This is a genomic window from Micromonospora sp. B9E7, from assembly GCF_039871815.1.
Classification (GTDB): Bacteria; Actinomycetota; Actinomycetes; order Mycobacteriales; family Micromonosporaceae; genus Micromonospora.
This window is the reverse complement of the sequence record NZ_JBDPLX010000005.1, coordinates 1-230,686: the sequence shown is the minus strand read 5'-3', so window position 1 is coordinate 230,686 and position 230,686 is coordinate 1. Positions and strand designations below refer to the sequence as shown.

The 230,686-nt window shown below is 69.4% G+C and carries 179 protein-coding genes, 3 tRNA genes and 3 pseudogenes (1 of these 185 cut by a window edge); 88 read left to right on the top strand and 97 right to left on the bottom strand.

Annotated elements, in window-relative coordinates:
- On the bottom strand, positions 1-116 hold the 5' portion of the coding sequence (locus tag ABGB10_RS10310; protein ID WP_347660640.1) for an ABC transporter substrate-binding protein. It extends 1,072 nt beyond the left edge of the window; only the first 116 of its 1,188 coding nucleotides appear in the window; the start codon lies at positions 114-116; its stop codon lies off the left edge, out of view.
- Between the two features lie 80 nt (positions 117-196).
- The gene (locus tag ABGB10_RS10305) at positions 197-994 is read right to left on the bottom strand and encodes an alpha/beta hydrolase (RefSeq protein ID WP_347660639.1); all 798 of its coding nucleotides are present in this window, start codon (positions 992-994) and stop codon (positions 197-199) included.
- 84 nt (positions 995-1,078) lie between these two features.
- Here ABGB10_RS10305 and ABGB10_RS10300 point away from each other — a divergent pair, with 84 nt between their 5' ends.
- Positions 1,079-1,681 carry a bacterial proteasome activator family protein gene (locus ABGB10_RS10300; RefSeq protein WP_347660638.1) on the top strand — a complete coding sequence of 201 codons (603 nt, stop codon included), beginning with the start codon at positions 1,079-1,081 and terminating at the stop codon, positions 1,679-1,681.
- Positions 1,682-1,686: 5 nt separating this feature from the next.
- Here ABGB10_RS10300 and ABGB10_RS10295 read toward each other — a convergent pair whose 3' ends face one another.
- The 3 genes from ABGB10_RS10295 to ABGB10_RS10285 all read right to left on the bottom strand — a co-directional run bounded on the left by ABGB10_RS10295 (position 1,687) and on the right by ABGB10_RS10285 (position 4,323).
- The gene (locus ABGB10_RS10295; protein WP_347660637.1) at positions 1,687-2,499 is read right to left on the bottom strand and encodes an HAD family hydrolase; all 813 of its coding nucleotides are present in this window, start codon (positions 2,497-2,499) and stop codon (positions 1,687-1,689) included.
- The gene (locus ABGB10_RS10290) at positions 2,499-3,320 is read right to left on the bottom strand and encodes an HAD hydrolase family protein (RefSeq protein ID WP_347660636.1); all 822 of its coding nucleotides are present in this window, start codon (positions 3,318-3,320) and stop codon (positions 2,499-2,501) included. Before ABGB10_RS10290 ends, ABGB10_RS10295 begins: the two co-directional genes overlap by 1 nt.
- Before the next feature lie 256 nt (positions 3,321-3,576).
- Positions 3,577-4,323 carry a hypothetical protein gene (locus tag ABGB10_RS10285; protein ID WP_347660635.1) on the bottom strand — a complete coding sequence of 249 codons (747 nt, stop codon included), beginning with the start codon at positions 4,321-4,323 and terminating at the stop codon, positions 3,577-3,579.
- A gap of 132 nt (positions 4,324-4,455) precedes the next feature.
- Between ABGB10_RS10285 and ABGB10_RS10280 the strand changes: the two genes are divergently transcribed.
- The 3 genes from ABGB10_RS10280 to ABGB10_RS10270 all read left to right on the top strand — a co-directional run bounded on the left by ABGB10_RS10280 (position 4,456) and on the right by ABGB10_RS10270 (position 6,282).
- Positions 4,456-4,887: an OsmC family protein gene (locus ABGB10_RS10280; RefSeq protein WP_347660634.1), complete on the top strand. Its 432-nt coding sequence runs from the start codon at positions 4,456-4,458 to the stop codon at positions 4,885-4,887.
- A 168-nt stretch (positions 4,888-5,055) separates the two neighbouring features.
- Positions 5,056-5,403 carry a metallopeptidase family protein gene (locus ABGB10_RS10275; protein ID WP_347660800.1) on the top strand — a complete coding sequence of 116 codons (348 nt, stop codon included), beginning with the start codon at positions 5,056-5,058 and terminating at the stop codon, positions 5,401-5,403.
- A gap of 156 nt (positions 5,404-5,559) precedes the next feature.
- A complete protein-coding gene (locus ABGB10_RS10270) occupies positions 5,560-6,282 on the top strand; it encodes an AIM24 family protein (RefSeq protein ID WP_269681844.1) in 723 nt (240 codons plus the stop codon).
- Positions 6,283-6,328: 46 nt separating this feature from the next.
- On the opposite strand, the gene pheA is transcribed toward ABGB10_RS10270, so the two are convergent.
- The 5 genes from pheA to ABGB10_RS10245 all read right to left on the bottom strand — a co-directional run bounded on the left by pheA (position 6,329) and on the right by ABGB10_RS10245 (position 9,825).
- On the bottom strand, positions 6,329-7,285 hold the full coding sequence (gene pheA, locus ABGB10_RS10265; protein ID WP_347660633.1) for a prephenate dehydratase: 957 nt from the start codon (positions 7,283-7,285) through the stop codon (positions 6,329-6,331).
- Positions 7,286-7,295: 10 nt separating this feature from the next.
- On the bottom strand, positions 7,296-7,805 hold the full coding sequence (locus tag ABGB10_RS10260; protein ID WP_347660799.1) for a hypothetical protein: 510 nt from the start codon (positions 7,803-7,805) through the stop codon (positions 7,296-7,298).
- A 189-nt stretch (positions 7,806-7,994) separates the two neighbouring features.
- Positions 7,995-8,384 (bottom strand): ACT domain-containing protein, encoded by a 390-nt coding sequence (locus ABGB10_RS10255; protein ID WP_347660632.1) that lies wholly within the window; start codon positions 8,382-8,384, stop codon positions 7,995-7,997.
- Positions 8,385-8,459: 75 nt separating this feature from the next.
- Entirely contained in the window at positions 8,460-8,918 is a 459-nt protein-coding gene (locus tag ABGB10_RS10250) for a hypothetical protein (protein ID WP_347660631.1), read from the bottom strand.
- 169 nt (positions 8,919-9,087) lie between these two features.
- On the bottom strand, positions 9,088-9,825 hold the full coding sequence (locus ABGB10_RS10245) for a hypothetical protein (protein WP_088987108.1): 738 nt from the start codon (positions 9,823-9,825) through the stop codon (positions 9,088-9,090).
- A 164-nt stretch (positions 9,826-9,989) separates the two neighbouring features.
- On the opposite strand from ABGB10_RS10245, the gene ABGB10_RS10240 reads away from it, so the two are divergent.
- Positions 9,990-11,216 (top strand): arginine deiminase, encoded by a 1,227-nt coding sequence (locus ABGB10_RS10240; RefSeq protein ID WP_347660630.1) that lies wholly within the window; start codon positions 9,990-9,992, stop codon positions 11,214-11,216.
- A gap of 18 nt (positions 11,217-11,234) precedes the next feature.
- On the opposite strand, the gene ABGB10_RS10235 is transcribed toward ABGB10_RS10240, so the two are convergent.
- The 12 genes from ABGB10_RS10235 to ABGB10_RS10180 all read right to left on the bottom strand — a co-directional run bounded on the left by ABGB10_RS10235 (position 11,235) and on the right by ABGB10_RS10180 (position 23,304).
- Positions 11,235-12,122, bottom strand: a complete 888-nt coding sequence (locus ABGB10_RS10235) for a DUF5926 family protein (protein ID WP_347660629.1) — start codon at positions 12,120-12,122, stop codon at positions 11,235-11,237.
- A 117-nt stretch (positions 12,123-12,239) separates the two neighbouring features.
- Positions 12,240-12,656, bottom strand: coding sequence for an ATP-binding protein (locus ABGB10_RS10230; RefSeq protein WP_347660798.1), 417 nt, complete (start codon positions 12,654-12,656; stop codon positions 12,240-12,242).
- Positions 12,657-12,716: 60 nt separating this feature from the next.
- On the bottom strand, positions 12,717-14,171 hold the full coding sequence (locus ABGB10_RS10225) for an ATP-binding protein (RefSeq protein WP_347660628.1): 1,455 nt from the start codon (positions 14,169-14,171) through the stop codon (positions 12,717-12,719).
- A 45-nt stretch (positions 14,172-14,216) separates the two neighbouring features.
- Positions 14,217-15,005: a glycerophosphodiester phosphodiesterase family protein gene (locus ABGB10_RS10220; RefSeq protein ID WP_347660627.1), complete on the bottom strand. Its 789-nt coding sequence runs from the start codon at positions 15,003-15,005 to the stop codon at positions 14,217-14,219.
- A 9-nt stretch (positions 15,006-15,014) separates the two neighbouring features.
- On the bottom strand, positions 15,015-15,350 hold the full coding sequence (locus ABGB10_RS10215) for a rhodanese-like domain-containing protein (RefSeq protein ID WP_347660626.1): 336 nt from the start codon (positions 15,348-15,350) through the stop codon (positions 15,015-15,017).
- A gap of 58 nt (positions 15,351-15,408) precedes the next feature.
- A complete protein-coding gene (locus ABGB10_RS10210; protein ID WP_347660625.1) occupies positions 15,409-16,371 on the bottom strand; it encodes an LCP family protein in 963 nt (320 codons plus the stop codon).
- A gap of 175 nt (positions 16,372-16,546) precedes the next feature.
- Positions 16,547-17,809, bottom strand: a complete 1,263-nt coding sequence (locus ABGB10_RS10205) for an LCP family protein (RefSeq protein WP_347660624.1) — start codon at positions 17,807-17,809, stop codon at positions 16,547-16,549.
- Between the two features lie 171 nt (positions 17,810-17,980).
- Entirely contained in the window at positions 17,981-19,207 is a 1,227-nt protein-coding gene (locus tag ABGB10_RS10200) for an LCP family protein (protein ID WP_347660623.1), read from the bottom strand.
- Positions 19,208-19,283: 76 nt separating this feature from the next.
- Positions 19,284-20,261 carry an NAD-dependent epimerase/dehydratase family protein gene (locus tag ABGB10_RS10195; RefSeq protein ID WP_347660622.1) on the bottom strand — a complete coding sequence of 326 codons (978 nt, stop codon included), beginning with the start codon at positions 20,259-20,261 and terminating at the stop codon, positions 19,284-19,286.
- Positions 20,262-20,341: 80 nt separating this feature from the next.
- Positions 20,342-22,033 carry a cation acetate symporter gene (locus ABGB10_RS10190; RefSeq protein WP_347660621.1) on the bottom strand — a complete coding sequence of 564 codons (1,692 nt, stop codon included), beginning with the start codon at positions 22,031-22,033 and terminating at the stop codon, positions 20,342-20,344.
- Positions 22,011-22,376: a DUF485 domain-containing protein gene (locus ABGB10_RS10185; protein ID WP_145778408.1), complete on the bottom strand. Its 366-nt coding sequence runs from the start codon at positions 22,374-22,376 to the stop codon at positions 22,011-22,013. The genes ABGB10_RS10190 and ABGB10_RS10185 overlap by 23 nt, the downstream gene beginning before the upstream one ends.
- A gap of 175 nt (positions 22,377-22,551) precedes the next feature.
- A complete protein-coding gene (locus tag ABGB10_RS10180) occupies positions 22,552-23,304 on the bottom strand; it encodes a flavin reductase family protein (protein WP_347660797.1) in 753 nt (250 codons plus the stop codon).
- Between the two features lie 609 nt (positions 23,305-23,913).
- On the opposite strand from ABGB10_RS10180, the gene ABGB10_RS10175 reads away from it, so the two are divergent.
- Positions 23,914-24,699: a helix-turn-helix transcriptional regulator gene (locus ABGB10_RS10175; protein ID WP_347660620.1), complete on the top strand. Its 786-nt coding sequence runs from the start codon at positions 23,914-23,916 to the stop codon at positions 24,697-24,699.
- The gene (locus ABGB10_RS10170; protein WP_347660619.1) at positions 24,696-24,902 is read left to right on the top strand and encodes a DUF397 domain-containing protein; all 207 of its coding nucleotides are present in this window, start codon (positions 24,696-24,698) and stop codon (positions 24,900-24,902) included. Before ABGB10_RS10175 ends, ABGB10_RS10170 begins: the two co-directional genes overlap by 4 nt.
- Here the strand turns inward: ABGB10_RS10170 and ABGB10_RS10165 are convergent.
- Together ABGB10_RS10165 and ABGB10_RS10160 are read right to left on the bottom strand one after the other, a co-directional pair.
- Entirely contained in the window at positions 24,899-26,590 is a 1,692-nt protein-coding gene (locus ABGB10_RS10165; RefSeq protein ID WP_347660796.1) for an ABC transporter permease, read from the bottom strand. The two genes, ABGB10_RS10170 and ABGB10_RS10165, sit on opposite strands and share 4 nt — an antisense overlap.
- Positions 26,587-27,351: an ABC transporter ATP-binding protein gene (locus ABGB10_RS10160; protein ID WP_347660618.1), complete on the bottom strand. Its 765-nt coding sequence runs from the start codon at positions 27,349-27,351 to the stop codon at positions 26,587-26,589. Before ABGB10_RS10160 ends, ABGB10_RS10165 begins: the two co-directional genes overlap by 4 nt.
- A gap of 193 nt (positions 27,352-27,544) precedes the next feature.
- Between ABGB10_RS10160 and ABGB10_RS10155 the strand changes: the two genes are divergently transcribed.
- On the top strand, positions 27,545-28,045 hold the full coding sequence (locus ABGB10_RS10155; protein ID WP_347660617.1) for a SigE family RNA polymerase sigma factor: 501 nt from the start codon (positions 27,545-27,547) through the stop codon (positions 28,043-28,045).
- Positions 28,038-28,883, top strand: a complete 846-nt coding sequence (locus ABGB10_RS10150) for a hypothetical protein (RefSeq protein ID WP_347660616.1) — start codon at positions 28,038-28,040, stop codon at positions 28,881-28,883. The genes ABGB10_RS10155 and ABGB10_RS10150 overlap by 8 nt, the downstream gene beginning before the upstream one ends.
- Positions 28,884-28,918: 35 nt before the next feature.
- On the opposite strand, the gene ABGB10_RS10145 is transcribed toward ABGB10_RS10150, so the two are convergent.
- From ABGB10_RS10145 to ABGB10_RS10095, 11 genes are all read right to left on the bottom strand, one after another.
- A complete protein-coding gene (locus tag ABGB10_RS10145) occupies positions 28,919-30,562 on the bottom strand; it encodes a cation acetate symporter (protein WP_347660615.1) in 1,644 nt (547 codons plus the stop codon).
- A 1-nt stretch (position 30,563) separates the two neighbouring features.
- Positions 30,564-30,977 (bottom strand): hypothetical protein, encoded by a 414-nt coding sequence (locus ABGB10_RS10140; protein ID WP_347660614.1) that lies wholly within the window; start codon positions 30,975-30,977, stop codon positions 30,564-30,566.
- A gap of 44 nt (positions 30,978-31,021) precedes the next feature.
- Entirely contained in the window at positions 31,022-32,713 is a 1,692-nt protein-coding gene (locus ABGB10_RS10135) for a DUF4153 domain-containing protein (RefSeq protein WP_347660613.1), read from the bottom strand.
- The gene (locus tag ABGB10_RS10130) at positions 32,710-33,711 is read right to left on the bottom strand and encodes a HAMP domain-containing sensor histidine kinase (RefSeq protein WP_347660795.1); all 1,002 of its coding nucleotides are present in this window, start codon (positions 33,709-33,711) and stop codon (positions 32,710-32,712) included. The genes ABGB10_RS10135 and ABGB10_RS10130 overlap by 4 nt, the downstream gene beginning before the upstream one ends.
- Positions 33,712-33,779: 68 nt before the next feature.
- Complete coding sequence (locus tag ABGB10_RS10125) at positions 33,780-34,457, bottom strand: response regulator transcription factor (RefSeq protein ID WP_347660612.1); 678 nt, start codon at positions 34,455-34,457, stop codon at positions 33,780-33,782.
- 167 nt (positions 34,458-34,624) lie between these two features.
- The gene (locus tag ABGB10_RS10120; RefSeq protein WP_347660611.1) at positions 34,625-36,697 is read right to left on the bottom strand and encodes a carboxypeptidase-like regulatory domain-containing protein; all 2,073 of its coding nucleotides are present in this window, start codon (positions 36,695-36,697) and stop codon (positions 34,625-34,627) included.
- Positions 36,698-36,860: 163 nt separating this feature from the next.
- Complete coding sequence (locus ABGB10_RS10115; protein WP_347660610.1) at positions 36,861-37,523, bottom strand: DUF5701 family protein; 663 nt, start codon at positions 37,521-37,523, stop codon at positions 36,861-36,863.
- A 65-nt stretch (positions 37,524-37,588) separates the two neighbouring features.
- Positions 37,589-38,350, bottom strand: a complete 762-nt coding sequence (locus ABGB10_RS10110) for a LytTR family DNA-binding domain-containing protein (RefSeq protein WP_347660794.1) — start codon at positions 38,348-38,350, stop codon at positions 37,589-37,591.
- A gap of 23 nt (positions 38,351-38,373) precedes the next feature.
- Entirely contained in the window at positions 38,374-39,600 is a 1,227-nt protein-coding gene (locus ABGB10_RS10105) for a histidine kinase (RefSeq protein ID WP_347660609.1), read from the bottom strand.
- A gap of 39 nt (positions 39,601-39,639) precedes the next feature.
- Positions 39,640-41,211, bottom strand: a complete 1,572-nt coding sequence (locus ABGB10_RS10100; protein WP_347660793.1) for a sugar transferase — start codon at positions 41,209-41,211, stop codon at positions 39,640-39,642.
- Between the two features lie 263 nt (positions 41,212-41,474).
- The gene (locus ABGB10_RS10095) at positions 41,475-42,335 is read right to left on the bottom strand and encodes a DNA-formamidopyrimidine glycosylase family protein (RefSeq protein WP_347660608.1); all 861 of its coding nucleotides are present in this window, start codon (positions 42,333-42,335) and stop codon (positions 41,475-41,477) included.
- A 24-nt stretch (positions 42,336-42,359) separates the two neighbouring features.
- Here ABGB10_RS10095 and ABGB10_RS10090 point away from each other — a divergent pair, with 24 nt between their 5' ends.
- A complete protein-coding gene (locus ABGB10_RS10090; protein ID WP_347660607.1) occupies positions 42,360-43,748 on the top strand; it encodes a glycosyltransferase in 1,389 nt (462 codons plus the stop codon).
- Positions 43,749-44,356: 608 nt separating this feature from the next.
- Here the strand turns inward: ABGB10_RS10090 and ABGB10_RS10085 are convergent.
- The 5 genes from ABGB10_RS10085 to ABGB10_RS10065 all read right to left on the bottom strand — a co-directional run bounded on the left by ABGB10_RS10085 (position 44,357) and on the right by ABGB10_RS10065 (position 48,205).
- A complete protein-coding gene (locus tag ABGB10_RS10085) occupies positions 44,357-45,079 on the bottom strand; it encodes a CDP-alcohol phosphatidyltransferase family protein (protein WP_347660606.1) in 723 nt (240 codons plus the stop codon).
- Positions 45,054-46,121 carry an iron-containing alcohol dehydrogenase family protein gene (locus ABGB10_RS10080; protein WP_347660605.1) on the bottom strand — a complete coding sequence of 356 codons (1,068 nt, stop codon included), beginning with the start codon at positions 46,119-46,121 and terminating at the stop codon, positions 45,054-45,056. The genes ABGB10_RS10085 and ABGB10_RS10080 overlap by 26 nt, the downstream gene beginning before the upstream one ends.
- Positions 46,109-46,840, bottom strand: coding sequence for a phosphocholine cytidylyltransferase family protein (locus ABGB10_RS10075; protein WP_347660792.1), 732 nt, complete (start codon positions 46,838-46,840; stop codon positions 46,109-46,111). The genes ABGB10_RS10080 and ABGB10_RS10075 overlap by 13 nt, the downstream gene beginning before the upstream one ends.
- Before the next feature lie 148 nt (positions 46,841-46,988).
- Positions 46,989-47,756 (bottom strand): hypothetical protein, encoded by a 768-nt coding sequence (locus tag ABGB10_RS10070; protein ID WP_347660604.1) that lies wholly within the window; start codon positions 47,754-47,756, stop codon positions 46,989-46,991.
- On the bottom strand, positions 47,753-48,205 hold the full coding sequence (locus ABGB10_RS10065; protein ID WP_347660603.1) for an NUDIX domain-containing protein: 453 nt from the start codon (positions 48,203-48,205) through the stop codon (positions 47,753-47,755). Before ABGB10_RS10065 ends, ABGB10_RS10070 begins: the two co-directional genes overlap by 4 nt.
- A gap of 109 nt (positions 48,206-48,314) precedes the next feature.
- Here ABGB10_RS10065 and ABGB10_RS10060 point away from each other — a divergent pair, with 109 nt between their 5' ends.
- From ABGB10_RS10060 to corA, 4 genes are all read left to right on the top strand, one after another.
- A complete protein-coding gene (locus tag ABGB10_RS10060; RefSeq protein WP_347660602.1) occupies positions 48,315-48,707 on the top strand; it encodes a CBS domain-containing protein in 393 nt (130 codons plus the stop codon).
- 83 nt (positions 48,708-48,790) lie between these two features.
- On the top strand, positions 48,791-49,249 hold the full coding sequence (locus ABGB10_RS10055; protein WP_347660601.1) for an ester cyclase: 459 nt from the start codon (positions 48,791-48,793) through the stop codon (positions 49,247-49,249).
- 106 nt (positions 49,250-49,355) lie between these two features.
- A complete protein-coding gene (locus tag ABGB10_RS10050; RefSeq protein ID WP_347660600.1) occupies positions 49,356-50,450 on the top strand; it encodes a PLP-dependent aminotransferase family protein in 1,095 nt (364 codons plus the stop codon).
- Positions 50,451-50,783: 333 nt separating this feature from the next.
- Positions 50,784-51,932: a magnesium/cobalt transporter CorA gene (gene corA / locus ABGB10_RS10045; RefSeq protein ID WP_347660599.1), complete on the top strand. Its 1,149-nt coding sequence runs from the start codon at positions 50,784-50,786 to the stop codon at positions 51,930-51,932.
- Positions 51,933-52,024: 92 nt separating this feature from the next.
- Here the strand turns inward: corA and ABGB10_RS10040 are convergent, their stop codons facing one another.
- Positions 52,025-52,801, bottom strand: coding sequence for a hypothetical protein (locus tag ABGB10_RS10040; protein ID WP_347660598.1), 777 nt, complete (start codon positions 52,799-52,801; stop codon positions 52,025-52,027).
- Positions 52,802-52,885: 84 nt separating this feature from the next.
- Between ABGB10_RS10040 and ABGB10_RS10035 the strand changes: the two genes are divergently transcribed.
- Both ABGB10_RS10035 and ABGB10_RS10030 read left to right on the top strand, forming a co-directional pair.
- The gene (locus tag ABGB10_RS10035) at positions 52,886-53,416 is read left to right on the top strand and encodes a peptidylprolyl isomerase (RefSeq protein ID WP_088987147.1); all 531 of its coding nucleotides are present in this window, start codon (positions 52,886-52,888) and stop codon (positions 53,414-53,416) included.
- 100 nt (positions 53,417-53,516) lie between these two features.
- The gene (locus ABGB10_RS10030) at positions 53,517-54,428 is read left to right on the top strand and encodes a rhomboid family intramembrane serine protease (protein ID WP_347660597.1); all 912 of its coding nucleotides are present in this window, start codon (positions 53,517-53,519) and stop codon (positions 54,426-54,428) included.
- Between the two features lie 92 nt (positions 54,429-54,520).
- Here the strand turns inward: ABGB10_RS10030 and ABGB10_RS10025 are convergent, their stop codons facing one another.
- Positions 54,521-54,946 carry a PH domain-containing protein gene (locus tag ABGB10_RS10025; protein ID WP_347660596.1) on the bottom strand — a complete coding sequence of 142 codons (426 nt, stop codon included), beginning with the start codon at positions 54,944-54,946 and terminating at the stop codon, positions 54,521-54,523.
- A 198-nt stretch (positions 54,947-55,144) separates the two neighbouring features.
- On the opposite strand from ABGB10_RS10025, the gene ABGB10_RS10020 reads away from it, so the two are divergent.
- The 6 genes from ABGB10_RS10020 (at position 55,145) to ABGB10_RS09995 (ending at position 60,904) form a co-directional block, all read left to right on the top strand.
- Positions 55,145-56,317: an acetyl-CoA C-acyltransferase gene (locus tag ABGB10_RS10020; RefSeq protein ID WP_347660595.1), complete on the top strand. Its 1,173-nt coding sequence runs from the start codon at positions 55,145-55,147 to the stop codon at positions 56,315-56,317.
- Between the two features lie 54 nt (positions 56,318-56,371).
- The gene (locus ABGB10_RS10015) at positions 56,372-57,385 is read left to right on the top strand and encodes an aminoglycoside phosphotransferase family protein (protein ID WP_347660594.1); all 1,014 of its coding nucleotides are present in this window, start codon (positions 56,372-56,374) and stop codon (positions 57,383-57,385) included.
- 111 nt (positions 57,386-57,496) lie between these two features.
- Positions 57,497-58,009, top strand: a complete 513-nt coding sequence (locus ABGB10_RS10010; protein ID WP_347660593.1) for a hypothetical protein — start codon at positions 57,497-57,499, stop codon at positions 58,007-58,009.
- 87 nt (positions 58,010-58,096) lie between these two features.
- Positions 58,097-58,789, top strand: a complete 693-nt coding sequence (locus ABGB10_RS10005) for a response regulator transcription factor (RefSeq protein WP_347660592.1) — start codon at positions 58,097-58,099, stop codon at positions 58,787-58,789.
- A gap of 28 nt (positions 58,790-58,817) precedes the next feature.
- A complete protein-coding gene (locus tag ABGB10_RS10000; protein WP_347660791.1) occupies positions 58,818-60,248 on the top strand; it encodes a HAMP domain-containing sensor histidine kinase in 1,431 nt (476 codons plus the stop codon).
- A 56-nt stretch (positions 60,249-60,304) separates the two neighbouring features.
- Complete coding sequence (locus ABGB10_RS09995) at positions 60,305-60,904, top strand: hypothetical protein (RefSeq protein ID WP_347660591.1); 600 nt, start codon at positions 60,305-60,307, stop codon at positions 60,902-60,904.
- Positions 60,905-60,955: 51 nt separating this feature from the next.
- Here ABGB10_RS09995 and ABGB10_RS09990 read toward each other — a convergent pair whose 3' ends face one another.
- Positions 60,956-62,551: a ricin-type beta-trefoil lectin domain protein gene (locus ABGB10_RS09990; RefSeq protein ID WP_347660590.1), complete on the bottom strand. Its 1,596-nt coding sequence runs from the start codon at positions 62,549-62,551 to the stop codon at positions 60,956-60,958.
- A gap of 156 nt (positions 62,552-62,707) precedes the next feature.
- Entirely contained in the window at positions 62,708-64,951 is a 2,244-nt protein-coding gene (locus ABGB10_RS09985; RefSeq protein WP_347660589.1) for a glycosyltransferase family 39 protein, read from the bottom strand.
- A 124-nt stretch (positions 64,952-65,075) separates the two neighbouring features.
- Between ABGB10_RS09985 and ABGB10_RS09980 the strand changes: the two genes are divergently transcribed.
- Both ABGB10_RS09980 and soxR read left to right on the top strand, forming a co-directional pair.
- Positions 65,076-65,780 (top strand): glycosyltransferase family 2 protein, encoded by a 705-nt coding sequence (locus tag ABGB10_RS09980; RefSeq protein WP_278136587.1) that lies wholly within the window; start codon positions 65,076-65,078, stop codon positions 65,778-65,780.
- A gap of 56 nt (positions 65,781-65,836) precedes the next feature.
- Positions 65,837-66,325 (top strand): redox-sensitive transcriptional activator SoxR, encoded by a 489-nt coding sequence (soxR, locus tag ABGB10_RS09975; protein WP_347660588.1) that lies wholly within the window; start codon positions 65,837-65,839, stop codon positions 66,323-66,325.
- Here soxR and ABGB10_RS09970 read toward each other — a convergent pair.
- Positions 66,312-67,286, bottom strand: coding sequence for an NAD(P)H-quinone oxidoreductase (locus ABGB10_RS09970; protein WP_347660587.1), 975 nt, complete (start codon positions 67,284-67,286; stop codon positions 66,312-66,314). The genes soxR and ABGB10_RS09970 overlap by 14 nt on opposite strands.
- 162 nt (positions 67,287-67,448) lie before the next feature.
- On the opposite strand from ABGB10_RS09970, the gene ABGB10_RS09965 reads away from it, so the two are divergent.
- A tRNA-Ser gene (locus ABGB10_RS09965) sits at positions 67,449-67,535 on the top strand.
- Positions 67,536-67,651: 116 nt separating this feature from the next.
- On the opposite strand, the gene ABGB10_RS09960 is transcribed toward ABGB10_RS09965, so the two are convergent.
- From ABGB10_RS09960 to ABGB10_RS09950, 3 genes are all read right to left on the bottom strand, one after another.
- A complete protein-coding gene (locus ABGB10_RS09960; protein WP_347660586.1) occupies positions 67,652-67,960 on the bottom strand; it encodes a hypothetical protein in 309 nt (102 codons plus the stop codon).
- Between the two features lie 303 nt (positions 67,961-68,263).
- Positions 68,264-68,584 carry a low temperature requirement protein A gene (locus tag ABGB10_RS09955; RefSeq protein ID WP_347660585.1) on the bottom strand — a complete coding sequence of 107 codons (321 nt, stop codon included), beginning with the start codon at positions 68,582-68,584 and terminating at the stop codon, positions 68,264-68,266.
- Positions 68,585-68,635: 51 nt separating this feature from the next.
- The gene (locus ABGB10_RS09950; protein WP_347660584.1) at positions 68,636-68,791 is read right to left on the bottom strand and encodes a hypothetical protein; all 156 of its coding nucleotides are present in this window, start codon (positions 68,789-68,791) and stop codon (positions 68,636-68,638) included.
- 128 nt (positions 68,792-68,919) lie between these two features.
- Between ABGB10_RS09950 and ABGB10_RS09945 the strand changes: the two genes are divergently transcribed.
- Positions 68,920-69,462: a YbhB/YbcL family Raf kinase inhibitor-like protein gene (locus tag ABGB10_RS09945; protein ID WP_347660583.1), complete on the top strand. Its 543-nt coding sequence runs from the start codon at positions 68,920-68,922 to the stop codon at positions 69,460-69,462.
- A 63-nt stretch (positions 69,463-69,525) separates the two neighbouring features.
- Here ABGB10_RS09945 and ABGB10_RS09940 read toward each other — a convergent pair whose 3' ends face one another.
- Entirely contained in the window at positions 69,526-70,236 is a 711-nt protein-coding gene (locus ABGB10_RS09940) for a class I SAM-dependent methyltransferase (protein ID WP_347660582.1), read from the bottom strand.
- 214 nt (positions 70,237-70,450) lie between these two features.
- Between ABGB10_RS09940 and ABGB10_RS09935 the strand changes: the two genes are divergently transcribed.
- Positions 70,451-72,283 carry a hypothetical protein gene (locus tag ABGB10_RS09935; RefSeq protein ID WP_347660581.1) on the top strand — a complete coding sequence of 611 codons (1,833 nt, stop codon included), beginning with the start codon at positions 70,451-70,453 and terminating at the stop codon, positions 72,281-72,283.
- 9 nt (positions 72,284-72,292) lie between these two features.
- Here the strand turns inward: ABGB10_RS09935 and ABGB10_RS09930 are convergent, their stop codons facing one another.
- The gene (locus ABGB10_RS09930) at positions 72,293-73,069 is read right to left on the bottom strand and encodes a hypothetical protein (RefSeq protein ID WP_347660790.1); all 777 of its coding nucleotides are present in this window, start codon (positions 73,067-73,069) and stop codon (positions 72,293-72,295) included.
- A gap of 330 nt (positions 73,070-73,399) precedes the next feature.
- On the opposite strand from ABGB10_RS09930, the gene ABGB10_RS09925 reads away from it, so the two are divergent.
- Positions 73,400-74,929, top strand: a complete 1,530-nt coding sequence (locus ABGB10_RS09925; RefSeq protein WP_347660580.1) for a peptide deformylase — start codon at positions 73,400-73,402, stop codon at positions 74,927-74,929.
- A 67-nt stretch (positions 74,930-74,996) separates the two neighbouring features.
- Here ABGB10_RS09925 and ABGB10_RS09920 read toward each other — a convergent pair whose 3' ends face one another.
- Complete coding sequence (locus ABGB10_RS09920; RefSeq protein ID WP_347660579.1) at positions 74,997-76,112, bottom strand: globin domain-containing protein; 1,116 nt, start codon at positions 76,110-76,112, stop codon at positions 74,997-74,999.
- A 145-nt stretch (positions 76,113-76,257) separates the two neighbouring features.
- Between ABGB10_RS09920 and ABGB10_RS09915 the strand changes: the two genes are divergently transcribed.
- The gene (locus ABGB10_RS09915; protein WP_347660578.1) at positions 76,258-77,028 is read left to right on the top strand and encodes a CPBP family intramembrane glutamic endopeptidase; all 771 of its coding nucleotides are present in this window, start codon (positions 76,258-76,260) and stop codon (positions 77,026-77,028) included.
- A gap of 22 nt (positions 77,029-77,050) precedes the next feature.
- On the opposite strand, the gene ABGB10_RS09910 is transcribed toward ABGB10_RS09915, so the two are convergent.
- Positions 77,051-78,301, bottom strand: a complete 1,251-nt coding sequence (locus ABGB10_RS09910) for a hypothetical protein (protein ID WP_347660577.1) — start codon at positions 78,299-78,301, stop codon at positions 77,051-77,053.
- Positions 78,302-78,643: 342 nt separating this feature from the next.
- Here ABGB10_RS09910 and ABGB10_RS09905 point away from each other — a divergent pair.
- Together ABGB10_RS09905 and ABGB10_RS09900 are read left to right on the top strand one after the other, a co-directional pair.
- Positions 78,644-78,734: transfer RNA gene (locus ABGB10_RS09905), tRNA-Ser, on the top strand.
- A 35-nt stretch (positions 78,735-78,769) separates the two neighbouring features.
- A tRNA-Arg gene (locus ABGB10_RS09900) sits at positions 78,770-78,842 on the top strand.
- Positions 78,843-79,281: 439 nt separating this feature from the next.
- Here the strand turns inward: ABGB10_RS09900 and ABGB10_RS09895 are convergent.
- Together ABGB10_RS09895 and ABGB10_RS09890 are read right to left on the bottom strand one after the other, a co-directional pair.
- Complete coding sequence (locus tag ABGB10_RS09895) at positions 79,282-79,950, bottom strand: TMEM175 family protein (RefSeq protein WP_347660576.1); 669 nt, start codon at positions 79,948-79,950, stop codon at positions 79,282-79,284.
- A gap of 688 nt (positions 79,951-80,638) precedes the next feature.
- Positions 80,639-83,482, bottom strand: a complete 2,844-nt coding sequence (locus ABGB10_RS09890) for a BTAD domain-containing putative transcriptional regulator (RefSeq protein WP_347660575.1) — start codon at positions 83,480-83,482, stop codon at positions 80,639-80,641.
- Positions 83,483-83,805: 323 nt separating this feature from the next.
- Between ABGB10_RS09890 and ABGB10_RS09885 the strand changes: the two genes are divergently transcribed.
- Together ABGB10_RS09885 and ABGB10_RS09880 are read left to right on the top strand one after the other, a co-directional pair.
- Positions 83,806-84,795 carry a sigma-70 family RNA polymerase sigma factor gene (locus ABGB10_RS09885; RefSeq protein WP_347660574.1) on the top strand — a complete coding sequence of 330 codons (990 nt, stop codon included), beginning with the start codon at positions 83,806-83,808 and terminating at the stop codon, positions 84,793-84,795.
- Positions 84,792-85,544 carry a GNAT family N-acetyltransferase gene (locus ABGB10_RS09880; protein ID WP_347660573.1) on the top strand — a complete coding sequence of 251 codons (753 nt, stop codon included), beginning with the start codon at positions 84,792-84,794 and terminating at the stop codon, positions 85,542-85,544. The genes ABGB10_RS09885 and ABGB10_RS09880 overlap by 4 nt, the downstream gene beginning before the upstream one ends.
- Before the next feature lie 60 nt (positions 85,545-85,604).
- On the opposite strand, the gene ABGB10_RS09875 is transcribed toward ABGB10_RS09880, so the two are convergent.
- Together ABGB10_RS09875 and ABGB10_RS09870 are read right to left on the bottom strand one after the other, a co-directional pair.
- Positions 85,605-86,513 (bottom strand): alpha/beta hydrolase, encoded by a 909-nt coding sequence (locus ABGB10_RS09875; RefSeq protein WP_347660572.1) that lies wholly within the window; start codon positions 86,511-86,513, stop codon positions 85,605-85,607.
- Between the two features lie 181 nt (positions 86,514-86,694).
- Positions 86,695-87,351, bottom strand: coding sequence for a hemerythrin domain-containing protein (locus ABGB10_RS09870; protein WP_347660571.1), 657 nt, complete (start codon positions 87,349-87,351; stop codon positions 86,695-86,697).
- Between the two features lie 593 nt (positions 87,352-87,944).
- On the opposite strand from ABGB10_RS09870, the gene ABGB10_RS09865 reads away from it, so the two are divergent.
- The 3 genes from ABGB10_RS09865 (at position 87,945) to ABGB10_RS09855 (ending at position 90,468) form a co-directional block, all read left to right on the top strand.
- Positions 87,945-88,436 (top strand): GNAT family N-acetyltransferase, encoded by a 492-nt coding sequence (locus tag ABGB10_RS09865; protein ID WP_347660570.1) that lies wholly within the window; start codon positions 87,945-87,947, stop codon positions 88,434-88,436.
- A gap of 620 nt (positions 88,437-89,056) precedes the next feature.
- The gene (locus ABGB10_RS09860; RefSeq protein ID WP_347660569.1) at positions 89,057-89,575 is read left to right on the top strand and encodes a SigE family RNA polymerase sigma factor; all 519 of its coding nucleotides are present in this window, start codon (positions 89,057-89,059) and stop codon (positions 89,573-89,575) included.
- Complete coding sequence (locus ABGB10_RS09855; RefSeq protein ID WP_347660568.1) at positions 89,572-90,468, top strand: hypothetical protein; 897 nt, start codon at positions 89,572-89,574, stop codon at positions 90,466-90,468. The genes ABGB10_RS09860 and ABGB10_RS09855 overlap by 4 nt, the downstream gene beginning before the upstream one ends.
- 158 nt (positions 90,469-90,626) lie before the next feature.
- On the opposite strand, the gene ABGB10_RS09850 is transcribed toward ABGB10_RS09855, so the two are convergent.
- Positions 90,627-98,198 (bottom strand): hypothetical protein, encoded by a 7,572-nt coding sequence (locus ABGB10_RS09850; RefSeq protein WP_347660567.1) that lies wholly within the window; start codon positions 98,196-98,198, stop codon positions 90,627-90,629.
- Positions 98,199-98,363: 165 nt separating this feature from the next.
- Here ABGB10_RS09850 and ABGB10_RS09845 point away from each other — a divergent pair.
- Positions 98,364-98,482 (top strand): annotated as a pseudogene (locus tag ABGB10_RS09845) (transposase); the annotation flags it as partial.
- Positions 98,483-98,570: 88 nt separating this feature from the next.
- Here ABGB10_RS09845 and ABGB10_RS09840 read toward each other — a convergent pair.
- Positions 98,571-99,053, bottom strand: a complete 483-nt coding sequence (locus ABGB10_RS09840; protein ID WP_347660566.1) for a peptidase inhibitor family I36 protein — start codon at positions 99,051-99,053, stop codon at positions 98,571-98,573.
- Between the two features lie 306 nt (positions 99,054-99,359).
- On the opposite strand from ABGB10_RS09840, the gene ABGB10_RS09835 reads away from it, so the two are divergent.
- Positions 99,360-99,731, top strand: a complete 372-nt coding sequence (locus tag ABGB10_RS09835; protein WP_347660789.1) for a metalloregulator ArsR/SmtB family transcription factor — start codon at positions 99,360-99,362, stop codon at positions 99,729-99,731.
- Positions 99,732-99,921: 190 nt separating this feature from the next.
- Positions 99,922-100,074: a hypothetical protein gene (locus ABGB10_RS09830; protein WP_347660565.1), complete on the top strand. Its 153-nt coding sequence runs from the start codon at positions 99,922-99,924 to the stop codon at positions 100,072-100,074.
- 317 nt (positions 100,075-100,391) lie between these two features.
- Here ABGB10_RS09830 and ABGB10_RS09825 read toward each other — a convergent pair whose 3' ends face one another.
- The gene (locus ABGB10_RS09825) at positions 100,392-101,426 is read right to left on the bottom strand and encodes an alpha/beta fold hydrolase (RefSeq protein WP_347660564.1); all 1,035 of its coding nucleotides are present in this window, start codon (positions 101,424-101,426) and stop codon (positions 100,392-100,394) included.
- 370 nt (positions 101,427-101,796) lie between these two features.
- On the opposite strand from ABGB10_RS09825, the gene ABGB10_RS09820 reads away from it, so the two are divergent.
- Positions 101,797-104,817 (top strand): BTAD domain-containing putative transcriptional regulator, encoded by a 3,021-nt coding sequence (locus tag ABGB10_RS09820; RefSeq protein ID WP_347660563.1) that lies wholly within the window; start codon positions 101,797-101,799, stop codon positions 104,815-104,817.
- Positions 104,801-105,562: a GNAT family N-acetyltransferase gene (locus ABGB10_RS09815; RefSeq protein ID WP_347660562.1), complete on the top strand. Its 762-nt coding sequence runs from the start codon at positions 104,801-104,803 to the stop codon at positions 105,560-105,562. Before ABGB10_RS09820 ends, ABGB10_RS09815 begins: the two co-directional genes overlap by 17 nt.
- Before the next feature lie 29 nt (positions 105,563-105,591).
- Here the strand turns inward: ABGB10_RS09815 and ABGB10_RS09810 are convergent, their stop codons facing one another.
- The gene (locus ABGB10_RS09810; RefSeq protein ID WP_347660561.1) at positions 105,592-108,570 is read right to left on the bottom strand and encodes a BTAD domain-containing putative transcriptional regulator; all 2,979 of its coding nucleotides are present in this window, start codon (positions 108,568-108,570) and stop codon (positions 105,592-105,594) included.
- A 326-nt stretch (positions 108,571-108,896) separates the two neighbouring features.
- Here ABGB10_RS09810 and ABGB10_RS09805 point away from each other — a divergent pair, with 326 nt between their 5' ends.
- Positions 108,897-110,174 carry an MFS transporter gene (locus ABGB10_RS09805; RefSeq protein WP_347660560.1) on the top strand — a complete coding sequence of 426 codons (1,278 nt, stop codon included), beginning with the start codon at positions 108,897-108,899 and terminating at the stop codon, positions 110,172-110,174.
- Between the two features lie 624 nt (positions 110,175-110,798).
- On the top strand, positions 110,799-112,856 hold the full coding sequence (locus ABGB10_RS09800; protein WP_347660559.1) for a glycogen debranching N-terminal domain-containing protein: 2,058 nt from the start codon (positions 110,799-110,801) through the stop codon (positions 112,854-112,856).
- Positions 112,857-113,031: 175 nt separating this feature from the next.
- Here ABGB10_RS09800 and ABGB10_RS09795 read toward each other — a convergent pair whose 3' ends face one another.
- Complete coding sequence (locus ABGB10_RS09795; RefSeq protein WP_347660558.1) at positions 113,032-113,697, bottom strand: tetratricopeptide repeat protein; 666 nt, start codon at positions 113,695-113,697, stop codon at positions 113,032-113,034.
- Positions 113,698-114,039: 342 nt separating this feature from the next.
- Between ABGB10_RS09795 and ABGB10_RS09790 the strand changes: the two genes are divergently transcribed.
- Both ABGB10_RS09790 and ABGB10_RS09785 read left to right on the top strand, forming a co-directional pair.
- Positions 114,040-115,863, top strand: coding sequence for a fatty acyl-AMP ligase (locus ABGB10_RS09790; RefSeq protein ID WP_347660557.1), 1,824 nt, complete (start codon positions 114,040-114,042; stop codon positions 115,861-115,863).
- Positions 115,864-116,113: 250 nt separating this feature from the next.
- A complete protein-coding gene (locus ABGB10_RS09785) occupies positions 116,114-116,530 on the top strand; it encodes an AMP-binding protein (protein ID WP_347660556.1) in 417 nt (138 codons plus the stop codon).
- Positions 116,531-117,235: 705 nt separating this feature from the next.
- Here ABGB10_RS09785 and lanKC read toward each other — a convergent pair.
- Complete coding sequence (gene lanKC, locus ABGB10_RS09780; protein WP_347660555.1) at positions 117,236-119,893, bottom strand: class III lanthionine synthetase LanKC; 2,658 nt, start codon at positions 119,891-119,893, stop codon at positions 117,236-117,238.
- 622 nt (positions 119,894-120,515) lie between these two features.
- Here lanKC and ABGB10_RS09775 point away from each other — a divergent pair.
- From ABGB10_RS09775 to ABGB10_RS09765, 3 genes are all read left to right on the top strand, one after another.
- Complete coding sequence (locus ABGB10_RS09775) at positions 120,516-120,689, top strand: hypothetical protein (protein ID WP_347660554.1); 174 nt, start codon at positions 120,516-120,518, stop codon at positions 120,687-120,689.
- A gap of 274 nt (positions 120,690-120,963) precedes the next feature.
- On the top strand, positions 120,964-121,656 hold the full coding sequence (locus tag ABGB10_RS09770) for a type 1 glutamine amidotransferase domain-containing protein (RefSeq protein ID WP_347660553.1): 693 nt from the start codon (positions 120,964-120,966) through the stop codon (positions 121,654-121,656).
- Between the two features lie 533 nt (positions 121,657-122,189).
- The gene (locus tag ABGB10_RS09765) at positions 122,190-122,870 is read left to right on the top strand and encodes an SDR family oxidoreductase (protein ID WP_347660552.1); all 681 of its coding nucleotides are present in this window, start codon (positions 122,190-122,192) and stop codon (positions 122,868-122,870) included.
- A 295-nt stretch (positions 122,871-123,165) separates the two neighbouring features.
- On the opposite strand, the gene ABGB10_RS09760 is transcribed toward ABGB10_RS09765, so the two are convergent.
- Both ABGB10_RS09760 and ABGB10_RS09755 read right to left on the bottom strand, forming a co-directional pair.
- Positions 123,166-124,104 (bottom strand): LysR family transcriptional regulator, encoded by a 939-nt coding sequence (locus tag ABGB10_RS09760; RefSeq protein WP_347660551.1) that lies wholly within the window; start codon positions 124,102-124,104, stop codon positions 123,166-123,168.
- A gap of 31 nt (positions 124,105-124,135) precedes the next feature.
- Positions 124,136-124,507: a hypothetical protein gene (locus tag ABGB10_RS09755; protein ID WP_347660550.1), complete on the bottom strand. Its 372-nt coding sequence runs from the start codon at positions 124,505-124,507 to the stop codon at positions 124,136-124,138.
- A 574-nt stretch (positions 124,508-125,081) separates the two neighbouring features.
- Between ABGB10_RS09755 and ABGB10_RS09750 the strand changes: the two genes are divergently transcribed.
- Positions 125,082-125,912, top strand: a complete 831-nt coding sequence (locus ABGB10_RS09750) for an AfsR/SARP family transcriptional regulator (protein ID WP_347660549.1) — start codon at positions 125,082-125,084, stop codon at positions 125,910-125,912.
- A 391-nt stretch (positions 125,913-126,303) separates the two neighbouring features.
- On the opposite strand, the gene ABGB10_RS09745 is transcribed toward ABGB10_RS09750, so the two are convergent.
- The 3 genes from ABGB10_RS09745 to glsA form a co-directional block, all read right to left on the bottom strand.
- On the bottom strand, positions 126,304-127,638 hold the full coding sequence (locus tag ABGB10_RS09745; RefSeq protein WP_347660548.1) for an ammonium transporter: 1,335 nt from the start codon (positions 127,636-127,638) through the stop codon (positions 126,304-126,306).
- A 66-nt stretch (positions 127,639-127,704) separates the two neighbouring features.
- Positions 127,705-128,724, bottom strand: coding sequence for a glutamine synthetase (glnII, locus tag ABGB10_RS09740; protein ID WP_347660547.1), 1,020 nt, complete (start codon positions 128,722-128,724; stop codon positions 127,705-127,707).
- Positions 128,725-128,788: 64 nt separating this feature from the next.
- Positions 128,789-130,474, bottom strand: a complete 1,686-nt coding sequence (glsA, locus tag ABGB10_RS09735; RefSeq protein WP_347660546.1) for a glutaminase A — start codon at positions 130,472-130,474, stop codon at positions 128,789-128,791.
- A 1,070-nt stretch (positions 130,475-131,544) separates the two neighbouring features.
- Between glsA and ABGB10_RS09730 the strand changes: the two genes are divergently transcribed.
- A complete protein-coding gene (locus ABGB10_RS09730) occupies positions 131,545-131,790 on the top strand; it encodes a hypothetical protein (protein ID WP_347660545.1) in 246 nt (81 codons plus the stop codon).
- An 81-nt stretch (positions 131,791-131,871) separates the two neighbouring features.
- Here ABGB10_RS09730 and ABGB10_RS09725 read toward each other — a convergent pair whose 3' ends face one another.
- Positions 131,872-133,464, bottom strand: coding sequence for an RICIN domain-containing protein (locus ABGB10_RS09725; protein ID WP_347660544.1), 1,593 nt, complete (start codon positions 133,462-133,464; stop codon positions 131,872-131,874).
- Between the two features lie 306 nt (positions 133,465-133,770).
- Between ABGB10_RS09725 and ABGB10_RS09720 the strand changes: the two genes are divergently transcribed.
- From ABGB10_RS09720 to ABGB10_RS09700, 5 genes are all read left to right on the top strand, one after another.
- On the top strand, positions 133,771-135,318 hold the full coding sequence (locus tag ABGB10_RS09720; RefSeq protein WP_347660543.1) for a S8 family serine peptidase: 1,548 nt from the start codon (positions 133,771-133,773) through the stop codon (positions 135,316-135,318).
- Positions 135,319-135,439: 121 nt separating this feature from the next.
- Positions 135,440-136,063 (top strand): sigma-70 family RNA polymerase sigma factor, encoded by a 624-nt coding sequence (locus tag ABGB10_RS09715; RefSeq protein ID WP_347660542.1) that lies wholly within the window; start codon positions 135,440-135,442, stop codon positions 136,061-136,063.
- 71 nt (positions 136,064-136,134) lie between these two features.
- Positions 136,135-136,551, top strand: a complete 417-nt coding sequence (locus tag ABGB10_RS09710; protein ID WP_347660541.1) for a hypothetical protein — start codon at positions 136,135-136,137, stop codon at positions 136,549-136,551.
- Positions 136,552-136,586: 35 nt separating this feature from the next.
- Positions 136,587-136,817 (top strand): hypothetical protein, encoded by a 231-nt coding sequence (locus ABGB10_RS09705; RefSeq protein ID WP_347660540.1) that lies wholly within the window; start codon positions 136,587-136,589, stop codon positions 136,815-136,817.
- Positions 136,814-138,259, top strand: a complete 1,446-nt coding sequence (locus ABGB10_RS09700) for a hypothetical protein (RefSeq protein ID WP_347660539.1) — start codon at positions 136,814-136,816, stop codon at positions 138,257-138,259. The genes ABGB10_RS09705 and ABGB10_RS09700 overlap by 4 nt, the downstream gene beginning before the upstream one ends.
- Here ABGB10_RS09700 and ABGB10_RS09695 read toward each other — a convergent pair whose 3' ends face one another.
- Positions 138,260-139,276 carry a CE1758 family FMN-dependent luciferase-like monooxygenase gene (locus ABGB10_RS09695; RefSeq protein ID WP_347660538.1) on the bottom strand — a complete coding sequence of 339 codons (1,017 nt, stop codon included), beginning with the start codon at positions 139,274-139,276 and terminating at the stop codon, positions 138,260-138,262. It abuts the gene before it with no gap.
- A gap of 154 nt (positions 139,277-139,430) precedes the next feature.
- Between ABGB10_RS09695 and ABGB10_RS09690 the strand changes: the two genes are divergently transcribed.
- From ABGB10_RS09690 to ABGB10_RS09675, 4 genes are read left to right on the top strand one after another with little or no spacing between them, the layout of a single operon-like run.
- On the top strand, positions 139,431-140,216 hold the full coding sequence (locus tag ABGB10_RS09690; protein WP_347660537.1) for a hypothetical protein: 786 nt from the start codon (positions 139,431-139,433) through the stop codon (positions 140,214-140,216).
- A complete protein-coding gene (locus ABGB10_RS09685; protein ID WP_347660536.1) occupies positions 140,206-142,950 on the top strand; it encodes a right-handed parallel beta-helix repeat-containing protein in 2,745 nt (914 codons plus the stop codon). The genes ABGB10_RS09690 and ABGB10_RS09685 overlap by 11 nt, the downstream gene beginning before the upstream one ends.
- A gap of 6 nt (positions 142,951-142,956) precedes the next feature.
- Positions 142,957-146,958, top strand: a complete 4,002-nt coding sequence (gene eccCb / locus ABGB10_RS09680) for a type VII secretion protein EccCb (protein ID WP_347660535.1) — start codon at positions 142,957-142,959, stop codon at positions 146,956-146,958.
- Between the two features lie 26 nt (positions 146,959-146,984).
- Entirely contained in the window at positions 146,985-148,361 is a 1,377-nt protein-coding gene (locus tag ABGB10_RS09675; RefSeq protein ID WP_347660534.1) for an EsaB/YukD family protein, read from the top strand.
- Between the two features lie 2 nt (positions 148,362-148,363).
- On the opposite strand, the gene ABGB10_RS09670 is transcribed toward ABGB10_RS09675, so the two are convergent.
- Positions 148,364-149,002 (bottom strand): response regulator transcription factor, encoded by a 639-nt coding sequence (locus ABGB10_RS09670; protein ID WP_347660533.1) that lies wholly within the window; start codon positions 149,000-149,002, stop codon positions 148,364-148,366.
- Between the two features lie 197 nt (positions 149,003-149,199).
- Here ABGB10_RS09670 and ABGB10_RS09665 point away from each other — a divergent pair, with 197 nt between their 5' ends.
- Genes ABGB10_RS09665 through ABGB10_RS09655 form a run of 3 tightly spaced genes read left to right on the top strand, consistent with a single transcriptional unit; the run spans position 149,200 to position 151,568 of the window.
- Entirely contained in the window at positions 149,200-150,888 is a 1,689-nt protein-coding gene (locus ABGB10_RS09665; protein WP_347660532.1) for a hypothetical protein, read from the top strand.
- 9 nt (positions 150,889-150,897) lie between these two features.
- Positions 150,898-151,227 (top strand): WXG100 family type VII secretion target, encoded by a 330-nt coding sequence (locus ABGB10_RS09660; RefSeq protein WP_347660531.1) that lies wholly within the window; start codon positions 150,898-150,900, stop codon positions 151,225-151,227.
- Between the two features lie 23 nt (positions 151,228-151,250).
- On the top strand, positions 151,251-151,568 hold the full coding sequence (locus tag ABGB10_RS09655) for a WXG100 family type VII secretion target (RefSeq protein WP_347660530.1): 318 nt from the start codon (positions 151,251-151,253) through the stop codon (positions 151,566-151,568).
- Positions 151,569-151,636: 68 nt separating this feature from the next.
- Here ABGB10_RS09655 and ABGB10_RS09650 read toward each other — a convergent pair whose 3' ends face one another.
- Entirely contained in the window at positions 151,637-152,287 is a 651-nt protein-coding gene (locus tag ABGB10_RS09650; RefSeq protein ID WP_347660529.1) for a hypothetical protein, read from the bottom strand.
- A gap of 136 nt (positions 152,288-152,423) precedes the next feature.
- Here ABGB10_RS09650 and ABGB10_RS09645 point away from each other — a divergent pair, with 136 nt between their 5' ends.
- On the top strand, positions 152,424-152,897 hold the full coding sequence (locus ABGB10_RS09645; RefSeq protein ID WP_347660528.1) for a hypothetical protein: 474 nt from the start codon (positions 152,424-152,426) through the stop codon (positions 152,895-152,897).
- A gap of 352 nt (positions 152,898-153,249) precedes the next feature.
- On the opposite strand, the gene ABGB10_RS09640 is transcribed toward ABGB10_RS09645, so the two are convergent.
- Positions 153,250-153,435 (bottom strand): hypothetical protein, encoded by a 186-nt coding sequence (locus ABGB10_RS09640; protein ID WP_347660527.1) that lies wholly within the window; start codon positions 153,433-153,435, stop codon positions 153,250-153,252.
- Between the two features lie 1,629 nt (positions 153,436-155,064).
- Between ABGB10_RS09640 and ABGB10_RS09635 the strand changes: the two genes are divergently transcribed.
- The 3 genes from ABGB10_RS09635 to ABGB10_RS09625 all read left to right on the top strand — a co-directional run bounded on the left by ABGB10_RS09635 (position 155,065) and on the right by ABGB10_RS09625 (position 167,158).
- On the top strand, positions 155,065-165,939 hold the full coding sequence (locus ABGB10_RS09635; protein ID WP_347660526.1) for a hypothetical protein: 10,875 nt from the start codon (positions 155,065-155,067) through the stop codon (positions 165,937-165,939).
- Positions 165,940-166,010: 71 nt separating this feature from the next.
- Complete coding sequence (locus ABGB10_RS09630; protein ID WP_347660525.1) at positions 166,011-166,325, top strand: YbaB/EbfC family nucleoid-associated protein; 315 nt, start codon at positions 166,011-166,013, stop codon at positions 166,323-166,325.
- A gap of 26 nt (positions 166,326-166,351) precedes the next feature.
- Positions 166,352-167,158, top strand: a complete 807-nt coding sequence (locus ABGB10_RS09625) for a hypothetical protein (protein ID WP_347660524.1) — start codon at positions 166,352-166,354, stop codon at positions 167,156-167,158.
- 72 nt (positions 167,159-167,230) lie between these two features.
- Here the strand turns inward: ABGB10_RS09625 and ABGB10_RS09620 are convergent, their stop codons facing one another.
- Positions 167,231-171,988, bottom strand: coding sequence for a hypothetical protein (locus tag ABGB10_RS09620; protein ID WP_347660523.1), 4,758 nt, complete (start codon positions 171,986-171,988; stop codon positions 167,231-167,233).
- A gap of 187 nt (positions 171,989-172,175) precedes the next feature.
- Between ABGB10_RS09620 and ABGB10_RS09615 the strand changes: the two genes are divergently transcribed.
- From ABGB10_RS09615 to ABGB10_RS09600, 4 genes are all read left to right on the top strand, one after another.
- Positions 172,176-174,374 (top strand): hypothetical protein, encoded by a 2,199-nt coding sequence (locus tag ABGB10_RS09615; RefSeq protein ID WP_347660522.1) that lies wholly within the window; start codon positions 172,176-172,178, stop codon positions 174,372-174,374.
- Between the two features lie 28 nt (positions 174,375-174,402).
- Positions 174,403-187,173, top strand: coding sequence for a hypothetical protein (locus ABGB10_RS09610; protein WP_347660521.1), 12,771 nt, complete (start codon positions 174,403-174,405; stop codon positions 187,171-187,173).
- Between the two features lie 99 nt (positions 187,174-187,272).
- Positions 187,273-187,872: a response regulator transcription factor gene (locus ABGB10_RS09605; protein WP_347660520.1), complete on the top strand. Its 600-nt coding sequence runs from the start codon at positions 187,273-187,275 to the stop codon at positions 187,870-187,872.
- A 38-nt stretch (positions 187,873-187,910) separates the two neighbouring features.
- Positions 187,911-188,534 (top strand): response regulator transcription factor, encoded by a 624-nt coding sequence (locus tag ABGB10_RS09600; protein WP_347660519.1) that lies wholly within the window; start codon positions 187,911-187,913, stop codon positions 188,532-188,534.
- A 105-nt stretch (positions 188,535-188,639) separates the two neighbouring features.
- On the opposite strand, the pseudogene ABGB10_RS09595 reads toward ABGB10_RS09600, so the two are convergent.
- The 5 genes and pseudogenes from ABGB10_RS09595 to ABGB10_RS09575 all read right to left on the bottom strand — a co-directional run.
- Positions 188,640-188,789: pseudogene (locus ABGB10_RS09595) on the bottom strand (non-reducing end alpha-L-arabinofuranosidase family hydrolase); the annotation flags it as partial.
- A gap of 182 nt (positions 188,790-188,971) precedes the next feature.
- Positions 188,972-189,550, bottom strand: a complete 579-nt coding sequence (locus tag ABGB10_RS09590) for a hypothetical protein (protein ID WP_347660518.1) — start codon at positions 189,548-189,550, stop codon at positions 188,972-188,974.
- A gap of 158 nt (positions 189,551-189,708) precedes the next feature.
- A complete protein-coding gene (locus ABGB10_RS09585; protein WP_347660517.1) occupies positions 189,709-190,908 on the bottom strand; it encodes an ABC transporter permease in 1,200 nt (399 codons plus the stop codon).
- Complete coding sequence (locus ABGB10_RS09580) at positions 190,905-191,552, bottom strand: ABC transporter ATP-binding protein (RefSeq protein WP_347660788.1); 648 nt, start codon at positions 191,550-191,552, stop codon at positions 190,905-190,907. Before ABGB10_RS09580 ends, ABGB10_RS09585 begins: the two co-directional genes overlap by 4 nt.
- Before the next feature lie 29 nt (positions 191,553-191,581).
- Positions 191,582-192,823 carry a hypothetical protein gene (locus ABGB10_RS09575; protein WP_347660516.1) on the bottom strand — a complete coding sequence of 414 codons (1,242 nt, stop codon included), beginning with the start codon at positions 192,821-192,823 and terminating at the stop codon, positions 191,582-191,584.
- 151 nt (positions 192,824-192,974) lie between these two features.
- On the opposite strand from ABGB10_RS09575, the gene ABGB10_RS09570 reads away from it, so the two are divergent.
- From ABGB10_RS09570 to ABGB10_RS09555, 4 genes are all read left to right on the top strand, one after another.
- Positions 192,975-193,664: a response regulator transcription factor gene (locus ABGB10_RS09570; RefSeq protein WP_347660515.1), complete on the top strand. Its 690-nt coding sequence runs from the start codon at positions 192,975-192,977 to the stop codon at positions 193,662-193,664.
- The gene (locus tag ABGB10_RS09565; protein ID WP_347660514.1) at positions 193,661-195,445 is read left to right on the top strand and encodes a HAMP domain-containing sensor histidine kinase; all 1,785 of its coding nucleotides are present in this window, start codon (positions 193,661-193,663) and stop codon (positions 195,443-195,445) included. The genes ABGB10_RS09570 and ABGB10_RS09565 overlap by 4 nt, the downstream gene beginning before the upstream one ends.
- A 1,118-nt stretch (positions 195,446-196,563) precedes the next feature.
- Positions 196,564-197,085 carry a peptidase inhibitor family I36 protein gene (locus ABGB10_RS09560; RefSeq protein WP_347660513.1) on the top strand — a complete coding sequence of 174 codons (522 nt, stop codon included), beginning with the start codon at positions 196,564-196,566 and terminating at the stop codon, positions 197,083-197,085.
- A 123-nt stretch (positions 197,086-197,208) separates the two neighbouring features.
- On the top strand, positions 197,209-197,358 hold the full coding sequence (locus ABGB10_RS09555; RefSeq protein WP_347660512.1) for a hypothetical protein: 150 nt from the start codon (positions 197,209-197,211) through the stop codon (positions 197,356-197,358).
- A gap of 268 nt (positions 197,359-197,626) precedes the next feature.
- Here the strand turns inward: ABGB10_RS09555 and ABGB10_RS09550 are convergent.
- Positions 197,627-197,926: pseudogene (locus tag ABGB10_RS09550) on the bottom strand (site-specific integrase); the annotation flags it as partial.
- A 430-nt stretch (positions 197,927-198,356) separates the two neighbouring features.
- On the opposite strand from ABGB10_RS09550, the gene ABGB10_RS09545 reads away from it, so the two are divergent.
- The 7 genes from ABGB10_RS09545 to ABGB10_RS09515 all read left to right on the top strand — a co-directional run bounded on the left by ABGB10_RS09545 (position 198,357) and on the right by ABGB10_RS09515 (position 207,988).
- On the top strand, positions 198,357-199,883 hold the full coding sequence (locus ABGB10_RS09545; protein WP_347660511.1) for a non-reducing end alpha-L-arabinofuranosidase family hydrolase: 1,527 nt from the start codon (positions 198,357-198,359) through the stop codon (positions 199,881-199,883).
- Between the two features lie 157 nt (positions 199,884-200,040).
- Positions 200,041-200,295 carry a hypothetical protein gene (locus tag ABGB10_RS09540; RefSeq protein ID WP_347660510.1) on the top strand — a complete coding sequence of 85 codons (255 nt, stop codon included), beginning with the start codon at positions 200,041-200,043 and terminating at the stop codon, positions 200,293-200,295.
- The gene (gene eccD, locus ABGB10_RS09535; RefSeq protein ID WP_347660509.1) at positions 200,292-201,620 is read left to right on the top strand and encodes a type VII secretion integral membrane protein EccD; all 1,329 of its coding nucleotides are present in this window, start codon (positions 200,292-200,294) and stop codon (positions 201,618-201,620) included. The genes ABGB10_RS09540 and eccD overlap by 4 nt, the downstream gene beginning before the upstream one ends.
- A 208-nt stretch (positions 201,621-201,828) precedes the next feature.
- Positions 201,829-202,692 (top strand): hypothetical protein, encoded by an 864-nt coding sequence (locus ABGB10_RS09530; protein WP_347660508.1) that lies wholly within the window; start codon positions 201,829-201,831, stop codon positions 202,690-202,692.
- A 15-nt stretch (positions 202,693-202,707) separates the two neighbouring features.
- Complete coding sequence (gene eccCa, locus ABGB10_RS09525) at positions 202,708-206,667, top strand: type VII secretion protein EccCa (protein ID WP_347660507.1); 3,960 nt, start codon at positions 202,708-202,710, stop codon at positions 206,665-206,667.
- Positions 206,667-207,026, top strand: a complete 360-nt coding sequence (locus ABGB10_RS09520) for a hypothetical protein (RefSeq protein ID WP_347660506.1) — start codon at positions 206,667-206,669, stop codon at positions 207,024-207,026. The genes eccCa and ABGB10_RS09520 overlap by 1 nt, the downstream gene beginning before the upstream one ends.
- Positions 207,011-207,988: a DUF6177 family protein gene (locus tag ABGB10_RS09515; RefSeq protein ID WP_347660505.1), complete on the top strand. Its 978-nt coding sequence runs from the start codon at positions 207,011-207,013 to the stop codon at positions 207,986-207,988. The genes ABGB10_RS09520 and ABGB10_RS09515 overlap by 16 nt, the downstream gene beginning before the upstream one ends.
- On the opposite strand, the gene ABGB10_RS09510 is transcribed toward ABGB10_RS09515, so the two are convergent.
- The 8 genes from ABGB10_RS09510 to ABGB10_RS09475 form a co-directional block, all read right to left on the bottom strand.
- Positions 207,973-208,788, bottom strand: a complete 816-nt coding sequence (locus ABGB10_RS09510) for a hypothetical protein (protein ID WP_347660504.1) — start codon at positions 208,786-208,788, stop codon at positions 207,973-207,975. The two genes, ABGB10_RS09515 and ABGB10_RS09510, sit on opposite strands and share 16 nt — an antisense overlap.
- A 106-nt stretch (positions 208,789-208,894) precedes the next feature.
- Positions 208,895-209,245 carry a hypothetical protein gene (locus ABGB10_RS09505; protein WP_347660503.1) on the bottom strand — a complete coding sequence of 117 codons (351 nt, stop codon included), beginning with the start codon at positions 209,243-209,245 and terminating at the stop codon, positions 208,895-208,897.
- A 5-nt stretch (positions 209,246-209,250) separates the two neighbouring features.
- Complete coding sequence (locus ABGB10_RS09500) at positions 209,251-211,425, bottom strand: hypothetical protein (protein ID WP_347660502.1); 2,175 nt, start codon at positions 211,423-211,425, stop codon at positions 209,251-209,253.
- Entirely contained in the window at positions 211,422-211,781 is a 360-nt protein-coding gene (locus ABGB10_RS09495) for a DUF6507 family protein (RefSeq protein ID WP_282305708.1), read from the bottom strand. The genes ABGB10_RS09500 and ABGB10_RS09495 overlap by 4 nt, the downstream gene beginning before the upstream one ends.
- 38 nt (positions 211,782-211,819) lie before the next feature.
- Positions 211,820-212,125 (bottom strand): pore-forming ESAT-6 family protein, encoded by a 306-nt coding sequence (locus ABGB10_RS09490; RefSeq protein WP_278136553.1) that lies wholly within the window; start codon positions 212,123-212,125, stop codon positions 211,820-211,822.
- 18 nt (positions 212,126-212,143) lie between these two features.
- Positions 212,144-212,479, bottom strand: a complete 336-nt coding sequence (locus ABGB10_RS09485) for a hypothetical protein (protein ID WP_347660501.1) — start codon at positions 212,477-212,479, stop codon at positions 212,144-212,146.
- A gap of 168 nt (positions 212,480-212,647) precedes the next feature.
- Positions 212,648-213,277, bottom strand: a complete 630-nt coding sequence (locus tag ABGB10_RS09480; protein ID WP_347660500.1) for a class I SAM-dependent methyltransferase — start codon at positions 213,275-213,277, stop codon at positions 212,648-212,650.
- A gap of 71 nt (positions 213,278-213,348) precedes the next feature.
- Positions 213,349-214,824: an MFS transporter gene (locus ABGB10_RS09475; RefSeq protein ID WP_347660499.1), complete on the bottom strand. Its 1,476-nt coding sequence runs from the start codon at positions 214,822-214,824 to the stop codon at positions 213,349-213,351.
- Between the two features lie 314 nt (positions 214,825-215,138).
- On the opposite strand from ABGB10_RS09475, the gene ABGB10_RS09470 reads away from it, so the two are divergent.
- Complete coding sequence (locus tag ABGB10_RS09470) at positions 215,139-215,861, top strand: SDR family NAD(P)-dependent oxidoreductase (protein WP_347660498.1); 723 nt, start codon at positions 215,139-215,141, stop codon at positions 215,859-215,861.
- 144 nt (positions 215,862-216,005) lie between these two features.
- Here ABGB10_RS09470 and ABGB10_RS09465 read toward each other — a convergent pair whose 3' ends face one another.
- Complete coding sequence (locus tag ABGB10_RS09465) at positions 216,006-216,668, bottom strand: hypothetical protein (protein WP_347660497.1); 663 nt, start codon at positions 216,666-216,668, stop codon at positions 216,006-216,008.
- 366 nt (positions 216,669-217,034) lie between these two features.
- Here ABGB10_RS09465 and ABGB10_RS09460 point away from each other — a divergent pair, with 366 nt between their 5' ends.
- The 3 genes from ABGB10_RS09460 to ABGB10_RS09450 all read left to right on the top strand — a co-directional run bounded on the left by ABGB10_RS09460 (position 217,035) and on the right by ABGB10_RS09450 (position 221,342).
- Complete coding sequence (locus tag ABGB10_RS09460) at positions 217,035-218,066, top strand: HupE/UreJ family protein (RefSeq protein WP_347660496.1); 1,032 nt, start codon at positions 217,035-217,037, stop codon at positions 218,064-218,066.
- A gap of 143 nt (positions 218,067-218,209) precedes the next feature.
- Positions 218,210-220,183, top strand: coding sequence for a metallophosphoesterase family protein (locus ABGB10_RS09455; RefSeq protein WP_347660495.1), 1,974 nt, complete (start codon positions 218,210-218,212; stop codon positions 220,181-220,183).
- A gap of 91 nt (positions 220,184-220,274) precedes the next feature.
- Positions 220,275-221,342 carry a DUF916 domain-containing protein gene (locus ABGB10_RS09450; RefSeq protein ID WP_347660494.1) on the top strand — a complete coding sequence of 356 codons (1,068 nt, stop codon included), beginning with the start codon at positions 220,275-220,277 and terminating at the stop codon, positions 221,340-221,342.
- Positions 221,343-221,354: 12 nt separating this feature from the next.
- Here the strand turns inward: ABGB10_RS09450 and ABGB10_RS09445 are convergent, their stop codons facing one another.
- Positions 221,355-221,597, bottom strand: coding sequence for a hypothetical protein (locus ABGB10_RS09445; protein WP_347660493.1), 243 nt, complete (start codon positions 221,595-221,597; stop codon positions 221,355-221,357).
- A 110-nt stretch (positions 221,598-221,707) separates the two neighbouring features.
- Between ABGB10_RS09445 and ABGB10_RS09440 the strand changes: the two genes are divergently transcribed.
- Entirely contained in the window at positions 221,708-222,679 is a 972-nt protein-coding gene (locus tag ABGB10_RS09440; RefSeq protein WP_347660492.1) for an NADP-dependent oxidoreductase, read from the top strand.
- Between the two features lie 3 nt (positions 222,680-222,682).
- On the opposite strand, the gene ABGB10_RS09435 is transcribed toward ABGB10_RS09440, so the two are convergent.
- From ABGB10_RS09435 to ABGB10_RS09415, 5 genes are all read right to left on the bottom strand, one after another.
- Positions 222,683-223,273, bottom strand: a complete 591-nt coding sequence (locus ABGB10_RS09435; RefSeq protein WP_347660491.1) for an HAD family phosphatase — start codon at positions 223,271-223,273, stop codon at positions 222,683-222,685.
- Positions 223,274-223,307: 34 nt separating this feature from the next.
- Positions 223,308-224,564 (bottom strand): DUF6596 domain-containing protein, encoded by a 1,257-nt coding sequence (locus ABGB10_RS09430; RefSeq protein WP_347660490.1) that lies wholly within the window; start codon positions 224,562-224,564, stop codon positions 223,308-223,310.
- Positions 224,565-224,566: 2 nt separating this feature from the next.
- Positions 224,567-224,914, bottom strand: a complete 348-nt coding sequence (locus tag ABGB10_RS09425) for a YciI family protein (protein ID WP_347660787.1) — start codon at positions 224,912-224,914, stop codon at positions 224,567-224,569.
- Between the two features lie 107 nt (positions 224,915-225,021).
- Positions 225,022-226,233: a low temperature requirement protein A gene (locus ABGB10_RS09420; RefSeq protein ID WP_347660489.1), complete on the bottom strand. Its 1,212-nt coding sequence runs from the start codon at positions 226,231-226,233 to the stop codon at positions 225,022-225,024.
- 40 nt (positions 226,234-226,273) lie between these two features.
- A complete protein-coding gene (locus ABGB10_RS09415; RefSeq protein ID WP_347660488.1) occupies positions 226,274-226,924 on the bottom strand; it encodes a winged helix-turn-helix transcriptional regulator in 651 nt (216 codons plus the stop codon).
- A 72-nt stretch (positions 226,925-226,996) separates the two neighbouring features.
- On the opposite strand from ABGB10_RS09415, the gene ABGB10_RS09410 reads away from it, so the two are divergent.
- Entirely contained in the window at positions 226,997-227,719 is a 723-nt protein-coding gene (locus tag ABGB10_RS09410; RefSeq protein WP_347660487.1) for a hypothetical protein, read from the top strand.
- Between the two features lie 56 nt (positions 227,720-227,775).
- Here the strand turns inward: ABGB10_RS09410 and trpS are convergent, their stop codons facing one another.
- The 3 genes from trpS to ABGB10_RS09395 all read right to left on the bottom strand — a co-directional run bounded on the left by trpS (position 227,776) and on the right by ABGB10_RS09395 (position 229,574).
- On the bottom strand, positions 227,776-228,834 hold the full coding sequence (trpS, locus tag ABGB10_RS09405) for a tryptophan--tRNA ligase (RefSeq protein ID WP_347660486.1): 1,059 nt from the start codon (positions 228,832-228,834) through the stop codon (positions 227,776-227,778).
- Positions 228,835-228,922: 88 nt separating this feature from the next.
- Positions 228,923-229,099, bottom strand: coding sequence for a hypothetical protein (locus ABGB10_RS09400; protein ID WP_347660485.1), 177 nt, complete (start codon positions 229,097-229,099; stop codon positions 228,923-228,925).
- 4 nt (positions 229,100-229,103) lie between these two features.
- A complete protein-coding gene (locus tag ABGB10_RS09395) occupies positions 229,104-229,574 on the bottom strand; it encodes a PRC-barrel domain-containing protein (protein ID WP_347660484.1) in 471 nt (156 codons plus the stop codon).
- A gap of 149 nt (positions 229,575-229,723) precedes the next feature.
- Between ABGB10_RS09395 and ABGB10_RS09390 the strand changes: the two genes are divergently transcribed.
- On the top strand, positions 229,724-229,978 hold the full coding sequence (locus tag ABGB10_RS09390; RefSeq protein WP_347660483.1) for a hypothetical protein: 255 nt from the start codon (positions 229,724-229,726) through the stop codon (positions 229,976-229,978).
- Positions 229,979-230,686 lie beyond the last annotated feature (708 nt).

Sequence of the window (230,686 nt, the reverse complement as noted above, 5' to 3'; positions counted from 1 at the left end):
GGGCTACGGTCGGCGGTCGGCTCAGCGTCGGTGTCGGAGCCACATCCGGCGACGAACCCGGTGGTACCGAGCGCGGCCAACAGTTGGAGCGCTCGTCTGCGATTCATCTGCGACACCGAGTTCCTTCCAGGAAACATTGCAGGGCCGAACACCGCCCCTCCGGCGTTCTACCTGGTCCGCGACGCTGCGTCAATGGCTAGTGATCATCGTGCAGCGACCGCAACATAACGAGAACCTGGGGCCACGCGGGCGACGCCGGATCGATCAGCCCGAAATGCTCGCATCCGGGCAGTTCAACAAGGGAGATATCGGATCCTGCGGCGCGGGCTCGTGTGACGAAATCCCGGCTCATCTCCGCCGGAACCTGCTGATCCTCCAAACCGTGCATCACTACTGTGCGTGTCTGAATGGGCACCAGCATCTGTGGATCGGCTGCCGCGTACCGGTCCGGGACCTCCGCCGGGCCACCACCGAGCAATGCGGCCACCGCACCCCCGTCCAGGTCCCGCCGGTACGCCTCGCCCAGGTCGGCCACCGGGGCCAGGGCGAGCACCCCCGCCACCGTCGCCGGGGCGGTGGCCGCCACGTACATCGCCAGGTGCCCGCCGGCGGAGTGCCCAAGCAGGATCGGCGCGGACCGGGTCACCCGGCCGGGCAGCGCCTCGGCCGCCAGCGCGGGCAACTCTGCCACCCCGGTCAGCACGTCGGTCAACGTGCCCGGCCAGCCGCCCTCCGGCTGCCCGGTCCGCCGGTACTCCAACTGCGCCACCGGATAACCGCAGGCGGCGAGTGCCGCCGCCAGCGGGCCGGTGTGCTGTCGGTCGTACTCCGCCCGCCAGAAACCGCCGTGCACCACGACGACCAGCGGCCGCGCCGCGGCGGTCCCCGCCGGTCGGCGCAGGTCGGCCACCTGATCCGGGTGGTCGCCGTACGCGACGGTCCGGTCGGGTTTCGGCGCGGGCCGGGTCAACACGGCACGCGGGTCGACAAGCATGGCGCGACGGTAGCGCGCCCTACCCGGGTGGTTCCGCCCCGGGAGTAGGTCCCGGGCGGCATGGTTCGCAACCGCTGGGTAAAGATGGACCCCATGACCGACGCGCGCTCCGCTGGACAAGACGACGAGCCCGGCCCCGACGACTCCGGCCACTCCGGCACCGTTGTGGTGGTCGGCCCGGACGGCCGGCCGATCGGCACGATGCAGACCGACGAGGGGCAGGGCGAGGACCCGACCCGCCTGGTCGAACAGCCGGCCAAGGTGATGCGGATCGGCAGCATGATCAAGCAGTTGCTCGAGGAGGTGAAGGCCGCACCTCTCGACGACGCCAGCCGCAACCGGATGCGGGAGATCCACGAGCGGTCGATCGTCGAGCTGAAGGAGGGCCTCGCCCCCGAGCTTCGCGACGAACTGGAGCGCATCTCGCTGCCCTTCGCCGAGGACAAGGCCCCCAGCGAGGGCGAGTTGCGGATCGCGCACGCCCAGCTCGTCGGTTGGCTGGAGGGCCTGTTCCACGGCATCCAGGCGGCTCTGGTGGCCCAGCAGATGGCCGCCCGGGTGCAACTGGAGCAGATGCGCGGCGGCCGGCAGGCGCTGCCCAGCGGCCCCGGCGGGATGGTCCCCGGGATGCCGGGCATCGGCCAGCCGGGCGGTGGTGAGGGCCACAACACCGGCCAGTACCTGTAGCTGGCTCAGGCCACCCCGAAGACCTTTTCCAGGTACGCCGCCACGCCGTCCTCGGAGTTCGTCGTCGTCACCTCGTCGGCGACCGCCAGGACGGCGCGGTGCGCGTTGGCGACCGCCACACCCCGGCCGGCCCAGGTCAGCATCGGGACGTCGTTGGGCATGTCGCCGAAGGCCAGCACGTCCGCGGCGGCCACCCCGAGCCGGTCGCAGTACCAGTCGAGCCCGGCCGCCTTGGTCACCCCGGCGGCGGAGATCTCCACCAGGCCGGAGGACGACGAGTGCGTGGCCTCGGCCAGCCCCGCCACGGCGGTGGCGATCAGTTCGGCGAAGGCATCCGGGTCCTGTTCACCGGCCCGGGCGAGCAGCTTCACGGCCGGCAGCGAGAGCAACTCCTCCGGCGTCGCGATCGGTCGGATCCCCTCGGCGTCGACGTCCCAGCGCAGCGGGTAGTGCGCCTCGTGTCGCATCTCCCGGCTGTTGAGGATCTCCACGGCGAAGCTGATGCCGGGTACCTCGGCGCGTAGCCGCTCGGCCACCTCGGCGAGGTGCTGCGGCGCGAGTGGGTCGGCCCGCAGCACCTCGTCGTTGAACGGGTCGTAGACCACGGCCCCGTTGGCGCAGACCGCCGGCAGTGGCTCGGCCAGTTGGTCGTACACCATCTTGAGCCAGCGGACCGGGCGGCCGGTGACCAGGACGACCGGCGTGCCCTGCGCGGAGATCCGCGCGAGCACGTCGGCGGTGCGTGGGCTGACGGTGTGGTCGTCGCGGATCAGCGTGCCGTCGATGTCGGTGGCGATCAGGCGGGGTGTCTCTTGCATCACCGGGACAGTAGCCGGTCCAGGTACACCGCCACTCCGTCGTCGTCGTTGCGCAGGGTCACCTCGTCGGCGGCGGCCCGCACGTCCGGGTGGGCGTTGGCCACCGCCACCCGCGCCCAGCCGGCCCACTCGAACATCGGCAGGTCGTTCGGCATGTCTCCGAAGACCAGCACGTCGGCCGGGTCGACCCCGAGGGTCTGCGCCACCACGGTCAGCCCGCTCGCCTTGTCCACGCCCGGCGGGCAGATCTCGATGAAGCCCAGCCCGGCCTGGGTGAGCGTGGCGACCTCCGGCCCGACGATCCGGCGGGCCACCGCCAGCAGCTCGTCCACGTGGTGGTCGGCGGTCCGGGCGAACGCCTTGATCACGTCGCAGGAGAGACACTCCGCGCGGCTCCGCGCCTCGAAGCGGTCCTGGTAGGGCCAGCTCTCGTGGTAGTCACCCCAGAGCGGCGCGTCGTGCTCGTCGGATGCCTCGACCATCACCGTCAGCGGGCCGACCTCGGCCTCCAGGTCGGCGAGCAGCCGGGCCAACACCTCGGCGGGCAGCCGTTCGTCGCGGAGCACCAGCGGGCCCTCGGGGTCGCTCTGGTCGACCACCCGTCCGCCGCCGGCCATCACCAGGAAGTCGGCGGCGCGGATGTCGTTGCGGGTCAACTCGGTCAGCCGAGGGCCCCGACCGGTCGCGCCGACCACCGGAATCCCGGCGGCCCGCACCCGGTCGAGCACCCCATGGGTGTACGCGGAGACGGTGTCGTCGCTGCGGACCAGTGTCCCGTCGAGGTCGGTCGCGATCAGCTTGGGCAGTCCCGGGCGGGTCATCGTTCCTCCTTCGCCCGCCGCCGTCGCAGCCTGCCGTTCGGTCGGGAAAGCCGAGGCCCGGCGTGACGGCGGGCAGCAACCGTACCTCGCGGAACGGGTCGCATCCATGGCTTCCAGGCGAATCGGGCGTCAACGAACGGCCACGTCCGGCCATACGCGGACGGCGAGGGGGCCCACCCGTGATCCACTCCAGATCGGCGATGTGGGGACATCGCGGTGCCCGGAAACCGCCATATCGGCGGCGACCTGGGATGGGTCAGGACGGGGTGTCGGGGCGGGCGAACGGCGCCGCCGGGCCGACCGTCAGGTCGGCCGGCGCGGGCAGACCGTCCTCCTGGACCGCGTCGCGGTCCCGGCGACGACGCCAGGCCCGAGTCGCTGGCACGTCCCCGGGCTGGTCGTCCGGTGCAGCCCCGGCCGGTGCGCCGGACGGCGTGGCCGGGGCCAGCCGCAGCGCCGCGCCGAGCAGCATGCAGGCGGCGAACGCCATGATCAGACCGCGACCGTATTCGGCCCGGAAGCCGTCCTGCGTCGAGTAGAAGAAGGTTCGCTGACCGGAATCGTTGAGGGTGGCCGTCGCGGCGACCAGCAACGCCAGCAGGGCACCGGCCAGGGTCAGGCCGGCCAGCCGGGCGTTCGGTCGTACGGCTGCCGTGCCCCGCAGCGCGAGTGCCACGGTGCAGACCAGGACCAGGAGCCCGACCAGGTAGCCGACACCGAAGCCGCCGACCTCGGACACCCCGGCGGGCACCTCGATCGTGGCGTCCCCCTCCGGTCCACCGGTCGGGAGGGTCATCACCAGCCACTCACCGACCATCGAGGCGACCCCGGCCACCGCGCCCAGACCGGCCAGCAGCAGGGGCAGCCGAGAATCCCGCATGAACTCGGTCAGGGACCAACCGAACCGGCGGCGCGGGGCCGGGTCGTCGTCGGCACCCCACTCGATCATGGCCAGACCGTCGGAGCGGTCGCCCTGCCGTGGGATGGGAAGCTCCTCGGACATCGGTCATCCTTCCGCCCGGTCACGGACCTGGGTCGCATCATGGCACAGCCAGCTGTGCGTGACGGGGATCGCAGGGCGTGCGTCCGTGCCGGTCGGTCGCTCGGCGGTCACCTTTCCGCTAGCGTTCTCCCCATGCCTATCCGTACCGCTTCAGCACAGTGGCAGGGCAATCTCACCGAAGGTGCCGGCACCGTCCGCACCGGTAAGGGTGGCCTGTCGGGCAACTACTCCTTCAAGTCGCGCTTCGAGGAGGGCGAGGGCACCAACCCGGAGGAGCTGATCGCCGCAGCGCACGCAGGCTGCTTCTCGATGGCGTTCTCGAAGGGCCTCGCCGACGCCGGCTCGACGCCCACCTCGGTCGAGACCACCGCCAAGGTCCACCTGGACAAGACCGACGCCGGGATGACCGTGACCCGCATCGACCTGGAGACCGTCGGCCAGGTCCCGGGCATCGACGACGCGGAGTTCCAGAAGCTCGCCGAGGCTGCCAAGGCCAACTGCCCGATCTCCCGCCTGCTCTCGCCGGGTGCCGAGATCACCCTCAGCGCCCGCCTGGCTTCCTGAGCCGGTCGACCCACAGACGCTCGACCACGGAGAGAGTCTCCGCCCACCTTCGGGCGGTCACTCTCTCCGTGTGACCGGCGAGCCCTCTCCGTGACCTGCGGAGCCGGTCGATCGCACTGCTGACCCGGCCGGCCAGACCCCGCATCGGGCAGAATGGGTGAGGTGCCGGTGGAGATGACCCGCGAGCGCTTCGAGGATCTGGTCGGCGAAGCCCTCGACGAGGTGCCCGAAGAGCTGCTCGGCCTGATGAACAACGTGGTGATCCTGGTCGAGGACGACCCGCCACCGGGCGAGCCCGACCTGCTCGGCCTCTACGAGGGCCACGCCCTCACCAGCCGTGGCTGGGACTACTCCGGCGTGCTGCCGGACCGGATCTTCATCTACCGACACCCGATCCTGCGGATCTGCGACGACGACGACGACGTCGTCGACGAGGTGGCCGTGACAGTGGTGCACGAGATCGCCCACCACTTCGGCATCGACGACGAGCGGCTGCACGCGCTGGGCTGGGGCTGAGCTCCACCACTCGCCGCGCCGCCGGTGGCCGTTCCGTGCGGGCCGCGCCGCGCCGCCCGTGCCGCCGGTGGCCGTCCCGCGCGACCGATGGTCGTGGTTGCCCTGGTCGCCTACCGTCGGTGCAGCGACCGCAAATCCTGTCAGGAGGCACCTTTCATGCGCAGCGAGTTGTTCTCCTCGGAGAACCTGGAAAAGGAGTCCGCACAGCCCGGCATGCGGCTGCAGAACTCCAAGATGTTGAAGATCGAGCTCAACGGCGAGGCGATGGCCCGGGTCGGCTCGATGGTCGCCTACCAGGGGAATGTGCAGTTCCAGGCGCTGGGCTCGGGCGGGCTCGGCAAGTTCCTCAAGCAGAAGCTCACCGGCGAGGGTGTCCCGCTGATGAAGGTGTCCGGCCAGGGTGACGTCTTCCTCGCCGAGTTGGCCAAGGACGTGCACATCATCGACCTGGAGCCGGGCGACGCCCTCTCCATCAACGGCTCCAGCGTGCTCGCCTTCGACTCGACCCTCCAGTACGACATCAGGATGGTCGGCGGCGCCGGGATGGCCTCCTCGTCCGGCCTGTTCAACTGTGTGTTCAGTGGCTACGGACGGATCGCCATCACCACCAAGGGCACCCCGGTCGTGCTGAACGTGGACGCCCCGACGTACGTCGACCCGCAGGCCGCGGTCTGCTGGTCGGCCAACCTCCAGACCGGCTACCACCGGGCCGAGCAGCTGGGCCTCGGCACGCTGCTGGGTCGACGCACCGGCGAGTCGTTCACGATGAGCTTCGCCGGCCAGGGCTTCGTGGTGGTGCAGCCGTCCGAGGAGCCGCCGGTCATGGGCAGCGGTCAACAGCAGCAGGAGGGCGGTCTGCTCGGTGGTCTGCTGAGCTGATCGGCGTGGCGGGGGCGCTCCCGGCGCTCGGGGGCGCCCGGCCCGCTCAGGTCAACTCGCCGGTGCGCAGTCGCGCCAGCCAGGCTGCCGCGTCGACGTAGTCGACGTCGGAGAGGCCCGCCGGCGCGGGCACCGGCCGTTCGCGTGCCGCCTCGGCCCACCGGTGCCGCGGGTACGAGCCCAGGAAACGTACGTCGGCGCAGACCCGACGCAGCCCCTGCAACGCCTCGCCCAGGCGTACGTCGGCCACGTGCCCGGTGCAGTCCAGGAAGAAGACGTACCGGCCCAGGGCCTCACCGGTCGGGCGGGACTCGATCCGGGTCAGGTTGACCCCGCGCACGGCCAGCTCCATGAGGACGGACAGCAGGGCGCCGACCCGGTCGTGGGCGATGTAGACCGCGAGCGAGGTGAGGTCGTCGCCCGTCGGCGGCGGGGGCGGCCCCGGGCGGGACACCAGCGCGAACCGGGTCACCGCGTCCGGGTGGTCCGCGATCTTGTCGGCGAGTATCGCGAGCCGGTGCCGAGTCGCCCCGATCGGTGCGCAGATCGCCGCGTCGTACTCGCCGGCACCGGCACCGGCGGCAGCCGCCCCGTTGGAGAGCACGTCGACCACCACGGCGTCCGGCAGATGGTCACGCAGCCAGCCCCGGCACTGGGTGGAAGCCTGCGGGTGGGCCGCCACGGTGCGGATCGAGGTCAGCGAGGTGCCGGGTCGGGCACCGAGCACGAACTCCACCGGCAGGATCACCTCCCGCGTGATCACCAGCGGCTCACCCTCGGCCATCTCGTCCAGCGTGACGCCCACCGCGCCGCCGATCGAGTTCTCCAGCGGCACCAGCGCGGCGTCGGCATCCCCGGCACGGACACTGTCCAGTGCCTCCCCGACGCTGCGGGCGGGCGTACGGGTGCCGCGCTCGGCGGCGGAGATGGAGCGCAGGGCCTGCTCGGCGAAGGTGCCCTCCGGCCCGAGGTAGACGAAGCGTGTCGGCGGTGTTCCCGGCATGCCGATCAGCCTACGCACCCGGCCGGGTGGCCGGACCGGCCTCACAGGCCAGGGCGCGGATTCCGGGCGGCCCGGCGGCGCGTACCTCGATGGTGCAGACGTCGGTGCCGGCGGTGACCAGCGTCGGTGCGCTCGCCTGGCCCCGGGTGACCACCTGGAGTTCCTCGTGCCCGGTCACCTCCAGCACGGTGAACTGCCAGTCGGCGGCGCAGAGTGGGCCGGTGCGGACCTGGACCCGGACGTTGGCCGGGAGCACGTCCGCCCGGCCACGGAGCAGTTGCACCACCCGCTGCCCGGTCGGCCCGTTCCGGCAGGTCGTCGCGACCAACCCGGCGTCGGTGGAGGGCGTGACCGCGACGGACGGCGGTGCGGTCACCGGCGGGGTGGTGGGCGTGCTGCTCGGGGCGGGCGTCGGCGGAGCCGCGCTGCCGGTGGGTACGGCGGTCGGCGTCCGCACCCCGGGAGGGGCACCACAGCCGGACAGCGCCGCGACAGCGAACACCGCGAGCGCGACAGCCAGGGTGCGTACGGGGGCATGGCCGGCTGTCCGGCCGCGGGTCGCCGGTGGGACGTGGATCGTCGCCCGCGACGGGGGACATGCGGGGCGGGGCGGGGTGAACGGCACGGGCCGATCCTCGGGACATCGGAGAATTCGTCATGGCCGGGGTGGCCGAGCCCATCGTAGGGTGAGCGGCCCTCGGGGTGAAGGTCAGCCGGTGACGCGGTGCCCGGCGCGCTGTAGCGCGGCCGTGCCCTCGATCAACCGGACGGCCGGCACCAACAGGTAGTCGGTGTCGAAGGTGGAGAACGTGACCACGCTGACCCGCGCCTCGGCCAGCGGGTCGACGAGCGCGGCCAGGCTGCCGGTGCCGGCCAACTCCACCGGCGCGGTGACCCGTAGACAGCGCCACACGGTCTCCACCACGGTCTGTGCCGGGGCCCGACTCGTCGGGCAGATCACGGAGATCCCGTCGGAGGTCCAGCTCACCGTGACGACCTCGGTGTCACGAAGGTCGTTCGAGATCGCATCCGGCAGGGTGGTGCCGGCCGTCAGCCGGCACACAGCGTACTCCCCGGGCAGCAGAGCGATATCGAGCATGAGGGAACCTTACGGCCTGTGCGAGGGCTCCCCCGAGGAACGCCGCGTGCGGCGAACGACACACTCCGCCGCAGGTCAGACCTCGGAGAAGAAGGTGAGCGAGCCGGCGACGGCACCGTCGGTGAGCACTGGGGTGGAGATCGCGTCGACGGTGGCGTCGGAGCTGCTTCCCGAGGTGGCCTGCACTCGGAGTAACCCACGAGCGAGTCGGCCGGACGAGAGCGCCAGCAGGGGCGGGATCTTGTCGATCTCGGCCTCGGTCAGCACGCCCCGGTTGGCGGTGAAGTCGAGCAGGCGCAGCCCTCCGTCGAGCAGCGGCCGCCCGATCAGACCGTCCGGCTCGCCCAGACAGAGCAGCTCGCAGCCGGCTGCGGAGATCGCCACCACCCTCGTGTCGGCGTCGATCAGCAGGCACGGCTCATCGGCCCGGGACACAGTCGAGGACCATTGGCCGACATTGTCGGACTCCGGCTCTGTCGAGGCTCGTGCCGCCGGCACGAACGCTTCCGAGAGCGAAAGTTCGACGTGGGCCACCGCGCCTCCTATGTGCACCGATCGACTGTCCACGCTAGCGGGTCGCCGACGGAATCACCGAGCGCACCGGGTCACCGGGCTGCGCAACCTGAGCCGACGCGGCCGGTGACGGCGCGGAAACCGGTGAGGTGGACGGGGGGACCGGAGCCGCGTGGCGTCGCCGGTGACGTTACCGGCGGTGGGCCGGCTTGTCAGCGGCCGTTCGGCCCTCGTCATACCACCGGTAGTCGGCCGTTGGACGGTACGTGCCGTTCAACCAGGTGCTGGGGTGCTGTGCGACCCGGGAGAGCTTCTCGGCCGTGGCAGGGCTGATCCGGCTGCCACCAGCGACGAGAAGCCGGTCCAGCTCCCGATGGGTGGCCATCAGACAGTCCTTCGGAAGGCCGTAGACACTGATCACGCCGGAGCCGACGAAGGTCAGCACCGGCGTCACCGGGACGGGCAGCCCCACCGCGTCGGAGAGGGCCTTGCTGGCCCGCTTGGCGTCCCGGCGGGACTCGGCCACGTACGGGGGTCGCTTGCCGTTGATCTGCACGACGTCGCCGGCGACGAGCACCCTGGCCCGGCCGTGGTCGGCGATGGTCACGGCGAAGAGGCCGCTCGGCCCGATGGCGAGGAACCCGGCGCGGTCGTCCTGACCGCGGTCGAGGACGTCTGTCACGTCCGTGCGCGGCCACTCGATGACGTGCCAGGCGGGCCCGAGGTGGTCGAGCTGACCCAGTGCCCGCGCCCCGGCCGCCTCCAGGCGGCGTGCACCCCGCTCGGCCCGACGACGGCGGGCCCATTCGAGGGGTGTCGGACGGACTGGTTCGAGAACCCCCGGTGACTCGACGCGGGGGTGCGGTACCGCGACGGGCGGCAGTGCCCGAGCGGACGGTACGGCTCGTCGTGCGGGAAAGACAGTCATCGTCGACCTCCGGCAAAAGGTCCCTCGAAGTTATGTCCTCACTACCCTACGTTGTCGCTCCCGGTGTTCGGCAAGCCGGAGCGCCGGAATGACTGTGGATGAATGCCATATTCATCCACAGTTCTTTTGTCGGATGCCGCCAAACCCTGCCCTACGCTGCGGGAGTGACCCACTACGTCGACAGTGAAGTCGGCCGGCTCGGCACCGTACTGCTGCACCGGCCCGGCCCCGAACTGGCCCGGCTCACCCCGCGCAACAACGACTCGCTCCTGTTCGACGCGATCCCCTGGGTCGGGCGCGCTCAGGAGGAGCACGACGCGTTCGCCGCCGCCCTGCGCGAGCGCGGCGTCGAGGTGCTCTACCTGGCCACCCTGCTGGCCGAGACACTTGCCGTGGCGGACGCCCGTGCCGAACTCACCGAACAGGTGCTGCGTTCCCGGCGACTCGGCGACACCCTGCGGGCCCGCGTCGCCGACCACCTCTCCTACCTGGATCCGGCGGCCCTGGCCGACGTGCTCACCGCCGGGCTGGCCCACGAGGAACTGCGGATCAGCTCGGAGCGGCCCGGTGGGCTGGTCTACACCCTGATGAACAGGCATGACTTCGTCATCGACCCGTTGCCCAACCTGTTGTTCACCCGCGACTCGTCGCTCTGGATCGGTGATCGGGTCGGCGTCACCAGTCTGGCCATGCCCGCCCGCCGCCGTGAGACGACCCTGACCGACGCCATCTACCTGCACCATCCACGCTTCGCCGGCACCGAGTTCGTCTACCGCCCGAACCTCGAACACCTGGAGGGCGGGGACGTGCTGCTGCTCGCACCCGGGGTACTGGCGGTGGGGGTGGGCGAGCGGACCACACCGGCCGGCGCCGAGCGCCTCGGCCGGCAGGTCTTCGCCGCCGGCCTGGCCCACACCATCCTGGTGGTGCCGATCGCGCAGAAACGCGCCACCATGCACCTCGACACCGTCTGCACGATGGTCGACGTGGACGCCGTACTGATGTATCCCAACATCGCGAGCACGCTGTCCGCGTACACCGTGATCGCCGGGGCGGACGGTGCGGACCCGCGGGTGGACGGGCCGGCACCCTTCCTGCGGGCCGCCGCTGACGCGATGGACCTCGACCTGCTCCGGGTCATCGACACCGGGCTGGATCCGGTCACCGCGGAACGCGAGCAGTGGGACGACGGCAACAACACCCTCGCTCTGGCACCCCGGCTCTGCGTCGGCTACGAGCGCAACACCGAGACCAACGCCCAGTTGGAGCGGGCCGGCATCGAGGTGATCCCGATCGCCGGCTCCGAGCTGGGCTCCGGCCGGGGCGGCCCACGCTGCATGTCCTGCCCGATCACCCGCGATCCGTTGCGGGGAGGGGCGCCTTCGCCGTGAGCGGCGCCCCTCCGCAGCTCAGCGGAGGGTGAGCTGGCGACCGAGCAGACCCTGGCGGGCGCGTCGGCCGGCGGCGTCCAGCGGGTCGCCGGCGGCCAGCGCCTCCGCGTACCGCTTGGCGAACTGCGCCACCGGGTCCTCCCAGTCCGTCGCCGGAGTCTCCTCCGGCAGGTCCCAGACCGGGACCAGACGCCCGTGCGCGCGGAACATGCCGGCGAACTTGGTCTGCTCGCCGAGCGTCAGCGAGCCGGCCGCGCCGAGACGGGCCAGCGCGTCCAGGGCGGCGTCCTCGTCGTCCGGCAACACCCAGCGCACGTGTGCCTTCTCCGGGACCTGGCACCAGTAGGCGGCCTTCGCCGCGGTCAGCCGCACCGTCGGATAGATGGCGGCGTTCGCCCGCTCCAGGGACGCCTGGACGGTCGGGTCGTCGGCGGCTCCGGGGTCGAGCCAGAACTCGAAACCCTCGTGCATGCTGATGTCCAGTGGGCCGTCCACGAGGATGTCCTGCAGGCGTGGGCCGGGGCCGGGCAGCGGCGGCACGGAGACCTGCCCACCCGGCTCGGTCCGCAGTGCGCAGAGCAGCGCCTCGGCCAGGTCCCGGGAGACGTCACCGGACTGCTGGTGGCGCTGGAGACCGATGAGCACCCGGCCGTCCGGCTTGGTGATCGCCGGCGCTGCCATCGGCAGCACCGTGGCGAGCGTCGCGGGCCGGTCGCCGAACTCCTCGACCAGGGCGGGTGCGAGTCGCAGCGGCGCGGAGGCCGCCGGCACCAACTCACGCAGGGCGATCCATTCGGGCTCGTCGACCAACCCGTCGAACGGACGAGGCACGAAGATGTCCCGCACCTTGTCCCGGCGGGGGGCGGTGTCGGCGGCGGTGCGCTGGCTCTTTCGACGCTTGCTCACGGCGTCACAGCCTAGAGCCCTGACCGGCTCGCCGTGGGCCGGACCCACCCAACCTCCGCCGGTCGATCACCGAAGTTGCCACCACCCGGGGCGTCGGCGACCGCACGACCGCGGGGTTCAGCCCGCCGCCACCAGGTCGGGTCGCGGTGCCGGCACCGGGTCGAACTCCGCCCAGACGCGCTGGCCCATGCCGTCCCGCTCGACCCCCCACCGGCTGGCCAGGCCGGCCACGATGTGCAGCCCGCGCCCGTCCGCCGCGTCGGGGCTGGCCGTCCGGAGCCGCGGCCCGGTGCTCGCACCGCCGTCGGTGACCCGCAACTGGATCAGCGCGCCCTCGGCCGAGGGCCGTAGCCGCCAGGCAACCCGGATGACTCCGCCGGGCAGCGGCCGGGCATGCCGCACCGCGTTGCCCACCAGCTCCGCGAGCACCGCGATCAGATCCGCGAGGAGCGTCGGGGGTACGACGTCCGCCAACTCGTCAGCGAGCCTGTGCCGGGCCAGCCGTGCCCCGGCCGGATGGTGGGGAACCACCACGCACCACGCCCGATCCGTCACTGCCGCTGCCACCGTCGCCTCCACGTCGCGCCACCTCGGTCAACAGCGGGGTAGCCGCACCTCTGCGACCGTACCGCCGCCGGCCCTTGGACGTAGGGATACCCATCCATTCTGTTGTTCAACGATCCGGCGGACGAGATAGAGGCCGAGCCCTGCCCCCGGATAGCCGCGCCGGTCGCCGGACTCGCCCTGCCAGAACCTGTCGAACGCGCGCTCCACGTGCTCCGGTCGGATGCCGATGCCCTGGTCGCTGACCCGGAACGCCACCAGTTGACCGTCGACCGAGGCGGTGACCTCGATCGGAGAGTCCGGTGCCGAGTATTTGCCGGCATTGGTCGTCAACTCGGTCAACACCGTGGCCAGACTGGGCCGGTGACCGAGCGCCTTGGGCAGGTCGTTCGGGAGGAGGAGCACCAGCCGCCGGCGCAACTCCGCCGGCAGGTCGACGACGGCGGAGCGCAACGCCTCGCCGAGGTCGAACGGCGTCGCCGGTTCGTCCCCGGGCCCCGCCTCGGCGGCCGAGGAGAGAAGACGGTCGACCAATCGGGCCAGCTCGTTGGCGCGCTGCCCGATCACCCGGGCGGCCTGCCGCCGGTCCACCTCGTTCAGTGACTCCCAGTGGTCGGTCAGCGTGTCCGCGTACCCCTTGATCACGGTGACCGGTGTCCGTAGCTCGTGGCTGGTCACGGCGACGAACAGATCCCGGTCGTGGTCGCGTTGCTGCTGGTCGGTGATGTCGCGGAAGGTGACCACCCGCAGCGTGCCCGGGCCGGGCAGCTCACCGGAGGTGATCCGCAACCAGCGGCCGTCCGGCATCCGGTGATCTCGCACCTGGCCGGAGGGGGGCAGTGGGAACGGCAGGGGTCGGTTCAGCGCCTGCTCGGTCGACCGACCGGTGACCTGGGCGGCGGCCGGGTTCCAGAGTCGGACGTGTCCGTCCCGGTCGACGACGGCCAGCCCGTCGGCGAGTGCCGCCACCACCGGGCCGTCGCCGTGCACCGGCAGGCCGCTCTGGTCGCCGTACATGTGCGCGACGCAGGACGCGAGGTAGGCGACCACCCCCTGCTGCTCGGCGCCCGGTTCGTCATCGCCCGGGTAGAGCGCGTGAAGGCTGCCGACGGTGTGGCCGCCGATCTCCGCCCGGGAGACCACCATCCAGCGCAGATCGCTGCCGGTCAGCTCGGCGGCCAGTTTGCCGTTGAGGTGACCCACCCGCACCTGTCGTGCCCGTGGCCCGGCGAGCAGGCAGGCGGTGTCCGGGTCGTCCACTGCCAGCGGACGGCCGAGGGCCCACTCCGCCGCACCGGTCGCGGAGATCACCCGACCGCCGGTCGGACCGAACTCGACGAACGCCATACCTGTCGCACCGAGTGCCGGCTGGGCCACCCGGAGAAGCTGGGTGAGGACCGGCAGGCCCGCGTCCCCAGAGTTGATCATCTCGATCACGACGGTGTGGCCGCCGAGGAGAGCGGGAAAGTCGATACGCTCCGGCATGCGCCGAGTCTGCCCCGTAGAGCTGGATTTGGGCACCCCCGGCTGTCAGCGGCCCAGCCGGGAGAGGGCGTACGCCGGTCGATCGGTGATGATCCCGTCCACCCCGGCGGACAGCACCAGCTCCAGGTCGGTCGGCTCGTTGACCGTCCAGACGTACACCTGGTTGCCGGCGGCGCGCAGTGCGGGCAGCAGCTGCGGGCGACCCCGGACCAGACCGATGCCCGGCCCCGCGATCCGGGTGCCGAACGGCAGCCGACCCAACCGCAGCCAGCGCGGCAACACCTCCAGCAACAGCACGGTGGGCAACGTCGGCGCCAGCTCGCGGACCCGGCGGACCGCCAGCGGCGAGAACGACATGACGGTGACCTGCACCGGGTCGTCCGGCGCCGGGTCGGCCAGCCCGTACCGGCGCAGCATGGCGACCAGTCGCCGTTCCACGGCCGAGCCGTAGCGGGACGGGTGCTTCGTCTCCACCAGCAACCGGACCGGGCGTCCGGCGTCGAGCACGGCTTCCAGCAGCCGGGCCAGGGTCAGCAACCGGGTGTGCGACTCGTCCGGCGGCAGGTCGCCGCTCGGTGTGCTGCCCGGGTGCCACGAGCCGAAGTCCAGCGCGTCCAGTTCGGCGAGCGTACGCGCGCTGACCAGACCGCGACCGTTGCTGGTGCGGTCGAGTCGACGGTCGTGTACGCAGACCAGGTGCCCGTCCCGGGTCAACCGGACGTCGCACTCCAGGCCGTCGGCGCCCTCGTCGAGGGCGCGTAGGTACGCGGCCAGGGTGTGCTCGGGAAGGTCGTACGAGGCGCCGCGGTGCGCGAAGACCAGTGGGCCGCCCATCCGCCCGCCTCAGATGACCTGGCCGGGCTGCCCGTTCGCGTCGACCACCGGTCGGCCGACCGCAGCCCACTGGCGCATCCCACCGTCGGCGTTACGCACCTGCTCCCAGCCGTTGTTGATCAGGTAGGCGACGACCTGGGCCGAGCGCCCGCCGGAGCGGCAGATGACCGCCACGTCCCGGTCGGTGGGCACCTCGGCCAACCGTGCCGGCAGCTCCATCATCGGCAGGTGGTGGGCGTTGGGAGCGTGGCCGGCGGTCCACTCGTCGGCCTCCCGCACATCCAGCAGGTAGGTATCGTCGGCGATCTCGGTCACGGGCACGGTGGGAACCTGGGGTCCGAACACAGGAAGCAACACTAGATCCTCGTCGGCCGGTTCGGCACCGACGGGGCCGTCGGGACTGTCACAACCGGGTCACCCAGCGCGGGTTGGCCTGCGCCCAGGCCGGCACCCGAGTGCCGCGAACCGCCTCGAAGAGCCCGTTGCCCCCGTTGTCCAGTACCACGTACGAGACCTCGTCGATGGTCTGCGGTGACGACGGCACCTGGACGCCGCGCATCCCGTCGGGCGGCAGCGCGCGCAGCGCGAGGAGCAGGTCCTCCAGGGGTACGCCGTTGGTGTCGACGGTCAACGACCCGCCGACCGCCCGCAGCACCTGGTCGAGCTTGACCGGGTTGCTGCGCAGGTCTGCGCCGCCGGCGCTGTCCAGCATCGCCCGGAGCAACTGTTGCTGGTGGTGCTGCCGGTCGTAGTCGCCGCCGGGCAGGTCGTAGCGCTGTCGTACGTAGTCCAGTGCCTGCGCCCCGTCCATGCGCTGACAGCCGGTGGGGAAGACCCGGTTGGTGTGGATCGAGCGGACCTCGGTGTCCACGCACATCTCCACCCCGCCGAGCAGGTCGATGACCTTGCGGAAGCCGGAGAAGTCGATCAGCGCGGCACCGTCGAAGCGGATGCCGGTGAGCCGGTGCAGGGTGGCGGAGAGGAGTTGAGCGCCGGCCTGCCCACCGCCGCCGTGCTCGTACGCCGCGTTGATCTTGTCCTGGCCGCCGCCGAAGCCGTTCCCGGGCGGGATGGCGACCAGCAGGTCACGTGGGACGGAGACCAGGTACGCCTCCCGCTGCCCGGCGGGGACGTGCACGATGAGGATGGTGTCCGAGCGTTGGGCCGGCCCACTGTCGCCGGGGCGGCGATCGGAGCCGACCAGGAGGTAGTTGAGGGGCCCGTCCAGGTCGGTGCGGTCGGTGCGGGCGTCGGCGTCGAGCAACTGCTCCTTGGTCACCGTCCGGTCGTACCGGTTGCTGAGCGTCTTGAGCCCGATCATGGCGAGCCCGGCCAGCAGGACGAGGGCCAGGCCGATGCCGAGCATGATCCGCGATCCACGGGCGCGGCGTGCTCGGGCGGAAGGGGCCGTTGCGGCCCGGTCCGCCGTGTTCCGCCCCCACCTGGACGTGTCCGCCTCCCCGCCGCCGCACGTGAAACCTGCTCACGTCAGGCTACGGGTGGTGACGGCGCCGTCGCTGGCTTTCCGCGACTCCCGGTCGTCACTTGCGGGTGGAGATCACTTCGGGGTGGTTGAAGACGAACTCGGCGAGTTTGTCCTGCTTGACGGCCTGGAACATCGCCATCGTCTCTTCGCTCAAGCCCTCGGTGTTGTTGCCGTTGGCGTGGAAGGTGCCGCCGTTGGTCTTGAGCATGGTCAGCTCGTTGGCGGTGACCCCGCGCATGGTGAAGATGAAGTTCTCGATCGCCACTCCGCCGGTGTCCAGCACGAACGCCTTACCGGCCGCCTTGATCAGCTGGTTCATCTTGCCTGGGTTGGTCAACATCCCGCCGTCGGTAGCCTTCTTGGCCATCGCCTTGATCAGCTGCTGCTGGTTGGCCTGCCGGTCGTAGTCGCCGTTCTTGAGGGACTTGCGCTGTCGGGAGTAGTCGAGCGCGGCCCATCCCTCCATCTCCTGGCAGCCCTTCTTGTGCACCACCGGGGTCCGCTGCTTGCCGGTCTTCTTGGCGTCCGCGTTCCACATCGGCTTGCCGTCGACGTACGACATGTGCAGCGACTTGACCTCCTGGCTGACGCAGATGCGCACGGTGCCCAGGGCGTCGATGACGTTCTTGAAGCCGCCGAAGTTGATGATCGCCGCACCGTCGAAGCTGATCCCGGTGAGTCGCTTGATGGTCTGCGCCATCAGCTGGGCGCCACCCTCCCAACCACCGCCGTTGGCGGCACCGGCCTGGAACGCGCCATTGATCTTTCCGGTGCCGCCGGGGTAGCCGCTCTTCTTGAACGGGGGGATCTGCGCCTCGGTGTCCCGAGGGATCGAGATCAGGTACGCCTGGTCGTGCGTGGCGGGAATGTGCAGGATGATGATGCTGTCCGAGCGCACGTCGTCGGCCGCCCAGCGCTCCCGGGCGTCCACGCCGAGCAGCAGCATGTCGATTGGACCGTCCAGGCTCGCCCCGCCCTCGGCGTCGGACTTGCCGGCCTCACCCAGCAGGTTGCCCTTCGCGATGTCGCCGGTCGCCTGCCCGATCAGCACCTTGCTGCCGACGATGGCCACCCCGCTGCTCAGCATCAGCACCGCACCGAAGACCACTGTCAGTCGGGCCCAGAGGGGGTCCTTGCGCTTGGTCTTCTTCTTCGGCGACCCGCCGCCACCCGCAGGGCCGGCACCGCCGAAGCCGGGCGGTCGGGCACCCGGTCCGTCGCCCGAGGGGCGCGCCTGCACGGGTATGGCTGCGGCGACCCGGCCGCTGGGCGCGGCGGACCCGGGGGACGAAGGGCGACGACTGGCCTGAACCGGCATGCGTGCTCCAGCTCGTGATCAGGAGGGGGCGGCACCACTGTACGGACATCAATTCGACTTTGCGAGTTCAGCTCGTGTCAATCCGGACGTCAAATCCTTGGACTCAGTCGATCGTCGCCACTCGATGAGCCGAACGGCGGATTGCTGTCGGCCGTGGGGCCTGCCGACCCGTCAGCCGCCGTCGTTGCTCTTCGGCGGGTTGGCCTTGACCCAGTCCGCCATGGTGTCCGCCGACATGGCCCGGTACATGGCGAGCGCCTTCTCCCGGTCCGAAACCACCACCGACTCGCCGTTGATCGTGTCGCTGCCCGAGTTCGGGCTGGTCACGAAGGTGAGGTTCTCACCGCGCAGGTTGCGGAACTGCAACGCCATGTCTGTAACCGAGAAACCCTGGTCCACGGTTACGGCCTTGGTCACCGACTGGAGGAAATCGTTGAGCTTCTTCGGGTTCGCCAGCGTGCCGCTGCTCGCCGCCTTGTCCATCAGCGCCCGCAGGAACTCCTGCTGGTGCCGCATCCGGGCGAAGTCCCCGTCCGGGAACTGCTTGCGCTGCCGGATCCAGTCGAGGGCCTCCGCGCCGTCCATGTGGTTCGTGCCCTTGGTGAACGTCCGGTACGGCTTGTGGATCGAGGTGACGGTCCGTTCCACCTTCAGGTCCACCCCGCCGAGGGCGTCGGTGACCTCCTTGAACCCGCCGAAGTCGATCGCCATCACGTGGTCGATCCGAACGTCGGTGAAGCACTCCACGGTGCGTACCGCCAGCGGCAGCCCGCCGAACGCGAACGCCGCGTTGATCTTCGCGCGGTCACCGGAGTCGCAGGCCGCGCCGGCGCTCTCCGGGATCGGCACGTAGAGGTCGCGCGGGATGGAGACCAGGTAGGCCTCCTGGTGGTCGGCCGGAATGTGCATCACGATGACGGTGTCGGCGCGCCACTGGCTCTTGGTGTCGACCGGGGCGTCCGGGTCCCGCGAGTCGCTGCCGACCAGCAGGATGTTCAGCGCGCCGTCGACCGCCTTGACCGGTCGGCCGCCAGTGATCTCCGCGAACGGGTCGGTGCGGGCCAGGTCGCCGTTCAGGTTGCGGGCGTAGAGCCAGGCACCCACGCCGCCGAGCAACGCCAGCACCAGCACCGCGACCCCGGCAACGAGGGCGATCCGCCCCCAACGCGGGCGCGGGCCACGTCGCCCCGACCCACCGGTGCCACCCGGGCGGCCGGGCCCTCTCGGCCCCGCCGGGCCGCCGGGCCGGGGCGCCTCCTCGTCGTACGACGGGTAGAAGCGTGCCTCGGTCGGACGGGCACGCCCGGAAGCGCCCCGATCGGGGCCGGGCACCGACGCGCGCCCGGCGCTGCGGTGCAGGAACGGATGCGGGACGCCGGCAGACGAGGTCGCGGACATGTAACTCAGGGTACGTAGCGGGAGCCACCGCCGCCTTCAGGCGACACTCAGCGGCAGGCGGTACGCAACGAACCGGTTACCCTAGCCGCGCCCGGAAGTACTCGATCGTGCGTCGCAGGCCGTCTTCGGGCGCCACCGTCGGCTCGTATCCGAGCAGTTCGCGGGCGAGCGTGAGATCCGGGCGACGCATCTCCGGGTCGTCCGAGCTGCGGGTGACGTAGGTCACCTTCGAGGTGCTGTCGGAGAGCGACACGATCAACTCGGCGAGTTGCCGCATGGACAGCTCGTGCTCGGTGCCGCAGTTGACCGGGCCCGTCTCGGTCGAGTCGAGCAGCAGCAGGATGCCGCGAACCAGGTCCTCGACGAAGCAGATGGAGCGGGTCTGGTTGCCGGTGCCGTGCACGGTGATCGGCTCGCCGCGCAGCGCCTGGGAGATGAAGGTGGGGATGGCGCGGCCGTCGTCCGGGCGCATCCGCGGGCCGTAGGTGTTGAAGATCCGGACGATCGCCGCGTCGAGCCCGCGGTAGCGGTGGTACGCCATCGTCGCGGCCTCGGAGAAGCGCTTCGCCTCGTCGTAGACGCTGCGGACCCCGATCGGGTTGACGTTGCCCCAGTAGGTCTCCCGCTGCGGGTGCTCCTTCGGGTCCCCGTACGCCTCGGAGGTGGAGGCCATCAGGAACCGGGCACCGTCGGCGACCGCGCGCTCCAGCAGGTGCAGGGTGCCCACCGAGCCGACCCGGAGGATCTCCACCGGCAGTTGGGCGAAGTCGGTGGGGCTGGCCGGCGAGGCCATGTGCAGGATCGCGTCGAAACGCTCGGCCATCGCCGGGTGGTGGGTCGGCAGGCCCTCGGAGATGTCCGCCTCGACGAGCGTGAAGGTGGGCCGGTCCAGCAGGTGGGCCACGTTCTCCTTGGAGCCGGTCACGAAGTTGTCCAGCGCCACCACCGTGCAGCCGCGGGCGATCAGGACGTCCACCAGATGCGACGGGACGAAGCCAGCTCCACCGGTGACGAGGATGCGGTGACCGGACCCGAAGCGCTCAACAACCTTCATACCGCTCAGCCTACCGACCCGCGGATGTGGCAACGGGCTCCCGCTGACGCCAGGCGTCGGCGGGAGCCCGTCGGAGAGCGTCAGTGGGCGCCCGCGCCGGTCAGGGCGCGTACCTCCAGCTCCGCGTACTTGTCCTCGTCGTGCTCCTTGGAGATGACGGTGCCGATCCATCCGCACAGGAAACCGAACGGGATGGAGAGGATGCCCGGGTTGGACAGCGGGAACCACTGCCAGTCGTGGTTCGGGAACATCGAGGTCGCGGCACCGGAGACCACTGGCGAGAAGAACACCAGCAGTACGGCCGAGAGGAGACCGCCGTAGATCGCCCACACCGCGCCGGAGGTGTTGAACCGCCGCCAGAAGAGGCTGTAGAGGATCGCCGGCAGGTTGCCCGAGGCGGCGACCGCGAAGGCGAGTGCCACCAGGAACGCCACGTTGAGGTTCTGCGCGTAGATCGACAAGGCGATCGACACCGCGCCGATGACCAGGGCGGAGATCCGGGCGACCCGCACCTCCTGCCGCTCCGACGCCTCACCCTTCTTCAGCACGTTCGCGTAGAAGTCGTGCGCCAGGCTGGACGACGAGGCCAGCGTCAACCCGGCGACCACCGCGAGGATGGTGGCGAAGGCGACCGCCGCGATGATCGCCAGCAGGGCTGCCCCGCCCAGGTCGCCGCCGAAGAAGCTGATGCCCAGCGCTTCGGCCAGCTGCGGCGCGGCGGTGTTGCCGGCCTTGTCCTGTGCGGTGATCGCCTGGCTGCCGACCAGCGCCGCCGCACCGAAGCCGAGGGCCAGGGTGAGCAGGTAGAAGGTGCCGATGATGCCGATCGCCCAGAGCACGCTCTTGCGGGCGGCCTTGGCGGTCGGCACCGTGTAGAAGCGGATCAGGATGTGCGGCAGACCGGCGGTACCGAGCACCAGGGCGATGCCCAGGGACAGCAGGTCCACCTTGTTGTAGAAGGTCTGTGTCGAGTTGCCGGCGACCTCGACGCCGTACCGCAGCCCGGGTTCGAGGAACGCGCCACCCTTGCCGGAAGCCTCGGCCGCCTGGCCCAGCAGCGCCGACAGGTTGAAGTTGAACTTCGCCAGCACCAGGATCGTCATCAGCAGCGCACCGCCCATGAGCAGGAACGCCTTGACGATCTGCACGTAGGTGGTGCCCTTCATGCCACCCACGGTGACGTAGATGATCATCAGGGCGCCGACCATGATGATGGTGGCCACCTTCGCGGTGTCCGCGTCCATGCCGAGGAAGGTCGTCCCCGGCCGGATGCCGAGCAGCAGCGCGACCAGCGCGCCGGCACCCACCATCTGCGCCAGCAGGTAGAAGATCGACACCGTGATGGTGGAGACCGCCGCCGCCGTACGCACCGGACGCTGACGCATCCGGAAGGCCAGCACGTCCGCCATCGTGTACCGGCCCGAGTTGCGCAGCAGTTCGGCGACCAGCAGCAGGGCGACCAGCCAGGCGACCAGGAAGCCGATCGAGTAGAGGAAGCCGTCGTAGCCGTAGAGCGCGATGATGCCGGCGATACCGAGGAACGAGGCGGCCGACATGTAGTCGCCGCCGATCGCCATGCCGTTCTGGAAGCCGGAGAAGGACCGGCCGCCCGCGTAGAAGTCGGTCGCCGTCTTGGTCTGCCGGCTGGCCCAGATGGTGATGGCCAGGGTCACCGCCACGAAGACCAGGAAGAGCGTGATGGTCAGGTTGCGGGCGGTGTGGTTGCCCGCCTCGGCCGCCAGGAACGTCTCAACCGCGTGGACCGTCTTCACGGGTCACCTCCCCGATCTCGGCGCGGATCCGGTCGGCGATGGGGTCGATCTTCCGGTCCGCGTACCGGGAGTAGAGCCAGGCGATCAGGAACGTGGAGACGAACTGGAGCAGGCCGAAGACCAGGGCGACGTTGATGTTGCTGCCGAACAGCTTGGTGCCCATGAAGTCCCGGGCGTACGCGGAGAGAATGACGTAGAGCGCATACCACAGGAAGAACGCGACGGTCATCGGGAAGACGAAGCCGCGCAGCGCACGCCGCAGCCCGGCGAACTCGTCCGACCGTTGTACGGTCAGGTACTTGTCCGACTGGGAAGCGGCCGGAGCGGGTGTGTCCGTGGACATCTGTGGATCACCACCTTCACAGGCGTCAGAGGAGTTTCGCGCACGGTAGAGAGCGCGCTCCCCGACGGGGAAGGCCGAGATCGACGCCGGTCGTCGACTGCGCCGAGCGGTTGCCTGGCTGCGCCGAGTGACCCAGGTCACTCCGGTGACCGGTCGGCCCGGACGGGCCGACCGTTCAGCCCGGTAGCTCGTGGTACCGACCGCGATAGTGCAGCAGCGGAGCCGCCTCCTCGGTCAGGTCGACCGCCTCGATGGTGGCCTCCACCAGCAGGCCCCAGCCGTACTCCCGGGCGGTGTCCAGTCGGCACCCGGCCCACCCGCCGGCGTCCGCGGGCACCGGCCCGTACGGCGTCTCGATCCAGGTGTCGGCGGCGAAGAGCCCGCCCGGGGCGGGGAACAGGCCGGCGAACCGGTCGGCGAGCTGCCGGTGCGGTGGACCGAGCGGTGTGACCGCGAACCGACCCGCCTCCTCCGCCGCCGCCCAGAAATCGGACTCCGGGTCGATCAACCCGACCAGTCGGTCCGGCTCCCCCTCGGCGACCAGCGTGGACGACACCGTCAGCCCGGCCGGGCCGGGAGCCGTCCAGAGGGTCACCGGTGCGGCGAGTCGGCCGCGCAGCCGGCGTACCGGCGACCGCTGCCCGGTCGGCACCGCGAACGGGTCGGTGTGGTGGATCTCGGCGCCCGGCTCATGATTCACGTGAAACATTGTGCCGTCCCGGCCACGCGCCCAACCCAGGAAGCGCTCGTGCAGATCGGTGGGTCGCCCGTTGAGTCGGGCGAGCTGATCACCGGCCTCCGCCATGAGGGTGCCCAGGTAGACCAGCAGCCCCACCCGGTCATCCCGGTATTCGGCGAGCAACGCCAGCCGCGCCGGCTGGCACGGCCAGAGTGCGCCGCAGCCCCGACACCGCCAGAGTGGCCGCATCGGGAGGTGCGGCCGGCTCACCAGCCCCGCCCTACGCCCCACGCCAAGATCCGAGCAACTTCCCGGATGATGCTGCCTCCGACACCTGGGAGGCACCAACAACCCTGATGTTGCGCGGATCTTGGCGCGGGATATTCGAGGCGGGCGGTCGCGCGGGTCTCACGAAGCTCCCGAACGGCGCACGTCACCAGCGACCGCCGTTCGCGCGCCAGGTCTGCGCCGGGGTCAGCCAACCGGCCCGGCCCGGTCGCGGCAGGGCCACCGTCGGCCCGTTCGCCCACGCGGGTGGTCGATTCGGCGGGCCTGCCGACCGCTCAGCTCCGGTCGCGCCCGGCACGGCCGCCGGTGCCGCAACCTTCCTCTTCCGGTACGACCACCGTGCCCCGTTCCTGCCACGGATGAACCCGAACATGGCTGATCTCCTCCCGGTCGACGAGGGCCGCCCCGATCGGGGGATGACCGGGGCGGCCCGAACGCAGGACCGGACGCCGGGACATCGCCTCCACCGGCCGGGCCGCGTGCCCTCCACCCTGGACGGAAGAGCGCGGAGAGGGGAGGATGCCAGGGATTACTACACAGCGCTGTCACGTACTTACCGGAGAGGTAAGGATGAACGTCGAGATGTGGGTGCGGGCGTTGAAGGCCGCCCGAGCCGGTGCCGAGGTGTCCCAGGAGGCGTTGGCGACGGCCACCAGGTGGAGTCCCTCCACGGTGGCGGCCATCGAGACCGGCCGACGCCGGCCGACCATGGAGTTCGCGGTCGCCGCCGACGAGGCCCTAGCCACCGGCGGCCTCCTCGCCGAACTGTTGAGGGCAGCGGACCAGGAATATGGCCCATCCTGGTTTGTCCCCTGGCGTGGATACGAGCAGCAGGCAACGCGCCTACGTGCCTTCGAGGCATGTCTCGTGCCCGGCCTCCTTCAGACCGAGGACTATGCCCGCGCCGTCATCTCGGCGGGTGGGCTGCATCCGCCGGCCACGGTTGACGAACTTGTCGCGGTTCGTCTGGAACGCCAACTGCTGCTTTCCCGGGATGCGCCGCCAGTCTGCGTTTTCTTGGTGGATGAAATGGGCCTTCACCGTCCGGTGGGTGGTCACGCCGTCCTCAACGCCCAACTCGGCCGACTGCTTGAGGTGGCGGACCTTCCGTTCGCCCGATTGCACGTCATTCCACTGAACGTCGGTGAGCATGTCGGCTTTGGTGGCGGGTTCGTGTTCGCCGATCTGCCCGACGGGGACAGGGTGCTCTACCTGGAAAATGCCGCTCGCGGACACGTCATGGACGACCCGGAGACGCTCCGATTGATTGATCGCAAATGGGATAGTCTGCTCGGCGAAGCGCTCTCCACAAGCGCTTCAATGGATCTGATCCGGAAGCTGAAGGTGACACCATGACGATGATGAAGCCGCGCTGGCGCACCTCCACCCGGTCGACCGACTCCGGCGGCAACTGCGTCGAGGTGGCGGACAATCTGCCCGGCGTGGTGTTGGTCCGGGACAGCAAGGATCGCTCCGGCCCGGTCCTCACCTTCGCGCCGGTCGCCTGGCGCGGCTTCGTCGCCGACGCTGCTCAGGCCCGGTCACCCCACGCCGGTTAGCGTCGTGGCGTGACCGTGGCCAGCAACTCGGGCAGCCGACGGTCCAGCACGTCGCCGGCCAGGTACGCGCCCAGCAACGCCGCGCCCAATCCGTACGCCACTCCCACCGGCAGGGCCAGCCAGAGCCAGGCGGTACCGAGCAGGGCGGCGGCCACCACCATCGGCACCGCCGCTACCACCGAGATGGCCATGGCCAGCAGGGTGAGCAACCCCTTCGTCAGGCCCGCACCGCTGTTCATGGCGAACGGGTTGCTCGTCTCCGGCAGCGAGTACGCCCCGAGCACCGAGACGAAACTGTTCACCGCCAACCCCGCGCCGTAGGTGGCGGCCAGGCTGCCCGCCATCAAGCCGATCCATCCCGGCCGACCGAGAAGCGCCGACAGCACCACCGCGACGACCGCGAGCATCGGCAGCACGTACAGCGAGAAGGCCGTCATCCGCGCCCGCAGCTCCACCCGACCGGGCACGCCGGCCACCACGTTCGCCGCGTACGCGCTGCCGTCGAAGCCGAACTGGTTGGCGAGGGTGACTGCGGCGAGCACCCCCACGAGGACCAGGGAGATGGTGACCACGACCGGTGAGCTGTCGCTGGCAGCCGCCGTCAACCCCTCGTCGTTCATGGCCGCGAAGTCCCCGCCCGTGACGTTGATGAACACGGGTACGAAGATGCCGACCACCGCGATCGTGATCAGGTTGGCTCGGCGACGAGCGTCCCGCCACCAGTAACGGGCCTCCCGCGCCACCAGGGCACCGAACCGGTCCCGGCGAGTCCAGCCGGCGACCCGGGGGAAGAGTTGGGCGACCGCGCCACCGGTCACGCCGCGCCGCACCGGGGCCTTACCGGCGCTCGCCGCACCCACCATGGCCGACTCGATCGACCGCGACCACCAGGCCAGCAGGGCGCCGAGCGCCACCAGTGTGATCAGCAGCTTCACCGGCGCGGCCCACACCCGACCCTGGGCCACGTCGATGCCGGCCGTCCATGGTGCGCCGAGCGGCGTCCAGCCGATCACGGTCCCCGCGCCGGCCAGCCGGGGCCAGTCCGCCTCCCGCAGCGCGGCGAGGCCGAAGATCTGCAACGGGCCGAGCAGTGCGGCGACCACCGCCAGCAGCACGGCCGCCAGGTCCCGTACCCGGCGGGACCGCAGCATGGTGGCGAAGGCGCTGGTCACCGCCCGGCTGGCAGCCACGCAGAGCAGCAGCCCCGCGACCACACCGGCCACGGCCACCAACCCCGCCGACCAACCGCCCAACGACCAGGAGGTCAGCACCAGCCCGAACGTCGCGATCAGCACCGCCACCGCCGGCACGCTGATCAGAGCCGCCGCGAACAGGCCGGTCACCAACGTGCGGCGGGGCAACGGCAGCAGCGCGAACCGGGCTGGGTCCAGCGTCTCGTCCACCCCGAAGAAGACCAGTGGCAGGAGTAGCCAACCGAGCACCAGCAGGCCGCCGCCCGCGGCCGCGACCAGCACCGCGTACTGGCCGTCGCCGGTCAGGCCGGGCAGGGCGAAGAGGGAGAAACCGCCGGCGGCGAACCAGAGCCCGAGCAACGCGCCGCCGATGAAGAGTGCGATCCGCCAGCCCTGGCCCCGAAAGTTGTTGCCCATCACCCGCAGCTTGAGCCGCACGAAGTGGCGAGCGGAGACCGGTCGTACGGGCGCGGCGGGGGTGGCGTCCGCGCTCACTGGGAGAGCCACGACAGCTCCTCGCCGGTCGCGGTGCGCCCGCCGACCACCTCGACGAAGACCTGCTCCAGCGAGCGGTCGCCGCGGACCTCGTCGAGGGTCCCGACCCGCTTGATGGTGCCGCCGGCCAGGATCGCCACGTGTGAGCAGAGCCGCTCGACGACCTCCATCACGTGACTGGAGAAGATCACCGTGCCACCGCCAGCCGCGTACCGGGTGAGGATGTCCCGGATCAGCGCGGCGGAGACCGGGTCGACCGCCTCGAACGGCTCGTCCAGCACCAGCACCCGAGGGCCGTGCAGCAGCGCGCAGGCAAGGCCGATCTTCTTCTTCATGCCTGCCGAGTAGTCCACCACAAGCGTCCGCCCGGCGTCGCCGAGCGCCAGCACGTCCAGCAGCTCCGCGGCCCGCTGGTCGACCACCGCCGGGTCCATCCCCCGCAACAACCCGTTGTACGCGAGCAGCTCCGCCCCGGTCAGCCGATCGAACAGGCGGACCCCGTCGGGCATCACGCCGAGCAGCCGCTTGGCGGTGACGGGGTCCTGCCAGACGTCCTGCCCGAGCACCCGGGCCGAGCCGGCGTCCGGCCGCAACAGCCCGACCGCCATCGACAGGGTGGTGGTCTTGCCGGCGCCGTTCGGGCCGAGCAGGCCGTAGAAGGAGCCGGCGGGGACGTCCAGGTCGACGCCGGCCACCGCGATCGTGCCGTCGAACCGCTTGGCCAGGCCACGCAGTGCGAGCGCGGGATGCTCAACAGTCATGCGCCGACGTTATCCGTCGACTGCCAGTTCCGCCGTCCGGCGGTGGACGGACCCGTCGTCATCCCCGAGGCGGAGCTACGACCGCTCGGAGAGGGTCAGGTGTCCGACTCCCCGTACGACCTCGTTGGCCCCGGGTGCAACCGGACGTCGCGATGGCGGGTGACAGTGGCGACAGCGACGCGGGGAGGGGACATTGGACAGCGACGAGGGGTTCGAGGAGTTCTATCGAGCCACCAGGCATCGGGTCGTCACCGTGCTGTTTGCGCTCGGTGGTGATCTTGGTGAGGCGCAGGACGCCGCACAGGAGGCATACGTGCGGGCCTGGCAGCGCTGGCAGCGCATCGGCGAGTACGGCGATCCAGAGGCGTGGGTGCGTGCCGTGGGGCATCGCCTCCTGATGAACAGGTGGCGCAAGATCCGCAACGGACTCACCGCGTACCGACGGCACGGCCCGGCTGCCGCGGTGGGACCTCCATCGGAGAACACCGTCGCGTTGGTGACTGCGTTACGCCAACTGCCAAGCGAACAACGCGAGGCGGTCGTGCTTCATCACCTGGCCGACCTGTCCGTTGCGGACATCGCGCTGCAGACCGGTGTGCCGGTAGGCACCGTGAAGGCTCGCCTCGCCCGGGGTCGCAAGGCCCTGGCTCTCCTGCTCGGCACCACTATCTCGGAGGAGGTCAGCCATGCCTGATTCGCTCTTCACCGACCTGTTCCGCGATACCGAGCAGCTGACCTGGCATCCGACCGAGCAGGTGCGGCAACGCGGCCGGCGGCGTGCCCGCCAGACGCGGATCGCGACGGTGCTCGCCGGCGCGGTGGTCGTGGCTGTGGTGGCCACCGGCGCGGTGGCCCTGGCCGGCGGCGAGGATGGGGCGCCGACACCGGTGCTGCCGGCCACCGGATCACCCACCCCGACACCCACGCCGTCGGCTACCCCGACCCCGACGCCCTCGACCCGCGACACCCCCGGCGCACCACCGTCGAGCCCGTCGACGACCAGCGGCGGCCCGTCGAGTGGTTCCACCAGCCCGGCCATCCCAGCGGCGGCGCTGCTGCGTGCGTCGGACCTCCCGCGCGGTTTCCAGGCGGCCGGAAGTGACCTGGACGGTGACTGGTCGTTCGATTTTGCTGCCAGCAACGCCTGCGCGGACACACCGAGTCTGTCGGCGAAGGAGCGCGCCGAGCGAGGTGCGGTGTTCGGGAAACCCGGTGCGTCGTCGGTCATCGAACGAGTGCGGCGTTACTCCCTCGACGACGCGAAGGCCACCATCGTCTGGGCCCGGACGGTGACCGAATGCGAGCCGAGGCGCGAGCAGTACTCGTTGTCGGTCGTCGACTCGGGATTCGCCGGGGACGGTTCGCTCCTGATCAGATTCGACGCCGCAGGCTTGATCAGTTACACGCTCTTCGTTCGACAGGGTGACCTGGTCGCGGAGGTATGGCTGGGCAGCCTGACCAACAGGACGGAGGCCGGACGGCTGGCACAACGGGCAGCCGACCGACTGTGCGCCGGCACCGATGCCTGCTGAGGACGGCGGACCGTGGAAGGCGTCGGATGCAGTGATCACTGCATCCGGAGGGCTTCGGGGGTGTGCAGGCGGAGCATCGTGGCCGCGACATCGGCGGGTGCCCGTCGGCGGGTCGCCATCGACACGGCGACCATCACGGTGAAGGCCAGCGGCACCGTCCAGGCGGCCGGCTGCGCGATGAGCGTGGCCGGCCAGCCGGACAGCGGTGGGCCGAGGACGGTGACCAGCACCGCGCCGATCGCCGCGCCGCCGCCGACCACCACGCCGGCGGTGGCGCCGACGTCGGTCAGCCCGCGCCACCAGATGCCCAGCACCAGCAGCGGGCAGAAGCTCGACGCGGCGACCGCGAAGGCCAGCCCGACGACCTGCGACACGTCCAGTCCGGAGACGTGCAGCGCCAGCACCGCCGGCACACCACCGGCGATGACGGTGGCCAGCCGGAAGCCGCGTACCGAACCTCGACCGAGCACGTCCGTCGAGATCACCCCGGCGACGCTGGTCAGCAGCCCGGACGAGGTGGAGAGGAAGGCCGCGAACGCCCCCGCCGCGACCAGCGCGGCGAGCAGCCGGCCAACCGTCCCGTCACCGAGGGCCGCACCGGGCAGCAGCACCACCACCGCGTCGGTCTGGCCGCTGAGCAGCAGTTGCGGGGTGTAGATCCGGCCGAGGACCCCGTACAGGGTGGGCAGCAGGTAGAACACGCCGACCAACGCCAGCACGACCAGGGTGGTCCGACGGGCCGCCGCGCCGTCCGGGTTCGTGTAGAAGCGGACCAGCACGTGCGGCAGGCCCATGGTGCCCAGGAAGGTGGCCAGGATCAGCGAGTACGTGGCGAACAGGCCCCGGTCGTCGTCACCGGCGGCGCTGGGCAGTAACCAGTCGTCGGCCTCGGTGGCCACCCCGGACACCGCCGGCACCGGGTCACCGGCAGCGAAGGTCAGCTCGTCGCCGGGGCGTACCTCCCGGATGTCGCCGTCGGGCAGGGTGAGGGTCGCGCGGTGCTCGACCACGACGGTGGTCGCGGCCCGGAACGTCGGCCCGTCGGGTGGGGTCACCGCCGGGCGGCCGTCGGCCTGCCACTGCAGGGCCAGGAAGATCACCGGTACGGCGAGCGCGGTCAGCTTGAGCCAGTACTGGAACGCCTGCACGAAGGTGATCGCCCGCATCCCGCCCAGCGCCACGTTGGCGGTGACCACGGCGGCCACCAGCAGGGCCCCGAGTGGGTACGGGGAGCCGGCCACCGTGGCCAGGGTCAGCCCGGCGCCCTGGAGTTGCGGCACCAGGTACAGCCAGCCGATGAAGATCACGAAGGCGGTGGCCAGGATGCGCAGCCGGCGCGACCCCAGCCGTAGCTCGCAGAAGTCGGGCAGCGTGAACGCACCGGACCGACGCAGCGGCGCCGCCACGAAGAGCAGCAGGGCCAGGTACCCGGCGGCGAACCCGACCGGATACCAGAGCACGTCCACGCCGTACTTGAGGACCAGCCCGGCGATGCCGAGGAAGCTCGCCGCCGACAGGTACTCCCCGCCGATGGCGGCGGCGTTCCACGTCGGGCTGATCGCGCGCGAGGCGACCAGGAAGTCGGACGTGGTCCGGGCCAGCCGCAGCCCGTAGAAGCCGATCCCGACGGTGACCAGGGTGACCGCCACGATGGCCGGCACCACGAAATCGTTGCCCACCTCAGTGCTCCGGCCGCTGCACCAGGTCGGTGAAGTCCTGCTCGTTGCGTTCAGCCAGCCGCACGTACGCCCAGCCCACCCCGATCAGGAACGGGAAGGAGGCCACGCCGAGCAGCAGCCACGGCAGGTTGACGCCCGCGACGGTGGTCCGGCCGAGCGAGGGTGCGATGGCGAACAACCACGGCAACCCACCCAACCCGATGGCCACCACCAGCGAGAGCCGCAGCGCCAACGCGAGTTGGGCCCGGACCAGGCCGCGGACCAGCGCCTCACCGACCTGGGTCTGCTGGGCCAACTCGGCGCGGGTCCGCTCGGCGCGGGTGTCCTGCCGGGTGATCTCGGCCAGCACGATCCGGGCCCGCCGGGGCGGCGGTACCGCATCGCCCGACGCCACGTCGGGGAGTTGCTTGGCCACCCCGGCAGTCTCGCCCGCCGTGCGCGATTGTCAAGCCGTGGCCGTCACCAGGATCCGGTGCCGGGGCAGTCCACCCGCGCGGTCACCGGGGTCGAGGCGAGTTCGCGCCGTGCCCGTTCCCGGCCGAGGTTCGTCGCCCACAGGCCGTCCCGGGGCAACTCGGCGGCGATCTGCCCCAGCGCGCAGACGCGGACCGGCTCGGGCAACCGGACCAGTGCGGGTACGGCGTCCGCCGACAGCCCGGACAGGTAACCGACGTCCAGCCGGCCGGTCTGCAGGTAACGGTCGACGTTCCGCTCGGCGATCAACCGGTCCGGGTTGACCAGGGCCAGGCCGAGCAGCGCCACCACCGCCGTGCCGATCACCAACCGGGGCAACCAGTCCGCCCGCAGCCGCACCACAGCCACCCCGACGAGTACGAAGAGCAGCCCGAGCCACAGCTCGATTGTCGCCACGACGAGCCGTAGCCGGGTGGCGCCGTACGCGTCGGCGTAGACCTGCATCCGGTACAGCGCCGAGGCGACGATCACCAGACTGAGCCCGGTGAGCGCACCGAGCAGTACGCGCACCAGCAGGCGATCCGCCCGGGTGGCCTTCGGTGCGCGGCGGGCGGCGACGGCGATCACCAGGAGGGTGAGCGCACTGACGGCGAGCAGTTGCCAGAACCCGCCGCGGGCGTACTGGGCGTAGGTGAGCCCGGACGTCCGCAGCACGTGCCCGGCACCACCGAACAACACGGTCAACTGGACCAGCACGAACACGGCGAACAGGGCGACGAGCATCCCCAGCGGGAGGATCCACTCCAGCCGGTGCGCCGTTCGAGGTGCTTTCGGGCGTAGACCCTCCAGGTCGGGTGGGCGGCTGACCAGGAACGCGCCACCGAGCAGGCCCCCGCCGATCAGCAGCAGCCGCACCAGCCAGTCGAACACACCTACCGACGAGACGTCGGGCAGCAGGCCGGTGACGAGGTCGGCGAAGACCGCGTCGGCAGAGGAGAAGAGCAGACCGAACAGCACCAGCAGACCGGCGGAGATCGCCAGGCTGGTCAGGATGCGCCCGATCGGGACACCCGAGGCAGACGACTGCCTGCTCTGTAGCCCGCGTACCGCCCAGGGGAGCGCCCGTACCGTCGCGGCCGGCGGCAGCGTCGCGGCGACAAGCATGCCGAGTGGGCTTCGCCCGCCGGTCAGCGCCAGTGTGCCGGTGACCGCCGCCGCGATCAGGCACAGGACGAAGAGCCAGCCGGCCGCCCGGACCGTGCCGACGGCGACCAACGCGATCGTCGCGGCGGCCCAGAGGACCTGGGCCACCCGTCCCGGTGCCCCCGTGGCACCGGGACGGGCGGCGGTCGCCGCAGTTGGCGGAGCCGGCGTGGCGGTGGTGTTCGGTGCGGGGGTGCTCGGCGGGGCGGTGCTCAGCGCGGCGGTGCCGAGGGCGGCGACGCCGGCCAGCGCCGCCACCAGCCAGCCGAGGCCGGGGCGAACGACGGTGAGCGCGGACGCGCCGACGACTGTCGCCGTCGTCAGTGCGGCCAGGACCAGCGGTCGGGCCGCCCCGGCCGGCCCGGGCCAACGCCGCTCGGTGAACGACGGCCGCCTGGGCAGGACCGGCGCGGGCGGCCAGGGTTGGAGCTGACCGGCGGCCGGCGGGGTGCCCGGGCCGGGTCTGACGGTCGGGGGGATCTGCGTTCCGGTCGGCCCGGGGGCCGGAACGGGAACGCTGCCAGGGCTGGTCATGCGGCCTCTTCTCGGTGGGACCCGATGCTCGGGATGGTGACCTGGATGCGGCAGCCGGGCCGGTCGCCCCGGTGCGGGCCGATGGGGTCGAGGACGGCGATCTGGCCGCCGTGCAGCTCGACGACCCATCGCGCGATCGCCAGACCGAGACCTGTTCCGCCGCCGGCCGACCGGTCGCCGCGGGTGAACCGCTCGAAGACCCGGGACCGCTCGGCCGGCGGGATGCCCTGGCCCTCGTCGCTCACCTCGAAGCGGAGGTGGTCACCGTCGTCCTCGGCGCTGACCCGGACGAGGCCGCCGGGTGGGCTGTGCCGCGCCGCGTTGTCGAGCAGGTTCGCGAAGACCTGGTGCAGCCGCCACGGGTCCGCGTTCACCGTCAGCGGCGACGGCAGGTCACGGAGTTCGAACCGCACGTCCAGGCCGGCACCGGACGCGCTCGCGGTAGCGTGCTCCACCGCCTCGTCGAGGAAGTCCCCCACGTCGATCCGTACCCGCCGCAACGGCACCACGCCGGCGTCGAGGCGGGACAGGTCGAGCAGGTCGGCGACGAGGTGTCCGAGTCGTTCGGTCTGCGCCAACGCCGAGCGCAGCGCCGCCGGCTCGGGGTCGGCCACCCCGTCCACCATGTTCTCCAACACGCCCTGCAATGCGGTGATCGGCGTACGCAGTTCGTGCGAGACGTTGGCAATCAGCTCACGTCGGCGCTGGTCCGAGGCGTGCAGGTCCTCGGCCATCTTGTTGAAGGCCTGAGCCAGTTCACCGACCTCGTCCCGGGAGGTGGCGCGTACCCGTCGCGTGTAGTCACCTCGGGCCATCGCGCCGGCCGCGGCCGTCATCTCGCGCAGCGGCGACGTCATCCCGTGGGCGAGCACCTGCGAGGTGACCAGCGCGATGGAGATGACCGTGATCGAGGTGCCCGGTGGAAGCCATCCGATGCCGTACCAGAAGTAGCCGATGGCCACGGCCCAGGAGGCGACCAGCAGAACGCCGAGCTTCATCTTGATCGAGCGGACCGGATCCAGCGGACGGGGCAGCACCCGATCCAGCCAGTCCAGGAGTCGGCCGGTCACGCGGGAAGGTCCAGGGCGTATCCGACTCCGTGCACGGTGCGGATGAGATCCGCGCCCAGCTTGCGGCGCAGCGCCTTGATGTGGCTGTCCACCGTGCGGGTTCCGCTCCCGTCGACCCAGCCCCAGACCTCGGCGAGCAGTCGCTCTCGGGGCAGCACCGTGCGGGGGCGCCCGGCGAGGTGGACCAGCAGGTCGAACTCGGTCGGGGTGAGGTGCACGTCCGCACCGTCCAGGCGGACTCGCCGCTCGGCCTCGTTGATCTCGATGTCGCCGATCCGGATGGCGGGCGGCGCGGGAGTGGCGGCCCGGTCCACCCGGCGCAGCAGGACGTGTACCCGTGCGGCCAGCTCCCGCATCGAGAACGGTTTCGTGAGGTAGTCGTCCGCGCCGACCGCGAGCCCCACCAGCAGGTCGGTCTCGTCGTCCCGGGCGGTGAGCATCAGCACCGGCACCGGCCGGTCGGTCTGGATCCGGCGGCACACCTCCAGGCCGTCGAAGCCGGGCAGCATCACGTCGAGGACGACGAGGTCCGGATGTCCGGCGTGGAACTGCGCGACGGCGCTGGGCCCGTCCGGGGCGATCTCCACCGCGAAACCCTCGGCCCTCAGTCGAACCGCGATGGATTCGGCGATGGTCCGTTCGTCCTCGACCACCAGTACCCGACGTTGCGTCATGGGTCCTGACTGTAGGGAGCGACCGTGGAGATCAGTGGGTGGCGTTGTGAATAACCTGTGGAGAACGGCTCACGCCTGTGGATAACCCGGCGAGCATGCCGGCTGAGGTCCGTAAACACCGAAGCGGGGCCGGTGGCGTTGTGCCACCGGCCCCGCCACGTCGACCGTCAGCTGGTCGGTACGACCAGAGCCACGGACATGCTGCCGCTGGCCGGGACGGTGAACCGCTCCAGCTTGCGGGTGCCGTCGGGTTGCGTGACCAGGTAGCGGCCGTCGAAGTACGCGTCGCCGAGCGACACGTTGTAGGTGAAGAAGATCCGCTGCGGCCCCTTGAGGCGCATGCTGAACTGCCCCTCGCTGATCCAGCCGCTGCCCGCGATGTCGCCGGTGTCGACGCTGCGCGCGACGACGAACCCACCGTCGAAGGGAACCCCGTCCGGCGTACGGAAGGTGCCGGTCAGCTCGACGCCCTGGTCGAGCCGCACGTCGTGGGTCGCGGCCGCCCCAGCGGTCACCGTCACCGGAGTGGCGGTGAACCGGCTGGTCTTGTCGCCGGACCACTCGCTGGCGTACGGAGTGCCGCCGACCACCAACGGCCAGGCGTACGGGCCCAGCCGTTTGAGGGTGTAGACGCCGTTCTCGTCAGTGGTGGCGTCCTCGGCACCGACCCCGGGGTGGGCGGTCAGGATCGACACACCGACGTTCGGCATCGGCTGCCCCGACGGGTCGGTGATCGTGCCGGTGATCGTGCCGGCCCGATCCAACTTCACCTGCGGCGCGGTGGCGACCTGACCAGCGGTCGCCGTGACCACTGCGGCCTCCCGCTCGTCGCCACTGCCACCGTCGGCACCCACCCACTGGCGGCCGTAGGTGTCGTTGCGCGGCACCGCGAGGAGCTTGTAGCTGCCGGCGGTGAGCGGCCCGACCTGGATCCGGCCGTAGTGGTCGCTGCAGTCGCCGTAGCCGTCGCGGAGCGACGCCTGCTTGGGCAGGAACGCGTCCAGGCAGATGTTCGGCACGGGCGACCCGCTCTGCCGGTCGACGATGGTGGCGCTGATGACCGCGGCGGGCTTCAGCTTCACTGTCAGCTTGGTGTCGCTGTTCGCCTTGACCCGCACCCCGGTCACCTCCCGGTTGAAGTGAAGCTCATCCGGTGCGTCCAGGTAGATGGTGTGGCGGCCCTGCGGCAGGTCGGTGACGGTCGCCGTGCCGGTGCCGTTGCTGCAGACCGACTGGGCGCAGAAGTCAGCGATCGGGGCGCCGGTGACCGAGTCGACGGCGGACACGGTGACCGTGCCGGTGCCGAGCAGGCTGTCCTTGATGGACGTCGTCTGCCCGCCCCGGACCTCGACGACGTCGGCCTCCTCGCGGGTCAACGTGCCGCGGTAGTACTGCTGCCGTTCGCCGGCGCTCAGACCGACCTTGTACGCGCCCTGAAGGACCTGGACGGAGAACTCACCGTTCGCGTCGGTCTGCGTCCACGCTCCGCCGTAGGAGTTGGCGGCGCTGACGTCGACCGAGGCGTCGACGAGCGGAGCGCCGGCGGCGGTGGTGAACCGTCCGGTCAGCACGCCCGTCGGCAGCACGGTGTCGTTGACCACCGTCGTCTCGTCCGCCTTCACCTGGAAGACGTCGGCGCTCTCCTCGTCCAGCTTTCCGGGAACGTACTGCTCCTGGTAGGAGCCCTCGATCGGGCGCATGCTCACGATGTAGCCACCCGGTTTCACGGCGATCGTGAACCGGCCCTGGTCGTCGGTGCGGCCCCAGGCCAGGGCACCGGTGTCGGACTCCCGGGCGTCCACACTGAGATCCACAACCGGGTCGCCGGCGGTGTTGACGAGGCGGCCCGCGATGGTGCCGACCTCGAAGAGCTGCTCGTCGATCCGGGTGGTGCCGCCCTCGGTGACGGTGATCGGGTCGGCGTCGAAGGGGCTGACCTTCTGGTGGTGGTACTGCTCGGGCCGCTCCGAGGGGAAGTAGCCGACCAGGTACGAGCCGGCTCGCAGCCCGCCGAGGGTGTAGTTGCCGTCGGCGTCGGTGTTGGTGGAGCTGACGTACGCGTAGCTGTCGCTCCGGTAGAGCTGTACCTGGACCTCGGCGGCGGGGGTGCCGGCATTGGTGGTCACTCGTCCACTGACGACGCCCGTTGCCGCGGCCTGGGCCGGAGTGGCGCCGGGCAGCACGAGTGCCGCCACGACGGCACCGGCCAGCAGGCCCCGGCGGGCTGGGATTAGCTGCATCGATGTCCCAACGTGATGGTGGTGGGGCGACCGAGCAGGCTCCGCCCGCTCCGATCCCGTGCCCCGTACGTGAATCGGTGTCAGGAGGATAGGTCACGGGCGATGACTGCGGGGTGCCCGGCCGGCTGGATCCGCACGACCGGGCATTTCTTCCCGTGGATGCTCAGTCCAGGCCGATGCGCTCCGGCCGGGCCGAGGCGGAGCCGAGCCAGGTGTGCGGATTGCCGTACCAGCACCAGCCCAACTTCGGTGCCCCCTGACTGATCCAGAGCGCCGGCACCCGCTTGTCGCCGCACCGGGAACCGACGAGCGAGAAGCACCTGTTGCTCGCCAGCGCGGCGGGGTGCAGCGTGACGAAGGCCAGCCCTTCGTCGATGGTGAGCGGTAGTCGACCCTGGGCGGTGATCCCCTCCATGGCCGTGGCCGGGGCCAGGTTGCGGAACTCCTCGCCCCGGTCGACGTCGAAGAGCAGGTACGCGGGTCCGGCCGGGACCTCCAACTCCTTGATCGGGTCGAAGCGGGGCAGGTCGTCCTCGGCGTAGTTCCGGTCGAGGACGCCGGGCTTGCGCTTGCCGGCCAGCGTGGTGAGCCCCAGCCGTTCCGGCACCGCGACCAGCTCCCGGGTGATCACCAGTAGGAACGGCACCCGTGCGTCGGTGGGGGCGGGCAGCCCGGCGGCGCCGTCGACCGCCCTGGCCCGCAGGGGCGCGACCAGGTCCCGGAAGGCGGTCTCGGACAGCTCGGCCAGGGCCGGGTAGCCCAGTTGCACCAGGTTGTCGACCTGACGGTCGAACTCGGTCTCGGCGTCGAACGGGGTCACGGTCACGGCAGCCTCCGGGAAGTCGTACGGACTAGCGTACAACGTACGGTAGGCGCCGTTCCATTCCCGGGTCAGCGATTCCAGTCCTGCTTCGCGGCCCTGACCAGCTTGTCCTTCAGCTCCCGGGTGTGTCGCCGGCTCACCGGCAGCTCGGTGCCGTCGATCACCACGACATAGCCGGAGTTGACCAGCCGCAACTCCGCGATCAACTTCAACTGCACCAGGTACGACCGGTGCACGCGGACGAAACCGGCATCGGCCCAGCGCTCCGCCAACGTGGCGAGCGAGACTCGCACCAGGTGCGACCCCTCCGCGGTGTGCAACCGGGCGTAGTCCCCCTGCGCCTCCACCCACCGCACCGCCGAACGGGGCAGCATCCGAGTGGTGCCGGCCAACTCGATGGGGATGGTCGGGTCCTCCTCGGCGCGGGCCATCGCCGCCGGGTGCGACGGCACCACCCGCGACCCGATCACCCGACGCAGGGACTCGGCCAACCGGTCGGCGCGCACCGGTTTGCGGACGTAGTCGGTGGCACCCAGGTCGAAGGCGTCCACCGCGCCGTCGTCGTACGCGGTGACGAACACGATCGCCGGCGGCCGGGCGAACCGGCGCAACACCCGGGCCAACTCCATCCCGTCCAACCCGGGCATCCGGATGTCCAGGAAGACCACGTCCACGTCACCGTCGCGGAGCAGCCGCAGCGCCTCGGTCGCGTCGCCGGCGGTGTGCAGCCGGGCCACCCGGGGGTCGGCCCGAAGGTGGTACGCCAGCTCGTCGAGCGCGGGCGGCTCGTCGTCCACCGCCAGCACCCGGAGGAAACCGGACGCGTTCACCGCAGCCGTCCCGGTGCGCTCGCTCACGACCCTGCCCGTACGCCCGGGTGGAACTTCGGCACCCGCATGCTCACCTTCGTGCCCGAGCCCAGCCCGGTCTCCACGACCAGGCCGAACCGGTCGCCGAAGACAGAGCGCAGCCGCTCGTCGACGTTGGAGAGACCGACGTGCTGGCCCGTGTCGTCGCCCGGGTCGCCGGTGCCGCGGGCCAGCTCGGCGATGCCGGCGGTCAGCGTGGTCGGATCCATTCCCACTCCGTCGTCCTCCACCGTGATGTGGCATTCGGCGCCCGCGTCCCGGGCCTCGATGCTCACCATGCCCGTGCCCGGCTTGCGGGACAACCCGTGGCGGACCGCGTTCTCCACCAGCGGCTGGAGGCAGAGGAACGGCAGCGTCACCGGCAGCACCTCCGGGGCGATCTGCAACCGCACCTGCAACCGGTCGCCGAACCGGGCCCGCTCGATGGTCAGGTATCGGTCGATGGAGCGCAACTCCTCAGCCAGGGTGGTGAACTCGCCGTGCGCCCGGAACGAGTACCTGGTGAACTCCGCGAACTCCAGGATCAGCTCCCGGGCCCGCTCCGGATCGGTGCGGACGAACGAGCCGATCGCGGTCAGCGCGTTGTAGATGAAGTGCGGGCTGATCTGCGCCCGCAACGCGCGGATCTCGGCGCGGGCCAGCCGCTCCCGGGACGAGTCCAGCTCGGCCAGGGCGAGCTGGTTACCGGCCCAGTGCGCCGTCTCCAGGGTGGCCTGCACCAGCCCCGGGGGTGGTGGGCTGTCGGCCACGGCCACCAGCGCGCCGACCACCCGACCGTCGGTCCCCTGCAACGGCGCGACCACCGCCCCGCGGATCGGGCAGTCCACCCGGTCGCAGTGCAACTCCTGCTCGCCGAGCACCGTCGAGCGGCCGGTGTCCACCGTCCGCTGGGCCGCCGCGAGCAACTGCTCGCCGTGGTGCGTGCCGCGCCCGTCGAGGGCCAGCAGCCGGTCGGTGTCGGTGATCGCCAGCCCGACCGCGCCCACCAGGGCCCGCAGATGACGTACGGCCTTCGCCGCGCCCGCCTCGCTCAGCCCCGCCCGCAGCGGCTCGGCGGCCAGGCCGGCGGTGTGCAGCACCTCGTAGGTGGCCCGCTGGGTGGCGGTGGCGATGCCCCGGCGGGCGCGCAGTCGCAGCACCGCCAGCAGGGCAGCGGTCAGCGCGGTGACGAGCGACACGACGCCGACCACGGCGGAGAGGTTGGCAGCCACGCAGCGATCCTTGCCCCTGCGCGCCGGCGCGCCAAGCCCCTAGTACGCGCCCTTGCGAGCGAGCACCACCCCGACGGTGCGCCACAGAATGCTCAGGTCGTACGCCAACGACCAGTTGTCGACGTAGTAGAGGTCCAGTCGGACCGACTCGTCCCAGGACAGATCGGAGCGGCCGGAGACCTGCCACAGCCCGGTCATGCCGGGGCGGACCAGCAGGCGGCGGCGTACGTCGCCCAGGAAGTCGCCGTCGTCGGCCGGCAACGGGCGGGGCCCGACCAGCGACATCTCACCCCAGAGCACGTTGATCAGCTGCGGCAGCTCGTCCAGCGACGAGGCCCGCAGGAAACCGCCGACCGGGAAGACCCGGGGGTCCTGCTTCATCTTGAACAGCATGCCGTCGGTCTCGTTGCGGTCGACCAGGCTGGCCAGTCGATCCTCGGCGTCGACGTACATGGTCCGGAACTTCCACACCCGGAACGTGCGTCCCTCGTGCCCCACCCGGGGCTGACGGAAGAACACCGGCCCACGGTCGGAGATCTTGATCGCCGCGGCGATCGCCACGAAGAGCGGGACCAGCAGCAGCAGACCGAGGCCGGCGGCGACCCGGTCCATCAGGTTCTTGGCGAGCAGCGCGGGACCGGAGAGGGTCGGCTCCTCGACGTGCAGCAGCGGCAGGCCCTCGATCGGCCGGATGTGCACCCGGGGCCCGGCGATGTCGGTCAGCTGCGGCGCGACGACCAGGTCGACGCCGGAGCCCTCCAGCTGCCAGGCCAGCCGGCGCAGCTCGCCCGGCTCGGCGCTGGCCGACCCGCAGACGGCGATGGTGTCCCCGCCGACCTCACGGACCAGGGCCAGGACGTCGCGTCCGGCGTACACCGGAACCGGGGTGGGCATCCCGCGGGCCGCCGCGTACCCGTCGGTGATGTGGATGGCGACGGGCACCAGCCCGGCGGCCGGGCTGCGGGTGACCGCCGCGTAGACCTCCAGGCACTCCGGCAGGGTGCCGACCAGCACCATCCGGTGGGCGGCCTGGCCGGCCCGACGCCGGATGTAGTGCAGCGCCCAGCGGGCCACGAACCGGCCCCAGAGGATCAGCAGCGTCGCGCCGAGCAGCGCCGTGCCCACGGTGAACCGGGAGAGCTGGGTCACGGTGGAGAAGGCGAGGAACGAGACGCTGGCGGCCACCGTCACCGAGGCCCGGATCACCCGCTTGAACTCGTCCGGGCCGAGCCCCAGATAGCGCCGGTCGTACGCCCGGTTGCTCCAGAGGATCACCACCCAACCGAGCGGCAGCAGCAGGTAGGACACGGTGTGGAACCACGTCGGGTCCTGTTGGGTGCCGGAGAACCCGGAGGCGGCCTGGTCGAACAGCTGGATCGCGATCCAGCTGGCGAACGCCGCCGCACCGAAGTCGAGCACGAGCAGGATGGCGATGTAGGGGCGGTGCCAGCGGGAGACACGGCGACGCGCCCTCGTCCAGGCCGACCGGGGGACGCCGTTGTGTGACGGCGGCGCCGGCGGCTGGATCTCGAAGCTGTCGACGTGCCGCACGAGTCTGCTCCGGCCTTCGTTGGATACCGGGCGCTGGAGGCTTGCCGTCACCTCACCCATGTCCTCCCGCATGACACGGGCCGCTCACTCGGCGTGAGGGCCCGGGTCGCCCACCGTCCCAGTCTCCCACGCGGGCTCCGACCGGTCGCGCCCCGAAGGAGATTGGCGACCGATGGTGCCGGCGGGATCTGGCCGGCTCCGCACCATTTCAGAAGCCGGGGACCGGGCCACTATACCGATGGATGCGCGCCTGGCGAGAACGGCGGACCGGAGCTTCCGCTCAGGAAGGCCGATTCCGCTCCGTAGTCGTCGAGTGGAATTACTCACCGTACGAGGCGGGACAACCGTCGGTCAGCGAGGGGTTTGCCGCCCGTCTGGCAGGTCGGGCAGTACTGCAGGCTCGAATCGGCGAACGACACCTCCCGCACGGTGTCCCCGCACACCGGGCAGGGCAGCCCGGTGCGGGCGTGCACCTTCAATCCGGAGCGCTTCTCGCCCTTCAGCTCCGCCGCCCGCTGACCGAGGGACCGCTCGACCGCGTCGCCGAGCACCTGCCGGGTGGCCGCGTGCAGGGTGGCGACCTGGGCGTCGCTGAGCCGGTCGGTGATCGCGAACGGGGACAGCTTCGCGGCGTGCAGGATCTCGTCGGAGTAGGCATTGCCCACCCCGGACAGCACCGACTGGTCGGTCAGCACCCCCTTGACCTGCCCCCGCCGGCTACGCAGCCGCTCGGCGAAGGTGGGTAGGTCCGCGGCGAGCGCGTCCGGGCCCAACTTGGCCACCCCGGGCACCGTCGACACGTCGGTGACCAGGTACGCGGCCAGCTTCTTCTGGGTGCCGGCCTCGGTCAGGTCGAAGCCGGAGCCGTCGTCCAGGCGTACGCGCACCGCGATCGGGCCCTTGCCGGGACGCAGCGGAGTGGTGGCCGGGAACGCCTCCCGGTAGTGCAGCCAGCCCGCCCGGGCCAGGTGCACCACGAGGTGCAGGTCACCCTCGAAGAGCACGTCGAGGAACTTGCCGTGCCGGCTGGCATCGACCACCGCCCGACCAGCGACTGCGGTCGGTGCCGGTTCGTACGTCTTCAGGGCGCTGATAGCGGCGATCTCCAGCCGGTCGACACGCCGCCCCACGGCGCGCTGCCGCAGGTAACCCGCGAGCGCCTCAACCTCCGGTAGTTCGGGCACCAGCCAACGGTAGCCTTCTTTCCCGTGAGAATCGTCGTGGCGCACAACCGGTACCGGGAAGCACAGCCCTCCGGCGAGAACACCATCGTCGACTCGGAGATCGCCCAGCTCACCGCCGCTGGCGTCGAGGTGCTGCCGTTCATCCGCAGTTCGGACGAGATCCCGTCGATGTCGAAGGCGGCGAAGGCCCTGCTGCCGATCTCGCCGATCTGGGCTCCGCGCGCCCAGCACGACCTGAGCCGACTGCTCACCGAGCACCGACCGGACGTTCTGCACCTGCACAACCCGTACCCCCTGCTGTCGCCGTGGGTGGTGCGGACCGCGCACCGCCACGGCGTGCCGGTGGTGCAGACGGTGCACAACTACCGGCAGGTCTGCTCCTCGGGGATCTACTTCCGCGACGGCATGATCTGCCAGGACTGCAAGGGTCGGGCGTTGGGTGTGCCGGCGATCAAGCACCGCTGCTACCGCGATTCGGCGGCCCAGAGCGCCCTGATGGCGACCACCCTGGCCGTGCACCGGGGCACCTGGCGCTCCGTGGACCGGTACGTCGCGCTCACCTCGGCGATCGCCGATCACCTCCGCGACTACGGCATACCGGACGAACGCATCGTTGTGAAGCCGAACTCGGTGCCCGACCCGGGCCGGCCGACGCCGCTGGGTGACGGGTTCCTCTACATGGCCCGACTCAGCCCGGAGAAGGGCGTCGACCTGCTGCTGGACGCCTGGCGGCGGCACCCGGTGGGCACGCTGGGCACGTTGCGTATCGCCGGGGACGGCGAGCTGCGCCCGCTGGTGGAGTCCGCCGCCGCCGAGCGGCCCGACGTGGTCTACCTCGGTCAACTCGACCGCGCCGGGGTGCGGGCGGCGGTCGAGGCGAGCGCGGTGGTGATCGCCGCCTCCATGTGGCACGACGTGCTGCCGACCGTGATCATCGAGGCGTTGGCGAGCGGTCGGCCGGTGCTCGGCACGGCGCTCGGGGGAATTCCGTACCTGCTCGGGGCCGACGCCCCGCATGAGCCCGCCGGCACCGGCCCGGCCGAGAACGCCTCCGCCGTCGCCTCGCCGGTCCCGTCGGAGATCGCCTCGCCGGTCGCGTCGGAGGTCGCCTCGCCGGTCGCGTCGGAGGTCGCCTCGCCGGTCGCGTCGGAGGTCGCCTCGCCGGTCGCCCCCGGGGTGGCCGAGGGCGGCGGGTCGCCCATGCCGGCCGGGGTCGGGCTGGGCGACGCCGGCTGGGTCGTCGCCCCGGAGCCCGCCGCGCTCGCCGCGGCCCTGCCGGTCGCCCGGGCCGGTGCGTCCGGGCTGGCCCTGGCCGCTCGCGCCCGCTACGAGCGCACCTTCCACCCCGACGTGGTCACCAAGCAGCTCATCGACATCTACGCGGGCGTGGCCCGCACCGCCACCCGCGCCTGAACCGCGTCCCGCTCAGCGATGCCTAGCGTCGGCGATGCTTGGCGTCGGCGGTGCCTGCTCGGCGGTACTTGGCGTCGGCGGTGCCTGCTCGGCGGTGCCTGGCCGGCGGTGCCTGGCCGGCGGTGCCTGGCCGGCGGTGCCTGCTCGGCGGTGCCTCGCGCCGCGTGGCCGAATCTGGTCAAGATCGCGCTCGATCCAGGATCTAGTGGTCTCGCAAGAGCGAGGAGGCCCCTACTTCCTGGATCGAGCGCGATCTTGACCTGGCGTGTCGCCTCGGGGTGGCGGAGCGGGTGGGCGCAGCGATCCAGCCCGGAAAGATCCGCACAACATCAGGGAAGTTGGGGTCTCCCAGGCGTTGGAGGCAGCAACTTCCCGCAAGTTGTGCGGATCTTGCGCGTCCGCGGGCGGGCGGGTCCGGCGCGGCGCGGCGCGGCACGGCACGGCACGGTGCGGGCGCGCGGTGCGGGGACGCGCGGGGCGGGCGCGCGGGGCGGGCGCGCGGCGCGGCGCGGGGCGGGTCAGCGCGGGGCGGCGCCGGGCGGGTCAGCGCGGGGCGGCGCGGGGCGGGGCGGCGCGGGGCGGTGCGGGGCGGGGCGGTGCGGGGCGGGTCAGCGCAGGGAGGCGCGGGCGGAGAAGGCGATGCTCGCCAGCAGGAAGCCGCCGTTGACGATGGTGAACGCGACCATCACCCAGAGGACCAGCGCGGGTGCCACGGCCAGCACCAGGGCGGCCACGAAGATCACCGCGCCGTAGTCGCGGACCAGCTTCACCAGGCGGACCGGCAGGGAGGTCGAGGTGACCATGCTGGCCGCGTTCGGGCCGGACTGCATCACCGACGTGACCAGGTTGACCATCCAGGTGCCCGCGAAGGTCGCCACCAGCCAGGTCGGGGTGGACGGCTCCTGCGCCACCGCGGTGGCGGCCAGCGCGGCCACCAGGGCGATCTGCGCGGCCACGTCGCAGAGGATGTCGATGCGGGCGCCCGCCGCACTGCCCTGGTCGGTCACCCGGGCGAGCTGCCCGTCGGCGCAGTCCAGGGAGTACGCCACCTGCCAGCCCACCAGGGCGAGCAGGCCGACCATCCAGGCCGGTACGTCGCCGGCGGCGACCGGGCCGGCGAGCGCCACCACGGTGACCGACGTGGCCAGCCCGAGCACCAGGTTGGCGAGGGTCAGCGCCGTCGGGCGCAGCCCGAGCCGCTGGGCGACCAGCGCGAAGACCGCGCCCAGCCACTGACTGATCGACTCGCTGAACAGGCCGCCGCCCCGGTTCACCCGGTGGAAGTCGGCGACGGTGGGACGGGGGTCAGCCAAGCTGGTCGCGGATTGCACCGGCGTAGTCTGCCAGCCGCTCGCGCGTCTCGGTAGGCGACAGTGCCAGGTGCTCCAGGATGGTGTACCGGTCCGGGCGGGTGCGCGGCGCGAATTGCACCGCCTCGACGAACTGGTCGTCGGTGAGCGCCACCTCGGCGGGAAGTCGGGGCAGCCCGTGCCGGGCCAGGCAGGCCGACATCTCCCCGAAGCGGCGCAGATCCCCGCGCAGCCAGGTGCAGAACAGCGCGCCCAGCCCGGCCAGCTCGCCGTGCGAGGCGGTGCCGGGGAAGAGCGAGTCGACCGCGTGCATGATCTCGTGGCAGCCGCCGCTGCACGGGCGGCTGGTGCCCTCGACCGCCATCGCCAGGCCGCTGGAGATGAGCGCCTCGGCCAGCACGGTGACGAACGCGTCGTCGCCCATGTCGCCCGGGTGGTTGAGCACCGCCTCCGCACCTGCCCGGGCCAGCGACGCGGCCAGGCCGTCGACCGGCTCGCCGCGTACCTGGCGGGACAGCTCCCAGTCGGCCAGCGCGCTGATGTTGCTGATCACGTCACCGATGCCGGCCCGGTTGTGCCGGTCCGGGCCGCTCTCCACGAAGTCCAGGTCGACGATCACCGCGATCGGGATGTGCACCCCGTAGGAGCCCTTGATCCCGTCGGTGATCAGGCTGGCCACCGGGGAGGCGATTCCGTCGTTCGCGAGGCTGGTCGCCACCGACACCATCGGCAGCCCGCGCCGGGTGGCCGCGTACTTGGCGACGTCGATGGTCTTGCCGCCGCCGATGCCCACGACCGCGTCGTACGACCGGGTGCGGAGCTTGCCACCGAGATCGTCGGCGGCGTCCAGCGTGCCCCCGGCGACGGTGAACACGTCAGCGGTCCGCAGTGACGGTCGGATCAGCTCCGCGATCTGGGCACCCTGGCCGGGGCCGACCACCACCGCGACGTCACCGCCTGAGGAGATCCGGCCGTCGGCGAGGATCGCGGCCAGGTCGGCGACCGCCCCACGTCGCACGTCGATGTGCAGCGGCGTGAGGACGCTCCGAGCTAGTAGCGGCACGCGATCTCCCGCGCGCGGGCCAGGTCGGCGTGGTTGTCGACCTCGACCCACGGGACGTCACCGATCGGCGCCGCCCGGACCTCGCCACCCCGGTCGGAGAACTCCTGGTAGCCGTCCTCGTAGTAGAGGTTCGGGTCCCGCCGCCAGGTCGCTTCCAGCGCGTCGGCGAGGGCGTCGGCGATCTGCGGCTCGATCAGCGTGGCACCGATGTACTCCCCGTACGCCTCGCCCGGGTCCATGATCTTGGTGATCCGGGTGAGCTGGCCGGCGGCGTCGAAGGTGGTCTTCATCTCCTCCTCGGCCAGCGGCTTGAGGGTGTCCACCGCGAGCAGGATGCCCGGCCCGCGCTCGGCGAGCAGGGTCTTCTCCACACTCACCGGGTGCACGGTGTCCCCGTTGACCAGCAGAACGCCGCGTGCGAAGTACTCCCGGGCCAGCCAGAGCGAGTACGCGTTGTTCCACTCCTCGGCCTTGTCGTTGTGCACCAGGGTGATCGTGACCCCGTACTTCTTCTCCAGGTCGGCCTGCCGCTCGCGGACCGCGTCCGCCGCGTAGCCGACCACGATCACGATGTCGGTGAGCCCGACCTCGGCGAGGTTGCCCAGCGCGATGTCCAGGATCGTGGTCTCGCCGTCCACCGGCACCAATGCCTTGGGCAGGGTGTCGGTGTACGGACGCAGCCGGCGTCCAGCTCCGGCCGCGAGCACCATTCCGATCATCGCGACATCCTCCCTCGTCCTGCTGCCCGTCATCGGTGGAGGATAGCGCCGGTCGGTCGGCCCGCTCTGGTCAACCGGGCAGCCGGGTGACGCCGCCAGGTCGGCGAGCAGGGTCAGCCGGGTGACGCGGCCGGGCCGGCGAGCAGGGTCAGCCGGGCAACGCCGCCAGGTCGGCCAGCAGGGTCAGTCGCTCCTCCGCGCCGAGGGCGGCGTACAGGCCGGCCGCCCGTCGGTCGGTCTCCAGCTCGATGGCGGTCCGCTCGGGACCGGCCGGCAGGGCGGCGACGCTGGCTGCGGTGTGCCCGGCGGCGGCCCAGGCGGCGGCGTGCGCGTCGGCCCGGTGGTAGCGCAGCGTGCCGAGCCGGTTGAGCAGCAGCACGCCCGACGGGGTGCCGTCCGGCTCGTACGGAGGCGCCATCGCGGTGAAGGCGGATCCCGGGTGGTCTGCCTCCTCGTCGGCCAGCACAAGGGCGTACGACAGCAGCCGCCCGAGGGCCGTCACCATCCGGGTCACCCGCTCGTCGTGTCCGGCCCACAGTTCCTCGGTGACGTCGGCGTGCACCTGGTACAGCTCGCTCAGGAAGGCCGCCCCGCGCTCGCTGGCGGAGAGCGTGCCGTCCGCGCCGCGGTGGAGCATCCCGTACGCCACCTGTTTGTCCAGTGCCCGGCGGCAGGAGACCGGGTCCTGGTACCGGGTGATCGCCGCGAAGCCCGGGCCGTCGACGCTGCCACCGGGTGCGGCCAGCCGGGTGCGCAGGTCGACCAGGAATCCGGTCGCGGCCATCCCGCCGTACTTCTGGGCCAGAACGGCGCCGCCACCGTCGCGACCGGCCAGCATGCCGGCGCGGAAGACCCGGTCCACGGCCGGGGCGAGCAGCCCGGCGATCCGGTGTGGCGCCAGCCCGACGCTGTTCACCGACCGATCGACCGCAGGGCGGCGAAACCCTCGTCCGCGATGCGTCGGATCAGCCCGTCGTTGACGTCGCGGTGCTCGTCCAGCACGGTCACCTCGTGCTCGGCGAGCCAGCGGTACCCGGTGTGCTTGCCGGCCTCCAGCCTCGGGTGGTCGAGGTCGCCGTCGACGCGGACCAGGAAGTCGTACTCGATCCGGGTGAGGCCGTCGTCGCCCACGTAGGTGTACTCGCCCACCTGGTCGAGGACGTGCGAGAGGAACCAGCCGGTCTCCTCGGTGATCTCCCGGCGAAGCGCCGTGTCGATGTCCTCGCCGGGTTCCAGGTGGCCGCCGACGATGTCCCAACAGTTGGGGAAGAGACGTCGGTGGGGTGAGCGTCGCTGGAAGAAGATGCGGCCGTCGTGGTCGACGATCAGCGCGCCGGCGCAGCGCAGGGGCTCGGTGGACACCATCCGACAGTAGCGAGCGTTCGTATTGTGCCAAGGCGCGGCCTTGTCCCGGAAACATCCACCGACGACCATGTCCCTACCGGATGCCACCGTCCCAAGGGAGTGATGTGTGATGCAGGTACGGGATGCCATGTCCAGCCAGGTCCTCGTCGTCGGCCCGGAGCACACGCTCCGCCAGGCGGCCCGGATGATGTCGGCCCGCGGTGTCGGGTCGGCGGTCGTGATCGACCCCGATTCCGAGGGGGTCGGGATCATGACCGAACGCGATGTGTTGAAGGCCGTCGGCGCGGGCCTGGACTGTGACGTGGAACGCACAGGTGCCCACCTGACCTGGGACGTGGTCTACGCCGGGCCGGAGTGGACGGTGGCCGAGGCGGCTGCGGCGATGGCCCGGGGCGGCTTCCGGCACCTGGTGGTGCTGGACGGTCGGGAGGTGGCCGGCGTGATCTCGGTCCGGGACATCATGCGGGTGTGGGCGGAGAGCCAGGCGGCCGTCACGACCTGACCGGGTGAGGGTTGCCGGGCCGAATCGACGGGTAAGCATCCCTTGCGGGCGCGGAGAGGCCGTCACCCGCAGGGGAGGGCCCGATGCGTGACGCGGAGCGCCTGGTCGAGCAGCAGTACGCCATGCTCCTGCGTCGGGATGTGGCCCGTCTACCGGATCTCTACGCCCCGGAGGCGTTCTACGCCATGCCGGGCGTGACGGTCCGACCGATCGAGCTGCCCGCACTTCTGCGCACCTGGACGGGCGCCTTTCCGGACCTTCGGGTCGACGCGCTGGGCGCGGTTCGCACCGGCGGTGGGGCCGCCGTCGAGCTGCGTCTGACCGGCACCCACACCGGCACGCTGCACTCGCCGTACGGCACCGTCGCGCCGACCGGTCGGCCGGTGAGCTGGGAGGTGGCCGACGTGGTCCGGGCCCGCAAGGGTCGGATCACCGCCTGGCGTTCCTACTTCGACTGGAGTCAGCTCCTCGACGCGCTCGGCGTGCAGTTTGAGGGGCTTTCCCGGGTGGCGCACCACGACGCGCTCGCCCTTCCGGTCTGAGTTGTCGCCGACCGGGGGAGTCGGGTCACCCGTCCCGGTGGCTCAGGATGCGGACATCGCCGTGCCGTCCGCGCGCCCCCCGCCGCCGCCCGTACGCTCAACATCCATGACCGCCGAGCAGTTGATCTCCTTTGCCCGTGGGGCTCCCTCGCTGGACATCGTCGATGTCGAGGGGCTCAAGGCCGCCGCCGTCCGCGCCTTCGACGCCGACCCCGCGGGGGTGACGGCGTACGGCACCTCCGTCGGTTACCTTCCGCTGCGAAAGTGGATCGCCGAGAAGCACGGGGTCGAGGCCAACCAGGTGCTGGTCACCAACGGGTCGCTCCAGGCCGACGCGTTCCTCTTCGACCACCTCGTCCGCCCCGGTGACGCGGTGGTGGTGGAACGCCCGACGTACGACCGGACGCTGCTCAACCTCCAGCGGATGGGCAGTGAGCTGCACGGCATCTCCGTCCAGCCGGACGGCCTCGACACCGCCGAGCTGCGCAAGCTGCTGGAGTCCGGGGTCCGGCCCCGGCTCGCGCACGTGATCCCGAACTACCAGAACCCGGCCGGCATGACGCTCTCCCTCGAGAAGCGTCGGGAGTTGCTCGACCTGGCCGCCGAGTACGAGTTCACCATCTTCGAGGACGACCCGTACGCGGACATCCGCTTCCGTGGCGAGGCGCTGCCGTCGATGCTCTCGCTGGACACCCGCAACGTGGTGGTGCACGCGTCGAGCTTCACCAAGACGGTCTGCCCGGGTGTCCGGGTCGGATATCTGGTCGGCCCGGCGGACCTGATCGCCGACATCGCCAAGAACGCGACAAGCCTCTACATCTCGCCCGGGATGGTGTCGCAGGCGATCGTGCACCAGTTCTGCGTCTCCGGCGACATCGACCGCTCGATCGAGACGGTACGGGCTGCGTTGGGCGAGCGGGCCGAGGTACTCGCCGAGTCGTTGCGCCGGCACCTGCCGCAGGCGCGGTTCGTGGAGCCCGACGGCGGCTACTTCCTCTGGGTGGAGTTCCCGGAGGACGTGCTTGTCGACCGGCTCGCACCGGCTGCCGCCGAGCGCGGGGTCGCCGTGGTCAAGGGCAGCGACTTCGTGCTGGACGGTGGGCGGCACGCCCTTCGACTGGCCTTCTCGGCGGTGACCGCCGATCGGATCGACGAGGGTGTCCGTCGCCTCGCGGATGCCGTCGAGGCCGTCCGCAGCTGAGGCAACTGTCGGCTTCCTGACAGAACGACGATGCCGGCCGTCCCGGGACTCCCGTCCGGGCGGCCGGCGGCCCACAATGCTGCGAGCGTCACTCGTGTTACGTCGCGGAGATCACCGCCCGACCCTCCCCGGGCTGGCCGCGACCCGGGTGACGCGGCAGCACAACCTCCCGCCCCCACGGGTGCCGGGTGGGCCGTGTCGTCCCCGCACACCCCCCGATGCGGCCCGGCCCGCCCGGCACCACCCCCAAGGGCCTACGCGACCGCCGTCACACGTTCCTCGACCGCAGTCGGCGTAGCCTGCAAGCCGCAGCCGAGCGCGGGAGGTGACGCGATGACGGATCGGACAGAGCGGGACCGGACGGCACCGTCGACCACCGGTCGGGTGTTGCGACCCCGGGCGTGGCCCTCCCCGGTGCGGGCGATGACGCGGATCCTGCACACCGAAGGCATGCCGCCGGTGTCGACCCCCGCCGACACCGGCCGCAGCTCGGTGGTCGACTGCGCGCTCTACGTCGACGGCAAGCGGCAACCCGGCGACTGGACGTACGCGGAGGCTCTGACCGCGGCCCGCCGCGAGGAGCACGGCTTCGTCTGGATCGGTCTGCACCAGCCGGAGTTGGCCGAGATGACCGCCATCGCGGAGACCTACGGTCTGCACGAGCTGGCCGTCGAGGACGCCGTCAAGGCCGAGCAGCGTCCCAAGCTGGAGCGGTTCGGCGAGGTCGTCTTCCTGGTGCTGCGCACGGCCAGGTACTGCGAGCACGCCGAGCTGACCGAGAACTCCGAGGTCGTGGAGACCGGCCAGGTGATGCTCTTCATCGGCCCGAACTTCGTGATCAGCGTCCGGCACGGCGACGCCTGCCGGCTCGCCCCGATCCGTGCCGACCTGGAGACCAAGCAGGATCTGCTGCTGCACGGCCCGTGGGCGGTGGCGTACGGCGTGACCGACCGGGTGGTGGACCTCTACCTGGAGGTGGCCGAGCAGATCGAGGACGACCTGGACGTGCTGGAGGCCGAGGTCTTCGACCGGCACGGCCACGGTCGGATCCAGCGGATCTACCAGATGAAGCGGGAGTTGGTGGAGTTCAAGCGGGCCGTGGTGCCGTTGCAGCGGCCGCTGATGACGTTGACCTCGCAGGTCAACCGGGACGTGCCCAAGGAGGTCCGGCGCTACTTCCGGGACGTGCAGGACCACCTGAGCCGCACCGTGGAGCAGGTGAACTCCTACGACGACCTGTTGAACTCGATCCTCCAGGCGCGGTTGGCGCAGGTCACCGTCGACCAGAACAACGACATGCGCAAGATCGCCGCGTGGGCGGCCATCGCCGCCGTCTGGACCTCCATCGCCGGCGTCGAGGGCATGAACTTCGACAACATGCCCGAGCTGAAGATGACGTACGGCTATCCGGTGGCCCTGGCCCTGATGCTCGGCGTGTCGCTGGCCCTCTACCGCTGGTTCCGGCGCAACGGCTGGCTCTGACCACCAGCGGGAGCACGGCGCGCCGGTACGGGTAAGCGCCGGCGAGCGGGGTGTCCCCCGCCTCGCCGACGCTCGACGCCTGATCGCTGGGGTCAGCGACGCCCGTTGGTGCGGGCGGTGTCCTTGCCCAGGGCCTTGGTGAGGTCGTCGGTCGGCCGACCGGAGACGTCCTTGGCGCCCTCGGCGACCGACGGGACCTTGTCGGTCGGGCGGATGCCGGTCTGCTTGGCCGTGCCGGTGGTGCTGGCGTTGGTGCCGCCGGCCACCGCCGAGCTGCCCGCGCCGGTCATCCCCGCCGCGCCGGTCATGGCGGACCCGTCGCTTCCCTTGGTGGCGGACGGCGTGCGTACCTCGATCGAGTCGACCTCGTCGCGCATCGGCTCCAGGTTGCGGGTCGGGTCGTACTCGGCCCACTCCTGCTGCTCCCGCCGACGGCGGAGCGCGACCGCGCCGGCCAGTCCGGCGACGACACCCGCCGCCAACAGGCCGGTCATCATCGAGCCGCGACGGCGCGGCTGCTTCTTCTTACCGGTGATCCGCATGGTCTTCGACTTGGCCTTCCTGGTCAGCGGCCCTGCCTGCGCGGCGCCGTCACGGGCCGCCGCCGCCAGCGGCGCCAGCGTGGTGAGTGTCGTCCCCCAGCCGGTCGACGCGCGGTCGCGCACCTTCGCGGCGGTCGGTGCCACGTAGCTCCGGGCAACCTGGACCCGTGGGCCGACGGTCGCGCCAGCGCCCGTGGCGGCGTGGTTGGCTGCCTGCATCAGGTGGCTGATGCTCTGGTTCAGCTCGGCCCTCGCCAGCTGCCCCTGGGACTTGCGCCGCCCGAATCCAAACACGGTCCTACCTCCTGGGAGTTGTTCCTTCGTCATCCTCCACCTTCGGATGCCTCCGCGATGCCAGATCGGGCACATGGGAGGATCCGCATGGAACTGACCAACGAGTGAGGAGTACCCGTGGCCGAGGCTGTCTACGCCACCCTGCACACCAACGCTGGCCCGATCCGGCTGGAGCTCTTCCCGAACCACGCGCCGAAGACGGTCCGCAACTTCATCGACCTGGCCGAGGGCAACCGGGAGTACACCGACCCGCGCACCGGTCAGCCGGGCAGCGGGCCGTACTACGACGGCACCATCTCGCACCGGGTGATCAGCGGGTTCATGGTCCAGATGGGCGACCCGACCGGCACCGGTCGGGGCGGGCCGGGCTACAAGTTCGCCGACGAGTTCCACCCGGAGCTGCGCTTCGACCGGCCCTACCTGCTGGCGATGGCGAACGCCGGACCGGGCACCAACGGTTCGCAGTTCTTCATCACCGTGTCCCCGACGCCGCACCTCAACAACCGGCACACCATCTTCGGGCAGGTCGCCGACGAGCAGTCGGTGAAGGTCGTCGACTCGATCGCGAACACCCCGACCGGCCCGAGCGACCGTCCGCTGCAGGACGTCGTCATCGAGCGGGTCGAGATCGAGCGGTCTGCTGCCTGACCGACCGGCGAGGTACCTTTGCTCGCATGATTGAGCGCTCCGGAGCACCGCACCGGCCGGCGCCGGTGGTTCGCGCGGCGGTGGACGGCGGGTCGGCCCGGTGAGCGAGTCGCCGCCGACCACGCCGGTCTGCTACCGGCACCCCGGCCGGGAGACCTACGTCCGGTGCACCCGCTGCGACCGGCCGATCTGCCCGGAGTGCATGCGGGATGCGTCGGTCGGGCACCAGTGCCCGGAGTGCGTCAACGAGGGGCGTCGCAGTGTCCGGCCGGCGCGTACCGCCTTCGGTGGCGGTACGGCTGGCCGGCACGGCTATGTCACCAAGGCATTGATCGCCGTGAACGTGCTGCTCATGCTGCTCTCCATCGCCTCCGACCGAGGCGGGGACGCGGCGGCGGGCGGTTCCGGCTTCGGCGGCCTGATGGGCGGCCCCACCCCGCTGACCAACTGGGGGTCGGTGCTCGGGCTGGCGATCCTCCCCGACGGCACGCTCGGTGGCATCGCGGACGGTCAGTGGTACCGCCTGGTCACCGCGATGTTCCTGCACTACGGCGTGATCCACCTGCTGCTCAACATGTGGGCGCTGTGGGTGCTCGGCCGGTCGCTGGAGGCCAACCTCGGCCCGCTGCGCTTCGGTGCGCTCTATCTGGTCGGCGGCCTCGGCGGCAACGTGGCCGCGTACCTGTTCAGCGCCCAGAACTCCACCACCGTCGGGGCGTCCACCGCCGTCTTCGGCCTCTTCGCCGCGCTGATCATCATCGAGCGGAAGATGGGCCGGGACATCTCCCAGGTGATCCCCATCCTGGTGATCAATCTGGTGTTCACGCTGACCGTGCCGGGCATCTCGATCCCCGGGCACCTCGGCGGTCTGGTGTTCGGCGCGCTGATGGCGTTGGTGCTCGCGTACGCGCCGCGTGGTCGTCGCACGCTGGTGCAGGTCGTCGGTGGCGCGATCATCCTGCTGATCCTGGTCGGCCTGGTCCTCGTCCGCACGGCACAGCTACTCGGCTGACAACTCGATCGAGATCTTGGAGGGAAGGTGCCCCCGGAGGGGCGGTTTCCTTCCAAGATCTCCGGGCGTCAGGAGCGGCGCGATCTCGGGCGTCAGGAGCGGCGGGCGGCTCGTAGCTCGGTGGCCACCTCCTCCGGGGTGGTGCCCAGGTCGTATCGGCCGAAGAGGTGCAGTGACTCGCCCGTGTCGATCTCCAGGACCTCGGACGTGAGCCCCAGTCGCGGTCGCCGGTCCACGGTGATCGCCTCGATCTCCGGCCAGGGCAGCCGTCGGCGCCCAGCGAACCCGCGGATGACCGTGAGTCCAGCCGGATCCACCGCCAGTCGGACCGGTGCGATCAGATCGCGTGCCGCCCAACCGGCCAGCGCGGCGGCGGCCAGGGCGGCCAGCACCAGCCGCACCGAGTCGCCGTCGGCGAAGAGCAATCCGAGCGCGATCAGCAGAACCGCACCGGCCAGCTTCGCCGCCGGCAGGCCCGCCGGCACCCGCCACTGCCGGACCGGGGAGATCTCATCCACCCGCCCAGCATGCCAGCGGATCGCCGGATCGCCGCCCCCCGCTGACGTCGATCATGGAGTTGTGGTGCCCCATATATGGTGCGAAGTGGGAACTTCTGCCCACCACGACTCCATGATCGACGCCGGAGGGTCTGGGGGCGGACGACGGGTCGATTGACGACGTAGGATCGGGGCAGCCCAAGTTACCGGGGAGTAAACATGAGTGACGCGGTCATCGTCGGCGCGGTACGTACCCCGGTCGGGCGGCGTAAGGGCAGCCTCGCCAGCGTCCACCCGGTCGATCTCTCGGCGCACGTGCTGCGCGCCCTCGCCGAGCGCACCGGGCTCGACCCGACGCAGGTCGACGACGTCTTCTGGGGCTGCGTGTCCCAGGTCGGGGAGCAGTCGTGGAACATCGCCCGCAACGGCGTGCTCGCCGCCGGCTGGCCCGAGACGGTGCCCGGCACGACCCTGGACCGGCAGTGCGGCTCCAGCCAGCAGGCGCTGCACTTCGCGGCCGCGACGGTGCTCTCCGGCCAGGCGGACCTGGTGGTCGCCGGCGGTGTCGAGTCGATGACCCGGGTGCCGATGGGCTCCAGTGTGGCCGGCGGCATGCCGTTCAGCGACCAGCTCCGGGGCCGGTACCGGGGTGTCGAGGGCTTCGCCGACGACGCGCCCCTGCCGTTCAACCAGGGCGTCGGGGCCGAGCTGATCGCCCAGCGGTGGCGCCTCTCGCGTGCCCAGCTCGACGAGTTCGCGCTGGCCAGCCACGAGAAGGCGGCCGCCGCGCAGGACGCCGGAGCGTTCGACCCGGAGTTGACGCCGGTGCCGCTCGCCGACGGGGGCAAGTTCGCCGCCGACGAGGGCATCCGCCGGGACACGACCTTGGACAAACTCGGTGAACTCGCCACCCCGTTCCGCGCCGACGGCGTGGTGACCGCCGGGTCCGCGTCCCAGATCTCCGACGGCGCCGCGGCCCTCGCGGTGACCACCTCCGAGTGGGCCAGCCGGCACGGCCTGCGGCCGCTGGCCCGGATCCACACCGCCGTGGTCGCCGCCGACGACCCGGTCACCATGCTCACCGCCCCCATCCCGGCCACCGCGAAGGCGCTGCGCCGCGCGGGGCTGGGCATCGAGGAGATCGGGGTGTACGAGGTGAACGAGGCGTTCGCCCCGGTGCCGTTGGCGTGGTTGGCGGAGACCGAGGCGGACCCGGAGCGGCTGAACCCGCGTGGTGGGGCGATCGCCCTCGGCCACCCGCTCGGCGGCTCCGGTGCCCGGATCATGACCACCATGCTCCAGCACATGCGGGACAACGGGATCCGCTACGGCCTGCAGACCATGTGCGAGGGCGGCGGCATGGCCAACGCCACGATCGTCGAGCTGATCTGACCGGTTGGGAAAACGTCTCGCCCCCGCCCGGGAGGGCGACCTAAGGTTCCCAGCGTGACGACGATCGCCGGTGCGCCCGCCCCCGACTGGTCCAGCGAGCAGTGGCAGGTGCGGGCCCGGTCCTGGGTGGACGCGCAACTGAGCCGCGCCGGCCGACGGGTGACCGGGTTGGTGGAGCCTCGGGTGCGTCCGTGGTCACTGGTCTGGCGGGTGCCCACCGACGACGGCCCGGTCTGGTTCAAGGCCAACAACCCGGGCACGGTGCACGAGGCTGTTCTGGTCGCGATGCTCGCCGAGCTGACGCCCGAACGGGTGCTGACCCCGATCGCGGTCGACCGGGAGCAGGGCTGGTCGTTGCTGCCCGACGGTGGTGAGTCGTTGCGCGACGTGCTGGGGCGCGACCCCGACCTTTCGCATTGGGAGCGGGCGCTGCCCGGGTACGCCGCGCTGCAACTCGCCACCGCGCCGCGCGCCGACGAGATGGTCGCCCTGGGCGTGCCGGACCACCGCCCGGAGGTGCTGGCCGGGCTGCTGGTCGAACTGCTCGACGATCATGGTTCGCTGCTGATCGGTGCCGAGGGTGGGCTCAGCCAGGACATGAGCGAGCGGCTGCGGGCGGAGCTGCCGTCGTACGCCGAGCGGTGCCGCCGGCTCGCCGACATCGGGATTCCGGCCACCGTGCAACACGACGACCTGCACGACGGCAACGTCTTCGCGGGCCCGGACGGATACCGCTACTTCGACTGGGGCGACGCGTCGGTGGCCCACCCGTTCGGCACGCTGCTGGTGACCCTGCGCTCCATCCGGTACGCCAAGAAGCCCGCAGCCGACGACACCCAGCTGGCTCGGTTGCGCGACGCATACCTGGAGGCGTGGACCGACCGGTACGACCGCCGGACCCTCGTGGAGGCCGCCGACCTCGCGATCGACCTGGGTCCGGTGAGCCGGTCGCTCTCCTGGCGTCGGGCCCTGGACACGCCCGACGAGTCGCGTGCCGAGTACGCCGACGCGGTGCCCGGCTGGTTGGAGGAGCTGTTCGCCGCCGACCCGCTCCAGCCCGATTCCTGACCATGATCCGTCCGAGTCGGAAGTCGGACACCCAGTGCGACCCGTGGCGTGGAACTTCCAAAAATCCGCCGTGACCCACGTCACCCCGTCGAGGACGTCGTTGGGCAGGTCATGGACGTCTTCTCCCGAACGTTCCTTCCGGCCGCCGCCGAGGCTGGCCTGGCCGTGCAGACCGTGAGCCGGCACATGCCGGTCTTCCGGCGCTGCGTCGGCTCCGGTGACGCCACCATCCTGGTCACCCGTTGTAGCCGCCCCGACCGCCCGGTCACCGGCGACTACCTGCTGCTACTCACCCACCGTCGCCTGGTGGTGACCCAACAGACCCGACTCCTGCACCGACTGCGCCTGCACCTCAACACCGAGTTGCGCGAGCTGAGCAACGTGACCTGGAGCCCGGACCCACGGCTGCAGTCCGTCGAGATGGCGGCCACCGCGATCGACGGGATCCGCGAACGGTTCCTGATCCGGACCAGCCACCCGAAGCAGGTGTGGCAGCTCGACGCGCTGCTCAACCACGCGTTCCGGACCCGCCTGCGGGTGCCACGGGAGCGAGTCGTCGCCACCATCAGCGACACACCGGCCACCGCGCGGCCCAGCGCGTTCCGTCCGGCCCCGGTGAGCTGACCGCCCACCGGGCTCCTTGCGTCGCTCTTACCTAACTCGAACACGCACCGATCGCGGAGGGCCCACCGGGTCGGGAATCATGGGCCGGTGACCGTCGAACCGCCCCATCGCGGGCTCGTCCTCGTGGTCGAGGACGAGCCGGCCATCGCCGACCTGGTCCGGCTCTATCTCATCCGGGACGGGTTCGGCGTCCACCTCGAACGGGACGGTGCGGCCGGCCTGAGCGCCGCCCGCCGGCTACGTCCGGTGGCCTGCGTGCTGGACATCGCGCTGCCGGGCCTGCCCGGCACCGAGATATGTCGTCAGCTGCGCGAGGCTGGTGACTGGACACCCGTCATCTTCCTCACCGCCCGCGACGACGAGGTGGATCGGATCGTCGGCCTGGAGCTGGGTGCCGACGACTACGTGACCAAGCCGTTCAGCCCTCGGGAGTTGGTCGCCCGGGTGCGGGCGGTGCTGCGCCGTTCCGCCGGTGGCCCGGAGGGTGCGGAGCGGCCGCGCGTGGTCGGCCCGGTGACGCTCGACCCGGCCCGCCGAACGGTCAGCGTGGGGGGCGCGCCAGTGCAACTCACCTCCACCGAGTTCGACCTGCTGGCCCACCTGATGGCCCGGCCCGGCCGGGTCTTCACCCGGGAGGAGCTGCTGGCCGGGGTCTGGGGATACGCCGCGCACGCCGGCACCCGGACCGTCGACGTGCACGTCGCCCAGGTACGGGCGAAGCTCGGCCCGGCCAGCGTGATCCGCACCCACCGCGGCGTCGGGTACGCGGTCGATGCCTGACCGTTCCGGGCGCGTCGAGTCGCCGACCATGGCCCTGCCGGTGGTCGGCACCGGCCCGCCGTCCGCACCTCGGCGTGTCCGCTTCGGCCGTACGCTGACCGCCCGGGCGGTGTTCGTCACCTGCGCGGTGGCGCTGGTGTCGGTGCTGGTCACCGCGATCGTGGCGGTGCCCTTGGCGATCCGCGGAGCGGAGCAGCGAGACCAGGACGCGCTCGCCGCCCAGGCCCGGCTCGCCGCCGAGGTGCTCCGGACCCGCCTCGACCGGGGGCGCAGCACCGACGAGGAGCGGCTCATCCAGCAACTGCGCAACCAGGGCATCGACGCGTACCTGATCCGACGCGGGACGGTCGACCGACCGGGCCTGCCACCTCGGGTGGTGCAGCGGATCGAGCAGGGCCGCAACGTGTCGGTCCGGCGCGTCGTCAACGGGGAACGTGCCATGGTCGAGGGTCGGGCGCTGCCCAACGGCAACGGCGTGGTGCTGTCCCGTCCCTCGGCCGACGGGCTGTGGGCGCAGGTGCTGCGCGGCCTCTGGTTGCCGCTCCTGGCCGGGCTGGCCGCCGGTGTGGTGGCCGGTCTGCTGCTGGCCCGCCGGCTGGCCCGGCCGATCCGTGTCGCGGCCACCGCCGCCGCCCGGCTCCGCGCCGGGGACCGGGCCGTCCGGGTGCCGGTCGAGCCCCCGGACGAGGTCGCCGACCTGGCCGAGGCGTTGAACGGTCTGGCCGGCGCGCTGGCCACCAGCGAGGGACGGCAGCGGGAGTTCCTGCTGTCCGTCTCGCACGAGCTGCGCACCCCGCTGACCGCGATCCGGGGGTACGCCGAGGCGCTCGCCGACGGGGTGCTCGGCGTGGACGACACCGTCGACACTGGTCGGACCATGCTGGTCGAGGCCCAACACCTGGACCGGCTGATCGGGGATCTGCTGGCGCTGGCCCGGCTGGAGGCGGCCGACTTCCCCCTCGAACCGGTGCCGGTGGACCTGACCCAGTTGGCCGTGGACGCGGAGCCGACCTGGTCCGGCCGGTGTGCGGCGGTGGGGGTGCCGTTCCGGTTGGAGACGCCCGGTCGACAGGTGCCCGCGTACACCGATCCGGGTCGGATCCGGCAGGTGCTGGACGGGTTGCTGGAGAACGCGCTGCGGGTCGTACCCCCGGGGTCGCCGGTGGTGCTCGCGGTCCGGCCGGCGGGCGCGGACCCGGCCGCCGGCGGTGTGCTGGAGGTTCGCGACGGCGGGCCCGGCTTCACCGACGACGACCTGGCGGTGGCGTTCGAACGCGGTGCGCTGCACGAACGGTACCGGGGGGTGCGCAAGGTGGGCAGCGGGTTGGGGTTGGCGTTGGCCGCCGGATTGGTCCGCCGGCTGGGCGGGGAGATCGCCGCCGGGCACGCGCCGGAGGGCGGCGCCGCCTTCACGGTCCGGCTGCCCGGTGATCCTTACCTGACCCGAACATCGGCCTGACGCTCCGCTCGTCGTTCCCCGGAAGGCTGAGGGCTCCACGGACGAGAGGGAACGTCATGTCACGTTGGGGATTCGCCACCGGCACCACGGCACTGCTCGCGGCGCTCGCGTTGGGTGTCGGCGGCTGCGGTGCCGCCGAGGTGGCCAGCCAGCCCGCCCGGGAGGCGGCCGTCGAGGTCGCCGCCGCGATGGGCGCGGAGGGACAGGCGCTGACCGCAATGGGCTTCGACGCCGACGACCTGGACGTGCAGACCGTCGCCGCGCCGGCCACCCCGACGCCCGGTGCCTCGCCGACGGCCCAGGAGAAGGCCCGGGAGAAGCGCGGCGAGGAGTGGCGCAAGCGCCGGCAGGCGCGGGTGCTGCTGCGGAAGAACACCCTGCACGGCGAGGCGGTGGTGAAGACCAAGGACGGCGGTACGCAGACCGTGGCCGTGCAGCGCGGTGAGGTGACCGCGGTCGACGGCGACTCGATGACCGTCAAGTCCACCGACGGCTTCACCATGACCTGGACCTTCGGCGAGGACCTGCGGGTCGTCGAGCGGCGCGCCACCGTGCAGCCCAGCGAGGTGAAGGTCGGCGCGCAGCTCGGCGTCGCCGGCGCGAAGGACGGCGACAAGGGCGTGGCACGTCTCGTGCTCATCCCCCGCGCCAAGTGAAAGGAAGGGCCCCTTTTTAACGCGGAGCGTTAAAAAGGGGCCCTTCCTTCGTCAGTACACGCGCGACCCGATGAAGTCGTCGTGACCGTAGCCGACCGGGTTGGCGGCGGTACGAGCCTCGAACGACCACTGCTGCCGGGTGCTGCTTCCGCAGTTGGCCAACCGCAGGCGAGAGTTGCCCAGCAACGGGTTGTTGAACGCCACGCAGAGGTTGCTCGCGGCGGCCGGCTTGATCTGGTTGCCGGAGAAGACGAACTGCTGGGCCCCGGTGCCGTTGCAGTCGTAGATGTTCACCGCGGTGCCGGCGGTCATCGAGCTGTTGGAGACGTCCAGGCAGCGATCGTGGGACAGCTCCGAATGCAGCGACCGCCGGGTCGAGTCGTACCAGAAGCCCTGGTTACGACCACCGTGACAGGAGTACGGCTGCTGCACGGTGCCGTTGCGGGAGTCGTACCCCTTGCCGTCGACGCAGGTGCCGGTGGCCAGGTTGCGCAGTTGCTTGAAGTCCAGCAGGCCCGGGTAGAGCACGCCGCTGCCGGTGCTGGCCGGGTCGACGCAGCTGGCCCGGTCCTGACCGGAGTTCCAGAACTGGGTGATGCACTGGGCGAACATGCCGTGCCCACGGGCGTTGGGGTGGAACGACTGGCGGGCGGCGTTCTCGTTCCAGATGCCGACCTCGATGTAGAGGCCACGTACCGAGGTGTTGTCGGTGCACACCTCGTGCCCGTGGAAGAGTCGGCTGGCGTCCAGGTAACGGGTGCCGGTGTTCGCCGCGGCGGACCGCAGCGCCGACTCGAACATCGGCACCGCCTTGTTCCGGGCGAACGCCGCGTCGGCCAGGTAGAGCAGGCAGCCACCGGAGTACCAGCCCGGGAAGTTGGGGTTGTCCTCCACGTCGGGGCTGCCCGGGCTCGGGTAGGACATCAGCACCAGCTCGTAGTCCGACCGCAGGTACCCGGCCTTCGTCATGGTCTGCCGGATGTCGGTGAGCGCCGATTCGACGGCCTGCCGGCTGCCGTCGGTGCGGATCGTCCACTGGTCGGTGTAGGTGGGGTAGCAGGGCCCCTGGAAGAAGACCCGGCGGACGGCGCAGTCGGTGGCGACCGGACCGAACTGGATGGTGCCGTCACCGTTGGCGCCGACCACCACCCAGATCAGCTTCACGTGCGTGTTGCGGGCCTTGATGCCCAGGTAGTCGCCCTGGTTCAGCTCGTTGTGCTGGGTCGGGCCGCCGGCGATGAGGTTCCACGGGGTGGCGCCGGAGCAGGCGATGTTGTATTGCGCGTCCGACGTGATGCCGGTGCGGAACAACGCCTGGTCGTACGAGCGGTCGCACCAGTTGCCGTCCTGGTGGGTGCCGGGGACGTAGTTGCCGACCCCTTCGCCGGAGATCTCGCTGTCGCCCATGGTGACCAACGCGGTGCGGCGTTGTTCGATCGGGCGGATCGCCGGGCTGCCGTAGAGGGCGGTGGCCTCGGCGGCCCGGATGGCCTCGAGGTTGGCGGGGAGTGGTTGGACTGTCGGTCGGTCGGCGGCGGTGGCGGGGGTGGCCGGTCCGGCGAGCATCGGTAGGACGAGAGCGGCGACGGCGACGGTGATGGCCCGTCGTCGGGTCGCGCGTTCGGGCCTGGCGGGGACAGCAGGCATCGACGCACTCCTTTCGGCTCAGTCGCGGGACGTCGACTGAGTTACCAGACGGTAACGTGCGGATCAATAGATGTGAATGCGCCTCGGATCCTTGCGCGCGGGCTGCAGAACCGCCCGGATCGGACTATCCGGGCGACAGGTGTCGTGCTGTCGCCGTCAGCGAGCGGGTGGCAGGGCGTAACCGACGTAGCCGCGGAACTCCAACCGCCAGCCGGCCGGGACCAGCTTCGTGCAGGCCGGCTGGCTGCCGGTGCAGACGATCGCGTCGACCGAGGAGGGGTCGGCCGGCGGCCGTTCCGGCAGCACCGACTGCAGTGCCACCAGTTCCGGCGAACCTCCGTCCGGCTGCCGGAGGAGCAGCCACCACGGGTACTCCCAGTTGTCGTTCTGCTGCACCAGCCCGATCCGCTCGGCGCCGCTGGCGCGGACCGCAGTCGCGGCCCAGCGGAACTCGTCGGCCCACTGCGGGCGGCGCAGGAACCGGGTGTCCCAGTCCGAGGTGGTGAACACCGAACCGGCGCCGACCAGCCTGCGCGGGAAGCCGTACGACAGCGCGAGCACTCCGGCCAGCGCCGAGGTGGCCAGCACGGCGACCGCCGCCAGAGTGGCGACCGACCGGCGCCCCGGGTTCGCGCGGCGGCGGCGCAGGAGCGCGTCGACCCAGAGCCCGGCCAGCGGCACCGCCAGCACCACCGCGTAGAGGATCAGGCGATTGCCCCACGGCTGCCACTTGATCATCGAGGTGTGCAGCAGGACGGCGGCCAGCACCACCACCGTGTACGCGCGCAGCGGCCCGGTCTGCTCGGGGTCGATCCGGCGCGGACGGACGAGCGCGACGACAACGCCGATCAGCGCCAGTGCCCCCGTCAGGGGGAACGCCACCCGGTCCTCGTCGGGATACCAGGCCGGCTCCGGAAAGATCTCCCGTCCGAAGGTGATCGCGCGGTCCTGCGGGTCGACGCCGATCACGTCCGCGCCGTCGATGATCACCTCGGCGCCCGCTCGGCGCAGCGGCGCCAGCGGCGTGTCGAACGCGGTGTGCCCGATCCGCAGGGCGTTGACCAGGATCGACTGCGGGTCGTGCCGTTCCATCGGGATCGACTCGCGCAGCCGTGGTGGGCCCAGCGGGTGCCCGAACTCGGCCGTCACCCGGGCCAGGAACGGGCCGACCACCACGGCCGCGACGAGCAGGATCAGCACCGAACCGCTGACCGTGCGGGCCACCCCACCGACCGGCCTGGATCGCCGATCCCCGCCGGTCGCGGTTGGGCCGGGCGATGCCCCGCTGGTCGCCGTCGGGCCGGGCGTTGCCGCGTTCGCGGCCGGGTCGGGCGTTGCCGCGTTCGCCGACAGGGTCAGCCGGAGCTGCGCCAACCCCCAGAGCACCAGCAGCGGGCCGACCGCGATCAGGCCGCTGGTCTTGGTCACCGCGGTCAGGCCGGTGGCCGCCCCCAACCCGAGCAGCGTGCCCCAGCCGGTACGCCGCCGCAGCCCGTCCAGCACCAGGGTCGCCGCACAGGTCACCCACGCCGCGCAGACCAGGTCGGTCTGCGTACTGGTCGCCTGGAGCACCAACATCGGCGTGGTCGCCAGCACGAACGCGGTGAGCAGTTGGGCCCTCCGGCCGCCGCCGAGCTGCGCGGTGATCCGTGCGGCCACCAGCAGGCAGATCACTCCCGCCGCCCACTGCACCAGGTTGTGCAGTTGGTCCCCGCCGGTGAGGAGGCGAAGGTGCAGCAGCAGGTACTCGGCTCCGGGCGGGATGGTCACCTGCCGGTGGATGGCGGTGGGCCAGAAGTCCAGGTCGCCCTGGGCCACCCAGTGCTCCACCTTCGGCAGGTGGTAGGTCTGCGAGTCGAAGTTGTTCGGCTCGGCCAGCAGCGCGACCAGCAGCTCCACCAGGACCAGCCCGGCGATCGTGCCGACGAGCAGCCGCTCGCCCCGCCCGGCCGTACGCCAGGCGTCGACCGCCACGGCGAGTCGGCCGGAGGGCGCCCGAGGGGTCTGTGTCGCCGGGTTGGTCCTGGTCGGAGCGGGCTCGACGGACGGGTCGGACGTGTCGGGGCTGCCACCGGACACCACGGCGCCGACCGGCACCGGTCGTGGTGTGGCGGCGGGAGGCGGTGCGACACGGCTCGACCGTCGCCGCAGGACGACGGCTGTCGCAGCAGCGACCAGGAAGAGCAGCCAGGCGGTGACGAAGGCCGGCCGGGTCAGTGCGTGCAGTGCCCCGAGAAGCTCGACGACGAGTACCGCATACACCCCGGTCAGCAGTGCGGAGCGCACCACGGCGAGTCGCAGCGGCGCGACCGCATCGACCGCGCGCGACCTCAGCGCGACGGTGAGTAGGAGCACCGAGGCGGCGGGAACCGCCGCGAGCAGGGAGCCGGCAGCCGACATGGCCGGAAGTAAACACCATCCGCCTGAGCCCGCCACGCCGACTGCCCGACGGTGGCGGCAGACGGCGGATTAACCAGCCAGGCTAGGCTATGCCCGACGTATTGTCGCCACCGTGGAGATTCCCGTGAAGCTCTCGATCCTCATGCCGGTCTACAACGAGGAAGAACGCATCGCGGATGCCCTCAAGCAGGCGTTGGCGGTTGACTATCCCTGCGAGATCGAGCTGGTCGTGGTCGACGACGGCAGCCGCGACGGCACCGGCGAGGTCCTCGGCCGCGCCGACGACGCACGCCTGCGGGTCATCACCCACCAGCGCAACGCCGGCAAGGGTGCCGCCATCAAGACGGCGGTCGACAGCGCGGAGGGTGACTACATGGTCATCCTCGACGCCGACCTCGAGTACGACCCGCAGGACATCCCCAAGCTGCTCGACCCGGTGCTCGACGGGCGGGCCACGGTGGTCTACGGCAATCGCACGTTCGGCAGCCACAGCGCCTACAGCTTCTGGTATGTGATGGGCAACAAGGGCGTCACGATGGCCGCCAACGTGTTGTTCAACTCGTACATCGGTGACCTGGAGACCTGCTTCAAGCTGATGCCGGTGGCGCTCTACCGGTCGCTGGAGGTGCGCTCGCGCGGCTTCGGCATGGAGGCCGAGGTGACCGGCAAGCTGCTGCGTCGCCGGATCCGCCCGTACGAGGTGCCGATCAGCTACCGGGCGCGTGGCCGGGAAGAGGGCAAGAAGATCACCTGGAAGGACGGGGTCGAGGCGATCTGGATCCTCGGCCGCGAGCGCGCCCGCCGCCGTCCCGCGCCCGCGCCCCGCTGACCGACGCCTGCTCGGCTAACCTTTAGTTGAAGTGCACTTCAACTAAAGGACCTGGGATGCCGGATTCGTTGACGATTGGCGAGTTGTCCGTTCGCTCCGGCGTGGCTCCCTCGGCGTTGCGCTACTACGAGCGACTCGGGCTGATCCGCGCCGACCGGACCGGCGGCAACCAGCGCCGCTACGCCCGTGCCGAGCTGCGGCGGGTGGCCTTCATCCGGATCTCCCAGCAGGTCGGCATCTCGCTCGACGAGATCCGGGCGGCACTCGACTCGCTCCCCGAAGGCCGTACCCCCAGCCCGCAGGACTGGGCGCGGCTCTCCGCGAGTTGGCAGAGCCGGTTGGACGAGAAGATCAGGCTGCTCACCGAGCTCCGCGACAACCTGGACGGCTGCATCGGCTGTGGGTGCCTGTCCCTGCAGCGCTGCGTGCTCAACAACCCGGGGGACGCGTTGGGCGGCGAAGGCCCCGGTGCCCGTCTGATGCTGCCACGACCGACGGGCGACCCAACCCTGGCGGGCACGCCCTCCGGCGTCACCCGAGGGTGAGCAGCACCTTGCCGAAGTGATCGTTCGACTCGACGAGCCGGTGCGCCTCCGGGGCCTCGGTCATCGGCAGCCGCCGGTCGACGATCGGTCGGATCGTGCCCGCCTCGATCAACGGCCACACCTCGTCCCGTACGCCCTGGACGATCTCCGCCTTCTCCGCGAGTGGCCGGGAGCGCAGCGACGTCGCGGCGACGCTCGCCCGCTTGGCCAGCAACGCGCCGAGATCCAACTCGGCCCTGCGCCCACCCTGCATTCCGATCACCACCAGCCGCCCACCGGTGGCCAGCGCGGAGACGTTCCTACCCAGGTAGGACGCGCCCATGATGTCCAGGACGACGTCCGCGCCGCGACCGTCGGTGGCCCGCCGGACCTCCTCGACGAAGTCCTGCTCCCGGTAGTCGATCGTGTGCGACGCACCCAGCTCACGCAGCCGGGCGTGCTTGGCCTCGCGCGCGGTGGTCAGCACGGAGGCGCCGAGAGCTGCCCCGAGCTGGACCGCGAAGGTGCCGATTCCACTGCCCCCGCCGTGCACCAGCAGGGTGTCCCCCACGCCGAGCCGCCCCACCTGGACCAGGTTCGACCAGACCGTGCAGGCCACCTCGGGCAGCGCCCCGGCGTCGACCGGGTCGCAGGCCGGCACCGGCAGCAACTGCCCGGCGGGGACCGCCACCCGCTCGGCGTACCCGCCGCCGGCCAGCAGCGCGCAGACCTGCTGCCCGACCGCCCACCCGGCGACCTCCGATCCGACCTCGGTGATCACCCCAGAACATTCCAACCCGGGGTACGCGGGCGCGCCCGGCGGTGGCGGGTAGTGCCCCTGCCGTTGCAGCAGATCAGCGCGGTTGACCCCGCTGGCCCGCACCGCCACGATCACCTCGTCCGGGCCCGGCTCCGGGTCGGGCACCTCGGCCCAGACCAGCGCTTCGGGTCCACCGGGCTGCGGGATGGTGATCGCTTTCATGGAGTCAGTCTTACCCGATCTCGCCTGACATCGCAGGCGCACCCTCCAGCCCACAGTGGACGCGCCGAAGCGCCTGCCCAGCCGTAGGGGGAGGGACACCGGGCCGCCCGGAGTGAGCCGTGGCAGACTATGCGTGGCCGTACGCCCGCGGGTGGCGGCCCAGGAGGGTTCGCCTAGTGGCCGATGGCGCTGGTCTTGAAAACCGGTAAGGCAGCGATGTCTTCGTGGGTTCGAATCCCACACCCTCCGCCCCAACGCTAAAAACGCAACTCGCCTGACCCTGGTCCCGCTGGTCAAGCTTTCGTAGGGCCTGCTCTGGGTCGGGCGCTGCAGCCGTTCAACGCTGGCCTGGGTGAGTGGCTGCGCTACGGGCGAGTCTCGGCCGGTGCCACCCCCATCGCGCGGTGGCCTGCGCCGCTGACCGCTGCCACACCGGCGCTGATGAGGATCGCCGGGACGGCGACGATGCCACCGAGGCCCGGACGGGGCACGACTGCCGGCACCGCTCCACTGAACAGCGCCGACGCATCGTCGAAGGTGAGCGCGAGAAGGATCGCCGATCCGACGCCGACCAGAGTCAGGGCCGCGATGGCTGCCACGGTGAGTGCATGTCGGGCGGTCCGGCTGAGTACGGCCCAGGCGACACCGGCGTGCAGCGCCACGACACTGCCCACATACACGCCCCAGCCAGGAAATCTGGTGAGCGGCATCGAAATGTTGCCGTAGTGAGCCCAGGGGAGAGCAACGATGGAGAGCAGGCTTCCCAGAGCCCCAACGGCGGCAACCGATAGCGCGACCCTCTTTGTCACGGCTGGATCTCCTTGACACTGAGCGTGGTTTTCACCCGTCCGATCGACCATATCGGCTTGCCGCCGTCGCCGAATCCCACATTCTCGGCCGCCATGATCGACTCGGTTTCGGCGAAGTTGGTGTATCGAAACGTCTTGGATACCGCGACTTCTGGGAAGGCGAGTGGATCACGACTCGGCCGGGTCGACCGGTGCGTCGGATCGGCCCCGGGTCAGCGCCTCGTAGCTGAGCAGCACGGCGAGGAACGCGGTGAGCAGTCCGAGCGCGGCCAGGCCGGGCAGGTAGCGGCCGACGGGGAGTAACAGCAGCGCCGCGGCGGGCGCGAGAAACTGCTCGGGTCGTACGCACCGGACGCTGAGTGCCAGGAACGTCGCCCGGCCCGCGAGGTACAGCGCGGTTCCGCCGAACAGTGCGACGGCCGGGATCCAGTGCAGGATGTGGTGCGTCTCCGCCGTGACCACTGGCCGCGATCGGAAGAACGGCACCATCAGACCATCTTGGCTGTTGGCCCGGAAGGGCACGGGCCTCCCGCGTACCGGTCACTCCGGCGGGGCCGTGTCCCGCTGCTCCCGGCGGATCGTCTCCTCGGCCAGCCGCTCGACTGCTCGTCGGCGTTCTTCGGCGGTGGCTCGCTCGTCCCGGCGGCGGAACGCGGTGAGGACAGCTACCGCGAAGTCCCGCCAGATGCCGGCCACGATGTCCCCCTGAGGAACGTTGCCCGAAGTCCACCGTAGCTCTGGAAAACCACAGTGCCGGTCGTCGGACGGGACAGCGCGGGGTAAGAAGGGGCTGGTATCTCCGCACACCGGAAGGATTCGTCCCGATGACCCTGGAACGACCGATTGCCCCGGACCCGTACGAGCTGCTGCCGACGCTGCCCTCGTTCACGCTGACGAGCGACGACGTGCAGAACGGCGAGCCGATGGACGCCCGGCACGCGCATGACAGCACCGGGGGCGAGAACGTCTCGCCGCAGCTGACCTGGTCGGATTTCCCCGCCGAGACGAAGAGCTTCGCGGTGACCTGCTACGACCCGGACGCCCCGACCGGCAGCGGCTTCTGGCACTGGGTGCTCGTGAACGTGCCGGTCACCGTCACCCAGTTGCCCACGGGGGCCGGTGGCGCGGCGGGCACCGACCTCGGTGGCGCGTTCTCCGTCCGCAACGACTACGGCGAGCAGGGGTACGGCGGGGCGGCTCCGCCGGCCGGTGACCGCCCGCACCGGTACGTCTTCGCGGTGCACGCCGTGGACGTCGAGCGCCTGGACCTGACCCCGGACGCCAGCCCGGCCTACGTCGGCTTCAACCTCACGTTCCACACCCTGGCCCGTGCGGTGATCCGGCCGACGTACCAGATCAAGGAGTGATCCGTACCCCGCGATCTTGCACGTGACGTCGATGCGCAGTGCAAGATCGCGGGGGCGGGCGGGTCAGGACGGAACGCGGGCCACCGCGAAGACGGACTGGCCGAACGGAGGGCGGACGAGTTGCTCGGCGGCCTTGGTGGCGGGCAGGACGAGGGTGTCGTACACCTTGACCATCGGGCCCTCCTTCGGCATCAGCCGGAAGACCTTGGTCGCCATGAAGTAGCCGATCAACCCCAGCGCGTTGGCGTAGTGGATCTTTTCGACGGTCAGGCCGGCCTCGGTCATCGCCGCCTGGAGAGTCTTCTTCGTGTAGCGGCGGACGTGCCCCGTGGCGATGTCGGCCGGGCTCATCGCGAACTGGAACGCCGGCACGATGATGATCACGGCACCGCCGGGTCGGACCAGGTCGCGCATGCTGCTGAGCGCGCCCACGTGGTCCTCGATGTGTTCCAGGACGTTGTACGAGACCGCAGCGCTGTAGGTGCCCCGGTCGTTGTGCGGTAGCAGCATCTGCCGGACGTCGATGTTCGGCCGCTCGGCGAGGCGCTCCTTGAGCTGCACCAGCCGGTCCGGGTCGGCCTCGGTGGCGGTGAGCCGGGGCAACCGCTGTGACCACTCCAGCGCGTAGTCACCGAGGCCGCTGCCGATCTCGATCGGGTCGTCGCCGAGGTACGGCACCGCCAGCTCGATGAACCAGCGACGGTGGTTGACAGCCGTCGCCAGGCCTTCCAGCACCTCGGACTGCACGCGCTGATCCCCAGTGATTTCTGCCATGCGTCGATTCCTCACGATATGAACTCGACCCGTGCCTGGACCGACAGAGTGAATCATCCGCTGGGACGGCAGAAGAATCGGGGCATCGGGGGGTGGCCGAATTGTGGTCGGGGGGTGGGTTCGTGATCGGCGGTCGGCGAACCCGGCACATAGTACGGCAGTACCCCGAAACATGTCACGGCAGCGCCAGCCCGTGACTACCCTATGAATTGTCATGACTACTCCCGAATCGGACGCGCCCGGTGGCGGCGACGGCCCGGCCGCTGCGTCGGCGGAGGGGGTCTCGGCCGATGCCCGGCGGCCCCGTCGGGGGAAGTTGGTCGACCTGGCCGCCGTGCTGAGCTTCGTGGTGCTCGGCTTCTGGGTCACCGGTCGGCTCTGGTTCGACCCCGGCAGCGTGGTGCGGGACAACGAGTCCGATCAGTCGCAGTTCGAATGGATGATGGCGCACGGTGCGCGGGTTGTCACGAATTTCGCATACCCGTTCCATTCGAATCAGATGAACGTCCCGGACGGCGTCAATCTGATGGCGAATACGTCCGTGTTATCCATTTCGTTGCCATTTACGCCTATCACCCTGCTGTTCGGGCCTCGGGCGGCATTCCTGGTCTTTCTCACTGTCGGCATGATCGCCACCGCCACCGCCTGGTACTTCCTGCTCTCCCGGGTCCTGATCGGCAGCCGCGGGCCCGCCTGGCTGGGTGCCGGCTTCTGCGCCTTCGCGCCCGCCATGGTGTCGCACGCCAACGGACACCCGAACATCGTGTCGCAGTTCGTCGTCCCGCTGATCATCTGGCGCACGCTGCGACTCGGCGACGCCGGCCGCTGGCTGCGCAACGGCATCCTCCTCGCGCTCGTGATCGTCTGGCAGGCGTTCCTCAACCTGGAGATCCTGCTGATGACCGCGATCGGGCTCGGCGTGGTCATCGGCGTACTCGCCCTCGGCCGCGCGGACCTCCGCACCCGGACCCGGCCCTTCCTCGCCGGTCTGGCCGTCGCGGCCGGGGTTGCCGGGCTACTGCTGGCGTACCCCCTGTACGTGCAGTTCTTCGGCCCGGACGCGTACTCGGGGCTGTCCCGCCTGATCCGTGGCTACTCCAGCGACCTCGCCTCGTTCGTTGCGTACTCCCGGGAGTCGCTCGCCGGCAGCCCGCGCACCGCCGCGGGCCTGGCCAAGAACCCGACCGAGGAGAACAGCTTCTTCGGCTGGGCGCTGGTGGTGCTGGTGATCGCCCTGGTCTGGTGGTTGCGCCGCTCGGTCGTCGTGCTCGCGTTGGCCGGGCTCGGGCTGCTCTTCGCGGTGCTCTCGCTGGGCCGTGAGGTCCGCTTCGACAACAAGGGCACGGGTGTGCCCGGCCCGTGGGCGGCGCTGGAGAACCTGCCCATTCTGCACTCCGTGGTGCCGACGCGGTGGGCGCTGGCGATCACCCCGATCATCGGGCTGCTGCTCGCCTACGGCGCCGAACGCGCCCGCGAACTGGCCGACTCGCACCCGGGGGCCCGGGGGCAGATCCGCTTCGTCACGGCCACCGTGGTCGTGATGGCCCTGCTTCCGATCGTGCCGACCCCGCTGCCCGTGGCCCATCTCGACCCGATCCCCACCTTCGTGACCAGTGGGGCGTGGCGTGCGTACGTGGCCGGTGGGCGCAGTGTGGTCGCCCTGCCGTTGCCGGACAGCACGTACGCGGAGCCGCTGCGTTGGTCCGCGGCGACCCGGCTGGACATGCCGCTGGCCCGCGGCTACTTCCTCGGTCCGGACACCCGGCCCAGCGCCGAGCCTCCCAAGGTCGCGCTGTTCGGAGCCACGCCGCGTCCCACCAGCAGCTTCTTCGCCACCATCCGGCGCACCGGCGCGGTGCCGCCGATCACTCCGCAGAGCCGGGTCCGAGCGGTCGACGACCTGCGGTTCTGGCGGGCCGGGGTGGTCATCCTCGGCCCACACGAGCACGAGGACGCGCTACGTCGGGGGATGACCGAGCTGACCAGCATCCAGCCGGTCTTCACCGGCGGGGTGTGGGTGTGGGACGTCCGTCCGTTGACCGACTGAGGCTGAGCCTCAGCGGACGCAGCAGCCCTGGCAGACCTTCGGCCGGGGCAGGGTGAAGGCGAGGCAGCAGGTGCGCCGCTGCACGGTCGGTTCACCGGTCGGGCCGGGCACCAGCTCGATCAGGTCGGTCAGGCCGAGGGCGCCGAGCAGGGTGTCGATGCTCTGCACGGTCGAGCCGGGCAGGGCGTCCGCAGCCCGCAGGATGCCGTGCGCGATGCCGGACGCGACCGAGCCGAGCAGCGTCCGGGTGCCCACCCGGACCTCCGACTGGATCGCCGTGATGAGCGGCGCCAGGTGGGAGTCGAGCAGGGAGACCCGCAGTGCGGTCAGCAGCTCCGCCTCGTCGGCGACGACCCGCACCTCCGGCAGGCCGGCGAGCGCCAGCGGATCGTTCGGCAGCACCGCCACGGTGATCCCACGGCGCAGGCCCATGGTGAACAGCTGCCGATGGTCCTCGAAGTGGATCAACACGTCGGCCGGATCGAACAGCGGCACCCGCCGGGCCGAGGCCCAGCCGAGCACGACCGGCAGCGCGGTCCAGTAGCTGTACGACTTCCAGGCCAACGCGGCGCACGCGTGCGGGGTGCCACCCCAGCGGGCGGCGGCGCCGTTCAGCAGCTCCGGCATCCGGCTGCCGTCGATCAGGGTGGTGGCGGGTGACCAGCCGAACTCGTCGTCGACCAGGAGACCCGGGGCGAGCCCTGGAAGATCGTCGGTGCCGAACATGGCGCGGAGCGCCGCGGTGACGGGGGCGAGTGGCGTGGCGGCGACGTCCCGCCCCGGCAGCACCGCTGTCACCTGAGATCCCCCGTCTGCGTGACCGAGGAGTGTGCCTCGGCGGACGACCACTGCCGTCCTGAGCTAAGGCTAGCCTAACCACGCCCTCGGGTCTAAGGGAAGCCTCACCTTGGTCGAATCGGGAGGCCCAGGTCACGCCGGCTGCCCGGCGGGAGAAACGCCCCTGCCTCGGCTACTACCCGGCGGTTCCGCAGGAAAACGCTGCCGCAGGATCGACGTCTATCGGTGAATTGTCAATCAGAGTGTCGACAAGATGCCAAATACGTGTGCGCTCGGGCACGGAACGTGAAACTTATAGCCCCGGCCACGAGGAAGCCGATGACGACCTCACCCCTCGAACGGGCTGCCGACTCCTTCGCGGCCGAGCTCGCCCGACAGCGGACCGGGCGAGGGCTGTCCAAGAAACAACTAGCCGTTCTGATGGGGTTCGACCCCTCCTACGTGAGTCACGTCGAGGGCCGCCGGCACCGACCGACCGAGGACTTCGCCCGCCGCGCCGAGGCCGTCCTGGAGGCCAGCGGCGCGATCTGGCAGCGTTTCCGGGAGTACGACGACCTCCGCCACACCCGCACGGGTCACCCGCCCCGCGAGCAGTACCTGCCCGGGCAGTGGCTGCCACCGGGCACCGGCCTCGTCGTGGAGCGGGAACTCGCCACCCTCACCCACACCGACGACGGCTACCGGTGTGTGATCCACCGGGAGTTGTACAACGCCGGCACCGAGCCGGTCACCCGCTACCTGGTCCGGGTCGCCGTGGACCGCTACCCGAACGACCCCGGCCGCTCCAACCGGCACCACCGGGAGCACCCGCTCACCTTCGCCGAACTGCAACTACAGGCCCGCAGAGACGACGGTGGCGGCGATCCGGAGCCGATGCACTGGCGTGCCAAACACGACCGGGACGCGTTCAAGGAGATCTGGCTGCTCTTCGAGAACGGGGAGCGGAGGTTCCCGCTCTACCCGGGCGACCGGGCCACCATCGAGTACGCGTACAGCGTCGGCCACGAGAAGTGGGGCCCCTGGTTCCAACGAGCGGTCCGACTGCCCACTCGGCAACTTGCCGTACGCCTCGACCTGCCCGTGCCGCTCGACCCGCAGGTCTGGGGCGTGGAGACCTCCCTCTCCGCGGAGGAGGGCCCGCTGCGGACAGCGCCACAACGGCACGACGAGGGCGACCGGGCCATCTACGACTGGCAGACCGACGACCCGCCACTGAACGCCCGCTACCGGATGCAGTGGCGCTTCCGGGCCCGACCGGACGCGGAACCCGACAGCGGCGCCGGCGGTGCCCGGGTCCGGCCCAGCGACCGGATGCGCGGTCTCGGCATCGTGCAACGCGGTGACGACCTACTCCGCCAACACGTCCGGCCGTTCGACCTGCCCGTCGAGGAGGCCGTCGCCCGGGACCTGGTCGACCGGCTCACCACGGCCCTGGCCCGGCTCGACGAACTGCACCCGTTCAGCAAGGGGGTGGGGGTCGCCGCCCCGCAGCTCGGCGTCGGCCGGGCGGTGGCGGTGGTCCGGCCCCCGGACCGCTCGGCGGAGCCGGTCGTGCTGCTCAACCCCCGGGTGGTCGACGCCGGCCCGGACACCGACGAGCAGTACGAGGGCTGCCTCTCCTTCTTCGACCACCGTGGCCTGGTGCCCCGGCCGCTCCGACTCGACGTGGAGCACGCCCAGTGGGACGGCAGCCGGATCATCACGTCGTTCGAGTTCGGCATGGCCCGGCTGGTCGCTCACGAGATCGACCACCTGGAGGGCCGGCTCTACGTCGACCGGATGGCGCCCGGCGTGCCGCTGGTGCCGGTGGAGGAATACCGCGAGACCGGGCACCCCTGGCGCTACTGACCGTCGGGGACCGGGGCGCGTGCCCCAGGGGGCAGGGGCACGCGCCCCGGTGTGGGGGGAGGAACGTCTACAGGTCACCAAAGGTGTCGTAGCGGATGTGCGGCGGCGGCACCTCGTCCGCGGCGAGCACCCGCAACGTGGACCGGACCATCCGGGCCGAGCCGGAGACGTAGCAGTCGTGCGTGGTCCACGGGCCGTACCGGGCCACCACGTCCGGGATGTCGCCCTGCTCCCCGTCGAAGTCCGGCTCCTCGCTGCACGCGGCGGTGACCGACAACCACGGGTGTACGGCCACCAACTCCTGCAACCCGGCCAGGCCGTACAGGTCCGCCGCCTGCCGGGCACCGTAGAAGACGTGCACCCACCGGGTCCGGTTGAACGTGGCCAGTTCCTCGACAAGTGCCTTGATCGGCGCCAGGCCGACCCCGCCGGCCACGCACAGGACGTCCCGTTCCGAGCTGCGGTCCAGGGTCATCGACCCCATCGGCGCCGCCACGCGCAGCAGCTCACCCGGCCGCACCCGACGCACCAACGCGCCGGACACCCAGCCGGCACCCGGCGACCGCACGTGGAACTCCAGCAGGTTGTCGTCGTTCGGAGCGTTCGCGATCGAGTAGTTCCGCCACACCCGGGGGTGGTGGCGCGGCACCTCCAGGCTCACGTACTGCCCGGCCTGCCAACGCAACGGATGCTGTAGCGCCCGACAGGTCAGCACGGCGGTGTCCGGGCCGTACCGCTGGTGGGTCAGCACCTCGGCGTGCCAGAACGGCGGGTCGTCGTCGGCCTTCGCGCCGGCCACCATGAGGGCGGTGATCGCCGCGTACGCCTCCCGCCACGCCTGGTCGTACTCCAGGTTCCAGCCGTCGCCGGCGGTGCTACGAAGCGCGTCCAGCAAGGCGACTCCCATCGTCGCGTAGTGCGAGTCGTCGACGTGGTACTTGCGGTGGTCGCGGCCCAGCGCCCGGAGGAACTCGTCGAAGCTCTCCGGGTCGTCGACCGTGTGGATCGCCGTGATGATCGCTTCCAGTAGGCGGTCGCCCTGGCCGGTCATCTGCACCGGGAAGAGTTGCCGCAGGGCGGGGTCGAGCAGGAACAGCCGGGCGTAGAAGTGCCCGCTCAGCCGGACCCGATCGTCCTCGACCAGGGTCCAGCTCTCCTTCAGCAACCGCGCGAGGTTGTCCACGGGGCGCTCCTTCTCCAGACGGCAGCGGATCGGGCGCCCATAGAATCTCCACGGAGAGTGTCGACCGGTCGCACAGAATGTGCGATCGGCTCATGCTGGCCGGTCGGCCATGTCACCGGCGCCACCCGTCGGGCAGAGTGGTGCGGTGACCGTTGAGCTGACCCGCCCGGTGTCCCGCCGACTGCTCGGCACCGAGACGTTGCTGGTCCTCGGCCTCTCCCTCGGCCAGTCCGCGGTCTACGCGCTGGTCTCGATCATCGCGAAGCTGACCGCCGACGGTCCGCTCTCCAAGCAGACCGCCTCGCTGAACACCTCGGCGTCGCCACGACCGTGGCTGGACCTCACGTACCAACTGCTCGGCATCGTGTTCGCGCTGCTGCCGGTGCTGCTCGCCGTACACCTGCTCAGCCGGGACCCCGGCGACCCGGCGCGAACCCTCGGCCTGGACGCCCGACGGCCCGGTCAGGACCTCGCCCGTGGTGCCGGCCTGGCGGCGCTGATCGGCCTGCCCGGGCTGGCCCTGTTCTGGGTGGCCGCCCAGTTGGGGGTCAACGCCACGCTGGTGCCGGCCGCGCTACCGGACCTCTGGTGGACGGTCCCGGTGCTGATCCTCGCCGCCGTGCAGAACGCCGTGCTGGAGGAGGTGATCGTGGTCGGTTACCTGGTCACCCGGCTACGCCAGCTCCATTGGCGGCTGGCGGCGATCATCGCGGCCAGCGCGCTGCTGCGCGGCTCGTACCACCTCTACCAGGGCTTCGGCGCCTTCGTCGGCAACGCGGTGATGGGCGTCGTGTTCAGCCTCTTCTACCTGCGCACCCGGCGGGTGATGCCGCTGGTCATCGCGCACACGCTGCTCGACGTGGCCGCCTTCGTCGGCTACGCGTTGCTGCCCCGGGAGTGGTTCGACTGGCTCTGACCCGTCAGCCGGCTCTGACCGGTCAGCGCCGAGCAGGCCGGTAGGCGGCCACCGTCCGGGCCGCGAGCCGGTCGGCCGCCGCCGCGTCGCCCAGCGCAGCCGCGAGCATCGCCGCACCCGGCAACAGTCGCGCCACCAGCCGCAACGCGACCCACCCGCCGGCCTGCGCGGTGAGCGGAGCGGCCAGCCGCCAGCCGGCCTCCGCCGCCCGGGGCCAGCCCCCCTCGACCGGGTCGCCCGCCTCCTGCGCGGCTGCCAGGGCCGCCTCGGCGCTCGCCGCGTCCGGGTGGACCTGGGTGAGCACCAGCAGTTCGACGGCCCGGTCGGGATGCGCCGGATCCTTCCCGTACGCGGCGGCCAGGTGCAGCACCAGGTTCGCGTGCGTCCACAGCACCGAGGTCAACTCGGCCAGCGGCGCGAAGAACCCGGCCAGCGCGGCGGTAGCCCCACCCGCGCCCGCCGAACGCACGAACCGTCGGGTGGCCAACCGAGCCAGGCCGTCCGCCGACGCGTCCGGATACCGGTTCCGCAGCCGCGCCGCCCACTCGCCCGCGCCGGGCCCGAGCGCCCGCACCGCGGCAAGAGCCAACAGCTCCGGCGCGAAACCCGGGTGATCGAGCACGCACGCGGCCACCGCCCGCAGCTCCGATTCCGGGGTACGCCCCGAAGCCCGCACCGCCTGCTGCTCGGCCCGGGGTTCCACGGCAACCTGCTCCACCACGGGTGCCGGGACGACCTTCTTCGGCGTGGTGCTCTTCCGAGGGGCCGCCGCTCGTTTGGTGGGGCTCGCGGAGCGCTTGGCAGGTGCCGGTGTGGTCGGCGTCACCTCGGCGGGTGCCTCCGCTGCCTTCCTGGTGGCGCCCTTGCGATCGGGAGTGGTCCGGGCCGGCGGAGTCAGGTCCTCCGGCTCCTGTTTCTGCGGAGTCCTGGCTTTCGGTGTCCGGGTCTTGGGCGTCGTGGTCTTGGGCGTCGTGGTCTTGGGGGTGGTGGTCTTGGGCGTCGTGGTGGCCGGGCCTGGCTGGTCGGCGTTCGGCGGTTCCGGTTGCTCGACGGTCGGCGGGCTTGGCCGTTCCGCGTTCGCCGCGCTCGGCTGGTCGGGGTAACCCTCGGCGGTCGGTGGAGCTGGTCGGTTGCCGTTCGCGTCGGCGGTCGACGGCGTTGGCTGCTCGGCGCTCGCGGCGCTCGCCGTGGCGCTGGCCTCGCTGGTCGCGGCCGGTGCGCGCCTCGGCTGCGGGGGCAGGGCGCGGTCCGGCTCCGGGGGCTGGAAGAGCACCGGTGGGGCAGTCTTGGCCCGTCGAGGACGCTGGCCCGCCGGAGCGGCGGCCGGCGGAGCCGCCTCCGCAGACGGTTCGGCGGACGTGGCGGGCTGCTCGGCGGCAACCGGCGGCGTGAAGGTGGCCCGTGGGGAGCGTCGACGCGCTCTCTCAGCAGGCTCTCGACGGGTCGGCTCGCTCGGCGGCTGCTCCTGCATATCGATGGAGCGTAGTCCTGATCACTGCGTCGCACAGCGGGGAACACGGAGGCGGGCGGCCCCTCTGGGCGTACCCCGGAAGTCGTTTTGCTCCCGGTGGGTGCCGACCTGTATCCTCGGGCGCGGTGGTCTACGGGCCACCAGGGAGACTTCGCCTAGTCTGGTCTATGGCGCCGCACTGCTAATGCGGTTGGGGTCTTAAAGCCCCTCCCGGGTTCGAATCCCGGAGTCTCCGCGCGAAAGCCGGGTGTGTACACTGGCTGAGCACGAGCGCCCGTAGCTCAATGGATAGAGCATCTGACTACGGATCAGAAGGTTAGGGGTTCGAGTCCCTTCGGGCGCACAAGATCAAGAGAGCCTGACCTGCGGAAACGCGAGTCGGGCTCTCTCCTTTTCCGTCCCTTGTGGACGTTTGGCTGCTCGTCCGACGAGCATCCCCTCCGTCCCGCCGTGTCCGTGTGGCTCCTGCTGTGTCCGATCTGGTTCGGGCGGCGGCGGAGATGAGGATCATCGATTCCATCGATGTTTGCCGATTAGGAAGAACTCGCGGTCGAAGTGCTGGCCACATCCGGCGTGCAATTCCTCTAGACGCCGACGGTCTGCAGGACGCCGTTTGCGTCGTCGCAGAATCGCCGCACGGCGGTGTTGCGGCGGTAGGGCGTTAGGTTGTCGACGAGGCTGCGGACGTGTCGCACGCACCGGGCCGAATTGACCTGGTCTGACGACGTCGGCTCCCCGGTCGACGTGGACACCCCCGGCCGACCTGCTCCGACTTGGTCCGGTCAGCGACGGGTCAGCCAGCGGGGCAGCCCCTCGCTGGTGACCGCGTGATAGGTGATCATGACGATGACGCCGATCAGGCCCAGCACGGGATTGACGAACCAGCCGAGCAGACCGCTGAGCCCGTACAGGATCAGGCCGGTGATCGGCCGCAGCCGTTGCGCGCGCACGTACTCGGGGTCGACCCGACGTTCGAGCAGCGCCGGGTGGCGGTGCAGGTAGCCGAAGAACACCAGCCAGGGTGCCGACATCAGGGCCGCGGCCAGCGCGTACAGGGCGACGGCCGCGCGCTGGTCGTCGGTGTCGCCGTGGGTGAACGCCGACGCCAGCACCGCGGTGGGGAAGGGGATGATCACCACGCCGAAGAGCACGCCGAGGTTGATCCAGCTCAGCGTGAGGGTGGTGCCACGGATCAGCCGCAGCAGCGCGTGGTGGTTGAGCCAGAGCACCCCGATGTAGACGAAGGAAACCACGAAGGCCAGGTAGGAAGCGCCCTCGCCGAGCAGGCCGGTGAGCAGGTCACCCTCGTGGTACTCGGGCACCCGCAACTCGATGACCAGCAGCGTGATGACGATGGCGAAGACGCCGTCGCTGAAGGCCGTCATCCGGTCGGTGGCGGACAATCGCCCCTTGGGATTGGGCTGCTCGACCTCGTCAGGTGCTGTGGACATTGCCGCAGGTTAGCCACTCGGCAACACGATCCGTGGCGGTTTCGTCCGATCGGGACGGGAACGGCAGCCCGGGATCGGCGCCCCTCAAGAGATGGCTCTGGCTGCCCCCGCCAATGAGGCGATCATTCTCGATGGTCAAGTGGAGCGCGTAGATCACGCTCGAGACCAGGTTGTAATGTCCCCACTCCGGATGCGCACGGCTCAGCGAACCGAGTGCTTCGAAGACGGCCGCCTGAATTCCGACGGTCGTTGGCGTGGTTGCCAGTCCGACAGGAACGCCCTCAGCGTGCTGCTGATCGCCGGCCGGCCGGATGAGGTCGAGGGCGTGCAGCTCCCGATCGTCGGCCGCGGCCGTGAAGCCGTCGACCTCGTTGGGCTGAAACGGGACGACTTGTGGGTCGCCACACGGGCAGGGAGGGTGCGGCGCTCCCGCTTGTAGACGGTAAGGGCGTTGAGTAGCAGGTTCTTGGCGTCGGAGGCGGGAAGGTGGGGTTGTATGTCGTCGCGGCTGACGCGTGCTGTTCCGGCTCGGACGATGATGCCGTCGCCGCACTCGTTGAGACGTGGGCGACTGCGGTGTCGAGGGCCTCGGCAGACGATGGCCAACACCTAATCGATGCCTCGGGGAGGCGGAGCGTTCGACCGTTGTCATCCCTGCGACGTTGATAGCCGGTCGCGGTAGGTGCGATTACCCGGCAGGGGGCAGCAACTCGGCGAGACGGGTGAGAGAGGCACGCATGCTGTCGGTGCCGCCCTGCAACTCCGCAAGAACCGCGCGGGCGCGCTCGAACACCCGCCGCGCTGCGAGGATGTCGCGAGACGTGATCAGAACCTCGGCCATCTGCCGCAGCGCGTCGAACTGCAACGGTCGGTCTCCGACGCGCCGCGCCGTCTCCGCCGACAGTTCCAGCTGTTCGACCGCCTCATTAATGCGTCCGGATTCGGCCAGGTTGTGGGCGATAGCGGAACGGATCTCGCTTTCCTCGCGGCCGCGTCCGACCTGCTGATTGAGTTCGAGGGCCTCTTTCAGCGCTTGGGCTGATTCCTCCACCTGTCCCAGGCCGGCGAGCGACGTCCCACTGAACAGGAGGCTGAAGATCTCGGCCCGACGATTCTCGAGAAGTCGGGACAGCGACAGCGCCTTCTCGCTGTGCGCAAGGGCGAGGTCGTGTCGGCTCAGCGCACTGAACACCTGGTGGAAGTTGTTGTGCACCAGCGCCTGTTCCAGCCGCATGTCCCGGTCCTCGTAGGTGCGCAGCGCTTCGCTGAGCAGGCGGAGCGACTCTTCGTTGGCTCCGAACATATGCCGCGCACCGGCCAGGCTGCGCAGGACGTGCGCCTCCCCGACGGCATCGTGGCTTTCCTGTGCCGCGTGCAGCGCCACCCTCATGACGTCTTCCCAGTCCTGGAAGTATCCGGCCCACTGCAGGTACTGCTGCATCGTGATGGCGAGCTGCCAAGGCACGATGCCGTACCGGACGTCGGCCGCCAGGCGGACCGCTTCCTTGAGCACCTCCCGCTGACTCGCAAACCAGGCGGTTGCCTCGTCGTACGTCTCCGGCTGCTCCGCGACGACACCGGGCAGGGGCGGCGGCGGCTCGATCGGCGTCCGGTTCGGCTCAAGCACCACCTGTGCGTGGAAACTGCTGTGCAGGTAGTACTGCAGCAGGCGGCTGATCGCCGCCCGTCGTTCCGCCGCCGGCTCCTCGGCCTGGAGGAGCTCTTCCGCGTACGTCCGGACCAGCACGTGCGACGTGAGCCGGCCGTCCTCGTGCTCGGTCACCAGGTCCGCCTCGATCAGCTCGGTCAGCTCGGCCCGGGTGTCGTCGGTGTTGCGGTCGCCCAGACTCACGCAGGCCGCGGCCGTGACACCCGGCACCGGGGCCACCGACAGAAGCCGGAACAGCCGGGCGGCACCGGGACCAAGCTGCCGGTAGGACCACGAGAAGGCGGTACGCGGATCACTGAGGCCGCCCCCACCAGGGAACGCCTCGAGCCGGCGAGCGCCGTCGCGTAGCTCGGCGGCGACGGAGGCCAGCGACAATCGCGGGCGGACGGCGATCCGGGCCGCCAGGATGGCCAGCGCCAGCGGAAGCCGGCCGCACAGTTCGATGATCTCGTCGACGATCTCCCCGCCCGCCGTTCCGCCGGCCGGCTGACTCGGCATGTCGGCCAGACGGCGTTCGAGCAGCCGACGGGCCGTCGGCAGGTCGGGCAGATCAACGCGGAGCGGATAGGCCCCGTCGAACGCGGCCAGGCCGACAAGCGACCGCCGGCTGGTGACGATCACGAGACTGTCCGCCGAGTTCGGCAGCAGCGGACGCACCTGGGAGGCATCGCGGACGTTGTCCAGCAGGACCAGGATCCGCTTCCCGGCGGTCATGCTCCGGTACATCCCGATCCGCGCGTCGAACCTGTCTGGAACGTCGGAGGCGGGCACACCCACCGCGTGCAGAAGAAGGCGCACCGCTTCGCCGGCCGACCGGCTCTCACCCTCGCCGAGGTGACCCTGAAGGTCGAGGTAGAGCTGCCCGTCGCTGAACTCGCCGGCCACCCGGTGCGCGAAATGCACCGCGAGCGTCGACTTGCCGACGCCGCCCATGCCGTTCATCGCGACCACCAGAGGGCTGGTCCGTCCGACGGTCTGCATCCCGGTCACCAGGTCACTCAGGATCGTCAACTCGGAGTCGCGCCCCACGAAAAGGGGTAGGTCCGGCGGAAGCTGCGCCGGGCGCACCAGGGGAATCGGCCGGGATGCCCCGGGGATTGGATTCGGGCCCACGGAGGGCGGCATTCCCGCCTGGGTGAGGGTCCGCCGCTGGGCGTCCTGGAGCTTGTGTCCGGGGTCGATGCCCAGCTCGTCCTCCAGGCGCGCGCGAATCGCGCCGTAGACCGCCAACGCCTCGGCCTGATGGTCGGCCGCGGCGAGCGTCGTCACCAGGCACGCGTGGACCGGCTCGTTGAGCCGGCCCATCTCCGCCGCGAGCCGCAGCGAGGCCAGCACCCGCCCGGGCTGACGCACTCGCACGGCCACTGCGGCGGCGGCGACTGCGGCGTCGAAGAACTCGCTGTCGATGCCGGCGAAGGTTGCTGCCGCCGCCGTGCTGTCGATCAAGGAGTCGCCGGCCGAACCGTGGCACAGCTCAAGAGCGTTGAGGTAGTGGTCGAGCGCCTCGACGGGACGGTCCTGCCCCAGGCTGGACTCTGCGGCCGAGACGTGGCGGCGGAATGCGAGGAGGTCGAGCGTCTCCGGCCCGGCCGCGAAGCGATATCCGTTGCCGTGCCGCAGCAGGTAAGACCCGGCAGCGCGTGCGGGTAGATCGGGTTCGAGCAGGCGGCGCAGCGCTCCGACATACTTGTGGATCACGTTCACCGAGCTGGCCGGCGAGTCCGGACCCCAGATCAGACCCGTCAGATCGCTGGTGCTGACGGGCCGCCCCGCACGAGCCAGAAGAACCGCCAACAGGCCGCGTTGCTGACGCGGGCCCGCGTCCAGCTCGACCTCACCGCGCCAGAGCCGCAGCGGGCCCATGATCTGCAGGCGCAGCGCACCCTTGGGTGCCGGCTCCGTTGACCTGCCGGAGACAACAGGCTCTTGTGAAGATTCACTTGACGGTGACTGAATTGGGCGTCCGTTCTTCCGGCTCGCGGGACCGCAGGGTGCCGCGCTCGGCAAGACGGACATCGGGGTTGAACAGGGCACGACGTGCGCCGTTTCGCCGACGGCGTGGTCCTGACTCGTGTCGATGGGCATGTACTGCAGATCCAGGCGGCAGGAAGAAAGTTCGGTTCGCTGAGAGAGATTTCCTTAGCCCGAGCTAGCGTTCCGGGATGCTCCTACCAACATCGGGACCCGTGTCGGCCGGCGACGCGGAGCAGGTGGTCCGGGCCGCCCAGCTGGGCGATCCGCGAAGCTTCACGCTGCTGTTCGAGCTTCACTACGCCGGCATGCTCGCGGTGGCACACCGCATTCTGGGCGCCAGGCCCGACGCCGAGGATGCCTGCCAGGATGCGGCGATCACGGCGTTTTGCCGGATCGGCGAGCTGCGCGACCCCTCGGCGTTGCGGCCCTGGCTGCACGCCATCGTCCGCAACAACTGCCGGAAGTTCCTCCGCTCATGTAGGCCCGTCCCGGTCGGCGTGGCCGGCGAGAACCTGGTCGCCTCGGGGCTGGACGACCCGGTCGCCCGCATCGAACGCAGCGCCATGCGGGACTGGATCTGGCACGGACTGCAACAGTTGTCGCCAGCCGCGCAGACGGTGGCGTTGCTGCGCTACTTCACCGAGAACAACTCGTACGAGCAGATCGCGCATCTGTGCGGGGTCCCGGTCGGCACCGTTCGCAGCCGCCTGAGCGAAGCGCGCCGTCAGTTGGCCGACGTCCTGCCCCGTATACACGACGAGCGGCATGACGAGACGGCGTCCCTGCAGGCCGAACGACGCGAGGAGGCGACGACGGTGCTGTCCGCGGTGGCCGACGGTGCGCCGATGAACAAGGTGGCCGCGCGCTGGGCCGAGGACATGACCTTCTGCTGGCCAAGTGGCAACCGGACGACGGGCCGCGAACCGGTATTCGCGGCCATGCGACGGGACTACGACTCCGGCGTCGCTCACCAGATCACCGGGGTGGTGGCTGGTGCGGGCATCACGATCTGGGAGAACGCCTTCATCAACCCGCCGGAGGATCCGTTTCACTGCCCGCCCGGCGGGACCTGGCTGCTCCGCGAGAAGAAGGGCCTGGTGTGTGAGGTACGCCTCCTGCACACCCCGCGACCGACCCGCCCGGAGATCACTCCCCCGGGGAATCGAACTTCTGGCCGCCGAACCAGGTCCTGGAAGGTATGACCAAGTACTCCGTCCATGACCTGGAGCCGCAACTCGCCGCCAACCGCCGCTACTGGTGCGGCTGGGCCGGCGCGCGCCCCGACACCGACCTCCCGACTTACCGCACCGACATACCCCACCCGCTGCTCAACGGGGTCCTACGCGTCCGCGGTCGGCAGCTGGACGACGCGATCGCGGAGGTGAAGAGGCGCCTCACCGGCTCGCGGTGGGGCTGGTGGGTGGGCGCGGACAGCGACGAGGGCACCGCCGAAGGCCTACTCGAGCGCGGCGCGGAGCAGATCGGTGACATGCCGATCATGGCGGTAGACGTGACCACCGTGGCCGAGGCCGCATCGCCCGCCGATCTGAAGATCCGGACCGTCGTCGGCCCGGTCGGGATGCGGGAGTACGTCGATGCCTACGCCGGACCGCTCGGCATCTCCGGTGACCTTGGGATCGTCGTCGACCGGGAACTCAACTTCGCCTACCCCCATGTGTTACGGCTCGCGGGCACCGTCGACGGCCGCACCGTCGGCACGTGCACCCTGTCGCTCGGCACCGACGTCGGCGCCCTGTACTGCATCGCCACCGACCCTGCCTTCCGGCGGCGCGGAATCGCGACCGCCCTCACCCGCGAGGCGTTGCGCATCACCCGCGAGTCGGGGCGGCGGATTGCCACGCTGCAGGCGAGCGCCGAGGGCGAGCCGGTGTACCGGCAGATCGGCTTCGACACCGTCGCCCGCTATCGCCTCTACCAGCTCCCGGAATGAGCTTCCGGCGATGCCGCCCCGGCCGCCCACTTGCCGGCCGGGGCGGCGCCGCCGCGCCCGTCACCACCAACGCGCATCCTGTCTCCCGGTCGAGGCCATCTCGCTCGCGCGACGAGGCCGGCCGGGGACCCGCAGGGCGAACTCCAGCACCATGTGGCTGAAGCGCTCCGCCTCTTCCAGGTGCGGGAAGTGCCCGCTGTCGGAGAACTCGGCCAGGACCGCCCCGGGAATGGCCGACCGCAACATCTCGGCCGGCTCCGGGCCGAATTCGAAGTCGTGCACCCCCGCTACGACCATCGTCGGTGCGGTGATCGAGGGCAGCGCGCAGCGGAGGTCGAAGTCGGTGGCCGGCCGCGGCCAGCACGCTAGCGCACCGAGGAGGTGGGCGAACTCCGTCCGCCGCCAGTAGTCGGCGAAGTAGGCGGGGAGGATCTGCCAGAGCCGTGCGGTGGTCTCGTGCACCCACCGACCGGCGGGACGGTCATACGCGGCGACCATCGCCTCGGCATCGATGCGGTCCCCGTGGGCCAGAGCGTACTGCCGTAGCTTCTCCCGCGCCGCCGCCCGGGTGTGTTGGTCGACCACCGGTGCGGTCGCGTACAGGATCAGCCCGGCCGTCCGGTCCGGGCGGCGCAATGCATGATTCTGCGCGACGAATCCACCGTGCCCGTGCCCCAGGACGAGCACCGGAGCGTCGGAGAAGTCGGCGATCACCGCGCCGAGGTGATCCGCGTAGGTGTCGAGGTCGTACCTCGCCCCCGCCGGCAACCGGCTCGAACCGCCCGTGCCCACCGGCTCGAGATAGACCATCGTCAGACGGCGCTCGAGCAGTGGCATGCGCAGATAGTCTCCGGAGAGCCCAGGGCCACCCGGATGTACGAAACAAAGCGGGCCTCGACCGCGAATGTGACATATCAGGGAAAGGTCGCCCACCCGGACGGTGTGCGTCGTTTCCGATCTCGTGCTCATTACAGCTCCTCGGTGACCACGAATGACATCAGCAGCCCCCCGGCAACCCCCCAGTCCAGCATGTCGGACCGCAGTTGATTTCTACTGACCATTTCCGACGAGGCCACGAGTTCGGGTTCACGATGAAAGGGCAGCCAGGAAACCTGGCTGCCCTTTCATTCACTTAACTGTCAATGCCCGGTCAGGCGGCGCGCACCTTGTCCAGGCCCATCCGACGGGCGTATCGGGTGTACGCACCCGGTCCGAGCCGGGAGAGCACGAACCAGGCTGGACCCGGGATCACCGCCTTGAGACCTGCGACGTACTCGGGCGTGCCGTCGCGCAGCACCATCCCGAAGGCCATGGGCAGCAGGCTCTTCGGCATCGAGGCCATCGCGGCCGCGCCCACCTCGGCCCACTCCTTGTCGGTCAGGTATTTGTCGATCAACGCCAGCAGGTGCGTCTCCTCGGTGACCAGGTGCTCCAGCATCGGCGGAATCATGGCGTCGACGGCCGAGGCCACCGCATCACGGTCAGCCGACGTCGCCCTCCAGCGCCACACGGTGGCCAGCCTCTCCACCTCGACCAGTGCCTCATGCAGGCCCTCGTGCTGACGTTCCATGGTCTCGACCAACGGCGCGATCTCGTTCGGGCCCCGTTGCAGCAGTTTCGGCCAGACCTTCTCGTCCTCACCGGCGTGATGCAGGTTCAACAAACCGGTGAGCAGGAGCACGTGCTCGGCGACCCGGGAGGCGTTGGCGCTGTCGTTCGCTGCCACGGTCCGGACGAGTGCCGCAGCAGCGGGAAACTCGCGCCGGAAGGCGCTGTGGACGAGGTACATGTCACGACTGTCTGCCATGGCTCGCTTCTTGATCCTTTGCATATTGATGTGGCGGAGGCCACGCCGACCGTCGAGCGTCTCAATTAAATCCAGACCTAATCCCGGCAACCGTATCGACCCGCTCTTGACGAGAAGTGGACGCTCGCAGCGACGGTGAGACGACGCATCGCGAATGGGCGGAAGCTTGATCGCCCGGATGACTCAGCGAGCGGGCCTCGCCGCCTAACGAGTGAGTCCGCCACCGAGTCCGGCCGGGGCAGGTCGAGCCCGCCCCAGACGCAGACCTTCCGGTTTCGGCTTCAAGCCGCGCCGCCTCGGCCTCGGCCCGCTGTTCGTCCGGTGACCACCTCGTTGCCCCGCCGGGCGTACTCGGCCAACTCGCGAGCAATTCCCTGGGGCACCCACGACAAGAACTCCCACATTCTTTACGCATTCTTCCGGCGCGGAAAGTCTTCCGCTCAGGTCACGAATCTCAGCCCCACAGTGGTTCACCGGGGAACGAGGATTTTCGCTCGCACGGAGACCAGTCTCGTTCACTCGGCATACAGTCCGTTTGAAGTCTGCGCTGTCATTCTGGGAACGGCCTTCGTTACCAGCCTTGGAGTTGATTCGTGCAGCAGGGGTTCCTCGTTGAGAGTCAGCACGAGAACGTGGACGTGGTGACAACTGCCGGGCTGCGACTACGCCTTCGCCGAGCCACTCTCACCGATCTCGAGGCGGCCAACCACCTGCACCGCTGGGAATGCTCCGCCGAGAGCCGCAGGGCCCGCTACCACGCGTCGCGAGACCGGATCCGCCACGCCGAGTGGCGACATCTGATCGACCCTGATCGCGGCTACACGTTTCTCATCGCCTGCCCGCAGCGGCCAGGGCTGATCGGTCTTGCCCACCTGTTGTGGCAGGACTGCGGACCGCCGGAGATCGCCCTGTTGATCGCTGACGCATGGCAGGGCCGTGGGATCGGCACCGCGGTGGCCCGGCACGTGGCCGGTCTCGCCGCCGCGCATGGCCACCCAGTTCAACAAGCCCTGATCAGGTCGGGAAACGTTCGGGCCATCCGCCTGGCGAGTCGCTTTCGCGCCATCATCGATGACGCGGCATGACACCCAGCGGCAGTTGTGGTGGGTAGAGCCGCCGCGTTCCCTAGCTGGGAAGAATCCTTCCACTGCCTGACGCTAACGTCTTTGTCGGGTCCTGCCTTCACGCAACGGGCAGGAGCCGATCGTCACGGCCGGCACTGGTCATTTCGACCGCGCAGTAGCGGGCGCGTATCCCGTCGGCCGTCCCAGATCCCCGGCGTGGCCCACGCTTCCCTCCAGCGGCGGGGGCCACGCCGGTGTCCGATCGTCAAACCGACTCACGTCCCGGCCCGGTTGTTGACGACGGCCGGTGTCACCGGCCTGACTGAATGACCGCTCGGCGCCGGCCGTTGCCCGTAGAGGGCGGTGGCGATCCTGCTCGGCACCGTCAACCAGGCTCGGGAGTGCCTGATGACGGCGCTCGCACTCGCCCAGAAGACCATGGACAGGACAGCCTCCACGCCTTCTGCATCCGCGCCATTGCCGACAGGCACGGCAGGTCCCGTGCCCGGTGCGCACCGAGCCGAGCATGCCCACGCGGCGGACCGGTCACATGCGCCACGGCCACGGATCGCTACCCGACCTGTTCTTCCCCGCCGACCGATCATGGCAACCACCGTTAAACCGGCGGAGTTCTTAGCCTCGTGAGAGTTGATCCGAGCTTCGACACGTTCGTCGAGCAGAAGTCAGCAGCGCTTCTGCGCCTCGCGTACCTCCTGACCGGGGACCGTGGCCATGCCGAGGACCTGCTGCAGATAGCCCTGCTTCGTACGATGCGCCGCTGGTCGAAGGCCTGCCACGCACCCGAGTCGTACGTCCGGCACGTCCTGATCAATCTGTCACGTGACCGGATCAGAGCCTTGTTGAGGCGGCCCCGCGAGACCGCACTGCCGGAGGACACCAATGCCTTCCGCTCCGACGACCCCGGACTGGACGGGATCGGGGACCGGCGGACGGTCACCGATGCGATCAGGAAACTGCCGGTTCGGCAACGGCAGGTGATCGTGCTCCGCTATTTCGAGGATCTGTCCGTCGAGCAGACAGCCGAATTGCTCCACTGCTCGAGCGGAACGGTCAAATCGTACACCTCCCGCGCATTGGCGCGGCTGCGCGAACTACTCGGCGACTTTCACGAAACCAACGGCAGGAGGGCCTTCCAATGACCGCTCTCGACGACGATCAGCTGGGTCGACTGCTGGGCGACCGGCTGCATGAGGAGACGCACCAAATGACCGCACCCTCGGGGCTCACCGAGACCCTGCACCGTAGGAACAAGCGCCGCAACCGGGCGCTGGGCATTGCCGGTGCCGTTCCGGTGATTGCCGCTATCGCACTGGGCGCCTCGCTGGTCTTGGCTCCACAAGGCACCGCCCCGGAAACCCCCGACATGCTCACTGTCGGTTTCGTTGCCGAGCGGACCGGTGCCGCCCTGGCTGACGTGTCCGGCTACGTCCAGCACGAGAACTCCTCACACGAGGGACGCGACGGCAAGGCCGCCAGCAAGACCGAACTCTGGAGCGACCCGACAACCAAGCGGGAGCGGCAGGACAACCAGATCTTCTTCGGCGACACGCGCTCGTACACGGTCGTGCTGGACGGCTCCAACGCGGTGGAACTCAACCATGACAAGAAGAAGTGGTGGACATACGAGGTCGCCCGGCTTGAGGCGCTCGACAGCAACACGGTCCAGTCGCTGCCACCGGCGCTCAACCCCGCCGACCTCAGGAGTGCGGTCGACAGCGGGAAGCTGACGCTCGTCGGCAAGGAGTCGATCGACGGCAAGCCAGCCGTACACCTGCAATGGCTGGGTGGTCCGGACAGCGCGATGGACAAGGCGAAGGCCGCCGAGGAGTCCATGCAGATCTGGGTCGACGCCGAGTCTTACCTGCCGGTCCGCCTCATCCACAAAACCTTCAACGGCACCACCACCAGCAACTACGAGTGGCTGCCCCGCACCGCCGGAAACCTGGGGAAGCTGGAGGCTTCCCCGCCGGCCGGCTACACGAAGCTGTCCTGCGCACCGAACCCGGCGAAGGACTGCGGCTTGAACGACTGAGTCGCGTTGGCGGGGCCCCGGATCGCGGTGCGCGATCCGGGGCCCCGCCACGTGCCCGGCACTCGGCCCGGTCACCGTTCAGATCCCGGCTCGCCGGCCGTCTCTGGCCGACCCGGCGATCCCATCCCGTCCGCTGACATGTGTGACGTCGGAGGCCGTCAGCAGTCGAGGACGGCCCGTGACAGCCGATGAAGCTGGTCGGCGTTGGCGGGCATGGCGGCGCTGAGCCCGGCGATCGCATCCACCCACTGCTGCTTCTGCTCGACGGTGAGTTTGCCGCGGTTGGCGTTGACGAAATCCCCGGCACCGGTGAACTGCTGGGTTCTGATGAGCTTGACGACGTTGAGCATCGATCCGGAGATGTCGGTGGCGTCGACGGGGCCGACCAGTTTCGTCATCGATGCCAGCGCCGCTGTGGTGAGGCCGCCTTCGACTGGCGGGTCGAGCTGTCCGGCCGCGTCGAGTCGGCCCACCGCGTCGAGGAGCACGCGGGGCCGTTGGGCCGGTTCGGCGCAGGCGTAGTCGAAGACGATTTCGGCGTGGCCTGCCGCGCCGAATTCCAGGACCGGGTCGAAGACGCTCAGTGCGGGCTGGTCGGGTACCCGCTCGATCATCTTCCTGACCTGGGCCAGGCCCACTTTCAGCCGCTGCGGTGACCAGTGTTCGCGGAGGCTGTCGAAGACGTCGCGGGCCGCGTTGAGGTCCGCCGCCCAGATCAGTTCGCCGAGCCTGTCGTCGACCCTGCTGACGGCTGCCGTCGGCCGGGCCAGTTCGGTGGCGGCGTGCAGGACACCGGCGGTGATCCGGTCCCAGATCTCGCCGGGCCTCGCATCCTGCCCGTCCTGCCGCGGCGCGGTGATCTTCCATCGGTAGCCGACCTGCAGGCCGACAAGCCCGGATCCGCCCGACCTTTGCAGGGTCGGATGCAGCACTGCGGCGCCATATTTCCTCGCCACGGTCAACACAGCGCGTTCGACCTCGCCGTTCATGCTTCCTCTGGTGACGACGATCGGCAGGCGGTCGCGTTGGGCGAACTGTTCGAGCAGGTAGTTGAGCGTCGCGAGGTCGGACGCAAGCACGGGTCGGCCGGTGCTCTGGGCATCCAGCAGGATCACCGGATGATCGGCGTCGGCGGCCTCGGTCAGGTCGGTGATCAGCTGGGACGGCACGCCCCGGGTGTGCGAGGAGATCACGTGGACGTGTGGGTGCGCGGTGACGGTGTCGGTCAACCTCATCGGCCAACTCGGCGGCCCGGACGGTTCGAGGGGCATGCGCAGGACGGGATACCGGTTTTCGGCGCGTACTGCGTGCTGAGCCACGTTCCAGGACCGCGACCCGATGCCCGGACGGTTGATCCTGATGTGCTCGGCGGCTCCCCGTATGAGGTGTCCGAGGGCGTCCGGATCATGCAGGGTGGCATCGTCGCGTACGACGAGTTCGTAGTTCGGTGCTGACCAGTGCCGCAGCCGCAGCGCCACCTCGGCGTGCCTGCCGAGGGTCGGGTCCACCCTCACGGTGAGTTCGGCGTTCTTCAGGTCGCCGACCGCGAGTTGCAGCTTGGTCGGGGAGACCACGGCGACCCAGGGTTGGGCCTGGGTGCCGGTGGCCGTCGACGACATCGCGGCGATGCCCGCCCAGAGATGGTTGGTTCGCTCCCGTTCACGGTCCACGGCCACCCGGTACGGCGAATTCTTGTCCGATCCCACACCCCGGACGGCTGCCATCGAATCGGCGGACTCGACGGCGACATCCGATGCGGCACCGACCAATGGATCGACCCGTCCGTGCCGGGATCGTAGTGCCGCGGCGATCGCGGCCCAGCGCGTCTGGTCCCAGGACCAGTCCTGCTGCCCCGTGTCCTGCCACAGACCGAGTTTGTCCAGGTGCAGAGCGAGGGCGGTCCGGAGCAGGTCGCGGTCACCGTGGTCGCCGACGGCCCACCGCTTCAGGTTGTCGAGGTCGGTGAGGATTTCGTGCAGCGCGTCGACCTCGGCCCGGTCAGCCGAAGTCAGCCGCACGGGTCCGGCCGTACGGATTGGCTGCCGGGTGAGGTTTCGTGGCGGCTCACCGCCACGGATCTGATCGCGAGTCCACACCAGGACACGCCGAACCCGCCGGCTTCCGCTGACCCAGACATCGGTGACCCCGTCACGCTGCCAATGGCCGAATCGTCTGAGCACAGAGGCGTTGGCTGGCATGTGCGTGGGCTTGATCAGCACGTTCGCCGCGACCGCCTCGCGCAGGTTGTCCCGGAGAACCTCGACGAACTGCTCGCTGGACCGCGGCTGACCACCCACCTCGGCGGCGGCACCCGCGAAACGGGCCGCCTGACGGTGCCGGGGTTCATGGGTGCGAAGGTACGTCTCGCCGGCGCCGGTCACGGTCAGGACACCGGCGACGGTAAGTATCAGCGGCAGTGCCACCGGGGCGGCGATCATCCCCGCGCCGGCCGCGATGCCGTAGCCCAGCGCCCCACCGGCGGTGGCCGGCACATGCTTGTAGAGCATCTGCGTGCGCTTCGAGATCTCGGTGGGCCGACGGTTGTCCCGGTTGATTCGTCGCTGATCCACTACGCGGGCGGTAGCCTGGCTGAACTGTGCCAGCCACGGGTGGCGCTGCGCGTCTGCGGCACGTGGCACCTGCCCGTCGGGGACCGGTTCGCCTTTCACGATGGCGTCCAGCAGGGCTCTGACAACTCCCAGGTGGAAGCGAGCGTCCCAGGCGGCGACCGCCATGGCGTCGCGGAACTCGTGGTTCTTCAACGCGCTCCACCCGGCGCCGTAGGCCAGGCCCCGTCCGGCACCCGAGATGACGCCACCGTCGGCGAGGCCGGCCGCGCTGCCGGCGAGGTGACCGATCACCTGGGAGGGCACCTGCGCGGCGGAGTACTGGATGCCGGTGCGCAGCATGTTGTGCCAGATTTTCGGCATCCCGTTGGGCAATCCCCGATCGACGAGGTCGTAGCTCTCCCGACCCTGCTGCCGACCGAACATCCCGATGAAGCGCTTGAGCAGTCTGCGGCGGCGCCGTAGATCGGCGACCTTGTTGTCCACCTCCTTCTCGACCGCCCACGCCAGCCCGTTGACCTGCCCCATCAGCTCGGCTACGTCGGCCTTCAGGTGCTCCGGAACGGTCACCCCGGACTTCAAGGACTCCGTCCACCGCCCGTACAACTCCAACGTGTGGTGGAACGCTATCTCGACGTACTGATTGCGACGGTGGTCCGGGCTGCCCTTCAGGGCACGTTCGAAGGTGGCCTTGGCCCGGCCCTCCCACAGGTCGAAAACCCAGTCGGAGCCGGCGCCGGCGAGCAGGCTCTGCCCGCCCTGCAACGCGGTCGACAGGCCGGCCAGGTCCCACCGGTGCACTTTGTGCCCGTCGGCCAAGACCTGACCGCTCGTGTCCAGCACCGGCGGCACATCGAGACCGACCAGCCCGGTCACCAGGCCCGAGGCCGCCGCCATCGCCAACGCGGACGGCGCACGTTTGGTGACCTGAGCGGTAGGCAGCCCTAACGCGGTTCTCGTCGGCTGACCCAGCTCGCCCCATCGCTTGGGGGTCGCCAGCACGGTCTTGGGTGCGGCGTTGCCGCTCACATTCGCCGCCAACGCGTCCGAAACCGCCTGGACGATGTTCTGCGTACCGGTTCCGGCGACCGAAGCACCCATCAACGCCATCGCCCGCGGCGGATCGTTGCTCAGCCCGCCGGCGAACGTGGTGCCGATCGACGACGCGGAGATCATCCGCCGGGCGAGGTGGTCAGCGAAGGAAGCCTTGCCGGTCAGGTGCGCGGGCTGATCGACTCCCCACACCGCGGTGTCGGTATGGCCGGGATCGCTGACCTGAAGCTGCTCGTCGATCGCTCGAAGCTCCGCACGCAGCACCTCGGTGGTGTGCGGCATCGACAGATGTTTCTTCAGCCACCGCTTCGGTCGGGTCGTGCCCCAGGTACTGCCGGCGAAGTAGATCCGTCGCACGATCGTGCGCTTGGTGTGCAGCGCCTCCGCGCTGTCCGCCATCAGGTTCTCGTTCAGTCGGGCGGCCCCTGTCGTGGCGATCTGGGCGAACAGGCCCGCGATGCCGATCACGAGCGACCTGTCGCTCGCGTCCGCCCGGATCTTGAGCCGGCCGTCGACAAGGACAGCGGCATCGGTCAGCGGTGGTGTCCACTCCTCGGCCTGAACAACATCGACCGGCATGGTGTTCCTCCCGGCATTCAGTACCGGCCGGGAGCCGCCCGCCGCGGCGAACTCGACGGTCAGCGTCCTCGCCGCCGCATCGATATGTGCGGCGGGCAGGGCGCTGCCATGAGCGAGCGCGAGCCGCACCGCCGCCCCAGCCAGATCCAGCACCTCGCGGTCACTTCCGGCCAGATCGGTGCGATGGTGCACCATCATTCGGCGTACGGCCGCAGGGTTCGCCCGCCTGTCGCGTGCGAACCGGCGCTCCATCTCCGCCAGCAGATGTTCACCGCGGCGCGCAGCGCCGTGCTGGTCTCGGAGCACATTGAGCGAACGCAGCGCGGCCACCACCGCCAACTCCCTCTTCACCTTCGGACCGAGGGTCGGGTCGTCCGAGCCGATTCGGCGCACCGCCTCGACGACGGCATCGACCTTTGCCCTGTCCTCCGACGTCAGCGCGCTCTGCCAGCGAGATCGGTTGGCCTTGGCGAAGCGTGGCCTCGGGTCGGACTGCCACGAAGGTGGCCCGACTTCGATGGGTGGGGAGAGCGGCTGGCCGCTGACCGCTTCGGCTACGGCTGTGTCGTAGTCCAGATGCTGTTCGACGAGGTGATTGGTCGGCAGGACACGCAGATAGTGCGCCCGGTGCGGAGACTCGACCGACTGGCCGTGCTCGTCCAGCCAGACGGATGCCTCCGGGGGCTGGGTCAGATATCGCTGCGGGACGTCGGCCTTAGCCATGTCCACAGGGAGACCGAGCCCGTCGGCTCGCGCCGGCGCGTCGAAGCTTTCCGTCAAATCGGGACCCGCTGGCCGGTGCGCCGCAGCCGCAATCACCTCCGCCGGCTGGCGAAGGAGCGCCAGCCGCATCAATCCGATGTCTCCCTGATCCGGATTGGCCCGGAATCGCACCTCCACGGTCCGCTGTTCACCCAGGCGGCGAACTGCTCCAGCGGCTTCGTCCGGCACCTGCCCGGAACCGATCCACAACCCGGATGAGATCTCCGCAACGGATAGGGGGAAGAAGTATCCCGGGTCCGGCAACACCCGCGGGGCTGATGGTCCCACGGCCGCGGACACCTTGGACAGCGCCGCCAGGTACGCCGCAACGGCTTTGGCTGCCGCGCCGACGGCGGAGACATTGCTCTGCGCCACAGTGTTCTGAAAGGCCTGCCACGCGCGGGTTGCCTCGGTCTTCGCCGCCGAGGATGGCAAGCGAGCAAGTGCAGAGGACACCCGGCCGTCCAGGCTGCCCGCAGCCTCGCGAAGCACCGCGACAGCACGACGGTCCGACAAACCAGCCTTGACAATGGAGACCAGAGCGAGCGCTTCGCTGTCACCAGGGTTCGACTTGAGCGCCGCCTTCGCGAATTGCTTGGAAATCCCGATCTCGAAGTCCAGGCCGGTCTGTGCGCTCACCATGCGGGCGACGTGCGCCACCCAGGTCTCGGACTCCTTCGCCGTGAGTCTCGGCCGAACCTTCGGGCTCATCGTCCGGCCCGACATGTCATTGAAGATCAGAATGCCGTCGTCCGGCTCGTAGTGAACTTGACCGCCGACGCGGTTGTCGCCGACCACGAAGCGGCCGTCGGGACCAAAGCTCGCACCGATGGTGGGGTGCCCGAGCCCATCGACCTGCGCCCGCAGATTCTGCGACCATTCCCGGTCGGGCATGATCTTCGAGGCGTTCTCACTGCCGAACCAGGGCAGTCCGTCCGATGTGACGGAGAACTGCCACGGCACCCTCGGGGAATCGGCAAAGTGGGCGGCAGTCAGCGCGGCCAGCGGAGTCCACACCGGGTTCATCTGGATCTGCAACTCACCTGCCCTGCTACCCGGGACCCGGTCGAGTCGGGCCGGCGCGAACTCGTGCCCCTTGATGGACTCGGGCACCACGGTCGGACCGAGGGCCCAGTCGAGGTTCACAGCACGGCGCAGCACGCCATATATCTCGGTCGGGGCCAGCTGAAAATTCTGCGAAAGGTCGAAGGCTGGATCAACCTGGAAGGCGTTCCACCAGGCGGTTACCGCCTGCACCCCCTCGTCGAGCGCGGCAAGCCCCGACAGCAGGTGAGCTTCGACGTCCTCGGCCAGACGATGCCGCAAGGCCCGGATGTGGTCGACCTGACCGTCGGCCTCCCGCCCCTCGTTCAGGCGACGTCGATAGTCTCGAACGGAAGCCAACCAGTTATGCATCGCGGCTCGCACCGCAACCACCGATGGCGGAAGTCCGCCCACCGCCGCACCCACGGCATCGCGCCTGACCGGCCAGTCGATCGGCAGCTCGAACCGTTGCGAGTTCGCCAGCCCGCCGCTGACCGGCCCGTCCGGCCGCACCTTCCCGCCGAGCCACAGCGTCCGCAGACCCAGCCCACCCGGCACGTTGGCGATGTCGTCGGTGACACCGATCAGCGTGGCGCCCTGGGCGCCCAGTTCGGCCAACATGGCGGCCCGGCCCGATTCGCCCAGGTGCCCGTGTCCCACCGCGCTGAGTGCGTCGATCAAACCGAAGGACTGCGGGTGCCGGTTGCGCAGCAGCCCACCCGGGTCCGGGCCGATCAGCTGGATCGGTGATCCAGGATATTGCTGTCCGAGCCGCTCGACGAGTTGATCCACCACGGCAGGGTGCAGCGCGGGAACGTCGCGGTCGGCGAAGGAGACGTCGGTAGCCGTGGACAGCACGAACATGGGCAGTGCCGGCTCCGCTCGCGGGGCGGCGACAGTTGATCGGATGGCAGCTTGTACGGCCTCCCGCGAGTAGGCGACAACGGGATTCGGTCCGAGCATTCGCGCTGCCGTCAGGGTCATCGTGGCCGCGTTCCGGGGGATGGTCGTCGCTCTGAGGCCGTCCGGTGTGGCGGTCAGCAGTGCGGTGCCGTCCTCGGAACTGACAGCCAGAGAGACGGAGGGCGGATCGCCGTGTTCCGGGGTCACCCGTACCTGGGCAACCTCGCCCGGAGCCAGGTTCGACAGGGCCCGCCACAGCCCGGCGAGTCCATCCACGGGCCGTTGCCGTCCGGCAGGTGTCAGTCGGATGTCCCTGCCGGCAAAGCGGGCATCAACGATGGACAGCGGGCGCCCCACCTCCACCCGGTCGCCGGCCAGACGGACCTGGCCCGGCATCGGTACGCGGAGCGTGACCCGCCCCGGGTCGAGGTCGCCGGCGTGCCTGTCGAGCAGGTGACGTTCCGGCAGGACGAGTACGTAGTCGGCGGGCAGGCTGTCTGCCCCGATCGGCAGCACCCGGTCGTTGTCCACACCGCCGAGGACGGTGCCCGGCACCCGCACCGGCATACCGAGCCGGTCAGCGCGGGCGATGGCATCAGGGAGGGTGAGCTTTCTGGTGACCGAAGCCCTCGGAGCGTCCACCATCCGCTCGACCACCGCCATCGGCTGAGCCAGCAGGGCCTTGACGACCATCTCTGCGCCGGCGTTTTCCCCTGCCGACCCGACCGTCTCCACTGCTGAGTGGATCAGGTGCAAGCCGGGCACCGGCGCGGCCAACAGCACCTCCGGTGGAACGGCACCTGGACTGAGGCTCAGATACACGCCCGACCTCACCCAGGTGGTGAGAAACTCCGGACATTCCATGCCTGCGGTGCCGATCACCGCCACCCCCCATCGCTGCTCGCGCCAGCGATAACGGGAATTCGTGTTACGAAGAGGTGGCCCAGACGTTTACGCGGGTTGTCAGTGCACCGAACTCCCGATGCCTACGTGTCCGAGCACCTCGGTGACGGCGACGGGGTGCTGATCGTCGACGAGACCGGATTCCTGAAGAAGGGCATCAGGTCCGCCGGGTGCAGCGTCAGTACTCGGGCACGGCCGGGCGGTATCCGAAATGGCAGAGGTGGCCGGTTCGTCCATGGCTGCATAGTGAGCCGGCGAAACCGAATACGGTTTCGCCGGCTCGGCACGCAGCTACGCGTCGCAAACGGCAGAGGTCTTGTCGCTGAAGTTAACGTTCGGGTAGGTCCAGCCATTGTTGCCAGGGAAGTAGTTTCCGTGCGTGACCGTTACATTCTTCAGGCTGTCGACCTTTTTGTTCGGTGCCACGTGGAAAATTTCTGCTTTGTCTGCAAAGCGGTAAGGAGCCGGGTTCTGGAACAGGAAGATGTTGTATCCAGTCCTGTTGTAAACAGACGACGTGGCGTCGGAGACGCGATGGCCGTTGCTGAACTTGTTGTCATTGAGGTCCAGGTCGCAGTAACGCCCATTGGGCGCCTTGTCCTGCACAATGAAGATTCCGCCCGCGCCGTCCTGGTTCTCGTTTTCCCAGAGGCACACACGGTTGACAGGGCAGTCGCTGGCTGAAGCTTGGGCGCTCGTTGCGATCACCGTCATACCCGACAGCGACACTGCAAATGCCGCAACGGTGACGGCGACTCGCTTCGCGGTTCGCACGATCCGATACCTCCTGTGATGTTCGGCCGATTGCGCCGTAAATATACGCTTAGTGCTCTTAACTCCTAGTTGATATCGACTGAACGGTTTGCCCTCTGACCCAATCACGGGCCTTGATAAACTGAGAAGACGCAGGTGGGGCGGCTGATCCTGGTGCGCACCAGGATCAGCTTCTCTGTGTATATCGGGGGCAGAATTTCCAGGCTTGGGATACGGCTGATTTGTATGGCTACCTAACTAGGACCCGAGAACCTCACCGTGATCAAGGCCTCGTTACAACGCTCTAGCCGGGGTGTTGCTGCAACGATGCAGGACGTGGGAACTGCGGAAACGATGATGCCTGCCATCTCGCCACTTGCGGGCGAACCGATCAAGCGTGCCGACGCCGAGCGGCTCGCCGCAGTGCTGAAGGCATTCGCCGACCCGGCCCGGCTACGACTGCTCAGCCTGATCCAGTCGTCTCCCGAGGGCGAGGCCTCCGTCAGCGACCTCACCGCGCCGCTCGGGCTCTCCCAGCCGACCGTGAGTCATCACCTGCGGATCCTCACCGAGGCCGGCCTGCTCGAGCGCGACAAGCGCGGCGTCTGGGTGTACTACCGGCTGATGCCGTCCGCGATCGCCGCGATCGCTGAACTGCTGACGCCGCCCCGCAAACGGGCGACGAAGAAGACCCGCTGACGTCACCGTCGACGACGCTTGCCACGCCGGCTGACCGGCCTCCACCCGACGCACCGTCATCGACCCACGGCAGGGCACTCGCCGCACTCGCACATCGAGAGCTCAAACCCCGCGGCTGTCACCGGCTACCACAGCCTCGACCGGAACGGCCTCCCTACCGTAGGCGCCGCGCGCTGCGTCACGAGACGCGGTGGACCTCCTCCGGCCCGAACCGCGAAACGAAGAGCTGGCCGCGGTTCTGCCAGTCCTGGACCGAAGCCCGTTCGTCAGCGTGAAGCTCAAGACACTCGTCGACGTCGACAGCGAGGGCGACGAGGGCCGTGAACGCCTGGGAGGACGCTGAAGGCGCACGCCCACAACGCGATCCGGGCATCGACCGTTATGCGCCTGCCAGGCGTCTCGGCCGCCACCGGCGACGTGACCTGGTGAGCAACCGCTGGCACCGGGGACGTCGGCTGGGACGCGAACGACGGCGGAAAGACGTGCAACCGGTAGTTCCATGGGCTCCGGGACGAGGCTGCTCCACCCACGCCGACCTGTGCGCCCGCGCCATCCCGCAGGCACAGCTGCATCGGTTGCCCAGCCGCGATCATCAACTGGACAACGACCTGAGCAAGGTCGCGGCGGTGCTGAAGGTCGACGACCTCGGGCCGCGTGGCGTCAGGTCCGCTCGTTCCCCTCGTAGAGATCGAGATAATACTGATTGATCTCGTCGGCCCGACCCCGTAGTCCTTCGGGGTCGAGGACGTCGTGCCCGATGCCGGACTCGCGTGGCCACTCGTGCGCTCTGAAGGAGGTGTCGTTCAGATCAGCGATGGCTCTCGGGATGTCAGCCGCCGCCCGAAGATCGATGAAGCCGTCGTTCGCCGAGGTGACGATCGCCAACTCGCGCAGGTGCGGGCTTTTCGGATCGATCGTGAAGTTACCGACGATGCGCAGGTACTGCGACATCGCCGCGGACGACAAACCCTCGCCGTCGACCCGGTCCGGGACGAAATCGAATCCAAAGAGGACAGTGAATGGCTTGACGGCGAGGTCAGGCACCCGGGCGGGGTTGGGTTTGTAGAGGGGTGACAGGAGAAGAGCACGATGCACGACGTCGGGACGGTGGCCGACCAGCCAGGTGGCCAACACGCCTCCACCGGAGATGCCCACGACGCCGACCGTGTCGCCCAGGCCGGCCGCCACGTTCAACGCGTCGTTCGCCGAGCTGACCAACTCGTCGGCGTTGAGCTTCGCGTGGGCCGACCTGTCGGCGATACCGTGTCGTGGCGCGCGGGGCACCCATACGTTGTAGCCCCGGTCGAAGAACAGCTTCGCTAGGCCGCGGTACTGCCGGGGGCAGTCGGTCTCGCCGTGAAGCAGGAGAACGGCCTTCGCGCTCACACGCTGGTGGGAGAGGAATTGACTCCGGCACTCCGGAAGCACCTCGGTGTCGGCCGCCTCCGCGATGACGACCCGCGCGGCCCGCGCACTCGCCGACTCGAAGCTCAGGGTCTCCGGCGTCGCGCGCTGAAGCCCGTCGCTGCGCAGTGGCCACACGTACACCGTGACGACGCCCGCCACGACGAGGGCCGTCAGTACGAGGGCCAGCCGGGTGAGGCGGCCGCGACCTGTACGGGCGAGACCGTTCCGGGGATCGTCGGGCAGGGTCGGGCCTACGCTCAGAGCGCCCAGCAGAACCCGGTTGTCCACCACGTCCCTCCTTCCGAGTGCGTCGCGTCCCGATGAGTGCGGCCGCCATTCTGCCCACCCCCACTGGGCAAACTCTGAAGAAGGTGCCTACCGCCGATCTCATGAGGTCTGGCCGGGGTGCCTGAGCGGGCCTGACGGATGCCGAATTGATCCACGCCGCAGTCGGTCTAGTCGCTGTCAAGAGATCCTTCAGTGAGCGTGACTAAGGTCATCCGAGGCTTTGGATCGTGTCAGGGCTCTGGGGTGCGGTGGCAGGGGGTTCCCGCGAACCAGAAACGCGACGCGGGGGGAAAATCATGCAGGAATCCGGGGGCGAGGGTCGTCTGACTCGCCAAGGCGCGGCTGGTGCGTCGGCGCTAGGGACGAGTGCATGATCTCAGCTGATCACCGTCCGTTCAACAGCAGCACACGAGGGGCGAGCCCAGCGGTCGGTCACGCCCCCGACGGCGAAGCAGGCCCGCTCCGCCTGCAGATCATGGGCCCGTTACGGGTCTGGCGGGGCGCCACCGAACTCGACGCCGGCCCACGGCAGCAACGCTGCCTGCTCGCGCTGCTGCTGGCTCGCGTGGGCCACCCGATCAGCACGACTGATCTGATCGCGCTGATCTGGGGGCCGGACTCACCGGCCAGCGCGGTCAACGTGATCCACAAGTACATCGGTGTGCTGCGTCGTCTTCTCGAGCCCAACCTGCCGCCGAGAGCCTCCGGGTCGTACCTGTTGCGCAGCGGCAACGGGTACCGCTTCACCGCGGGCCCGGAGATGCTCGACCTGGTCGCGTTTCGCTGGCACGTCGCCTCCGCGAAGGCGAGCGTGGGCAAGGATCGCCTTGACGAGGCGCTGGACCACTACACCGAGGCATTGCAGCTCTGCCGTGGCTTCGCGGGAGACTCCCTGGCGGACAGCAATCGGGCCGCAGCGACCTTCGCGGGCATCGTGGGCGAGTTCTTCGACGCGGTGGTCGACGCAGCCAGGGTCGCCGTCCAGGTGCGCCAGCCGTCGCGGGTTCTGGCACCACTGCGGCTCGCGGCCGAGATGGACGCGCTACACGAACTCGTCCACGCGAGCCTGGTGACGACACTCGCCGCAGCCGGCCAGCAGGCCGAGGCGTTGGGGGTGTACCGGAGGATTCGGGAGCGCCTCGTCGGGGACCTGGGCATAGACCCGGGACGCGCTCTCCAGGACGCTCACCGCCAGGTGTTGACCCAGACCGCGCTGCCACAGGCCGAGCCGGTGGACTCCGCCGGACCCGCTGTCCGGTCCGACGGCGTGCCCGTCGTGCCACTGGTCCGCCCGGCGCAGCTGCCTCCGGACCTGTCGCAGTTCGTCGGACGCTCGACCGAACTCGCCCTCCTGGGCGACCTGGTGGCCGGCATGCGCGACGACGGGAGAACCAGCCCGTTGGTGGTGGCGATGGACGGCATGGGCGGCGTGGGTAAGTCGACCCTGGCCGCTCATTTTGCACGTCTCGTCGCCGACGAGTTCACCGACGGTCAGCTCTACCTCGACCTCCAGGGCGAGCAGGACGACGACGAGGCTGTCCGCGCCGGCGACGCCCTGCACTCCGTCCTGTACGCGCTCGGTGTTCCCGCGTCACAGGTACCCGACACGTTCGACGCGCGCGTCGGAACGTACCGCAGTTTGACGGCGGGGAAACGCATTCTGCTGCTGGTGGACAACGTGCAGGATCCCGCGCAGGTTCGCCCGCTGCTGCCGAACTCCGCCGAGAGCCTGGTGCTGATCACCAGCCGCCGTCCGCTACTCGGACTCGCCGCCCTCGACGGCGCCTATCTGCTGCGCCTCGACGTACCAGACCTCGAGTCGGCTCGGGAACTGCTGGTGCACCGGCTTACACGCTGGACGAAACGCAGGATCGGTCAGGCGGACGCCGTGATCGTGGACGAGATCATCGAGCTGTGCGGACGGTTGCCGCTGGCGCTGGCGATCCTGGCCGCTCGCCTCACCGCGCGTCCCACACTGTCACTGGAATCCGTTCTCGCCGACCTTCGGGACGGCGCGCACCGCCTGGAGGCGTTTCCGCACGGCGCGGGCGCGCACGATCCACGTACTGCCTTCTCCTGGTCATACCGACAGCTCAGTCCCGGCGCCGCGCGACTCTTCCGACTGCTGGCCGTCGCACTGAGCCCCGGGATCACGGCCCAGGCATGCGTCAGCCTGTCAGGCCAGGATCCGGCCACGACGCACGCCGAACTCGAGGAGCTGACCGAGGCGGCGTTGGTGACCGAGCACGACGACGGACGCTTCACGTCGCACGTGCTGGTCAAGGCGTACGCGCAGGAGTGCCTGCACGATGTCGAGCCGCCGGAGGAACGCCGGGACGCGGTCAGCCGCCTGCTCCAGTACTACCTGCACAGCAGTTTCAACGCCCAGGTGCTGCTGGCGCCACACCGAATTCCCATCGAGCCGTCGCCGGCGCTGCCCGGTGTCGTGCCCGAACAGCCGGCGACGTACGAGGAGGCCCTCGCCTGGTTCGCCGCCCAGCGCGAGGTACTCAAGGAGGCTGTCCGGCTCGCGGAGACCCTCGGGTACGGCATCGTGCCGTGGCAACTCGCCATCACGATGCAGCAGTACCTGCAGTGGGCCGGGTACTTCCAGGACTGGGAGGACGTCATGCGCTCGGCCCTGCACGCCGCCCAGGAGAGCGGCGACGAGGTCGGCGAAGCGCACACCCTGCGCAGCCTGGCCGGCGCCCGGTGGTCGTTCGGGGCCAACCAGGACGCGCTCGACCTGCTGGCGGCAGCCCTGCGGATCTTCGAGCAGAGGGCCATGCCTCTGGAGCAGGCCATGGCACACGCCAACCTGCAGTGGGTGTACGAGGCGCTGGGCCGGCACGAGCAGGCGCTCGTACACGGCGAGAAGGCAGTGGCCCGCTACCGCGAGATCGGCTATCGCCGTCCCGTGACCCTGAGCCTCCTGTCGATGGGCAGGTCGCTTGCCCGTCTCGGGCGGCTCGAGGAGTCGGCCCACATGCTCGAGCGGGCGCTCGAACTCCACGAGCAGATCCGGAGCGAACTCAAGGCCGGCTGGGACGCGACGTTGACCGCGGTGGAGGGTGAGACGCGCATGGCCATCGCCTCTAACCTCGCGCAGACGGGCCGCGTCCGGGAGGCGGTGGAGCAGCTCGAACTGTCGGCCAACACCTCACGACTTGTGCGTCACCGGGCGAACGAGTTCGAAGCCCTGCACCAGCTCGCCGAACTGTTGATGTCCGTCGGTGACATCGCGGAGGCAGTTGAGGCGTTCACGCGAGCCGGACTGGTGCTCGACAGCTTCCCGGACGGCCCGCCGGAGCGACTGCGGGATCGGTTTGCCCAGCTGGCACAGAAGATGCCGGCCGAACAGGAAGGGAACGGCGATGGGCAGCACCGCTGATCGGATGACGGCAGCCTATCTTGACGCCTTCGAGTCACTCGTGGGTGTGACTCCGAAAGGCTGGTACGCCGAGGGAGGCACCGCCCGCGCGGCGGTGACCCGCAGTGATGTGCCGCTGTTGAATGCGGCCTACGACATGACGCCGGAACCGGATCTCGGTTCGCTCAACGAGATGGCGACCGAGGTCGGCAGTCAGGGCGTGCGATGGTCAATCATGGTCCGGCGTGCCGCAGGTGACGCCGTCGTCGATCTCGCGGCCCGGCACGGGCTGGTCGAGCGCAGCGATGTGCCGTTGCTGGCCTGCGCCGCGGGCGACCTCGTGTTCCGGTCGAGCGCGGCACAGCGCCAACTGGTGCGCCAGGTCGGCGCGGTGAAGAGCGACATCTACACGGAGGTCCTCGCCCAGGGCTTCGAAGCTCCCGAGAGTATCTTCGGTCCACTCATGGGCGGAGGCGTCCTCGATGCCGCCTCCATGGCCGGCTACCTGGCCGAAGAGTCCGGACGGCCGGTCGGTACCGGCTTCGGCATCCGGACGCCCGACGCCATCGGCGTCTACAACATCGCTGTCGTTCCGTCCTCGCGGGGTCGGGGCCTGGGCCGGGCGATCACCGAGGCCGTGCTGCACGACGGCGTCGCCGCCGGCGCCGAGTGGGCCTACCTGCTGCCCAGCGTGATGGGCCGGCCGCTCTACGAGTCGATGGGCTTCCGTCTGGTGACCAGTTGGACCATGTTCACGGCACGGTGACCGTCGATTCCGGCCGCTGACGCCGAAAGCTACCGCTGGGGGTCCTGGGATCGCGGGTAGAACTCGGTGACATGTTGCAGCCTGTCGCCCACGTCGCAAACCTTGTCGCGCATGGTCCGGGTTCCGCCGTTCTGCATCGAGTGCATGGCGTCGCAGGCGTTCCGCCATTCCTGGCAGGCGCCCGGCACGTCGTCGAGATCCAGCCGCGCTTCACAGAGCAGGATCGACGCCTGGAAGACGCGGATGCGGTTCTGCGCCTCGACGGCCGCCTCGACCGCCTGCGCAAGCTGCTCCACAGCCTGGTGCGGACGGCCCATCTCACCAAGACACTCGGCGATGCAGATGCGGATGTCGGCCTCGTCTGTCTTCCACTCGGCGATGGCGTTGCGAGCGAGCGCGTCTGCCAGGCAGGACATGCCCTCGTCGAGCGCGCCGAGCCGGACGAGCGAGCGTCCCCGGGCCGCCGAGGACCAGATCTCACCCTGCTCGACGCCGGCCGTCCGGTACAGAACCAACGCCTTGTCGGTCTCCTCGAGCGCACGTTCGTGCTGGCCGAGCTCACTGTGGATCCGGTGCAAGCTCGTATGGACCATTGCCTGTTCCGCGAGCATGCCGTGCTCCGCGAAGATCTTTTGGGCCCGCGAGAGCAGGTCGAGGGCCTCCTCGTTGGCGGCGAAGTAGTAGCAGGAGTCGGCCAGGCTCCGCATGGCCCGTGCAGCGCCGATCCGATCCCCCCGCTCGTGGGCGGACGCCAGTGCCAGCCGCATCACGTCCTGCCAGTCGTGGAATCGCCCGCTGCGCTGCAACCACGGCTGCATGGCGAGGGCCAGCTGCCACGGGACGACGCCGAACGCGCCATCGGTGGCGAGCCGTACCGCTTCGGGTAACACGTCGCAGTGGTTCTCGAACCATCGCATCGCGTCGCCGTAGCTGGTGGGCCGCTCCACGACGACACCGGCCGGCGCCGGCGACGGGGCGACCATCGATCCCTGCGGCGCCAGCACGATCGCCGCGTGGTAACTGCTGTGCAAATAATGCTGCAGCAGCCGGCTGGTCGCCGCATCCCGGTCCGACGCGGACTCCTCCTGCAGAAACAGCTCCTGCGCGTACGCCTTGACCAGAACGTGCGACGTGAACCGGCCCTTGTCGTCCTCGTCCAGCAATGCCGCGTCGGCGAGTTCCCGCAATGCGGCGTGCGCGACCCGCGGCGGACTTTCCGACAGGCTGGCGAACGCTTCGGCCGAGATGCCCGGCGCCATGGCCGCGGAGGACAGCCGGAAGAGACGGGCGGCCTGCGGGTTGAGCTGGCGGTACGACCAGGCGAACGCGTTTCGGGGGTCGCGCACGCCCTGGCTGCCGGAGAAGGCCGCCAGCCGCTGCGTGCCGTCGCGGAGCTCCGCAGCCACGGTCGCGAGGGAAAGCCGCGGCCGAGCGCTCAGTCGCCCAGCCAGGATCGCCAACGCCAGCGGCAGGCGACCGCACAACTCGATGATCTCGTCCAGGATTCCGGCCGGCGCGGCAGTTTCCGGAGCGAGACGGTTCGGCGCACGGTCGAGCCGGCGCCGGACCAGCCTGCGGGCGGTCTCCATGTCCGGAGGGTCGAGGTGCAGCAGGTGGGCTCCGTCGAGGGCGGCAAGCTCGACAAGCGGATTGCGGCTCGTCACGAGGACCAGGCTCTCCGTCGAGTTCGGCAGCAGCGGGCGTACCTGCGCCGAGTCCCGTGCGTTGTCAAGGAGCACCAGGACACGCTTGCCGGCGGTGAGGCTGCGGTAGATGCCGACGCGCGCCGCGAGCGTCTCCGGAACGCTGGACACGTGGACACCCTGAGAGGACAACAGCGACCCCAGGGCATCTGCGGCGGACGCGCTCCCGACCTCGGCCTGGTCACCGCGCAGGTCCAGGTACAGCTGGCCGTCGGTGAATTCGCCGGCAACCAGGTGGGCGAAGTGCGCGGCCAGCGTGGACTTGCCGACCCCGCCCATCCCGTCAAGAGCGACGATCAGCGGACCGGTCCGTCGGGTGTCGCCCAGGTCGTCGCGCAGACCGCCGAGAGCCGCGAGTTCGTCGGTGCGGCCGACAAAGGTGGGTAGGTCGGGTGGTAGTTGCGCCGGCCGCACCAGCGGCATCGGTGTGAACCGATCGAATGCCTGCGTCTCGTCGCCGTCGGCCCCGTTCACCACCGCCGACGTCGGCGTCTGGCTCAGCACCCGGCGGTGCGCGGCCCGAAGGGCCTCGCCGGGATCGATGCCCAGGTCCTCGACGAGGCGGATGCGTGCCGTCCGGAATACCTCCAGTGCCTCGGCCTGGTGGCCGGCCGCGCCCAGGGCGGAGATCAGGCTCGCCTGGACGGGTTCGTGCAGCGGCGCCATCGAGGCGGCCAGCCGCAGGGGTTGCAGCACCCGCTCCGGACGGCCCAGCGATACCGCCAGCTCGGCGGCGGCCACGCACACATCGAAGAACTCCCGGTCGAGCCCAGAGAAGATCGACATCGCGGAGGTCCCGGAGGCGTACGTGTCGCCCGCTGGCCCGCGCCAGAGCCCCAGTGCCTCGACGTAACGGTCCAGTGCCTCGTCCCGGTGTCGCAGGGCGAGACCAGCCCTGGCGGCGCTGGCGAGCTCACGGAAACTGACCAGGTCCAGCATGCCAGGGGCGGGAGCGAACAGGTAACCGTCGCCGTGGCGCCGTAGGTACGAGCCGGTCGCCCGCAGCGGGAGCGCGGGTTCCATCAGTCGCCGTAGCGCGCCGACGTACTTGTGGATGACGTTGGGGGCGCTGGACGGAGCGTCTTCGCCCCAGACGAGTTCGATCAGCTCGCTCGTGCTGATCGGCCGCCCTGCCCGAGCCAGCAGCAGGGCCAGCAGGTAGCACTGCTGCCGGGGCCCGGCGTCGACCTCGACGCCGTCGCGCCAGAGCCGCAAGGGCCCCAGGATCTCCAAGTGCAGCGTGCCGCCGGCCGGACCTCGTGCGTCGTCGGCGCGGACGGCTAGGACACCGGCCGGGTTCGACAATTCAATCTCCTGCTGTTGTTCCGGGTGACCCGCAAGGGGGGCGGGACTGCGGCTAACGGATCACGGACATCTCGTCGCCGGCGGTGCCGCCAAGTCTACGTCCGCCTCGCTGACCAGCCCTTTCGTCGCCAGGGAAGCAGACAGCCGTCGGCCTGGGGGCGGACCAGGGCGGAAACCTCGCGAATGTGATGAGGCGACAACGACGACGCCCATGTCGCCCGAGGCGCTTGGCCCACTGGACGCTCGGTGGACCGGAACCCAGAGGCCGTCAACAGGCCGTCGCCAGTATGTGCCCGGAAACGTAACTCCCAGCAAGGACGGGCACCATGACTGCGTCAGGTAGCAGAAACCTGCTCGCCCCGGCTCAAGCCGGATTGCACAGCAAGGCGTACGAATCCCAGTGCGCCGCGGAAGAGAACCGGCACACCGCGACGTCGGGTCGCGGACGCGGACTGACCCTGTTCGCATTGACCCTGGGCACCTTCGCCATCGGCACCGGCGAGTTCGGCAGCAACGGAATCATCCAACTCTTCGCCTCCGACATGGGCGCGTCCATCCCGGTCGCGACGTACGCGATCAGCGCCTACGCGTTCGGCGTCATGATCGGCTCACCAGCGATCACCCTCCTCGCGGCCCGCGCCAACCGCCGCACCCTTCTGCTCGGCCTGATCGCGCTCTTCCTGGTCGGTAACGTGCTCTCGGCGCTGGCCCCCACCATCGCGACCCTCGTCGTCTTCCGGTTCATCACGGGAAGCGTGCAGGGTGCGTTCTTCGGCGCCGGGGCGGTCGTGGCCGCCTACGTCTACGGTCCCGGAAAGGGCGGGAAGGCCTTCGCCACCGTGATGGGCGGTCTGACCGTGGCCACCATCATCGGGTCACCGCTCGGCACCTTCGTGGGACAGCACTTCGGATGGCGCACGACCTACTGGACCGTGGTCGGCGTGGGTCTGCTGGCCGGCGCGGCGCTGCTGGCGTGGCTGCCCCGCACCGACGACCTGCGCGGCAGTTCCGTGGCCCGCGAACTCGGCGCCCTGCGGCGGCTCAACGTCTGGCTCATGGTCGCGGTCGCGGCGCTCGGAATCTCGAGCATCTTCGCCGTCTACACGTTCATCGGGCCGTTCGTCACCGACGCGGCGCGGGAGCGCCCGTCGCTCATCCCCGTCGCCCTCGCCGTCTTCGGCCTCGGCATGGCCGTCGGTAACTACTACGGGGGCCGGGCCGCCGACCGGCACGGCAGCCGCCCGCTGATCTACGGCTTCAGCTACGTGCTGGTGGTGCTCGTGGCGATCGGCCTCGCCGGCAGCAACATCCTGATTCTCCTGCCGGCACTGTTCGGCGTCGGAGCGAGCATGATGTTCGCCATCCCCACGATCCAGGTGCGGCTGACCGGGTTCGCGCCCGACGCGCCCACCCTCATGGGCGCCCTCAACCTGGCCGCCCTCAACCTCGCCAACTCGCTCGGCGCGATCGGTGGCGCCGTCACCCTCGGCGTCGGGTGGGGGACCCTTTCCACCGTGTGGGCGGGATTCGCCCTCACCACCGCGGGCCTGATCCTCTACCTCACCACCGTGGGGCGGAGCAGGTCAGCTGTCACATCCGCCTGACGGTCGTGCCGGTGGGCGGCACCGAGGCCGACCGTCCACCGGCGCCGTCCACGTGGCGATCACGGCTGTGGATCACCAGCAGCGAGGGTGCACCGGCTTGATCCTCGGCTCACGGTGACCACGAGGCCTCGCGGTGCGGGTGCCCCGGAAGGCGGAGTGGACCACGACGTCGACGCTCGGCGCGTGAACTCCCGCATGATGTGGGCGAACCGCTCCGCCTCTTCCAGGTAGGCGAAGTGGCCGCTGTTCTCGAACACCGCGAGTGCGGCGTCGGGGATGCCCGATCGCAGGAGCCAGGGACACCTTGCCCGCCCACACAGTGTGGCGGCTCTCAGACGTACGACTCATGGCGTTGCCGATTTCCAGTTCAGTTCCCGTCCACAGCCGGAGCGGTCAGCACATTGCTCTCGGCGACGCTGCCCTGGTCGTTCGGGCCGGCTGGGGCGATCCGTCGATTTCGTGACGAGGCCAAATTCCCGAGTCCTAGACTGCTGAGCAGGCGCGGCGGCGCCGTTCGTCGCCGGGGGCGAGGGGATGGGTGCCATGCAGTCTCGGTCGACACCGTCCGGACCCCGATCCGAGAACCGACGCGACACGACGACCGCCGGTGGGGCCAACCGCGAGATGCCGCCCGAATTGGGGTCGGACGCGGTCGGCGTATTCGAAGGCCGAACCTTCATGTTGTCCAATTCGGGCGGGGACGTACTGGCGGACTCCATCGGTGGTCTGGTGCACGACGACACCCGCTACCTCAGCCGGTGGGAGTTGACCATCGACGGGGCCGCTCCACTGGTGCTCAGCGCGAGCACCGTCGATGCGTACTCGGCGGCGTTCTTTCTCGCCAACGCGGAGATCCGGGGCCTGAAGGCGAACCGGGTCGGTGTGCGGCGGGAACGGTTCGTCGGAGACGGCATGTGCGAGCGAATCACGGTGCAGTACTTCGGCGTCGAACCGATCTCCATGCGCCTGCGGCTGGACGTCGGCGCCGACTTTGCCGATCTCTTCGAGATCAAGAGGTCGGGTCCGAGCAGGCTGCCCGACATCCGACGTACCCATCAGCCGGACGGGTCCGCCCTGCGCTTCTCGTACCAGAAAGCGCGGTGGTCGGCGGTCTCCAGCGTCGAGGCCGAGCCGCATGCAGACCGGGTCGAGGGGGATTCCCTGGTCTGGGACCTGGACCTGACGCGTGGCCAGACCTGGAGTTGCGAGCTGCGGGTGCTGCTGAACTGCCAGGGTTCGGACTACCAGCCGGTCAACCGCACCTTCGGCGAAGCCCACGATCCCGGCGCGGACGACCCGGCATGGCGATGGAGGGCGAACAAGCCGCACCTCAGTGCGGACTCGGAGTTGTTGAGCAACGTATACCACAAGTCGGCCACCGACCTGGTGTCGATGCGAATAGCGAAGGACATCCGCGGTGAGCGGGTCGTCCTGCTCGCGGCCGGCATGCCCTGGTTCCTGACAATATTCGGGCGGGACACGCTGATCACCGCGTACCAGAGCATTACGTGCGGCCCGGACGTCGCCCGGGGGGCGCTCGTCACCCTGGCCGCGCATCAGGGCAGCGTCGTCGACAACTTCAGCGACGAGGAACCTGGAAAGATACTCCACGAGTTCCGGTCGGGCGAGCTGACCCAGCTCGGCATCAAGCCGTACGGCCCCTGTTTCGGGTCCGCTGACACCACCCAGCTGTGGCTTATCCTGCTCTCCGAGTACTGGCGGTGGACGGGCGACGACGCGTTGGTCCAGCGGTTGCGGCCCAACGCCGAGGCGGCTCTGCGGTGGATCGACGACTTCGGGGACCGCGACGGTGACGGTTACGTCGAGTACGGCACGCGCTCGCACGACGGCATGCGTAACCAGTGCTGGCGAGATTCGCCGGACGGCGTGCAGTTCGCCGACAGCACGCTGCCGACACTGCCGGTCGCGACCTGCGAGATCCAGGGTTACACCTACGACGCCAAAATCCGCGCCGCGGAACTCGCCGACGGGCCATGGGCCGACCCCGCTTTGGCCCGACGGCTGCGTGCCGAAGCAGCCGATCTGCGAAAGCGGTTCAACCGTGACTACTGGCTGCCGACGCGGGGCGGTTACTACGCGATCGGCCTCGACGCCGAGAAGCGTCCGATCGACTCGATCACCTCGAACATGGGCCACCTGCTCTGGAGCGGAATCGTCCCGCCCGACCGCGCCGAGGCGGTGGCCCGGCAGTTGATGTCCGACGAGATGTTCTCCGGCTGGGGCGTCCGGACCCTGTCCACCGAGGACCTGGGGTACAACCCCATCGGCTACCACCTCGGCACCGTGTGGCCGCACGACAACTCGATCATCGCCGCTGGGCTCGCCCGCTACGGCTACCGCGATGAGGCGAACCGCATCGCGATGGCGATGCTGGAGGCGGCCGCCCACTTCGAATACCGCCTGCCCGAGGCGTTCTCCGGGTACGACCGCTCGCTCGGCCGGCGACCCGTGCCCTACCCGACCGCCTGCAATCCCCAGGCCTGGGCCAGTGGGGCGCCCCTGCTGTTCCTGCGTACGATGCTCGGGCTCGACGTCAGCGACGGGACCGTCGCCACCGATCCGCGCATCCCCGAGGGGCTGGGGAGCATCCGGCTGACCGGTGTCACCGTGCACAACGCGCGACAGACCGTCGAGGCCACCGGCTCGCGCTCCACCGGATGAACCACCGGGTGCGCCAGCGCCGCCGTACCCGGACGCTGCTCGTGACCGACCATCACCTCGCGGAGGCGACGAGCGATCCCCGAAACCGGAGGCGGCCTGCCCACGATGGGTGGGGACGGGTGGATAACGCGGAGTCTCCTCGATCGGGAACTACCCTGCCCGGCGGACCCTGCGGTCAGGGGTGCTCCTCGTCGAGCGCCGTACGCGCATCGAGGTGCTTACCCCGGGCGCGCTCCAGGGCGTATGCGTTCACGCCGAGCGCCTTCACCCCAGCGGTACGCACGGCGGTGAGGTCGGCAGCGTCGTCGGGGTCCGGTATCTGGCCGAGCGCTGCGAACGCGGCCTCCGCGACGCCGCTCAGGCGAGCCGCGCGGGCGTGGTCGCCCTCGGCCGAGGCGAGCGCGGCACCCGCCACGCAGACGTACGGCACGAAGTCGGCCCAGCCGTTCCGAAAGACCCGCTCGCGGCTTTCGGCCATCAGCCTCTTCGCCACGTCGAGGTTGCCCAGCCCCAACTCGCAGAGGGCGAGATTGTGCGTTTCCGAGGTGACCATCCTGGGCTGGTTCAGAGCCTCGTTGAGGGCAATGCTGTCCTGGTAGAGCACCCGGGCACGGCTGAGGTCGCCGGACATGCGGGCCACGGCGGCCAACACGTGCCTCGGTCGTTCCTCGAGGCTTCGGTCGCGGGAGCGCAGCGCGACGTCCAGGGCCTCGCGGGCGCGGGCCTCTCCGCCGCGCAGGTCACCGCCGCGGAGGGCGACCCGGGCGAGGCTGTACCGGGCCTCCACCTCGCCGGCCGGGTCGCCAGCCGCCTGGGCGCGCTCGACCTCGGCCCCGCTCATGCGTACCACGGCATCGGTCTCACCGCGTCGGAAGGCCGAACGGACATTCTCACTGAAACTCATCGACGTTTCCTCATATTCGCCAATCGCCGTTCGGCAGGTCAGCGCAGCCGTAAACGGCTCTTCCCGACGTGCGCGGTACCGACGTAACGCCGATTCCGGCGAGCGCTTCGGACGTGTCTGCGCTGACTGGTGCCCCACCGGCCCGCGCACATCCCAAGAACGGTAGTCCGACCGACTTGACAGGCTCTTACTCGCATGCACCGGTGCTGCTCCACACACATTCGACCCGCACGCTTTCGTCAGGACCAGGTCGGACTACGGAAGGCGGGAGTTATAGGAATGTGGATAGAGGCCGTGCGCGCGTCAAGTCGTGATCCATTGCCCCCCGATACCGTCGAGGCGAAAACCGAGAGCATCGGGAATTCCGGAGTCCTGCCGTCGTCGAATTGGAGTCGGGATGAGACCTTCGGATCCTGGCCAGCTATCGAGGGGGAGTGCATGCAGGGGGATCTGGTAAGTCTTGCCCAGCTTCTGGGGCGGAACGCGAACGAGCATGGTGACCGGCCGGCCGTGCGCGTTGGTGGGCACATGCTCACCTGGGCCGAGGTGGACCAGCGGGCGCGCGCCGTGGCCGGACTGCTCGGTAGATCCGTCGCCCCGGGGGATCGCGTCGTGCTGTCGTTCCCGACCGACGTGGATTTCCTGCCGGCTCTGTTCGGCTGCTGGTACGCCGGAGCGGTGGCGGTGCCGGTGCCCCCCGGCCGGGTGGGTGAACGCACTGCGGCACATGCGCAGGCGTCGATGATCGTCACCGTCGAGGAACTCGCCGAAGCGTTCCCGGGCCGATGCGTCACGGTCGGCCAGGCGATGGAGGCCAGCCTCGCACCGGAACCGGCTGCCCACGAGGTGGCGGTGCTCCAGTACACGTCGGGTTCCACCGGTTCACCCAAGGGTGTGCTGGTGAGCCACCGCAACTACTTCGAAAATTTGCGCATGCTCGACGAGTTCACCCGGTCGATCGCGCCGCCGATCCGTGATCTGCAAATGGTCTGCTGGTTGCCGCACTTCCACGACATGGGCCTGGCGCTGCTGATGTTCACCGTGCTACGGGCCGGGACGGCAACCCTGATCCCACCGATGAGCTTCGTGAAGGATCCCGGCGTGTGGCTGCGCACGATCGGTGAGGTCGGCGGCAACCTCACGGGTGCGCCCAACTTCGCCTTCGATCTTTGTGTGCAGCGGGTGCCCGCCAGCGAGACGGCCGGGCTCGACCTCAGCTCGATGCGAGTCGTGCTCAACGCTGCCGAGCCCGTGCGGCCGGACACCGTGGAACGGTTCGCCGAGCACTTCGGCCCGGCCGGTTTCCGTAGGGAGGCGATGGCGCCGTGTTTCGGACTGGCCGAGGGCACGGTGTTTGTCAGCGGGGTGCGGGACGGCGACATGCCCCGGACGGTCCGCTTCGACCGTGAGTCCCTGCAGACCGGGGTCGCCGTCGAGGAACCCGTGGCGGGCTGGCCGATGATCGGCTGCGGTCAGCGGCCCGAGGGGCTCACGGTGCGGATTGTCGACCCGAAGACACTGGTCGATTGCGGGCCGGGCGTGCTCGGGGAGATCTGGGTACACGGCCCCAGCGTTGCCTGCGGCTACTGGCAACGTGACGACAATTCCGCCGTTTTCGAGGCTCGGGTGGCTGGCATCGACGAGCAGCCGTACCTGCGCACCGGCGATCGCGGCTTCCTCTGGAAGGGTGAACTGTTCGTCACCGGCCGGCTCGCCGACCTGATCGAGATCGACGGCTGGCTGCTGCATCCCGAGGACGTCGAGCACACCGTCGAACGCAGCTCCCCGACGCTGCACGGGCGGCGGTGCGCCGTGTTGCCGTACGGGAAGAGCGGCGACCGCCTTGTCGTCGCCGCGGAGGTCCGGCTCCCGCTTCCGCTCGCCGCGCAGCGGCGGGCGGAGCTCGAGTCCGTGATCCGTGAAGCGGTGAAAGCCGAGCACGGCGTCGACGTCGCTGCGATCGTGCTGATGCGCACCGGTGGACTTCCGGTGACCACGAGCGGCAAGGTGCAGCGGGTGAAGGCGCGCGCCCTAATCGCCGAACAGATGCCCGAAACCGGCACCGAGGACGCCGTCCGCCAGGTGAAAGGGCCGATCAGTTGAATTCCGCCCTCGATCCGGCCGCCATGGAACAGGTTCCGCTCTTCTCGCGGGATCTGCCGACGAGTACGTACGTCGTGCTGGAGCAGGCCACCAAGGGCTACGGCGACCGTGACGCGCTGGTCATGCTCAGCGAGAACGGCACCGCGCCGGAAATGTTCACCTACCAGCAGTTGCTTTGCCGGACAACCAGGGTAGCCAATGCGCTGTCCCGGCTCGGGATAGGTCGCGGTGACGCGGTTGCCCTGCTGTCGTGGTCAGCGGCGCCGCCGCGATGCCGCCGACGGTCCGGCAGGCGGTCGAGGCACGCACCGGGGTGCCGATCTGTGACGGGTACGGGCTGACCGAGGCCACCTGCGCGTCGGCGCGCATATTGCCCGGGAACCCGCGGTCTGGGTCGGCCGGGCTGCGGATGCCGTACCAGCAGATCCGGGCGGTGAGTCCGGCCGACGGCAGACCACTGCCGCCCGGGGAGACGGGCGTCAAACCGGCGTTGCGGGCCGATGCGGTCCGTCGGGTGCTCGTGGCCGACATCCCCGGCATCGAGGTGGTGGTCGGGGTCGAGGACGGAACCCCCATGGCGGAGGTCACGGCCGGGAACGAACAGGCAGACCAGGTCCGGGAGTCGCTTGGGCGTTATTCGTTCCGCTGGATATTGCGTATCGCCTGACGGGACGCGAGCATCACGCTGTTCCGTGCGGATCTCTGGCAGAGACGCGGAGTCGGTTACGGCGCTTGCCCGGCGACTGGCCGAATTCGTGGGCACGCACGGCATCCTTTCCGCACCTTCGCGAGCTGGGAACGCCGGTTCGTGCGGGCGGCGAACGGATGATCGGCCAGTCGGATGCCGAGACGGTAGATGATCGAGTTGTGCGGCCAATTGCCGCCGGCGTTGGCAATCCTGGCCGCTGGGGGCGTATCAGGTTCGGGTGGCCAGATGGCTGCGCCGCAAACACCGTCGGATCAACTGGAAAGACCTCCGTCGACGCTACTGCGGCGGCGGCTGGTGGCCCACCACCCCAGGAAGGGGAACTGTTCAACCCGACTACGGTGGCGATCGCCCGCTACCGATATCGAGGATCAGCCATTCCCACTCCTTGGCCAAGCACCTGAGGAGCGCATCCCAGCTGGGGCTTGTGGAGCGCCCGGTGTCGTGAGAGTGGCACGCCGGGTGCGGAAAGCGGCCCGAAAAAACGGACCGGTCGAAAGACCAGCACCGCGTTTCGGGCCGACTTTCACACTCACGTCAGTCGCACATACACGCCTTGATCGCCGCCCTGACCCAGCTGACTGTGATCCAGCTACCCGCCTACGCCCCCGACCTCAATCCCACCGAGGAGTGAACGTGCTTCCCCTAGCGGAAGGCGAAGGGCGCTCATATTCCTGTTCGGGATTGGCTGTCCGCCTCAACCGATCGCCGCGATAGCGCGGCAATCGCGGGCGCCTTGATCGGATGCTCATCATCGCAATCGCCAAGGAAAGGTAGCTGGGGCCCGAGATTAACAGCGAAGTTGACGCTCAGGGCCACGCCGGCGGATCCAGTGGCAAGGTCAGTTGACAAACGCAGCAGTCGCCGCCCAGGGAAGATCAATTCGCCACGATGGTACATAGCGTGCCGAGCGAGCTTGTCCAACTGCATGCGGACCGTGGAGGCGTCCGGTGCTGGATTATCATGCGCCCTGACTCCGAGGTAGTAGATCATACTGGAGCGTCCTTCGAACAGACCCGGGGCATAAACGAAGTCAATCGTGCTAATCTTATCGGCCGAATCCAAAATTCGGCGCAGGTCGGAATCTTCACGGTATTTCAAATATTGGCGGACCACCAAGGCGAGACCCAAGGTGCCCTGCCCGAGGTATGGAAGGAGTCTTCCGTTACCGTCTGGGAGTTGAAGCAGACCATCTTCTTCCTTCGCCATGTCGAGATCCTGGCGTAAGGCGACTCCCGCCACGTCGAGCCACTCTGGGTCAGCGGTAGCCTCGAACATGCGGACGAATAGGAGCGCAGCCCCGGCGGCCCCAGATGTAAGGCCCGGCATCTTCGGAAGGAAAATGCCCGTCTGACTATCTTTCCCTCCGAGTTTAAATGCATCCCGAAGGCGCAGCGATATTTGCTCTGCCCGCGCGAGGAGCTGAGGGTCTTCGTAGGCATTTCCAAGAAACAGCAGATTCAGCGCTATGCCACTCAGGCCACTTGAAAGATCGGCGGTAGCCACGTTGTCCTCAAGTTCTGACGCTCTTTCCAGGACTGCCCGGGCATGATCTTGGTATCCCAAGGCATGCAGAGACCATGCGATCCCATGGAGCCCATCGTAGAAACCGCACAACGGTGACCTAAACTCGGCCACACGGTCGACCAACCATTGGACATGGCGTGGATCGACCTCCTGCCCAATGGCCGACAGTGCAAATAGCGTGCCTGCGGCGCCATGAGAGAGGTCCAAGCCTCCCATACCCTTGAACTGCGCCGCATCGCCCGGGAAGAGCCTATCTCGCCGCTCCGGGGTGGCTGCGGCGAGAATGCCCCTGGCAAGGGAATCCAGCAACTCGCGCCAGTTCGTTTCTGGGTGATCTCGCTCAGGCCAACAAACTGTCGGCAGGCCGGATGGTTCGGCACCGCCAAGGGTGAGGCTTCCGCCCGAAGCGCGCTCAAGCAGCGCCAATGTTTCGCTGGTATAGCCTGCCGGGGTTGGAAAAATAGAGTCGATCGACCTCGAAATGTATTCTGCCTTGGTGTTGTCCAACGATATGAGGACTTGAAGGGGGAGGAATATATGAAGCCGAAGGCATGCCAAAGCGTATAAATCGACTGCGACTCCCTTACGGGCGGCGGGAGAGATGAAGCCCGCCGCACCTAATGGAGGCGGTGACTCATCATCGGCGGAGAAGGACAATTCAAAGTCGACCAAAGCAATAGTACCATCGGGTCGGACCATGATATTCCCGGGATGAAGGTCCGCAAAAACAATGCCGAGCAGATGCAGATGCTCAATGATCGCTGTAACCTGGGCGATGACATCCAGTGCCCAGGTTGTGTATTCCTCGATGTACGTATCGGATGGACCAACACGGGCGAGAGGGTAGCGCCGAGTGATCTCCCAATCCAGATTCTGGCCCTCGATGTACTCTTCGACCAAGAAGTGGTGCTCCCAGCCGAGTCGGTGCTCGTACAACTCCGGCGCCCAGTTCACGCCGGCGATCCGCTGCAAAGTGTCGCGTTCATGCAAAAGCCGCGTTACTGCATCTTGTCCACGCGCGTCCAACCCGGCATATGGTCGAGCCTCTCGGAGCAGTACTCGCCGACCGTTTCGCTCATCCGTTGCCAGGTAAAGCCCGCCGGCATTGGAGATGTGCAGAGCATCCTCTATTTGAAATGGAAAGTCATCCTCGCTATTCGCTTCTCGCAGTTCTGTCTCACTAAGCTCCTGCAGTACAATATCGGGAGGGTTGACCCAGGAGGGCGTCGTGAAAAGGAGGTCTCTCCGATCCGGTACGAGCGCGCCATCCGGTCGACGCATCGCGGGCACCCGGGCTCCGTCTCCGTCATAACAGTAAAGCTCGGTGAAGGCGCCATACCTGATGTAGAGCGGTCCGTTGCCCCAGCGTAGGTCATTTAGAATGTAAGGCCCTGGAATCCCCTGAAGTTCTTCCCCAAGCGTTTCCAGTGCACGCTCCAGTACCGAAACGTCCTTGGGGTATATCGTTATGAACTTACCGCTCGAAGAGCGGGCCGCATATTTTGAGTTTATCAGTCTCGAGACTCTTGCAGATCTTAAGAACTTGAACGGGATAGATTCTTTCTCGCAGTAACTCCATACGATGTCAAGCGCTGCAATGGCTTGGGGCTCCGCAGTGGAAACGTGAATCTTCCAACCCTGTTCAGCGAGGACCTCTTCCTTTGGGGTCAACACGATCCAGGGCCCGTTAGAAGCGCGCTTCCACCCATAGGGGGTAGACCTTAGCGTGGCAGGAAATAGATCATCTTCCTCTTGCGCAGAAAAAGGGTCGTCATAGAACAGCGTTCCCTTTCTCATGTATAGCTCGTGTCGATTTTCCATTTTTTCCTGTTTCAGGCATTGAGGTGACATCAAGGGCGTACTGCAAGGAAGGCCAGAGGACGGTTTTGGGGATGCAAGGGAACGTCTTTGTGCGGAAAAGGCGTGGTGGTGATATCGATGCAACATCGATATCACCACCACAGTCCAGCTGCTAATCAGCCTTCAGGCGAGTCCTGATTGAAATCAACCTCGCCGTCGAGGAATAGCGGCAATGGGATTTGACGAGCCGCTCAGGTCATCGCGGCGATATTCCAGCGTTACCTAGTTCAGGTGCGTGATGCTGCTGATCATGCTGCCAACTTCTGCGCGGATGATCGGCTTCTTGGCCTGCAGAGCAAGGATCTTGGACATGGGACTTCCTTCCAGTCTAGACTTTGGTCTGCCTGCTGTGGGACAGCGAAATCCGCACTCTCCACACAGGAGGATGACCCTTGCCGACAAGGTTAGGCAGACGTACTGGATTTTTACTGAATAGACCTGAAGGACTACCGGATAAATGTGAAGGATTCAGGGTGCGGTCCTGGGTAGCCTGCTGAATTTCCGGGGCGTCATGGTCGAGCAGATCACCCGCCTGATCGAGTAGACCGAGCGGCCGAAGATGAGCGCGCACGTCATCCCAGGCGAGACCAGCATGCACGTCGGGCTGACCGGCTCGTTCATCCTCGCCCGTTCCGCGGAGGGCGGCTGGGTCGGCAACCTCGAGAACCGATGGTCGCGTACCCGATGCTGGGACGTACCGCTGCCCGGCGGCGAGTTCCAGACACCGGGATGATGACCAGGCTGTCGTAGTAGGTCGATCCGATGCCGAGATCGACGATGACTCCCTCTCGTCCAGAGCTTGCACACCGGGCCCTGGGATGGTGTGTGTCGACCGGTCCACTCTGACGAGAAAGAGCTGATTGCTGTGCATGGGCTCGACCTCGAAATTTCGGTCTGCCTGAGCCTGCCACCCGGCCTACCTAAGCTTCCAACTGTTCGGTCTCGGCATCGCCGAGCCACCATCCACGGCGCCTGCCAGCGCACCTCGCGAGAACGAAGGAGTGGATATGACAAAGGTTCTGATCGTCCTGACCTCGCACGACGAACTGGGTGACACTGGACGCAAGACGGGCTTCTGGCTCGAAGAACTGGCCGCGCCCTACTACCGGTTTCGGGACGCAGGGTGGGACGTGACGCTCGCCTCGCCGAAGGGCGGGCGGGCGCCCCTGGACCCGAAGAGCAACGAGCCGAACTTCCAGACCGACCAGACGCGACGGTTCGAGGCCGACGCGGAGGCGGAGGCCCAGCTCGACAAGACGCTGCGGCTGGACTCGGTGTCCGCCGAGGACTACGACACCGTCTTCTACCCGGGCGGCCACGGCCCGCTGTGGGATCTTTCCGAAGACGAGAACTCGATCAAGTTGATCGAGCAGATGACCGAGGCGCGCAAGCCGATCGCCCTGGTGTGCCATGCGCCGGGCGCGCTGCGTCACGCTAAGGCTCCGGACGGGACGCCGTTGGTCGCAGGAAGGCGGGTCGCCGGTTTCACCGACAGTGAGGAGGAGTTCATGGGTCTGACCGAGGTCGTGCCCTTCCTGGTGGAGGACGAACTCGTCGCCAAGGGAGCCGACTTCTCCAAGGCGGGCGACTTCGAGTCGTATGTGGTGACCGATGGGTTGCTCATCACCGGCCAGAATCCAGCCTCCTCGGGACCGGCCGCAGACGAGCTGATCGCGCTGGTCGGACGGACCACCGCATAGCTCTGGCTCCGGATGTGGTCTCCGGTGGGCACCCACCGGAGACCACGTGTCGTCCGGGGGCGGCTCGCGTCGCAACGCCGTACTTGTCGCCGGAGGCATACAGATCCTGGCCCTCCCGGGCGTCCTCCGCCTCGCCGTACCCCGCGAGGTGGGTGAATTGCTCCTCATCGAGGAGCGTTCGATCGCTGTCATCGGTGCCCATGCACGGCATGGCAGGAACTGCCTCTTGACGACGACTTCGGTGAACAATGAGTGGACCCGGCCGCGTCGCGAATCCAGTTTCCTATCACTCCTGCGGCGTACGCTTTCGAGGAATTCCGTGCCGAAGAGGGGAAGAGCCTTGTCAGGGACCCGATGGGGTGACCAGGGCACCGGAGAAATCCTCGCGATTGGCCGGGCGGGTGGTCGCCGTCGGGGTTGGGCGTAGGGGTAAAGGGGCTGGCCGTAGAACACCTCTTCCCACAGAGATCCGTGACATGGGCGGAAGATTGTCCCCAGCGGAGGAAAGCGAGAAGAAGATGAGAATCCTTGTCGTGGGCGCGACCCAGGGCATCGGTCGCGAGTTGGCTGCCGAATACGCCAGGCGGGGCAACGAGGTGATCATCACCGGGCGGTCGGCGGAGCGGGCCGAGGCCGAGGCCGCGCAGTTTGCGGCCGAGACCGGAAGCCGTGTGTCTGGCTTGGGGCTTGACCTGTCCCAGCCGCACTCGGTGGCGGACGCGCTCGGCAAGGTGGAGCGGGTGGACCGACTTGTTGTTGCGGGGATGATTCGAGACAACAATACCGTGGCGTCCTTCGCGGTGCCGGCGGCGGTGACACTGGCGACCACCAAGATCGTCGGTTACGCGGCGGTGGTAGCCGCCCTGCACGACCGACTCGCATCAGACGCCGCTGTGTTGCTGTTCGGTGGCATGGCGAAGGACCGCCCCTATCCAGGCTCCACCGTGCTGTCCACCGTCAACGCCGGCATGGTCGGCCTGGTGCGTACCCTGAGCGTGGAACTCGCCCCGGTGCGGGTCAACTCGGTCCACCCGGGTGCTGTCGTCGACAGCCCCGCATGGGCGGACAAGCGTGCCCTCCTTGAACCCTTGCGCAAGATCTCCCTGACCGGGGAGCTGCCGACCATGCGGCAGATCGTCGAAGGGTGCCTGTTCCTGCTGGAAAACCCGGCTGCCAACGGCGTCAACCTCACCCTCGATGCCGGACGCGCATAGCGCTCATGCGCGAACGAGAGGGCCTCCGTTGACGGCCACTCCACTGGCCGGACGGCGCGCTGGGTGTCGCGGTCGCCCCGAACCGACACGACAGCGGTCGGCATCCTGGGCCGGATGCTGCCTCGCCGCATCGCGCCGACGTTGCGCGCGGACAGCCTGGTCAACGACGGTACGGCGCTGGTGATCTACACGCTCGCGGTAACCTCCTCGCGCTGATGACGCCACCGACCGCGTACCTGATCGCCGAGGCGGCCCCGAGGTGTCCGGCGTCCTCGCGGCCGTGGTCACCGCTCGCTCATGCCCGCTCCGTGAGTGCATCTCGGGAGTTACTGATGGCCGTCTGAGGAAGAAGCATGGCAGCGAACGCGCGCGCCGCGGCATTGGCCCGTTCCGCCACTCTGAGCAGTACCTCCCACTCAAATGGCGGCCCTGCGACCTTGAGCCGGCAAAGTCCTGCGGCTTCGGATTTCTCGGCCACTGACTCCGGTACGGCAGCTATTCCGAAACCCCGCCCCACCAGATCGAGCAGCATGTGCACGTCCCCGACCGAAACCGCGCTGATGCGGTTGCAGCCGGGCCGGGTGGCGAAGGCCTCGTCGAGTACCTCTCGGGCAGCCCACGACGACGCCAGGTCCACGAACCGTTCGGACGCCAACACCTCCCAACTCACCTCGTTCTCGCGCCCTAGTGGGTGGTTGTTCGAGGTTAGGAAGACGAAGGGCTCGCGGCGCAGAACGACACCGGCGCCCGCACGAAGTGTGTCAGCGTTGTCGTCTGGCGGGCTCTGGGCAACCAACGCGACGTCGATCACGTTGGTATGAATCCCCTCAAGCAGGCGGTTTGTCGGCGCCTGTTCGAAGGCCAACTCTGTGCCCGGGTTTCGCTCCGCGAAGATGCTCAACAAATCGGCGAGGTCGACAAGGTTTCCTAGGCACTGCTCCGCACCAATCCGGACGGAGCGGGAAGTACCGTTGCCCGGAACCTGGGCCAACTCGGCCTGCGCGGCGTGGGCGTCCGCAAGCATCCGGCGCGCCCGTGTTAAGAACACGGTGCCGGCCGGCGTGAGTGAGGCGCCGGCCGGCACGCGATCGAACAGGCGAACGCGTAGCTCGCGTTCGAGGGCTCGAATTGACGAGGAGAGCCCTGGCTGCGAGACGTAGGAGCGCTTCGCGGCGCGGGTGAAATTCCCCTCTTCAGCAACTGCGAGGAAAAACTCCAACTGTCGAACGTCCATCCACCCCTCCTTGCGCCATCACTCGGACGTCTCAGCTGCTTGCATGCGGGCGCATGACTTTCTTGCCGTTGATGCGAAGCCCGTAAAGAGTATGAATGCGGCGACGACCAAACGTCGAGGAGGGGTTGAAAGCACCCAGGGTGCTTCCGACAGCACACACCGGTGCGGGAGAAAACCCTGCTGATCGCTGCCGCGTTTGCCGCGTCGGCGCTTGACGCGAGCAGTCGCGGCCGCGCCGCGCGTACTCCCAAATGACGTTGAACAGGATGGCCGACGCCTCGTGGGAGAGCCCGTAGAAGAGGACGGCGGGACGCTGCCCGTGACTAGACTTCAGGGCGCTCGCAAGTACCGCAGATACAAACGGCAGAAACGCGACCTGTAATAGCAGCAGGATGTTGAACAAGACTAGTCGATCCGCGAGGACTCATGATCAAAATCATCGCTTTGCGCCCGGCGCCCTCGCATCAGGTCAGGCCCAGGAGATCGGGCGACGCGGCCTCCGAGTGCAGCGAAGAGGACACCTGCGCATCCTCGTAGGACCACATCCCATCGCGAACCGCCCGATCGTCGGCTATCGGCATCTTCACCCCGCTGAGGCAGAGGTGACCTGTAGGGAGCTTCTTCCCGTAAGCACCCTCCGCAAACACGGTGACCCGAACCTGGTTTTTCCGCCTACACAGAGGTTGGGCGCAGGTCAGGCCGTGCAGGTGTCCGGGCATTGCGCCGTACGACTAGTCCTCAGCGTGGCCCGCGCGAGCGCGTCGTGCAGGGTAGGTTTCTGCGCCGCCAGGATCCGCTGGGCGTCGGGCCACGAACTGGCCTGAAAGGGACACCTCGGCTGTCCGCTCCGCCGCAACAACAATCTCCTATTGGGCGTGCGATCGAACGCCTTCCTAACGTTGACGACGAGGACAGGAGGGAGGGCGACCACCGTGATCGCACCTCTGACGGACGGCAATGGGAAGTGACCAAAACTTGTGAATGATCTGCAATTCAGGGTCCTGGGTCCGTTGCGGCTGTGGCGCGACGGACGGGAGATCGACGCCGGCCCGCGCCAACAGCGCTGTCTGCTGTTGATGCTGCTGATCCAGGAGGGTAGGCCGGTCAGCACATCCGAGTTGGTGCAGCTGCTGTGGGGTGGCGAGCCGCCCGCCAGCGCTGTGAATGTGATCCACAAGTATGTCGCGGCGTTGCGACGGATCTTCGAACCGGACCTGCCCGCGCGGTCCTCGGGTACCCGTCTGCTGCGCCACGGCGACGGATACCGCCTGATCTCCGGCCCTGACAGCCTGGACCTCAGCGCCTTCCGCAGAACCGCCGCCATGGCGCGGGCGGCGCTCGCGGCAGGACGCCTCGTCGAGGCCCATGACCTGTTCCTCGATGCGCTCCGTCATTGGCATGGGTCGCCCGGTGACCGGGTTGGCGACAACGCAACCGCCGCCAGCGCCTTGGCCGCACTGGAAAACGACCTGTTTACGGTCGTGGCGGAGGCCGCCAGGCTCGCACTTCGGCTGAACCGACCGAACAGCATGCTCACGTTCCTGTGGCGAGCGGTGGCGTGCGGCGCCCTCAACGAGCAGGTACACGCTCTGCTGATCCAGAGCCTCGCTGCTGCCGGGCAACAGGCCGAGGCGCTGGCGGTGTTTCAGACGATCCGTGATCGCCTCGTTGGCGAGTTGGGTATCGACCCCGGTGCCGATCTGCAGGCGGCCCACCGGCAGGTGCTGCTTCAAAGCGTTACGGCAGCGGGCAGCGGCGGCGCGAGGGCTTGGCAGGCCGGCCACGACCCGGCCGTCGGGGTGAGCTGACATCTACCCGCCGGCGGCGGGAGCGGTCGGTGATGGCGCTGAACTCGCCGAACGGCAAGTCGAAGACGTCCTACAGGACGAACGCGAGCCCGTCAGGCGGGAGTCAGTCACTTGCTTCGTCCCGGCCGGTCATATCGATTGACCGGCGGGTCCACGCCGGTGACATGCCGGTCCCCACGCGGGTGCACGATTCGAGACGACGACGTGGACTTCCATCGCGCTCGGGCCGCCGCTTCGCGGGGTGGCGGTCGGCCTGTTTCACCCACAGCGTTCGGGGTCGTAGGGACACACTGCGATGAGGGGGTCGGCACACCCTCTCGGCCCGGCCCACGGAGATCCTCGGACAGGTTTCCCGAGGATCTCCGTGGTGACTGACGTTCGATCCCGTCGGTCAGTGCGTGGACGGACCGTTGTACGTACCGCCCGCCCATTGTTGAACAGCCGGGCGATGCGCCTCCTCGTCGGTCGTGCCGAAGGGCGCCTCGTACGCCGTCACCGTGCCGAAGTTGTAGGCGCTTTCGGTGTGCAGGATCTGGTCGACACCGGTGACCTCGTCGGAACGACGCACCCGGAAGCCGATCGTCACATCGATGACCTTTACCAGCAGCCACGACAGCGCCAACGAGTACGCGGCGACGGCGAAGGCACCGATAGCCTGCTTCAACAACTGTCCACCGCCAGCACCGGCGACCAGACCGTCCGTCAGGTCGAACACTCCGATGAGGAGCGTGCCGACGAAACCACCGACGGCGTGGACTCCCACGACATCCAGCGAGTCGTCGTAGCCGAACCGGTCCTTGAGGCTGACGGCCCAGGCACACACGACACCAGCGATAATGCCAATGGCTATCGCGCCCCACGTGTTCACGACCGCGCAGGCCGGGGTGATGGCCACCAGGCCGGCGACCGCTCCCGAGGCAGCGCCCAGCGAGGTGAAGCCGCCCTTGCGGACCCGCTCCCAGACGAGCCAGCCGATCATGCCGGCGCCGGCAGCCACCTGCGTGTTGAGGAAGGCGACGCTGGCGGTGCCGTTCGCGGCGAGGGCTGATCCGGCGTTGAACCCGAACCATCCGAACCAGAGCAGGCCCGAGCCGAGCATCACGAGGGGCAGGCTGTGTGCCCGCATCGACTCCCGCTTGAAGCCGACCCGGTTGCCGAGGACCAGTAGCGCACCGAGGGCGGCCATGCCCGCGTTGATGTGGACTGCCGTGCCGCCAGCGAAGTCCTTGACGCCGAGCTTGAAGATCCAGCCGTCGGACTGCCATACCCAGTGGGCCACCGGGAAATAGACCACGGTCACCCAGAGGGCGACGAACAGCATCCACGCGCCGAACTTGGCGCGGTCAGCGATCGCTCCGCTGATCAGCGCGGGCGTGATGACGGCGAACATCATCTGGAAGACAGCGAAGGCAAGCACCGGAATGCTGCCGGTCAACGTGGTGTCCGAGATTCCGCTCATGCCCACGTTGGACAGGTCACCGAGAAGTCCGTGCCCACCCACGTCCTCGCCGAAGGCGAGCGAGTATCCGTAGGCCACCCAGAGGACGCTGACGATGCCCAGGCTGATGAAGCTCATCAGCAGCATGTTGACCACGCTCTTCACGCGGACCATGCCGCCGTAGAAGAACGCCAGTCCCGGGGTCATCAGCATGACCAGCGCGGCGCTGGTCAGGACGAATGCGGTGTCACCCGCGTCGAAGCCTTCTGGCATCGAGGTGCGCTCCATGTCGTGATCGTCGCCGCATCGAAAGCGGCGGCGGTTGGATGTCGTACGGAAAGAGGGCCGGCCGCCTCAGGCGAGGTCGGCGGCCACCAGGGCGGTGCAGCAGGTGTCGACGATGAGCCGGGTGACCGTGTAGGGGTCGACGTTGGCGTTGGGTCGACGGTCCTCGATGTAGCCCTTCTTGTCGATTTCCACCTGCCAGGGGATGCGGACGGAGGCGCCACGGTCGGAGACGCCGTAGCTGTACGCGCTCCAGGGCGCCGTCTCGTGTGCACCGGTCAGGCGGGCCTCGACGCCCGCGCCGTAGTTGCGGATGTGCTCCAGGGGCTTGTCGCCCCGGCCGAGGGCCTCGCAGGCCTCGATGATCGCCGCGTAGTTCTCTCGCATGGCGCTGGTGGAGAAGTTGGTGTGGGCGCCGGCGCCGTTCCAGTCACCCCGGGCGGGCTTGGGCTCCAGGGTGGCGGAAATGCCGAAGTCCTCCGCCGTGCGATGCAGGAGCCAGCGGGCGATCCAGAGCTGGTCGGAGACCTCCAGCGGCGACAGCGGGCCGACCTGGAACTCCCACTGGCCGGGCATGACCTCGGCGTTGATGCCGGAGATGGTCAGGCCCGCGGCCAGGCAGTTGTCCAGGTGCTTCTCGACCACGGCGCGGCCATAGATCTCGTCCGCGCCGACGCCGCAGTAGTAGCCACCCTGCGGGGCCGGGTAGCCGCCGTCGGGGAAGCCCAGCGGGCGGGAGCCCTTGAAGAACGTGTACTCCTGCTCGATGCCGAACAGCGGCTGCTGGGCCGCGAACCGCTCGGCCACCGGTCGCAGCTGGGCCCGTGTGTTCGACTCGTGCGGGGTGCCGTCGATGTTGAACACCTCGCACAGCACCAGCAGGTGCGCGCCGCCACGGATCGGGTCGGGGTAGGTGGCGACCGGCTCGAGGACCCGGTCGGAGCTGTGGCCCTCGGCCTGGTTGGTGCTGGAGCCGTCGAAGCCCCACGTGCCCGGCTCGGCGCCGTCGGCGATGATCTTCGTCTTCGACCGCAGCTTCGCGGTCGGCTCGGTGCCGTCGATCCAGATGTATTCAGCCTTGTACGCCATGTGTCTCTTTCTCCTGTGAGCGGGCCGGATGGCCCTCGAAATCGTGATCGGACGAACGGACGGCTCAGACCGCCGCGAGCGGCGCGTCCGTTCGCACGAGGTGGGTGTCTGCTGCCGGACTCTCGACGCCCAGCGCCGACGTGAGCAGCGTGACAACCGGGTTGTGGGCTCCCCGCTCGGCGTCGGAGAGCGGGGTGCCTCCCCAGCGGTCCCGCAGAGTTGGATCGGCCCCGCGGTCCAGGAGGTACTGGACCACGTCGAGGTTTCCCTCGGAAGCGGCCAGGTGCAGCGCGGTTCGTCGGTCGTAGTCGGCGGAGTTGGGATTCTTTCCCGCCGCCAGTGCGAGCCGGACGTACTCCAGATCACCGTGGCTTGCGGCCCACAGCAACCGTGTGGTCGACGCCACCTCCTCCTCGTTCCTCCCGCGCCGCGGGTCGCGTTTGCCGGATTCCTCGCCGGTGGCCAACGAGTCGTAGACGTGGAAGTTGAACCGGTTGACGAGTTCCTTGCAGAAGGCGACCCCCCGGACGGAGTTGCCCAGCGCGTCGAGGCGGGGCGACCAGACGCAGATGCCCATCACGCCGGGGACCACGATCATGAGTCCGCCGGAGACGCCGCTCTTCGCCGGCAGACCGATCGTGAAGGCGAACTCACCGGAGTAGTCGTACATCCCGCACGACGACATCAGGGACAGGCACTTGCGTACGGTGTCGGCGGAGAAGATCCGCTCCCGGGTGAGGGGATTGACGCCACCGTTGGCCAGCGAGGCGGCCACGACCGACAGCGACCGTGCGTCGACCTCGATGGAACAGCACTGGAAGTAGAACTCCAGCGTCTCGGTGAGATCAGTCCCGTCTGGAAAGGCATTGTGCTCGCGCATGAAGTAGCCGAGGGCGAAGTTTCGGTCCGCAGTGCGGCGTTCCGACAGGTAGACGGCATTGTTGAAACCAACCGCCTCGCCACCGGCCAGCTTTCGCCACGTCTCGGCGACGTGGTCGAAACGGTCGGCCATCTCCCAGCTGGGACGCAGCAGCGAGCAGCACATGATCGCCCCGGAATTGATCATCGGGTTGTGTGGGAGTCCCTCGTTGTTCAGCGTCAGTTCGTTGAACCCGCGCCCGCTGGGCTCGCGCCCCACGTGCTGGTGGACCTGTTCGGCACCGTGCTGTTCGAGCGCGAGGCAGTAGTTGATCGGCTTGCAGACCGACTGGACGCAGAACATGCTCTCCGCGTCTCCTGCCGCGAAGCGCTGCCCGTCGACGGTGCACAGCGCGATGCCGAACTTCTCAGGATCGACCCGGCCAAGCTGCGGGATGTAGTCGGCAACCTGGCCCTCGTCGGCGCCCCTGAGGCCCTCGTAGATCGCGAGGATCTCCATCCGCAGTGCGGCGAAGTCTGGAATGATGAAGTCTCCTCGCAGCGACTTCTCGATGACACCGCCACCGGTTTTGCACAACGCGGTAAAGCGGGCCAGATCGATTCGTGCCTGCGCCTCGACGCCTGGGGTGGAACGCAGCACGGCCCACACCTCGGCCGCACGCGGATCCGTCTCCAGGATTCCCGATGCGCGCAGCCGGTCGGAGAGCTCCGCCACCGCGATCGTGCCCTCGGGGTCGACGGTGAAGGACGCGAAAAGCTTCCCGTACTCGCTGGCGTCAAAATTGTCGATACCCAGGGTCTCGACGAGGCTGGGGGACCACGGCTGCTCGGTTCGGCGCGGTGCAGTTCTGGTCTTTCTGATCGGGGGCATGACGCAGCTCGACTACTCCGTAGAAGGTGATTTGAAAACGGTCGCCGGCGCGGTTTCCCGGCGAATCTTCCCGCTGCTGACCAGCGCGACCGGACGGGGTGCCGGTGAAATGAGCGGAGGGCGTGACGTTTGGGTGGGTTCTGCGGCGAAATCCGGTCGGCAACTTCGCACACTTCGAAAAGACTACGTAGGGCCAGTGCACAACCGCTTGATTCCAACTGACCAGAGGCTGGTCGCCGGGCCTGCGTTGAAATCGGTGCCGAGGTGCCCTGGTTTCTGGAGCTACGCCCGGCGGAAAATCGAAAATGGCCGAGGTCTTCTTGGAGGCAATGGGTCACCTCCGGCCCTTTCGTTTGCTCCCCCTCGTCGATATACCCAGAGACGGTGATGAAGGCCTAATCCGGGGTAAACGGTGTGACGGCCACCCGGGGGCGTTCTCAGGCCGGTACGCGAGCGGCGATCGCCGGTGCGAAGAGTGCAGCCCGTCGGTCGACAAGTTGGGTGGCGCGGAGGAACGCGGTGGCCAGCACCGGGTCCTGCTCCTTCAACCCGATCTACGGCCAGGGCGTGACCGTAGCCGCCCTGGAGGCAATCGGTTCCGCGGTGCGCATGGTGGTGGTGACGTCAGAACTGTGAGCGTCTCCGCGATCGCCAGCATCCCGTCGTCGATCGGCGGCACGCTGCCAAACCGGTTGCTGACGCAGACGATCCAGGTGTCGTTCTCCTGGGCGAGAACCAAGCCGCTGTGCAGATTGCCGGGGTAAGCGGTGGGGGCCGGACCTGAGCCTCGACCAGACGGCGCCCGCTGGCGTCGCCTACCAGATTCCCCTCACCGTGCAACGCCAGCCCGGCGCACCGACGGTAGCCGGAAACCGGCTCACCCGTCGACATCGTACGGCGACGGACAAACCTGGCAACCCGCCACGATACGAACGGCCGGTAACACCTGGACAGCCGAGGTCGAACACCCCAACCATGCCGGTTACGCATCGCTGCGCGCGACCGTCACCGCCCTGGACGGCGCACGCCCGACCTGCGGTAATTGGCAAACAGCGGAAGATGCGGTGTCGATGGCCCTGTCGAAGCTGTACGTTCGCTGGACAAAGACCACAAATCCGTACGCCTATGCCAGTCGCATGGTCATCCACGCCGTGATCGACGAGACCCGGTGCCCGTGGCGGCGTGAGCGGGCTTCCAGTCACGTCATCCCGGATCTTCCCGGGCCCGATCGTGCTGACTCTGTCGACGAACAGTTGCGGGTCCGGGCAGCGCTGACGCAGGTGCCCCGCGGCAAGGACCCGTTCGGCAGCGTCTGACTCGGGCGCACGCACCCGGTATTCGTCGCCTCCGGTGCTGCGCGGCCCCGGTCCGTGAAGGACCGGAGCCGCGCAGCGTCGTCACGGTATGAAGCTCCACAGTTGGTCGCGCTGGCCGGGGATGATGTCCCACTGCTCGACCCACTTGCCGTTCCAGGTGCCGTCCGAGACCGGCCCCAGATCGTCACCGAGAATGTCCAGCGTCTTGCCGGTCGCGTGATTGCGGACGTACCACTTGCCCCCGCCGGCCGCCTGCAGATACCACTGCTGCGACGGGTCCGATGGATTCAGCTTCACCTGGAGGATCTTCGCGCCGTTCCACGTTCCGCCGGATTCGAGGCCCAGCGCGTGACCGCTGAAGGCGTTCACGAAGACGATGTAGCCGGCGGCCGGGGCGGCCGTCACCGTCCAGTACTGGTCGGCCTGGTCCCTCTTCAGCCACAGCTGGACATGGGCGCCAACGCTCTTGTCGGCATCCCACTCCGGCAGCTCCGCCACCGAGTTGGTTCGGTCGTTGAGCAGTTTGTACTTCTGACCCACCCGGAGCCCGGAGACGGTCGCCGGTGGGGCGACGGCCGGGCTCGGCGAGGTGGTGGACGGACCCTGGCCCTGGGATCCGTCGCCGGCAGGGGGAACGGCGTCGGGACTGCCACCCGTCGGCGTCGGCGTCGGGCTCGGGCTCGCGGGCGTCGGCGAACTGCCGGGCTTGGCCGGGCCGCCGCCCAGCCGGGTGTCCTTCTCGTACGCGGAGACGTAGCGCGGCGCCGTGTCGGCGAGCTGGGGAACGTTCGCCCTGGGCACCCCACCGGCCGCGCGGACCGTCATGTCGCCCCACTGGAAGGCGGCGAGAGCGAGCCGGTACGGCTCGGCGCCGTTCAGGTCGGTCAGCTGTGCGCCCAGGTCGCACATGGCCATGCCGAGCGCCGGGATGGCGTCGTTCGGGTTCCACACCGAGGCCGACGCCGTCGCACGGTACTGGCTCCACAGCTCCGGGCTGAACTGGGCGATGCCCTGGTTACCCTCCGGCGACCGCAGGTTGGCGTCGAACTTCGAGGCCGCCATCAGTTGCGCCGCCACGAGTGGCGGGGTGACGGCCGGGCAGATCGAGCCGGCCTTGCGGATCGGGGCGACGTAGGCGGCCGGCACGGGGATCGGAGCCGACGGCGAGGCCTGCGTGGCCCTGGCGTCGATGCGGAACGGCTGCTGGTCGGCGTACCAACGCGCGTACGCCCCAAGGCGGTTGACGTGGACCCGGGCGGCGTCCGGAATGCCCTTGGCCTTGGTGACGGCCGTGAATCCGCTCTTGTCGGCAGCCATGGCCAGCGCCCACAGGTCGCCGGTGAGCCCGGCGGCCCGCAAGCGACCCACGGTGTCGCAGGTGTGATGGGCCAGGGCGTAGATGTTGGCCTCGCTGTCCGCCCGGTTCGCGTTCTTGGCAGGACGCCATAGCTTCCAGTCGTCGTCGTTGAGGCCGGCGACGCCCCGGCTGTCACCTATGTTGAAGCCCGACGCCATCATGATCTGGGCGGCCAGACGGGATGGGTTCAACGTCGGGCACGACAGGGACGCCGCGACGATCGTCTCGGACAGCGCGGGCGGCACCGGCGTGCCGGCCACCGCCTCCGCGGCCACCGCTGCGGGACCATCACCCGCCATCGGCAGAACACCAGCCATGAGGGTAAGGACACTCAACCCGGCGATAGCCGCGTGTCGGCGGCCCAGTCGGGACAACTGCCATCGGTTGGGTCGAGGACTTCGGCTGAACGGAGTCACTGCTACACACCTTCACGCCACGGTGGTACGGGTCGACGAGGAAACGGCCCGACACGGACGCCGGTTCACGCTTCCGCGACGTCGTCGAGAAAATCCGCCGGGATCGTGAACCGGCGGATAGCCCGCCCCGTCTGGCTGGCGTGGCCGACCGGCGTGCCGGCCGGACGGCCGCGCGGAGATGCCGGCGGCGACGACGAAGGTGATTCCATGTCCTGCAACACCCGCTCGGGCGGACGCGTCGGCTTGGTCGCCGTGCTGGTTCTGGCGCTGCTCGGGCTCACCGCTCAGGCGGCGTTGGCCGCCGACGAGAACGTGAAGTACTACACGGTGACCACGTCGTACGGCGGAAAGCCGGAGAACCTCACCGAGATCGCCGACCGGTTCCTGGGCAGCGGCTCCCGATCGTCGGAGATCTTCAACCTGAACACCGGTCGGAAGCAGCCCGACGGCCAGGCCCTGACCGATCCGGCGAAGCTGAACCCGGGTTGGCTGCTGATCCTGCCGTGGGACGCGGTCGGTGCCGGTGTGCAGCACGGTGTGCTCGGGGACAAGTCACCCGCGACGATGCCGCCGCCCGGTCCGAGGCCGCAGTCCTCGCCGTCCCCCGGCACGACGAAGCCCAGCAAGGGCACGACACCGCCCGGTCCGGCGACGAACCCCGGCCAGACCCCCAAGCCGGGTACGAAACCGAAGCCGGGCCAGTGCGCGACCGCCTCGACGTCATCCTCCAAGTCGAACTGGGCCACCCTTCGCCTCGCACCGGACCAGGCGTGGCCCACGAGTAAGGGCAACGGTCAACTGGTCGCCGTGGTCGACTCCGGCGTCGACGGCAGCCTGCCGCAGTTGGCCGGCCATGTCTCGGAGGGGATGGACATCATCGCCGGGTCGGGTCGGGGCGACACCGACTGCCTGGGAACCGGAACCGGGATGGCCGGACTCATCGTGAGCCAGGACCGGGGGTCGAGCGGCATCGCTCCCGATGCCACGGTCATGCCGGTCCGGATCACCGACGCCGCCGGCAAGGCCCGCGCCGAGGACAGCGCGTCGGCGATCACGGCGGCGGCCGAGGCGGGCGCGACGGTGATCGCGCTCGGGTCACACGTCGACACCAACGACGCCGGCGTCATCGCGGCGATCAACGGCGCGGTGGGCAAGGACGTCGTCGTGGTGGCGTGCTCCTCGTTGGCCTCGGTGGCGCAGAACGCCAAGACAGCCCCCGGCCTGCTGCGGGTCGGCGGCATCGGCATGGACGGGCAGTGGGCGGCGGACTACCACCTCGGCGGTATCGACGTGGTGGCGCCCGGTGTCAACATCACCGAGCTCGGCATCACCGGCACCGGCTCGTCGGCGCGTTCGGGCACCCAGTACGCGGTGGCGTTCGTGGCCGGCGCCGCGGCGCTGGTGCGGGCCGCGTACCCGGATCTGACGGCGCAGCAGGTGGCCCACCGGATCGAGGCGACCGCGCAGAAGATGGGTGTTGGCAAGGTGCCCGACGCCCGGTACGGCTACGGCCTGATCGACTTGGCGGCGTCGGTGACCAAACGGCTGCCGGAGGAGGTCACCAAGGCCAACGTCGGTGGCACGCCGTCGAGCGGCGGTGGGATGACCGACGGTCGTACGACTCTGCTGGTGGTCGTGACCCTTCTGGCGCTGGCCGCGGCCGTGATGCTGGTCCTGCGTGTGCGGCGGCTGTTGCGCGAAGACCGTACCCAGGACGAGGACTCCTTCACCGAACCCAGCCCGGCCCGGGGCTGATCCAGGGGGTCGGACGTCCCCGTCGGGACCCGACGGACGTCCCCTTTTGGGGACGTCCGTCGGTGTGCAACAACGTCATGACACGTGTGGTGATCGCTGGCATGGTGGCCGGGTGCCACATATGTCCTCAGGTCTCCGTGGCCCGGACGAACCCGAGGTCGCCCAGATCGTCCCGTACCAGGCGGCGGCCGTAACCGATGAGAGCGACGAAGAAGCACTGCGACACCTGGAGCAGGTCCACGGACCGGTGTTGCTCAGCTTCCTGACCCGGCTGACGCGCGGCGACGTCCACCGCGCCCAGGACATCGTCCAAGAGGTGCTGCTGAGAGCGTGGCGGCACCCCGGTGCCCGCAACGCGGACGGGCGCTGGAGTCGGGGTTGGCTCCTCACCGTGGCCAAGCGCATCCTCATCGACCAGCTTCGCGCCGCGAACGTTCGCCCCGACGAGCGTTCCGACGAGTTCATCGACACGTACGCGGGCGCGGGTGACGCTTTCGAACAGATGATCGACGCGCACGAGGTGCGGGAGGCACTCAACTCGCTTCCGGAGCGGCTGCGGGTCACCCTCGTCGAGGTGTACTTCCAGGAACGGTCCGTGGCCGAGGTCGCCGAACTGCTGGCCGTCCCGCCGGGCACCGTGAAGTCGCGGAGCTTCTACGGGCTCAAGGCGCTCCGTGAGGCGCTGATCGCCCGAGGATTCGTGTTTCGGCCGACAACGAATGGATTAATGTCCGACGAACCGTGAACCGCCACCGTCGCCACGCCGTCTGGTGAGCGCAGGCTCCTCCCGGACGTTCTAGCCGCATAGAGTGGATCATGAAGAAGCGTGCAAAGCTGCGGCGCGTGTGGCACCGCCTCCTGGCGACCAGACGCGGACATGCCGAGATGGGTGCCTTCGGGCTCTCCGTGAGTTCCGAGGACAAGTTGTGGAAGAGCGCATCGTCCCCGCGGCCCGGCTACGTCACGAACGCGTACGACGGGCTGAAGTTCGGGCGCGCCGAGGATGCCCCGCTACGACTGTTCACTGCGCGTCCGGACCGGCAGTCGAAGCTCAACAACGCCGGTGGCGGCACGGCATGGATCGCCAACCGGAGCTCTGGCAAGGTCCTGGGGATCGACGGGGCGGACCAGGCCCCGTCCGGCAGGAACTCCACCTGGAACGGAGTTCCGGTCAACTGGTCGGGCAAGCTGACGGCGCAGCAGGACCAGAGGCGGCGGCTGCTCGGTTCCTGAGACGGGAAGCTGGGCGGAGAAGAGGGGCGGACAGCGTGCGGGGCGCCCACATCGAGGAGGAGCGAATCGCCCTCCACTACCTGGGTGCGCTCGACCCCGGTCGGAGTGAGCTGATCCACCGCCACCTTCAGGTGTGCGCGCGCTGCCGGGCCCTCGCCGACGAAATCGTCGAGACGGTCGCAGCGTTGGCCCTGCTCGGCGTACCAGGCGAAGCAGCCGTCAGCGGCGAGGATAGCGACCCGTCCGCCCGGCCGGGTGGCCGATGAGCGGCGGAGCCGACGACCCGCACGTCACCGAACTGCTCACCCTGTACTACCTCGACGCGCTCGACCGGGTGGAGGGGCGGCTGGTGGCGACGCACCTCGGCGACTGCACCGACTGCCGGGGCGCGGCCGAGACCGTGATCGAGACGATCGCGGTGCTGGCACTGCTGCCCGAGAAGGATCGGGAGGAGTTGCTCGACAACTTCGGCGCACTGAACCGCGCCGGCCCACCCCCGGCGCGGTTCGTCGAGTTCCTCGCCCACCAACCGGAGCCGGAGCCCACTTCGGGTCTGCGTCGTCGACGTCAGGATCGGGGCGGACGCGTGGCCTCCAGGGCCGCCAAGCCCGAAGTCGCCAGATCCGAAGCTCCCAGTTCCGACACTCGTGCGCCGGAGGCGCCGCAGCCGCTCGAACCGGTGACCCCGCCACCGGTCACCCGGCCGCTGGTCGCACGCCCGCTCACCACGTCACCGCCCGCGCCGGCACGCACCGCCTCGCCGTCGCCACTCGTCCCACCGGTGGCCTCCCCGGCTGCTCGGCCGCCGTCCCCGCTGCCGGTCGCGCCGTCGTCCGGGCTGCCGTCGTCCGGGCCGCCCGCCTCCGCTGTGCCGTCGTCCGCTCCCGTCGTGGCGAAGCCCGTTGGACAGCAGGCCGTTACGCCTCCGCCAGCGGTTCCACCCCCGGCGGCCACCCCAGCCCCGTCCTCGCCGGCCTCGGCCCCGGCCCCGGCCGCACCGGTGCCTCGCGTCGTGCCACGGCCGGCCGCGAACGTGTCGGTCGTGGCCGGTCCGCCCCGACGGTCGTCCGAGGCGCTGGCCTCCGAGCCGATCGTTCCGACCGCTGAGCACCCGCGCCGGACCCGGCCGGCCAATCGGGAGGAGCCGGGTCGCAGACCAGCCGGACCGCTTCGGACCCAAGGGCCTCCGGTTGCGGCCGTCTCCACCGCCCCGGCGGTGGTACGGAATGACCGCCGCCGCCCCGGCGGGGAGGCCCAGGTCGAGCGCCGCGCCGTACCGAGACGGCGTCGACGTGGTGCGGTGGTAAGGGCCGGGATGATGCTCACGACCGCGCTGGCGGTGGCCGGCCTGGCCATCGGGGCCCTGGTGCAGCACGTCGATCGGATCACGCCGCCGCTCGCGGCGACCGTGACCGCCGTGGCGGCCGACTCGGCCACGGGCGCCTCGCTGTCCGTGGTGGCCACCGGGCAGGGCGACGGCGTGGACGTCCGGGCCGCCGTCGACGGTCTGAAGAAGGGCACCGGCTATCGGCTGATGGCGGCCACGTCGGACGGCCGTGTGTGGCGCGTACTGAGCTGGGAGGCCGACGATACGACGCAGAACGTCAGCGGTCACCTGGCGGTGCCGCTGGAGTCGGTGGCGTCGTTCACCGTGGCCCGGGCAGGCGGCGGCGCGGTCGTCACCGCGGATGTCCCGCCGCGCGGGTGACTACGTCCGCGTGAGCGCGGGTGCCTCACGCCGCAGGACGGGTAGCACCTCCGCGCCGAGGATGTCGAGCTGCTCCCGGACGACCCGCAGGGGCAGCCCGGCGTGATCGATGAGGAACAGTTGGCGCTGGTAGTCACCGGCGTACTCGCGGAAGCCGAGCACCCGGTCGATGATCTGCTGCGGGCTGCCCACGGTGAGCGGGGTCGTCGCGGTGTACTCCTCCAGCGACGGACCCCCGCCGTAGACGGGTGACCTGTCGAAGTAGGGGCGGAACTCGTCGACCGCGTCCTGCGAGCGGGGACGGACGAAGACCTGGCCGCCGAGTCCGACCACGGCGGGGCCCTTGCCGTGTACGACGCTCCGCTCCCGGTAGTACGCGATGAGCCGACGGGTGTGCTCTGCCGGCCAGAAGATGTGGTTGGCGAAGAAGCCGTCGCCGTACCGGGCAGCCTCCTCGGCGGTCTCCTCGCTGGTGACCGCCGCGTGCCACACGTACGGCGGAGTGCCGTCGAGTGGGCGCGGCAGCGTGGTGTGACCGTGCAGCGGCGTCCGGAAGGTACCGGACCAGTGCACGTCCTCGGTACGCCAGAGCTTATGCAGCAGGGCGTAGTTCTCCGCCGCGAGGGCGTGCGAGTCGCGGATCTCGTGGCCGAACAGTGGATAGGCCGAGCGGGAGGCGCCCCGGCCGAGCATCACGTCGAGCCGTCCTCCGGAGAGGTGCTGCAACGCCGCGTAGTCCTCGGCCAGCCGAGCGGGGTCGTTCGTGGTGATCAGAGTGGTGGCCGTGGACAGCAGCAGTCGCGACGTCCGGGCCGCCACGTATCCGAGCAGCGCCACCGGTGACGAGGTCACGTACGCGCCGGTGTGGTGCTCGCCGACGGCGAACACGTCGAAGCCGGCCGCCTCGGCGTGCTCGGCGATGACAGCGATGGCTCGCAGCCGCTCGTGCTCACCCACCGTCCGCCCCTGCGCCGGGTCCGGGGTGAGGTCACCCACGCTGTACACACCGAACTGCATCCGACCTCCCGGTATCCGCCCGACGACCCCTATAGAACGGGCTCCTGGGTCACCCGGTTCACCCGCCGGGCTTGGTCGCCCGCAAATTCACCACGAACTCGTGAACCGGGACGGTCGGCCACCCGTCTGGTGAACGGGAATCTTGGAGGTGACCGTGGCTGAGCCGTCCCGCGCCCCCACCGTGGTGATGCCCGAACCGCAGGGTTCGGGGCCGGCAGCCGCGATCAGTTGGCGTCAGGAGTTCGTCCGCGCCTACGTCGAGCATGCTGGTGACCGCCCGGCCAGCGAGCGGCTCACGGTGCGCTGGCCCACGCTGGTCACCGTGTCCGCCCTGGTGTGCGTGGGCGCCCTGGTGGTCGGCATCTTCTGGAGCCTGGTCAAGCCACTACCGGACAAACCTCCGGCCCAGGCCGCCCCACCCAACGGAGTGCTCGCCTCGGGTGCGCCCTCCACCTGGAGCATGGTGGCCGGCTGGGACTGCGTCGCGGCGCAGGATCACGGATTCGAGGCGGCCGGACGCACCGCCGAGTGGCGCACGGTCGGCACCGGCGGTTGGAACGGCGACAACTGCCACGGCACGTACGCGACCGTGCCGCCACCCGCGAAGCAGACCAAGCAGACTAAGGCCGGCGTCGAGTCGGCGACCTGGTGGTTCGCGCCGCCGAAGGGCATGAACACCTGCGCCGTCTCGGTCTACGTACCCGAGGGGGACTACAACCCCGCCGACCGGGTCCGGTACGCCATGACGCCGGGGCGTGGCGGAACCCCGTACGCCAACTTCACCTTCGACCAGAAGGCGCACGCCGGCACCTGGGCGCCGGCCGGCACGTTCCCGGTGCACCAGAACAAGATCGCGATCGCTCTCGACCTGGCCGGCAGCGCCGGGGCCAAGGGCAGCCGGATCGCGCTCGGCCAGATGAAGGTGGCCTGTGAGACCTGATACCGAAACCCTCGCCCCGATCCCGGCGACGGGCCGGGTGGAACGAGTCTCCACCCGGGGGTGGGGTCGGCACCGGACCATTGGTGCGGCGGTTCGTGCCGCCCGGGAGGACACCCTCATCGTGGTGGCCCCGGGCGTCTACCGCGAACAGGTCGTCCTGGACCGGCCGGTCACCCTTCTCGTCGAGGAAGGGGGCACCGCCGAGCTGACCGGCACCGAAGGTCCGGCGCTCGTCGTCCGTGGGGGCGCGGCGACCGTACGCGGGCTCGCCGTCTCCGGTACCCGTCCCGGCCAGGTCGCGATAAGCGTGACCGGCGGCTCGCTGACCCTGGAGGCGGCCGTCGTCAGCGGTGGGACCGTCGAGGTGTCCGGTGGAGCGGCGGCGGTGCTGCGGCAGTGCGCGGTGCAGGACGTCGCCGGTGTGGGCGTGACGGCGACGGACGGCGCGCGGCTGACCGCCGTCGACGTGCGGTTGGACCGGGTGGACGGCAACGGCGTCGTGCTGGCCGGGTCGGCGCGCGGCGACCTGGTGGGCGTTCACCTCGACTCGATCACCGGGGCCGGACTGGTCGCCGGAGGCACCGCCACGGCCGTACTCGATCGGTGTGAGCTGGGCCGGGTCGGCGCGGTCGGCGTCGCGATCACCGAGGGGGCCACGGCCCGACTGACCGACTGTGTGGTGCAGGACATCGCGGCCGACGGTGTGCGGGTGACCGGCAGCGCACCCTTCGACGCGGCCTGGTGGCCGGCGGTCAAACCCGGCATGCTGGCCGACGCCCAGGTCGGTGATCCCGGAAGTGGTGGTGTCACCCTCCACCGGTGCCGGATCAGCCGCACCGAGGCGGCGGGACTGCTGATCGAGGGCTCTCCCGAGGTCCGCGTCGACGACACCGACGTGGAGCGGGCCGGGTCGGCGGGGATCCTCGCGACCGGGCAGAGCCGGGTCGCGCTGCACGACGTTCGCGTGGGCCACACCGGGCAGACCGCCCTCGCGGTCCGCGACGAGGCCGAGGTACGCGGCTTCTCCGGCGCGCTCACCGACTCGGGCGCGAACGGCGTGTACGCGGCCGGCGGGCGGGTGCTGCTGCGCGACTGTGAGATCCGCGGTAGTGCTCTGACCGCGGTCCACCTGGTCGGCGCGACCGAGGCGACGCTCGTCGACTGCGTGGTGGCGGGTACGCCCGAGATCGGCGTCCGGGCCGGCGAGCGGGTTCTGCTGCAGGTGCGGGGCGGGGTCGTCGAGGACGCCGAGCACCACGCGGTGCACGTCGACGGCGCGGCCGATGCCATCCTGCGCGAGGTGACCGTCACCGGCGGCGCGATTGGCGTACACCTCGACACCCCGCACCGACCGCTGGTGGAGGACTGCCGGATCAGCTCGGCTGTGCAGACCGGCATCGAGGTCGCGGCGGGCTGCGCCCCGACGGTGCTGCGGACCAGGGTGGACGGTTGTGGCGCGGCCGGTGTGTTCCTCGGCGAGGAGTCCCGCGCGGTGCTGGAGGGGTGCGAGATCACCGAGGTTGGCGGCAGCGGACTGGCCGTCTGGGCCGGAGCGGCGCCCGTCATCCGCGACCTGAAGCTGAGTCACTGCAAGAAGAACGGCCTTTACTTCGGGCCGGACGCGCACGGCCTGGTCATCGACGTCGACGTGTCGCACACCGCGTACCCGTCCGTCTACGTGGGCGCGGACGCGGACCCGACCCTGCTGCGCTGCCACGTGCACGACGCCGACGAGGACGTCAGCCAGGCCGACGGCGGCCAAGCGACCTTCCAGGACTGCTGGAGCACCGACGTCGGCAGCGCCACCTGGGGATCCACCCCGGCCGAGCGTGCCACCGTGTCCGTGTCGGTGCTGCCCGCGGGTAGGCCCCGGACGTCCGGCGCGAAGGCCAACCCGGTCGCCTCGGAGGCCGACCTGGATGGCCTGCTTGCCCAACTCGCCGCCCTGGTCGGGCTCACCGGCGTCAAGAAGGACGTCAAGACCATGGTCAAGCTGATGCAGATGGTCCAGCGGCGACGCGAGGCCGGGCTGTCACCGCCGCCGATGTCCCGCCATCTGATCTTCGCCGGCAACCCGGGCACCGGAAAGACCACGGTCGCCCGCCTCTACGGCCAACTGCTGGCGGCCATGGGCATGCTCGCCAGCGGCCACCTCGTCGAGGTCGACCGCGGCCAACTGGTCGGCGAGTACGTCGGGCACACCGCGCCCAAGACGGAGGCCGCGTTCCGGCGTGCGTTCGGCGGCGTGCTCTTCATCGACGAGGCGTACGCGTTGGTGCCGGAGGGGCAGGGCTCCGACTTCGGCCAGGAGGCCATCTCCACGCTGGTCAAGCTCATGGAGGACCACCGCGCCGAGGTGGTGGTCATCGTGGCCGGCTACCCCGACCAGATGCGGCACTTCATCGCCGCCAACCCGGGTCTGTCGTCGCGGTTCTCCCGGACGTTGACGTTCGACGACTACAGCTCGGACGAGCTGGTCGAGATCGTCGATGCGCAGGCCGGGGAGCACGACTACCGGCTGTCACCGGCCGCCCGGTCGGCGCTGCGATCCTTCTTCGACGCCACCGGGCGGGGTGAGGGGTTCGGCAACGGACGGTTCGCCCGCAAAGTGTTCCAGCAGATGACCGAGCAGCACGCGGCCCGGGTGTTCGAGCTGATCAACCCGACCGACGAACACCTCAGCACGTTGGAGGCGGACGACCTTGCCGGCATCGACGTCGACTTCCGGGAGTGACCTCGGGTGACAAAGCTCGCCTTCCACCGCCCGGCGCGGGTCCTGCAACCCGAACTGCCGAACGACACCGTCGTCCTGCCCACCCCGCCCGAGCCGCCCACCGAGAACTCGTCGAACACGGCGTGGAGCCTCGTCCTGCCGCTGCTTTCCAGCGTCGGCATGGCCGCGTACATGGTCACGTTCGGGCGACCCGCGCTGATCATCATCGGCGTTCTCTTCTTCGTGACGTCCGTCGGCGCGGTCGTCGCCATGCGGATGCAGCAGCGCAGCGTGGCCGGTAAGACCACTCGACGCCAGCGGCTGCGCTACCGGGGCCACCTCAAACTGTCGCGGGACCGGGCCCGGGAGGTGTCCGCCGTGCAACGGACGGTGGCGGCGTTCGGCAATCCCGAGCCGGCCCGGCTCTGGTCGATCGCCACCACTCGGCAGCGGATCTGGGAACGCCGCCAGCAGGATGACGACTTCCTGCGTACGCGGCTCGGCTGCGGCTCGGTGCGGCTCGCCACCCCGTTGCAGATGGACGCCAAGATGGACCCGCTGGCCGACTACGACTGGGAGTCGGCGCAGGCCGCACGCACCCTCATCGACCAGATGGGCCGGGTGGAGCGTCAGCCGATGGTCGTCGACGTCGGCAACGCCGGGGTGATCAGCCTCGTCGGCGGCGCCGCCCGTACCGAGCCGCTGCTGCGCGCCCTGCTCTGCCAGGTGGCCGTGCTGCACGCTCCCGACGACGTCACCATCGCCGTCGAGACGTCCGGCGCTCCCAGGTGGAACTGGGCCAAGTGGCTGCCGCACACGTTCGAGCCCAAGGCCCGCGGTGAAGCGGGCACCGTGTCGCTGGTCGCGCCCGACCCGGAGCTGCTGGGTCCGTACCTGACGCAGGAATTGGCCCAGCGGATCGAGGCCCAGACCGCGCGCCGGTCCCAACTCACCGCCGAGCGTGGTGTCGTGCCTCGGCAGCGTCGGCTCATCGTGGCGTTCACCGGATTCGCACCCGTCTCCGAGTGGGGACGCTCCGAGCTGATGAACGCGCTGCTGCTGGCGGCCGGACCGCAGACCGGGCTCACGCTGATCTTCCTGGCCGACCGGGACGCCGACGAGCCCGGTCGTGTCGACCTGCGGGTACGCGTCGACGACAGCGGTTACCTGGCAGTCGAGGGTCGCCCCGAGCTGGTCGCCACGCCGGCGGTCGACTGCGTGCCGGACGCGGTGACCCCCGAGTTCGCCGAACTGATCGCCCGCGCGCTGGCACCGCTACGGCTGTCCGACGAGCGCGAGCAGGTGCTGACCCGGGTCAGGTCGCTGACCGAGATGGTCCTCGGCGCCGACCCGGTGAGCGCGGACCTGACCGGTCGGTGGGTCGCACCGGGAGACCCGCGGATGCTGCGGGCGCCGATCGGCACCGACGGCGACGGTCGGACCGTCGTGCTCGACATCAAGGAATCGGCACAGGGCGGGTCCGGACCGCACGGGCTCATCGTGGGGGCGACCGGCTCCGGTAAGAGCGAGCTGCTGCGAACCCTGACCATGGGCCTGGCGCTGACCCACTCGCCGGAGCTGCTGAGCTTCGTACTCGTCGACTTCAAGGGCGGCGCCGCGTTCGCCCCGCTGGTCGGACTGCCACACGTCGCCGGGTTGATCACCAACCTGGCCGACGACGCAGCGATGATCGACCGGGTGCTCGCCGCGCTCATGGGCGAGCAGCAACGACGTCAGCGCATGCTGCGCGACGCGGGCAACGTGGACACCATCCGCGAGTACCAGATGCGCCGCGCCAGCGGTGTCACCGACCCGCAGGGCCGACTCCTGGAGCCCTTGCCCTACCTGCTCATCGTCGTGGACGAGTTCGGTGAACTGCTCGCCGGCCGACCCGACTTCACCGAGCTGTTCGTCCAGATCGGACGCGTCGGCCGTTCACTCGGCATGCACCTGCTCCTCGCTACCCAGCGACTGGAGGAGGGGCGACTGCGCGGGCTCGACTCGCACCTGTCGTACCGGATCTGCCTGCGCACCTTCAGCGCGGCCGAGTCGCGGTCGGTGATCGGGACGCCGGACGCGTACAAGCTGCCGCCGATTCCGGGCTCCGCGTACCTGAAGGTCGACGAGTCGATCTACCAGCGGCTACGGGTGGCCCATGTCTCCTCGCCGTTCGTCAGCCCCGAGGCGCGGGACGCGGCCGCCGGCCGGCACGGCCCGACGCTGGCGCCGTTCGGGATTCGTACGGCGTCCGAGGTCGTCGAGCGGGAACCCGACGAGAACCAGGTCCCCGCGCGCAGCGGCCCCACCGAGTTGCAGATCATCGTCGAGCGGCTCAGTTCGCTGACCGCGCCCGCCCACCAGGTATGGCTGCCGCCGCTGCCGCCCGCGCTCGCCCTCGACCACCTCATCGGCCGCCCCGCCGAGGAGCAGGGTCGGGGGTACGCCGCCCGCATGTGGCCGCTGACCGGTCAACTGTCCGTGGCGCTGGGCCTGCTCGACCTGCCGCTGAGGCAGGAACACGAGACCCTGCTCATGGACTTCGGCGGGGCACACGGTCACCTCGCCGTCGTCGGCGCTCCGCGCACCGGCCGGAGCACCCTGCTGCGCACGATCATGATGTCGACGATGCTCACCCACACCCCGAACGAGGCGCAGTTCTACTGCATCGACTTCGGCGGGGGCACCCTGCACCCGTTCGCGGCGGCGCCGCACGTCGGTTCGGTCGCCGGACGCACCGACCTCGAACTGGTGAGCCGCACCCTCGCCGAGATGCGGTCGCTGATCGTCGAACGGGAGCGCCTGCTGCGCGAGCTGGGCGTCGACTCGATCGTGGACTTCCGGGAACGCCGCGCCGCCGGTGACCTCCCCGGCGGTTTACGCGCCGCCGACATCTTCCTGCTCATCGACAACTGGGGCGCCCTGCGCGCCGAATTCGAGGGAGCCGAGCAGATCGTCACCGAGATCGCCGCCCGCGGCCTCGGCGCCGGCGTGCACCTCGTGCTCACCACCGGCCGCTGGAACGACATCCGCCCGGCCCTGCGCGACAGCATCGGCACCCGCATCGAGCTGCGCCTCAACGATCCCACCGAATCCGAGGTCAACCGGCGGATGGCTGCCCGGGTGCCGTCCGGGACCGCCGGCCGAGGGCTGAGCGCTCCCGGCGCCTACTTCCAGATCGTGCTGCCCCGCCTCGACGGGCAGGACACCGCCGAGGGCCTGCGCGAGGCCCAGGATGAGACGATCGGAAAGATCACGGCAGGATGGACCGGCCGGGTGGCACCCCCGGTCAAGCTGCTCCCCCACCGCGTAGAGGTGCGCGAGCTCGCCACCGACCCCACCAGCGACGCCGTCCCCATCGGTCTCGCAGAGGACGATCTGGGCACGGTCACCCTCGACCTGCTGGGGGACAACCCCCACTTCCTGGTGTACGGCGACGCCGGTTCGGGCAAGACCACGCTCCTCCGGACGTGGCTCACCGGGCTCACCGAGCGCTCCTCCCCGTACGACATACGGGTGGTCCTCTTCGACTACCGGCACACCCTGCTCGACGTCGTACCCGAGGACTACCTCGGTGCTTACGCGGGCGACGCCACCACCGCGCAGGTGTACGTGCAGCAGGTCGTCGAGAAGCTCAAGGAGCGCGTACCGCCGCCGGGCATCAGCCAGGCCCAGCTCAAGGCCCGCGACTGGTGGGAGGGCACTGAGTTGTACGTCGTCGCCGACGACTACGACCTGCTCACCGGCGCGTCCGGCCCGCTCAACCCGCTGGCCGCGTTCATCCCGCAGGCCCGCGAGGTCGGCCTGCACGTCGTCCTGGCCCGGCGGGTCGCCGGCATCAGCCGCACCATGGGCGATCCGCTCGCCGCCCGCATCCGCGACATGGGTACCGGCGGGCTGATCCTCTCCGGCGACCACCGCGAAGGGGTGGTGCTCGGCGACGAACGTGCAGCCCAGCGTCCACCCGGCCGGGGCGTCCTGGTCGAGCGGGGCCGTCCCCGCCGGCTCATCCAGGTCGCCACGAGCGCCTGACCACCCGTACCCGAAAGGCGTTTTTGATGGCGAACGAGCAGAGCCGCATCACCGTCGTGGGACAGCAGCGCCGGGTCGACATCGCGGTGCCGTCCACCGCACCCATCGGGGAGTACGCGCCGCAGTTGGCGGAGCTGTGCGGGCAGGCCGAGCCGGACATGATGCCGGCCGCCTGGTCCCTGGCCGGCGTCGACGGGCAGGCGTACCCGCTCGACGCCAGCCTCCAAGACCTCGGCGTGGTTGACGGTCAGGTGCTCTACCTGCGCGACGTCACCCAAGAACCCGGCGAGGCGCCCGTGGTCATGGACATCGACGAGGTCGTCGCCGACGCGTCGGCCGCCCAGCGCCGCACCCGGCCGGACGGAGGCCCGGTGGTGCTCTCCTTCGGCCTCGCCTGGCTCGCCGCCGCCGCAGTCCTTATCGGCAGGGCAAGCGGACTGAGCGCGCCGTCCGTCACGGTCGTCGTCCTGGTCCTGGTCGCACTGGCGCTGCTCGGAGTCGCATGGGGTCTACAGCAGAAGCCCAGCACCATGCCCGAGACATTCGTACACCTCGTGGTGCTCGGCACCCTGCCGTGCCTGGCCGTGGCCGGCCTGCTCGTCGGAGGCGGCCTGGGCGGACCGGACTACCGCTGGATCGGCGCCATCGCCGGCGCTAACCTTGCCGCGCTCATGGGACTGGCGCTCGTACCCAGCGTGGTCCCCGCCGCCGTCGAGGTCCAGTTGTTCGTGGCGGCCGTCGTCGCGCTGCTGCTACTCGGCTTGGAAGCCGACCAGAACCAGGCCATGGCCCTCGTCGCCGCCGTTGCCGTGGCCATGCTCGCGGGCGCCCGCCGCACATCGGCGTTGCTGACCTCCTGGGGAGTACGCCGACCCCGTGACCGCAGCGCGGCTGCCGAAGCAACCAGCCAGCTCGTACTCGAGTCGAACCGCTTCCTGGCCGTCGTGGTTGCCGGGCCGACCGTCGCCCTGGCCCTCGCCCTGCCTCCGCTCGCGGTCTCCGGCAAAGCCTTCTCCGTCGCCACGGCGATCGTCATCAGCGCGGCCCTGCTCGCCCGCGCCCGGCAGGCTACCGTCACCAGTGAACTGCTCGCCACCGCCGGCGCCGGTCTCATCGGATTGTTCGCACTGATTGTCGGTGTGAGCCGGGCCGGTACTGCCGACCTACTCGTTGGGGCCCTGCTGCTCGTCACCGGCCTGCTCGTCGTCGGCATCGGGGTGGCCATGGCGTACCTGTTCTCTCCGAAGGACGGACATGCCGATGCGCCGACGGTGCAGGCGCCCCGCAAACGCAGCCGGGCCGAGGTCGTCGGCGTCGTCACCGGGCTCGCCATCGCGCCGCTGACGCTGGGCGTGCTGGGCGTGTTCGAGCACCTGGTCGCGGTCGGCCGCGCGCTGTTCTGAGGTCAGGCGGCGGGGTTGCGGCGAGTACGGGACAGATGACCCATCTCGATGGCCATCCGGGTCAGCTCGGCCTTGTTGCTCACGTTCAACTTGGCGCGGATGCGCTTCGCGTAGGTGTTGACCGTGGCCTGCGACAGGCCCATTCGCGTGGCGATCTGTGCGTGGGTGAAGCCCGACGCGATCCAGCGCAGCGTCTCCACCTCCCGTGGCGCCAGCCCGCTGCGGTCCTCGTCGCTGCGGGTGTTCAGCTCCATCTGGAACTGGCCGATCATGCGCGGGCACAGGTAGAAGCCCTGCTGGGCGGTCACCCGAATAGCCTCCCGCACGTCACGCTGCTCCGCCTGCCGGCTTATGCAACCGCGAGCCCCCGCGCGGATCGTGGCCAGCAGCGACGGGGAACCCTCCCACACCGAACTCACCAGCGGCGCCCCGATCGAGGTCAGCTTGGCCACGTCGTCCAGCGTGGAAGCGGTGACCTGCGGCAGGTCGAGCGCGACGACGTCGTACGACCCGCCGCGGTTGTACAGGTCCCGCAGGGAGCCAACCGCCGCCGCCACCCGCAGCCCCGGGTCGTCCGAGGTCAGCTTCTCGATGCCGGCGCGTGCGATGGGCTGTGCAGCGACGATCGCGACTGAATACACGAGTACCTCCAGGCCCTTTCCCCAGGCAGACCAGGGCGAACGCTTGTAGAACGTGTCACCCATGCCACCGGTTCACGGACTGTCGGATTTCCCAAGAGATCTACCGCACGTCCCTGAACAGAGTATTTCGGTCGTTCCCTTGCCTGCTTCTAGCGTCGCTGGGGGACCACCATCCGACGCCCCTACCAGGAGGCCGAGTGTTGACCGACAAGCTCTCTGACGGGTCGGTTGTCTCGTACGACGATGACGGTCACGTGACGTCGCAGGTGTTGGTGGATGGCACGGTGTTTAGTGCTTTCACTGATGATGGTCCGACGCATGTGGTGTTGCCGGATGGTGGTGGTGTCGCGACGATTGCGTATGCCGCTGGTGGTAGTACGTGGTCGTTTGCTGATGGTTCGCGGGTGTCGTACGACGGTGCGGGTGAGTTGACGTCGCAGGTGTTGGTGGATGGCACGGTGTTTAGTGCTTTCACTGATGATGGTCCGACGCATGTGGTGTTGCCGGATGGTGGTGGTATTGCGACGATCGCGTACGGCGCCAATGGTGGTAGTACCTGGTCGTTTGACGATGGTTCGCGGGTGTCGTACGACGGTGCGGGTCGTGTGACGTCGCAGGTGTCTGAGGACGGCACCGTATTTAGCGGGTTCGACAGTCAGAATCGGCCGACGCATGCGAGTGTGCCGGGCTCCGGTGACGTGACGATCAGTTACGCCGCCAACGGCGGTAGTACCTGGTCGTTCGACAACGGAACGCGCGTCGAGCGGGACGCCGCCGGCACGATAACCCGTGAGACCACGTCCGACGGCATCGTCTTCGACCGGTTCGATTCCAGCGGTAGGCCCATCCACGGCAGTGTCCCGGGAGGGGACGGTCAACCTCCGCAGACAGTTTCCATCGCCTACCAGCCGAACGGCACGTCCACGTGGACGTACCAGCATGCTGGCGGCGCCACAACGATGACGCTGACCCGGGACGCCTCCGGCAAGCCGCTCAGCATGGTCCAGGGCGACTGGACGTTCACGAATTTCGACGGTGAGGGGCGGCCGACCGCAGGCCATGGGCCGAACGGTGACGTCACCATTAGGTACGGGGACCACGGCAGCAGCACTTGGACGTTCACCGACGAAAACAATGCTCGCACCATCATCGAACGGGACGCGAGCGGTAACCCGATCAGGATGGTGTCCGACGGCTGGACGTACACCAATTTCGACAACCAAGGCCGACCACTTGTCGGGCATGGGCCGGGCGAACACGGTGGCCCCAGGCAAACGGTCACCATTACCTACGGCGATGACGGTTCCAGCGTGTGGAAGTACGGCAATGGCATGGTCATCACGAGGTCCGGAAGCGGTGAGGTGACCTCCCTGGTTGTCGATGGTTGGACGTACACCAAATTCGACGCTCAAGGTCGGCCGACGTACGCCACCAAGGACGGCAAGCACATCTCCATCTCGTACCAGGGTGACTGGGTCGTGACGACCTATCCGGACGGCACGAAGATCGGAACTGATTCCCATGGCCGCCCGATCTTTCAGATCAACCCGGACGGTACCGGGTTCGAATTCCGGACGGAAATCCCGAAACTGCTCAAGGCGAAGAATGTGGTGGCGGCGCAAGCCGCTCTTCTGGACGGCCATCTCGCGGCCCTGAAGACGCAGACGGAAAATATTTTCGACGCTTGGCAGAGCCCCGCCGGGCGACGGTACGAGGGAATCGTCGTGCGAATTACCAAAATCAGCGACGACGTGCAGAGTGTCCTCAACGACTCGGTTGTCGCGCTCGGGCGCGCCTACGATCAGTATGTGGCTGCCGAAGGCGGCAACCTCGACAACCTGACGCCGGTTCACTTTAGTTCTGACGGGTCAGCCACACCTCGGTGAAATTGAAGGGTGGAGAAAGTGCAACAAGTCCAGGTAACCCCCCAGATGGTGACGGACGCGGCTGCCAGCTGCGATTCCACAAATGCCGAGATCGACGCGGAGCTTGCCTCGATCAGGTCTTTTGTGGTCAATCTTCAGGCACAGTGGCGCGGCGTTGCCTCCGACCAGTTCAGCGCGCTGATGACCGACTTCGACATCTACGGACGGATGCTGCACAACGCCCTCAGCGACATCTCCAGTGGCTTGCGTGGCAATGCCGTCAACTACGTCGACACCGAAATTTCCAACATCAACAGCCTGGTCCACGTCAACGGTGACATTCCCGGCGCTCGGCTCTGACCCCCGACATCAAGGAGTACGTCATGGGTGATCCTTCGAACAGCAACCTTTGGGTGCCGCTGGAACTGGAGGCAGCAGGTGGGCAGCTCAACGGTAAAGCGGCCGAGATCGTCGGCCAGCTCGAGGCGCTGAAGAGCAAGCTCCTGCCGCTCTCCGAGACATGGCAGGGCGATGCCAAGAGTTACTACGAGGGCCTTCAGGGTGAGTGGAACCTCGCGGCCGATGGGCTGTTCGGGCCGGAGGGAGTCCTCGGACTGATCGCCTCGGCGCTCAACCTGAGCTGGAACAACTACTCGGAGTGCGAGTGGACGAACCTCCGGACCTGGAGGCCGCAGGGCTGAGCACGATTGGCGTCGAGGGGGCGGTGTCGTCAGGCCGGCACCGCCCCCTGCCAGTTGATGGATCCGGCTTAGTCTGGGTTCGGGGCCCAGGAGGCGCGATCGGCCCCGGCGTACATCTGACCGGCGTCGTTGAGCTTCCCGATAAACGTGCCAACTAGATGGATAGCGCTGGCGCAGCCCTGGAGTATGTGATGCTGGGCTTGTACGAGCTTCGCGTTCTCCGCCGGAGCGCTGTTCTTGCCGTCGGCGTAAGTGCCTGCCGGAACGTCAAACGGGTTGTAGTTGGTGCCGTCGCTCGACGCGAGGTGATCATCATCGTGGTAGTACGGAATCAGATCATCGGGGCTGTCGGTAAAGTAGATCCATGACTCCTTGCTGACCACCTCGTCGCGAAATGCCTCAAACAGCGCGATCTGACTTGATGCCTCCCGCAGGAGCGTCTGCTCAGCGGAATAGACCGTGTCCAGATGAACCGTGAAGGTGCCCATGAACGGCTCCCCTGGATCAAGCGGGACCTTGTCCTCGTCGACCAGGACGCCCTTGTCATTGGTCGGGCGACCGTACGAATCCATGTAGCCGCCCTTGCCGTCCGATTGGACATCGGGTGGCTCCGGCTCGAACTTCGACGGGTCGGTGTAGTTGCCAGTGTCGCCGTTTATCGTCTTGGCGTCTGCCCAGGTCTGGGTCAGATCAACGACGCCCGCTCCCTCGTTGGCCATACCCGACTCTTACGGGTACACGAGGAAACTAGCAACGTCCTCGTTGAGGTGACCCGCTGTTCCCAAACGAGGCCGTGTCGCCGATCCACGCAGCTCAGTAGCTTGAACCCTGGTACCCGGTAACCGAGGAGTAGCCATGACGGTCCCCTTCCCGTCGGACGCCCCAACGTCCTACGAGGACACCACAAAGGCGATCTACGTGAGGCCGCGCTCCATGTATCACTCCGCGCACGTCTTGATGAAGGCCGAGGTCGACGCAATCATTCAGTGTTGGAATACGATCGGCACTGAATGGAAGGGTTTGCAGCTCAGCTGGGTTGGGGATTCCGCTGCGGCTGCTGAAGCTTTCAATGAGCGCCTCGACAGGGTGCAGACCGAACTGTTCGGAGAAGCCGCGGGCGACGGGAAGGCCGGTAAGCCGGGCATCGTCGGTCTGATCCGATTGGTCGCGCTTCATGCGGCCAGCAACTACGACAACGCCGAGCACAGCGTGTGGCATATGTTCGAGTCTTTGACTGAGGCGTTGGGTAAGGCCGGCGAGGCGAACGACGGGAAGCGGCCGGAGGACTCGCTCTACAACCCGATCCAGATCACGTACGGCGACGCCTGATTCGATCCCCGTGACCGATTATTCTCCCGACTTCTCTGACATCCCCGAGAGTGTCCCGGACACCGCCAAGCTTCGTGAACTCGCCGCTAAATGGGCTGAGCAGGCCGGCCGCTTGGAGCACTATGCCGACCTTGTGCGGTCCACTGTGGACGGGATGTTGTGGGAAGGTCAGGCCCACGAAGCCATGCGCCGGGCCTCCGACGGAGTTGTCGAGGAGGTCCACAAGGCTGCGTACGCGGCCCGTGAGTGGTCGGGCGCGCTCAATACGCTGGCCACTAGCTGGGACGAGTTGCTGAGGCAGAGGCGGCTTCAAGCGATCCTGGAGGCCGTTCTCGGCGTGTTTGGGGTCCTTCTACTCGCGGCGACGGTCGTCCTCGGCCCGATCCTCGCTGCGGTCGCCGACATTCTGATCGGAATGACGAGCCTTAGCGGCTTGGCCCGAACCGTCGCCACCCTCTTGCTCGACATCACCCTCGGTGTCCTGGTGTACGGAGGAGCGCAACTCGTCTTCGACCTGACCGCCGGGGGAATCGCCCACGCCGCAGTCCCGGGCAGTGGGCGTTTCAAGCCCACGGCTTGGGAGGCGCTCAGCGTCGGTCTGGCTGGCTTGATGGGCGGTCTCGGTTCCATCCGTGGCGTGTCGGGCATCTTCCGGGGTGGGCCCAAGGGTGGTGCGGGCAGTGTCGTCGACGTACCCGTCATGCCCCCCTCCTCCTCCCGGGGCATCACCACGGTCACGGAGACCGGCGAAGCCGTCCGTCCGGGTGGTGGTTCACCTCTGTCGGCGACGCCGCACCTCGACGCTGCCGCCGGCGGCCCGAGGGTGGGAACCCAAGGAGCCGCTACTCCTCCGGGAGGAATCGGCGGCCAAGGGCCGCTGTCCAGTATCCGGATCGCTGCGGGTACTGAGCGTCCGTTCGATGCTGCGGGCGGCGCGTTGGGTGGGCGGGGTCCCGCCTCAATCGACAGAGTGCCGGGGGTCTCCGCTGACGGCAGCGTGCCGGGGGTTCCGGGACCTCCGCGGGCCGCCCTGGACGGCCCTTCGACGAGCGGGCCGGGCGTGCCTCGGGTTGGTGTGGATGGGCCTCCGGGGGTGGGGGCTGGTGGTGTGCGGGTTGGTGTGGATGGGCCTCCGGGGGTGGGGGCTGGTGGTGTGCGGGCTGATGTGGACGGACCCGCAACGGCCGGCCCTGGCAGCCTTCGAGCGGGTGCTCCGGAGGTTTCGTCGGGTGCCCGGGTCCCCGCTGCCGTTGAACGGCCGCTGGACGGGTCGGCTGGCGGCGTGTCAGGTACGCGGGGCGGTGTCGTACCCGAGAGGGGCCCGGGGGCTCCACAGGCGGTGACCGCAGATGCGCCGTCGACCGTGGTCCGCAACCCGACCCGCGGGCCAACCGGGGACCAGGTGGGTGCTCCGGTGACTGGTCGCGCTGTTCTGGATGGACCGCCGGCTGCGGGTTCAGGTGGTGCACGAGTGGGCATTCCGGATGCTGCCTCGGCGCCGCACGGGACTCAGCCAACCGGAGTCCCGGCGCGGGAGGCGGGACCAGCGGCCAAGACGGGGACGGGCAAGGTCGGCGAGCCGCCGCGTACTGCCGCCGACGGGGAGGCGCCGACGTCTATCTCCTCGTCCAGCGGCCGGGCCCTGGGTAGGGCCGACGAGGTGAGGGATTCGCCACCTCCCGAAACGGCGATCGCCGGGCCGAGCACCGCTGCCAGCCCACACGCGGTCGGCGCACCTCCCACGTTGCCGCGGGCCGCAGTGGGGCAGGGCGAACCGCCCACCACGATCACCGTCGCGGCGGCCGACGCGCTCAAGGTGCCGCGCGCCGACCCGTACCTGCCCGGCAAACTCCCGGCGGTCTCGGCTCCGGTGCCCAGGGTCCCGGCTTCGTCGGCGGCTTCCGAGTCGTTCTCGGCGGCTGGTGTGGGTACTCGGGAAGTCGCCCCCCCGGCTGCGACGGGTGCCGCTTCGCGGGCGACGGATGGTGCGCCCGTGACGTCGGGTACGAGGTCAGGGGTGCCGGGCGCAGCACCTCGGTCGCCGGAAGTCGGTCGCCCGGCCGGTGCCGAACCGGTCCGAAGCGCTCCGATCGATCGATCCGGGATCCGGTCCGACGCGGGTGGTGCGCGTCCGACCCGTGGGGAGTTGGACACGGTCGCCCGCAATATGTCCGACCGGCACACGGAACTCGTCTCCGCCCGGGCCGAGCGGGCCGAGCGGATTCCCGATCCGAAGGAGGCTGCGGCGGCGCGGCGGGCCATGACGATCGCCGAAGCACGTGAGCAGTTCCGGTCATTGGTCCGCGAGGGCATGGCCGCGCAATTCGGGCCACATGCCGGTGGAATGGCCAGGCAGAATCGGCAGACACTGGAGCGCTTCGCCGCGTTCTTCGCGGGCGAGGCCGGAGTGGCCAAGGAGCTTCCGGCCATCCGGGCGATGATCGGCGGGGACTTCTCTACGACGGTTCTGGGCGAGATGGCCGGAGCGGTCAAGACCGTGGCGGCCGACATCGTCAAGCGCGCCGGACTTCCCGCCGCCAGGTTCGACCCCGTGGTCAGTCGCCTGGGCAGTACCAACCGTGCCGAGTTCGCGCGGGCGATGGATGATTTCCGCATCGCCATTCGGGACCACCGGACCGAACAGGCACGCGGCGGGCGGTACAACGCCGAAGCCGACCGACCGACCACCCTCGACCAGGGGCGGACCCTGTTCGACGCCGACGCGAAGGCGACTGCCGCCCGAGACGCCCGGGCTGCGGCAGGCGAGCGGAACGATCCGCAGTCCACGAGTGCGGCTGACGACGCGGCCCAGGCCAGGCGGGAGGCGGAGACCGAGGCACGGAACTGGGCCGCCACCCGGGACAAGGAGTTCACCACCCTCAGCAAGAGCCTCGGCAAACAGTTCGCCGATGAGCGTTACGCGACGGCTTACGTGCAGCAGCAGCGGGAGCAGCTCGTCGAGTACCGGCCGGGGCAGCACCCGGAAACGGCACTGGGTGACGCGGTGGCGCACATAGACCGGCGGTGGGAAGCGGCTATTCGCAGTGCGTCCGCCGTTCAACGCTTTCGCCCGGACGCGGACGCGGCGTTCAACGCCGAGGCGCTGGCCACGAGGAACATCGCCGGTTCGACCAAGATGGCCGGGGTAGCTCGGCTGAGGTCACTGGAATCGTTGCCCGAGAAGGAGGCAGCCCAGTGGCGAGCGTCGTTCCGTAACGACGTGGACAACGAGTTCGAGCGTGTCTGGCGGCCCGTCTACGAAGCGGGTCACGGACCCGGCAGCGCCCGGTTCCAGGCCACCGAGGAGGTCTGGAAAACCCGCTTCCAGGGCATGCGCGAGCAGTTGCGGGTGCGCGGTTTCGTGTACCACGAGATGCAACGGTTGATGGACGACATCGCGGAGGCCAGGGCCGATCTCGCCTTCCGCGGTGGCTCTGCCGGCGACGTCACCCGGGCGCTTCAGGTGATCAGCGAGAAATACCACACCGAGATCGGTGACCTGGTACGCGGGATCGGCCGCCGAGGCCCGGACCTGACTAGGTGGGACGATCTGGCGGTTCGGATGCAGACCGAGGTACGCCGGGCGTTCACGCCCGAGGCGACCGCCGGACGTCGACCTGCTGAAACCGAGCGGATCGGTGGCGACCCGTTCACCGACCAACGACCCGTGCCCGACGGTCCGCCGGCGTCCGCGCTACACCCTGACCTGGTCGGCGTACGCGACCAGGCGTTCCGGGACTTTGCCGGCCTGGATCCGTTGTCGCAGGCGAAGCTGCCGAAGGCCATGCTCGACCGGCTTGAGGCGACGTACGTCCACGAGCGGCTGACCGCGTACGACGGGATCATGCGCGGTGGGGATACCCGCGTCTCCGCCGATGTCCTGCATGACCTACGAGTCGAGGCCCGGCCTTCGGCTGCCGAGCCGGGGGCCTCGTCCAGGCGTCACGCGCCGGCCTCGTGGAGCGAGCATCGCCGGCAGATCAGCGAACTGTTGCACGGTCGCGGCTTGGCGGTGAGCCCGACTCCCGGCGGCCTTGTGGTGCACCTCGACGCGGGCCAGGCGGTCGCGGACAGCGCCGTCGTACAGGCCGCGCGAGGGTTGGGCGAACTGCCCGACGGCCTCCGGATCGTGGCTGGCCCGGGCGTACGGCCCGACGTGGACCTGACCGGCCTGGGCCCACTGGCCCGGGAAGGCGTGGTGCTGTACGCGCCGTTCCTCGACGACAGCGTGCTGGTGGAGGTCGCGCAGACCACCCGGTTGACCGTCGCCTTCCGGGCCCGTCCAACACCCAGCGAAGCCGCCGCCTATCCGGTGGACGGCAACGGCATGGCCACCCTGCAACACCTCGCCGTCGAATGGCGTTCGGGGGTGCCGGCCGGTGCCCCGTTCGGGCTGACCCCCACTGCCCGGCCCGGTCTGTACCGGCTCAGCGAGGGCTGGATGCTCGAGTCGCACTCGTGGGGCGTGTGGGCCCGTCCTCCAGAGGTGGCGGTTTACGACGCGTTCCGTACCCGGCTCGGTGAATTCAGCGGCGACACACCCGTGGTGGTGGGTGCGTCCCGGGTCGAAGTCCCGGACGCCGTGGCCAGGGAGATCCATCACCTGGCGGAGCGGATGCCGGTGGGCGGCCGGTCCGGCATCACCTGGCTCAGTCGTCCGAGGGCCGGTGAGGCCACCCCGGACCTGGCCGACAATCCCGCTGACCCGACCACCGCGGCCCGCACGCAGAGGTACGGGGAAGCATTCGATCTCGCCGAGACCCAGCGGCTGGTGCGGGAGCAGGCCCGCCGCGACTTCAGGTCGCTTGAGCGGAACGTGGACCTGTCGTCCTCGACAATCATGGACAAGCTGCTGCAGGCGTACGAGCTGGACGCCGAGGCGCTCATCGGCAAATTCCTGGGCGGCCGCGACGGTTGGCACGGACATTCCGACATCGCCGGCTTCACCCGTGGGTACGACGAACTCCGGTCTGCGCTACCGGGACGTCTCGAGGCGCAGGTGCGCTGGGAGGGACGGATCGGCGAGGTGCGCCGATCCGTCGAGGAGGCATTCCAAGGCGACGCGGGCCTGCGTGACCGTGCCGAGCTGTTTCCGCAGACCGGTCGGGCGGAGATGGATGATCACATCAAAGCGTTCTGGGAACGCTTCTCCGTCACGGCTGGCAAAACGATCGACGACCTGGCCAAGGGTAGCCCGCGTGGGGATCTGGCGGCTGTGGTCGACGCCCGGATCGACAACCTCGCGCGGGACGCTCGCCTGCACGTCGACGCGTACCTGACGGGTGAATCGGCGCTGGTGAGCGGGCTCACGCGGAGCCGCGCGATCGGCATCGAATTGCGACCCAGTGGCGATGCCGTGGCCGACGAGATCGCCTCTACGCTGTCCGGTCAGATCCGACATGTCTGGGACAAGGTGTTCGGGCCGGACGGCGCGTTCGGCGTGGAGCGATGGAAACCGGGATCCGTCTTCGCCGAATCCCCGGAGGCGCGGCAGCTGGAAGATGTCCTCGCCCCGGAGCACGTGACGGCCGTCGAGAAGCGGGTGCGGGACGCCTTCGAATCGCTGCTTCGCCGTGCCCCGGACATTGAGGGCTCGGCCAGCCTGCCCGCTCGTCTCGCCGCCGCCCACCACGCGTCGGCTCGGTTCGAGCAGGTCGCTGCCGCCCGGGCCGAGGCTAGGGAGGCCGCCGGGCTGCGACCCGATATGACCGCGCAGCAGTTGGCGGAATTCCACGACGATCTGCTCGCCCGGGTGGACGACCTCCTGCACAGAGGCGGTCGGCGCGACGCCGGGGACGGCGACGAGCCGCACGACGGGGACGGCGACGGGTCGTATGACGTGCACGGCGACCGGCCGCACGGCGGGGAATCCCCCGCCGAGGTGACGGCGCGGTTCGACGAGTTGATCGGCGAGCGTCTCGCCACCGACCTGGACACGTTTGCCGAGCCGCAGTTGCTGCGTTTTACCCGGGACGACCTCAGGCTGAGTCTCGACGACGTAGCGGGCCCTCTCGACAGCGCAAGCATCGACCGGGTCGCCAAAAAGCTCGCCGTCGACCTCCGACGCGCCTTCGACGAGATCTCTCCCTCGGGCTCCTCGCCCCTGGAAGGGAACGATGCGTGGGCACGGAAGGTGGGCGAGTTCCGCGCGGGCCTGCCGCGTCGGGTGGAGGCCGAGCTCGATTCGCTGACCAACCTGACGAGCGCAGCGAAGGAGTTCCACTTCATCGAGCGGGCCGCAGCCGCCCGGTCTGGCGCTCCGCTACGGTCCGACCTCGTCAGCGACCTGGCTACCGCGCATCGCGTCGACTTCATGGCCGCCCGCGACCGCAACCTGCTGAGCGCCCCCGAACGGACCACGTGGCTCGGCCACGAGAGGGTCAATGGAGACCGGTACGGCAGCCACCTCGCTGACGTGCGGCATGGGTCTTTCACCGCCGACCTTAAGTGGCGTTTCGACGCCGATCTGCGTGCCGCGGTGGACCGCGTCGTCGCAGGGGGAATCAGGCGGGCCGAACCCGAGACGGCTGCCGAGGCCCTCCGGCGATCCTTCGCCGACGAATTGCACGACGCGCGATACAGCGAGACCTTCACCGCCAGGTTGGAAAAGCGTTACCAGAGCCTGAGCGATTCGATCGACGCCCAACTGACGGTCGCCATGATGGAACGACGGATCAAGGGCATCACCGACGAATTCCTCACGCGGTATGCCGCCAATCACCCCGAGACGGAACTGCGACGCCTTGGCGAGGCGGTCACCAAGGAGTTCGGCGTGGTGCTGCGGGGACGCAGCGGACACCTACCGCCCTCCCTCGGCGTAGCGGAGCAGAAGGCGCTGCTGCGGGAGATCGCCCCGCAGGTAGAGGCCGAGGTTAGCCGGCTGCTCGGCAGGGAGGGAATCAGCGAGCCGGTCCGTAACCTTGTGAAGGACACGGTGTTCCGGGTGCGCCGCAAGCTGTCGAACGCCGCGTTGGCCCCGGTGGATGCCGGCTTTGCGGGCGAGCTGAAGCATCTCGTCACGCGCCTTGACGACTCGATCGCGGAGGCGTTGAGTCGACCGACGCCCGCCCTCACCGACGCCACCCGGGCCACCTCCGCTGCCACCGTGCGGTCGGAGGTGCTCGCGGAGCTGAAGGTGCTGCACCAGCGGAACTGGGACTTCGACCGGAGCTCCTTCGCCGGCCGGTTCAACGAGACGCTGAGTGGAATCGGCCGGAGAATCGACTCGCATCCGCTGCGTCAGGAGACCGAGCAATTTCTCGCCGTCAACCTGGAGCGCGACGTGCCAGCGGCGCTCGTTGGCCTGGCCCGCAACTCGGTCAGCGGGAATGCGTTGGAGGCGGCGGCAAGAGCCTTTACGAGCGCGGTGACCGAAGAGTTCGAGAGGACGGCGTCCCGCACCGCGTTCACCCTCGCCGACGTGAACCACTGGAGCGCCCGGTACCACCAGCTGATCTCGTCGTTCGACTCCTGGGTGACCACTTACCTGGTCAGCCAGCAGGTCGAGGGACTCATAACCCAGACCGTCAGAGCAACGCCGGCTACCCATCTCGGGGACGGTGTGACTGGGCTGGCTCGGCTCGAGCAGCGGCTCCGGCAGGCGGCCACGCAAACTCTCGCGCCGTACCTGACCATGTCGGGGCACGGGATCCTGCCGCCCTCAGTCGGTGTCGAGGAACAGGTGACGCTCGCCCGTGAGGTTGCCGCCCGGCTTGACGAGGTGGCCGTCGAAGAAGGCGTGGCTCGACTCGGGGATCGGCTCGTTCAGTCGCTGCGGCAGAATCCCGTGGCCGCCCGGCCCGGGGCGGGACTGGCCGCCGAGCGCGAGGCGCTGGCTCTCCAGGTCGACGAGCGCCTGCAGGACATCCTCATGGCGTACGAGCCGGGTACACCGGTGCAGGGGGCCCGCGCGCTGCTCATCGAGCGGGTGCAAGATCGCTTCGACTCGACGGCCAAGACCGGGTGGGCGTTCAACCGGGACCTGTTGGCTAGCCAGGTGGCCGCCGACCTGGCCGATGCCGACACCTTCGTGGCAGCGTACGTGCGTCGGTTCGCTGACCGGGCCGCGCTGCCATCTGTCGTACAGGGTCGCCTTGCCGAGGCGTTGCCTGGCCTTTCGCACCTGTCGATGACTGCCGCTGACACCGCCACTGCCACCGCGAGGTTCACGACCGAGGTCGTGCGGGAGTTCGACCGTACCCACCGGGTGGGCCAGCCGTACGGCGAACAGGAAGCCGCGGACTGGCACGCCCGCCTGGAGGGCATGGTTGATCGCCTCGAATCCTGGCTCGTCGCCCACCGGGTTGGCGCCCGTGCCGTCCAGGCGGTTGGGCAGGCCGAGCGGGACGGGGTGCGCCAGGCGCTGCAGCCGTACCTCCGACTCTCCTCGCCGTCCCCGTTGCCGACCTCGATGGGGCCGCGCGAACAGGAGGTGGTGGGCCGGGCCCTGCTTGCCGACGCGACGTCGACGGTCCGCGACGCGTTCGCCGGGAACCTGCTCACGACACCGGTGCCGACCCGGCCCGGGCCCCACTTCGCCGCCCGGCGCGCCCAGATCGAAGAGCGCCTGGACGCCAGGCTCGCCGAGGTGAAGGCCACAATCCAGGACCAGGCCAGACACCTCGGTACGGAGGCCGGCCAAGAGCTCGAGGGCAGCGGTCCGTTCGGCATCAGCGCGCCGGACGGCGACGTTCTACGGCACCTCGACGGCGCAATCGCGCAATACCGGAGGGAGGTCCTGGACGGCGTCGACGCCGGGTTCGCGCAGGAGATGGTCGCACCCGACATCAACGTCACCCTGCAGCTCGCCACCGCGACGAACGCGGTGACGCGACGAATGGTCCGGGCGTACGCGGTGGCCGAGTTGGAGGGCGACCTCGCCACCGACATCGTCGGCCCTGCCGCCGGGGCGTTCCGTGCGGCCGTTCTCACGCGGGTCACCGCGAGCGTTCCGGTCGGGGACGAATTCGGCCCGGAGCAGCAGGAGGAATGGCGGCGGGAGTACCGGCGGCTCATCGACCGTTCCCAGGCGTGGCAGACGATTCGGGTGCTGGCCGATCGGGCTATCGCGCTCGCACCCGGGTCGGTCTGGCGATCGAAGGGGTGGCTCGAGCGGTCTGGGGAGGCGATCGAAAAGGTTGTCGCGCCGTATCTCGATCTCAAGGACGAGATCCGGCCGGCGCGGTCACTCGGCCGGCCCGAGCAGAGACGCCTGGCCGAGGCACTTGCCAGGGTCATGCCAGAGCAGGCCGGCGCACGGTTGCGGGCCTCGGTGAATCTCGTGCCGGTGGGAGCCGACCGGGCCTGGGCCGGTTCGTACTTCCCGGTCGACTTCGATGCCGAGCTGGGCCAGCTGAGACGGCGGCTGTCGCGCGAGGTTCCCGGGACGGACGCGGCGACCGAGGCATTCCGGGCGGACCAGCTCACTCGTTTCCAGGAGGCGAACGAGGCGGACTGGAATTTCGACCGCGCCGCCTGGGACACCGAACTCACCCAACGGCTCGACGCCAGGGACGACTGGATCAGCTCCTGGGAGCGCAGAGCCGAGGCGCGGACGCAGTTCGGCGTCAACCTTGACCTCGCCCTGAACGCCGCACTCGGGAGACTGCCCGCCGCGGAGGCCTTGACGAGGGCCTCCAACAGGTTCTACCGCGACGCCGTCCGCGAGTTCGATGAGACCTACCCGGTCGGGGCTCCCTTCGCTCTCGAGCAGGACGACGAGTGGCGGCAGATGCTCGATCAATTGACCAGCCGCATCGGCGGCTGGCTCACTGTGCGGCAGATCCGCGACCGGGTCAGCAACCGCATCGACAGGGCGGTCATCGACGCCCATGGTCCCCTCGCGGCCAACCATCCGATGTGGGAGATTGCCGATCGGATGATCGAACAGGTCGAGCTTGCGGCAACCAGACACCTCGACCTGCGATCGACCCGGTACCTGCCGGCCGTACTCAGCCCGCAGGAGCAGGCCGCGTTCGCCGCTCATCTGACGCGACGCCTCAGTCGGGAGGACGCCGAAAGCATCGGGCTGAAGGACGACCCAGGCGATGCTGCCCGGCGGTGGCTCGAGACCGATCCGGTCGCCGTGCCGACCGGCGACGATCACGCGGCCCGGCGGGCACGGCTCCAGGATCGTCTGGACCAGCTCTCCGGCAATCCCGAAGCTGTGGCGGCGCATCGGGGGGTCGTGCTGCGTGACTTCGACGAGGCACACGCACGGTGGTGGGACCTCGAGGTCGACACCTGGCCCGATCGACTCGCCACCCGGCTGCAGGACGCTCCGGCCTGGATGGAAGCGTTCACGAGGCGGCTCGATGCCAGGTCCGGGATCGAGGACGCGCTGCGCCCGCGTCTGGACGAGGCGACGGCGCGGTCGGGGTTGACCGCGGACGAGGCCGTCGAGGCCGGTGCGGCTTTCGTCACGATGGTGGTCAGAGATTTCGACCGCAGATTCCCCCGTGCCGGTGAGTTCGGGGAGGCCGAGCGGACGTGGTGGGCTGGGCAGATCGAGACGCTGCGGTCTCGTGTGGACGCCTGGGTCGCTGTTCGGACCGTCGCCCTTCGGGCGCGGGATGTCGTGCCGACCGTGGAGGCAGGCACGGTGAACGAGGTGCTGCGGCCGTACCTCGCAACGACCATGATCGGAACGTTGCCCGCTGTGTTCGGTCCTGCCGAGCGTGACGCGCTCATCGATCGGGTCGTTCCGCTGGTCGTGCGCGGCGCGGATGCCACGGTTGTCGAGTCGTTCCGCAGTCGGGTACCAGCTCAGCAGGGGGTGGGCTTCGAGGCCGAGCGCGCGGCCCTGAACGACCGCCTGTCGGAGGTCCTGCGGACCCGACAGGCGGATTCCGAGACGGCCGCGGCCGACGCAGCCGCGTCCGAGGCGTTCCGGGCACATGTCCTGTCTCGGTTCGACTCGAGGTTCGTCCGCGACTGGAACTACGACCGGGATGTCTGGCAGCAGGAGTACGACCGGACCATCGGCGAGATGGCGTCGTGGCTCGACAACTGGGCGGCGGGCAACCGGCTGCGGAGCATGGACCGTGACGCGTTGATCCGCGTACTCGACGAGAAGGAGGCCGACTCGCCGGTCCGGGAGGAGATCCTCGCGGCCTTTGATCAGCATTACGCGCAGCACGTCGGCTCTGCGCGCTCCGTCGGTGTCGCCCGAGTGCGCTGGCGGGCCCGGCAGGCACGCATCATCGACGGCTTGAACGAGCACCGGCGGCGCACGGAGCTGACCGAGAGGTTGACCGACCAGATTCACCGCGAGGTGCTCGACCATCGCACGCTCTGGCAGGACGTGGGCGTCGTCAGCTGGGAACTCGACCAGCTCACCGAGCTCGGTGATCGTCTGGTGACGGGACTTGGCGCGGCACGGTTGGCCGGGCCGCTTCCCGATCAGCAGTCCTCGTATCCGGTCGCGGACCTCACCGAACAACTCGACCGCGCGGTCGGAACCTGGGCCGACGGGGACCGGATCAGCCCGCACGTGCGTACGCTTGCCGCGAGGCTGCGTGCGGTGTTGATCGGCGAGGTGCGCGACGCGCTGAGCGGACCCGGATCGGCACAGCAACCAACGGCGCCGGCCGTCTCGCGGCTGATCGCGCCCGACTTCGCCGACGGCTTCCGACGCCTGGTGCTGGGGGTGCACATCGGGCCGCTCCAGGCGCACCACCTGGAGATGGCGGAGCAGTTCGCCCGCGAGGCGGCGAAGATCTTCCACCGTCGGGCCGGCGCCGCGTCGGAGGCCAAAGCACGCGGCCTGTACCAGGACCTGATCCAGCGGTATCGAGAACAGGAGCCCTACCACGAGAGGATCGTCGCGTTCCGCCGGGAAGCCGGGGACGTGGCCGCGTTGCGCGAGCGGCTGGACGTGAGCAATCCGCAGCTCGTCAACCAGGTGGTCGCGGAGTTCGAGCAGGCCGTCAGCCGGCTGGTCGACCAGGCGTGGGGCGCTGCCCAGTACGAGCTCTATCGCCTCGACGCCGCCGTCGACATCTTCAAGCAGTATCACCGGATGCTCCTCGACGCCGCCAACAAGCGGATGACCGAGATCCGCGAGGCGGAGGCGTCGCGGGCGCGCGCCAACGAGCTGATCACGGCGCAACTGCGGGACTTCGAGAGCGAGCACGGGGAGCTCGACTCGCAGGCGCGGATGATCGCCCGGTTCGCCGCGCAGACCCACGTGGTGCCGGCGCATGGCGATCTCGGCGCTGAGGCGGTGCAGGCGCTGCACGGGCTGTTCCGCCTTGCCGGCGTGTACAGCCGGTTCGTGGCCGACCTGCCGGCTGGCACCCCAGAGGCCGTGCGGCGGGTAGGGAGGGATGCGTACATCCGGCAGCTCGGCGAGCCCAACGACGCGGCGGACCACCTCGCTGAGATGCTGACGGCGCTCGCTGACCAGGCCCGCCGACGGGCGAGCGTCGAGGAGCGGCTGGCCGCGGTGACGTCCGACCCGGCCCGGCTCAGCGCGGCGCTCGGGCCGGTGCTGGCGAACGAGGAGCGGACGGCCCTCGAAGGCTTCCTTCGCGCACGGGTGGACGAGGCCGGCACGCATCTCGCCGACGACGTCCGCGCTCGGACCAGCACTGCCCGCTATGCGCCGGCTCACGTCGACGCCGCGCTCGGCCAGCTCGACGCAGATCTGAATCGGGCCGCCCAGCGCTGGGCGGACAACGAGGCACTGCGGGCGCTGGCGAGGATCCCCGTGGGACGCGACTTCCTGCGCGAGCCGGGGACCGACGGGCTTGATGACATCCTGTCGGCCCTCGCCCGGGACGCCAGTCCGCAGGCACTGGCCAGCCTGCCGTACCTGCTTGCCGCGCTGCCCTCGATGGGGGCTGAGTCTGCTGCGGTGCGCGAACTCCTGACCGATGTCGGTCAGTTCCTGGAAGGCGACGCCGACGCATACGGCAGGGCCTTCGAGCGGGCCGCCGACGTGCGCGTACGGTCGCGCTCCGCGCTCATGGAGTTCGTCATGGCGCTGCACGTCCTGAATCCCGAGCTGGTCGCACTGGGTAACCGAATTATGGACTGTTAGTCACCGGCGGACGTCGGTGTCCCTCACACGAGGACTACAGGGCACTCCCTGAACCGCTGCAACCTCGGAGTATGGCCGAAGATGGCATGGACGACCTGCTGCGGCAGGCCCAGGAATTGCACCACCAGTTCGTCTCCGTCCGGGACCAGATGGCGGTCATCGAGGTCACCGGCACCGCCGCAGGGGGTGCGGTCGCCGTCACGATGACCCCGGCGGGCGAGGTCCGAAGCCTGCGCATCGACGACGAGGTGCTGGCCGGCGGGCGCGCGGAGGTCGAGGAGACCGTCCTGCTCGCGTTGCGCGACGCGACGGCTCAGCTCCGCGAGCAGGCCGTCGAGAGGCTGGCGGGCCTTCAGGACGTGCTCCGCTCGACAGGTCGGTTCTAGAGCCCGCCCACATCGAGGAGAACCTGATGGAAGAGCAGTACGAGTTCGAGCCGGTCCGCCGGGCGGAGCTGGTCCGGACAGGTATCGAGGTTCCACCGGTGGTGGACTTGACCGGACCGCCCTCGGCGCTGATCGAGGCGGCGGTCGACGAGGTGGACGAGGCGGCCCGGTCAACGGTGGTCGAGCTGCCCGGGGCGGTGGCCCTGTGGCGGGCCTGGCGCATTGGTCCCGCTCCGGACGTGACCCGGGTTCTGCTGGTCGAGGTGGATCGGCCGGACGATGACCTGTCCGAGTTCCGTGACCGTGTCGCCGAGGCCACGGCGTCCGACGACGGCACCCTGGTCGAGGTGGTGGGGGCCAACGCGGAGGCCTCGCCGTATCAGCGGCAGATCCGGCGCGGCGCGGCGCTGCTGTGGGCGGCCGAGGCCGGGGCGAGCATGCGGATCGCGCGGGCCTTCGACGTGGTGGATCCGGTCACCGGCCCGGGGTTCGCTGCGGAACACGAGCGGCTGGACGGCACTGAACGCGACGCGGTGCTGCGCTACCTCGAGGACGCTCCGCTGCTGCTCACCTCGACCGAGCGGATGATCGACGTGGTGGATCCCGAGCGCGGCAACGTCGTTCCACTCGATCACCGCACCGATGGCGCGTGGGCGTGGACCGACAGCGTGCCGTACTACCTGCGTCACCATGGGCTGGCTCCCGATCCGGAGTTCCTGGCGGCGATCCGGGCCGGTAACTACCTGCTCCCCCCGGTGACCGACATCGGTCGGCATCGCGCATTGGCCGAGCTGTTCCGGCCGGTCGACGTCGCACCGGCGTGGTCGATCTGACCCGTTCGTGAACGGAAGGCGCCGGGCCCGCGTCGGGTCCGGCGCCTTCCGCCGTACGGAGTCAGAGCTGGATCAGCATTCCAGGACGCCGTCCCGCAACAGGCGAAGCTCCGCGTCGTGATGCGGCATGGAGGTGTGCCGTAGGTCGTTGATGGCGTCCACCCATTGCTGCTTCTGCTCGAAGGTGAGCTTGCCGCGGTTGTCTTTGATGAGATCCGCGGCGTCCTCGAACTCGCCAGCCTTGATTTTGCCGAGCATGTCGAGCACCGAGACCGAGATGCCGGTGACGCCGACCGCCTTGACCATCGCTCCCAGTCGCTGGGTCGTGATGCCGCCGTCGACGGGCATGTTGAGCTGACCGGCGGTCTCCAGTCGGCCCACCGAGTCGAGCAGCACCTTGGGCCGTCGCGCCTCGTCCGCGCCCGCGTAGTCGAAGACGATGTCCGCCTGACCGACTGCGCCCAACTCGAGCACCGGAGCGAAGACGCCCAGCTCCGGCTGGTCGGGCACCCGCTCGATCATCTTCTCGACCTGGGCCAGGGCCGCCGTCATCCGCTCGGCCGACCACTGCTCCTCGAGTCGGTGGAAGGCCTCGCGGCTCTCGGCGAGATCCGGTGCCCAGATCAACTCGCCAAGGGCGTCGTCGACCCGAGCGACGGCTTCGGTCGGGCTGGCCAGCCTGGCCGCCGCGGCCAGGACACCGGGCGTGATCATCTCCCAGATGTCGCTGGACGTCTCGGTGTCACCACCCTGTCGGGGGGCGGTCACCTTCCAGCGGTGATCCGCCTGGAGGCCACCCAACCCGGAGCCGTCGGCTCTCTCCAGGGTCGGGTGCAGGAGCGCGACCCCGTACCTTTCCAACACGGTGAGCAGGTCACTGTCGACCCTGCCACGGGTCACCACGACCGGCGGCTGATTGCGTTGCGCGAACTGTTCGAGCAGATAGTTCAACGCGGCGACGTCCGCGGCGAGCGTGGCATGGCCGAGTCGCGGAGCGTCTAGCAGGATCACCGGATGCTCGACATCCGCTGCCTCGACCAGTTGGTCGATGAGCTGCTGCGGCGCGGGCCTGCTGTTCGAGGAGATGACGTACAGACCGTCCCCGTGGCTGGTGACGCCGTGGTTCAGCCGCAATGGCCAGCTCGGTGGACGCAACGCCTCGGCGGGAACGAACGGCTGCTCGTTCGTCGTAGCCGCTTGTCGGACTCCGCTCTCGAACAGGCGCTCGATACGCGCGGGGTCGGGCAGGCCAAGGGTGGTCAGGTCGGTCACGGCGGGGGCGTCGACCCCGGTCAACAGCGTGCCGTTGTCGGCGGTGAGAGCCACGCCGGTCTCGACGCGGGTCAGCGACAGCCTCGGGCCGTGCTGCACGACCATCGGCGTACGTTGGCCGGGCACCTGTTCGACGGCGGTGGCGTCGCGGATTTCCCGCCAGCCGCCGGAGATGAGACGGAACCGGCCGTCGTCGCCGAGCACGTTGGGGGAAATGACGACCTCGGTCAGGTCGTTCCCGGTTCCGGCTACGACCTGCGCGACCCCGCCAGCGGCCAGCACCCGCTTGTTGCCGACGGGTAGCAGGGTGAACACGCCGGTGGCGAAGTCGTCCAGCGGAGTGCCGCCGACCCGGGTAACGGCCAGATCGCAGACGACGAAGACGATATCGCGATCACGGGAGTGGGGATCGGCGACGATCAGGTCGCGCATTCGTTGTTTCGTGATGAGTTGGCCATCGACCAGCGGTCCGTCGACGGTGCCGTCGATGAACACCGGATACTCGTTGCGGCCGGCCCGGAACGTGCGCGCCGCGTCGATGAGGTGCTGCTGATCCTCACCGAGCAGGTAGAGGCCGGGCCGATCGTCGGGGAGGTACACGGCGACATCCTGCGGCGCTGGGTGCACCGCGCTGGGTGCGACGGTCCCGGCGAATCGGTGCCGTCTGGAGCTTGACGCCCCGGCATGGCGGTTCGAGTGGAGAGTGTCGTAGGACATCGCATGGGGGGCGAGAACGGGTACCGGAACCGGCTGCAGGACTGGATGATTCAACCTGGGCAACAGTTCCACGCGGATCTGTTCTCTACCCCAGGTGTAGAGATCCCTTGGCGCGTCAGGCGTGACGGTCCACGCTCTGGTTACCGCGTTCATTTCCCCGATGTAGTGCGCCGCCCGGACGGCGGTGGGATAGAGGGGCCACGGGTCGATCACGAGCGTGTTCGGATGTCCCAGTGGACCGATCACGACGAAGGTGTGAACGCGCAGTCCGCCCCGATCGAAGACATTGCCATGCACGTACGTGATCGGGACGCCGACCATATCCGGCCTGGCGTAGAGTTCGGCGAGCACCACAGCCGCGTGTTCATCGCAGTTGCCGGTGCGGAAGTAGGTGGCCATGTAGGCGGTGGCGCTCTGGTATCGAAGCCAGTTATCAAAACCGTCGTTCGGATTTTTTCGGTAGACGGGTGCCCGAACGTGTCTGACCAAGGCAGTCGCGCCATCGTTGTAAAGCGCGATGACTGCGTCGTTGTTGGCGGGGCCGTAGGACAGCTTCGCCCGTACCCTGCCGATGATGGTCGCGGCGAGTGAGTGGGAAGTGCTGATCCAGGTATTTTCCCAGGCTAGTCCATTCTCGATGGTGGTGATCTGGCCATCCCAACCGGCGGCGGAAGTCAATAGTTGGGCGGATTCAGTCGGCAGTCTGTTTTCGATTTCGGCGAGAATGGTCGCCAGGGTTGAAATAGCGCCCTGCGGCCCACGAACGTGAACGGTGAGGTTGCCAAGTGTCTGCGCCTCAAGCGGAGTGCGGTAGGGGCCCTTTGCGGTCAGGTGGAAAAATTGATAAAGCTGGTCAAAGGACTGTACGTAAGTGGGATGGACGTACTGGCGCAGGCCGGGCAGACGGTTGTGCTCCATCACACTACTGGTGATATGCGTTCTTGTGTATCGCGCGCTGTCGACCGCGACATTGAGTGTGCTGATCCGGGTCCGAATGCCGTCTCGGACCACTTTGGCGCGCCTCAGCAGGTCAGCACGGATTCGCTCTATATCGTCCGATCTGAGGCGCTCGAAGACCTGGGCGTGCATCGTCGACGGATCGCTGTGCTGAAGCTGGTTGCTCGCATGGAACAGCCTGGCCGCGGTTGCCAGCCCGGTGTCGCGAAGCTGGTCGGCCCACCCCGCGATGGTCAGCGCCGCGGTGGCCGCGGCGGCGCGGGCAGCCGTAACCCCCGCGTACGCCTGGGCGATCGTGTTGAACGGTACGCCGGCTGCGGCCACGTCGGCAGGTGTGCCGATGCCGGTCAGCTCCCGCACCATTTCGATCGTCGGCGCCTCGTCCCCGGTGAGCACCGCACCGGACGTGTCGGTGAGCCGTACACCGTCTCCCGTACGCGTGCTGGAAAGCGCGGGCCCGTACTGGTTGACCACTACCGCGCGTGCCTCGGTCGCGGTGGCCACGCTGTCGGCGTCGGTGTAGGTGCGGATGCCGCCCGCGACGAGCCGGACTTCGCCGTCGGGGGTGAGGACCGTGCGGGTGACGAGCACCTCGGTGAGCTCGTCGGACCGGGCCGGTCCTCGCTGGACCCACGCGATGCCACCCATCGCGACGACGCCGGGGTACTCACGTTGCAGCGCCGCGAACAACGTGGCGCCGAAGTCATCGATGACGGTGCTCGACGAGGCTGCGTCACATTGCACGAGGATGATGGTCTTGCCCCGGGACAGGGGGTCGGCAGCGATGAGATCGCGTAGCTGCTCGGCCGTGACCAGCCGGCCCCCGACGATCGGGCCGGCCGAGGTGCCGTGGACGAACACCGGATATTCGTCTACGGCGGCCCGGAAGTTCCGGGCGGCGTCGATCTGCGCGGTCTGGTCGGCATCGAGCAGCATGAGGCCGCCCCGGCCGCCCAGATAGACCGCCGCCGCCGTCACGTCCGGGTGCACTGCCGGTACAGCTCCGGCGAACTGCTCCCGCACGACGGCGGCGGCGTGCAGCTCTGACGGGACGACGGCCGGGCTGACCTCGAGCGTGGCCGGGTGCCGTGGCAGGGTGGCGGCCTGCGCGCCCGTCGGAGTGTCGCGCAACAAGGCGACGCCGTCGGGTGATCGCACTGCCAGTAGGTCCTCGGGTGCGTCCAAGCCGGCCTGGGTGAACCGCACCCGCGTCGCGTGTCCGACCGCCAGGTTCGCCGCCAGATCGCGCCAGAGTCCCCTGATCCCGCCCTCGATGCCCCGGAACGCGTCGGCCGACGCGCCCGTCAGGTCGATGCCGGCGAAGCGGGCGTTGACGATGGGTAGCGGCAGGCCAAGCTCGACCCGGTCACCGGCCAGGCGGACCTGGCCGGGCATCGGTGGTCCCTGGACGATCCGGCTGAGGTCGTGACCGAGTTCGGCGGCGGGGTGTTCGGCGACGAGGTGAGTGGCCGGCAGTACGAGCACGTACTCCGCTGTGGCCGGTACGGCGAGCTGCCCGTGGGCGTCGATCGGCAGTACCCGGTCACTGGTCGAGTCGGCCAACGCGTTGCCGGGGACGCGGACCGGTAGTCGCAGCGCGTCGGCGCGGGTGATCGCCGCGTCCAGATCCAGGTTGGTGGCGACCGACAACGGTGGGGCTTCCACCGAGCGCGCGAGCACGCCCAGCGGCTGTGCCAACAGGGCCTCAGCGGTCGACTCGGGAACGGTCGCCCCCGAGGTCGAATGGATCAGATGCAGGCCCGCCACCGGCTCCGCGAGACGTACCTCCAGTGGCAGGGGGGTCTTGTCCAAGCTCAGGTACTGGCCGGACCGCACCCACGTGGTGACGAACTCGAGACAATCCAAACCCGCACCGTTCGCCATCCAAGCCTCCCCACACAACAGGAGAATTCAGCCTCCCAGTGGGGGACGGAACGGTCGTAGTCCTCGTGTGTGGGACACGACGTCCCTGCCTGGCTCCGATTTCTCGCCTGTTCCGGTCTGAACCCGGAACCCCTCCCGTCCGTTGTGTGGACACGACGTATCACGCCCCGCCACCGAGGGAGCCGTTATGCCCGCACTGTCCGACTGCCTGCCTGGTGTGCTGGTCACTGTGCTCGGCAAAGGGTTCATGTACCTGGCCGAGTCGACAGCGCCGCAGGTCAACACCGGCATGCTGGAGGCCGCTGAGCGGATGAGTATCGGTGACGGGGTGAACGTCTTCGTCAGCCGGGACACCGCCCTCGATCCCGCGTTCCGCCGCTATCTGGACCAGTTGGATCCGAGAGCGCGGGCGACGCACGTCGTCACCGTGCTCGACCCGGAGACCAGGCTGCCGGTCACCGACGCGGGGACGCTGCGGGAAATCGCCGCCGGGCTCGACCTGCCCGTGTCGACGGTCGAGCCGATCGCGGGCGAGGACGTCGTGCCGGTGGATGTCACGGGTCGCGTGACCGCTCTGGAGGCGGCCGGATACCGCGTTCTTCCGCCGAGCGCGACGGCGCAGCGAGTGGCGCTGCTCGACGCCGTCGGCCTGCCCGGAACGCCGTCCACTATCGGGGAGGGGCTGGACCGGCTCGCCGGCTGGCACGAGCGCGTCGCGGTCACGCGCGCACAGCTCGGATTTCCCGCCAACCCGGTGCAGATCGCCCACGCCGGCCCGGGGGCGCACGCGACGACGTATGCGCTCGGCGCGTATGTCGCGCGGTACGGACAATTCGGAGCGTTCGACCCGCTCACCTCCACCGAAGCGCTGACGGTCGACCGAGTGGCGAGCGCGATCGGCGGCACCCTCACACCCGTGCGGCCGGCGGCGCTCGAGAGCCTGCTTCGCCATAGCCCGGGTTCGTCGGCGCTGGTCACCGGCACCGCGGTCGGTACCTCCACCGAGCAGGTGTTCTGGCTGACCTCGGACGAGAACGGCGCTCTCACGTGGCACGACCCGCGCGCCGCCGGTACGGCGCAGGTCTTCGACATCGACGGTGGAGCCGACTGGCGTACCGCCGTCCTCGAACGCGACGACGCGCGAGCGATGCTGGTCGGCCCGGACGGCATGCCGGTCGCCCTGCCCGAGGCGACCGGGCCCGTGGCGGTCCGGCCGCTCCACCACGAGGTGACGTATGTCGGTCCCTGGCCACGGGAGAACCTGACCCGGTACGGGCTGGACTCCGTCGACTTCGAGGGCATGCCCGTCGTCGCGGTCGACGTGCGCGAGCAGTCCGGCGAGGGCCGCCCGTTGGACCGGGAACAGTTCGTCAAGATCAGGGCGAGGCTGGAGCGGTACTACCTGAACAACGTGCGGCCGACGATCGTGTCCACCCGCCAGCACGACGAGATCGAGCAGCTCGCCCGGACCTACGACGCGACAGTCGTCCAGCAGGTGATGCAGGGCGGTATCGACGCTCGATCCGGATGGCAGGTCATCCGTCCCGATGCCGCCCCGCGGACCTTCGACGGTGCTGTGGTGACCCGCGAGATGCTGGTCGCCGCGGACCTGTCCCTTACGACGGCCCGTGAAGCGTTGCCGCCCGTCCTGGTCGAGTTCCTGACCCAGGACTCCTACCAGCAGGCGGCCGACTACTTCGCCGAACATGCCGACCAGTTGCGGGATCCGGCGGTGCTGACGGCTGCGCGGGACGTGACCGCCAGGTTCCCGGGGGATTTCCGGCTTCGAGGGCTCGACCTGGCCCTGCGGGTGGCCGCGCGGGCGCCCGTCGCCGACGGCGGGGAGCCGATCGAACCGACCCTGGTGTCGCTGTTCCACGACGAGCAGCCCTGGCCGAAGGGTCGGTCACTCGACGCTCGCCTCGTCTTCGACTACCTGATCTCAGCCACGGGGTGGCTGGGCGAGTTGGAGACCGAACCAGGCACGGAACGCCCGAAGACGCACGGCACCCGGATGGCGTGGGACACCCTGTTGTTCCAGGGCATGCTGGACGGCTACGTCGACCCGTCCGACGCGGTCACGCTGGCCCGCGCCGTGGGTGAGTCGTACGGGGAACAGGCGGCGCGGGCAGCGGCCCGGGCCGAGGAGGTCGCTCAGGCGCACGCCTCGATCTTCGAGGCGGTCAAACTACTGCTCGACCCGAACCGGGTGGCGGGCAGCGACACCTGGCGTCGGGTGTTGTCCGTGAACTGCCTCACCGGTGCGGACCGGGTGCCCTGGCACTTCCGGTTCAAAGAACTCCTGGCGAGTAACCGGCTCAAGGAGATGCCGGGGGTGGCCCAGGACATCAAGGAGTTGACGAGCGAGATTCTGACCTGCCACTGACGCGCCGGGCCGGATGAGAAGATCCGCAGTGACGGACGTCGCCGAGGTGCCCTGCCCCGAGTTCGTCACCACCTGGGTGCGCTCCGGTCAGTGGCTCAGCCTCGGCGATCCGGTGCCCGACTCGGTGCTCGCCGCCGCGCGGTTACCGGGATTCCACCAGGTCCACGTCGATCCCGCCGCGTTCGGCACCGGGCTCGTCGCGGACGCCCTGCGCAGTCAGCCGAAGACCGTCGTCGACCGGATGGTGTACGTACCGCAGGCTCTCTCTCCTGGTCCGGAGGCCGCAGTCGGCCACGCCGACCAACTCGGTCTGCCGGTGCTTGTGTGGGCCCCTGACTCGCTGGCGCTGAGCGGACCGAGGGTCGTGCCCTTCGAGACGTTCGGCGGGACCGGGGCTGTCCTCGTTCATCCCGCCGAACGCCTCACCAGGGCGGCGTTCACTCCCGACGGCCGGGCGCTGACCCTGGCCCGGCTCTCGTCGATCGCGGACGGCGTGGTCGAGTCGGTCGGCGCGAACCAGGACGAGTTGGCACTGCTCGGTGCTCTGGCCGGCGCGCTCTACCCGGCCGGCGTACGACGCCTGCCCGGCCCGGCGCATACGGTCACCGGAACGTCCCCCACCGAGGACGACTTCCGCACCGTCGAACACTGGGGCCGGACCCCCTCGTGGGAGGCGGTGGACGGGGCTCTTCAACGGTCGGGACCGGGCAGCACCGCGCTCGTCCTCGCCCTCGGTACCGACGGGCGGCTTCGGAGCGTGGTGGTCTACCGCTCGTCGGACGAGCGGAGCGTGTGGCTCGACCTCCGGGCCGGTGGCGAGGCGCGACTTGTCCCCGACGAGGGCCGGTCGAGGGTGATCGCGGCGCTGGGAGACCCGGCGGAGTCGCGGATCCTGCTCATCGATCCGGGCGGCGGCACCATCGAGAACCGGCAGCTCATCCTGCCTCCCGCCACCATCTCGACATCGGCGTCGACCGGGCGGGCGCCGGTCGTCGCCGGACATGCTGGCGGGGATCAGGGGGCGACCGCCCAGAGTGTGCCCGGAGTGCGGCAGACGGAGGAACCCGTCCTGTGGGACGAGGCGGTCGAGAAGCAGGGCGACGGCCTGGTCGACGTCATACCCGGTCTGGACCACCGGCCAGTTTTCTCGGGTAGCGGTCTGGCCGCTTACCTGCGCGGGCTGCGGGACACCTCGACCGAGAACGACGTACCCGCCGATCTGGGCGCCGGTGCCGCCCGGAGGACCATCCGGTGGATCCGCGACACGGTCAACGCGGCGACCACCGACAGCGCGCTGGCGACGCTGCTCGGCGATCGGCCGGGAACCGGCCCGCAGGGACTCACCGTCGAGGTCGAGATCGGTCTGCTGCCGGCCTCCGCCGACGAGACGGCTCAGGAAGGCGAGGTGCGAGCAGCGCGGGAGGCGGACTTCGGCGACTGGCTGACGGCGCAGGTGTACCGGCATCTCAACGTCGGGTTGACCCGCTGGGCGCAGCGGGAGGGCAACGGGCGGGTGCTGCCGCAGGTCCGGGTGCGGCACTCGGTGGTGCGTGGCGCCGCCACGGAGTTCGTCCGCCTGCGGGGCCGCACGCACGATCCGGTACCGGACCAACCCCACCAGTTGACCGGGCAGTTCGCCCACATCCTGCGGGGACGCGCCATCGACGTGGCCCTGGACCCGTCCTCCGGTCAACCGACCGAGCAGGCCACGGTGGCGATCGACCTGCTCGCGCAGGAGGTCGCCGACCAGGCTGTGCTCCGGCACCTGATTGTCGACGAGTTCTGGGGGCAGCAGATCGTGAAGCTGGCTCCGAAGGAGACGTCCGGTCCGTACGTGGAGCTGGCAGCCACGTACGACGGAGTCGACGGGAGCCCGGACGACGCGGAGGAGGCCATCGTCTACGTGGCCGACCCGTTCGAGCGGAGCCTTCGTACGGCTATCAGCGACCGCATCGCGGCCCTGACGGGCGTCCGCGCGGACCCGGCGCATGTCCTGGAGCTTTTCTCCCGGGTGCGGATCGGCGTGGAGCCACAGCCGGTGTCCGACGGGTCGGCCCCGACCGCGCAGCTCGGCTACGTCATCCCGTCCTCCGCGACACGTGTCGACGATCTCGTCGCTCCGAGGCTGGAGTACCTGAGCCGGTGGCGTCTGAGCCCGCTCTCCTCGGGACAGGACGGGTGGTGGCGTGCGCACGATCCGGTGCCGGACGTGGACGACGTCGTGGCGGCGTTGCCGACATCCGCCTTCCATACGGTCGAGGCCGAGATGGTGGACATCAGCGAGCGTTCCGGCCGTCCAGAGCTGTTCAGAAAGAGTCACCTCAACGTCAGGTACGACGTGGCCCGGGTCGAGATCCAGGACGACCGGCGCTCCCGCCAGGCGTCGTCCCCGCGTCACCTTCGGGCCTTCCGCCTGAGGCTCCACCTCGCGGCGGAGGAGAACGTCACCGCCGCGGACATCGAGGCTTACCAGGCCCACGCCCAGGCCGCGATCAGACAGGAGATCAACGGGCGCTTCCGCCTGCCCGGCGGGGACCAGTTCCACCTGGACGTGCGGTTCACCGACGACGCGAAGAGCGCCCACCATGTGATCAGGGTGCCGGTGAGTGGCAGCATGGACCACGCCACCTGGCCCCAGGGTGTGCTGGGTGAACCCCTCCAACAGGTCCGGGACTCGGTTCTGCACGAAATGCTGCACCTGTTGGGGTTGCCGGACGAGTACGTGCAGAGCGGCGGCCCGTCCAGCTCCGCGTCGATCCTGCGCCGGACGAGGCGGGCGGCGGACGACCTTCGGGGTCCACGTCGACCGGACCTGCCTCCCGCGCTGATGCAGGACATCACCCGGGTGGGTGGCGACCACATCATCGCGCCACGCTATCTGTGGGAGATCGCGTTCATTCAGGAGAGCCACCTCGCCGCGCCGCTCACCACTGTGCGTCGCGGCGGCGCGATCATCGAGGTGACTCCCCCGGTCACGGACGGCCCGGCGGCCGTGCTGGAACACATGTTCGCCGAACATCCGGCCACGAGCACCATGAGGTTGGCCGACAACCTACGGTACGAGCACGACGTCACCGCTGCCCTGCTGGCCGCGAACCCGGATCGGGTCGAGGGCTACACCTACGTCATGCTCCCCACCACGGTGGCCGAGCGTCTCGTCGCGGGTGAACGGTTCCCGTTGCGGGGGCAGAGCGACGACTTCGAGTTCGAGGACGTTCCGGATGGTTACACGGTGGTGGTCGTCCACTCGACCAGCCTGTTGCTGGACAGCTCCGAGGGGGAGTTGAGGTTCGTCCTCCCGTCCCCGGACGCGCCGATCGTGCTGCGCCAGTCCTGGCCCAACGGCGGTGGCTACTTCGAGCAGGTGCAACCGTCCGGCCCCGAGGCGGATCAGGTTGCCGAGCCCGGGGTGATGGTCGACCTGTCGGACCCGGTGGAGCCGGCAACCTTCGCTCGGCCGACGCTGGGCCGTCCTCCGACGCAGCACCGGGTGCTCCGTAAACCGGAGCCCACGGTGGCGCGGCCGCGTGGCGGGGTTGCTCGGCACGTACCGGACCGCCGGATGGACCAGCCGACCCTCACGACGTTGACGCCGACGCGCCGCCGGCGGCCGGCCCCCGAGCAGGTGACACCGTCCAGCGAGTTGTCCGAGGACCCGCAGGCGGTGTTCCGGCGGGTGGCGACCATGTCCAGGAGCGTCCGGAACGAGTACCGGAGGTGGGCGGACGAGGTCATCGAGGGCCGGCAGTCCGCCGGTGGGGTCGCGGGTCTCACTCCCGTACGTCGCGCGGAACTCGGCGACCGGGTGCTCGACCTGCTGCGCAACAACGACCACCGGCAGCAGTACGAGGCCGAACGGCTGGCCGGTGACTTCGTCGACGGATTCCTGCGCGACGGGCCGCCGCCCCTGCCCACACCGCTGTTCGGGCGTGATCTCGAGGCCGAGTTCACCTTCGCCCCCGGCGCGACGGACCTGTCGTGGCCCGATCATGCCGAGCTGGACGCCTTCGTCAGGTCGATCGTGGCCGAGACGTCGCGGCGCGTCGAGGACGGACTGGCACCGCTTCGCCTACGTGCCGCCGTGGGGCCGGGCCGGGTACCCGGGCTCATCGACCGCCTCATGGAACGGGTGCCCGGACTGGCTCGAGGGCTCGGTGGGCGCGCGGCCGAAGCTCGCTCCCACCGGCTCACCGAGACACTGATGGAGCTGTTGAAGGCGCACGACCGGGCGGACAACGGCGTGGTCCTCACCCAGGACGCCGTTCAGGTGGTCACCACACCCCGCGAGCAGGGGCCGAGCCACGACTGGGTCCGGATCTGGGTGGGCGCGCCGGCCAGCCAGCAGGGACCGGCTGTCGATGCCGTGCCTCCGGAGCAGGTGCCCACCGCCGGCCCGAGCCGGTTGGAACCGTCGACGACTCCCGACGAGAAGGCCGCGACTCCCGACGAGGACGCCACGACGCCGGAGACTGGCCACAGCCCCAACCTGGAGGCGTACCGGCAGTTCCGGGAGTACGGCCTGCCCCACCTTTCGGTCGAAGGCGACGCGGCGTCGGTCGCGGACGAACTCGCCTGGGCGTTCGCGCCCGGTGCGCTCAGCACTGCGGCGGCGGACGTTCTGGAACGGGCGGGGCTTCGTGCGCTGGCACCCGCCAACGACGGCTACCTCGCGGCCGCCATCGCCACCCTTACCCACCGTCGCCTTCCGGGGGGCGACGAACTCGCCGAGCAACCTCCCGAGATGTTCCACGTGGCCATCGCCGGCATGCTGGAGGCGGAGCTGTCGAGTGCCGGCACCGACGGCCCCCGACTCGGACTGGACACCGCCGACGACACCGCGCGCCAACAGGTGGTCGGCTGGATCGCCGAGGGCCTACCGCCGAGCCGGGTGCCCGAGGCGATTCGTACCGCTCTGCGACTGGAGGACTCGACGTCGGGGCGGGTCCGAGCGGTGGTCACGCTCATGGCCAACCTGATCGAACGTCCGATCGACGTGCTCTTCCCCGACGGCGTGGTGCACCGGACCGGTGACCAGGAGCCGGCTCGGGACGCCCTGCTGCTGGTCGCGACCGATGACGGTCAACTACTGGCGACCGTACCCCGTGACGTCGTGCCGGCCCTGCTGCCGGCCAGGGGCGACCGCATCCTGGTCGCGACCGAGCTCGGCGCCGAGGCCAGCATGCCGAGCGACGTCGCGACGTTCGACACCTTGCAGATGTTCCTGGAGCATCTTGCGGGTGCGGAGGATCTGCCGCTCCTGCCGTCCGAGCAACTCGCCGCTTCGTTGCGCGGTGCTGCCGCTCCCGCTGGAAACGGCCTCGCGGAGGTGCTGCGCCAGGTCCGCGCCGCCTCGACCGAGCGGGCGACGGGAACCCCCGCCGACCCGGCCGAGCTGACCGTGCTGCCGCTGGGCTCGACGTCGGTCAACCGGCTCACCGAATTCCAGGTCGGTCAGCTCGAAGCGGCACGCCTCGGTGCGGTCTGGACGGCGCCCGGCACGGACTCCCTATTTGAGGCCCTGCGCCTGTCGGCGCGCCACGGTGCACAGCGGATATCGGATCTCGCCACCGTGCCCGCGCCGGCGCTGCGGCACAACATCGCCGCGTTGCTGCTCGCGGACCTGGCGGCTTCGGGCGGTGTCGCCGCCCCGCTGCTGGGGTTGGCCTCGCAGATACCCGATGCGAACCGGGAATCGGTGCTGCGCTGGATCTCGCGGCTCGCCACCCCCGGAGCGTCCCTGCCCCGGCAGACACCGAGGCGGATCGCCCAGGTGCTCACGCAGGTGTTCGCCACCCGGGTGGAGCTGATCCATCCCACCCACGTCGAAACCGTGCCGGCAACAGGGTCCACCGAGGACGCCGACGCGCCACCGCTGCGTCTGCTGGTGACGGCCGGCGGTCACGTGATGCCAGCCGTGCCGGTGAGCGACCGGTACGACGCGCTGCGTCGCCCGGCCGACGCCCCGGACGTCCTCGACGACGCCACGGACGGCTCCCAGACGACCGATGGTGCCGCGCGGCCGGTGCAGGCGCCCGAGGCCGGCTCGATCGCGCACACGATCGGTATACCGCACCAGACCCTGCCGCACCTCGACGAGGCGGTCGCGAACATCATCGCGGCGGCGCACGTCAGGGGCGTGACGATGTCGCCGGACGAGCAGGCGATGCTGCCATCTCGGCTGCTCAGCAACTACCGGGAACTCGTCGCGGGCGGCCACCTCGTCCAGGTCGGTGGGGTCGAGATGCTGGTCCGGCTCGACCCCACCGAAGCCGCCCTTGCTCCGAACCCCGCCGACCGGCGCTACGTGGCCGACGAGGCCGATGACTGGGACGCGGAGGACGCGGGCGCGCACCCGACCGATCCGGAGACCAGGAAGAAGCTCTTCCACGCGACCCAGGCGACCAGCAGTGGCTTCAACACGGGCGGGGGTTCACTGTCGAACTCCGGTCAGGCCGGCGCGTTGCGGGGGGCGGTCGGCCTCGGCCTCGGCCTGGGCCTCGGGCCGGGCGTACTCGAGGTGGCGCGGGCCGGGGTCACGATCTCCGGTACGGTCAACCGGGTCGACCGTACGACCTTCGGCGTGCAGGACGCCGAGTCGGGCCGGGTGCAGGACGACCGGATCGACTCGACACTGGTGTCGTACACGCCGAACTGGTCGGTGCGGGTGCGTTCCGACGACTCGACCGGCTGGGCTGATCTGCCGACGACCTGGTCGAGCGCCCAGGACCACCCGGACGGGCAGGAGCGCCTTGAGGTCTGGATCCCTGATCACTACCTGCAGGAGGGGGAGGCGCAGGTCCAGGCCGTGCGCCCCACCGGTGACGAGGCGCTCGCCGCCGAATTCGACCGGCTGAGTAAACAGCTTCCGGACGGGTACTTCGCGACCGGGTTGACCGGCCTGCCGGAACTGTACGACCGGATCATCGCCGAGTTGCGGGCCAATGGCCTGTCGCTCGATCCGGCCGGCCCCGAGCGCCGTGAGCTGCGCCAGGCGCTGTGGAAGCTGAGCTTCAACCTCGACACGGCGATCAACAACCGGGTGCCCCCACCGGTGGCCGGCGACCTGGAGTGGCGGCGGAGGCGAGTCCAGGCCAACGCGGGCGGTTACCCGATCACCCTGCACGACCGGGGTGGCCATGCCGTGGCGGTGGTGATCGTCCAGACCGAGCGCGATGCCAGAACCGCCATCACCCGGGTCGGCGCCACCAGCGACAAGTCACACACCGAGCGGGCCAGCACGGCCATCGGCGCGCAGGGCGGAAGTTTCGGTCTGACCAACGAGAGTGACATCCGGCTCAGCGGAGAGTTGAACTTCATGCCGGTGCCCGGTCTGGTGCTGGGTCCGAGCCTCGGTGTCGGCTGGACGTGGACCAGCAAGGACTCGGTCAGTGGCGGCCACACCGGCATCTGGGTGCACGTGTCGCGCTACGCCGGCCGCACCGCCGGATACAAGCTGGGCCTGCGACACAAGGCCATCGTGCACGTCGCGAACAAGCCCAGGAGCAAGCCCACGACCACCGCCGCGGTATCCGGCGAGGCGCTGCTCCGACTTCCGGAGCCGGCAGCGTTCGCGCACGGCTTCCCGGTCGACGCCAGCGGGCTCCGTCAGCCCCCGGACCCGGAAGTGTCGACCGTCGAGTACGCCCCCGGCCTGGTCAACGACGGAAGTACGCCGGCGAGCGAACTGGAGAACGTCGTGCTGCCCCAGCACGTCGCAAAGGGTCGGGGTATCGGCATGGGTGTCGCGACGGTCGACGACAGGGTCGCGGAGGAGCTTCGGGGACAGGTGCTGTCGGAACTGTCCCGGACCGGTTACGTCCCGCCGCGCCGGTTCCCGTTCACCACGCAGCCGACTCTCGGCGCGAACGCCCACATCGGCAGCGACAGTCGGCTGGCCAACCTGTCCCTGCTCGACAAGTTCATTTCCACGAATGCCTTCTCCGCCTTCTACGACCAGCTCCACCAGGACGGTCTCTCCTTCACCCTGCGCGGTGATCCGAGCGGACAACGGACTCGCCGGGCCCGGGTGACGATCAAGGCGGTCCAGGACCCGCAGAAGCTGAGCGAGACGAACGATCGGGGCAACTCGACGCTGCTGCAGCGTCGGACCGACGAGTACAACCTCGTGAACCTCGCCATCGGGAGCAGTTCGGGGGCGTACAACGCCGGGAGGCGGCGCGCGGTGGCTCTCAGCGCGCGGTTCGCCGCCGGGGTGAAGCTGATGCAGACCTGGGGAGTGGCGGCCGAGTACGGCTACGGGAAGGGCGTCAGTCAGACCGCGGGTCAGACGCTCAGTGAGCCGCAGTTGCTTGAGTACCCGGGTGAGGTGGACGAGTTCCGACTGCCGAGCAGCTTTCAGGTGACCGTCGATTACGAGTACAAGCCGCGCCGGCAGTCGTCCACGTGGCAGGGCGAGCCGGTCGACGGTGAGGCGACCGTGCTGCTCGTACCCTCGATCAACACTGAGACGGTCGAGGACCAGGCTCCCATGGACCACGCCACCGACGTGAGCGTGCTGGACCAGGCGGTCATCTACTACGCGGACACCACGGGCCTGGTGGACGCGGCACGCCGGCTCCAGCCCATCCTCACGGGCCCCGGAAAGCCGAGCGACGAGGAAGTGTCGATCTTCGCGGGTACCACTGCCGTGCGCTCGTACTTCAAGGAGATCCTGCACGACGAGTACCTGACCGAGAACTTCTTCCGCGCCGGCTTCCTCCGGCACAAGCAGGGGGGTCTCGGCGTGCACGGCACGGTCGGGCCCAGCCGGTTCGTCGGTGCCACCAGCGACCAGTTCACCTCCGGACTGATCAAGCTGTACCTGGCCCAGGCGTCGCACGGTCACAGCAGTGGCCACGGCATCAAGTTCCTGCTGGATCAGAAGGTCAAGGCGGTGACCAGCGCCGACAACCTCTCCGCGGTCCAGAGTCAGCCCTCGGCGTGGGTCCGCTACGGCGTCAACAAGTCAAAGTCGTCGTCACGCACCGGCGGCGTGGAAATCCTCGACCTGGACTTCCACAACGTGTACGCCTTCCTCGCTCCCGTCGACTTCACTCTCACCGGGACGTACGAGGCCCACACGAAGCTGCTGCCCACGTCGGTGAGCCGGCCGCCGTCGGAGTCCGTCGACGGGCGGCAGATGATCTACCTGCTTCCCGAGCACGAGGCGTTGAAGCGGTACGGCGAGGGCGCCGTACCGATCGGCCACACGCAACTCATGAACGCGTTGCGCCGCTGGAAGGACGGCGGCGGGGACGCCAAGGAGAAGCTGGAACTCAGCCGCCAGGACGTCCGGGCCGTCATCGAGCGGATGGATCACGAGTCGCAGATGATGCCGGACTACCCACACCACCAGGAACTGCGGAACCTTCGGGCCTACCTGACCGAGCTCAGCCACGACGCGCTCAGCTCGCGCCTGGCCACCCTCGGCTTCGACAGTGTCGCCGAGCTGACCATCCCCGACCACCTACTCCCGAACGGGCCGACATCCCTGGGACACAGCGGCGTCCACACCCTGTCTTTCCGGGACCCGGCGAACAAGGCCGTACGGCCCCTCGACATCGTGCACGAGGCGATCGAGGCCGCCGTTCCGGGTCTGCTCGGGGCGCGCCGATCCCAGTGGACCCCCGACAAGGCGGACCGTGGACCGGTGGAGGTGTTTTGGCGGCGTGTCGTGGGCGAGAAGCCCGTCATGGGACGTCTCACCGGTGGCCTCGACTACCTGGAAACCATGTTCACGGGCACGCGCCTGAAGGCGATGAGCGACGACCTGATGCAGGGCGTCCAGTTCTACCTGGTCAACAAGGTCGCGGTGGCCCTCACCGAGGTGGTGGAGGTCAAGCTGCGTCTGACGCTGGGCACAGCCCCGCAGATCTTCGACTTCGTTCCCAAGACCGGCATCGAGAGGTACGGCCACGCGTACAGCGCGCAGAGCTTGGGCACGTCGAAGGGCTTCTCCGGTGGCGTGTCACCGGTTCCGCCGGCCTTCGCTGGCGCCGACAACACCGCGAACACCAGCGGCGCCCTCGGGCTCAGCTTCGCCGGTGGACGGCAGACCGGCGTCGTTCAGTCGCACCAGAGCACCGAGGAACAGACCGTCTACGACTGGGTCGCGCACTACCTGGCCCGTTCTGACGTCTCGCTGAGTGTCGAGGTCAATCGGCTCGACATGCCCAACCGGGGTTTCTTCAACCTGCTCATGCATGGCGTACGACCCCTCACCGGGCAGTCGACGCCGGTGCGGCGCGAACGGGAGGGCGAGCTGGTGCTGAAAATGCCGCACAGCGTCGCCGAGGCGCGCCGGCTGTCCCGCCGGTTCGACAAATCCGACCTACGCGCCCTGCCGAAACTGCCACCCGGCGCGTACGTCCACACCGTGTTCCTGGAGGACGCGCTGGCTGCCGGCTGGGGTCTGCTCGGTCGCATGTTCGGTCCCGAGGCGAACGACAGCACGTTCCGGTCGTCCGTCACGCTGCCCACGCTGCTGTCGCCGGGCCATCTCAGCAACTTCCTGCACCGGGCGGTCGCCGGTCGGCGACTCACCATCGCCGATGACATCTTCCTGCCCGATCGATCTCGTACGCGCGCCAGCCTGCACCTCGTCGGCGATTTCCACCACCTCGAGGTGCTGCTCCAACTCGACGGCAGCGGCACCGGCCGGTACGCGAAGGACCAGGCGGGTACGAGCGTGACCGCGAGCAGGGACGAGATGCGACCCGAGCTGTCAGCGAGCGTCAACCAGGACCAGGCGCTCGGTGTCAACGACCCGGCTCATCCGACCGCGCCGTGGGGAACGCACACCGGCGCGGCCAACCCCAAGTTCAACCGTGTCGCTCCCCGGGGCGACGGCAGCGGACAGACCGTGAACTACCGGACCGAACAGCATGTCAAGCAACAGGGCCGGCTGTACCTGGTGCGCATGCGGTTCAAGGGTCGGCTGGAGGCGGATCGCTTCGAGATGGATCCCTCCCAGCCGACAGGCAGTTTCGTCAGCGACCGGTTCACCGGGCCGGTGTACGCCGAACTGTTCGAGCACGAGATCGCCGATCTTCAGGCGCGACTGAGCCAGGTGCCGGCGCCGGAGCCGACGACCGACCCGGGGCGGTGGCCCCGCCCCGACGACCACACGCCGCGCCACGACCTCGATCAGCTCGCCAGCGTGCCGGCCCGGGCCGGTCACGACCAACTCACCGTCGCCGAGCTCGTCTCCGGCCACATCCGGGATTACGCCCGTACCAACCAGGTCGTGTTGTTCTCCTCGGCCGCCCGTCGCGCCTACCACCGCTACCTGCTCGTCGAGGAGTGGGCGATCAAGCAGCTCGGCGAGGGCGACCCCGACGCCGACCGGCTCCGCCGGGACGTCGCGGGCCGCTACGACCTGATGTGGAAGATCAACGAGAGTACGCCGACTCCCGCGTTCGTCGACGAGCTGACGACGCGTACCGCCAGGTTGATCGAGTTGGTACGGGAGCGGAAATCCGCGCTGATTCCGCCCGTCGGATTCACCTCGGACACCTACGACCCGCTCCTCACCGCCCGGCTGGTCGCGCACAACCTGCGTCGCTACGTGCAGTTCGACCTGACCGAGGCCGACGGCACAGTGACCTCCCACCGGATCGACCCGGGCGGGCACCTCGCCCCCGACACCGAGCACCCCCCGCCGGACGCCGTCGGAAGCAGTGCGGCCGACACCACCGTCGCGCCGCAGGCAAGCGTGCTGTCGCCGGTCATCGACACCGGGCCGACGCCTGACGCACCGCTGACCGACCCCGTGGTGCTGCCGCCAGGCAGCCGGGCGGAACTCGACGCGGGCCAGCTCTACTGGGTCGGCCCACAACCCAAGGCGATCCGGGGCGACAGGATCCGCTCGGCGGCCGCAGCTGTGGACGGCCCGGTCGTCTATCTCGGCAGCGCCCGGCCGGGTCTGAAGCCGCTGGACGCGGACGTGCGCGATGTCCGACGCCTGGTGCAGCAGTTGGCTCTGAAGAAGCAGCAACCAGTCGTGGTGACCACGGCCCAGCTGACCCCGGCGCTGAAGACCATGTCCCAGACGTACGGCTTCAGCATCGTCCATCTCGTTCCGCGGGCCGGCGCGATCGCCGGCGGGCTGGCGTCGCTGCCGTCGGCCGTAGCGCGACAGCCCGCGCTGGCTCCGGCCTGGCAGGTGGTCGGCGGCAACGGTGCCGTCGAGGACCTGGGCGAGTCGTTGGGGGCGCCCGTCCTGCTCCGGGCCCGTGAGTTGGCCAGGCCGAATGCTGACTCGACCAGCTGGGCGGTGGCAAAGCTGCTGCTCGCGCCGACCAGGGACGCGAAACTGGACGTGTTCACCGCCTTCCGTACCGAGTTGACTGGTCGGCGGGCCCGTGACGAACTGCGGAAGATCGTTGAGCAGATGGACGACGACGACCCGTGGTTCCGCATGTTCACGCCGCTGCTGGGCGAGCTTGGTGAGTCCGGCAGGGCCGAGTTCGTGCTCGACTTCCAGGCGTTGGAGAGTCCGGTCGAGCGCAACAGCCTGCTGATCGGTGACGTGGGCCGGGGAATCGACCGCGGCCTGCGTGTCGGCCTCATCCAGGACTCGGGTTATCAGGTCGCCGGCGCGGCCACCGCTCTGCATGCGGTCGACCTCATGTTCACCGACGGGTTGCAAGCTGCCGTCACCTGGGTGCGGGACCACTCCGCCGACCTGCGCAACGACGAGAAGCAGAACTGGGTCGACGCCATCCGCGAGATCGCCGGGAGGCAGAAGAACCGCGCCGCAGACTTCCTGCGGTTGGCCCAGGAGGTGTTCAACTGCTGACCGGCTGACCTTTGGTGGCCGTCCGGTCGCACGACGCAAGTTAAGTGGATGTCAAGACGACGTGTTTATGGTCGTGCGGCGATCTACAGGAGAGTCCGTATGACAACAATCGCTGTCGTCGCCGCCGGGTCGGTGGTGCGGCACGGCGTCTGTCGCCTACTTGCCGAGGCGTCGTCGAGGTTCACGCCGTGTGGCTTCGCAACCCTGGCGGAGATGCCTGCCGAACTAGCCCCGGAAGTGGTGGTGATCGACTGGCCGACCCGTGCCGTCGACGCGCTCGTCCGCATGCTGCCGACCGACTCCCGTGCCGTGCTGCTCTGCGACCCGGGCGACCCGCCGGACCTGGGTCAGGCGATAGCCGCCGGCGCGCGAGGTTTCGTGACCCGTGACACGGAGGTCGACGACCTGATCCTCGCCGTGGAGGCCGTACGGCACGGTGGGATACACCTGACCGCCGACATGCTGGGCATGTTGACCGGGGACGGTGAGCGTTGCCATCTCACGCTGGGTGAACGTGAGATCGAGTTGCTGCACTGGGTGACGAGGGGCCTGACAAACGAGCAGATCGGTGGGCGGATGAGCCTGACGAAGTCCACCGTCACCTCGTACGTCAGGCAGGTGCGGAGCAAGTTGAACGCGGCCAACAAGGCCGACCTGACGCGACGCGCGATCGAACTCGGGTATGTCGTACCGCTCTGACCGGGAGGTGCCGTCGTGAACCAGCCCAAGGACCACGCGTGAGCACCCTCGAGGTGGCGGTGGTGTCCCCGTCCGACGTCGCCCGGGCCGGGTTGGTCCGGTTGGTGTCCAACCTGCCGGGCCTCGAGGTGAGCCTCGAACTCGCCTCGGTCGCGCGGCTTCTCGCTCTCCCGGCCGGCCCGCCCCTGGTCATCGTCGACATCACCGGGTTGCGGAGCGCTTCCGTGCACGACCATCTCTGGTCGGTGCTGCCGCGGCGGACCCGGGCGGTGCTGGTGTGCCGGCCGGACGTGCGGCTGTCGCTGCCGGACGCGATCCGGGCCGGCGTCCGCGCGATGATCCTCGCCGACGACGCCGAACGGGATCTGCGGACGGCCACCGAAACCGCCGCCCTGGACAGCGTCTACATCAGTCCGGGGCTGGTCGAGGCCATGTGCGGCCTCCTCAGTCCCGACCGGGTTCACCTGGCCGACCAGGAGATCAAGGCGTTGCGGCTGGTCGCCAGCGGGTTGAGCAACGTGATGATCGGCGAGCGGATGGGCGTGACCGAGTCGACCGTCGGCACGTACCTGAAGCGCATCCGGGCGAAGTTGAACGCTGCCAACAAGGCAGAACTCACCCGCCGGGCGATCGAACTGGGCTACGTGTCGCCGCACCGGTAGGACTGTCACGACACAGCGGGGCCCCGCTGGTTGCCGGGCCCCTGTGTGTTGGGCGTGGTGTCAGCGTTGCAGGGTGAGCAGGCCGGATCAGTAGGGCAGGAGGCCCTAGTATCCGCCAATAGTTGGGGGATCGGGCCTTGGTAGAGCAGTTGGAGGCTGCAGGGGTCGACAGTGAAGGTTTGGTCGGCGGTGGTTGCGAATGAGTTCGCCGTGGCCGATGTCGTTGGTCCAGGTGGCGCCACTGTTGGCTTTGCCCTGGAGCGCCGCAACCCGGCCTCGCGGCGATGACAGCGGCATTGCCTATCCGGCGATCCTCGATGTACGGCCTCGCGCCCGGGTCCTGACGCCGGCTTCCGGCGTCGGCGTCAGGACCAGAGCGTTGATCCGCTCGACGTCGGCGCCACCCACCGGGTGACGCCGCGCCCCAACTCCCGCCGTTACTTCCGCTTCGCGGCGACCTCCCGCTGACAGGCCTGCCCCAGGTCCATCACCTTCTGAGCCGATTCCGAGTCGCTCTTCGAGATCGAGTTCGGGTCGGCCTCACCGTCGCGGACGGTCCAACTCTTACCGTCATCGCCCAAGGCGGCATTCTCAAGACCCTTGCCCTTGAGGCACTTCACGACATCGCGCATGAAGTCCCCCACCTCCGGATTGGCCGGGTCGAGTTCCCATGGCTCCAGCGGCAGCAGGTTCTCACAAGCCTTGTTCGCCGCCGCGCTCTTCGCGGAGCCGCGGGAGGTGCCCTTGGCCCGTTCCTTCATGACGTCGAAACCGTGCTCGATCATGCAGTCCTCGTAGGGCTTGTAGCGCGCCTTCGTGTCCTCCAGGGTGTCGTCGAGGCGTTTACGGGGACGCTCGGCCTGCTTGGCCGACACGGCTACGGAGGGCGTTCCACTCTCGAGCGTCGCCACATCCGCCTTGCCACCGGCACCCGCCTGAGAGTCGGTGGAAGCCGAGCAGCCAGCGCCACCAATCACCATCGCGATGGCGACCGCGGCCACCGAGAATTTCATCATCGTGCTGCCATCCTTATCGTGTGCCTTCTGTCGGGCCTTCGGCGTGGTACGGCCCGTCGGCATCCAGAATCACCACTGACTGTCAGAAAACTGTTTGCTGGCGGCGCCCACATGGCAACGACCCGACGGGACCTGGCGTCTTCCCCAAGGTGTGACCATCAGGCCGAGGCGAGCGCCTCGGTCGGGGTAAGTCGGGAGGCCCGGACCGACGGGTAGACCCCGGCGATCACGCCGACCGCGACGGCACCGCCGAGCCCACCGGACGTCGCCGGCAGCGAGACCACGATCGGCCAGCCGTGGTACACCGCGTAGCCGGCGACGGCGACCATGCCGAGCAGGGTGCCGGCGACGCCGCCGAGCGCGGCCAGCGCGGCCGACTCGGTGAGGAACTGGGCTCGGATCTGGCCCCGGTGCGCACCCAGCGCTCGGCGCAAGCCGATTTCGGTACGGCGTTCCAGCACGGAGATCACCATCGTGTTCGCTACTCCGATCCCGCCGACGAGCAGCGCGACCAGGGCGAGACCGAGAAACAGGGACGAGAAGTTGTTCTCGGTGGCCCGTTTCGCGGCGAGAGCGTCCGACGGGCGGGTCACCACGACATCCCCGGGTTGGACGGGCGAGATGGTGGACGGCAGGACCGCACGGACGGCCTCGATCGCCGACTCTCTACATTGGATGTAGATGACCGTGGGGTGTCCGTCGAAGCGGAGTTGACTGCGGGCCGATTCCCAGCCGACCAGGACCGAGCGGTCAATGTCCGGCGAGAGCGGCGTCTGGGCGAGAATGCCGACAACGGTGAACCAGGTGTCACCGATGATCACCAATGGCCCGGCGCCGGCGGTGCTGCGCAGGTCACTGAAACCGAGCCGGGCCGCGGCGACGGAGCCGAGCACCACCGTCGGAAGCCTCTCGGTGGCGGGGTTGAGCCAGTGCCCGGAGCGCACCTTCGCGTTGATGGCTGGCAGCAGGTCGAGGCGGGCGGCGAGCACGGTCAGGCCCGACCCGTCGCGGGGATCGGTGCGGTCGTTACGGCGCACGAACGTGTGGGTGTTGGCGACCGCGCTCGCAGCCGTGACCGGGCCGATGCGCTTCACCATCGCCGCGGCCTCTTCGGGAAGCTTCGGCGGCGGGTTGACGTCGTTCTGGGCCATGGCCTGCAGATTGTTGGTGCCGAGCGCGGAGAGTTCGCGCAGCAGCGCCGCCTGGCTGGAGGCGGGGATCCCGGTGACGACGACCATGGTGGCGATGCCGATCGCGATGCCCAGCGCGGAGAGGGCGGCCCGCGCCTTGCGGGTACGGATGCCGAGCAGCCCGACGTCGAGCAGGTCGAGCGGGGAGAGTCGGATCCGGCGGATCACCGGGCAGCCGCCGTGTCACGGACCAGCCGACCGTCGCGGATCTCGACGCGGCGGGGCAGGCTGGCGGCGATCTCGTTGTCGTGAGTGATGATGGCGATGGTGGTGCCTTCCCTGTTGAGCTGGTGCAGCAGTTGCAGCACGGCGTACCCGTTGGTCGTGTCGAGCGCGCCGGTGGGTTCGTCGGCCAGCACGAGAGCCGGACTGTTGACGAGGGCTCTGGCGATGGCGACACGTTGACGCTCGCCGCCGGAGAGTTGGGCCGGCCGGTGGTTGACGCGATGGGCGAGGCCGACACGGTCGAGAGCCTCGAGCGCGAGCGGGCGGCGACGTTTGCGTGGGATTCCGGCATAGAGCAGGCCCGTGGCCACGTTCTCGGCGGCGGTGAGGCCGTCGGTCAGGTGGAACTGCTGGAAGACGAAACCGAGCCAGTGCCCACGCAGGGCGGAGAGCTGGCGGTCGGCGAGCTTGGCGACGTCCTGGCCGCTGATCAGAACGGTGCCGGAGGTGGGTCGGTCCAACGTGCCCATGATGTTGAGCAGGGTCGACTTGCCGGAGCCGGAGGGTCCGACGATGGCGAGTAGTTCGCCTTCCACGATGTCGAGGGAAACCCCGCGCAACGCGTCGACCCCGCCGGCGTAGCGCATGCCCACGCCGCGGGCAGAGAGCACGATGCTCACGAGGTGGTCACCACTTTCGTTCCCTCGACGAGGCCGTTGCCCTTGATCTCAACGAGTCCCTTGGCGAAGATGCCGGTATCGACCGCGACCAGGGCTCCACCCTCGAGCTGGACGGCGTAGCCACCCTCGTTCAGCGCCAGCAGCGCACCGACCGGAGCGACGAGAACGCCCTTGTGGGTCTCGGCGGCGAAATCGACCTGCACCTCGGCGGCATCGATCTTGGCGATGGTGTCGGGCTTGTCCACAGCGACGGTTACGGTGACCTTGGGTACGGCGTTACTCGAGCCGCCGTTCTCCTCCGCGGGCTTCACGGCGGTATCGATGGCGGTAACCTTGCCGCTGACCGTGCTCTCATCGGGCAGGTGCACGGTCGCCGGATCGCCCTGCTCGATCGAGCTTGCGTCACCCACCTCCATCTCGAGGCTGATCGCCTTGGTGGTCTGAGTGACCGACATCAGCGGCGCGCTCGCGTTCTCACCGGGCAGGACGGCGACGGAGTCGATCCGGACCGCGCCGACGAGCACCACCACGTCTCCGGGCTCGATCGTGCCCGTCTCCGGAACGTGCAGGTCTCTCTGCCAGCGCTTGACGGCGGCCCGGAGCGCGGTGGTCAGAACGCCTTCGCCCTTCTGCACCGTCACCCCGGGGCTGGACTTGGGTGACGGCGAGTTGGGTGAGGGCGACTTGGCCGACTTGGACAGCCGGGTACCGGGCTTCGGCTGATCGCCGACGTCATAGCCGAGGGTCTTCAGATTGTCGGCGACGACCCGCACGTCCCGGCCAACCATGTCGGGGTCCTTCAACGGGCGGTACAGCGGTATGCCGCCGTAGAACAGCGACACCGGCCGGTCGTCGACGCGGTACAGCTGCTGGCCACGCTTGATCGACATTCCCGGCATGGGCAGCCAGGTCACCGTGCCCTCTTTGCCACCCTTGAGCGTTTGGGCGGCGCCGTAGCCGAGACGGCCCGTCAGCGACTGCGACGTCGAAATATCCTGCTTCACCAGCGCGATGGTCTCCACACCAACCGGTTCGCCATCAGCCGGCGGCGGGGTACCGCCAGCCCCGGCGAACCAGACGACACCGGCCGCAGCGGCGATCCCGGCGACGAGAACAGCTGGGACCACTGTTCTCAGGTAACGTCGGCGCGGCGTCGGGTCCGCGTCGACGGCCGGAATGACCTGAGTCTCAGAATCAGACGACTGCGCTGGTGGGGTCAATGGCATGGCGCCGATCATCAGACGCGAATATCAGAATCCTGTCAGGCCAGACCACGATCTTTTCGCGGCCGATGCGTCTCGTCTCGTACCGGTGCGGGCAGCGACGAATCGTCCGTCCCGGGAACGGCACCGGACTCAGGGCCTTGCCGCCTGACCTATAGTCGCCGTCGTGTGCGCACATGTGCTGCTCGCCGAGGACGACGAACGGCAAGCCGAGGCGTTGCGCCGCTATCTCGTCGCGGAAGGTCACGAGACCACGGTCGTCCATGACGGCGAAACGGCGCTACAGCAGGCCCGCCAGCAGCAGTTCGACCTGCTCGTGCTCGACGTGATGATGCCGAAGCTGGACGGCCTGCAGGTCTGCCGGACCCTGCGGCAGGAATCGGACGTGCTGATGCTGATGCTGACCGCCCGATCGAGCGAGGACGACCTACTGCTCGGGCTGGATCTGGGTGCCGACGACTATCTGACCAAGCCCTTCAGCCCGCGAGAACTGGTGGCCCGGATCCGAACGCTGCTACGCCGCGTCCGCACGAAGCCTCAGGAGTCACCGGCGCACCGGGTCGGGCGCCTCACCGTCGACGAACCGCGACGCACGGTGACCGTCGACGGCATTCCGATTGACTGCACCGCCGGCGAGTTCGCGATCCTGGCAGCGATGATCCGCCAGCCCGGCCGGGTGTTCACCCGCACCCAGCTACTCCTGCACACCCGTGGCATCGACCGGGAGTCGACCGGACGCACCATCGACGTACACGTCATGAACCTGCGGCGAAAAATCGAGGCGAACCCCCGCCGGCCACAACTTCTGCTGACCGTGTACGGCGTCGGCTACAAGCTGAACGCGGCGGCACCGTGACGCGCCAGCGGATCCCGCTACACCGCAGTCTGATGGTGCGGCTGCTGGCCACATCCATACTGGTGGCTGTCTGCGCGATCCTGGCGACCGCCTGGCTGGCCGTCCAGTCGACCACGCGGGCGATCCAGCAGGAGCAGGGACGCTCGCTCGCCGACGACAAGAGTATCTACGACACGCTGCTGGGCTACGCCGCCACCCATCGGGACTGGTCGGGTGTGACGGCAGTGGTCACCGAGCGGGCTGGCAAGCTCGACCGCCGGATCACCCTGATGACCCCGGATCGGCAGCCGATCGCCGACTCCGCACCGGACGGGCCGTCGCTGGATACGGCGCGGCCGTCGGCGACCATCGACCCGTTGCAGGTGGACCTGAGCCTGACCGGCGGGACCGAACGGGTCGACGCGCGCGCGATCGGGCCGTACCTGCTGACCAAACGGGAGAGCGCCGTCACCCGTAGCCTGGCCTCACGGCAACTCGCCTGCATCCGCGACCACCTGACGGGCGGCACGATTGTCGTCAGCCCGACCGGGCGGGCGTCCGTGCAGGTGGTCAACCCGGGTGAACGCGACTTCACCATCGCCTGCCCACCCGGCGAGTTGGCCAAGCCCATGCCGAGCGAGGCCGATGGGATCGCGCAGCTACAGACCCTGACGAAAAGGTGCCTGCAGGAAAAGGGTGCAGGTGTTCGAGTCGCCATCAATCCAGACCGCACGGCCAGCCCGACCGACGACGCCAAACTGGACAAGCAGATCGACGAGTGCCTCCAGAAGTCACGCCTGGTTCAACTGAAGGAGTACGTGGCACCGCCGGCGCTCCTCTTCGTCACCGACAAGTCGCGGGGCACCACCGGACCGGTGTTCAACCTCTCCCCAGCGAACATGATCCGCATCGCCGAGGTGACCGGGGCGGTGCTGGCCGTCACCGTGTTGATCACGATTCTGGTCGGGCGCCGGCTGGTACGACCCCTGCGGGCACTGATCGAGGCCACCCGCCAGTCGGCGGACGAACAGGGCCCGGTGCCGGTGACCACCCGCAACGAAATCGGGCTCCTGGCCACCGCGCTCAACGAACTCGCCGCCCGGCGGGAACAGACCGAGGCGTTACGCAAGACCATGGTCAGCGACGTGGCGCACGAGCTGCGGACGCCGCTGAGCAACATACGCAGCTGGCTGGAGGCCGCCCAGGACGGCCTCGCGCCACTCGACGCGCAGCTGCTCGTCCTGCTGCTGGAGGAGGCATTGCTGCTCCAGCACATCATCGACGACCTCCGGGACCTGGCCGCCGCCGACGCCGGCGACCTGCGCGTGCACCGCGAGTCGCACGATGTGGCCGACCTGTTGGAGCAGGTCGTCGAGGCGCACCGAGGCGCCGCCGAGGCCGCCGGAGTACGGCTGGGCACCTCGGTGGTCGCCGACCCGCAGGTGGCGGTGGACGGTGCCCGGCTGCGCCAACTCGTCGGCAACCTGGTCACCAACGCGGTCCGGCACACCGCCCCGGGCGGCTCGGTCACGGTGCACTGCGCGGTACTGCACGACGAGCTGACCATTGCCGTGGTCGACACCGGAGCCGGCATCGCACCCGCCGACATACCCAAGGTCTTCGACCGTTTCTGGCGGGCCGACGACTCGCGGACGCGCAGCACCGGCGGGAGCGGGCTCGGCTTGTCGATCGCCCGCAAACTCGCCGAGGCGCACGGCGGCACGCTCGGCGTCGAAAGCACCCTCGGCCACGGCAGCACCTTCACCATCCGACTGCCGGTCATGGCACCGGTCCCGCACTGACCGCTTGCCCACCCGTGCAGCAGGCCACGCCTCCACTGAGCGTCGGCGCGTGCAGCGGCACGTGACCGTCGAGCAGGGGGTTGCGAACCAGGTAGAAGCATGGCCGCCGACACAGAGGGGGACCGCCGCCGTTGGTCGTCTGCGGACGATTGCCTGAGCTGACGGACGCTAGACGAGTAGTGCCGAAGTCCGGTCAGTGGTAGCAAGCGATCAGTGACCGGGTAACGGGTGGTCCTGTCTTGTTGTTGTGTCAGATCGCGGCGGCCATGGCCAGGAGACGCCTCGCCGTAACGGGCCTTCTCCCGCTTGCGGGAGGGCCGCAGCAGTTCGATGCCCTGCTCGGCCAGGTCCCGCTCGACACCTTGGACGCGAAGCCCGTATCCGATATCAGCAGAATGCCGTGGTGTTCGGCCACCACCGGCCTCGACCTCAAGCGTCGCGGCGAGGACCTTCCGCTCGCCAATCTTCGGGTTGGCCAGGGCCCACAGGATCGGCATTCCAGTCGGGTGCACACCAAGGACAGCCGCAGGCCCCAGAAGAATCGCGAGTGGGAGGTGCAGTAGCCGTATCCGGCCCAGCCGGCGTGATCCGAGCGTTGCGCCGTCGAGCGGGTCGCTGGGGCAGGTACGGGAACATGCCGGCCAGATGAATACGGCGTAGCGCATCCAATGCGCCTCCGAGTGGGCGCCGAGCAGAACCTGCGCCACCGCCAGGCACACCAGTTCAGATTCGGTCAGCAGCGGTGGCCGGCCCCGCCACCGGGGCGTGCGGATGCTGTCGTCGATCTTCACGTACAGGGGCGGTCAAGAGGGTATCCAGGTCTTGCGCCACAACACGATCTTGGATGCCCTCTTTTCATGCCCAGACCATCGACCCCTGGCAAAGGAACTACTCGTCTAGTAGATCAAGTGCAAATCGAATGCCCTCTGAAAACGCGGGGTAGCTCAAATTCAGTCGCTGTCCACTGTTCTGGAAGCTCTCATCAAGTGCGCGACGATAGCCTGTAGGACGCGGTGGTGGTGGCCAGTCAGGGGCGTCACGGTTCACACAACAATGCCTGCGGGTTGCCGTTCACCCCACCGCACCGGTTTCGAGAGACTCTACGGATTGAGGCACCAATGTACAAACACCTCGTCTTCAGGGCGCTCGCCCTCGCTGCGGCTGCGACCGGCACTGCGGCGCTGCTCCCTGGGGTCGCTCAGGCGGCACCGTACCCGTGCCCGGACGGGCAGATCTGTATTTACTCGGGGTTGAACCAAACCGGGTCTGTCGCCGTTCTGCCGGAACTCCAGCCCAATGGAGCCACCAAGTTCAAGGCAGAGATCGCCGATTTCCGAGGCTACACCTTCTATAATCGCAAGACCCTCAACGATGCGGCGTCCTCGATCACTAACAATACCGACCACTGGGTGTTCCTGTATCAGGATGGGCACTACAACGGGTACACATTGAACAAGAAGCCAGGGCAAGCATCGATCATGCCGCACTCGAAGGCGAACTTCGATGGCAGTCCTGTATTCGATTTTACCCCCCTCCCAGACAACACTGCGTCCTCCATCACCGTCGGCCAATCGTTGAGCTGCGATCGCAGAGACTGGCATTATGATTGCCATATGACTCCTACGTATCCGAATAGCTGAGACCTGCCTCGGTGTTTTTCAGAATGTCAGATCGTCCGCCGTGGCCGAACTAGCTCGGAAATAGATCGGGAATGGGCGTGTGTCAGCATTCCCGGGACGGCCAATGTTGCGGAGTCTCGGGCGGTGAGTAAGCTGCTGGACAGCGGCTTTCCTGGCGAAGCAGACGCGCGCGTCGTGAACGCTCCCGGTGCCGACGTGCGTCCGGAATTGCCGGATGACAGCCTGGATCCATGGCTCGGATCGTTGGGTAGCGGTTTACAAGTTGACGCGTAGATGACGAATGTGCCCTTCTGGGCTGCGACGATCTGGTTTATCGACGACCTGATCTGCGCGGCTTGGGAGGGCACTTTCGGTGCACCGATCTCATGGGTGGCATGCGGACGGCGCGGTGTTCGATGAGGGCAACGTCAGCGGCCCTGCAGGCGCTTCACGTTGTCGCCGAAGGTCCACCCCTTCGACCCGTCCCAGTTCGCCGACCAGGTCATCAGGCCCTTGAGGCCGGGCACCGAGTTCCAGGCCTGCGTGACCAGCGACGTCGACAGGTAGCCGCGGTCAGTTGGATGGTGGCGTGCCCGAGCTGGTCCTGCACCGCTTTGAGATCGGCGCCGGCTTCCCGCGCCAGGGTCGCCGCGCCGTGCCGCAGGTCGTGCAGCCGGTGTGCTGGTCCAAGGCCACGCTCCGGCGGCTGGTCGCGGACTTCGGTGGCCCCTCGTGCACGTCGTAACCGGCGGTGGTGCGCTGCCGCACCACCGACAGCTGGCCCGTGTGCAGGTCGATCTCGCTCCACCGCAGGCCGGCGGCCCTCACCGCAGCGCAAACCCCGCAGGGCGATCAGCCACCACATCGGGCGAGTTCGCCATCGAGTTGGATTCGTTGACCACGGCGAAGAAGGCCGTGGTGGTCATCGGTCACTCCATGGTCGACTATCGATGTTAGCGCCAACGAACGCTGTTCCTAGCCGCTCCGCGAAGTGGTGGCCTGCCGTTGGTCGTGAACGAGTGATCAGGTCACGGGTCGCGGTGTGTCATCGGTCGATGTTCCCAGCACGTTACGTCTTGACGAACGGCATGTTATCGCTCACAGTCGATGCCTAAGGACGACGACACGACGGCTTGCCGGGCGAGCCTGCTTCGTCGACCTCGAATCAGGCGTGCACCAGGGCATGTAGGCGGCTTGTTAGCGCTAACTCCTCCGACGCATGCGCCCGGGCACGTGTCGCGGTGTGCCCATCTCGGGCAGACCGTTCGGCACTTGGTCACTGAAGGAGGATCATGTCTGCCCTCGATAGGTCCGCATCGATCGCGCCGCCGCGGCGGCGATGGTGGTTGCCCCGCATCCTCGCCGCTGGCGCGGCGGCGGTAATGGTCGGTGGTGTCGCCGTGGCGGTGGTGCAGTCACCCGCCGCCGCGGCGACTGTCGACACGAGCGCGTGGTACGTGTTGGTCAACCGCAACAGCGGTAAGGCCCTGGACGTGTACAACCTGGCGACGAACGACGGCGCCCGGATCACCCAGTGGGCCCGCAACAACGGCAACCAGCAGCAGTGGCAGTTCGTCGACTCCGGCGGTGGCTACTACCGGTTGAAGTCGCGGCTGTCGAGCAAGGTGCTCGACGTCTACCAGCGCTCGACCGCCAACGGTGCGTCGATCGTGCAGTGGTCGGACAACAACGGCACCAACCAGCAGTTCCGGTTGGCTGATTCGGACAGCGGCTACGTCCGGTTGATCAATCGGAACAGCAACAAGGTGATGGAGGTGCAGGGCGCGTCGACCGCTGACGGCGGCAACATTGTGCAGTACGACGACTGGAACGGCGCCAACCAGCAGTGGCAGCTCGTCCGCGTCGACGGTGGGACCAACCCGCCCACCACGCCGCCGCCGACCGGCACGTGTGACCTTCCCTCGACGTACCGCTGGTCGTCGACCGGCTCGTTGGCCAACCCGAGGTCCGGTTGGGTGTCGCTGAAGGACTTCACCGTCGCGCCGTACAACGGCCAGCAGCTTGTGTACGCCACCACGCACGACTTCGGGTCGAGCTGGGGTTCGATGAACTTCAGCCTGTTCACGAACTACTCGCAGATGGCCTCTGCGAGTCAGAACGCGATGAACTCCGGGACTGTCGCGCCGTCGTTGTTCTACTTCGCGCCGCGCAACATCTGGGTGCTGGCGTACCAGTGGGGTGGGCCGGCGTTCTCGTATCGGACGTCGACCGATCCGACCAACCCGAACGGCTGGTCGTCGCCGCAGACGTTGTTCAGCGGGAGCATCACCGGTTCGGGCACCGGGCCGATCGACCAGGCGGTCATCGGTGACGACCAGAACATGTACCTGTTCTTCGCCGGGGACAACGGCAAGATCTACCGGGCGAGCATGCCGATCGGGAACTTCCCGGGCAGCTTCGGCTCCAACTACACGACCATCATGAGCGACACCACGAACAACCTCTTCGAGGCCGTCCAGGTCTACAAGCTCCAGGGTCTGAACAAGTACCTCATGATCGTCGAGGCGATCGGCTCGACGGGGCGCTACTTCCGTTCGTTCACGGCCACCAGCCTGGGTGGTACGTGGACGCCGCAGGCCGCGTCCCAGAGCAACCCGTTCGCGGGCAAGGTCAACAGCGGCGCGACCTGGACCAACGACATCAGTCACGGTGAGCTGCTGCGGACCAACGCGGACCAGACGATGACCGTCGACGCCTGCAACCTGCAACTGCTCTACCAGGGGCGTTCCCCCAGTTCCGACGGCGTGGACTACGGCCTCCTGCCGTACCGGCCGGGTCTGCTGACCCTGCAGCGCTGAGCCGGGCCTGCTGACCCTGCGACGCTGAACCGTGGAAGGCGGGCCCGCGACGGACAACTCCGTCGCGGGCCCATCCACGAGAAACGACCAGTTGGGCGCCGCACCGCCACCCGATCGTCACCCCCGCTGGATCAGCGATCGTGGATAGAATCGGGCCGTGGCTCGTGAATACGACACCCAGCTCATCGAGTCGGTCGCGGTCCGCCGTGCCCGAATGCGTGAGCTGCTGCTGTGGGGCAGGCAGCGTCGCGTCCGTGCCACCGGTGACGGGTTCCGCTGGTTGCGGGTCGGGCTCGTGTTGGCGGCCGTGGCCTGCGCGGGGTGCGTGGGCTGGTCCTTCCTCCAGGGCGTCATCGCCGACCAGCAGAAGGCGCGCAACCCGCCACCGGCCCAGTCGGAGGGGGCGCGATGACCCAGACCGAGTCGTCCACCGCAGCAGGCCAACTCAGCCGGGTGACTCTGGCCGGGGCGCGCCGTCGCATCGACCTCGTGCTGCCGGCCGACGAGCCGCTCGGTCTGCTGCTGCCCGAGATCGTCGCCATGGTCGGGCACCAGCCGATGGACGATTCCCGGGGCTACCAGATCAGCACCCTCGACGGCACGGTGCTCGATCCGGCCGGCAGCCTGCGACAGGCGGCCGTCTCTGACGGTGCGATGCTACGGGTCGACCCGATCTCCGAAGCACCGCCAGCGGCGATCGTGCACGACGTCGCCGACGAGGTCGGCGACGACCTTGCCCGCCGGCACGGGCGATGGGGCGTCGCCCCACGGATGTGGACCGCCACCGCCGTCTGCCTGGTCGCCGCCGGCATGGCGTCTGTCCTCGCGGCCCCGCAACTGGGCCCCGTGGCGGTCAGCGTCATCGGGGGCGTGGTCGCGCTGGTCGGCCTCCTCGTCGGGCTGGTGGGAAGGCGGGCCGTCGGGATCGCGGTCCTGGCCAGCGGTGCCGCCATGACGATGAGCATGGTGCCCGGGTTGACCAGCGGGCGCACCCTGCGTTGGGCGCTCTGGGCCATCGGCGCCGGCTGCGTCGTGCTCGCCGTGGGCGCGGTGACGGGCAACCGCCGTGCTGGCGTCCTCGGTGGCGGAACGCTGCTGACCCTGGTGGCCGGCTGGGGCGTACCCCTGGCGTTCGCCGTGCCTGCCGAGCGCGTCGCGGCGGTGCTGACGATCGTGTCCGTGGGAATGCTGGGGCTTCTGCCCCGGATCGCGATGGTCGCGTCCGGGCTCACCCGCCTCGACGACCGGCGGAGCAACGACGAGCTGGTGAGCCGCGTCGCGGTGTTGGCCGCAGTCGACTCCGCGCACCGTGGGCTGGCCGTGGCGACGCTGGCGACGGCGACGTCGGCAGCGCTCGGCGGCCTCGTCCTGGCCGCCGCGGCGGGCCCCTGGTCGCTGGTGCTGGCGGCCCTGGTGGCCACCGCCCTGCTGCTGCGGATGCGGGCGTTCCCGCTGACCGTCGAGGTGGTGGGGCTGGTGGCTGGTGCGCTGGTGATCGCGGGCGGCCTGCTGGCTCGCTGGGCACGGGATGCGCCCGGCGCGTGGTGGGGCCCGGCGCTCGTGGCGCTGGCGTTCTGCGCGGTGACCCTCGTGATCCTGGCCTACCGGCCGCCGCCGCACGCTCTGGCGCGAGCCCGGCAGTACGCCGACCGCGTCGAGGCGCTGACCGTGATGGCACTGGTCCCCGTCGCGGTCGGGGTGTTCGGGCTCTACTCGCGACTTCTCAACACGTTCTGATTGAGGCGGTGGCATGAGTGCTCCACCGGTTCCCGGGCCGACCCATTCCGGGGGGCACGGACCGCACCCACCACAGCGGCGGGTGCCGGGAGGCTCGGCCACCCCCGCTGCGGCCCCCCGGCAGCCGGCGTCGACGCCGCCCCGTCCGGCTCCGACACCACGGGTGCACGGCGAGCCGGCGAGGTCGGAGGCGGACGACCTGTCGCTCGTGCGGCGCATCCTCCCCGGCGACCCGGCACTGCGACGACTGTGGCGCAGCGCCAGCCGAATGTTCACAAGCGGCCGGGCGACCCGGGAGCTCGCCGACCTCACGGCCGAGGTGCAGGTGCCGGTCCACACCGGTCGGCGGATCGCGGTGGCCTCCGTGCACGGTGGGGCGGGAAAGACCACCGTGGCAGCGGTGCTCGCGTCGGTCTTCGCTGCGCGGCGGGCCGATCCGGTGCTCGTCGCCGACGCCGACCCGTACGAGGGCTCGCTGACCTGGCGGCTCGGCGCGCCCGGCGAGCCGCCCCTGGAGCGGCTGGCACCCGACCTGATCGCAGCCCGGGGCGGCGACCTCCGCGCGCTTGAGCCGTTCCTTCCGCGTACCGGAACGGGCCTGTGGGTGTTGCCGAGTGGCACCGCGAACCCGACCCTGTGCAGCGAGGTGACGCGGGCGCTGTCGCGTCTCTTCGCTGTCGCCGTCGTCGACTGCCCGCCCGGCCTGGAGTCCCGTACCGCGGCGGCGGCCATGGCCGACGCGCATTCGGTGGTGCTCGTCGCCGCGGGAACGCCGGACGGGGTCCGCGCCACCTACCAGGCGTTGCGCCGGATCATCGACGGCGGGTACGGGTCGTGGCTGGCGCGGGTGGTGGTCGTCCTGAGCACCAGCAACCCCGACGGCCGCGACGCACTCCTCGGTGACGCCGCCCGCGAGCTGATCGAACACACCGGCGTACCGGTGGTGGTACTGCCCTACGACCGTCACCTGGCGGCCGGCGCGCTCATCACGCCGTCGCGGATCGGTGAGGCGACGCTTGTCGAGGCGACCCGCGCGGCCGGCCTGGCGCTGGCCACGGCCCGGCGGATGTGACCGGAGGACGCCCTGATGTCGACGCGCATGGTGCACCGCCCCACCCGGGTCGCCCGCCCGGCATCCACGATGGAACCGCTCGTGCTGGACGCGCCACCGCAGCTGCCCGACGGCCGATCCGCGATGGGGCTCCAGGCGCTGCTGCCGATGGCCGGCGCGGGCGTGGCGATGAGCATGATGATGTTCCTGCGTGGCTCCGGCTTCGCGGCACTGGGCGCGGTGGTCATGGTCGTCGCGCTGGCCGCCGCCGGGGCGATGTACCTCACCCAGCTCGGCAAGGCCGGTCGGCAGCGCCGGGTCCAGCGCGAGCGGTACCAGGACTACCTGGAAGAGTTACGCGAGCAGCTACGCGAGGACGAGCAGCGCCTCCAGGAACAGGCGACAGTGCTCGACCCGCCGGTCAGCCGGCTGCTCGACGTGATCCGCAGCCCGGCGCGACTGTGGGAACGCCGCCGCGCGGACATCGACTTCCTGCGGGTACGGGTAGGCATGGGCGCGCTACCCGTCCGGCCGATGCAACTGCGTGAGCAGAGCACACCGACCAACCCGCTCGACCCCTTCATGCGCCACGAGGCGCAGTCGCTGATGCGCCGCTTCGAACTGACGCCGGGGCTGCCGCTCCGGGTCGACCTGGACTGCGCCGGCGATGTCAGCGTGATCTCGCCGGACTACGACGAGGTGGTCGCCCTCGCCAGCGCGATCCTCGTCCAGGTCGCCGCGTTCCATGCCCCTGACGACGTGACGCTCGCGATCGTCACCACGCCGGAGCGGGCGACGACCTGGCGGTGGGCGCGGTGGCTGCCGCACCTGCTCGACCGGACCTCGATCGGACCGGCCGGCCCCACCCCGCTGCTGGTCACCGCCCCCGGGACGCTCGCCGAACTCCTCGCCGGGGACCTGGAGGAGCGGGCCACGAACGCGCTCAAGTCATTCCGCCACAACGCCGGAAGGGCCGAGGCCCGTACGCGGTCGCGGCTGCTGGTCATCGACGACGCCCACGGCCAGGTGGCCCGCGCGTTGGCGAGCCCCGACCAGTTCGTGGGTCTCGGGAGCCTCGGTGTCACAGTGGTGCACCTGCTCGCCGACCGGCTGCAGGAGCCCGGCGACATCTCCCGGCGGATCACCGTCGACGGGGGTGCGCTCACCCTGGAGGATCTTGCCGCCTCGCCGCCGATGACCGTGGTCGGCACGGTCGACGAGGTGCCGGTGCCGTTGGTGGAGGGCCTCGCCCGTGCCATCGCACCGCTGCGGCTGTCGGCCGACTCGTACGACGACGGCACGGGCACCCCGCCGGCCGACTTCCAGGACCTGCTGGGGTTGTCCGATCCCACGAACCTGGACCTGGCCACGCTGTGGCGGCCCCGGGGCGAGCGGGACTTCCTGCGCGTACCGATCGGTGTCGACCCGGTGGGCCGCCCGGTGCTGCTCGACCTGAAAGAATCCGCGCAGCTCGGGATGGGCCCACACGGGCTGTGTGTCGGCGCCACCGGGTCGGGCAAGAGCGAGCTGCTGCGGACGCTCGTCCTCGCCCTGGCGGCGAGCCACCCGCCCGAACGGCTGGCGATGGTGCTCGTCGACTACAAGGGCGGCGCGACGTTCGCACCGTTCGCCGAGATGCCGCACGTCTCCGGGCTGATCACCAACCTGGTCGCCGACGCCGCGCTGGTGGAACGGATGTACACCAGCCTCGACGGTGAGGTGCAGCGCCGCCAGCAGTTGCTCGCCGACGCGGGCAAGGTCACCGACATCGTCGAGTACCACCTGCTGCGCGCGGTGCAGGGCGAGCGAACCACCCTGCCCCCGCTGCCGCACCTGCTCGTGCTCATCGACGAGTTCGGCGAGCTGCTCGCCGCCAAGTCGGAGTTCATCGACCTGTTCCTCCGGATCGGTCGGATCGGCCGGTCCATCGGGGTGCACCTGCTGCTGTCCAGCCAACGGGTCGAGCAGGGCAAGATGCGCGGCCTGGAGAACTACCTGGCCTACCGTCTCGGGCTGCGCACGCTCACCGAGATGGAGTCGCGCACCGTCCTCGACACGGTCGACGCGTTCCAACTGCCTCCGTTGCCCGGCAACGGGTATCTGAAGGTGGACGTCTCGATCTACCAGCGGTTCAAGGCCGCCTACGTCTCCGGCCCGCTCACCGACGGAGCCGACGCCGAGCTCGCCCCGATCGTCGGCCCGATGGCCAAGCCGATGCCGGTGGTCGGCACCGTCCGCCGGGACACCGACGACGGCGTACCCGAGGAGCCGAAGGCGACCAGGCGCACCACGGGCCCGACGCTGCTCTCGACAGTGGTCGAACAGATGGCCACGAGTGACCAGCGCGTTCAGGCGATCTGGCTGCCGCCGTTGCCGTCCGCCCTCACCCTCGACCAGGCGGCCGGTGGGATCCGCAGCACCCCGGAAGGGCTCCGGCTGGAGCTCGCCGGGCCGGCCGGCGACGGGCTACCGGTGCCGCTCGGCCGCCTCGACGACCCGGCCCGTCAGTGGCAGGGCCCCTGGCTGGTCGACCTGGCCAGCAGCGGCGGCAACGCACTCGTGCTCGGTGGTCCCGGCACCGGCAAGACGACCGCGCTGCGTACCCTGGCGCTGGGTCTGGCCACCACCTACCGTCCGACCGACGTCGGCATCTACGGCATCGACCTGCTCGGCAACGGGCTGTCGGGCCTGGCCGGGTTGCCCCACGTCGGCGGCGTCGCCAGCCGCGAGGACCGGGAGCGCATCCGCCGCACCGTCGACGAGGTGCACGCCATGCTCGCGCAACGCCAGCGGATCTACACCCAGCACCAGTTCGACACCATCGACGACCTGCGCGCCGCTGGCGAACGGGTACGCGCCGAGGTCGGCTGTGTCGACGTGGTGTTGCTGATCGACGGGTACGGCCAGCTCAACGCCGAGTTCGAGAGCCTCGAACCCAAGGTGCACGACCTGCTCGCCAGGGGCGGCCGCTACGGCATCCACGTGATCGGCACCGCCCGGCGGTGGAACGAGGTTCGCGCCGCCCAGCAGGTCGCCTTCGCCAACCGCATCGAGCTGCGGCTCACCGAGCCCGCCGAGTCCAGCATCGACGGCAGGCTGGCCCGAGGCATCTCGCCGGACCAGGCCGGACGGGCGCTGACCAGCGCAAAGCTGTTCGCCCAGGTCGCCCTGCCGCGCCTCGACGGCCAACCGGATCCGGCGAACGCCGGTCTGGTCGCGGCGGCCGAGTCGGTACGCGGATCGTGGTCGGGGACACTGCCGCCACCCGTGCGGGTGCTTCCCGCGGTGCTTCCGCTGGCCGATCTCGCCGGCACCCCGGCCGGGCACGGGGTGGTCCCCTTCGGCCGGTTCGAGAGCGACTTCACCCCCGCCGTGCTCGACCTCTTCGGTCGAGACCAGCACTTCCTCGTCCTCGGCGACCCCAGGACCGGCAAGACGAACCTGTTGCGGCTCGTGGCCGAGGAGTTGATGGGGCAGTACACGTCCGACGAGTTGGTGTTCGCCGTGTTCGATCCGCGTCGAGGGCTCGCCGACGTGGTGCCGGAGTCCTACCTCGGTGGTTACGCCACCAACGCGACACTCGCCCAGCAGTTGTCGACGGCGGTGTGCAAGGAACTGGCGACGAGGCAACCGTCCGAGCCCACGCGTCCGCGGATCGTGCTGCTCATCGACGACTACGACATCCTCGCCGCGTCGGCCAGCCAGCCGCTCGGCGCGTTCGTCCCCTATGTGGCGGCCGCGCGTGACACCGGGCTGCACGTCGTGATGACGCGCCGGGTGGCCGGTGCGTCGCGTGGCCTCTTCGAACCGTTCCCGCTGGCCGTGCGCGAGGCCGGTTGTCTGAGTCTGCTCATGTCCGGTGACCGCACGGAGGGCCAACTGTTCACGGGGGTGCGGCCAACGGTCCTACCGGTGGGGCGCGGGCAGCTCATCCGCCCAGGTCACCCCCCGCGCATGACGCAGACCGCGTACCTCGGCGAGACCAAGGAGCACTGATGACGTACGACACGGTGGCCCTGTGCCGCTCCGAGCCCGACGCTGCCACGATGCTCGGCGCCCTGGTCGCGGTCGGCTCCGACCTGAAAATGGACACGGTGGACTCGGCCGGGTTGGTGCAGTTGTTCGACCCGGCTGACGGTCGGTTGTTGTTGACCGTCGAGACAGCGCGGCTGGTACAGGTGCCGGGCGAGGCAGAACGGTTGCTCGGCGTCACGCTGGACGACACCTTCGGCGGCCGGGTCTGGTGGGTGGAGAGCCGGGCACCCGACGGCGACCCACAGGCCGCCGAGGTGACCCGCCGCTTCACCGACGCGCTGGTATCGATAACGGGGGGACTGACATGGGCGAACCGATGACCGGCGCGACCGACACGATCACCGACCGGGCCGTCGTCCTGCACCAGCACCGCGCGGTGGTCGGCCTCTCGCCCTGGCTCGCCGAAGCGGCGGTCGACGCGGTCCGCAACGGGTTGCTGCTTCAGCTCGTCACGCCGGCCGACGGCTCCATCACGTACCCGCTCGAAGTGATGCTGGCGCAGGCCCAGGGGCAGTGGGTGGTGCGCGCCGGCGACCGGTACCGCGACGGGCTCACCGGGTTACCCCTGCACTGGGACGGTCAACGCTTCTCGGCATCCAACGGATCGCCTACCGGTGGCCCGCTGCCGACCGCCGTACCGTGGTCAGGCGGCCTGGAGATTCAGATCGTCACGCTGCATCCGGCCACCGAGGCCCTGGAACTCGGTGCCAGCACCGAGGCCGCCGTGCGCGCCCTCACCGGCAACGACCCCGCCGGGTGGGGCGTCGCCGAGCCGGTGACCGAGCGGTGGTCGCGCCGCGACCTCACCTCGTTCTGCCGTACCCGGGCACCGGCGCCCACCAGCGTGGCGATCGTCGGAGGGGAGCATCGTTCGGCGCTGCTCGGGGTCCTGACGGTCGAGCGGGTCGACGTCGGCGTCCGCGAACAGCTCCGGCTGGCCGGCCCTCCACTGTCGGTGGTCGACGAGGCTACGATCGAGGCGCTCGCCGAGAAGGTGGCGACGACCGTTCGCAGCATGATCGTGACCGTGCATCCGGGTCGATCCGGCGGTGTACGGTCCAGCACGCCGAGCCTCCCCGCACTGCCGCTGGGCATCCTGGTCGGGCGTCAGGAACAGGCGCTCGACTCCGAGCCGGAGGTGATCCCGGGCCGGGCGCTCGGCCGGGGTGCGCGTCGCGCATGGTGGTACAGGGTGGACAGCGGGCCGGGTGCCCCGTACGAGAACCTCACCGCGGTGTTGCGCAGGTACGGCCTGAGCACCGCCGGTCAGGGCGCTGGCTGAGTCACTCGCGAGCCTTGGCCGCCGGAGCCGGTGTTAGCGGCGGCACCCGGGCCGACAGCATGGGAGACGACCCGGTCTGAGGGTGGCCGGCGCACTCGCGACGGCCTAGATCGCTCGTGTGGGCGGTCGATGAAGGAGCTGACACTTTCCGCCTCGGCCCGGGTCTTCTCGTGCAGGCCCGGTTCGCTGGCCAGGCGATCGAAGTAGTCCTTTTCGTCGGGGCCGCCGAGATCGAGGACCGCCGGAATGGTGATGATCGTCAGACGCCACTGCAGACGACGACTGGCCTCCTTGAGTAGATCGACCACTCGGGCTCGTTCCGAATCGTCCAGGTGGTCGGGTCCGACCTGGCGGAGCCACCGCACCAGACTCTCCGTCGCCCCCTGCACGATGAAGAAAGCCCAGGACCGACCGATGCGGTCAACGACCTCGTCCGGCGGCGTCGTCCAGGTCGCACCGAAAACGTCATCCGCGTCCAGGTATTCCTCGGCCCAGTCACGAACCCTCTCGGGCGTGACGTCGGTAAGGGTCGGCATCGACTGCTTGAGCCTCGCGTACAGGAGGAACCAGTAGTCGTCGAAGAACGCCTTGGGAAGCCCCCAGTCGGTCTCGTCGCCGTAACGGTCTCTGACGTCCACCAGGTAGGGGAGGCACATCTCCAACGCCTGTACGGCCTCAGCCCGCTGCTGCGGGTCGGGTGGCAGGTCTCGCGTCGCCTTGCCACGCTCGACGGGATCCGCGAACTGCCATGGAACTGGCAGGGCGGCCAGCAGTTCGGGGGCAACCCAGGGACCGGTCATTGGAAATCAACTCCGTAGCGCCTGAGGAAGTCACGCGATGCGCGTCGCGGTCCGGCAAGTGCGTGCCGGGCCGCGACGCGCATCGGACGCATCAAGGCGGACGCGCTCAGCTCTCCACTACGTAGCTTTCGAGCGGAGTGCCGTCTTCGGCCCAGCGGTGGCGGCTGAGCAGCTTGCCTTGGTCGTCGAACTCGACACGGGCGGCGGGGTTGCCGTTACGGTGCCACTCCTCGTGGACGCCGACAGCCGTGCCATAACGGACGTTGCCCTCGGCCTTACGCTCGCCGGTCGGGTACCACTCGGCAGAGAGGCCATCCTCCATGCCCTTGAAGTACGTGGTGAGAGCGATGACCTGACCCTGCGGCGAGCGCTCGACCACCTCGCCGGTGAACAGTTCACCCTGGTAGGTCACCCGAAGGTCGTCCTCGGTCTCAACGTCGTCGTAATCGACTCGCATAGTGCTTACTCCGGGATGAACTGGCTGTCAGGGTGGCCGCTGTCATAGGTGAGACGCCCAGCGTTGCTAGGTGTACCCGCCAGCAGCCTATGGCAGTTCGCGCAGCATGGTGCGGGCACTTGCCCGTCGGATCGGAACGGGAACCGGTTGTCGACTCGGAACTCGGACATCACAGAAGCATCGACGTCCGGACCACGCCGCAACAACATCTCGTTGACGGCCTTGACCTCGGCATGCCGCAGCGGGTTGTCGCCGTGCGGGTACGGGGTCGTGACCTGCTGGCCGTCGCGCATCATCGGCGTGCCATCACGGTTGTACTGCGGGTAGGGCCCTTCGGCGCGCATCTGCTCGAGGCGATCCCGCAGCACCGGGTGCAGATTCTCCTCGGGGATGGCGTCCCGTGGACGCCCGTTGACGCCCTCGAAGACCTCGCCGGTACGCAGGTCCACCGCGACCGAGTTGACCGGGCCGGTCTCCTTCGCCGAGATCACGCCGGTGTCGCGCATGTTGCGGATCTCGTCCGTGCGTCGGGTTGCCGTGTCGCGTAGATACTCGTCCAGCGGCTTGCCGTCGACATGGGTGATGAGACCGTCGGCGTCGCGGGTGAGGTCACCCTCCACCCGCCCGAGTTCCTGCGGAGCGGTGCGGTCTTCCGGTATGCGCTGCGTCCCGTCGGGAAGCCTCGTGCTGTCGTCCGGGAGGTTGCCGGGGGTGTCGTCGGGGACGTTGCCGGGGGTGTCGTCGGGGAGGTTCCCGGGGGTGTCGCTCGGCGTGTTGTCCGGGAGGTTGCCCGGGCTGTTGTCCTCCGGCAGGTTTCTGGTGGGTAGGTCGTCGCCCGGCACATCTCTGACGGGTGGGGTGTCCTCGGGCAGGTTCCGGACGGGTGGAGTGTCAGGGTTGTTGGCACCAGGTGTGTCGCCGCCGGGGCCGTTGCCGGCATCCATGTTCATCGGATTCCCGCCGCGCTCGTTCGGCATCTCGACCTCGAAGCCGCGTCCGACCGGCACGTCGCCCGCGATGGCGGGCACCAGCCCGAGCTGTGGAATCTGGATGTCGAACTTCTTGGCGAAGTTGATGGCGACCTCGCCCACCGTGGGCAGGTTGTCGAGCCAGTTGCCGGCGCGGACCAGCCCGGCGCTGATGCGGGCGGCGGTCGCGCTGCCCCGGACGGTGTTGACCGCGGCGCCCGCGCCGCGCAGGCCGGAGCCTGCCCCCTTGGTGCCGACGACCGCGGAGACGATGTTGAACACGGCAAGGCCACCGGCCCTCGACTTGTCCTCACCCCACATGTCGTAGGCGATGATGCTCTTGCCCGCGTTGAGGAGAAGGTTGCCCGCCTCGCGCTTCTCCATGAAGGGCATGCCGACCGTCTGGTCGACCACGATGGTCACCGGATTGGTGTAGATGGCGACCGCCCAGACGAACTTGCCCAGGCCCAGCCAGGACTGGCCGGCTGTGCCCCAGCTCCATTCGCCGGTGGTCGGGTCGCGACCGATCAGCCCGCCGAGGTCTTCGAGCATGGTGACGAAGCCTTCACCGATGCCACCGAAGAACGCGCCGACGTCACCGAAGAAGCCGCGGTCGTGCTCCTCGTTGCTGCCCCAGGGCAGTGCCCCGTCCTCGCCGGCCGCCGCGTTGAGGGTGTTGGCGTCGAACCCGTACTCGCCGTCTTCGGCTTTGCCGTCGGCGTTGTCGGCCCGGTACTGGCGTCCGCCGTAGAGGGCGTTGATCGTGTTGGCGCACTTGCGTTGCGCTTCGAAGAACGCCGCGACCTGCGTATTCACCGCAGAGATCAACCCGTTGTGCTGGTCGACCTTGCCTTCGTCCTCACGCCAGTCGTCGTCGTCCTTGGTGGACGCGATGAACTGTTCGGCTTGGCCCTTGAGAGCCGCGAGTTGGGCCTTGATCTCCTTGACCTCGGCGGCATAGGTGGCCAGGGCGGTGCCGACGGCCTGGACGTCTTCACCGACCGACGCCGACACCGTGCGGATCGGGCCGGACGCGGCGAACAACTGCGCCGCCTCCGGTGCCTCGTAGACCGCGGCCAACCCCTGCCACGTGGTGTCGACCGCTTGGCCGGTATTGGCGAAGTCGACACCGGTTGTCTTGATCGTCTGTGCGTGGGTGGCCAGCAGTTCCATGTTCCCCGGGATCTGCGGGATCTCCCCCGGATTGATCATCGTGGCACCGCCTGACGGCCCGGCCCCGGCATGGTGGCCGACGGGTCTGGTGCCGCCGAGGCGCTGCGTTGCGCGTTCGCGGCCATGTCCAGATCACCCTGGACATACGCGTTCGTCGCCTGCGCCGCCGCATTCATACACGCCCCCGTGCGAGTGAACACGAACTCAAGATCCGTGCGGATCGACTCCACGAAACCCTGAAGCGCCTGGCCGACGATCTCCGAACTCGACTGGACGGCAGAACCCTCCAACGCCGAGTTGAAATTCTTCATTTGCCCCTCGAACGGGGCGGCCGCGGCATGCGTGCGATTCAGGACATCACGCACTCCACCGGGGGAGATATCCCACGCGCTCACGCTTGTGCTCCCTCGTCAACACTCGAAGAAAATCCGACTCAGCCGATCGACTGCACCGCCGTGCGTGCCTTGGCCAGCGTGGTCGTCGCCGTCTCGTCGTTCTTCACCATCGTGGTCTTCACCAGATCGATGATTGTGCGCACCTCGCCTGCGGCGCGGTTCCATCGATCCTCGACCGTCCGGTATTCCTCCGAAACACCGTCGGCCTGGAAGTCCGCCATCGCCGCCGAAACATCCGCGCTGCGTTGGGAGATCACCGCCTCCAGCCGGGCGATGATCCCGGCGAGGTCACCCTGGACCTGCTGCGAAGTGCCCACGTCAAAGCTGCGTCGGTCTGTGCTCATAACCTGCCCACTCCCCGCTCAGCGGCTGCTCGAGAACCTGGCCGCGTCGAAATTCGCCGTACCCGCCGCCGACGACGCGTTGTCGGCCATCTCCGTGTCACCCTGACCGAACGCCGAATCCATCCCGCCCTGACCGCCGAGAATCGCACCCAACGCCGAATTCAGAGCAGCAGTGATCGAATCAGCGTTCGCCTTGAACGAGTCGAACGCCACCCGACCCGCGCCGTTGAAATTGCCCTGCAACGGCTCGGCCGCAGCGATCAACTGCTTGATCAAACTCCCGAGGTCGTCAGACGACCCCTGGGTCTGCTTCGTGAGGCTCCCGAGAGCCTGCGCTCCCATGTCGAACTTCATGCCGATCCCTCCCCGCGCCGGGATGAATAACGTTCGCGGTCAATGCTACGACATCTCCGCAACCCGGATGGGTATGCACCGAGGCCGATAGATCAATTGACGGTTGCCCAGTCCTTGCCCCGGTAAGTCCCAGAAATGACAACGCCCAATGGGGAAGCAGGCCCTGACCTACTCGGTCGGTGTGCCGCTGACGCAGGTGAGCACCCGGCCCTTACCTCGGACGGCGCTCGTCCTGGTCGTCGCGAAGCCGTGGGTTTGGAGCAGCAGCTCGGTCGCGGTGAGATTCGCCGTGGCGTGCGCGGCGGTGGGCCGCTCGCCGAAGACGTAGAGCTGCCCGCCAGGTGCCAGCAGGTTTCGCACCCGGTCGATCTGCTGCGTTGCGTCGCCCAACCAGAACAGGCTGACGTTCACCGCGAAAATCTTGGTGAAGCGGTGAGCGGCGAGGTCGGCCGACTCGAATCCGGCACATCGGATCTCGGCCCTACCGGCGTCGATGTGGCTCGCGTTCCGTTCGATGGCGAGTCGCACCATCGTCGCCGCGCGGTCGATGGCGATGATCCGGCCGGTCCTGAGTTGGCCGGCGACCAGGGAGACGGCCGCCCCTCGTCCGCAACCGATCTCCAACACCTGGTCGTCAGGCGCGACGGCCATCGTCTGCACCGCCCAGCGCTGTCGGTGCGCTGCGGTCGCCCGCACCGGGTCGTCCGCCGAGGGAGCGTCGTCGTCGCCGGCGGAAGCCGGATGGCGATTCGGCAGAGCGCGCGTCCCGACGTCACTCGTGGTGTGTGCTCTGCTCACGCATCTGATTCCACCCTGCCGGAGGGCTCCGCGCACCGTGTCCTCGGTCACCGGTGGTGGAGTCACACCGCTCAGTGCGCGGGCATCGGCGCGACGTCTGGGAGGTCGTCCGCCCGGGCCGGGACGTGCTTCGGAGCGCCGGCATTCACCATGACCGCCGACACCAGGGCTGCCGCGACCACGAACCCGACGGCGACCCAGTAGGCGACCGAGTAGCCGTGCATGAGCGCTTCGTTCCGGGCCCCTTGGCCATGGTGCGAGACCAGGTAGGTGGCGGCCGAGCTGGTCGCGATGGTGTTCAGCAGAGCGGTGCCGATCGAGCCGCCGACCTGCTGCGAGGTGCTGATCATCGCGGAGGCGACACCGGCGTCCCGGGGCTCGACACCGTGGGTGGAGATGCTCATCGCGGGCATGAACGCGGTGCCGATGCCGAGCCCGATCACCGCTTCGGCGAACGCGATCTCCAGGAAGCCACTGTCCGCGCGGAGCAGGGCGAGCAGTACGAGGCCGGCCGCGGTGACGAGGTAGCCGCCGACCATGATCGGCCGGGGGGCCATCCGGTGCGCGAGCCGGGCGCCGATCTGCGTGGCCCCGACTGCCTGCGGCACCGCCATCGGCATGAACGCCAGACCCGCCATGACCGGGGACCACCCCTTGACCTGCTGGAAGTAGTAGCTCAGCAGGAGAAACATCCCGAACATGCTGACGATGGCAAGACCGACCGAGAGGTACGCGGCCGCCCGGTTGCGTTCGGTCAGGACGCGCAGCGGCAGCAGTGGTGAGGTGACCCGTGTCTGCACCACGATGAAGGCCGCCAGCAGCAGTACGCCAGCGGTGAACGATCCGATGGTCACGCCCGCCGACCAGCCGTGGCTCTCGGCGACACCGAACCCGTAGACCAGGCCGACGAGTCCGAGGCTTGCCAGCAGGACGCCGGGAATGTCGAGGCGGGCGCGGTGTCGCTCGCTGTCGTCGTGGACGGTGCGACCGGCGCCGACGATCCCGATGATTGCGATCGGGACGAGGACGAACATCGCGAAACGCCAGTTCAGATACTGTGTGAGCAAGCCGCCGACGATCAGACCGACCGCACCGCCAGCGATCGAGACCGCGCTGAACACGCCGAACGCCTTCGCCCGTTCCCTCGGTTGGGTGAAGGACAGGGAGAGCAACGAGAGTGCGGCCGGCGCGAGCAGGGCCGCGAAGACGCCCTGCAGTGCTCGGGCGGTCAGCAGCATCGCGGCGTTGGCGGCCAGGCCGCCGATGGCTGAGGCGACGGCGAAACCGGCCAGTGCGATCAGGAAGATGCGCTTGCGCCCGACCATGTCGCCGATCCGGCCACCGACGAGCAGTAGGCCGCCGAAGGCCAGACCGTACGCGGTGACCACCCATTGCCTGCTTCCGTCCGTGAAGTGCAACGCCTGCTGGGCAGAGGGGAGCGCGATGTTCATGACGGCGCCGTCGAGCACCACCATCAGTTGGGCGATGGAGATGAACAGCAGGGCTCTCCATCGGTGCGACTGTGGAGCGGCGTGACGTGTAGACACGGTTGTCCTTCAAGGGTGTTTTAGGGGATTTCCAGAGACTCGCCAAAGCTAACGACTTTATGGAACGTACGCCAAAGAATGTGCCTGTGGTTACAGCGGCGCGTGAGCCTCCCCCCGAGAAGCAAGCGGGAGATAACGCCCGGTTCGTCGGGGATCAGCGCAGCGGGCCATCGGCACTGTGAGTGGCGTTACTTTGTCGATCGTTCCAGAAATGGCTAGCGTTTCGCCGCGTAGCCCTGCGGACTGCCAGGGCTCAGCCAGTCGAGTGGAGGCGAGACGAGATGTCCGGACGGTTGGATTCGAAGGTGTTGGTCGTGACCGGCGGTACGCAGGGCATGGGCCTGGCGTTCGCGCAGCGGGCGGCCAGCGAGGGTGCCCACGTCGCCATCGGCGCCCGGGACAAGGACCGGGGCGAGGAGGTGGCGGCGCGGATCAGGAGCGCGGGCGGCAGCGCCCTGTTCGTGCCGACCGACGTGACGGTCGAGGAGGAGATGGCGCGGCTCGTCGACAGCGCGGTGTCGGAGTTCGGGCGGTTGGACGGCGCGTTCAACAACGCCGGCGGTGGCCCGATGGCCAGTGTTCGCGAGACCGACAGCGACAACTGGCACCTGTCGCTCGCCCTCAACCTGACGAGCGTGTTCTACGGCCTCAAGTACGAACTCCCGGCGATCATCGCCTCCGGCGGTGGCGCGATCGTCAACAACGCCTCCGTCTCGGGCGTGCGAGGTGACGCGACGCAGGCCGCCTACACCGCGTCGAAGCACGGGGTCATCGGTCTGACCCGCTCGGCGGCACTGGATGTGGCGCGCTCCGGTGTGCGGGTCAACGCCCTGGTCACCGGCTTGATCGACACTCCGCTCTGGCAGGGCGTGGTCAGTCAGGCGCCGGAGACCGCGGAGCGCTACCTGTCGGCGCAGCCGACCGGACGAGCCGGTACGTCCGACGAGGTTGCCGCGTTGACCACGTTCCTGCTCAGCGACGAGGCCAGCTTCATCAGCGGTGCGTCCATCGCCATCGACGGTGCCCTCACCGCCTGAGGCGCCGAAGGTCGGTCCGGGGCGGTGGCTCACGCGGCCACCGCCCCGGACCAGGCAGTGCGTCAGGCGGATCCGGTAGGCCCGCTGGATCGTCTGCGTGACCGTGTTGCCGGCCGTGTCGGCCGAGGGTGCTGACCCGGTCGTTCAGAGCCAGACCACGATCCCGGTCAGGTCGTTGAGGACGGCGGCCACGCCGGCCCGAATGGCGGCGGCGCACCGTTCGCCGGTGAACGAGGCCGGGTCGTACGTCGAGGACGCCCCGAGTCCTTCGCCACGGAAGGACGCGCCGTCCCAATCGACGGCGGTGACGTTGTGGGTGGGCTCGGCCAGTTCCGCGCCCACCACCAGGAACTTCCTGTCCAGGTGGCTCGGGCTGACAAGCGCGAGGGGGTCGATGAGGTCGTTGCCCGCGCTGACGATGAGATCCGGGCCCATCTCCATGGCCTTGGCGATGCTGGAAACGGCGTCGTGCGCGTTGCCGACGACGATCGTCCGAAGGTCGACGTGTTCGTCGTCCGCCCACTCCTTCACGGCCGTCACGAGGGACTTGGTCGGGTTGTCGTCGCCGGCGGTCAGTAGCACCACCCGGTAGTCCCTGGGTGGGTGGACGCCGGCCCAGGAGCCCGGCCGCGGAGTGATGGTCGCCTCCGGGGCGGGCTTCGTGGAGGGGTCGACGAAACCTGGGCCGAGAGTGCCGATGGCGCTGGGCGCCGGGCGCGGCTGGGACCAGTCGTCGCTGGAACTGCAGGCGGTGACCAGCGCGGCGGTCGCGGCCAGCATGGCAACGGCCCGAAGCGGGGGGCGCAAGGTGATCGTCCTCCGGGTGGTGGCGGGAAGTGCGCGTACTTTCTCGTATTCCTATCGCAATTCCGGTCGCCGGCAATCTGCGGGTGGCCGTTCGAGATTTTGTTTTCCGGCGGTTCGTCGGCGTGCGGGTTGGTGTTCACCCGCGGCATGCAACGTGCACTGGCCAACCGAGGGAGTCGCATGTTGGGCCGCGTCCGCCGTACCGTTATCGTCACCGCTGTCGGGATCGCCGCAGCGGTGATCCCGTTTCTGGGCGCTCAAGCGGCGTCCGCGCACGGTTTCTCGTCGACCGTGTACACGAAAATCACATCGGGAGACGATGGTCACATTCGCACGGCGGTCGAACTCGAATACGACCTCCTCATCGTGTCCGCCGCCGATTTCGGTGGCGACGATCCGCTCTTCCAGGCGGGAACCGCCGCATTCGAGGCGGGTGACTCCGACGCCCAGGCCGCAGCCCTGAAGAGCCATGCGTCGACGGTGCTCGGGTACGTGTCCGACCGTTTCTCGGTCTCGTCCGGAGGTGCTGCCTGCCGGCCGACCCAGGTGGGTGACGCGACGACCGGCCAGCGCGAGGGTGTGCCGTACGCGGCTCTGCTGCTGGACTGGACCTGCGCCCAGCGGGGCGACGAGCACGAGGTACGCAGCGGCCTCTTCCCGGACGGCGAGGGCTACGTCAAGGGCACCAAGACGATCGTCACCTATGAGATCGACGGCCGTACGGGCAGCGCGGCACTCGACGCGGCCCACCCCTCCTTCTCGACAGCGCAGGCGTGGTACGACCGGTTCGGGGAGTTCTTCCTGCTGGGCGCCGAGCATCTGCTGTCCGGGATCGACCACATTCTGTTCCTGCTGGCGCTCATCGCGGGGTCGCGGCGGCTTCGCGAGATCGTGCTCGCGGCCACCAGCTTCACCCTGGCGCACTCGGTGACGTTCATGCTCGCCGCCCTCGGCCTGGTGGAGGTGCCGGCGACGGTCGTGGAGCCGGTGATCGCGTTGTCGATCGCCGTCGTCGCAGGCTGGCACCTGTGGGGGATCTGGCGGCGGGGCACCCACGCGGCCGATCTGGAGACGCCCGGGCACGGGCACCTCAGCCTGGACCGGGCCGGCTGGATCCGCCTCGGCGTGGTGTTCTGCTTCGGTCTCGTACACGGTCTGGGCTTCGCTGGCGCGCTGGGCATCGACGAGGCGTGGTCGTGGACCCTGCTGTGGTCGTTGCTGGTGTTCAACGTCGGCATCGAAGTCGTGCAGTTGACCATTATCGCGGTCGTCTTCCCGCTGTTGCTCGTGTTGCGTCGCCGTGCGCCGAAAGCCGGACTGTGGGCGACCGGTGCTGTTTCGGGGGCGGTGTCCATCATGGGGCTCGTCTGGTTTGTGCAGCGCATTTCCGGGTCCTGAGCAAGGCTAAGTAGTTCGCGAAGTGCAGTCTTTCGCAAGATCACGTTCATGATCGGTTCATCGGGCAGCGAAAGCGTGGATTTGCTTCCCCAGTGTCGGGTGAAGACACATCCATTTCTCTATTTGAAAAGGGAACAATGTCGATGACATTGAGCACCTCGACACGGGCCTCCGGGCTCGTGCGGCGGCGCCTGGTCGCCGGGGTCGTCGCCGGCTTCCTGGGAATGGGAACGGCCCTCGGTAGTGGCCTGATGGCCACCGCGAGCGCGGCCGAGTCCACCACGATCACCGGTGTGGTCCTCGGCGTCGGCGCCAACGAGACCCAGCGCATCGTGACCTGGTACTCCTCCGCCGACACCGCGCAGAAGATCCAGCTCGCCCCGACCGCCGAGATCGTCAACGGCGAGTTCCCGGCCGGTGCCGTGGGCTTCGACGCCGTCGGCGCGGCGAACACCTCCACCACCGGGTTCAACCGGCATGCCACGATCAGCAGCCTGCGCGAGAACACGGCGTACTCGTACCGAGTCGGTGCCGAGGGCAGCTGGTCCCCGACCTACAGCTTCAAGACGCGGGACTTCGAGGGTGACTTCGACTTCCTGTTCTTCGGCGACCCGCAGATCGGCGCCTCCGGTGATGTCGCGAAGGACCAGGCCGGGTGGGCGGAGACCCTGAAGGTCTCCACCGCGGCGAACCCGAACGCCGAACTGCTCGTCTCCGGCGGCGACCACGTCGAGTCCGCGAACAACGAGGCTCAGTGGGACGCGTACCTCGCCCCGGAGCAGCTGCGGCAGTACCCGACGGCCGCCACCATCGGCAACCACGATGTCGGCGGCAAGTCCTGGGAGCAGCACCACTTCACCCCGAACACGGACCGCTCGGCCCAGTACTACAACGGGGACCAGTCGACCCGCTCCGGCGGAGACTTCTGGTACATCTACAAGGACGTGCTGTTCATCGACCTGAACAGCAACAGCTACGTCAACCCGGCCGACGGCTCGCTGGGCGGCGACGCGGCGCACGTCGCGTACGTCACCGATGTCGTCAAGAAGCACGGCTCCGAGGCCAAGTGGAAGGTGCTGGTCTACCACCACTCCATCTACTCGGCGGCGAGCCACTCCACCGACGCGGACAACAAGAACCGCCGGAAGGACTTCACGACCGCGTTCTCCGACCTCGGCATCGACATGGTGCTGCAGGGTCACGACCACGTCTACACCCGTAGCTACTCGATCAAGAACGGTCAGAAGGAGAACCCGGCCGAGCAGCCGGGTGCTGCCGACGTGTTCCCCGGTCCGGGTGGCGTCATCTACGTGACGGCGAACTCGGCCTCCGGCTCGAAGTACTACGACATCAAGAAGCCGGACGGCTCCGGCACCGGCGTCGAGGGACTCGGCCCGGACCCGTTGAACCCGAGCAACTACTGGTTCAACTCCGCGCAGAACCAGGAGCACGTGCGCAGTTACGTCAAGGTGCAGGTCAAGGCCGACAAGCTGGTCCTGCAGAACGTTCGCAGCGGCACCTGCGCGGCGCCGAACGCGGCGGTCGAGAAGGGCGTCTCCTGCGTCAACACCCCCGAGGGTCAGCCGGTCGGCTCGATCGTGGACAACACGACGATCCACCCGTACAACGGTGACGGCCAGGCCATCCAGGTGAACGTGCCGAACCCGGCTCCGGGTGAGTTCGGCTGGACGATCGACGGCTACAACGGTCTGGTGGACCTGGGTACCGCGCAGGAGCGCAACGGCACCTACTTCCAGGCGAACGGCAAGATCAACCCGATCCTCGTGTCGGACAGCCGTCGCTCGCTCGCCCCGTGGTCGATCTCGGCCAACGTCGGCGACTTCCAGGACGGCGAGAAGACCTTCTCGGGCTCCTACCTGGGCTGGACCCCGTACGTGCTGGACGCCGGAGCCGGCGCCGAGGCCGGCGCTCCGATCCTGTCGTCCTACGACGACCAGGGCAAGGGCCTCTCGGTCTCCAGCGCCCTCGGCGCGGCCGCGCAGGGTCACCCCCGGGGCGGCGCCAAGCTCGGCGCTGACCTGGACCTGAAGATCCCGGACAGCATCGCGAAGGGTAGCTACCGCACCACCCTCACGATCACTGCGCTGAGCAGCTGACCGGACTGCTCCATTCGGCGGGGTAGGCACCTTCGGGGGCCTACCCCGCCACCCATTTGCACTTCTCCCAAGATCACCCCAAGGAACCGACATGTACCCGTCCGCAACCCGCTGGAAGACACTCCTCCGTACGACCGCACTGTCCCTGCTCGCCGCCGTCGCGGCCGTCGGTGTCGGTGCCGTCCCCGCCTCGGCGGCGGAGGGCAACGTCGCCTGGACGGTCCGGACGGCCTCCAACGGCTACGGCGAGGCCCGGTCCAGCTACAGCTACAACGTCAACCCCGGTGGCGCCGTCGAGGACGCCATGGTCGTGGCGAACCGCGGCCCCGCGCCGCTGACCCTGTCCGTGTACGCGGCCGACGGCTTCACCACCGACGCGGGCCAACTCGACCTGCTCACCAAGGACAAGAAGTCCGTCGCGATCGGTGCCTGGGTGAAGGCGACCGCCGACAGTGTCGTGATCCAGCCCGGGAAGACCGCGCAGGTTCCCTTCAAGGTCAGCATCCCGGAGAACGCCACCCCCGGTGACTACGTCGGCGGCATCCTCACCGCGCTGACCCAGGCCGACCAGGCCGAGGGCATCAACGTCGACCGACGCCTCGGCATCCGGATCAAGTTGCGCGTCGGCGGCGAGCTGAAGCCGAACCTCGCGATCGAGGACCTCCACGTCACGTACGCCGGGCCGTCGAACCCGTTCGCCAAGGGCGACGCCACCATCACCTACAAGGTCCACAACGTCGGCAACGCCGCCCTGTCCGGGCAGCAGACGGTGACGGTCTCGGGCCCGTTCGGCCTGCTGCGGGTACCGGCGGGCGACATCGCCGCGCCGCCGGAACTGCTGCCCGGTGAGAGCTGGAACGTGACGGTGCCGGTGCACGGGGTGGCTCCCACCATCTCGCTGGCTGCGACCGCGACACTCACCCCGCTGCTCACCGACGCCTCGGGCTCCATCACCTCGCTCAAGCCGGTCCAGGTCACCGCCCACGGCTGGGCCCTGCCGTGGATGCTGGTGCTGGTGCTCGTCGTACTGATCGCCCTGCTCGTCGGCGCCTACCTGTACCGGCGTCGCAACCGGACGCAGCGCAAGGTGCGCGAGGACGCCCGCGTCCGCGACGCCGTCGAGCAGGCGTTGCGTGGTCAGGAGCCGCAGACGTCCTGATCGCGGCTCTCGTCACCGCCGCCGGCCGTGGTCGGCGGCGGCTGCCGCGCGGCGGGTCAGCCCGACGGCGACAGCGATCACCACGAGCACCAGCACCGCCGCCCGTGCCGGCGCCCAGGTCGGTGCCGCGCGCAGGATCACCGTGCCGAGCACGGCACCGAGCACCAGCCCTGCCAGTAGACCAACGCCACCCACGTCGGCGATCCGGTGTGGGTCGACGACGCGACGACGGACCAACTCGGTCAGCCACGGCACGGCGAGAGCAGCCGGTCGCCCTTGTGGGTGAACGACGCTCAGCCCCGGGCCACGCCTGTCCCCGAGCCGGCATGCTGCGACGGGAACGCCGGCACGGAGAGGGAATCCACATGGTTGACGGGGATGTGCCAGAGCGGATGCAGGCCGCGGCCTTCGACGAGTTCGGTGGGCCGGAGGTGATCACGCTGCGGAAGCTGCCGATCCCCGAGATCGCCGACGACGAGGTACTGATCAAGGTCTTGAGCGCCGGCGTGGGGGTGTGGGACGCGTACGAGCGGCAGGGCGCGCTGGTGCCGGAGGGCTCCTCTCTCCCGATCGTGCCCGGCTCCGACGCCGCCGGAACCGTCATCGCGGCTGGCGGCGGGGTGTCCAACGTCATGGTCGGCGAGCTGGTCTACGTCTCCGCCACGACCCGCCCGAAGGGCGGTTGCTACGCCGAGTACGCGGCCGTCAAGGCGGAGTACGCGGCGAAGGTGCCCGACGGCGTACCGGCTGAGCACGCCGGGGCCATGCCCACCGACGCGCTGACCGCACTGGCCGGGATCGACGCGCTCAGCCTGTCGGCCGGCTCCTGGCTGCTGATCTTCGGGGCGAGCGGCGGTCAGGGTCACCTGGCCGTGCAGTTGGCCAAGCGCCAGGGGCTGAACGTCATCGCCGTGGCCTCCGGAGCGGACGGCGTCGCACTGGTGACCCGTCTCGGTGCCGACATCTCCGTCGACGGCCACGGCGACGTGACCGACGTGCTCGCCCGGATCCGGGACGCGGCACCGGCCGGGGTGGACGCCGTCCTGGCGATGGCCGGCGGCGCGACCCTGGACCGGCTCACCGAGGCGCTTGTCGACGGCGGCGTGGTCGCGTACGCCCACGGGGTGCAGCCGGAACCGAGTGAACGCCCCGGCGTCGTGGTCCGGGCGTACGACGGCGAATCGAGCCCCCGGCAGTTGCAACGCCTCAACGAACTCATCGAGGCGGGACCGTTCGTGGTGCACGTCGCGGAGACGTTCCCGCTGGGCAAGGTGCGGGAGGCACACCAGCGCCTGCAGACCTCCTACCCGGGGAAGCTCCTGCTGACGGTGGCCTGAGACTCAGCGCGTGCGCTGCTGCGGCACGCGTACCGATGCCATGCCGGCCGCGGTCGCGGCCTGAATGCCCAGGTCGGTGTCCTCGAAGACCAGGCACGAACCCGGGGGTACGCCGAGGTGCTCCGCCGCGAGCAGGAACGCCTGCGGGTCGGGCTTGGCCCGCGTGTAGTCGTCGGCGCAGACCAGCACATCGAAGCGGTCCAGCAGGCCGAGCGCGTCGAGGGAGGCGGTGACCGAGGCACGGGTGCTGCCGGAGACGACCGCGAACGGGACCCGCCGGTGCGCGTCGTGGATGTGCGCCAGCACGTCGGGCACGGCGGCGAGCTGCGGCAACAACTCCTGGTAGATGCGCTCACGGTTCTCGACGACGGTCGCCACCGGCATCGCCAGACCCTGCTGCTCGTTCAGGGCGACGATGATGTCGGCGGTCGGCCGGCCACCCCAGGCGTAGAAGAGGTCCTCCGGGAACTCGCAGCCCCACTCGTCCAGAGCCCGCTGCCAGGCCACGTAGTGCAGCGGCATCGAGTCGACGATCGTGCCGTCGCAGTCGAACAGGTACGCGGCGAACTCACCCGGAGGCAGAGGCAGACTCACCGGGGAAGGGTACAAGCCCCTTCGGGACTTCCGCTCACTCGGCGGTGACGGCCCTGAGCTGGCCGAGCAGGTACGCCCGCTCCGGCTCGGTGCCCACCAGCGTCAACGCGCTGCGGTACGCCTCGGCGGCCTCGTCGTACCGGCCGAGCCGGCGCAGCAGGTCGGCCCGCGCCGCCGGATAGGGATGGTGGCCACGCAGGTGCGGATCGTCGGCCAACTCGTCGAGCAGGGCAAGACCTGCCTCCGGCTCGTCCCGCATGGCCACCGCGGCAGCCCTGTTCAGCGCGACGATCGGCGACGGCACCAGGTTGAGCAGCACGTCGTAGAGCGCCACCACCTGCGGCCAGTCGGTGCTGGCCACGTCCGCGGCCTCGTCGTGCAGGGCGGCGATGGCAGCCTGCACCCCGTACGGGCCCGGGGCGGGGCCGGTCAACGCGACCACGACCAGCCCGCGCCCCTCCTCGATCATGGGCCGGTCCCAGCGTCCGCGATCCTGGTCGTCCAGGAGGATCATCGCGCCGTCCGGCCCGGTACGCGCGGCACGCCGGGCGTGGACCAGCAGCATCAGACCGAGCAACCCGGCGACCTCCCGCTCGGCGGGTAGCAGCCGTCGCAGGATCCGGCCCAGCCGGATGGCCTCATCGGCGAGGTCGACCCGTTGGAGATCCGGGCCGGAGCTGGCGGCGTACCCCTCGGTGAAGACCGAGTAGACGGCCTGGAGCACCGTGGGCAGTCGACCCGGCAACTCGTCGTCGCCGGGCACCCGGAACGGGATACGGGCGTCCCGGATCTTCCGCTTCGCCCGGACGAGCCGCTGGGCCATGGTCGCTGGTGGCACCAGGAAGGCCCGCGCCACCTCGACCGTGGTGAGGCCGGCGAGGAACCGCAGGGTGAGCGCGCCGCGATCCGGCGCGGCCAGGGCCGGGTGAGCACAGGTGAAGAAGAGCGCCAGCCGGTCGTCGGGCAGGTCCCGGTCCGCGTCGGCGGGCGGCGCGGGGTCGGCCCGCTCGGCCTCCGCCCGAAGTACGGCGAGTCGCGTCGCCAGCACCTTGTCGCGTCGCAGCCGGTCCACCGCTCGACGCCGAGCCGTGGTGAGCAGCCAGGCGCCCGGCCGGCTCGGGACACCGTCGGTCGGCCAGTGCACGAGCGCCGCCTCGATGGCCTCGGACGCGACCTCCTCGGCCAGGTCGAGATCCCCGAACCGGTGCACGAGCGAGGCGAGCAGGCGACCGCGTTCCTCCCGGAACACCGCCTCCACCGACGACCCGACGGCTGACTCCTCATCCGGCACGGTCAGGCCTGCATGTCGATCTCGAAGATCGGACGCACCTGGACCGATCCGGTACCGATGGCCCCGGGGCTGCGGGCCGCCCAGTCCAGCGCGGCGTCGAGGTCCGGCACGTCGATGACGTCGTACCCGCCGAGCAGCTCCCGGGTCTCGGCGAACGGACCGTCGGTGATCGTGCGCTCACCGCCGGGGCCGACCTGCACCGTCGTGCACGTGGTCAGGTCCTGTAGCGGATACCCGGAGACCCAGACCCCGGCGTCCTTCATCTCCCGGTCGTAGCGGATCCAGTCCTCGACGGTGCACCCGTTGTCGACGGCCTCCCCGTCGGCCACGGGACTCATGAACAGCAGCATGTACTTCACGTTCCGGCTCCTCTCGGTGCGGCGTGTCGCCGTACAGCATGACGACGATCGGAGCCCGGGGATGTCGACACGGCGCGTCAGAATTTTTCGCCGCCAGTTCACGACAGGAGTGGCTGCCCATGTTCGGCCCGCTCGTCGCGTCGGTCCATCCGTCGCTCGAACCAGGTCACCGCGATCAGGAAGGCGGTCACCACTGTGAGCGCCGCCAGTGGCGGCAGGGATCGGCCGATCGGCAGCAGAGCCAGCGCCAGCAGCGCGGCGACGACCTGCGCCGGGTACACCGCGCCAACTGTCAGCCGGCGGAAGACCAACCTGCTGAGCAGGTAGAGGGCGCTGCCGCCGTAGAGCGCGGTCGCGGCCTCCCAGCCCAGCCGGCCGGGGTGCGCCGACCCCTCGGTGAGCTGGACGATCACCTCCTCGATGCCGAGCGCGACGTAGATGGCGCCGATGATCAGCGCGGAGTGCCCGAGCCCGTACGCGTCGCCGGCCACGCTGCCCCGTCGTTCACCAGGCACGTTGCTGACGGCCTCCCGGGCTGCGGGCGCCAGCCGATCGAAGTAGAGCCACCACAGGCACACCGTGCTGGTGAGGCCGAGCAGTGCGGCCAGCAGGGCGGAGCCGACCGGCGCCATCGCCCTCGGAGCTGCGCCGGCAGAGATCAGGGACTCACCGAGCGCGATGATGAGCACCAGGCCGAACCGCTCGCTGAAGTGGTCCACGCTGCGCAGTTGCCACGGCCGGAAGGTGGACGCGATCCGGGCACCGCCGATGTTCAGCAGAAACGCGACCGTCCAGAGCGCCGTCTGGGCTGCACCGCCGAGCAGGGCACCGATGATCAGCGGGACCCAGCCCAGCACCACCGGCACGCTGAAGAATCGCAGCGTCGATCGCAGTTCAGGGTTCGTCGCGCTCGCCCAGAACAGAATCACGAGCTGCACGGCGCGGCCGACGACGTAGGCCAGGGCGAGCGTCAGCGGCGCGTCGAACAGCTCCGGGCTCTGCTGCCACGCGTCCGGCAGCACCAGTGCGGCCACGAAGATCGCCGCCATCGCGACCAGGGTGATGGCGCGGACCGGGCCAACGTCCGGCCGGACCAGGTTTCCCACCCAGATGTACGGCGACCAGGAGTAGAGCAGCAGTAGCAGGAGGAGTAGCCCCTGGGCCAGGGTGAGCGCGCTCGGCGACGCCGCCATGAACGTGATGACCCGGGTGAGCGCGAAGACGAAGACCAGGTCGAAGAAGATCTCGAACATCGTGGTCCGGTGCGTCACCCCTGCCGGCACCGGACGAATATCGAAAATCCCCCTCATCCTCGCATTCTGCGCCATAGGGGTCGACGGTTCATCCGGTCTACTCGCCCGGCGTCGCTCCGAAGAGCGGGAAGAACCGCTCGGCCGCTCCGATGTCGCCCTGCACCTCGATCTCGCCCGCCGAGACCGCCGACCGCAGCGGCGTGCCGCCGAACATCAGGTCCCGCAGCGTATTCACCGTGCCGGTGACAGTGACGTCGACCTGGCCCGACCTGCCGCGGGTCACGCTGATCCCACTCGGTGCCACCTCCACCTCGAAGGCGTCGGTGCCCACCTGCAACCGGAGTCGAGCGGTCACCGGCGCGTCGGCCGGTGGCCGATAGAGAGCCTTGAGCAGCAGCATGAATGCGTCGGTGCTCATCTCTACGTCCGGCTCCGCGGGCAGGCCGGCCCCCCACCGCGACAGTTCGATCAGTGTCGGCTCCAGTTGCTGACCGCGTTCCGTCAGCTCGTACGCGTGCACGCTCGCCGGTGGCCCGAGCTGCACCCGCCGGACGATGCCGGACTGCTCCAGCTCCCGGAGGCGCTGGCTGAGCACGTTCTGGCTGGCCTTCGGCAGGCCGGCCCGCAGATCGCCAAAACGCTTCGGGCCGAACACCAGCTCTCGAACAATCAACAGAGCCCAGCGCTCGCCGACGATGTCCATCGTGCGCGCCGCCCCGCAGGCGTCCTGGTAAGTCCGCTGAGTCACACCGCCATCGTAGTCGGCGTCCACCGAGCAGTGCTAATCTAGGACCAAGAAGTCCTAATTTAGGAGTAGCCCATGGATGCACTGCTCGCCAAGGTCATCGAGCGCCACGGCGGCCTCGATCGCTGGAACACCGCGTCGACCCTCACCACCCGGCTCACCTACGGCGGCCCGTTCTGGGCGTTCAAGGGCCGCCCCGACTTCGACAGCACCGAACTGGTCGAGGCAGACCTGCACCGGGAGCGGATCCGCCATGTCCAGGAGGGCACCGGCCAGGTCACCGAGTACGACCGCAACAACGACCGGGTCACCGTCACCGCGGCCGACGGCAGCCTGATCGACGAGCTGACGAACCCCCGGGCGAGCTTTGCCGGCTACACCGGGGAGAGCCAGTGGACGCTCGCCCAGGCGGCCTACTTCCGTGGCTACGCCACCTGGCACTACCTCGTCGAGCCGTTCCTGTTCACCTGGCCGGGTGTCGAGGCGCACGAGGTCGAGCCGTGGACGGAGGGCGGCGAGTCGTGGCGCGTACTGCGCGTCACGTTCCCCGAGAGCCTGGACACCCACACCGACACCCAGCTGTACTACTTCGACGACAGCGGGCTGCTGCGGCGCATGGACTACCAGGCGGTGGTCAACGGCTCCTCCCCGGTCGCGCACTACGTGAGCGGGGCGGCCGAGGTCGACGGGCTGGTCGTGCCGACGCGACGCCGGATCCACATCCGCCAGGAGGACCGCACGCCGGACCTCTCCTGGACGCCGATCACCCTGGACCTGGCGAACGTCCGGATCCGCTGAGCCCCGGTGGTGTCGCAGCGGACCCGGCGTCACGCCGCTCGACCGGACGCCCGGCGTCAGGTCGAGGCGTCCGTCCGACGCCGGCTCCGCTCCGCCCGCCGCCGCACCTGCTGGTACGCGCCGGTCAGCCCCATCGCCCGGCGTACCTCGATCAAGGTTTGCCGGACCTCCTGACGGGTCCGTTCGGTGCCCTCGACGATCAGCCGGTCGACCAACCCCCGGTCGGCCTCGATCTCGGCCCGACGCTGCCGAATCGGCGCCAGGAATCCCTCCAGCGCGACGACCAGCCGTTCCTTGACCTCCACGTCACCGACCCGCCCGGCCCGGTAACGCCGAGCCAGGTCGGCCACCTCGTCGCGGTCCGTGTTGAAAACCTCGTGGTACGCGAACACCGGGTTGCCCTCCACCGTGCCCGGCACGTCGGCCCGTACCCGATTCGGGTCCGTGTACATGCCGAGCACCTTCCGACGCACGGTGGCGGCGTCGTCGGAGAGGGCGATCGTGTTGCCCCGGCTCTTGCTCATCTTGGCCGCGCCGTCGGTGCCCACCAGGCTCGGCGTGTCCGCCGGGATCAGCTCGGGCACCGGGAAGACCGGGCCGTACAGGTGGTTGAAGCGCCGCGCGATCTCCCTGGTCACCTCGACGTGCGCGGCGTTGTCCCGGCCGACCGGGACCACCTCGCCCTTGACGCAGAGGATGTCCGCGGCCTGGAGCACCGGGTAACCCAGCAGCCCGTACGGCATCTCCTCCTTGCCGGCGTCGCGGGCCATGTCCTTGAGCGACGGGACCCGTTCCAGCCGGGGCACGGTCACCAGGTTCTGGAGAAGTGTGTTGAGGTCACCGACCTCGGGGATCGCGGACTGGAGGTAGAAGGTGGCCCGCTCCGGGTCGACGCCGGCGGCGAGGATGTCGGTCACCATCTCCCGGGCGTTGCCGGAAACCTGTTCGATGTCCTCGCGGCGGTTGCGGGTGGTCAGCATGTGCAGGTCGGCGATGATGAAGAAGCTCTCGTAGCGCCGGTGCAGCCGTACCCGGTTGGCGATGCTGCCGACGTAGTGGCCGAGATGAAGGCGGCCGGTGGGCCGGTCGCCGGTGAGCATTCGTGCGACGGACATGGTGGTGCCTCTCGTATCCGAAGGTGGGTCACGCGTGGGCGCGCGCCGAGCAGGGCTGGCTCAGCCCTGCTCGGTCAGCGGGATCGACTCAGCGAGTCGCCCGCCATCGCGCGCCGGCGCGAAACCGCAGACCACCGGCACGGAGGACGTTCAGAAGTTGCTCACGGCCGTCGCCGGAGCTGATCGGGATCTCGGGCACGGCACCGAGGCGGAGGCCGTCGACCAGGTCGACCGCCTCCGGTGCGCAGTTGCCTGTCCGGACCACGGCCTCAGATTACGCGCGGCATGGCACCCCGAGGGGGGAGATAGCTGTCGGCGTAGTAGGCGCCGACGCGTTCCCGGTACTCCGGGTCGGCCGAACCCGGGTCGAACGGTGGCGCGTCCTTGATCTGCTGTCGGGTCCGGTCGACGTGCACGACGCGTTCCTGGTGATCCACCTGGGCCACCGTCCCGGCTGGCAGCAGCACCTTCTGACCGAAGATCCACGGCCCGGTGTCCACCACCAGGTATCCGGCGTCCGCCTCGTCGCTCGTCTCGTCGATGCTGCCGATGCGCCCATCGGTCGCCTGCACCTGATAACCGACCAGATCGACGGGTGTGCCCGGGCCGGGGGCGTCCGGGCCGTCGTGCCCACCCTCCGGACCTTCCGCAGGCGTGATCGAGGGGGTGGTCTGCGTGTAGCCGCCGGCCAGGGCGGACGGATCTCGCCAGGCCCAGGGATTGAAGATCGAGGGTTGCATGGGGCACCTCCAGGGGACGGTCCTCAGCTGTCCTCCTTCGCAGTGCCCACCCCACTGCCGCCGGAAACAGCCTGCTGTCCAGGTGTGGCAGCGCCTTCGCGTTCGCGCCGCGGGCCCGGTGAGCAGGTGCGCTGGCATACTCGGCTGCCATGGTGCTGTCGCGAGGGTGGAGTCTCTTCCTGGTCGGAGTTGGCGTCTGGACCTGGGTGATCTGGCCCCGGTTCGCGGTGGCCATCTGGCAGGACCCACGGTCCTGGGCGTCCGGCACGGTGGCCGACGGCGCAGCCACCAGCTTCCTGTGGGTGCATGCGCTGCTGATCGCCGCGTCCCTGGCGATCGGCACCACCGCTGGCGTCCTCGGTGTCCGGGCATGGCTCGCCGCCCGGCGCCGGCAGACGTCCTGATCGCCGCAGCCGCTCCTGCCGATCAGCGCGTTCGGTGCGGGTAATGCCGGTGGCCGGCGAGCCCTGTTGCTGGCGGATCGGGTCTGACCTGGGGAAACGGTTCGGACGGCCAAATGTGACGCGCGCCGCTACCCGTGGATTTGACGATCAAACCCGCAGACGCGTAACTTTCTCTCTGCCAGCGCGGAACGGGGCAAACGGGACGAAGGTCCTAGAGCACCGAAACGGGATGGCAACCGGGTCAAGCAGGGGTTCGCTCCTGGGAGACGCGGTCCGGGCGGGGCTTGCCGGATCGGCCGCGAGGCGGATTTGGTGCAGCGAAGCCGACCGGGTAAGGTTCACGACCGGCAGGGAACCGGGCGAGACTGCGGGAAGCCGCAGCGGCCGGCCTGCCAAATCCGACGACCTGACGCAGCGGTTCGCTGCTGCGTGAGTGCGCCGGAACCAACCCGCACGAAGCATGACAGACCGGGACACACGGTTTGACACGGCCGAGACGGTGAGGTAACGTAGTAAAAGTGCCCGGCGCGAGAGCGACGGGGACGCAGAGCGGTAAAGCCCCGGTTGGGGTTCCACGGAATGTGGGGCTTCTGGTCGGTGTGTGGTTGTTCTTTGAGAACTCAACAGGGTGCTTGTAAAGCCAGTGCCAATTATGATTTATACCCCGGACTGGTCAGTTTTTGCTGGCTGGTTGGGATTCCTTTGGCA

Excerpts from the sequence above, each read along its gene's own strand:
- ABGB10_RS09940 (WP_347660582.1), bottom strand. The coding sequence starts at position 70,236 with ATGGCAGAAATCACTGGGGATCAGCGCGTGCAGTCCGAGGTGCTGGAA.
- ABGB10_RS10270 (WP_269681844.1), top strand. The coding sequence starts at position 5,560 with ATGCGCAGCGAGTTGTTCTCCTCGGAGAACCTGGAAAAGGAGTCCGCA.
- ABGB10_RS09560 (WP_347660513.1), top strand. The coding sequence starts at position 196,564 with ATGTACAAACACCTCGTCTTCAGGGCGCTCGCCCTCGCTGCGGCTGCG.
- ABGB10_RS09745 (WP_347660548.1), bottom strand. The coding sequence starts at position 127,638 with ATGGAGCGCACCTCGATGCCAGAAGGCTTCGACGCGGGTGACACCGCA.
- ABGB10_RS10245 (WP_088987108.1), bottom strand. The coding sequence starts at position 9,825 with ATGACTGTCTTTCCCGCACGACGAGCCGTACCGTCCGCTCGGGCACTG.
- ABGB10_RS10120 (WP_347660611.1), bottom strand. The coding sequence starts at position 36,697 with ATGCAGCTAATCCCAGCCCGCCGGGGCCTGCTGGCCGGTGCCGTCGTG.
- ABGB10_RS10065 (WP_347660603.1), bottom strand. The coding sequence starts at position 48,205 with ATGGTGTCCACCGAGCCCCTGCGCTGCGCCGGCGCGCTGATCGTCGAC.
- pheA (WP_347660633.1), bottom strand. The coding sequence starts at position 7,285 with ATGCCGGGAACACCGCCGACACGCTTCGTCTACCTCGGGCCGGAGGGC.
- ABGB10_RS09450 (WP_347660494.1), top strand. The coding sequence starts at position 220,275 with ATGTACCCGTCCGCAACCCGCTGGAAGACACTCCTCCGTACGACCGCA.
- ABGB10_RS09485 (WP_347660501.1), bottom strand. The coding sequence starts at position 212,479 with ATGAAGTTCGACATGGGAGCGCAGGCTCTCGGGAGCCTCACGAAGCAG.
- ABGB10_RS10000 (WP_347660791.1), top strand. The coding sequence starts at position 58,818 with ATGGCCCTGCCGGTGGTCGGCACCGGCCCGCCGTCCGCACCTCGGCGT.
- ABGB10_RS09970 (WP_347660587.1), bottom strand. The coding sequence starts at position 67,286 with ATGAAAGCGATCACCATCCCGCAGCCCGGTGGACCCGAAGCGCTGGTC.
- ABGB10_RS10210 (WP_347660625.1), bottom strand. The coding sequence starts at position 16,371 with ATGCTCGGCATCGGCCTGGCCCTCGTCCTGCTGGCCGGGCTCGCCATG.
- ABGB10_RS09490 (WP_278136553.1), bottom strand. The coding sequence starts at position 212,125 with ATGAGCACAGACCGACGCAGCTTTGACGTGGGCACTTCGCAGCAGGTC.
- ABGB10_RS10125 (WP_347660612.1), bottom strand. The coding sequence starts at position 34,457 with ATGACGCAACGTCGGGTACTGGTGGTCGAGGACGAACGGACCATCGCC.
- ABGB10_RS09770 (WP_347660553.1), top strand. The coding sequence starts at position 120,964 with ATGACAAAGGTTCTGATCGTCCTGACCTCGCACGACGAACTGGGTGAC.
- ABGB10_RS10175 (WP_347660620.1), top strand. The coding sequence starts at position 23,914 with ATGAACGTCGAGATGTGGGTGCGGGCGTTGAAGGCCGCCCGAGCCGGT.
- eccCa (WP_347660507.1), top strand. The coding sequence starts at position 202,708 with ATGTCGACGCGCATGGTGCACCGCCCCACCCGGGTCGCCCGCCCGGCA.
- ABGB10_RS10160 (WP_347660618.1), bottom strand. The coding sequence starts at position 27,351 with ATGACTGTTGAGCATCCCGCGCTCGCACTGCGTGGCCTGGCCAAGCGG.
- glsA (WP_347660546.1), bottom strand. The coding sequence starts at position 130,474 with ATGCCCCCGATCAGAAAGACCAGAACTGCACCGCGCCGAACCGAGCAG.
- ABGB10_RS09725 (WP_347660544.1), bottom strand. The coding sequence starts at position 133,464 with ATGGCTGGTGTTCTGCCGATGGCGGGTGATGGTCCCGCAGCGGTGGCC.
- ABGB10_RS10050 (WP_347660600.1), top strand. The coding sequence starts at position 49,356 with ATGACCGCCGAGCAGTTGATCTCCTTTGCCCGTGGGGCTCCCTCGCTG.
- ABGB10_RS09545 (WP_347660511.1), top strand. The coding sequence starts at position 198,357 with ATGTCTGCCCTCGATAGGTCCGCATCGATCGCGCCGCCGCGGCGGCGA.
- ABGB10_RS09805 (WP_347660560.1), top strand. The coding sequence starts at position 108,897 with ATGACTGCGTCAGGTAGCAGAAACCTGCTCGCCCCGGCTCAAGCCGGA.
- ABGB10_RS09775 (WP_347660554.1), top strand. The coding sequence starts at position 120,516 with ATGAGCGCGCACGTCATCCCAGGCGAGACCAGCATGCACGTCGGGCTG.
- glnII (WP_347660547.1), bottom strand. The coding sequence starts at position 128,724 with ATGGCGTACAAGGCTGAATACATCTGGATCGACGGCACCGAGCCGACC.
- ABGB10_RS10170 (WP_347660619.1), top strand. The coding sequence starts at position 24,696 with ATGACGATGATGAAGCCGCGCTGGCGCACCTCCACCCGGTCGACCGAC.
- trpS (WP_347660486.1), bottom strand. The coding sequence starts at position 228,834 with ATGTCCGTCGCACGAATGCTCACCGGCGACCGGCCCACCGGCCGCCTT.
- ABGB10_RS09455 (WP_347660495.1), top strand. The coding sequence starts at position 218,210 with ATGACATTGAGCACCTCGACACGGGCCTCCGGGCTCGTGCGGCGGCGC.
- ABGB10_RS10135 (WP_347660613.1), bottom strand. The coding sequence starts at position 32,713 with ATGACCAGCCCTGGCAGCGTTCCCGTTCCGGCCCCCGGGCCGACCGGA.
- ABGB10_RS09620 (WP_347660523.1), bottom strand. The coding sequence starts at position 171,988 with ATGGCGAACGGTGCGGGTTTGGATTGTCTCGAGTTCGTCACCACGTGG.
- ABGB10_RS09835 (WP_347660789.1), top strand. The coding sequence starts at position 99,360 with ATGCAGGACGTGGGAACTGCGGAAACGATGATGCCTGCCATCTCGCCA.
- corA (WP_347660599.1), top strand. The coding sequence starts at position 50,784 with ATGACGGATCGGACAGAGCGGGACCGGACGGCACCGTCGACCACCGGT.
- ABGB10_RS09410 (WP_347660487.1), top strand. The coding sequence starts at position 226,997 with ATGGATGCACTGCTCGCCAAGGTCATCGAGCGCCACGGCGGCCTCGAT.
- ABGB10_RS09890 (WP_347660575.1), bottom strand. The coding sequence starts at position 83,482 with ATGGGCCCGCTGCGGCTCTGGCGCGGTGAGGTCGAGCTGGACGCGGGC.
- ABGB10_RS10130 (WP_347660795.1), bottom strand. The coding sequence starts at position 33,711 with ATGAAGCTCGGCGTTCTGCTGGTCGCCTCCTGGGCCGTGGCCATCGGC.
- ABGB10_RS09645 (WP_347660528.1), top strand. The coding sequence starts at position 152,424 with ATGACGGTCCCCTTCCCGTCGGACGCCCCAACGTCCTACGAGGACACC.
- ABGB10_RS10055 (WP_347660601.1), top strand. The coding sequence starts at position 48,791 with ATGCGTGACGCGGAGCGCCTGGTCGAGCAGCAGTACGCCATGCTCCTG.
- ABGB10_RS09505 (WP_347660503.1), bottom strand. The coding sequence starts at position 209,245 with ATGCGAGTCGATTACGACGACGTTGAGACCGAGGACGACCTTCGGGTG.
- ABGB10_RS10020 (WP_347660595.1), top strand. The coding sequence starts at position 55,145 with ATGAGTGACGCGGTCATCGTCGGCGCGGTACGTACCCCGGTCGGGCGG.
- soxR (WP_347660588.1), top strand. The coding sequence starts at position 65,837 with ATGCCGGATTCGTTGACGATTGGCGAGTTGTCCGTTCGCTCCGGCGTG.
- ABGB10_RS09630 (WP_347660525.1), top strand. The coding sequence starts at position 166,011 with ATGGCCGAAGATGGCATGGACGACCTGCTGCGGCAGGCCCAGGAATTG.
- ABGB10_RS09730 (WP_347660545.1), top strand. The coding sequence starts at position 131,545 with ATGGCCCTGTCGAAGCTGTACGTTCGCTGGACAAAGACCACAAATCCG.
- ABGB10_RS09650 (WP_347660529.1), bottom strand. The coding sequence starts at position 152,287 with ATGGCCAACGAGGGAGCGGGCGTCGTTGATCTGACCCAGACCTGGGCA.
- ABGB10_RS10305 (WP_347660639.1), bottom strand. The coding sequence starts at position 994 with ATGCTTGTCGACCCGCGTGCCGTGTTGACCCGGCCCGCGCCGAAACCC.
- ABGB10_RS09515 (WP_347660505.1), top strand. The coding sequence starts at position 207,011 with ATGGGCGAACCGATGACCGGCGCGACCGACACGATCACCGACCGGGCC.
- ABGB10_RS09815 (WP_347660562.1), top strand. The coding sequence starts at position 104,801 with ATGGGCAGCACCGCTGATCGGATGACGGCAGCCTATCTTGACGCCTTC.
- ABGB10_RS09820 (WP_347660563.1), top strand. The coding sequence starts at position 101,797 with ATGATCTCAGCTGATCACCGTCCGTTCAACAGCAGCACACGAGGGGCG.
- ABGB10_RS09590 (WP_347660518.1), bottom strand. The coding sequence starts at position 189,550 with ATGATGAAATTCTCGGTGGCCGCGGTCGCCATCGCGATGGTGATTGGT.
- ABGB10_RS10300 (WP_347660638.1), top strand. The coding sequence starts at position 1,079 with ATGGACCCCATGACCGACGCGCGCTCCGCTGGACAAGACGACGAGCCC.
- ABGB10_RS09870 (WP_347660571.1), bottom strand. The coding sequence starts at position 87,351 with ATGGCAGACAGTCGTGACATGTACCTCGTCCACAGCGCCTTCCGGCGC.
- ABGB10_RS10290 (WP_347660636.1), bottom strand. The coding sequence starts at position 3,320 with ATGACCCGCCCGGGACTGCCCAAGCTGATCGCGACCGACCTCGACGGG.
- ABGB10_RS09440 (WP_347660492.1), top strand. The coding sequence starts at position 221,708 with ATGGTTGACGGGGATGTGCCAGAGCGGATGCAGGCCGCGGCCTTCGAC.
- ABGB10_RS09955 (WP_347660585.1), bottom strand. The coding sequence starts at position 68,584 with ATGGTGCCGTTCTTCCGATCGCGGCCAGTGGTCACGGCGGAGACGCAC.
- ABGB10_RS09615 (WP_347660522.1), top strand. The coding sequence starts at position 172,176 with ATGCCCGCACTGTCCGACTGCCTGCCTGGTGTGCTGGTCACTGTGCTC.
- ABGB10_RS09855 (WP_347660568.1), top strand. The coding sequence starts at position 89,572 with ATGACCGCTCTCGACGACGATCAGCTGGGTCGACTGCTGGGCGACCGG.
- ABGB10_RS09625 (WP_347660524.1), top strand. The coding sequence starts at position 166,352 with ATGGAAGAGCAGTACGAGTTCGAGCCGGTCCGCCGGGCGGAGCTGGTC.
- ABGB10_RS09720 (WP_347660543.1), top strand. The coding sequence starts at position 133,771 with ATGTCCTGCAACACCCGCTCGGGCGGACGCGTCGGCTTGGTCGCCGTG.
- ABGB10_RS10010 (WP_347660593.1), top strand. The coding sequence starts at position 57,497 with ATGGACGTCTTCTCCCGAACGTTCCTTCCGGCCGCCGCCGAGGCTGGC.
- ABGB10_RS10185 (WP_145778408.1), bottom strand. The coding sequence starts at position 22,376 with ATGTCCACGGACACACCCGCTCCGGCCGCTTCCCAGTCGGACAAGTAC.
- ABGB10_RS09935 (WP_347660581.1), top strand. The coding sequence starts at position 70,451 with ATGACTACTCCCGAATCGGACGCGCCCGGTGGCGGCGACGGCCCGGCC.
- ABGB10_RS09875 (WP_347660572.1), bottom strand. The coding sequence starts at position 86,513 with ATGAGCACGAGATCGGAAACGACGCACACCGTCCGGGTGGGCGACCTT.
- ABGB10_RS09895 (WP_347660576.1), bottom strand. The coding sequence starts at position 79,950 with ATGTCCACAGCACCTGACGAGGTCGAGCAGCCCAATCCCAAGGGGCGA.
- ABGB10_RS09575 (WP_347660516.1), bottom strand. The coding sequence starts at position 192,823 with ATGATCGGCGCCATGCCATTGACCCCACCAGCGCAGTCGTCTGATTCT.
- ABGB10_RS09420 (WP_347660489.1), bottom strand. The coding sequence starts at position 226,233 with ATGAGGGGGATTTTCGATATTCGTCCGGTGCCGGCAGGGGTGACGCAC.
- ABGB10_RS10295 (WP_347660637.1), bottom strand. The coding sequence starts at position 2,499 with ATGCAAGAGACACCCCGCCTGATCGCCACCGACATCGACGGCACGCTG.
- ABGB10_RS10200 (WP_347660623.1), bottom strand. The coding sequence starts at position 19,207 with ATGTCCGCGACCTCGTCTGCCGGCGTCCCGCATCCGTTCCTGCACCGC.
- ABGB10_RS09675 (WP_347660534.1), top strand. The coding sequence starts at position 146,985 with ATGGCGAACGAGCAGAGCCGCATCACCGTCGTGGGACAGCAGCGCCGG.
- ABGB10_RS09945 (WP_347660583.1), top strand. The coding sequence starts at position 68,920 with ATGACCCTGGAACGACCGATTGCCCCGGACCCGTACGAGCTGCTGCCG.
- eccD (WP_347660509.1), top strand. The coding sequence starts at position 200,292 with ATGACCCAGACCGAGTCGTCCACCGCAGCAGGCCAACTCAGCCGGGTG.
- ABGB10_RS10075 (WP_347660792.1), bottom strand. The coding sequence starts at position 46,840 with ATGATCGGAATGGTGCTCGCGGCCGGAGCTGGACGCCGGCTGCGTCCG.
- ABGB10_RS10220 (WP_347660627.1), bottom strand. The coding sequence starts at position 15,005 with ATGGGCGGCCCACTGGTCTTCGCGCACCGCGGCGCCTCGTACGACCTT.
- ABGB10_RS10280 (WP_347660634.1), top strand. The coding sequence starts at position 4,456 with ATGCCTATCCGTACCGCTTCAGCACAGTGGCAGGGCAATCTCACCGAA.
- ABGB10_RS09995 (WP_347660591.1), top strand. The coding sequence starts at position 60,305 with ATGTCACGTTGGGGATTCGCCACCGGCACCACGGCACTGCTCGCGGCG.
- ABGB10_RS09520 (WP_347660506.1), top strand. The coding sequence starts at position 206,667 with ATGACGTACGACACGGTGGCCCTGTGCCGCTCCGAGCCCGACGCTGCC.
- ABGB10_RS10225 (WP_347660628.1), bottom strand. The coding sequence starts at position 14,171 with ATGCCGGAGCGTATCGACTTTCCCGCTCTCCTCGGCGGCCACACCGTC.
- ABGB10_RS09390 (WP_347660483.1), top strand. The coding sequence starts at position 229,724 with ATGGTGCTGTCGCGAGGGTGGAGTCTCTTCCTGGTCGGAGTTGGCGTC.
- lanKC (WP_347660555.1), bottom strand. The coding sequence starts at position 119,893 with ATGAGAAAGGGAACGCTGTTCTATGACGACCCTTTTTCTGCGCAAGAG.
- ABGB10_RS09715 (WP_347660542.1), top strand. The coding sequence starts at position 135,440 with ATGTCCTCAGGTCTCCGTGGCCCGGACGAACCCGAGGTCGCCCAGATC.
- ABGB10_RS10060 (WP_347660602.1), top strand. The coding sequence starts at position 48,315 with ATGCAGGTACGGGATGCCATGTCCAGCCAGGTCCTCGTCGTCGGCCCG.
- ABGB10_RS09700 (WP_347660539.1), top strand. The coding sequence starts at position 136,814 with ATGAGCGGCGGAGCCGACGACCCGCACGTCACCGAACTGCTCACCCTG.
- ABGB10_RS10195 (WP_347660622.1), bottom strand. The coding sequence starts at position 20,261 with ATGAAGGTTGTTGAGCGCTTCGGGTCCGGTCACCGCATCCTCGTCACC.
- ABGB10_RS09985 (WP_347660589.1), bottom strand. The coding sequence starts at position 64,951 with ATGTCGGCTGCCGGCTCCCTGCTCGCGGCGGTTCCCGCCGCCTCGGTG.
- ABGB10_RS09790 (WP_347660557.1), top strand. The coding sequence starts at position 114,040 with ATGTGGATAGAGGCCGTGCGCGCGTCAAGTCGTGATCCATTGCCCCCC.
- ABGB10_RS10180 (WP_347660797.1), bottom strand. The coding sequence starts at position 23,304 with ATGCGGCCACTCTGGCGGTGTCGGGGCTGCGGCGCACTCTGGCCGTGC.
- ABGB10_RS09880 (WP_347660573.1), top strand. The coding sequence starts at position 84,792 with ATGACCAAGTACTCCGTCCATGACCTGGAGCCGCAACTCGCCGCCAAC.
- ABGB10_RS09395 (WP_347660484.1), bottom strand. The coding sequence starts at position 229,574 with ATGCAACCCTCGATCTTCAATCCCTGGGCCTGGCGAGATCCGTCCGCC.
- ABGB10_RS09925 (WP_347660580.1), top strand. The coding sequence starts at position 73,400 with ATGACGACCTCACCCCTCGAACGGGCTGCCGACTCCTTCGCGGCCGAG.
- ABGB10_RS10255 (WP_347660632.1), bottom strand. The coding sequence starts at position 8,384 with ATGCTCGATATCGCTCTGCTGCCCGGGGAGTACGCTGTGTGCCGGCTG.
- ABGB10_RS09500 (WP_347660502.1), bottom strand. The coding sequence starts at position 211,425 with ATGATCAATCCGGGGGAGATCCCGCAGATCCCGGGGAACATGGAACTG.
- ABGB10_RS10100 (WP_347660793.1), bottom strand. The coding sequence starts at position 41,211 with ATGGGTGAGGTGACGGCAAGCCTCCAGCGCCCGGTATCCAACGAAGGC.
- ABGB10_RS09635 (WP_347660526.1), top strand. The coding sequence starts at position 155,065 with ATGTCCGACCGGCACACGGAACTCGTCTCCGCCCGGGCCGAGCGGGCC.
- ABGB10_RS10285 (WP_347660635.1), bottom strand. The coding sequence starts at position 4,323 with ATGTCCGAGGAGCTTCCCATCCCACGGCAGGGCGACCGCTCCGACGGT.
- ABGB10_RS09510 (WP_347660504.1), bottom strand. The coding sequence starts at position 208,788 with ATGACCGGTCCCTGGGTTGCCCCCGAACTGCTGGCCGCCCTGCCAGTT.
- ABGB10_RS10205 (WP_347660624.1), bottom strand. The coding sequence starts at position 17,809 with ATGCCGGTTCAGGCCAGTCGTCGCCCTTCGTCCCCCGGGTCCGCCGCG.
- ABGB10_RS09710 (WP_347660541.1), top strand. The coding sequence starts at position 136,135 with ATGAAGAAGCGTGCAAAGCTGCGGCGCGTGTGGCACCGCCTCCTGGCG.
- ABGB10_RS09800 (WP_347660559.1), top strand. The coding sequence starts at position 110,799 with ATGCCGCCCGAATTGGGGTCGGACGCGGTCGGCGTATTCGAAGGCCGA.
- ABGB10_RS10150 (WP_347660616.1), top strand. The coding sequence starts at position 28,038 with ATGCCTGATTCGCTCTTCACCGACCTGTTCCGCGATACCGAGCAGCTG.
- ABGB10_RS09760 (WP_347660551.1), bottom strand. The coding sequence starts at position 124,104 with ATGGACGTTCGACAGTTGGAGTTTTTCCTCGCAGTTGCTGAAGAGGGG.
- ABGB10_RS09605 (WP_347660520.1), top strand. The coding sequence starts at position 187,273 with ATGACAACAATCGCTGTCGTCGCCGCCGGGTCGGTGGTGCGGCACGGC.
- ABGB10_RS09580 (WP_347660788.1), bottom strand. The coding sequence starts at position 191,552 with ATGCGCTACGCCGGCGGGGTCGACGCGTTGCGCGGGGTTTCCCTCGAC.
- ABGB10_RS09795 (WP_347660558.1), bottom strand. The coding sequence starts at position 113,697 with ATGAGCGGGGCCGAGGTCGAGCGCGCCCAGGCGGCTGGCGACCCGGCC.
- ABGB10_RS09655 (WP_347660530.1), top strand. The coding sequence starts at position 151,251 with ATGGGTGATCCTTCGAACAGCAACCTTTGGGTGCCGCTGGAACTGGAG.
- ABGB10_RS10040 (WP_347660598.1), bottom strand. The coding sequence starts at position 52,801 with ATGACGAAGGAACAACTCCCAGGAGGTAGGACCGTGTTTGGATTCGGG.
- ABGB10_RS09695 (WP_347660538.1), bottom strand. The coding sequence starts at position 139,276 with ATGCAGTTCGGTGTGTACAGCGTGGGTGACCTCACCCCGGACCCGGCG.
- ABGB10_RS09425 (WP_347660787.1), bottom strand. The coding sequence starts at position 224,914 with ATGCTGCTGTTCATGAGTCCCGTGGCCGACGGGGAGGCCGTCGACAAC.
- ABGB10_RS09990 (WP_347660590.1), bottom strand. The coding sequence starts at position 62,551 with ATGCCTGCTGTCCCCGCCAGGCCCGAACGCGCGACCCGACGACGGGCC.